This is a genomic window from Aurantiacibacter sp. D1-12, from assembly GCF_028858515.1.
Classification (GTDB): Bacteria; Pseudomonadota; Alphaproteobacteria; order Sphingomonadales; family Sphingomonadaceae; genus Alteraurantiacibacter.
In genome coordinates this window covers 55451-282922 of the sequence record NZ_JAPJZJ010000002.1, presented here as the reverse complement: position 1 = coordinate 282922, position 227472 = coordinate 55451, and the positions used below count along the sequence as shown (strand labels likewise).

The 227472-nt window shown below is 60.5% G+C and carries 216 protein-coding genes, 5 tRNA genes and 1 other RNA gene (2 of these 222 only partly in view); 116 read left to right on the top strand and 106 right to left on the bottom strand.

From position 1 onward, the window contains the following. Both OOZ52_RS05495 and OOZ52_RS05490 read right to left on the bottom strand, forming a co-directional pair. Window positions 1-261, bottom strand: the 5' portion of a protein-coding gene (locus OOZ52_RS05495; protein WP_274697499.1) for an RlmE family RNA methyltransferase. 408 nt of this gene lie to the left of the window's left edge; only the first 261 of its 669 coding nucleotides appear in the window; its start codon is at window positions 259-261; the stop codon falls past the left edge of the window. Further along, complete coding sequence (locus OOZ52_RS05490) at window positions 261-1445, bottom strand: Ppx/GppA phosphatase family protein (RefSeq protein WP_274697498.1); 1185 nt, start codon at window positions 1443-1445, stop codon at window positions 261-263. Before OOZ52_RS05490 ends, OOZ52_RS05495 begins: the two co-directional genes overlap by 1 nt. Before the next feature lie 139 nt (window positions 1446-1584). Between OOZ52_RS05490 and OOZ52_RS05485 the strand changes: the two genes are divergently transcribed. Then, complete coding sequence (locus OOZ52_RS05485; RefSeq protein WP_274697497.1) at window positions 1585-2169, top strand: TIGR04282 family arsenosugar biosynthesis glycosyltransferase; 585 nt, start codon at window positions 1585-1587, stop codon at window positions 2167-2169. Further along, window positions 2166-2891: a glycosyltransferase gene (locus OOZ52_RS05480; protein WP_274697496.1), complete on the top strand. Its 726-nt coding sequence runs from the start codon at window positions 2166-2168 to the stop codon at window positions 2889-2891. The genes OOZ52_RS05485 and OOZ52_RS05480 overlap by 4 nt, the downstream gene beginning before the upstream one ends. Here OOZ52_RS05480 and OOZ52_RS05475 read toward each other — a convergent pair. Together OOZ52_RS05475 and OOZ52_RS05470 are read right to left on the bottom strand one after the other, a co-directional pair. Then, window positions 2888-3889, bottom strand: a complete 1002-nt coding sequence (locus OOZ52_RS05475) for an SDR family oxidoreductase (RefSeq protein WP_274697495.1) — start codon at window positions 3887-3889, stop codon at window positions 2888-2890. The genes OOZ52_RS05480 and OOZ52_RS05475 overlap by 4 nt on opposite strands. Next, a complete protein-coding gene (locus OOZ52_RS05470) occupies window positions 3883-4932 on the bottom strand; it encodes a methyltransferase domain-containing protein (RefSeq protein ID WP_274697494.1) in 1050 nt (349 codons plus the stop codon). The genes OOZ52_RS05475 and OOZ52_RS05470 overlap by 7 nt, the downstream gene beginning before the upstream one ends. A gap of 90 nt (window positions 4933-5022) precedes the next feature. On the opposite strand from OOZ52_RS05470, the gene OOZ52_RS05465 reads away from it, so the two are divergent. From OOZ52_RS05465 to OOZ52_RS05445, 5 genes are all read left to right on the top strand, one after another. Beyond that, window positions 5023-6441: a dihydrolipoyl dehydrogenase family protein gene (locus OOZ52_RS05465; protein ID WP_274697493.1), complete on the top strand. Its 1419-nt coding sequence runs from the start codon at window positions 5023-5025 to the stop codon at window positions 6439-6441. Continuing rightward, window positions 6441-7427 carry a radical SAM protein gene (locus OOZ52_RS05460; protein ID WP_274697492.1) on the top strand — a complete coding sequence of 329 codons (987 nt, stop codon included), beginning with the start codon at window positions 6441-6443 and terminating at the stop codon, window positions 7425-7427. The genes OOZ52_RS05465 and OOZ52_RS05460 overlap by 1 nt, the downstream gene beginning before the upstream one ends. Window positions 7428-7456: 29 nt before the next feature. Beyond that, a complete protein-coding gene (locus OOZ52_RS05455; RefSeq protein ID WP_274697491.1) occupies window positions 7457-7888 on the top strand; it encodes a DUF2147 domain-containing protein in 432 nt (143 codons plus the stop codon). Between the two features lie 52 nt (window positions 7889-7940). After that, window positions 7941-8014, top strand: a tRNA-Gln gene (locus tag OOZ52_RS05450). 62 nt (window positions 8015-8076) lie between these two features. After that, window positions 8077-8967: an LOG family protein gene (locus tag OOZ52_RS05445; protein ID WP_274697490.1), complete on the top strand. Its 891-nt coding sequence runs from the start codon at window positions 8077-8079 to the stop codon at window positions 8965-8967. On the opposite strand, the gene OOZ52_RS05440 is transcribed toward OOZ52_RS05445, so the two are convergent. The 5 genes from OOZ52_RS05440 to glmM form a co-directional block, all read right to left on the bottom strand. Next, window positions 8949-9341 carry a MerC domain-containing protein gene (locus tag OOZ52_RS05440; protein WP_274697489.1) on the bottom strand — a complete coding sequence of 131 codons (393 nt, stop codon included), beginning with the start codon at window positions 9339-9341 and terminating at the stop codon, window positions 8949-8951. The genes OOZ52_RS05445 and OOZ52_RS05440 overlap by 19 nt on opposite strands. Before the next feature lies 1 nt (window position 9342). After that, complete coding sequence (locus OOZ52_RS05435) at window positions 9343-9945, bottom strand: DUF1826 domain-containing protein (RefSeq protein WP_274697488.1); 603 nt, start codon at window positions 9943-9945, stop codon at window positions 9343-9345. 120 nt (window positions 9946-10065) lie between these two features. Continuing rightward, window positions 10066-10818, bottom strand: a complete 753-nt coding sequence (gene thiD / locus OOZ52_RS05430; RefSeq protein WP_274697487.1) for a bifunctional hydroxymethylpyrimidine kinase/phosphomethylpyrimidine kinase — start codon at window positions 10816-10818, stop codon at window positions 10066-10068. 6 nt (window positions 10819-10824) lie between these two features. Next, window positions 10825-11049 (bottom strand): DUF1272 domain-containing protein, encoded by a 225-nt coding sequence (locus tag OOZ52_RS05425; RefSeq protein WP_274697486.1) that lies wholly within the window; start codon window positions 11047-11049, stop codon window positions 10825-10827. Further along, the gene (gene glmM, locus OOZ52_RS05420; protein WP_274697485.1) at window positions 11049-12386 is read right to left on the bottom strand and encodes a phosphoglucosamine mutase; all 1338 of its coding nucleotides are present in this window, start codon (window positions 12384-12386) and stop codon (window positions 11049-11051) included. Before glmM ends, OOZ52_RS05425 begins: the two co-directional genes overlap by 1 nt. A 183-nt stretch (window positions 12387-12569) precedes the next feature. Here glmM and OOZ52_RS05415 point away from each other — a divergent pair, with 183 nt between their 5' ends. Beyond that, complete coding sequence (locus OOZ52_RS05415) at window positions 12570-13181, top strand: superoxide dismutase (RefSeq protein WP_274697484.1); 612 nt, start codon at window positions 12570-12572, stop codon at window positions 13179-13181. 58 nt (window positions 13182-13239) lie between these two features. Here OOZ52_RS05415 and OOZ52_RS05410 read toward each other — a convergent pair whose 3' ends face one another. The 3 genes from OOZ52_RS05410 to OOZ52_RS05400 are packed head-to-tail and all read right to left on the bottom strand — an operon-like array spanning window position 13240 to window position 15254. Beyond that, window positions 13240-14397: an AI-2E family transporter gene (locus OOZ52_RS05410; protein WP_274697483.1), complete on the bottom strand. Its 1158-nt coding sequence runs from the start codon at window positions 14395-14397 to the stop codon at window positions 13240-13242. Between the two features lie 45 nt (window positions 14398-14442). Beyond that, window positions 14443-15075 (bottom strand): sigma-70 family RNA polymerase sigma factor, encoded by a 633-nt coding sequence (locus OOZ52_RS05405; RefSeq protein ID WP_274697482.1) that lies wholly within the window; start codon window positions 15073-15075, stop codon window positions 14443-14445. After that, entirely contained in the window at window positions 15072-15254 is a 183-nt protein-coding gene (locus OOZ52_RS05400) for a NepR family anti-sigma factor (RefSeq protein WP_274697481.1), read from the bottom strand. Before OOZ52_RS05400 ends, OOZ52_RS05405 begins: the two co-directional genes overlap by 4 nt. Window positions 15255-15513: 259 nt before the next feature. Here OOZ52_RS05400 and OOZ52_RS05395 point away from each other — a divergent pair, with 259 nt between their 5' ends. Then, complete coding sequence (locus OOZ52_RS05395; protein ID WP_274697480.1) at window positions 15514-17133, top strand: CHASE domain-containing protein; 1620 nt, start codon at window positions 15514-15516, stop codon at window positions 17131-17133. A 298-nt stretch (window positions 17134-17431) separates the two neighbouring features. On the opposite strand, the gene OOZ52_RS05390 is transcribed toward OOZ52_RS05395, so the two are convergent. The 4 genes from OOZ52_RS05390 to OOZ52_RS05375 form a co-directional block, all read right to left on the bottom strand. After that, window positions 17432-21052 carry an ATP-dependent DNA helicase gene (locus OOZ52_RS05390; RefSeq protein ID WP_274697479.1) on the bottom strand — a complete coding sequence of 1207 codons (3621 nt, stop codon included), beginning with the start codon at window positions 21050-21052 and terminating at the stop codon, window positions 17432-17434. Further along, window positions 21049-21207 carry a hypothetical protein gene (locus tag OOZ52_RS05385; protein ID WP_274697478.1) on the bottom strand — a complete coding sequence of 53 codons (159 nt, stop codon included), beginning with the start codon at window positions 21205-21207 and terminating at the stop codon, window positions 21049-21051. The genes OOZ52_RS05390 and OOZ52_RS05385 overlap by 4 nt, the downstream gene beginning before the upstream one ends. Before the next feature lie 192 nt (window positions 21208-21399). Further along, window positions 21400-21475, bottom strand: a tRNA-Thr gene (locus tag OOZ52_RS05380). 56 nt (window positions 21476-21531) lie between these two features. Beyond that, window positions 21532-21605 (bottom strand) — tRNA-Cys (locus tag OOZ52_RS05375). Window positions 21606-21810: 205 nt separating this feature from the next. Here OOZ52_RS05375 and OOZ52_RS05370 point away from each other — a divergent pair. Then, window positions 21811-22095, top strand: a complete 285-nt coding sequence (locus tag OOZ52_RS05370; RefSeq protein WP_274697477.1) for a PilZ domain-containing protein — start codon at window positions 21811-21813, stop codon at window positions 22093-22095. Here the strand turns inward: OOZ52_RS05370 and OOZ52_RS05365 are convergent. Together OOZ52_RS05365 and OOZ52_RS05360 are read right to left on the bottom strand one after the other, a co-directional pair. Then, window positions 22050-22820, bottom strand: a complete 771-nt coding sequence (locus tag OOZ52_RS05365; protein WP_274697476.1) for a winged helix-turn-helix domain-containing protein — start codon at window positions 22818-22820, stop codon at window positions 22050-22052. The two genes, OOZ52_RS05370 and OOZ52_RS05365, sit on opposite strands and share 46 nt — an antisense overlap. A gap of 111 nt (window positions 22821-22931) precedes the next feature. After that, window positions 22932-24131, bottom strand: coding sequence for an LL-diaminopimelate aminotransferase (locus OOZ52_RS05360; protein ID WP_274697475.1), 1200 nt, complete (start codon window positions 24129-24131; stop codon window positions 22932-22934). A gap of 127 nt (window positions 24132-24258) precedes the next feature. Between OOZ52_RS05360 and OOZ52_RS05355 the strand changes: the two genes are divergently transcribed. From OOZ52_RS05355 to OOZ52_RS05330, 6 genes are all read left to right on the top strand, one after another. Next, window positions 24259-26136: a PHA/PHB synthase family protein gene (locus OOZ52_RS05355; RefSeq protein ID WP_274697474.1), complete on the top strand. Its 1878-nt coding sequence runs from the start codon at window positions 24259-24261 to the stop codon at window positions 26134-26136. Between the two features lie 137 nt (window positions 26137-26273). Next, window positions 26274-27116 (top strand): phasin family protein, encoded by an 843-nt coding sequence (locus OOZ52_RS05350; protein ID WP_274697473.1) that lies wholly within the window; start codon window positions 26274-26276, stop codon window positions 27114-27116. A gap of 160 nt (window positions 27117-27276) precedes the next feature. Then, window positions 27277-27657 (top strand): ATP-dependent Clp protease adapter ClpS, encoded by a 381-nt coding sequence (clpS, locus tag OOZ52_RS05345; RefSeq protein WP_274697472.1) that lies wholly within the window; start codon window positions 27277-27279, stop codon window positions 27655-27657. A gap of 130 nt (window positions 27658-27787) precedes the next feature. After that, on the top strand, window positions 27788-29026 hold the full coding sequence (locus OOZ52_RS05340) for an LptF/LptG family permease (protein WP_446698114.1): 1239 nt from the start codon (window positions 27788-27790) through the stop codon (window positions 29024-29026). Continuing rightward, on the top strand, window positions 29016-30113 hold the full coding sequence (gene lptG, locus OOZ52_RS05335; RefSeq protein ID WP_274697470.1) for an LPS export ABC transporter permease LptG: 1098 nt from the start codon (window positions 29016-29018) through the stop codon (window positions 30111-30113). The genes OOZ52_RS05340 and lptG overlap by 11 nt, the downstream gene beginning before the upstream one ends. An 87-nt stretch (window positions 30114-30200) precedes the next feature. Further along, window positions 30201-30566, top strand: coding sequence for a hypothetical protein (locus OOZ52_RS05330; protein ID WP_274697469.1), 366 nt, complete (start codon window positions 30201-30203; stop codon window positions 30564-30566). 62 nt (window positions 30567-30628) lie between these two features. On the opposite strand, the gene OOZ52_RS05325 is transcribed toward OOZ52_RS05330, so the two are convergent. Beyond that, the gene (locus OOZ52_RS05325) at window positions 30629-31717 is read right to left on the bottom strand and encodes a fatty acid desaturase family protein (RefSeq protein ID WP_274697468.1); all 1089 of its coding nucleotides are present in this window, start codon (window positions 31715-31717) and stop codon (window positions 30629-30631) included. A 139-nt stretch (window positions 31718-31856) separates the two neighbouring features. Between OOZ52_RS05325 and OOZ52_RS05320 the strand changes: the two genes are divergently transcribed. The 3 genes from OOZ52_RS05320 (at window position 31857) to OOZ52_RS05310 (ending at window position 34636) form a co-directional block, all read left to right on the top strand. Then, complete coding sequence (locus tag OOZ52_RS05320; RefSeq protein ID WP_274697467.1) at window positions 31857-33014, top strand: N-acetyltransferase; 1158 nt, start codon at window positions 31857-31859, stop codon at window positions 33012-33014. 116 nt (window positions 33015-33130) lie between these two features. After that, entirely contained in the window at window positions 33131-33526 is a 396-nt protein-coding gene (locus tag OOZ52_RS05315; protein ID WP_274697466.1) for a response regulator, read from the top strand. A 315-nt stretch (window positions 33527-33841) separates the two neighbouring features. Next, on the top strand, window positions 33842-34636 hold the full coding sequence (locus tag OOZ52_RS05310) for a response regulator (RefSeq protein WP_274697465.1): 795 nt from the start codon (window positions 33842-33844) through the stop codon (window positions 34634-34636). Here the strand turns inward: OOZ52_RS05310 and OOZ52_RS05305 are convergent. Continuing rightward, window positions 34633-36000, bottom strand: coding sequence for an MATE family efflux transporter (locus OOZ52_RS05305; RefSeq protein ID WP_274697464.1), 1368 nt, complete (start codon window positions 35998-36000; stop codon window positions 34633-34635). The two genes, OOZ52_RS05310 and OOZ52_RS05305, sit on opposite strands and share 4 nt — an antisense overlap. Window positions 36001-36181: 181 nt before the next feature. Here OOZ52_RS05305 and OOZ52_RS05300 point away from each other — a divergent pair, with 181 nt between their 5' ends. Next, window positions 36182-36754 (top strand): (2Fe-2S)-binding protein, encoded by a 573-nt coding sequence (locus OOZ52_RS05300; RefSeq protein WP_274697463.1) that lies wholly within the window; start codon window positions 36182-36184, stop codon window positions 36752-36754. Between the two features lie 19 nt (window positions 36755-36773). Here OOZ52_RS05300 and OOZ52_RS05295 read toward each other — a convergent pair whose 3' ends face one another. Continuing rightward, on the bottom strand, window positions 36774-38900 hold the full coding sequence (locus OOZ52_RS05295; protein ID WP_274697462.1) for a TonB-dependent receptor: 2127 nt from the start codon (window positions 38898-38900) through the stop codon (window positions 36774-36776). 250 nt (window positions 38901-39150) lie between these two features. On the opposite strand from OOZ52_RS05295, the gene arsC reads away from it, so the two are divergent. Both arsC and OOZ52_RS05285 read left to right on the top strand, forming a co-directional pair. Next, the gene (gene arsC / locus OOZ52_RS05290) at window positions 39151-39492 is read left to right on the top strand and encodes an arsenate reductase (glutaredoxin) (RefSeq protein ID WP_274697461.1); all 342 of its coding nucleotides are present in this window, start codon (window positions 39151-39153) and stop codon (window positions 39490-39492) included. A 102-nt stretch (window positions 39493-39594) separates the two neighbouring features. After that, window positions 39595-40245 (top strand): class I SAM-dependent methyltransferase, encoded by a 651-nt coding sequence (locus OOZ52_RS05285; protein WP_274697460.1) that lies wholly within the window; start codon window positions 39595-39597, stop codon window positions 40243-40245. Between the two features lies 1 nt (window position 40246). Here OOZ52_RS05285 and OOZ52_RS05280 read toward each other — a convergent pair whose 3' ends face one another. Next, window positions 40247-41080 carry a hypothetical protein gene (locus tag OOZ52_RS05280; RefSeq protein WP_274697459.1) on the bottom strand — a complete coding sequence of 278 codons (834 nt, stop codon included), beginning with the start codon at window positions 41078-41080 and terminating at the stop codon, window positions 40247-40249. 72 nt (window positions 41081-41152) lie between these two features. Here OOZ52_RS05280 and lipB point away from each other — a divergent pair, with 72 nt between their 5' ends. After that, window positions 41153-41836, top strand: a complete 684-nt coding sequence (lipB, locus tag OOZ52_RS05275; protein WP_274697458.1) for a lipoyl(octanoyl) transferase LipB — start codon at window positions 41153-41155, stop codon at window positions 41834-41836. Next, window positions 41833-42150: a hypothetical protein gene (locus OOZ52_RS05270; protein WP_274697457.1), complete on the top strand. Its 318-nt coding sequence runs from the start codon at window positions 41833-41835 to the stop codon at window positions 42148-42150. The genes lipB and OOZ52_RS05270 overlap by 4 nt, the downstream gene beginning before the upstream one ends. Here the strand turns inward: OOZ52_RS05270 and OOZ52_RS05265 are convergent, their stop codons facing one another. After that, window positions 42151-43047, bottom strand: a complete 897-nt coding sequence (locus tag OOZ52_RS05265; protein WP_274697456.1) for an HpcH/HpaI aldolase/citrate lyase family protein — start codon at window positions 43045-43047, stop codon at window positions 42151-42153. It lies immediately after the preceding gene. Between the two features lie 110 nt (window positions 43048-43157). Here OOZ52_RS05265 and OOZ52_RS05260 point away from each other — a divergent pair, with 110 nt between their 5' ends. Continuing rightward, complete coding sequence (locus OOZ52_RS05260) at window positions 43158-44003, top strand: DMT family transporter (RefSeq protein ID WP_274697780.1); 846 nt, start codon at window positions 43158-43160, stop codon at window positions 44001-44003. A 42-nt stretch (window positions 44004-44045) separates the two neighbouring features. Here the strand turns inward: OOZ52_RS05260 and nadA are convergent, their stop codons facing one another. The 3 genes from nadA to OOZ52_RS05245 all read right to left on the bottom strand — a co-directional run bounded on the left by nadA (window position 44046) and on the right by OOZ52_RS05245 (window position 46678). Next, on the bottom strand, window positions 44046-45032 hold the full coding sequence (nadA, locus tag OOZ52_RS05255) for a quinolinate synthase NadA (RefSeq protein ID WP_274697455.1): 987 nt from the start codon (window positions 45030-45032) through the stop codon (window positions 44046-44048). A gap of 81 nt (window positions 45033-45113) precedes the next feature. After that, window positions 45114-45818, bottom strand: a complete 705-nt coding sequence (locus tag OOZ52_RS05250) for a DUF4230 domain-containing protein (protein WP_274697454.1) — start codon at window positions 45816-45818, stop codon at window positions 45114-45116. Next, window positions 45803-46678: an MBL fold metallo-hydrolase gene (locus OOZ52_RS05245; protein ID WP_446698113.1), complete on the bottom strand. Its 876-nt coding sequence runs from the start codon at window positions 46676-46678 to the stop codon at window positions 45803-45805. Before OOZ52_RS05245 ends, OOZ52_RS05250 begins: the two co-directional genes overlap by 16 nt. 25 nt (window positions 46679-46703) lie before the next feature. Between OOZ52_RS05245 and glpK the strand changes: the two genes are divergently transcribed. Next, entirely contained in the window at window positions 46704-48179 is a 1476-nt protein-coding gene (gene glpK, locus OOZ52_RS05240; protein ID WP_274697452.1) for a glycerol kinase GlpK, read from the top strand. Window positions 48180-48188: 9 nt separating this feature from the next. Here glpK and OOZ52_RS05235 read toward each other — a convergent pair whose 3' ends face one another. Together OOZ52_RS05235 and OOZ52_RS05230 are read right to left on the bottom strand one after the other, a co-directional pair. Further along, the gene (locus OOZ52_RS05235) at window positions 48189-48656 is read right to left on the bottom strand and encodes a DUF1465 family protein (protein ID WP_274697451.1); all 468 of its coding nucleotides are present in this window, start codon (window positions 48654-48656) and stop codon (window positions 48189-48191) included. A 115-nt stretch (window positions 48657-48771) separates the two neighbouring features. Continuing rightward, on the bottom strand, window positions 48772-48969 hold the full coding sequence (locus OOZ52_RS05230; RefSeq protein WP_274697450.1) for a YdcH family protein: 198 nt from the start codon (window positions 48967-48969) through the stop codon (window positions 48772-48774). Window positions 48970-49178: 209 nt separating this feature from the next. Between OOZ52_RS05230 and OOZ52_RS05225 the strand changes: the two genes are divergently transcribed. The 5 genes from OOZ52_RS05225 (at window position 49179) to tilS (ending at window position 54641) form a co-directional block, all read left to right on the top strand. Further along, entirely contained in the window at window positions 49179-49334 is a 156-nt protein-coding gene (locus OOZ52_RS05225) for a YdcH family protein (protein ID WP_274697449.1), read from the top strand. 78 nt (window positions 49335-49412) lie between these two features. Further along, window positions 49413-51683 (top strand): phosphoenolpyruvate--protein phosphotransferase, encoded by a 2271-nt coding sequence (gene ptsP / locus OOZ52_RS05220; protein ID WP_274697448.1) that lies wholly within the window; start codon window positions 49413-49415, stop codon window positions 51681-51683. A gap of 107 nt (window positions 51684-51790) precedes the next feature. Beyond that, entirely contained in the window at window positions 51791-52633 is an 843-nt protein-coding gene (locus tag OOZ52_RS05215; protein WP_274697447.1) for a helix-turn-helix domain-containing protein, read from the top strand. A 135-nt stretch (window positions 52634-52768) separates the two neighbouring features. Continuing rightward, on the top strand, window positions 52769-53695 hold the full coding sequence (locus OOZ52_RS05210) for a tetratricopeptide repeat protein (protein WP_274697446.1): 927 nt from the start codon (window positions 52769-52771) through the stop codon (window positions 53693-53695). Continuing rightward, on the top strand, window positions 53673-54641 hold the full coding sequence (gene tilS, locus OOZ52_RS05205) for a tRNA lysidine(34) synthetase TilS (protein ID WP_274697445.1): 969 nt from the start codon (window positions 53673-53675) through the stop codon (window positions 54639-54641). The genes OOZ52_RS05210 and tilS overlap by 23 nt, the downstream gene beginning before the upstream one ends. Window positions 54642-54644: 3 nt before the next feature. Here the strand turns inward: tilS and OOZ52_RS05200 are convergent, their stop codons facing one another. The 8 genes from OOZ52_RS05200 to OOZ52_RS05165 all read right to left on the bottom strand — a co-directional run bounded on the left by OOZ52_RS05200 (window position 54645) and on the right by OOZ52_RS05165 (window position 64401). After that, window positions 54645-55403, bottom strand: coding sequence for a L,D-transpeptidase family protein (locus tag OOZ52_RS05200; RefSeq protein ID WP_274697444.1), 759 nt, complete (start codon window positions 55401-55403; stop codon window positions 54645-54647). 93 nt (window positions 55404-55496) lie between these two features. Then, complete coding sequence (locus OOZ52_RS05195) at window positions 55497-58271, bottom strand: phosphoenolpyruvate carboxylase (protein ID WP_274697443.1); 2775 nt, start codon at window positions 58269-58271, stop codon at window positions 55497-55499. Further along, window positions 58268-58909: a bifunctional 4-hydroxy-2-oxoglutarate aldolase/2-dehydro-3-deoxy-phosphogluconate aldolase gene (eda, locus tag OOZ52_RS05190; protein WP_274697442.1), complete on the bottom strand. Its 642-nt coding sequence runs from the start codon at window positions 58907-58909 to the stop codon at window positions 58268-58270. Before eda ends, OOZ52_RS05195 begins: the two co-directional genes overlap by 4 nt. After that, complete coding sequence (locus OOZ52_RS05185; protein ID WP_274697441.1) at window positions 58909-59889, bottom strand: glucokinase; 981 nt, start codon at window positions 59887-59889, stop codon at window positions 58909-58911. Before OOZ52_RS05185 ends, eda begins: the two co-directional genes overlap by 1 nt. Continuing rightward, window positions 59886-61700, bottom strand: coding sequence for a phosphogluconate dehydratase (gene edd / locus OOZ52_RS05180; protein WP_274697440.1), 1815 nt, complete (start codon window positions 61698-61700; stop codon window positions 59886-59888). The genes OOZ52_RS05185 and edd overlap by 4 nt, the downstream gene beginning before the upstream one ends. Then, entirely contained in the window at window positions 61693-63135 is a 1443-nt protein-coding gene (zwf, locus tag OOZ52_RS05175; protein WP_274697439.1) for a glucose-6-phosphate dehydrogenase, read from the bottom strand. Before zwf ends, edd begins: the two co-directional genes overlap by 8 nt. A gap of 42 nt (window positions 63136-63177) precedes the next feature. After that, entirely contained in the window at window positions 63178-63972 is a 795-nt protein-coding gene (locus OOZ52_RS05170) for a transglutaminase-like domain-containing protein (RefSeq protein ID WP_274697438.1), read from the bottom strand. A 12-nt stretch (window positions 63973-63984) separates the two neighbouring features. After that, entirely contained in the window at window positions 63985-64401 is a 417-nt protein-coding gene (locus OOZ52_RS05165) for a secondary thiamine-phosphate synthase enzyme YjbQ (protein ID WP_274697437.1), read from the bottom strand. 89 nt (window positions 64402-64490) lie between these two features. Between OOZ52_RS05165 and OOZ52_RS05160 the strand changes: the two genes are divergently transcribed. Continuing rightward, window positions 64491-65807, top strand: coding sequence for an amidohydrolase family protein (locus OOZ52_RS05160; RefSeq protein WP_274697436.1), 1317 nt, complete (start codon window positions 64491-64493; stop codon window positions 65805-65807). Then, entirely contained in the window at window positions 65804-67009 is a 1206-nt protein-coding gene (locus OOZ52_RS05155) for an amidohydrolase family protein (RefSeq protein WP_274697435.1), read from the top strand. Before OOZ52_RS05160 ends, OOZ52_RS05155 begins: the two co-directional genes overlap by 4 nt. An 11-nt stretch (window positions 67010-67020) precedes the next feature. On the opposite strand, the gene OOZ52_RS05150 is transcribed toward OOZ52_RS05155, so the two are convergent. Beyond that, on the bottom strand, window positions 67021-67761 hold the full coding sequence (locus tag OOZ52_RS05150) for an anti-sigma factor family protein (RefSeq protein WP_274697434.1): 741 nt from the start codon (window positions 67759-67761) through the stop codon (window positions 67021-67023). After that, window positions 67758-68252, bottom strand: a complete 495-nt coding sequence (locus OOZ52_RS05145) for an RNA polymerase sigma factor (RefSeq protein WP_274697433.1) — start codon at window positions 68250-68252, stop codon at window positions 67758-67760. The genes OOZ52_RS05150 and OOZ52_RS05145 overlap by 4 nt, the downstream gene beginning before the upstream one ends. Before the next feature lie 75 nt (window positions 68253-68327). Between OOZ52_RS05145 and OOZ52_RS05140 the strand changes: the two genes are divergently transcribed. The 3 genes from OOZ52_RS05140 to OOZ52_RS05130 all read left to right on the top strand — a co-directional run bounded on the left by OOZ52_RS05140 (window position 68328) and on the right by OOZ52_RS05130 (window position 72158). Continuing rightward, on the top strand, window positions 68328-69599 hold the full coding sequence (locus tag OOZ52_RS05140; RefSeq protein WP_274697432.1) for a S8 family serine peptidase: 1272 nt from the start codon (window positions 68328-68330) through the stop codon (window positions 69597-69599). Between the two features lie 118 nt (window positions 69600-69717). Next, a complete protein-coding gene (locus tag OOZ52_RS05135) occupies window positions 69718-70599 on the top strand; it encodes a hypothetical protein (protein WP_274697431.1) in 882 nt (293 codons plus the stop codon). A 167-nt stretch (window positions 70600-70766) separates the two neighbouring features. Next, window positions 70767-72158, top strand: coding sequence for a hypothetical protein (locus tag OOZ52_RS05130; protein WP_274697430.1), 1392 nt, complete (start codon window positions 70767-70769; stop codon window positions 72156-72158). 221 nt (window positions 72159-72379) lie between these two features. On the opposite strand, the gene rimO is transcribed toward OOZ52_RS05130, so the two are convergent. Continuing rightward, window positions 72380-73759: a 30S ribosomal protein S12 methylthiotransferase RimO gene (rimO, locus tag OOZ52_RS05125; RefSeq protein WP_274697429.1), complete on the bottom strand. Its 1380-nt coding sequence runs from the start codon at window positions 73757-73759 to the stop codon at window positions 72380-72382. A 77-nt stretch (window positions 73760-73836) separates the two neighbouring features. Between rimO and OOZ52_RS05120 the strand changes: the two genes are divergently transcribed. Then, window positions 73837-74247 carry a DUF1761 domain-containing protein gene (locus OOZ52_RS05120; protein ID WP_274697428.1) on the top strand — a complete coding sequence of 137 codons (411 nt, stop codon included), beginning with the start codon at window positions 73837-73839 and terminating at the stop codon, window positions 74245-74247. Window positions 74248-74278: 31 nt separating this feature from the next. Here OOZ52_RS05120 and OOZ52_RS05115 read toward each other — a convergent pair whose 3' ends face one another. From OOZ52_RS05115 to serS, 3 genes are read right to left on the bottom strand one after another with little or no spacing between them, the layout of a single operon-like run. Then, entirely contained in the window at window positions 74279-75370 is a 1092-nt protein-coding gene (locus OOZ52_RS05115; protein ID WP_274697427.1) for a potassium channel family protein, read from the bottom strand. 16 nt (window positions 75371-75386) lie between these two features. Further along, complete coding sequence (gene surE / locus OOZ52_RS05110; protein WP_274697426.1) at window positions 75387-76142, bottom strand: 5'/3'-nucleotidase SurE; 756 nt, start codon at window positions 76140-76142, stop codon at window positions 75387-75389. Then, window positions 76142-77599 (bottom strand): serine--tRNA ligase, encoded by a 1458-nt coding sequence (serS, locus tag OOZ52_RS05105; protein ID WP_274697425.1) that lies wholly within the window; start codon window positions 77597-77599, stop codon window positions 76142-76144. Before serS ends, surE begins: the two co-directional genes overlap by 1 nt. 347 nt (window positions 77600-77946) lie before the next feature. On the opposite strand from serS, the gene OOZ52_RS05100 reads away from it, so the two are divergent. The 5 genes from OOZ52_RS05100 (at window position 77947) to OOZ52_RS05080 (ending at window position 89444) form a co-directional block, all read left to right on the top strand. Then, entirely contained in the window at window positions 77947-79578 is a 1632-nt protein-coding gene (locus OOZ52_RS05100; RefSeq protein ID WP_274697424.1) for a hypothetical protein, read from the top strand. A gap of 1 nt (window position 79579) precedes the next feature. Further along, window positions 79580-81763: a DUF11 domain-containing protein gene (locus OOZ52_RS05095; RefSeq protein ID WP_274697423.1), complete on the top strand. Its 2184-nt coding sequence runs from the start codon at window positions 79580-79582 to the stop codon at window positions 81761-81763. A 36-nt stretch (window positions 81764-81799) separates the two neighbouring features. After that, on the top strand, window positions 81800-84022 hold the full coding sequence (locus tag OOZ52_RS05090; RefSeq protein WP_274697422.1) for an SdrD B-like domain-containing protein: 2223 nt from the start codon (window positions 81800-81802) through the stop codon (window positions 84020-84022). Window positions 84023-84027: 5 nt separating this feature from the next. Beyond that, window positions 84028-88305 (top strand): hypothetical protein, encoded by a 4278-nt coding sequence (locus OOZ52_RS05085; RefSeq protein WP_274697421.1) that lies wholly within the window; start codon window positions 84028-84030, stop codon window positions 88303-88305. A 71-nt stretch (window positions 88306-88376) separates the two neighbouring features. Continuing rightward, on the top strand, window positions 88377-89444 hold the full coding sequence (locus tag OOZ52_RS05080; protein ID WP_274697420.1) for a YeiH family protein: 1068 nt from the start codon (window positions 88377-88379) through the stop codon (window positions 89442-89444). Window positions 89445-89452: 8 nt separating this feature from the next. Here the strand turns inward: OOZ52_RS05080 and OOZ52_RS05075 are convergent, their stop codons facing one another. Then, window positions 89453-89929: an Lrp/AsnC family transcriptional regulator gene (locus tag OOZ52_RS05075; RefSeq protein ID WP_274697419.1), complete on the bottom strand. Its 477-nt coding sequence runs from the start codon at window positions 89927-89929 to the stop codon at window positions 89453-89455. Between the two features lie 108 nt (window positions 89930-90037). Here OOZ52_RS05075 and OOZ52_RS05070 point away from each other — a divergent pair, with 108 nt between their 5' ends. Continuing rightward, window positions 90038-90274 carry a DUF6356 family protein gene (locus tag OOZ52_RS05070; RefSeq protein WP_274697418.1) on the top strand — a complete coding sequence of 79 codons (237 nt, stop codon included), beginning with the start codon at window positions 90038-90040 and terminating at the stop codon, window positions 90272-90274. 19 nt (window positions 90275-90293) lie between these two features. Here OOZ52_RS05070 and OOZ52_RS05065 read toward each other — a convergent pair. Together OOZ52_RS05065 and sppA are read right to left on the bottom strand one after the other, a co-directional pair. Continuing rightward, window positions 90294-90368, bottom strand: a tRNA-Val gene (locus OOZ52_RS05065). A 77-nt stretch (window positions 90369-90445) separates the two neighbouring features. Then, entirely contained in the window at window positions 90446-92347 is a 1902-nt protein-coding gene (gene sppA, locus OOZ52_RS05060) for a signal peptide peptidase SppA (protein ID WP_274697417.1), read from the bottom strand. A 185-nt stretch (window positions 92348-92532) separates the two neighbouring features. Between sppA and OOZ52_RS05055 the strand changes: the two genes are divergently transcribed. The 3 genes from OOZ52_RS05055 to OOZ52_RS05045 are packed head-to-tail and all read left to right on the top strand — an operon-like array spanning window position 92533 to window position 95541. Then, on the top strand, window positions 92533-93564 hold the full coding sequence (locus tag OOZ52_RS05055; RefSeq protein ID WP_274697416.1) for an aspartate carbamoyltransferase catalytic subunit: 1032 nt from the start codon (window positions 92533-92535) through the stop codon (window positions 93562-93564). Then, window positions 93561-94790, top strand: coding sequence for a dihydroorotase (locus tag OOZ52_RS05050; RefSeq protein ID WP_446698112.1), 1230 nt, complete (start codon window positions 93561-93563; stop codon window positions 94788-94790). Before OOZ52_RS05055 ends, OOZ52_RS05050 begins: the two co-directional genes overlap by 4 nt. Beyond that, window positions 94780-95541: an SDR family NAD(P)-dependent oxidoreductase gene (locus tag OOZ52_RS05045; RefSeq protein ID WP_274697414.1), complete on the top strand. Its 762-nt coding sequence runs from the start codon at window positions 94780-94782 to the stop codon at window positions 95539-95541. Before OOZ52_RS05050 ends, OOZ52_RS05045 begins: the two co-directional genes overlap by 11 nt. A 72-nt stretch (window positions 95542-95613) precedes the next feature. Here the strand turns inward: OOZ52_RS05045 and OOZ52_RS05040 are convergent, their stop codons facing one another. From OOZ52_RS05040 to OOZ52_RS05030, 3 genes are read right to left on the bottom strand one after another with little or no spacing between them, the layout of a single operon-like run. Beyond that, a complete protein-coding gene (locus OOZ52_RS05040) occupies window positions 95614-97068 on the bottom strand; it encodes an SPOR domain-containing protein (RefSeq protein ID WP_274697413.1) in 1455 nt (484 codons plus the stop codon). Between the two features lie 14 nt (window positions 97069-97082). After that, window positions 97083-97550, bottom strand: coding sequence for a hypothetical protein (locus OOZ52_RS05035; protein ID WP_274697412.1), 468 nt, complete (start codon window positions 97548-97550; stop codon window positions 97083-97085). Beyond that, a complete protein-coding gene (locus OOZ52_RS05030) occupies window positions 97550-98260 on the bottom strand; it encodes a ParA family protein (protein WP_274697411.1) in 711 nt (236 codons plus the stop codon). Before OOZ52_RS05030 ends, OOZ52_RS05035 begins: the two co-directional genes overlap by 1 nt. A 287-nt stretch (window positions 98261-98547) precedes the next feature. On the opposite strand from OOZ52_RS05030, the gene OOZ52_RS05025 reads away from it, so the two are divergent. The 5 genes from OOZ52_RS05025 to OOZ52_RS05005 all read left to right on the top strand — a co-directional run bounded on the left by OOZ52_RS05025 (window position 98548) and on the right by OOZ52_RS05005 (window position 102861). Beyond that, window positions 98548-99711 carry an SPOR domain-containing protein gene (locus OOZ52_RS05025; protein ID WP_274697410.1) on the top strand — a complete coding sequence of 388 codons (1164 nt, stop codon included), beginning with the start codon at window positions 98548-98550 and terminating at the stop codon, window positions 99709-99711. Between the two features lie 75 nt (window positions 99712-99786). Then, the gene (locus OOZ52_RS05020; RefSeq protein WP_274697409.1) at window positions 99787-101067 is read left to right on the top strand and encodes a DUF418 domain-containing protein; all 1281 of its coding nucleotides are present in this window, start codon (window positions 99787-99789) and stop codon (window positions 101065-101067) included. A gap of 87 nt (window positions 101068-101154) precedes the next feature. Continuing rightward, window positions 101155-101346 (top strand): (2Fe-2S)-binding protein, encoded by a 192-nt coding sequence (locus OOZ52_RS05015; RefSeq protein ID WP_274697408.1) that lies wholly within the window; start codon window positions 101155-101157, stop codon window positions 101344-101346. 136 nt (window positions 101347-101482) lie between these two features. Then, a complete protein-coding gene (bfr, locus tag OOZ52_RS05010) occupies window positions 101483-101971 on the top strand; it encodes a bacterioferritin (RefSeq protein ID WP_274697407.1) in 489 nt (162 codons plus the stop codon). A gap of 23 nt (window positions 101972-101994) precedes the next feature. Then, complete coding sequence (locus OOZ52_RS05005) at window positions 101995-102861, top strand: alpha/beta hydrolase family protein (protein WP_274697406.1); 867 nt, start codon at window positions 101995-101997, stop codon at window positions 102859-102861. On the opposite strand, the gene der is transcribed toward OOZ52_RS05005, so the two are convergent. The 3 genes from der to OOZ52_RS04990 form a co-directional block, all read right to left on the bottom strand. Beyond that, entirely contained in the window at window positions 102858-104360 is a 1503-nt protein-coding gene (gene der / locus OOZ52_RS05000) for a ribosome biogenesis GTPase Der (RefSeq protein ID WP_274697405.1), read from the bottom strand. The genes OOZ52_RS05005 and der overlap by 4 nt on opposite strands. A gap of 61 nt (window positions 104361-104421) precedes the next feature. Then, window positions 104422-104859, bottom strand: coding sequence for a VOC family protein (locus OOZ52_RS04995; RefSeq protein WP_274697404.1), 438 nt, complete (start codon window positions 104857-104859; stop codon window positions 104422-104424). A 119-nt stretch (window positions 104860-104978) separates the two neighbouring features. Then, a complete protein-coding gene (locus OOZ52_RS04990; protein ID WP_274697403.1) occupies window positions 104979-105728 on the bottom strand; it encodes a TorF family putative porin in 750 nt (249 codons plus the stop codon). A 282-nt stretch (window positions 105729-106010) separates the two neighbouring features. On the opposite strand from OOZ52_RS04990, the gene OOZ52_RS04985 reads away from it, so the two are divergent. Then, a complete protein-coding gene (locus OOZ52_RS04985) occupies window positions 106011-106826 on the top strand; it encodes a metallophosphoesterase family protein (RefSeq protein WP_274697402.1) in 816 nt (271 codons plus the stop codon). 15 nt (window positions 106827-106841) lie between these two features. Here OOZ52_RS04985 and rnpB read toward each other — a convergent pair. Together rnpB and OOZ52_RS04975 are read right to left on the bottom strand one after the other, a co-directional pair. Next, window positions 106842-107280: RNase P RNA component class A (gene rnpB, locus OOZ52_RS04980), an RNA gene on the bottom strand. Between the two features lie 47 nt (window positions 107281-107327). Further along, window positions 107328-107939 (bottom strand): TetR/AcrR family transcriptional regulator, encoded by a 612-nt coding sequence (locus tag OOZ52_RS04975; RefSeq protein ID WP_274697401.1) that lies wholly within the window; start codon window positions 107937-107939, stop codon window positions 107328-107330. Window positions 107940-108055: 116 nt separating this feature from the next. Here OOZ52_RS04975 and OOZ52_RS04970 point away from each other — a divergent pair, with 116 nt between their 5' ends. Beyond that, the gene (locus tag OOZ52_RS04970) at window positions 108056-108373 is read left to right on the top strand and encodes a hypothetical protein (protein WP_274697400.1); all 318 of its coding nucleotides are present in this window, start codon (window positions 108056-108058) and stop codon (window positions 108371-108373) included. A gap of 2 nt (window positions 108374-108375) precedes the next feature. After that, window positions 108376-108753 (top strand): MAPEG family protein, encoded by a 378-nt coding sequence (locus OOZ52_RS04965; protein ID WP_274697399.1) that lies wholly within the window; start codon window positions 108376-108378, stop codon window positions 108751-108753. Window positions 108754-108839: 86 nt separating this feature from the next. Here OOZ52_RS04965 and aqpZ read toward each other — a convergent pair whose 3' ends face one another. The 4 genes from aqpZ to OOZ52_RS04945 form a co-directional block, all read right to left on the bottom strand. Then, window positions 108840-109559, bottom strand: a complete 720-nt coding sequence (gene aqpZ, locus OOZ52_RS04960) for an aquaporin Z (protein ID WP_274697398.1) — start codon at window positions 109557-109559, stop codon at window positions 108840-108842. Between the two features lie 96 nt (window positions 109560-109655). Further along, window positions 109656-110537 (bottom strand): DUF4350 domain-containing protein, encoded by an 882-nt coding sequence (locus OOZ52_RS04955; protein WP_274697397.1) that lies wholly within the window; start codon window positions 110535-110537, stop codon window positions 109656-109658. Further along, window positions 110537-111244: an N-acetylmuramoyl-L-alanine amidase gene (locus tag OOZ52_RS04950; RefSeq protein ID WP_274697396.1), complete on the bottom strand. Its 708-nt coding sequence runs from the start codon at window positions 111242-111244 to the stop codon at window positions 110537-110539. Before OOZ52_RS04950 ends, OOZ52_RS04955 begins: the two co-directional genes overlap by 1 nt. After that, window positions 111244-111897 carry a histidine phosphotransferase family protein gene (locus OOZ52_RS04945; protein WP_274697395.1) on the bottom strand — a complete coding sequence of 218 codons (654 nt, stop codon included), beginning with the start codon at window positions 111895-111897 and terminating at the stop codon, window positions 111244-111246. Before OOZ52_RS04945 ends, OOZ52_RS04950 begins: the two co-directional genes overlap by 1 nt. A 256-nt stretch (window positions 111898-112153) precedes the next feature. Between OOZ52_RS04945 and OOZ52_RS04940 the strand changes: the two genes are divergently transcribed. Together OOZ52_RS04940 and rpoH are read left to right on the top strand one after the other, a co-directional pair. Continuing rightward, window positions 112154-113107 carry an RluA family pseudouridine synthase gene (locus OOZ52_RS04940; RefSeq protein WP_274697394.1) on the top strand — a complete coding sequence of 318 codons (954 nt, stop codon included), beginning with the start codon at window positions 112154-112156 and terminating at the stop codon, window positions 113105-113107. A 128-nt stretch (window positions 113108-113235) separates the two neighbouring features. Next, window positions 113236-114138, top strand: coding sequence for an RNA polymerase sigma factor RpoH (rpoH, locus tag OOZ52_RS04935; RefSeq protein WP_274697393.1), 903 nt, complete (start codon window positions 113236-113238; stop codon window positions 114136-114138). Here rpoH and OOZ52_RS04930 read toward each other — a convergent pair whose 3' ends face one another. Further along, on the bottom strand, window positions 114139-114765 hold the full coding sequence (locus tag OOZ52_RS04930) for a hypothetical protein (RefSeq protein ID WP_274697392.1): 627 nt from the start codon (window positions 114763-114765) through the stop codon (window positions 114139-114141). An 82-nt stretch (window positions 114766-114847) separates the two neighbouring features. Here OOZ52_RS04930 and mtgA point away from each other — a divergent pair, with 82 nt between their 5' ends. From mtgA to OOZ52_RS04905, 5 genes are all read left to right on the top strand, one after another. After that, the gene (gene mtgA / locus OOZ52_RS04925) at window positions 114848-115519 is read left to right on the top strand and encodes a monofunctional biosynthetic peptidoglycan transglycosylase (RefSeq protein WP_274697391.1); all 672 of its coding nucleotides are present in this window, start codon (window positions 114848-114850) and stop codon (window positions 115517-115519) included. 4 nt (window positions 115520-115523) lie between these two features. Continuing rightward, complete coding sequence (locus tag OOZ52_RS04920; protein WP_274697390.1) at window positions 115524-116495, top strand: cation diffusion facilitator family transporter; 972 nt, start codon at window positions 115524-115526, stop codon at window positions 116493-116495. Then, window positions 116492-116827 carry a hypothetical protein gene (locus OOZ52_RS04915; RefSeq protein WP_274697389.1) on the top strand — a complete coding sequence of 112 codons (336 nt, stop codon included), beginning with the start codon at window positions 116492-116494 and terminating at the stop codon, window positions 116825-116827. The genes OOZ52_RS04920 and OOZ52_RS04915 overlap by 4 nt, the downstream gene beginning before the upstream one ends. Window positions 116828-116830: 3 nt before the next feature. Then, complete coding sequence (locus tag OOZ52_RS04910; RefSeq protein WP_274697388.1) at window positions 116831-117496, top strand: hypothetical protein; 666 nt, start codon at window positions 116831-116833, stop codon at window positions 117494-117496. Window positions 117497-117584: 88 nt separating this feature from the next. After that, window positions 117585-118337, top strand: coding sequence for an SDR family oxidoreductase (locus OOZ52_RS04905; RefSeq protein ID WP_274697387.1), 753 nt, complete (start codon window positions 117585-117587; stop codon window positions 118335-118337). A gap of 53 nt (window positions 118338-118390) precedes the next feature. Here the strand turns inward: OOZ52_RS04905 and clpX are convergent, their stop codons facing one another. Beyond that, complete coding sequence (gene clpX, locus OOZ52_RS04900) at window positions 118391-119659, bottom strand: ATP-dependent Clp protease ATP-binding subunit ClpX (protein ID WP_274697386.1); 1269 nt, start codon at window positions 119657-119659, stop codon at window positions 118391-118393. A gap of 189 nt (window positions 119660-119848) precedes the next feature. Further along, window positions 119849-120535 carry an ATP-dependent Clp protease proteolytic subunit gene (locus tag OOZ52_RS04895; RefSeq protein ID WP_274697385.1) on the bottom strand — a complete coding sequence of 229 codons (687 nt, stop codon included), beginning with the start codon at window positions 120533-120535 and terminating at the stop codon, window positions 119849-119851. Window positions 120536-120755: 220 nt separating this feature from the next. Between OOZ52_RS04895 and OOZ52_RS04890 the strand changes: the two genes are divergently transcribed. The 3 genes from OOZ52_RS04890 to OOZ52_RS04880 all read left to right on the top strand — a co-directional run bounded on the left by OOZ52_RS04890 (window position 120756) and on the right by OOZ52_RS04880 (window position 126650). After that, window positions 120756-122873, top strand: coding sequence for a TonB-dependent receptor plug domain-containing protein (locus tag OOZ52_RS04890; protein WP_274697384.1), 2118 nt, complete (start codon window positions 120756-120758; stop codon window positions 122871-122873). Between the two features lie 42 nt (window positions 122874-122915). Continuing rightward, a complete protein-coding gene (locus tag OOZ52_RS04885) occupies window positions 122916-124463 on the top strand; it encodes an amidase (protein WP_274697383.1) in 1548 nt (515 codons plus the stop codon). Between the two features lie 99 nt (window positions 124464-124562). After that, window positions 124563-126650 (top strand): TonB-dependent receptor plug domain-containing protein, encoded by a 2088-nt coding sequence (locus OOZ52_RS04880; RefSeq protein WP_274697382.1) that lies wholly within the window; start codon window positions 124563-124565, stop codon window positions 126648-126650. A gap of 78 nt (window positions 126651-126728) precedes the next feature. Here the strand turns inward: OOZ52_RS04880 and tig are convergent, their stop codons facing one another. Both tig and OOZ52_RS04870 read right to left on the bottom strand, forming a co-directional pair. Next, window positions 126729-128258 (bottom strand): trigger factor, encoded by a 1530-nt coding sequence (gene tig, locus OOZ52_RS04875; RefSeq protein WP_274697381.1) that lies wholly within the window; start codon window positions 128256-128258, stop codon window positions 126729-126731. A gap of 61 nt (window positions 128259-128319) precedes the next feature. Beyond that, a tRNA-Leu gene (locus tag OOZ52_RS04870) sits at window positions 128320-128404 on the bottom strand. A 138-nt stretch (window positions 128405-128542) separates the two neighbouring features. On the opposite strand from OOZ52_RS04870, the gene OOZ52_RS04865 reads away from it, so the two are divergent. After that, window positions 128543-128827, top strand: a complete 285-nt coding sequence (locus OOZ52_RS04865) for a DUF3297 family protein (RefSeq protein WP_274697380.1) — start codon at window positions 128543-128545, stop codon at window positions 128825-128827. A gap of 61 nt (window positions 128828-128888) precedes the next feature. On the opposite strand, the gene nhaA is transcribed toward OOZ52_RS04865, so the two are convergent. Next, window positions 128889-130115, bottom strand: coding sequence for a Na+/H+ antiporter NhaA (gene nhaA, locus OOZ52_RS04860; RefSeq protein ID WP_274697379.1), 1227 nt, complete (start codon window positions 130113-130115; stop codon window positions 128889-128891). A gap of 148 nt (window positions 130116-130263) precedes the next feature. Between nhaA and OOZ52_RS04855 the strand changes: the two genes are divergently transcribed. The 5 genes from OOZ52_RS04855 (at window position 130264) to OOZ52_RS04835 (ending at window position 136408) form a co-directional block, all read left to right on the top strand. Beyond that, window positions 130264-131682, top strand: coding sequence for a glycosyl transferase family protein (locus OOZ52_RS04855; RefSeq protein WP_274697378.1), 1419 nt, complete (start codon window positions 130264-130266; stop codon window positions 131680-131682). Continuing rightward, a complete protein-coding gene (locus tag OOZ52_RS04850; RefSeq protein ID WP_274697377.1) occupies window positions 131679-132863 on the top strand; it encodes a hypothetical protein in 1185 nt (394 codons plus the stop codon). The genes OOZ52_RS04855 and OOZ52_RS04850 overlap by 4 nt, the downstream gene beginning before the upstream one ends. Before the next feature lie 54 nt (window positions 132864-132917). Further along, window positions 132918-133835, top strand: coding sequence for a sulfite exporter TauE/SafE family protein (locus tag OOZ52_RS04845; RefSeq protein ID WP_274697376.1), 918 nt, complete (start codon window positions 132918-132920; stop codon window positions 133833-133835). Next, complete coding sequence (locus OOZ52_RS04840) at window positions 133835-134605, top strand: TIGR02186 family protein (RefSeq protein WP_274697779.1); 771 nt, start codon at window positions 133835-133837, stop codon at window positions 134603-134605. Before OOZ52_RS04845 ends, OOZ52_RS04840 begins: the two co-directional genes overlap by 1 nt. A gap of 84 nt (window positions 134606-134689) precedes the next feature. After that, window positions 134690-136408, top strand: a complete 1719-nt coding sequence (locus OOZ52_RS04835) for an ATP-binding protein (RefSeq protein ID WP_274697375.1) — start codon at window positions 134690-134692, stop codon at window positions 136406-136408. Window positions 136409-136624: 216 nt separating this feature from the next. Here OOZ52_RS04835 and OOZ52_RS04830 read toward each other — a convergent pair whose 3' ends face one another. The 4 genes from OOZ52_RS04830 to OOZ52_RS04815 all read right to left on the bottom strand — a co-directional run bounded on the left by OOZ52_RS04830 (window position 136625) and on the right by OOZ52_RS04815 (window position 141177). Further along, complete coding sequence (locus OOZ52_RS04830; RefSeq protein ID WP_274697374.1) at window positions 136625-137356, bottom strand: 7-carboxy-7-deazaguanine synthase QueE; 732 nt, start codon at window positions 137354-137356, stop codon at window positions 136625-136627. A 184-nt stretch (window positions 137357-137540) separates the two neighbouring features. After that, window positions 137541-137900: a VOC family protein gene (locus OOZ52_RS04825; RefSeq protein WP_274697373.1), complete on the bottom strand. Its 360-nt coding sequence runs from the start codon at window positions 137898-137900 to the stop codon at window positions 137541-137543. A 53-nt stretch (window positions 137901-137953) separates the two neighbouring features. After that, entirely contained in the window at window positions 137954-138466 is a 513-nt protein-coding gene (locus tag OOZ52_RS04820) for a DUF2262 domain-containing protein (RefSeq protein WP_274697372.1), read from the bottom strand. Next, window positions 138463-141177, bottom strand: coding sequence for a valine--tRNA ligase (locus OOZ52_RS04815; protein WP_274697371.1), 2715 nt, complete (start codon window positions 141175-141177; stop codon window positions 138463-138465). Before OOZ52_RS04815 ends, OOZ52_RS04820 begins: the two co-directional genes overlap by 4 nt. Window positions 141178-141263: 86 nt before the next feature. Here OOZ52_RS04815 and OOZ52_RS04810 point away from each other — a divergent pair, with 86 nt between their 5' ends. Genes OOZ52_RS04810 through OOZ52_RS04795 form a run of 4 tightly spaced genes read left to right on the top strand, consistent with a single transcriptional unit; the run spans window position 141264 to window position 144811 of the window. Beyond that, window positions 141264-142373, top strand: coding sequence for an ABC transporter permease (locus OOZ52_RS04810; RefSeq protein WP_274697370.1), 1110 nt, complete (start codon window positions 141264-141266; stop codon window positions 142371-142373). Continuing rightward, entirely contained in the window at window positions 142370-143242 is an 873-nt protein-coding gene (locus tag OOZ52_RS04805) for an ABC transporter ATP-binding protein (RefSeq protein ID WP_274697369.1), read from the top strand. The genes OOZ52_RS04810 and OOZ52_RS04805 overlap by 4 nt, the downstream gene beginning before the upstream one ends. A gap of 10 nt (window positions 143243-143252) precedes the next feature. Next, the gene (locus OOZ52_RS04800; protein ID WP_274697368.1) at window positions 143253-144203 is read left to right on the top strand and encodes an MlaD family protein; all 951 of its coding nucleotides are present in this window, start codon (window positions 143253-143255) and stop codon (window positions 144201-144203) included. Between the two features lie 20 nt (window positions 144204-144223). Then, the gene (locus OOZ52_RS04795) at window positions 144224-144811 is read left to right on the top strand and encodes an ABC-type transport auxiliary lipoprotein family protein (RefSeq protein WP_274697367.1); all 588 of its coding nucleotides are present in this window, start codon (window positions 144224-144226) and stop codon (window positions 144809-144811) included. On the opposite strand, the gene OOZ52_RS04790 is transcribed toward OOZ52_RS04795, so the two are convergent. Genes OOZ52_RS04790 through crcB form a run of 5 tightly spaced genes read right to left on the bottom strand, consistent with a single transcriptional unit; the run spans window position 144808 to window position 147937 of the window. Continuing rightward, the gene (locus OOZ52_RS04790; protein ID WP_274697366.1) at window positions 144808-145503 is read right to left on the bottom strand and encodes an ATP12 family chaperone protein; all 696 of its coding nucleotides are present in this window, start codon (window positions 145501-145503) and stop codon (window positions 144808-144810) included. The genes OOZ52_RS04795 and OOZ52_RS04790 overlap by 4 nt on opposite strands. Continuing rightward, window positions 145500-145727: a hypothetical protein gene (locus tag OOZ52_RS04785; RefSeq protein WP_274697365.1), complete on the bottom strand. Its 228-nt coding sequence runs from the start codon at window positions 145725-145727 to the stop codon at window positions 145500-145502. Before OOZ52_RS04785 ends, OOZ52_RS04790 begins: the two co-directional genes overlap by 4 nt. Then, on the bottom strand, window positions 145720-146370 hold the full coding sequence (locus OOZ52_RS04780; protein ID WP_274697778.1) for an HAD-IA family hydrolase: 651 nt from the start codon (window positions 146368-146370) through the stop codon (window positions 145720-145722). The genes OOZ52_RS04785 and OOZ52_RS04780 overlap by 8 nt, the downstream gene beginning before the upstream one ends. 5 nt (window positions 146371-146375) lie before the next feature. Beyond that, window positions 146376-147518, bottom strand: coding sequence for an RluA family pseudouridine synthase (locus OOZ52_RS04775; RefSeq protein ID WP_274697364.1), 1143 nt, complete (start codon window positions 147516-147518; stop codon window positions 146376-146378). Beyond that, window positions 147515-147937, bottom strand: coding sequence for a fluoride efflux transporter CrcB (crcB, locus tag OOZ52_RS04770; RefSeq protein ID WP_274697363.1), 423 nt, complete (start codon window positions 147935-147937; stop codon window positions 147515-147517). The genes OOZ52_RS04775 and crcB overlap by 4 nt, the downstream gene beginning before the upstream one ends. A 231-nt stretch (window positions 147938-148168) precedes the next feature. On the opposite strand from crcB, the gene rpsU reads away from it, so the two are divergent. The 10 genes from rpsU (at window position 148169) to OOZ52_RS04720 (ending at window position 156749) form a co-directional block, all read left to right on the top strand. Then, complete coding sequence (gene rpsU, locus OOZ52_RS04765) at window positions 148169-148375, top strand: 30S ribosomal protein S21 (RefSeq protein WP_176273015.1); 207 nt, start codon at window positions 148169-148171, stop codon at window positions 148373-148375. A gap of 102 nt (window positions 148376-148477) precedes the next feature. Next, window positions 148478-149050, top strand: a complete 573-nt coding sequence (locus tag OOZ52_RS04760) for an FKBP-type peptidyl-prolyl cis-trans isomerase (RefSeq protein ID WP_274697362.1) — start codon at window positions 148478-148480, stop codon at window positions 149048-149050. 23 nt (window positions 149051-149073) lie between these two features. Then, the gene (locus OOZ52_RS04755) at window positions 149074-150801 is read left to right on the top strand and encodes a DUF4153 domain-containing protein (protein ID WP_274697361.1); all 1728 of its coding nucleotides are present in this window, start codon (window positions 149074-149076) and stop codon (window positions 150799-150801) included. Window positions 150802-150847: 46 nt separating this feature from the next. Further along, entirely contained in the window at window positions 150848-151150 is a 303-nt protein-coding gene (gatC, locus tag OOZ52_RS04750; RefSeq protein WP_274697360.1) for an Asp-tRNA(Asn)/Glu-tRNA(Gln) amidotransferase subunit GatC, read from the top strand. Further along, window positions 151150-152631, top strand: a complete 1482-nt coding sequence (gatA, locus tag OOZ52_RS04745) for an Asp-tRNA(Asn)/Glu-tRNA(Gln) amidotransferase subunit GatA (protein WP_274697359.1) — start codon at window positions 151150-151152, stop codon at window positions 152629-152631. Before gatC ends, gatA begins: the two co-directional genes overlap by 1 nt. Beyond that, window positions 152628-152999 carry a hypothetical protein gene (locus OOZ52_RS04740; RefSeq protein WP_274697358.1) on the top strand — a complete coding sequence of 124 codons (372 nt, stop codon included), beginning with the start codon at window positions 152628-152630 and terminating at the stop codon, window positions 152997-152999. Before gatA ends, OOZ52_RS04740 begins: the two co-directional genes overlap by 4 nt. After that, complete coding sequence (gene gatB, locus OOZ52_RS04735) at window positions 152992-154491, top strand: Asp-tRNA(Asn)/Glu-tRNA(Gln) amidotransferase subunit GatB (protein ID WP_274697357.1); 1500 nt, start codon at window positions 152992-152994, stop codon at window positions 154489-154491. Before OOZ52_RS04740 ends, gatB begins: the two co-directional genes overlap by 8 nt. Window positions 154492-154609: 118 nt before the next feature. Beyond that, window positions 154610-155344, top strand: a complete 735-nt coding sequence (locus tag OOZ52_RS04730) for an OmpA family protein (RefSeq protein WP_274697356.1) — start codon at window positions 154610-154612, stop codon at window positions 155342-155344. A gap of 104 nt (window positions 155345-155448) precedes the next feature. After that, on the top strand, window positions 155449-156243 hold the full coding sequence (locus tag OOZ52_RS04725) for a hypothetical protein (RefSeq protein WP_274697355.1): 795 nt from the start codon (window positions 155449-155451) through the stop codon (window positions 156241-156243). Between the two features lie 38 nt (window positions 156244-156281). Beyond that, complete coding sequence (locus tag OOZ52_RS04720) at window positions 156282-156749, top strand: tRNA (cytidine(34)-2'-O)-methyltransferase (RefSeq protein WP_274697354.1); 468 nt, start codon at window positions 156282-156284, stop codon at window positions 156747-156749. On the opposite strand, the gene OOZ52_RS04715 is transcribed toward OOZ52_RS04720, so the two are convergent. From OOZ52_RS04715 to OOZ52_RS04700, 4 genes are all read right to left on the bottom strand, one after another. Then, entirely contained in the window at window positions 156746-157054 is a 309-nt protein-coding gene (locus OOZ52_RS04715) for a hypothetical protein (RefSeq protein ID WP_274697353.1), read from the bottom strand. The genes OOZ52_RS04720 and OOZ52_RS04715 overlap by 4 nt on opposite strands. Window positions 157055-157091: 37 nt before the next feature. Continuing rightward, window positions 157092-159977 (bottom strand): M16 family metallopeptidase, encoded by a 2886-nt coding sequence (locus OOZ52_RS04710; protein ID WP_274697352.1) that lies wholly within the window; start codon window positions 159975-159977, stop codon window positions 157092-157094. Window positions 159978-160061: 84 nt separating this feature from the next. Then, window positions 160062-160784: an ABC transporter permease gene (locus tag OOZ52_RS04705; protein WP_274697351.1), complete on the bottom strand. Its 723-nt coding sequence runs from the start codon at window positions 160782-160784 to the stop codon at window positions 160062-160064. Beyond that, window positions 160781-161713 (bottom strand): ATP-binding cassette domain-containing protein, encoded by a 933-nt coding sequence (locus OOZ52_RS04700; protein WP_274697350.1) that lies wholly within the window; start codon window positions 161711-161713, stop codon window positions 160781-160783. Before OOZ52_RS04700 ends, OOZ52_RS04705 begins: the two co-directional genes overlap by 4 nt. Window positions 161714-161801: 88 nt before the next feature. Between OOZ52_RS04700 and OOZ52_RS04695 the strand changes: the two genes are divergently transcribed. Then, on the top strand, window positions 161802-162254 hold the full coding sequence (locus tag OOZ52_RS04695) for a hypothetical protein (RefSeq protein ID WP_274697349.1): 453 nt from the start codon (window positions 161802-161804) through the stop codon (window positions 162252-162254). Continuing rightward, the gene (locus OOZ52_RS04690) at window positions 162254-162478 is read left to right on the top strand and encodes a helix-turn-helix domain-containing protein (RefSeq protein ID WP_274697348.1); all 225 of its coding nucleotides are present in this window, start codon (window positions 162254-162256) and stop codon (window positions 162476-162478) included. The genes OOZ52_RS04695 and OOZ52_RS04690 overlap by 1 nt, the downstream gene beginning before the upstream one ends. A 3-nt stretch (window positions 162479-162481) precedes the next feature. Here the strand turns inward: OOZ52_RS04690 and OOZ52_RS04685 are convergent, their stop codons facing one another. After that, entirely contained in the window at window positions 162482-164626 is a 2145-nt protein-coding gene (locus OOZ52_RS04685; RefSeq protein WP_274697347.1) for an acylase, read from the bottom strand. Between the two features lie 136 nt (window positions 164627-164762). Between OOZ52_RS04685 and clpB the strand changes: the two genes are divergently transcribed. Next, the gene (clpB, locus tag OOZ52_RS04680) at window positions 164763-167342 is read left to right on the top strand and encodes an ATP-dependent chaperone ClpB (protein WP_274697346.1); all 2580 of its coding nucleotides are present in this window, start codon (window positions 164763-164765) and stop codon (window positions 167340-167342) included. 78 nt (window positions 167343-167420) lie between these two features. Here the strand turns inward: clpB and OOZ52_RS04675 are convergent, their stop codons facing one another. Beyond that, window positions 167421-170723, bottom strand: a complete 3303-nt coding sequence (locus OOZ52_RS04675; protein WP_274697345.1) for a TonB-dependent receptor domain-containing protein — start codon at window positions 170721-170723, stop codon at window positions 167421-167423. A gap of 563 nt (window positions 170724-171286) precedes the next feature. Here OOZ52_RS04675 and OOZ52_RS04670 point away from each other — a divergent pair. The 4 genes from OOZ52_RS04670 to OOZ52_RS04655 all read left to right on the top strand — a co-directional run bounded on the left by OOZ52_RS04670 (window position 171287) and on the right by OOZ52_RS04655 (window position 177114). Then, window positions 171287-174715 carry a TonB-dependent receptor domain-containing protein gene (locus OOZ52_RS04670; protein WP_274697344.1) on the top strand — a complete coding sequence of 1143 codons (3429 nt, stop codon included), beginning with the start codon at window positions 171287-171289 and terminating at the stop codon, window positions 174713-174715. Between the two features lie 172 nt (window positions 174716-174887). Continuing rightward, window positions 174888-175673 (top strand): SDR family NAD(P)-dependent oxidoreductase, encoded by a 786-nt coding sequence (locus tag OOZ52_RS04665; RefSeq protein ID WP_274697343.1) that lies wholly within the window; start codon window positions 174888-174890, stop codon window positions 175671-175673. 26 nt (window positions 175674-175699) lie between these two features. Then, complete coding sequence (gene mtnP / locus OOZ52_RS04660) at window positions 175700-176587, top strand: S-methyl-5'-thioadenosine phosphorylase (RefSeq protein ID WP_274697342.1); 888 nt, start codon at window positions 175700-175702, stop codon at window positions 176585-176587. 68 nt (window positions 176588-176655) lie between these two features. Then, on the top strand, window positions 176656-177114 hold the full coding sequence (locus OOZ52_RS04655; protein ID WP_274697341.1) for a MarR family winged helix-turn-helix transcriptional regulator: 459 nt from the start codon (window positions 176656-176658) through the stop codon (window positions 177112-177114). 112 nt (window positions 177115-177226) lie between these two features. Here OOZ52_RS04655 and OOZ52_RS04650 read toward each other — a convergent pair whose 3' ends face one another. The 7 genes from OOZ52_RS04650 to OOZ52_RS04620 all read right to left on the bottom strand — a co-directional run bounded on the left by OOZ52_RS04650 (window position 177227) and on the right by OOZ52_RS04620 (window position 184644). Then, entirely contained in the window at window positions 177227-178258 is a 1032-nt protein-coding gene (locus OOZ52_RS04650; protein WP_274697340.1) for a type II secretion system F family protein, read from the bottom strand. 12 nt (window positions 178259-178270) lie between these two features. Next, on the bottom strand, window positions 178271-179242 hold the full coding sequence (locus OOZ52_RS04645) for a type II secretion system F family protein (RefSeq protein WP_274697339.1): 972 nt from the start codon (window positions 179240-179242) through the stop codon (window positions 178271-178273). A gap of 84 nt (window positions 179243-179326) precedes the next feature. After that, a complete protein-coding gene (locus tag OOZ52_RS04640) occupies window positions 179327-180622 on the bottom strand; it encodes a pilus assembly protein CpaE (RefSeq protein WP_274697338.1) in 1296 nt (431 codons plus the stop codon). Window positions 180623-180626: 4 nt separating this feature from the next. Further along, a complete protein-coding gene (locus OOZ52_RS04635) occupies window positions 180627-181286 on the bottom strand; it encodes a CpaD family pilus assembly protein (protein ID WP_274697337.1) in 660 nt (219 codons plus the stop codon). Between the two features lie 5 nt (window positions 181287-181291). Further along, the gene (locus tag OOZ52_RS04630) at window positions 181292-182881 is read right to left on the bottom strand and encodes a type II and III secretion system protein family protein (protein WP_274697336.1); all 1590 of its coding nucleotides are present in this window, start codon (window positions 182879-182881) and stop codon (window positions 181292-181294) included. 68 nt (window positions 182882-182949) lie between these two features. Next, complete coding sequence (gene cpaB, locus OOZ52_RS04625) at window positions 182950-184050, bottom strand: Flp pilus assembly protein CpaB (protein ID WP_274697335.1); 1101 nt, start codon at window positions 184048-184050, stop codon at window positions 182950-182952. Between the two features lie 75 nt (window positions 184051-184125). After that, entirely contained in the window at window positions 184126-184644 is a 519-nt protein-coding gene (locus OOZ52_RS04620; RefSeq protein ID WP_274697334.1) for an A24 family peptidase, read from the bottom strand. A gap of 94 nt (window positions 184645-184738) precedes the next feature. On the opposite strand from OOZ52_RS04620, the gene OOZ52_RS04615 reads away from it, so the two are divergent. The 3 genes from OOZ52_RS04615 to OOZ52_RS04605 are packed head-to-tail and all read left to right on the top strand — an operon-like array spanning window position 184739 to window position 187046. Next, on the top strand, window positions 184739-185704 hold the full coding sequence (locus OOZ52_RS04615) for an alpha/beta fold hydrolase (protein ID WP_274697333.1): 966 nt from the start codon (window positions 184739-184741) through the stop codon (window positions 185702-185704). Next, on the top strand, window positions 185701-186813 hold the full coding sequence (locus OOZ52_RS04610; RefSeq protein ID WP_274697332.1) for an NAD(P)/FAD-dependent oxidoreductase: 1113 nt from the start codon (window positions 185701-185703) through the stop codon (window positions 186811-186813). The genes OOZ52_RS04615 and OOZ52_RS04610 overlap by 4 nt, the downstream gene beginning before the upstream one ends. Before the next feature lie 56 nt (window positions 186814-186869). Continuing rightward, the gene (locus OOZ52_RS04605; RefSeq protein WP_274697331.1) at window positions 186870-187046 is read left to right on the top strand and encodes a YegP family protein; all 177 of its coding nucleotides are present in this window, start codon (window positions 186870-186872) and stop codon (window positions 187044-187046) included. 63 nt (window positions 187047-187109) lie between these two features. On the opposite strand, the gene rnhA is transcribed toward OOZ52_RS04605, so the two are convergent. Genes rnhA through ispH form a run of 3 tightly spaced genes read right to left on the bottom strand, consistent with a single transcriptional unit; the run spans window position 187110 to window position 189492 of the window. Further along, on the bottom strand, window positions 187110-187556 hold the full coding sequence (rnhA, locus tag OOZ52_RS04600; protein WP_274697330.1) for a ribonuclease HI: 447 nt from the start codon (window positions 187554-187556) through the stop codon (window positions 187110-187112). Then, entirely contained in the window at window positions 187553-188509 is a 957-nt protein-coding gene (thrB, locus tag OOZ52_RS04595; RefSeq protein ID WP_274697329.1) for a homoserine kinase, read from the bottom strand. The genes rnhA and thrB overlap by 4 nt, the downstream gene beginning before the upstream one ends. Before the next feature lie 8 nt (window positions 188510-188517). Then, the gene (gene ispH, locus OOZ52_RS04590; RefSeq protein WP_274697328.1) at window positions 188518-189492 is read right to left on the bottom strand and encodes a 4-hydroxy-3-methylbut-2-enyl diphosphate reductase; all 975 of its coding nucleotides are present in this window, start codon (window positions 189490-189492) and stop codon (window positions 188518-188520) included. Window positions 189493-189623: 131 nt separating this feature from the next. On the opposite strand from ispH, the gene OOZ52_RS04585 reads away from it, so the two are divergent. The 9 genes from OOZ52_RS04585 to tatC all read left to right on the top strand — a co-directional run bounded on the left by OOZ52_RS04585 (window position 189624) and on the right by tatC (window position 197153). Next, window positions 189624-190280, top strand: a complete 657-nt coding sequence (locus tag OOZ52_RS04585; protein WP_274697327.1) for a hypothetical protein — start codon at window positions 189624-189626, stop codon at window positions 190278-190280. A gap of 89 nt (window positions 190281-190369) precedes the next feature. Beyond that, a complete protein-coding gene (gene argS, locus OOZ52_RS04580) occupies window positions 190370-192118 on the top strand; it encodes an arginine--tRNA ligase (RefSeq protein ID WP_274697326.1) in 1749 nt (582 codons plus the stop codon). Between the two features lie 3 nt (window positions 192119-192121). Further along, window positions 192122-192844, top strand: a complete 723-nt coding sequence (locus tag OOZ52_RS04575) for an SPOR domain-containing protein (protein WP_274697325.1) — start codon at window positions 192122-192124, stop codon at window positions 192842-192844. A gap of 113 nt (window positions 192845-192957) precedes the next feature. After that, window positions 192958-193977 (top strand): beta-N-acetylhexosaminidase, encoded by a 1020-nt coding sequence (gene nagZ, locus OOZ52_RS04570; protein ID WP_274697324.1) that lies wholly within the window; start codon window positions 192958-192960, stop codon window positions 193975-193977. Continuing rightward, window positions 193974-194798 carry a segregation and condensation protein A gene (locus tag OOZ52_RS04565; protein ID WP_446698110.1) on the top strand — a complete coding sequence of 275 codons (825 nt, stop codon included), beginning with the start codon at window positions 193974-193976 and terminating at the stop codon, window positions 194796-194798. The genes nagZ and OOZ52_RS04565 overlap by 4 nt, the downstream gene beginning before the upstream one ends. Continuing rightward, window positions 194795-195484, top strand: a complete 690-nt coding sequence (scpB, locus tag OOZ52_RS04560; protein ID WP_274697323.1) for an SMC-Scp complex subunit ScpB — start codon at window positions 194795-194797, stop codon at window positions 195482-195484. The genes OOZ52_RS04565 and scpB overlap by 4 nt, the downstream gene beginning before the upstream one ends. Before the next feature lie 32 nt (window positions 195485-195516). Beyond that, on the top strand, window positions 195517-195765 hold the full coding sequence (locus OOZ52_RS04555) for a Sec-independent protein translocase subunit TatA (RefSeq protein WP_274697322.1): 249 nt from the start codon (window positions 195517-195519) through the stop codon (window positions 195763-195765). 32 nt (window positions 195766-195797) lie between these two features. Then, window positions 195798-196307 carry a Sec-independent protein translocase protein TatB gene (gene tatB, locus OOZ52_RS04550; RefSeq protein WP_274697321.1) on the top strand — a complete coding sequence of 170 codons (510 nt, stop codon included), beginning with the start codon at window positions 195798-195800 and terminating at the stop codon, window positions 196305-196307. A gap of 9 nt (window positions 196308-196316) precedes the next feature. Continuing rightward, entirely contained in the window at window positions 196317-197153 is an 837-nt protein-coding gene (tatC, locus tag OOZ52_RS04545) for a twin-arginine translocase subunit TatC (protein WP_274697320.1), read from the top strand. Window positions 197154-197264: 111 nt separating this feature from the next. Here the strand turns inward: tatC and OOZ52_RS04540 are convergent, their stop codons facing one another. The 3 genes from OOZ52_RS04540 to OOZ52_RS04530 all read right to left on the bottom strand — a co-directional run bounded on the left by OOZ52_RS04540 (window position 197265) and on the right by OOZ52_RS04530 (window position 200158). Continuing rightward, window positions 197265-197498, bottom strand: coding sequence for a hypothetical protein (locus OOZ52_RS04540; protein WP_274697319.1), 234 nt, complete (start codon window positions 197496-197498; stop codon window positions 197265-197267). Window positions 197499-197581: 83 nt separating this feature from the next. Further along, on the bottom strand, window positions 197582-199270 hold the full coding sequence (locus tag OOZ52_RS04535; protein ID WP_274697318.1) for an amidohydrolase: 1689 nt from the start codon (window positions 199268-199270) through the stop codon (window positions 197582-197584). Then, on the bottom strand, window positions 199271-200158 hold the full coding sequence (locus OOZ52_RS04530) for an NAD(P)-dependent oxidoreductase (protein WP_274697317.1): 888 nt from the start codon (window positions 200156-200158) through the stop codon (window positions 199271-199273). 115 nt (window positions 200159-200273) lie between these two features. On the opposite strand from OOZ52_RS04530, the gene OOZ52_RS04525 reads away from it, so the two are divergent. The 4 genes from OOZ52_RS04525 (at window position 200274) to OOZ52_RS04510 (ending at window position 208935) form a co-directional block, all read left to right on the top strand. Next, the gene (locus tag OOZ52_RS04525) at window positions 200274-201542 is read left to right on the top strand and encodes a threonine ammonia-lyase (RefSeq protein WP_274697316.1); all 1269 of its coding nucleotides are present in this window, start codon (window positions 200274-200276) and stop codon (window positions 201540-201542) included. 199 nt (window positions 201543-201741) lie between these two features. After that, entirely contained in the window at window positions 201742-202593 is an 852-nt protein-coding gene (locus OOZ52_RS04520) for an arginyltransferase (RefSeq protein WP_274697315.1), read from the top strand. 10 nt (window positions 202594-202603) lie between these two features. Beyond that, window positions 202604-204739, top strand: coding sequence for an autotransporter assembly complex protein TamA (locus OOZ52_RS04515; protein WP_274697314.1), 2136 nt, complete (start codon window positions 202604-202606; stop codon window positions 204737-204739). After that, a complete protein-coding gene (locus tag OOZ52_RS04510; RefSeq protein ID WP_274697313.1) occupies window positions 204739-208935 on the top strand; it encodes a translocation/assembly module TamB domain-containing protein in 4197 nt (1398 codons plus the stop codon). Before OOZ52_RS04515 ends, OOZ52_RS04510 begins: the two co-directional genes overlap by 1 nt. A gap of 15 nt (window positions 208936-208950) precedes the next feature. On the opposite strand, the gene OOZ52_RS04505 is transcribed toward OOZ52_RS04510, so the two are convergent. From OOZ52_RS04505 to OOZ52_RS04490, 4 genes are all read right to left on the bottom strand, one after another. Beyond that, window positions 208951-209514: a fasciclin domain-containing protein gene (locus OOZ52_RS04505; protein WP_274697312.1), complete on the bottom strand. Its 564-nt coding sequence runs from the start codon at window positions 209512-209514 to the stop codon at window positions 208951-208953. 11 nt (window positions 209515-209525) lie between these two features. Continuing rightward, window positions 209526-210518, bottom strand: a complete 993-nt coding sequence (locus tag OOZ52_RS04500; RefSeq protein ID WP_274697311.1) for a hypothetical protein — start codon at window positions 210516-210518, stop codon at window positions 209526-209528. An 84-nt stretch (window positions 210519-210602) separates the two neighbouring features. Further along, window positions 210603-211250: a lysozyme gene (locus OOZ52_RS04495; protein ID WP_274697310.1), complete on the bottom strand. Its 648-nt coding sequence runs from the start codon at window positions 211248-211250 to the stop codon at window positions 210603-210605. Between the two features lie 70 nt (window positions 211251-211320). After that, on the bottom strand, window positions 211321-211875 hold the full coding sequence (locus OOZ52_RS04490) for a TetR/AcrR family transcriptional regulator (RefSeq protein WP_274697309.1): 555 nt from the start codon (window positions 211873-211875) through the stop codon (window positions 211321-211323). 172 nt (window positions 211876-212047) lie between these two features. Here OOZ52_RS04490 and OOZ52_RS04485 point away from each other — a divergent pair, with 172 nt between their 5' ends. The 4 genes from OOZ52_RS04485 to OOZ52_RS04470 all read left to right on the top strand — a co-directional run bounded on the left by OOZ52_RS04485 (window position 212048) and on the right by OOZ52_RS04470 (window position 214297). Further along, window positions 212048-212548 carry a YkgB family protein gene (locus OOZ52_RS04485; protein WP_274697308.1) on the top strand — a complete coding sequence of 167 codons (501 nt, stop codon included), beginning with the start codon at window positions 212048-212050 and terminating at the stop codon, window positions 212546-212548. Between the two features lie 152 nt (window positions 212549-212700). Then, window positions 212701-212916 (top strand): helix-turn-helix transcriptional regulator, encoded by a 216-nt coding sequence (locus OOZ52_RS04480; RefSeq protein ID WP_274697307.1) that lies wholly within the window; start codon window positions 212701-212703, stop codon window positions 212914-212916. Further along, window positions 212903-213562 carry a hypothetical protein gene (locus OOZ52_RS04475; RefSeq protein WP_274697306.1) on the top strand — a complete coding sequence of 220 codons (660 nt, stop codon included), beginning with the start codon at window positions 212903-212905 and terminating at the stop codon, window positions 213560-213562. The genes OOZ52_RS04480 and OOZ52_RS04475 overlap by 14 nt, the downstream gene beginning before the upstream one ends. A gap of 78 nt (window positions 213563-213640) precedes the next feature. Continuing rightward, window positions 213641-214297 (top strand): hypothetical protein, encoded by a 657-nt coding sequence (locus tag OOZ52_RS04470; protein WP_274697305.1) that lies wholly within the window; start codon window positions 213641-213643, stop codon window positions 214295-214297. 106 nt (window positions 214298-214403) lie between these two features. Here the strand turns inward: OOZ52_RS04470 and glnA are convergent, their stop codons facing one another. The 5 genes from glnA to OOZ52_RS04445 form a co-directional block, all read right to left on the bottom strand. Further along, window positions 214404-215813 (bottom strand): type I glutamate--ammonia ligase, encoded by a 1410-nt coding sequence (gene glnA / locus OOZ52_RS04465; protein ID WP_274697304.1) that lies wholly within the window; start codon window positions 215811-215813, stop codon window positions 214404-214406. Between the two features lie 57 nt (window positions 215814-215870). Beyond that, window positions 215871-216209 carry a P-II family nitrogen regulator gene (locus OOZ52_RS04460; protein WP_274697303.1) on the bottom strand — a complete coding sequence of 113 codons (339 nt, stop codon included), beginning with the start codon at window positions 216207-216209 and terminating at the stop codon, window positions 215871-215873. A gap of 241 nt (window positions 216210-216450) precedes the next feature. Then, window positions 216451-217377: an N-acetyl-gamma-glutamyl-phosphate reductase gene (gene argC, locus OOZ52_RS04455; protein ID WP_274697302.1), complete on the bottom strand. Its 927-nt coding sequence runs from the start codon at window positions 217375-217377 to the stop codon at window positions 216451-216453. Then, window positions 217377-217715 carry a hypothetical protein gene (locus OOZ52_RS04450; protein ID WP_274697301.1) on the bottom strand — a complete coding sequence of 113 codons (339 nt, stop codon included), beginning with the start codon at window positions 217713-217715 and terminating at the stop codon, window positions 217377-217379. The genes argC and OOZ52_RS04450 overlap by 1 nt, the downstream gene beginning before the upstream one ends. 92 nt (window positions 217716-217807) lie before the next feature. Next, window positions 217808-219190 (bottom strand): leucyl aminopeptidase family protein, encoded by a 1383-nt coding sequence (locus OOZ52_RS04445; RefSeq protein ID WP_274697300.1) that lies wholly within the window; start codon window positions 219188-219190, stop codon window positions 217808-217810. 106 nt (window positions 219191-219296) lie between these two features. Between OOZ52_RS04445 and OOZ52_RS04440 the strand changes: the two genes are divergently transcribed. The 3 genes from OOZ52_RS04440 to OOZ52_RS04430 all read left to right on the top strand — a co-directional run bounded on the left by OOZ52_RS04440 (window position 219297) and on the right by OOZ52_RS04430 (window position 221365). Continuing rightward, window positions 219297-220058 (top strand): DUF4163 domain-containing protein, encoded by a 762-nt coding sequence (locus OOZ52_RS04440; RefSeq protein WP_274697299.1) that lies wholly within the window; start codon window positions 219297-219299, stop codon window positions 220056-220058. A gap of 42 nt (window positions 220059-220100) precedes the next feature. Next, the gene (gene map / locus OOZ52_RS04435; protein WP_274697298.1) at window positions 220101-220925 is read left to right on the top strand and encodes a type I methionyl aminopeptidase; all 825 of its coding nucleotides are present in this window, start codon (window positions 220101-220103) and stop codon (window positions 220923-220925) included. Between the two features lie 68 nt (window positions 220926-220993). Continuing rightward, window positions 220994-221365 carry a c-type cytochrome gene (locus tag OOZ52_RS04430; RefSeq protein ID WP_274697297.1) on the top strand — a complete coding sequence of 124 codons (372 nt, stop codon included), beginning with the start codon at window positions 220994-220996 and terminating at the stop codon, window positions 221363-221365. 4 nt (window positions 221366-221369) lie between these two features. Here the strand turns inward: OOZ52_RS04430 and OOZ52_RS04425 are convergent, their stop codons facing one another. The 3 genes from OOZ52_RS04425 to ccmA form a co-directional block, all read right to left on the bottom strand. Then, window positions 221370-221762, bottom strand: coding sequence for a DoxX family protein (locus tag OOZ52_RS04425; RefSeq protein ID WP_274697296.1), 393 nt, complete (start codon window positions 221760-221762; stop codon window positions 221370-221372). Between the two features lie 77 nt (window positions 221763-221839). After that, window positions 221840-222499, bottom strand: a complete 660-nt coding sequence (locus tag OOZ52_RS04420; protein WP_274697295.1) for a heme exporter protein CcmB — start codon at window positions 222497-222499, stop codon at window positions 221840-221842. Beyond that, entirely contained in the window at window positions 222496-223080 is a 585-nt protein-coding gene (ccmA, locus tag OOZ52_RS04415; RefSeq protein ID WP_274697294.1) for a heme ABC exporter ATP-binding protein CcmA, read from the bottom strand. Before ccmA ends, OOZ52_RS04420 begins: the two co-directional genes overlap by 4 nt. Window positions 223081-223131: 51 nt before the next feature. Here ccmA and OOZ52_RS04410 point away from each other — a divergent pair, with 51 nt between their 5' ends. After that, the gene (locus OOZ52_RS04410; RefSeq protein WP_274697293.1) at window positions 223132-223425 is read left to right on the top strand and encodes a 4a-hydroxytetrahydrobiopterin dehydratase; all 294 of its coding nucleotides are present in this window, start codon (window positions 223132-223134) and stop codon (window positions 223423-223425) included. Continuing rightward, complete coding sequence (locus OOZ52_RS04405) at window positions 223422-223928, top strand: DUF1697 domain-containing protein (protein WP_274697292.1); 507 nt, start codon at window positions 223422-223424, stop codon at window positions 223926-223928. Before OOZ52_RS04410 ends, OOZ52_RS04405 begins: the two co-directional genes overlap by 4 nt. Here the strand turns inward: OOZ52_RS04405 and OOZ52_RS04400 are convergent. The 3 genes in view from OOZ52_RS04400 to OOZ52_RS04390 are tightly spaced (at most 50 nt apart) and all read right to left on the bottom strand, a layout consistent with a single transcriptional unit that may run on beyond the window. Then, window positions 223925-224755, bottom strand: coding sequence for an SDR family oxidoreductase (locus OOZ52_RS04400; protein ID WP_274697291.1), 831 nt, complete (start codon window positions 224753-224755; stop codon window positions 223925-223927). The genes OOZ52_RS04405 and OOZ52_RS04400 overlap by 4 nt on opposite strands. A gap of 50 nt (window positions 224756-224805) precedes the next feature. Further along, window positions 224806-225621, bottom strand: a complete 816-nt coding sequence (locus OOZ52_RS04395) for an SDR family oxidoreductase (RefSeq protein WP_274697290.1) — start codon at window positions 225619-225621, stop codon at window positions 224806-224808. 35 nt (window positions 225622-225656) lie between these two features. Then, window positions 225657-227472: the 3' portion of a S9 family peptidase gene (locus OOZ52_RS04390; protein ID WP_274697289.1), read on the bottom strand. It continues 140 nt past the right edge of the window; the window shows 1816 of its 1956 coding nt (coding positions 141-1956); its start codon lies beyond the right edge, outside the window; it ends in the stop codon at window positions 225657-225659.

Sequence of the window (227472 nt, the reverse complement as noted above, 5' to 3'; positions counted from 1 at the left end):
GCCGGGAGCACGCTTGCGCACCACCTGGCTCCAACCGCCAGGTGCAATGCCAAGGTCAATCACGCGCGTTGCGCCTTTCACCAGGCCAAAGCGATCATCCAGCTCGATCAGTTTGAACGCCGCGCGGCTACGCCAGCCTTCATCTTTCGCCTTCTTGACGTAAGGATCGTTGAGTTGGCGTTCGAGCCACCGCTGCGAGCTGGCCTTGCGCTTCTTGGCGCTCTTCAGCCGCCGCTGCGAGTCCTGTCCGGAGCGTGCCATCAGCCCGATACTCCTTCGGATTTAGCCTGGCGTAATGCCGCCTGCGCCTCGGAGCCTTCGGCATCGGCGGTCATCAGGCTGCGCAAGATACCCTCGCGGATACCTCTGTCGGCCACACCGAGGCGCGGGGCAGACCAGATTTCGAGGATTGCTTCGAGGATCGCGCATCCCGCCACCACCAGCTCGGCACGCTCGTGCCCGATGCAATCGAGCTCGGCACGTTCGGCGGGTGACATGGCGGAAAGGCGTTGCGAGATATCGACCATGCTGTCTGTCGGAACGATCAATCCGTCGACCTGGCTGCGGTCATAATGCGGCAGGCCGAGATGAACGCTTGCAAGCGTTGTCACAGTGCCGCTGGTGCCAAGCAGGCGCTGGTCTGGCGAGCGATGCGGCTCAATCCGATCCGAGAATTCGGCGAAGCTTTCAAGCACCAGCTGCTTCATCTTTTCGTAACGCGCGAGGCGGTCCTCTTGCGGGCCCACCTCTTTGCCAACGGTTTCGGTCAGTGACACGACGCCCCAGGGCACGCTCTGCCAGTCGAGTATACGCGGAACCGGCGCTCCGGGCTCGATCAGCACCAGCTCGGTCGAACCGCCGCCGATGTCGAAGATGATCGCAGGGCCGATCCCGTCTTCGAGCAGGATGTGGCAGCCCAGCACGGCAAGGCGCGCTTCCTCCTGCGCGCTGATAATGTTGAGCGCGATGCCGGTTTCCTTTCGCACCCGCTCGATAAAGGCCTCACCATTGCTTGCGCGGCGGCAGGCTTCGGTGGCGACCGAGCGGGCGAGGTGGACATTGCGCTTGCGCAGCTTGTCCGAACAGATCTTGAGAGCGCCAAGCGCCCGGTCCATCGCTGCATCAGACAGGCGCCCGGTTTGCGCCAGCCCTTCGCCCAGCCGGACCACGCGGCTGAAAGCGTCGATCACGACGAAATTGTCTTCAGACGGGCGCGCGATCAGTAGGCGGCAGTTGTTGGTGCCGAGATCAATCGCGGCATAGGCCTGCTTGTATGAATTGTGCGGTGGGCGTCGCCAGCTACTTTCGCTTTGCCGGGCTTTTGCCTTGCCATCGCCGGGAGCGCGGTTCGGGGCCTTTTTCGTCTTGCGGCGGCGGTTTCCCTTGCGGTTTTTCGCCTTACCTTTGGCCTTTTCGCGTCCATCCGGCGGAGAATAATCCGCCATGACTTCGTACTTTCTAACTTCAATATACCCGCCACCAATGAGCGGAACCTGACATCAGGTTAGCCCAAGAGGGGATCGTTCACAAGCTGCTGCGCGTGGGACCGCTCGCCAGCAGGCAATGTTGCGGTTAGAGGGGGGCATGACCTCCACGCTTCCCACCATTGCCCTGTTCGCCAAATTCCCGGTTGCTGGGCAGGCGAAAACGCGGCTTGCTCCGCTGTTGGGAGGTGCGGGTGCGGCAGAGGTTCATCGGCGGCTGGTCGGGCGTACAGTCGCCACGATCCGTGAAAGCGGCTTGCCGTTTCAGGTCTGGACCACTGGGGCTTCGCACACTGAATTTGCCGCATGGCTGGGTGAGGATGTGGCGCTGGTGGAGCAGGGTGAGGGCGACCTAGGCGCACGGCTGTCGCGTGCACCCGCGCCTGCGATCTTGCTCGGCGCGGATGTTCCCGGCCTGACTGCGCAGCACCTGCGCGAGGCTGCCGACGCGCTTGAGACCCATGAAGCTGTGATCGGCCCGGCGAGCGATGGCGGATACTATCTACTCGGCTTTGCCCGCGCGCTCGACTTCCTGTGGCAAGATATGCGCTGGGGCACTGACGAGGTGCTGCGCGAGACCGAAGTGCGGCTGAAAGCCGCCAATGTACGCTATCGCCTGTTGGGTGAACTGGATGATTGCGATCGCCCTGAAGATCTCGAGAAATGGCCGGAACTCGTTCCGTGAGCCGCACCTCCATTGTCATTCCCATGCTCAATGAGGAGCGCGTGCTGCCGCAGGTCGCGGCGGTTCTTGCACAGCTCAATCCGAAACCGTTGGAAGTAATCGCGGTGGACGGCAGCAGCAGCGATGGCTCGCTCGATTTTGTCCGGGCGCAGGGGTGGCGCACTGTGCAGACCGCTGCGGGTAGGGGGCGGCAGATTAACGCCGGAGTTGATGCTGCAGACGGCGACTATGTCGTGGTGCTGCATGCCGACACGGTCCCCCCGCTTGATTTTATCCATGCTATCGAGCGGACGCTGTCTGATCCCGCAATCAGCCTTGCGGGCTTCACCCCGATCCTGCGCGGGCCGGAAAAAACGCGCTGGGGCACCACGCTGCATAATTGGGCGAAAACCTGGTACGCGCCGCTGCTGTTCCGTCCCCACCTGTTCTTCAAAGGTTGCCGTTTGCTGTTCGGCGACCACGCGATGTTCTTCCGCCGCACGCAGTTCCTGGAAAGCGGGGGCTGCGATCCGGCAGCGAAGGTGATGGAAGAGGCCGACCTGTGCATCCGTATGACGCGCTTTGGTCGGGTGAAGATGATTTCCGACCGGGTGGAGACTTCTGACCGCCGGATCGCTAAATGGGGCCCGCTCAAAGCGAACTGGATTTATCTGAAGGTCGGCTTCCTGTGGGGGCTCGGCGCGAAGAAACGTCTGGAGCGGTACTACCCGGACGTGCGTTAACGCGGCTTGGGCAGGTAGTCCGCTTCGATCCCGTGCGCGATAAGCCGGTCCAGCCAAGCGCTATCGGTCGGATTGCATTCGAAGCCCGTCACCGCGCGGAAGCGGCCGTCATCGAACTGCGGATCGCGGGTGAAATAGGCTCCAAACGTCCCGAGCATCCGCCCGGCAAGCATCTGCTCGGCGGGACGCAGTGATGTCGGATCATAGTCCTGCGGTGACACAACTTGCGGGTCGGGGAAGTGCTCGACGCGCTGTACACCGTAAGCCAGTTCGGCAGCCGGAAGCGGATCGCTGGCGACAAGATGGAAGTATGCTCCATTCGCCTCGTTCATGCGCTCTGCAAGGCGGGCAATGCCCTCGGCCACATGGTCGATGGGCACGAGATCGAGTGTTGATCCGGGTACACAGGGAAACTGCGTCACCTTGCCGCGCGCCATCAGGCGGAAGACGTTGCAGAGCGAGGGGAAGTCGCGGATCACGCCGGTCTTGCTGTGGCCGAGCACAATGGAGGGGCGAGCAACCGCGAAGGGAAGACCACTCGCGGCAACCGCCGCTTCTGCCCGTGCCTTGCTGGCTTCGTATCGGTTGGTGAACTGCGTATCGGCAGGCACTGGGCCTTCCGGCACCGCGCCGCTCACCTGCCCGCAGACATAGGCCGTGCTGACATGCAGGAACGCTGCACCCGCTTCCTTGGCATAGGCGAGCGCGTTTTTTGTGCCCTCGACATTGATAGCCTGCAATTCTTCCTCGGGGGCGTCGAATTCCAGGCTGGCGGCGCAGTGGATGACGACATCATGCGGCTCAGGCTCCAGCCCCATCAGCGGCAGCGTCACATCGCCTGAAACGGTCGTGACACCTTCTACCAGCGCGCCATCATTGCCGCGCACCTCCGGATTACGACGGACCATGCCGGTCACCGCATGGCCCTTCGCCACAAGGCGCGCGCAGACATCGCCGCCGATCAGTCCAGCGGCGCCGGTGACGAGAATCTTCAGCAACAGGCCGTGCCCGCCGACGTGTTTTCACTCGCCGACTGGCCGAACGGTGCATCGGTCCCGCAGCCGGGAAATACCCCGTAGTGCTTCGAGAAGTCGCCGATAAATTCAAAATGCTCGGCAAAGCGAGTTTCGGCGAGCATTAGCCAGCTGTTGCCGCAGATCGGGAACGTGCGCCCCGCCTCGATCGCGTGATGCGCGTCGAGTTCCAACACGCGTGGGTGGCCCTCCAGCGTTCCTTTGTAGCGCACGGCCTGCCCATAATCCTCGCACTGCGGTTCAAGTCCATCGAGCTTGAACAGGCGATAGGTGGCGGAGACGAAATTGATCCCGTCCAGTTTGGCCTTCACTTCGCGGTCGTTGATGCCGAGAGGGCGATCAGTGACAAGGCGCGGATCGGCGAAACCGGCGGCCTTGGCGAGGCGATCAAAATCGCCCCAATAAAGCGCGCCGGAAAGGCACTCGCCGTGCAGCACCGGATCGCTCAGCAGATGCTCGGGCACGCGGCGGTCGGCATAGACATCGGAAAAGTACAGCTCGCCTCCCGGCTTCAGCAGCCGATGCGCGGCGCGGAATACGGCTTCCTTGTCAGCGACAAGATTGATGACGCAGTTGGATACGATGACATCGAAGCTACCTTCTTCAAGGCCAAGCTCGCCCAGTTTCTCGATATCGCCTTCGACAAATTCGACATTGGCAAAGCCGAACTGCTCGGCATGCCAGCCCTGATATTCGCGCGCGACGGCGAGCTGCTCAGGAGTGGCGTCGACGCCGGTCACATGGCCGTTCGGTCCGACCAGCTGCGCCAGCAAATAGGCGTCCTGCCCGCTGCCCGAACCAAGGTCGAGCACGCGGCAACTCTCGAGCGCTTGCGGCACTACAAGTCCGCAGCCGTAGTAGCGCGCTTTCACCTCTTCGTGCACATTCTTCAGCGCTCTGGCGACGGCATCGCTCGGCATTTCAAAAGTGCAGCAGGCATCGGTGCGCAGATCGGCCGATCCGCCCAGTACCTTGCCGTAATAGTCCTGTGAGTTTTCGAGATTCATGAAACCGAATGTCCCTTTTCGGCGAAGTGCATGGCCATAACAGGAAGCGTTTCGTTTCCTAGCCCAGATGAGTTACGCACGCGGGGACCTATGGAATACTCACATGACGTTATCGTAATCGGCGGCGGTGCTGCCGGACTGACCGCAGCGGGTGGCTGCGCGCTGTTCGGGCTGAAGACCGCGCTGATCGAAGGCCACAAGATGGGCGGCGAATGCCTCAACAATGGCTGTGTCCCCTCTAAGGCGCTGATCGCCTCCGCCAAGCGCGCTGCCGAAGCGCGCGAAGAAAAGCGCGCGGGCGTGCAACTGGCCGCACCTGTGGTCGACTGGTCCGGCGTGCACAAACACGTCCACGATGCCATCGCGCATATCGAGCCGCATGACAGTGTTGAGCGGTTCGAGGAGATGGGCTGCGAGGTCATTCAGGACTGGGCGAAAATCACCGGACCCAGGGAAGTGACCGTGGGCGGCCGCAAGCTGACCGCACCGCGCATCGTCATTGCGACGGGCTCTGGGCCGTTCGTTCCACCCATTCCAGGGCTGGACGATGTGGACTACCTCACCAATGAAAACCTGTTCGACCTGACCGATCAGCCCGAGCACCTCGTCATCATTGGCGGCGGTGTGATCGGCATGGAGATGGCGCAGAGTTTTCGCCGCCTGGGTAGCGAAGTGACCGTGATCGAACCGGGCGAACCGATGGGCCGCGATGATCGCGACTCCGTCGCCGTCGTAGTTGATGTCATGAAGCGCGAGGGTGTGCGTTTCGTGAAGGGTAAAGCTGACAAAGTCGCAAAGGGCGCGGATGGCAGCGTGACTGTCACCACCGATAGAGGTGAAGACGTGACTGGCAGCCACCTGCTCCTCGCCGTGGGTCGCAAGGCGCGCACCGAAGGCTACGGTCTCGAAGAACTCGGCATTGAACTCGGCCGCAATGGTATCAAGGTCGATGATCGTCGTCGGACTTCAATCAAGCACATTTACGCCATCGGCGATTGCCGTGAAGGGCCGCGGCTGACGCATGTCTCGGGCTACGAAGGCTCGAACGTGGTACTCGAAATTGCGCTTGGACTGCCGACGAAAGTCGATTTCAAGGCGCTGCCCTGGTGCACCTACACTGAGCCCGAAGTCGCCCAGATCGGCATGACCGAGACCGAAGCGCGCGAGAAATTCGGCGACAAGCTCAACGTGGTGAAGGAAGGTTTCGACCATAACGAACGCGCGATTGCAGAAGGCCTGACCGAAGGACATCTGAAAGTCATGTTGAAGGGCAAAAAGGTCGTCGGTGCGAGCATCTGCGGGGTCAATGCGGGCGAGCTGTTGCTGCCGCTCACCCAGTCGATTACCGGTAAATCGGGCACCTTCGATATGGGCGGCGCGATCATTTCTTACCCCACCCGTTCGGAGATCACCAAGGCTGCTGCCTTTGCCGCGTGGGAGCCAACAGTGTTCGGCGCGTGGCCCAAGCGCTGGGTTGCCTTCCTCGCCAAGATCCGCCGGATGTTCTGATGGCAACGCGCAGTCTGTCACGCAACGTGCCCACCGGCGCGTCTCCTTTCGCTGTCGAAGCCGAAGAACTCGCGCGCGAGAAATTCGTCGATCCGCTGGTCACCGCCAAGGGCGAAGCGCGCGCCACCGTGGGGCTGCGCAAGCTCGACACGCTGTGGTTTGCCACGGGCACGCTGTGCAATCTCGCCTGCGCCAATTGCTATATCGAAAGCAGCCCGACCAACGATGCTTTGATCTATATGAGCGCGCAGCATGTCGCACGCTTCCTCGATGAAATCGGCCCACTGAATGTGCGCGAGATTGGTTTCACCGGCGGCGAGCCGTTTATGAATCCGGACATCATTGCGATGATCGAAGGTGCGCTGCGGTGCCAGCACGAAGTGCTGGTGCTGTCCAATGCGATGAAGCCGATGCGGCGGCATGAGGCCGAGCTGTTGCGCCTCCGTCACGATCACGGCGACAGGCTGACGATCCGCGTCTCTATCGACCACCACACGCAAGAAGTGCACGAGGCTGAGCGTGGCCCCAACAGCTGGGAACCGATGCTCGATGGTTTGCGCTGGCTCTCCGCCAACCACTTCTCCATCGCCGCTGCCGGGCGCAGCCTAGCGGGTGAGACGCAGGAGCAGGCACGCTCTGCCTACGGCGCGCTGTTTGAAGCGCAGGGCATCGCCATCGACGCCGCCGATCCTTCGTGCCTCGTGCTCTTTCCGGAGATGGACGCGGCCGCCGATGTGCCCGAAATCACCACCGAATGCTGGGGCATCCTTGGCAAATCGCCCGATGACCAGATGTGTGCGAGCAGCCGTATGGTCGTCCACCGCAAGGGAGAACCTGCGCCGCGAGTAGTCGCCTGCACGCTACTTCCCTATGATCCTGGTTTCGATCTCGGCGATACCATTGCCGAAGCGAACGGCGCGGTGTCGCTCAACCATCCGCATTGCGCGCGCTTTTGCGTGCTCGGCGGAGCGAGTTGTTCAGCCTGAGTTGGAAACCGGCAAGCTAGGTCAATTGTATGGGACATATGATCAAGCCGCTTCTCGCTTCCGCTACGCTGTTTGCCGCCACGCTGGCCACGCCATCTGCCAGTGCGCAGAGCCGCATCGACGGGACCTATATCGACCAGGGCGGCTACGTCGAAATCACCGTGCGTCCCTGCGGCAATGCCCGCTGCGGTACAATCACGCGGATCATCCGCAACAAGCCGGGCGAGCCCGACAACGACGTTCACAATGACAATCCTGCGCTGCGCGATCGCCCGATCCTCGGCATTCGCGTGCTTGAAGGGCTGCGTTGGCGCGATGGTGCCTGGCGTGGTGAAGTCTACAACCCCGAAGACGGTGGAACCTACCGCGCGGTTGTCCGACCGGGCCGGAACGGATCGCTCGATGTGCAGGGCTGCGTGACCCTGTTCTGTCGCACGGTGACCTGGCGCTCTGCGGGCTAACGGGCACTTGACCGAATCCACAGCGCGTTATAGAGGCGCGCGCTCTGATTGGTGCCCCGTCCTCTAACGGTAAGAGAGCGGACTCTGACTCCGTCAATCAAGGTTCGAATCCTTGCGGGGCATCCAGTTCTTCCCTTGACCCTTCGCACACACTGCGTCAGGCCAGATGGCTTGAACAGGAGATTTGCGTGAGCGCCGAAGACGACAAGAATTGCAGCGATTTGCACGATTACAAATTCTACCACGCGGATAGCGAAGCGACCTTCGCCGATTCCGCTCCCAATGACACACCGCAAACGCGCCATCCGGCATACAAGCTGGCTTTCCGCGATACAGACTTCCTGCTGCGCGAAGAACTGCGCCCGGTACGCTTCCAGCTGGAGCTACTGAAGCCCGAAATGCTGCTTGATGAAGCGCGGGTTGGATCGACGCTGGTCATGTACGGCTCTGCGCGCATTCCCTCTCCCGAAGAGGCGGATGCCAAGATTGAGGCGGCGAAGGGGGGTAGTGAATTCGAACAGAAGGTGGCGAAGAACCTTGCCGCCAAAGCCAAGTATTACCAGGTCGCGCATGACCTTGCGAAAATGGCCGGCGAAAAGGCGATTGTCGAAGACGGCAAGCGCCAGTTCGTGGTGTGCTCGGGCGGCGGGCCGTCGATCATGGAGGCTGCCAACCGTGGTGCGAGCGATGCGGGGGCGGAAAGCATCGGCCTCAACATCATCCTGCCGCACGAACAGGCGCCCAACCCCTATGTGACGCCGTACCTGTCATTGAACTTCCACTATTTCGCGCTCAGGAAAATGCACTTCCTGATCCGTGCCCGTGCTGTGGCCGTGTTCCCGGGCGGATTTGGCACCTTTGACGAGTTCTTCGAACTGCTGACGCTGGTGCAGACCGGCAAGATGAAGCCGGTGCCGATCCTGCTCTACGGCAAGGACTTCTGGACCCGCGTCGTCGATTTCGAAGCGATTGCCGAAGAAGGCACGATTTCGAAGAAGGACCTCGACCTGATCACGTGGTGCGAAACTGCGGAAGAGGGCTGGCAGGCGATTGCGGAATTTTATGATCTGGAGGGGTAGGAACCGCCTGAAGTCCGGCGGGAATGCCTGACGAGCCGTAGCCCGTGAGCGCCCGCCAGCAGAAGGCCGCCGATCACAGTCAGCACATCCTCGTTCGCGCCGGTTGACTCGGGAAAGAGCGCGACAATCAGGAATGTTAGTCCAGCGAGGACCGGCGCAGCGAACCATGGTGATCTGGCGGAGTGTGCTCTCGCGAAAACTGCGGCCGAGGCCAGTACAGCCGACGCTGCAAAGACCCAGTGTACCCATTCGCGTTCGGCCAACCCGGACAGTATCGGCATACTGACAGCGAAGATCGGCAGGGCCACGCAGTGGATGATGCACGACAGACTCATTGCCACAGCCGCACGGTCGAGATTGACGGTTGATGACATGTCAGTCCTCTTCCACCGGGTTGAGTACCAGCAGGAGTCGCGCCTCACCGGTACCCGTTATGGGTGGAGAGCGGTGAATTGCAGGGCGTTTCGTCGCGAGCCGGCCTTTGAAGATACCTACATCACCCGCTACAAGTGACTGGATATTGGCGGGCTTGTCGCCTGCTGCAACGCGCTCTGCGTCCAAGCGATCCAGCCATTGCGTGCCGCGTCCGACATATGTCGAAATCAGGCGGGCGGTGACATAGTCTGCATGAAACTTGCGGCAGGCGTCTGTTGTGATGACTTCAAGCCGCACTTCGAGTGCGGACTGGTTGAGGATAGCCCCGAAGTGCTGAGCAAGGCTGCAAATATCGTCAATGAGTGCGACTTTCTGCGGCTCTCCAGCCGTCAGGCCGTCAGGCAGAGTGCACTCCAGCCGTAGTCGCAATACTGAGAGCTCTGTTGTCAGCCGCAATTCAAGTCCTTCAGCCAGCACAAAGTCAAACGGCTGCAGAATCGGATGGCGCTGCCAGATCGCAAGGTTGCATTCCTGTTTGCGGATCTCCGCAAGTCCATCTGGCGCTGATGCAATGTGATGCGCCGGATCAATCAATAGGGTCATGTTGGATCACGAGTCATGAGATGTTGTTACATATCATCTAAACTTAGTGGCTAGGAGTGCAAGGATTTGTTGGGCAGAACGATTTTCCTACAGCTTTCGCGCCCACCTAGCCCCGCCGGATCAGCGCACCGACTGATGCCCAAGCGGTCCGCTGCCCTGACCAAAGCCCGGTGCGGCCAGCAGCGCCTCACGCACGAACTGCCGCGCTTCGGCAACCGCCTCTTCGAGCGGCAGGCCCTGCGCCAGCTTGGTCGCAACCGCGCTCGAGAGCGTGCAGCCGGTGCCGTGTGTGTGCTTGGTGACGATGCGTGCTTCGCTCCACACCACGTCGTCCATGCCGGGTCGCACGAGGCGATCCTCGACCATCGGCCCGTCGGCATCACCGCCCTTGGCGAGGTAGGTGACACCGCGCGCCTCCATGCCACTTACGCCGCCAAGCGCTTCGAGTTCGGGAACGTTAGGGGTGGTGAGCGTGGCGAGCTCCATCAGCCATTCGAACACGTCGATGGTTGCCTCGTCCGCCAGTACGCTGCCGCTGGTGGCAACCATGACGGGATCGAACATAATGGGGCAGGGCAGGTCTTCCAGCCGATCCGCAACTACCTCGGCAATATCGGCGCTACCGAGCATCCCGATCTTGACCGCATCCACGCCGATATCCTCCATGCAGGCATCCATTTGCGCGGCGACAAAGTCCGGATCGCACGCCTCGACCGCGCGCACCCCGCGGGTGTTCTGCGCGGTTAGCGCGGTCACCGCTGTCATAGCGTAGCCGCCGAGCATGGTGATCGTCTTGATGTCCGCCTGAATGCCCGCGCCGCCCGAGCTATCGGACCCGGCAATCGCAAGGATGCGGGGAGGGCGGGCAGCCACTATAGCTCAGCCCTTGAACTTGCGCTCGGTGCTCGCCGGGTGCTTGGCGAGCGCTTTGCCGCGGCGGGTGGGACGGTCGACCAGTTCGCCGCCGCAATTGGGGCAGGTGTCGTCCAGCGCCTCAGCGCACTCGGCGCAGAAGGTGCATTCGAAGCTGCAGATGAAGGCACCCGGCAGGTCGGCCGGTGTGTCTGCGCCGCAGCGCTCGCAATCGGGGCGCATCGCGAGCATCAGAGCGCCTTCTCGACAGCCTTACAGATGTCGTCCACCACGCGGGTAACCTGTGCGGCGTCGTCGCCCTCTGCCATCACGCGGATCAGCGGCTCGGTGCCCGACTTTCGGATCACCAGCCGACCGCTGTTGCCAAGATCGGCTTCGCCATCGGCTATCGCCTGTTTGACGCTCGTGTCCTCCAGCGGATCGCCACCGTCATACTGCACGTTCTTGAGCAGTTGCGGGACGGGGTCGAACAGATGGAGCAGCTCGCTGGCGGGTTTGCCTGTGCGCACCATCGCGGCGAGCACCTGCATCGCGGCGATCGTGCCATCACCCGTGGTCGCATGATCGAGCAGGATCATATGGCCCGACTGCTCCCCGCCGACGTTGCACCCGTGCCGCTTCATCTCTTCGAGAACGTAGCGGTCACCGACCTTGGCCCGGATCAGCTCCAATCCTTCGCCAGCAAGGAACCGCTCGAGGCCTAGGTTGGACATGACCGTGGCGACAACACCGGGCCCTTTGAGCAGACCCTTCAGCTTCCATCGGCTGCCGATCAGGCCCATAATCTGGTCGCCGTCGACTTTCTGCCCCTTCTCGTCGATCACGATCAGGCGGTCCGCATCGCCATCAAGAGCAATGCCAATGTCCGCGCCTTCCTCGACCACGCGGGCTCTGATCGCATCGAGCGAAGTCGAGCCGACACCATCGTTGATGTTGGTGCCGTTGGGGGAGACGCCCATCGCGATGACCTCTGCGCCGAGCTCCCAGATGGCGGTGGGGGTGACGTTGTAGGCCGCGCCGTGCGCGCAATCGATGACGATCTTGAGGCCGTCGAGCCGAAGATCGCTTGGCAGGGCGCGCTTGACCGCGTGGATGTAGCGGCCCTTGGCATCGTCGATCCGCCGCGCACGGCCAATGGCATCGCCTTCGGCCAGCACCGGATCCTGCGACATGGCTGCTTCGATCGCTTCTTCATCGGCATCGGACAGTTTGAAACCGTCCGGGCCAAACAGCTTGATGCCGTTGTCAGGATAGGCGTTGTGGCTGGCAGAGATCATCACCCCGATATCGGCGCGCATTTCGCGCGTCAGCAACGCGACAGCTGGGGTGGGGAGCGGACCGGTCATGATCACATCCATCCCTACACTGGTGAAGCCCGCAACCAGTGCGTTCTCCATCATATAACCCGACAGGCGGGTATCCTTGCCGATCACAACGCGGTGCTTGTGATCGCCGCGCAGGAAATGGCGTCCGGCGGCCTGCCCTACCTTCATCGCCACGGCGGCGTTGAGTGTCTTGCCATTGGCCCGGCCGCGAATGCCGTCCGTGCCGAAATAGGTGCGTCCCATGCTTACCCTTCGATTGCGTGCAACTTGTCTTGGCAAACTGCATGCCGACTTGCGCTCGGCTTGTCACCTATGAAGCTGGTGCGCGGGCTTGTTTGGCGGAAAATCGGCACCAACATGCAACTTGCGCCCGGCTCACGCATTGGTAGGGCATACCGGAATTCAAGACAGGAAGGACAACCACTCATGGCTTTCACACTTATGCCGCTCCCTTACGATAGCGAAGCGATTGCCCCGGCGATCAGCGCGGAGACATTCAGCTTCCATCACGGCAAGCACCACAATGCCTATGTTACGAAAACCAACGATGCGATTGCGGACACAGATCAGGCCGACGCCTCGCTGGCAGAGATCATTGCCGCATCGCGCGGTTCGAACGCCGGCCTGTTCAACAACTCGGCACAGGTGTGGAACCACGGTTTCTTCTGGCATTCGCTCACACCGAGCACCTCGGGCCCGAGCGGCGACCTTGCCGACATGATCGATGCGAGCTTTGGATCGCTTGATGAGCTGAAGGGCCAGTTGAAAGCCAAGGGCACTGGTCACTTTGCCAGCGGCTGGGTCTGGCTCGCGGAAAAGGGCGGCAAGCTGGAAGTCGTCGATACGCACGACGCAGACACGCTGGCTGACAGCGACTACAACCCACTGCTGGTGATCGACCTGTGGGAACACGCCTACTACCTCGATCACCAGAACGCCCGCCCGAGCTACCTCGATGCGGTGGTGGACAATCACCTCAACTGGGACTTCGCGGCTGACAATCTGGCGCGCGGATCGGCCTGGACCTATCCCGCCTGATCACCTGATCAGAGGCATGTGTGCAAAGGGCTCGCTCCTCACCGGGAGCGGGCCCTTTTCAGTCTTCGGCCTGCATATCCAGGATGTTGGTCGAAAACAGCGGTTCACCAAAGATGAAGCCGATAAAGTTGGGTCTGCCCAGATGATCGATCAGCGCTGCGAGCGTCAGCAGGATGGGCACTGAAAGCAGCGCGCCAGCTACGCCCCAGATCCATCCGAAGTACGCGAGAGCCAGCAGGATAGCGACGGGGTTCATGGTGAAGCGCGCGCCCAGCACACTAGGTGTCACGACATTTGACTCCACGGTATGCAGGCCAAGATAGGCGGCGGCAGGAATCAGGCCTACGAACACCGAGTCTGCGGAGCCGAGACCGAACAGGCCAAGCAATACGATCATCATCAGCGGACCGACATAGGGGATGAAGTTTAGAAGCGCAGCAAGCCCACCCCACATGATCGGCGCATCCATACCCATCGCCCATGCGCCAAGCGCGACCACCACTCCGACGCCCAGATTGATCACGCCAACCGTCATGATGTAGGCCGCCACACGGTCCTGCACCTCGCGCATGGCCCGCGCTGCCTTGAGGCTGGCGCCAACTTGTTGGCGATCCAGCAGGAGACGACGGCGCATGCGCACCCGTGCTTCGATCATGAAGAAGGCGAGCATGAAGGTCAGCAGCAGCTCAAGCAGCACGGTTGGCGTTGCGAGTGCAAGCTGCTCCAGCATGGTTGGCCCGGCGAGGACGACTTCGGTCCCCTTGTCGCCGGTCAGGGCGGCGAGTTGCTCGTTGAGCTGCGCGACCCACGCGAAGGTCATCTGCAGCTCGCTGAAGTGCTCTCCCACTTGTGTGATCATCGCCGGAACCTCGTCATAAAGCGAGATTGCAGGCGTGAAGACCGCGGTCAGCGCAAGAGCGAGGATCGCGAAGAAGGCGAGCAGGGCGAGCAGCGATGCAAGGATGTTGGGCACTCCCCAGCTCGCCATCTTGTCTGCCAGTGGTGAGAGAATGATCGTCAGAATCAAACCCGCGACGAGCGGCAGGAAAACGACCGAACCGATCGAGAGAACGAAGGGCAGGGCAAAAAACAGGCCAATCGCCAACAGCACGACAAGCGCGGAGATCAGCCGCAATTCTTGTGCGGCAAAGGTCATCGTGCGGCGACGAGCCGCTCCGATGCTTTCATCTTCCGGAAAATCCCCCTCCGAACTCATGCTCGCCTGAAATTCCTTCTTCGTGCGAGCATGCAGCCCGCGAAATTACTTGATTGACGCGGTTTCACCGCGACCGGCAGCGACCTCGTCCAGTTCCTCCAGAATGGCGCGGTGCGCTGCAGGGTCTTCTATTGAACGATCGGGGATGTCGCCATCCTGAATCATGCTGGACAGCGTCGCACGGGCGCGCCCGACGCGGCTCTTGATCGTACCGACTGCACAGCCACAGATGTTGGCCGCCTCTTCGTAAGAGAAACCGCCTGCGCCCACGAGCAGCAATGCCTCGCGCCGCTCCGGTGGCAGGGTCAGCAATGCGCGATGGAGGTCGGACAGGTGGATGGGCTCTTCCTGACTTGCGGGTGCGGTAAGAATTCGCTCCGCCACACCCTCATCATATTCCCCGCGAAACCGATTACGGCGCATATCCGTGAGATAGGCATTGCGCAGGATCACGAAGGTCCAGGCTCTCATCGATGTACCGGGTTCAAACCGTTCCTGCGCAGCCCATGCCTTGAGCAGGGCTTCCTGCACGAGATCGTCCGCCATGTCGGGGCGCCCGCAAAGCCCGCGAGCGAATGCACGCAGATGCGGCACGACTTCGGTCAGCTCGCGTTTGAACGCACGCTTGTCTTCGGCGCTGCGCTTGGGCAGCTCCTTCTTCGCCTTGGTCTCGCTCATCCGTTTTCGTTCTCATCCAGTTTGGAGAGAAGGTCCTTGAAGCTATCGGGCAGCGGCTCATCCAGCACGCTGTCGTAAAGTCGCTTGAGGCCGGAAGTCCATTCCGGGCCATCTTGCTTGGGAGCATCCGCATTTTCCGTCTGCGGTGCAAGCTTCTTGTTGTCTTGAGACGGTACCATTGGCTGAAAAATTCTATCCCATCGAAAACGCGGAGTTCTTGCAGCCCGGTTCGAGATGGGCATTGCTTGTGCCGCGCTTTGCAAAAAATTGTGCGATACTGTGTGCGATTGGAACGAAATCCGTCGCGTCCGGTTCCCCGCATAGTGCGTTTCTTCTCGGCATGAGCCGAATTGCGCGAGATTTAGAGGTAAGAGGGTGCAACAGGCGGCCGAACGGCGGAGCAGGACAAAACGGTGGCTCCTGAGCTATCCGCGGGCTTTGCCCGTCGGCATTTTTGCGCTGGTCGCAGCCATCACGATCCTCAGCGTCTTCGCAATTGAACGCGGCGAGACCCAGCGTGACGCGGCGCAGCTGAGCGCCCGGACAACAGCCATTGCCGCCGCACTCGAACGCCGCGCCAATGCCAGCAGCGCCTATCTACGTGCAGGCGCGGCCTTGCTTTCGACAATGGATGAAGTTCCGGCGGACGATTTCCGGCGTTTCGTATCGGAGCTGCGGCTTGATGCCGACTATCGCGGTGCTGAAGGGATCGGCTGGGCAAGGGTCGTCTTCCCGACGCAGGTTGAGGAATTCAATGCGCTGGTGGCGGAGCAAGGGCCGGGCTCGTACGAGCTCTATCCTGGCTTGTCCGGCGAGCAGGCTTTTGCAGTCCCCGTCACATTCTTGCAGCCCGATACAGAACGCAACCGCCGGGCACTGGGCTTTGACATGTATTCGGAGCCCGTCCGCCGCGCCGCGATGCAGGAGGCAGAGGAATACGCGCGGCCTGTCGCCAGCGGTAAGGTCGTGTTGCAACAGGAAGGAAACGGCGAAGCGCCGGGCTTCCTGATCTACATGCCCGTGTTCGAGGCTGGGCCAGGCGGCCGACAATTGAAGGGTTTTATCTACAGCCCGTTCAACGCGCAGGATTTTCTGCAAAGCGCGCTCGAACTCGAGGATGCTGGGTCCTATGGCGTTCGGCTCTATGCCGAGGACCCCGATCAAGGAGAGGAGTCGCTGGTCGCCAGCACTTTTGACGGCGAAATGAGCCGCCTTCGCAATGTCCGCCAGACGGTGGTGATTGCCGAACACGCGTTCGTCCTCTTGGTTAGCGAGCGACGAAGCCCCGGTCTTTCCGGCCTCTCGATGGTGACGCTGATCTTTGGCCTGCTGGTTGCCACGCTGCTTTTGTTGCTGGTGCGGATGCTCACCCAGCAAGCGAAAGAGGATGAGTCTTCGCTAACCTGGTTTGAAGAGCAGGCATCGATCCGCAATTCATTGACCAGAGAGCTCAATCACAGGGTCAAGAACACGCTTGCCAATGTGCTTTCGATTATCGCCCTGACGCGCCGCCGTGCCGAGGATGTGGACGAATTTGCGACCTCACTGGATGGGCGAGTGCGGGCATTGTCTGCAACGCACGATCTGCTGACCCAGTCGGACTGGGGCTCCACCCCGATCCGTTCGGTCGTGGACGCTGAATTGTTGCCCTACGCGCATGGCGGCGATCATCAGTTGCAGCTCAGCGGTCCCGATATCGAGCTTGCCCCCAACGATGCGCTATCGCTCGGTCTTGCGGTGCACGAACTGGCGACAAATGCTGGCAAGTATGGCGCGCTAAGCCAGCCCGGCGGCACCGTGAGTGTGGATTGGGTGCTCGCTTCTGAAGACCTTGTCCGCGTTGAATGGCTGGAACGTGGTGGGCCGCCTGTTGCATCGAACCGAACCCGGGGTTTCGGCACCGATCTCATCGAGCGGATTGTCGCGCATGAACTTCGCCACCCTGTACAGCTGGATTTTGACAAGGAAGGGGTACGGTGCGTGCTGATGATTCCCGTGCGCCGCCCCAGTGAATTCGCCATTCGCGCCGGCAAGGCTTCGTTCGACGCGGGGAGGTAGCCGGGTTCTGCATGTCTCTGACTTGCATGTGATTTGCGAATCCAATTCGCAAATCACGTTCGAATTGGTTGATGCACACCCCGAAATGACGTCCAAAGCTATAATATTTAACAAGAAAACCCGGCATCACCGCTGCGTACGGTGTGCCTATCAGTTCCAATGTGCGCGGGCGCCGCCGGTATCACTGGGTGAATAGTCGGCGGATTCACTGATAGCTCTCATTTTCGGATCGGGAGCAGGAATTCAACCCGACCGAGCAATAACCCGGCGGCCATTCAGAGCGTGGTATGCAGAAGTTTTAGAGACTACGCTTGAGATCGCCAATGAGGCGGTTTGCCTCTGAGCTTAGCTGACTGCCCTCAAAAGTTTCGACAAGTCGGCCAGCAAAGTGCTTTTCATACCATGAAGTCTTCTGATCACGATGAGCTTTGTAGGCCTCATCTGAGAGCATTCCCCAGTGCTCCCAAAAGAGTCTTTCTCCCCCGATCCGCAATGTGAAGTCGGGCAGATAAAAGCTCCCATCCGGCGCGTAAGCTGGCTCCTCATAGGTAAAGGGAATCCTAGCTTGATGGAGGAGGTTGGCAATGATCACTTCCGATTTGGATCTGACCATGTCCCCACTGAGCGCCTCGTGTATCTTACCGCTTTCGTACCAGTCGTCTCTATTCAGCAGATGGTCTTCGACTGGTCTGAAACGGTCAAAGAGCGATGAGGACACTAGCAAGCTCTGGGCGTTCTCTTTGCGTCGAGCCTCAAGCAACGGCGACAGGCTGCCTTGCACGTACAGACGACAATGCCCCTGAGCTCGTGTGAGAGCCGTATACAGTAGTTCAGCGGAGAGTGGTCGACGAGAGTTCGGTAAAACAACAAAAGTCTTCTCGAACTCGCTGCCCTGTGACTTATGTATGGAGATTGCATAGGCCAGCTCAAGGTTGCCCTCGATGCTTTCAGAAACGTACCTGCCCTTCCTGTCGGTCGGCAATCCCCGACCATAATTCACGCAGAGCTTCTCTTTTCGAGCAAATTTGACCTGAAATCTTTTCAAACGCTTTTTGCTGTAGCCTGCAAAAACCTTCTTCAAATCACTTCGATCAAAATTATGGGCCTCCACATACCCGATCTCACCATTGAAGAGTTCTACTTTCCGCAGCTTGTTTTTATCAAAATCATACGCCCATAATCCGCGACGGGAAGTTCTATTTTGGACCTGGATTACCTTATCGTTCAAGGTTACGCCGTCGACAGCGCCAACCCGGTCCATCAAGTCGTTAGTAAGTACGGACTGGAGGGCAACGTTAAGTGCATCAACACCATGCAGTTCGCCACGATGTGGAGTGAGAACCTGAAGCCTCTCCGGTCGGTTCTGCATCACTTCCTTACGCCATAACTTATAGATCGGCTCCTCACCGTCGCTGGCAGGCAGTGCGGCTACCAAATCTTCGATCAAGCTATCGACGAGGTCGTCGGGTGAATCCCAAAAGATCACCTCAAGATCCTCGTCAACGTGGCCTCCCTGATGAACCTTCTTAAGCAGATCTTCCGCCTCTGGCGTTGTTTGCTCAGCTTGGGCGGCTGGATCGACAAGGAAGAGCTCAGCTAGCCCAAGGATGCCTTCGCCGCGTCCATCGATGCGGTTTTCCATCTGACGCATGTTTGTTTCGAGCACCGCCAGGTTGGGAGCATTTGAGCCTCGCATCCAATCTATAACGTCCGAGAACACTCTTCCGCGACCAATCGGAGGCAACTGGTTGTGGTCGCCGACAAGGATCAAGCGCTTCACGCCTTGCCATTCAATCGCGCGGAAGAATGTAGCGGCCAATTGAAGGTCTAGCATCGACGTTTCATCGATGACGATTGTACCCTCAAGGTCGGAGCGCTTTCCACCGCTCCGCTTGAAAGTTAGGTTGTCATTCAACCATCCATTCGACGCGAGAAAGGAGTGAATTGTCGATACGTCGACGCCCGAGATTTTGTGCCGCTCGAACACCGCTCTAACTCGGTCTGTAGCCTTTCCGGTGGGCGTCATTACGTGGACACGGGCACCGGCACCCTCGACCTGACGCAAGCCCTTTACGATTGCGCGAATAATCGTTGTTTTGCCAGTTCCGGCCCGACCGGAAATCACTGACAGAGGGAGACGGAAAATCTGAGCGCATTGGTCTGCCTGGGCACGAACGGCCTTGCGATATTCTTCACCGCCCTTTTGCGCGAGGATCGATTCTTCGTCAGAAACAGAACGCAACCAGAAACCATCTGGGATTGGGCGTGATAGCGAGATTTCTGGTCGGTCAAAAAGCTCGTTGAGCGTCCTTTCAACCGTTCGTTCATCTTCGAAAACGCGTTGCAAATAGAGATAGAGCCGATCAGCTTCCGAGCGAAGGACCAGCGATTTCTCCAGCGCTTCACGATCAACCTCAAAGTATCGCATGCTGAAGGTGTGTCGCTTCCACTCGGGCAATCGATCAAGGCGTGCATTGACCTCTTTCAAAACGATGTCAGCAGGACGGAAGGTCTGATTGGGTTCTCGCCTTAGTTGTTCGACACAAAGCGATCGGAACCTGCGGGGATCGTCATGGAGCATCTCGCACAGAGCCTCTGCTCCTAGCTCAGGGGATGGGAAAACACCTCGGTCAATCGTACTCCATGGAATGATGTCATCGAGACCGTCGCCAACAAAAAACTCACTCAGCAAGTATGGATCATCGACAATTTCTTGTAGCTCTGAAAGACCATGTGAAAGCCGGTTTTCACTGACGATCACTTCAAGCTGATCGAAGTATATATCGATCCGCACGGCGACGGTCTTTAGGAATGCCCTGACATCGTCTTCAAGGAGTTGCCACGCTCTTGCGACTTGCTTCGCGTTCACCCCGGTTAGATCAAGCTCCTGACATTCTTTCCCGCTCTCCAGGGCAGTGAAGAATCGTTCGAATGCCTCCTTTTCATTTCCCGCGTCGCAAAGCTCTTTCGCCTTGGGAATGCACGTTTCAGCGTTTAGCAGGTCCATCACGGTGAGGAGGCCAGGATAGAGTCCGCGACGCTGCCAGAGCCTGGCAATCTGTGCTTGAACCCACTTCTCTCTGACGCCCCAGTCCTCGTGCGTATCGCCGATGTCTTTCAGTCGTTGGATGACCCCCAACATCTGCTCAAGCATGCCGATTGTAGTGTCATCGGTTAGATGCCGAGCTCCGTACTTGCAGGTTGCTGGATGTTCTGGGGTGAGAAGGATCGATTCCAAGATTTCCGGTTGATCACGATATGCGTGATAGGGAATGCGGAATCCCTCGTTGGGATAGTGCGAGCTTACATTGCGCGCCCAGATCATTCCGCCGGCATAGTTCTCACGGACATAGTCCGAGGGGTTGGAATAAAAGAGAGGTTTGCCGATCTGTTTGACCCTTGAAACGCCCACGATCACATACTTCGGGTCATTTTCGTCGGTAAATGGGTTCGAGTGGTTGGCGTAGTAGAAGATCAGACTTTCGTCAGCTTCCAGCTCTTCGAAGAAACCTTCCGCACCTTCGCGCCGCTTGTCGTTGTCGAGCCGTCCATTGGTATAGACTTCGTCGCCATACATCGACTCATACGGCCAGACGCAAACCGTTGATGGCGGAATATCCCACTCCTCCCGCTCAGCACCGTCATAAAAAAAGTCAGGTGGGTTGGAGAAGCCTCGTATGGGCTCCGGGCCGAACGCGTTGATACTGTAGATGCAAGGCGGCAGGTCATCACTACCGAGCTTGCAAACCGCTTTTCCGGCGCATTTGGTTTCCTGCTCCAGGTCTCGTTCCCGGTGAATGACGTCGCCGGGGTAGGATCTTAGTCCTACGCAGTATGTATTTTGTTCTGGCTTGGCGCATACTCGCCCGTTCCAGCCATCATCGTGCCATGCAACGCGTGCGGTAAGGTGCGTAGTCATGCGTCTTCGAGGTCATTGATCTGAGTTTCGGTGATCTTGGTGTTGGGTTCTAGAACGATATTGGCAGGACCATTTGCGTCGTCAAAGAAACGCCAACCAGCTTCATCAAGAAGCCGATTGATCTTTATTCTTGCCGCTGCTTCTTTTTTCCCCAACGCCTTCACCCTGTGCCGTAGTTGAGCACAACTATCCAAGAACAAGCGTTTGGTTGCAAGCGCTTCTAAGTACAGATGCTACGGGCTACGTCACCGGCGTTTCAATCGACCAGCGACAATTTTGCGCCACAGGCACGATCAATTCGATCAGCGTCTGCTTGCTAGGCCGCCAGTTTGAGCAAACGGAAGCCATGGTGCCGCTTACGTGACTCGAACACGTGACCCCATCATTACGAATGATGTGCTCTACCAACTGAGCTAAAGCGGCATTCCATCGGCCCTTCACTGCGCGTATGCGGCTGTGCAACACGCTCTCAAAGGGAATGGAGGCCCGAGCCGGAATCGAACCGGCGTGCAAGGATTTGCAGTCCTCTGCGTAACCACTCCGCCATCGGGCCGGAAGGCGCGCCAACTAGCCTAGCCTGCAGCAAGGTGCAATGCCCAAGGTGTCAATTTTCGATATTGGCGGCCAATTCCCGATTATCACGGTAAATTCCGCCTTAACGCTGAATTCGAGCATCTGTTTAGCGGTTGGGATTTACGCCGGATTAGACGGATCGCTGATACACCGTCAGCACGCCAGGTTTTGAAAGGCCACACTTCATGGTTTCTGTCGCTGCAGAGAAGACGGAATTGCGCATCAAGTGTCGATCACGGCGCGGGATGAGTGCCGATCTGGAGGTGCTCGATATCTCTATCGGAGGCGCAATGGTCGAAGCCCGCGGCTGGACAGGCACTCCGGGTGACCGGGTGCTCGTCACGTTACCCGGGCTCAGCGCTCAGCCTGCTGAATTGGTCTGGAACGAGGATGGCCGGGCCGGAATCGCGTTCGAGCAGCCGCTTCACGAAACCGTGTTCGACAAGTTCGCTGCACAGCTGGTCGGTTGATCGGGGGCATCGCACGTCCAGCCTATGGCGCGCAGATAGCCGTCCAGCGCGTCACCCTCCGGAGGATCCTTTGCAAACATGAACGGGGCATCGTCTGACAGGCGGTATCCGCCATCGGTCGATGTTTCGACAATTTCCGAGGCGCCCGCACTCGCCAGTTTGGATCGTAGGCGCGAGATATGTACTTCCACGCTGTTGGTTTCGGGTTCGTGGTTGAGCCGCCAGACGTCTTTCAGCAGTTGTTGGCGCGACACCAGCTCCCCCGGTTTGTCCGTCAGGCGCCAGAGCACACCGAACTCGCGCGGGTGAAGGCCCAGCCACTTTGCCCCGCGTCTTGCGTCGCGGTGGAACAGATCAAGCGTGAGATTGCCGACATGGCGCCAGCGCGGCAGCATGCCGAACATATCGTTGACGCGGCGCACGCGCGCCAGCAATTCGGGCCCGCCGGTAAGTGCGGGTAGTGCTTCCGCGCAGCCCATGTTGAGCAGCTTCGCTCTCAAGGAAGGCTTCTCGACACCGATCATGATCAGCCGCCAGGCAGGACGGTCGGCTTCCGCAAGCGCCAATTGATCGTTGGATGAAAGCCCGCGTGTGTCACAAACAAGAACATGGTGGCAGTCCGCACGGCAGCCGTCGTTGCCGTGGCACAGGTGCCAGCCGTGCTGGCGCAAGTCCCACTGCGGTGGAGGTTCGGCCCCCGGTGCGATCCAGCCAAAAAATGGCAACTCTTACGCTCCCTGTCCCCTTGGCGACCATGTCAGACATTTCCGGGCATGAGCGCAAGTGCCCAATGCCACTTTGTTTTTCTGCAGGACAGATGGGGCAAAGCTTGAGGCCTAGGCCTCCGGCGCGCTCACGCCCATGCTCTGGAGATAGCGCTTGATGTTGCGCGCCGCCTGCCGGAGCCGCTGCTCGTTCTCGACCATCGCGATCCGCACAAAGCCTTCGCCATCCTCCCCATAGCCAACGCCGGGAGCCACCGCGACTTCAGCTTGGGTGAGCAATTGCTTGGAGAATTCGAGGCTGCCCATGTCCTTGAGCGCAGGCGGCAAGGGAGCCCATGCGAACATGCTCGCGGGCGGGGCGGGAATTTCCCACCCGGCGCGGCCGAATGCATCCACCATCACGTCACGTCGCTTGTGATACATCGCACGGTTTTGCTCGACATAGTCTTGCGGTCCGTTGAGCGCGGCACAGGCTGCGGCCTGAATAGGCGTGAAGGCACCGTAATCGATATAGCTTTTTACTCGCGTTAGGGCGGAGATCAGCGTGCGGTTGCCAACTGCAAAGCCCATCCGCCAGCCGGCCATGCCAAATGTTTTGGAAAGGCTGGTGAACTCGATCGCCACGTCCTTTGCGCCCTTGGCCTGCAGGATCGAGGGGGTTGGCTTGCCGTCGTAGTAGAGCTCTGAATAGGCGAGATCTGACAGGATCCAGACCTTGTGGAACTTGGCCCAGTCCACCAGCCGCTCGTAGAAATCGAGATCGACGACTTCAGCAGTGGGGTTGGACGGAAAATTCACCACCAACACGGTGGGGCGAGGGACGGTGAAATTTACTGCCTGCTCCAACGCCTTCCAATAGTTTTCGTCAGGCGTTGTCGGCACCGAGCGGATCGACGCGCCGGCGATGATGAAGCCAAAGGTATGGATCGGATAGCTGGGATTGGGGGCCAGGATCGTGTCGCCCGGTGCGGTGATCGCGGTGGCGAGGCTGGCGAGCCCTTCCTTGGAGCCAAGCGTGACTATGATCTCGCTTTCGGGGTCGAGTTCAACGCCCCAGCGACGCTCGTAATAATTGGCCTGGGCCTTGCGCAGGCCGGGAATGCCCTTGGATTGCGAATACCCGTGCGCATCGGGTTTCTGTGCCACTTCGCACAGTTTGTCGATCACGTGCTGTGGAGGCGGTTGATCGGGGTTGCCCATGCCCAGATCGATGATGTCGCGACCTTCCGCACGCGCGGCCGCACGCATCGCATTCACTTCTGCGATAACATAGGGCGGCAGGCGCTTGATGCGGTAAAAATCGTTGTCCATCGTCTCTTTCTTTGCTGGGCGTGGAATTATTGAGCGGTCAATGCAGCATCGTGCGCAATATCGCAACGCGTTCAATTCGTATGCGGATGCCTCCACTTTGTCGCAAAATGCGTTTAGAAGCGCCCCGATGGCAAAGAACGACGAAACCGGAACGGGTGGCGCGCAAGACGCGGCCGATATCTTCACCGAAATGCTTCGCATCCAGGGCGAGGCGGCGCGGCAAATGATGCAGGGCGTAGCGCCGGGCTCGGACACGCCCGTGCCCGATCGGCCCGCAATCGATGCGATGGGCGATGCCATGATGGAATTCCAGAAAACCTGGCTGCAGTTCTGCCTGCCCGAAGACCAGCGTACCGCGCCTATGCTGACGACGCCGTCCAACTGGCTGGACGCTATGCGCAAATGGTCCGAGACGATGCCGCTGCTCGATCCGGCCGGTCAGCAGCAGCTCTGGAACGAAGGGTTCGAGCTGTGGCAGAACGTGCTCGCCCAATTCTCTGGCGAAGGCGGGGAGGGTGACGACAAGCAATTGCCGCGCCGTGATCGCCGCTTTGCCGACAAGGCCTGGCGCAAGCAGCCGGTCTTCGCGCTGATCCACCAGACCTATCTGCTGATTGCCGAGCGTTTAAACGAGAAGGTCGACACCGCGGAGGGGCTGTCGGACGAAGACCGCAAGAACCTGCGCTTTGCCACGCAGAACGTGCTCGACGCGATGAGCCCCGCAAACTTCCCGCTGATGAATCCGGTCGTGCTCGAACGCACAGTGGAAAGCGGCGGCGACAACATCATGAAGGGACTGGAGCGGCTCTCCACCGATCTGGAAAACGGCCAGCTAACCCACACGGATACGAGCCAGTTCACCATTGGCGAGAATGTCGCGGCGACGCCGGGCAAGGTGATCCACGAAACCGAACTGTTCCAGCTGATCCAGTATTCGCCGACCACCGCTGAAGTATTCGAGACGCCGTTGCTGATCTTCCCGCCGTGGATCAACCGCTTCTACATCCTCGATCTCAACGCGAAGAAGAGCTTTGTGAAATGGGCAGTCGACCAGGGCATCACCGTTACGCTGGTGAGCTGGAAATCCGCTGATGAGACGCTGACGCATATCGACTGGGACGATTATTTCCTCGCGCAGATGGAAGCCATCGATGTCGTACGAGAACGGCTGAAGGTGAAAAGCGTCCACACCATCGGATACTGCGTGGCAGGTACCACGCTTGCCGGCACGCTGGCTGTGCAGGCCATGCGTGGCGAGGCCGACAAGGTAAAAAGCGCGACCTTCTTCACCGCGCAGGTCGACTTTACCCATGCCGGTGATCTCAAGCTGTTTGTCGATGACGGGAAGCTCGAGTTCATCCGGCAAGCGAGCAAGGGCGGCTATCTGGATGGGCGATACCTTGCGGCTACTTTCAACATGCTGCGCGGGTCTGATCTGATCTGGAACTATGTGGTGAACCACTATCTGCTGGGTGAGGACTATCCCGCGTTCGACCTGCTGTTCTGGAACGGCGATGTCACCAATCTACCGGCCAAGTGGCACGCCGCCTATCTGCGCGATCTCTATCGCGACAACCTGCTGGTCGAACCCGGCGCATTGGACGTAGGCGGAACTCCGATCGATCTGACACAGGTCAAGGTGCCGAGCTATGTGCAGGCTGGCCGCGAAGACCATATCGCGCCGCCCGAAAGCGTATGGAAGATCACCGAGCATTTCTCCGGCCCGATCCGCTTTGTGCTGGCGGGCAGCGGGCACATCGCAGGCGTGGTCAATCCGCCCGCGGCGGGCAAGTACCAGTACTGGACCAATGAAGGCGAATTCGACTCACTCGAGAGCTTCATCGAAGGCGCCACAGAAACTCCGGGGAGCTGGTGGCCGGACTGGCTGGCATGGCTCGAATCGCAGGACTCTAAGAAGGTGAAGGCCACAGGAGCGCGCAAGCCCGGCTCCAAGGCTAATCCGGCAATTGAAGATGCTCCGGGCAGATACGTAAAGACACGTTGAAACTCTAACGCGCTATATTATATCGAAAATCTCGCTTTTGTGCACTGCACAAAAATCCTTGACTTCGCACTTGCACAAACTTATATTGTGCAATGCAACAAAGGGTCAAAAGGGTTTGACCACGAAAGCGAGGAAACATGGCTCAGTCCAAGACCACCAGTTCTGACAGTGCCGAGAAGGCCTATGCCGCAGCGTCGGCAGAAGTGAAGCCTGCCAAGGCGAAGCTTGTGGACGCGCTGAAGGCTGACGCCGCAGAGAACACCGCCAAGAAGACGGTTCCTGCTGCCAAGGCACCCGCGAAGAAAGTTGCTGCCAAGAAGCCGGCCGCCAAGAAGGCTCCGGCGAAAAAGGCCCCGGCCAAGAAGGTGGCGGTGAAGAAAGCCGCTGCAAAGAAGGCGCCGGCCAAAACGGCAGCAAGTGTGAAGAAGGCTGCCACGAAGAAGGCAGCAGTGAAAAAGGTCGCTGTGAAGACCGCCAAGAAGGCCGCAGCGAAGACCAAGACAACAGTTACTCAACTCAAGGAAACCATCATGGCTACCAAGAACACCGATTACACCGCTGTAATGACCGAAACCATGACCGACGCGGTCAAGGAAATGCAGGATCGCGCTCAGTCTGCTTATGACAAGAGCACCGCAGCAATGACCGAAGCTACCGACTTCGCCAAGGGCAACGTCGAAGCTGTCGTCGAAAGCGGCAAGATCTTTGCAGAAGGCGTCCAGGCTTTCGGCAAGACCTATGCAGACGAAGCCAAGTCGGCTTACGAAACTGCAACGGCTGACCTGAAGGACATGGCTGCGATCAAGAGCCCGACCGAGCTGTTCCAGCTGCAGGGCAAGATCCTTCGCCGTAACTTCGATGCAATGGTTGCTGCCACTTCGAAGAACACCGACGCAGCTGTGAAGCTGGCTAACGACGCTGCTGCCCCGATTTCGGGCCGCGTGAACGTCGCCGCAGAAAAGCTCTCGAAGGTCGCCTAAGACTTCCGAGCAAATTCAGGCCGCCTCTCTCCTCTCCCTGGCGGCCAGAACGGGCCGGGCAGCGCAAGCTGTCCGGCCTGCTGCGTTTGGAGAACCTTAAACTTCTTCGCCGAGACCCCTTGCAGCTGTCCCTTCTGATACGATATTCGCTCCTCTTCCTATGACGCACCATCCCGATCCTGCTGGCCGCAACTGGGCCGTGACCGCTGCCGATGAAGGCAGCGATAATGGTGTGGATGAAGCCGAAGGGGAGACGGGCGTTGCGACCAAGACTCGCTCCAAGCCCAAGAAGCCCAGCCAGTACAAGGTGCTGATGCTGAACGATGACTACACGCCGATGGAATTCGTCGTGCTCGTTCTGAAGCGCTTTTTCCGCATGGATCTGGAGGAGGCCACCAGAGTGATGCTGCACGTCCACCAGCGCGGCGTCGGCATATGCGGCATCTTCCCCTATGAAGTCGCCGAAACCAAGGTGAACCAGGTGATGGATTTCGCCCGGGAGAACCAGCACCCGCTGCAATGCACGCTGGAAAAGGCGTAGGGCAGTGTCCGGGGGCTGACCCGGCGACTTTTTCCCGCTAAGGCCCTGTCAGTTCAACAACGAATTGCCGACCTTGTCCCGCTTCTTCACAGCCACAGACCGATATATCTTCCGGCTCACGATTGTGCCGATGATCGGTATTTTCATTCTGGCGGCCAGCCTGCTGCTGCTGGAGAAGATGCTGCGCCTGTTTGAATTTGTCAGCACCGAAGGCGGACCTATCGGCATCGTTTTTGAAATGCTGCTCAATGTCATTCCTGAATATGCGGGGCTGGCGATTCCGTTGGGATTGATGCTCGGGGTGCTGTTTGCCTTCCGCAAGCTGGCGATCAGCAGCGAACTGGACGTGATGCGCGCCGTTGGCCTGTCCTACACCCGGTTGCTGCGCGTGCCTTACCTCATCACTGTGTTCCTGATGGCAGTGAACTTTGCCATTGTCGGCTTTATCCAGCCGCAAGCACGCTTCGCTTACGAGGAAATGGAATTCGATCTGCGTTCGGGCGCGCTGGGCGCCTCGATCAAGGTGGGCGAGTTCAATGTCCTTGATGACCGCATGGCGCTGCGGATCGAGGGCAGCCGTGACGATGGCCGCCAGCTGGAAGGCATATTCGCCCGCTTTGCCGATGCAGAGGGGCAAGTGCTTTCGATCACCGCGCGCGAGGGACGCTTTCTGGCCAACGGCGAAGACCGCAACACCATCATCTTGCGGCTGGTTGACGGGACAATCGTGCACGAAGTAGCCGATGGTTCGCCGCGCGTGTTGAGCTTCAGCCGCCATGATTTGCCAATTGATCTGCCCGCGCTCGAACAGTTCCGCGAACGCGGCGAGGACGAACGCGAATATGTGATACCCGAATTGCTCGAAATCGGCTGGAGCCCGCAAAGCACCACTGCCGAGCGGGCCGCAAGCCAGGCGGCCTTCAACTACCGCATGGTGGAGGTCATCATGATGATCATGTTGCCGCTGCTGGCGGTGGCGCTGGCAATCCCGCCCAAGCGCTCGACCTCGGCGCTAGGCATCTTCCTCGCGATCGTGATCGTGGTCGCCTACCACAAGATAAACCAATACGGATCTGAGGTTGCAGCCATCGGTCAGCTCGATCCGTTCCTGGCGCTTTGGGGGCCGTTCGCAGTACTCTTCTCGATGATTGCCTGGATGTATTATCAGGTCGCCTTTGTACCGGGCGGGCAGGCGATCGGCTTCCTTGAGACATTCTACGCCAAGATCGGCCGTTTCGTGAGCCGGATTCTGGGCAAGAAGCGGTTAAAGGGCGTGGTGCCCGAAGGCGAGTTCAGGCAGGGCGACCAGGAAATGCAGCAAGCGGAAATGGAGGAAACGGATTGGGAAGGGGCACAAGGTGCTGCTTGATTTCTTCCCTTCCCGTCGGCTGACAATCTACCTCGCCAAGACGTTTGTGGTGCGCATTGTCGCGGTGCTGGCCATGCTGGTGCTCGTGCTGCTGATGCTCGATATGCTCGGCAAGACGGGCGATATCCTTGCGATTGATGGCAACGGCGAAGCCGAAATCTGGAAGTACGCTTCCCTACGCGGGCCGCAGCTTGTGGCGCGTTTCCTCCCCTATTCCGTGCTTCTCGCGACGATCATCACGCTTGCCGGACTGAACCAGAACTCTGAAGTGATCGCGATGAAGGCGGCAGGCCTCTCTGCGCACCAGATCCTCGCGCCATTATTGCTGATGGGTATGATTGTCGCTGTCATATCATTCGCATTTAATGAGAGAGTCGTTACACGCGCTTCGGCCACACTGAAGGCGTGGGAAGCGGTCGAATACGCCGCTGTGCCGGAAGATCCTGCGGTGCGCAGCAATGTCTATTTCAACGATGGGAACGACGTGCTTATGGCCGCTAACGCCTCAGGGCGCGCGGAGAACACCGTACTGACCGATGTCACGTTTTATGAGCGCGACGATGCCGGAATGATCACCCGGCAAGTAAGCGCCGGGCGCGCGACCTTTGCTGCGCCGGGCTGGCAGATGGACAATGCCGATGTCTTCGTGGTCAGCACTGCGCAGACGAGCGAACTGCCTCAGATCGTGGTCGCGCCCGGTGTCGAGATCGGTCAAGTCGAACTTCGCCGCGTCGATCCGGACGCAGAAACGCTGAGTGAGCTTTCACAAAGTATCGATGCGTTGCAATCGGCAGGCCGCCGCACCAGCGAGCTTGAGGCCAAGTGGTGGCACAAGATTTCCGGGCCATTGTCGGCTGTTCTCATGCCATTGCTCGGCGCTGTGGCGGGATTTGGTCTTGCGCGTTCAGGCAACCTCTTTATCCGCGCGGTTATCGGGATGGCGCTGGGCTTTGCCTATTTCGTGGTCGATAATGCCGCGCTGGCCATGGGCAGCTTCGGTGGATACCCGCCGCTGCTCGCTGCATGGGGACCGTTCTTCCTGTTTTTCCTGGTCGGAGAAACGGTGCTGATCCGCACCGAAGAGTGATTTTACGATTGTTGAATAGGCAATCCCGGGCTGGTCATCTAGAACGCGCGCGACCAGATTTCTGGCACAGACTTATTGGAGGACCCTATGAAAAAGACTTTCCTGGCCGGCATTTCTGCCGCTGCACTTCTCGCTCTTGGCGCCTGCGGATCGGAGACCGCAGAAGACGAAACTATGGCAGCCGAAGAAAGTGAAATGGCCGAAGCCGAAGATGGTGACGCGATGGCAGGTGACGCCGCGACCGATGGCGGCGATGCTATGGCTGCAGAAGGCGATGCTGCTGCAACCACCGATGCTGGCGACGAAAGCGGCGACGTGACTGTGAACGAAGAGGGCGTGACCGCCGATGTTGGTGGCGGCAACAGCGTCAGCATCAGTCGTGACGGCGTAAGCGCGGATGTTGAAGGTCACAGTGCCTCGATCAATCGTGACGGTGATGTGTCCGTCGACTGATCTGCTTAGCTTACAACACACTTACGAGAAGGGAGCGGCGCGTGATGCGTCGTTCCCTTTTTCTATACCTTCCGCTTGCGCATCGTGCTCTTGGCAATGCGCGCCACCAGCGGCCACATGCCGCTATGGCTGGCCTGATCGAATGTCGATCCTGCACCAAGGTGCGTGCTGATCCGTTTGTGTGCTTCATGCAGCGAATGATATGGTAGCGACGGCATGAGGTGATGCAGTGCGTGGTAGCGCAGGCCGACAGGCGCCCAGATGCCGGCGATCCAGTGCGGCACATTCACGCTATCGAGGTACTGCGCGGTCACGGTCATCGCTTCGCCGTCATTCTCCCACAAATGCGCGACAAGCGTGCGTAGCTGGTTGAATACAGCCACCGCAGCAGTGATTGCCGCTGCAATCAGCAGTGGTCGCCAGCCTAGCCAAAATGGCGTGGTCATCAGGAAAATCGCCCAGATACTCGCGCCGACCTGCTGGAACAGGAACCAGCTCCGCTCTTTCTCCTCGGCTGGGCGACGGCGAAAATCGGGGTTGATCGCCAGCGTTGATGCCCGTTCCCAAGCGAACTTGCGCACTGGCGGGATGATCAGCCCGAGCGGTGCGAGCACACCCCAGCGAATGACGAGAGCGACGGGGGCCAGCGCTGCCACCACCACGAACAGCGGCAAGCTCCACGGCTTCATCAGCGCTAGCGGCATATATTCGGGATCTTCTGCCGTGCCATATTGCGTGCGCTTGTGATGGATGCGATGCGGGCTGTCATACATCAGGCTTGGCGTCAGCATCGGTATGCCCACGAGCAGGTTCCACACAGTACGAAAGCCGGGCAGGGCATCGCGGTGAAGGTGGGAGATCTCGTGGATGAACAAGAGCGCGCGATACAGTGCGAAGACGGCTATGAACGCGCTTGCCCAGGCCATCCATGCGGTGTCCAGCAGGATTGCACCGGCCAGGGCTGCATAGCCTGTGAAGGCACTGATCAACATGTCGGGCCAATAAATCTCCGGCCGCGCGACATTGATATCACGGGTAAGTTCGGCGGCAGCGCGCAGCATATCCTTGTCATCAGGGATTTGCGCATGCACGCGGCGCTCTCCGGCACCGGGGCCAGGTTTTGCGTTTTCGGGAACGGTAGTCGCACTCATCGCGATAGAACTCTCGAACTGCCTTGTTTTGCCGGCCTTGCGCCGTGGTTTTCCGCCTTAGCCTATTTGCCGGGCGCTTGACATACCGCCTCAAGCACAAGCAGGGCTGCTGCATCATGAATGGCAAAGGGCGGGATTTGTGACCGGTCAAATAGAGATTACCCCCGTAACCGACAAGAGCGGCCTCAACGCATTTATCGATTGTGCTTATCGACTGAATGCAAGTGATCCCAACTGGGTGCCGCCGCTGCGTGCCGATATGGTTGAACTGCTCACGCCGGGGAAGAACCCTTTCCACGAGCACGCCAAGATGCAGCTGTTCCTCGCCAAGAGAGGTGGTGCAGTCGTTGGCCGCATTTCTGCACACTATGATGAGCTGGCGCTCGCCCAGCCACCCGAGCAGGGCATGGGGCCGGGCACTGGCAACTGGGGCCTGATGGAAGCCGAAGACGAAGCGGTGATGGCTGCGCTTATTGCCCGGGCGGAGGATTGGCTGCGCGAACAGGGGATGACCCGCGTTCTCGCACCGATCAGCCTCTCTGTGTGGGAAGAGCCCGGTCTGCTGGTAAAAGGCCACGATCATCCGCCGATGCTGCTGATGGGGCATCACAACGCTGCCTATCAGGGCTGGGTCGAGACGCAGGGTTACGAAACCGCCAAGCGGCTGTTCACCTATGATTTGCACAATGTGAAGGACGGTTTCCCCGAACTGGTCAACCGCATCGTCGCCTCCGGCGAGCGCAGCAAGAAGATCAATGTCCGTCCGGTCAACACGTCCGATTTTTCCGGGGAGACGAATATCATCCTCGGCATCCTCAACAGTGCATGGTCGAGCAACTGGGGGTTCGTGCCTTTCACCGAGACGGAAAAGGCCTATGGCGCAAAGAAGCTGAAACCGCTGATCCAGTCGGGTGCCAATATGATCGCAGAGGTGGACGGTGAGCCGGCCGCATTCATGCTCGCCTGGCCGGACATCAATCTCAAGCTGAAAGACTATGGCGGCAAACTCTTCCCGTTCAACTGGGCAAAGCTGTTGTGGTGGCTGCGCAACCCCACCGCGGAGAACTGGCGGGTGCCGCTGATGGGGGTGATTCCGAAGTATCAGAACACACGTCTTGCCAGCCAGCTCGCTTTCATGATGATCGAATATATCCGCCGCTACGCAACCCAGAACCACGGGGCAACGCGCGCCGAAGTCGGCTGGATTCTGGAGGACAACCAAGGGATGGTGGCGATTGCCGATGCTATCGAATCCCGGGTCAACCGGGAATACCGGATCTACACGAAGCAATTGTGATTCCCGGCTGATTTACCGGGAACCGTGCCGGGCCAAGCGGCGTTCGGGTAACGGATGCGATCATGCATCCGGAAGGACTTCGTTTGCTTGGTCGCGTTCATCAGAAGAAACACAAGATGAAACCACCCGCGCGTGTGCTGCTGGTGGAGGATGACGCCATCCTCGCGCTGGCTCTGGAAGATGCTCTCACCCGAGCCGGGACTAGAGACGTCGTCGTTTGCCAGACAATGAAGGCCACCATGCGCGAACTGCACGATGGCCCGCGGCCCGATGCTATTGTGCTTGATGTGCATCTGGCAGACCGGGATGATGGCTGGGCGATTGCAGAGCTGGTCACAGCGCTTGGTCCCAGGCCGCCCCGCATTGCCTTTTCTACCGGCTCGCCAGAGGACATTCCGACCGATATCGCCGAGATGGGCGTCACATTCGAAAAACCCTACGATCCGGATGAGCTGGTGAAGGCGCTCTGCATGCGCGACAAGGCCAGTCCCTTCGCGCTCCTCAAGCGCTAAAATTCCTCCCTGCACAGATCCCGCAAGTTTTGTCCGCTAAAAGTAAAAGGCCCCCACTCGGGGTGAGTGGGGGCCTTTCGGGATCGTATCACCGCCGCTTGGACGGGAGGGGGGTCTTGGCGGTGATACAAGCAGAATGCCCCGCCAAAAAAACTGTTCCCGTCAGATGCAAAAAAATTTGCAATGTTTTGTATGGGCAGGAAAAATATGGCTGTTGCCAGCGGTGGAAAGGTTTGCTTGGTGCGTGGAACCGCATGAAGAACCGGGCGTTCAAAGTCCGTTATCAAGCCGGACCAGTTACCGGAAAGGGATCATATGTCGATTGGGGCTGAAGTCGCCGCACACCTTCCATTCCTGCGTCGCTACGCGCGCGCACTCACCGGATCTCAGAAGACCGGAGATACGTTTGTTCAGGCGACGCTCGAAGCGGCGATCGCTGATGAAGCCCTGGCCGCAACGCTTCGGGAAGGCCGTGTCCCGCTGTACCGTGCTTTCAGCAAGCTCTGGGCCAGCGCCTATCTTGAGGTAGGGCAGCGCAAGAGCGTCGGCAGCGCGCATGAAGAGGCCGCACAGAGCCAGCTGAAGCGGATCACCCCGCTCAACCGTCAGGCGCTTCTGCTCACGACGGTCGAAGATTTCAGCAATGCCCAGGCGGCCACCATCATGGACATCGATGAAGCCGATGTAGAGGCGCTGGTGCGCGAAGCCATTGGCGAGATCGAGCGCGAAACCGCAACAAGCGTGCTGATCATCGAGGATGAGCCGCTGATTTCGATGCAGCTTGAAGACCTCGTCAAATCGCTGGGTCACGACATTTGCGGCACTGCAGCCACCCGTACGCAAGCGCAGGAAGTGGTTGCTGGCAACAAGCCGGGACTGGTGCTCGCCGATATTCAGCTGGCCGATGGTTCTTCAGGCCTCGATGCAGTGGATGACGTTCTTGAGATCACCAGCGTGCCGGTGATTTTCATCACGGCTTATCCAGAGCGTTTGCTGACAGGGGACCGGCCGGAGCCGACCTATCTCATCACCAAGCCGTTTCAGGAAAACACTGTCCGCGCAGCGATTAGTCAGGCGCTGTTCTTCGGCTCGAGCCGCCCTCTGGACTAGGCGCTTTGCTTGGGCGGGTTCTTCCACAAGACCCACCATGCCAGCGCTGCAGCGATCAGGCCGCCCAGCATGTTGGCGGCGAGTTCGGCATAATAGATCGCCTCTGTGCCCAGGGCAGCGCGCGCCAGCCACGCTATCGGGATCATCACCAGCAGCACGCGCGTGAGTGAAAGGGCGAGTGCGTTGGAGGCCTTGTCAATGGCATTCAGGGCACCGTTGACCACGATCAGCACACCGAATCCGGCATAGCCCCATACCGATATCGCAAGATAGTTGACCGTCGCGTCGAGGACTTGCGGCTCTTCGCTGAAGAGTTCTGCAAACCATCCCCGCGCAGCAAACAGGATCAGCGCCGCACCAAGACCGTATGCCAGGCAGAATGCGCCCGCCTGCACCAGCGCCAGGCGCGCCCGGTCAAACTGCTTCGCGCCCCAGTTCTGGCCTACTATTGAGCCTATCGATCCGGACAGCGCGAGCAATGGCACCACGGCGAGGCCCTGCAGGCGCCCGCCCGCGCCAAAGCCTGCAACGGCCGCCTGGCCCTCGATAGCCAAAAGTGAAGTCAGCACAGCAAGACCTGCCGGATTGATCGAATTGGTAAAGGCCGCAGGGCCGGCAACACGTGAAATCGCGCCAAGCTGTGTTTTCCAGTCGCAATTGCGCGTTGCTGCAAGGTCGAACGGCAGATGGTGTTTCCCGAGCAGGTAGAAGGCGGTCATGATGGCGATCACCCAACCGCCCAGCGTCGCATATGCTGCTCCCGCAACGCCGTATCCGGCAAAGCCGAACGCGCCGGTAATCAAAATGGGATCGAGCACCCAGTTGCCGATGGAATAAACGATCAGGACAAGCGTGTTGCTCTTGGCGGCGCCTTGACCGCGCAAGACCCCATTCATTGCCATCATCGCGATCATCAGCGGAAAGCCGAGTGCGAACGGTGCCATGTACTCGTCGATCAGTGGCAGGATCGCCTCGTCCGCCTGCATCAATGCAAAGAGCGGCTGGCGAAGCGCAAACAGGGTTAGGCCGATGAGAATGCCCGCAACCACGCCAAGCACGATACCGACATTGGCGCGGGCATGGGCACGTTCATCATCGCCTTCACCCAGCGCGCGGGCCACGACCGAGTTGATGCCGACCATCACGCCCACACCGAGACTGGAGAGCGCCGTGGTGACAGGAAAGATAAAGCTGATCGCGGCAAGTTCCGGCCCGCCCAGCTGGCCGACGAAATAGGCATCGATCACGCCTACAGACATGATCGCTGCCACGCCAATGATCGCTGGTGTGGTCTGACTCACCAGGTGCCCGGCTATGGAGCCTCTTGCCAGCTTTGCCTTGGCGTTGTCGGGAGCGTCGGCCATGGAATTCCTTGGGGACGTGGCGGGAATAGCCACCCTGCGGCACTAGCAGCTGTGTGTCACCGATCAACCATGCGGCAAATCGGGTGAAGAGCATTGTCACCTACTCGACATTGGACCGCGCCTTCGCAAGATAGGTGAAAGCAGGGAGTATTTGGCTCCAACAACGAAAGGCGATGCCAAGATGCCCGCGATGACTGTCAATGACAGGCCGGTCAGCTTCGATATGGACCCTGAGACGCCGCTTCTCTGGGCACTGCGCGATGCCGCCAATCTGGCCGGCACGAAATACGGCTGCGGTGTCGGTGATTGCGGTGCCTGCATGGTGCTGGTGGACGGCGAAGCGCTGCGTAGCTGTCTGGTGACTATTGCAGAGGCAGAAGGCCGCTACATCACCACCATAGAAGGCCTGAGCCGCGATCGTTCGCATCCGGTGCAGCAGGCGCTGGTGGCAGAGCAGGCGATCCAGTGCGGTTTCTGCACGCCGGGAATTGCAATCGCCGCCGCCTCGCTCATCCGGCGCAACCCCGATCCCAGCGAAGAAGATATTCGCGAAGCCATCCCCAACCTGTGCCGGTGCGGCGTCTATCCGCGGCTGATCGCTGCTGTGCAAAGGGCAGGCCGTGTTACCCGTCGCCGCGAAACGATTAGCGCCGCGCCTGCACCGGGGATCGACCCTGCAGACGCGGCGCGTGCCGTCCCTGCCATGTCCGCCGGTGGGGAAGCGGAGGCCGAGAGCGGCGGGGCCGAAGAGTAGATCGCCGGCCCCTGGGGGATCAGAACCTTCCTGTAATCGCGAAGCGTGCGTTGATTGGCGCGCCAACGCTCGCCTGATGCGTGCTGTGCGATGTCGGGAAGTAGAGCGTGTCGGTCAGGTTTTCGACATTCACCTGCAAGCGCCAGCCATCGCTGACGTTGAAATAGGCTGATGCATCGACGCGGGTATAGGCAGGAAGCGTCGGGCGCACGGTCACGGTGTCACCATTCGTGCCGGTGTAGGTGACGTTGCCGTTGGTGATGAAGCTGTCGCCCTGATGCGTTAGGCCGATGCCAAAGCCGAAGCGATCGGTGACAGATACCTGGTTCCAGATCGAGAAAGTGCTTTCGGGCAGCTCGCGCGGACGCAGGCCTTCGTTGCCAAAGGCATCGACCTGAGCTCCGTCCAGGTAGCTGTAGCCTGCCGAAATGAACCAGCCTTCTGTCACTTCACCGCGCAATTGCAGCTCGAAACCCCGGATGTTGGAATCGATCACGTCGAGCGTGGTCGGGTCGTTGTCGTTGGGCTGCGGCGAGCTCTGCTCGATATCGAACACCGCGGCTGTCAGGCTGAGACCGCTCATGAAGTCCCACTTCACGCCTGCTTCAAGGTTGGTGAAAGTGTCAGGCGCCAGAGCATTGGCATTACCATTGATATTGGCGAACTGCTCGCCCGAACGCGGCAGGAAGGTCTGCGAATAACTGGCGTAGATGGAAATATTCTCCATCGGCTTGATGATCACGCCGCCACGCGGGGAAAGCTCCTCGTCCCTACGCGTGCGCACCTCGTTCGCCACCACATTGTTCACTTCGATATCGAAACTGTCATAGCGCGCGCCCACGATCAGGTGCAGCCAGTCAGTCACTTCGATCTCGTCCTGGATGTAGAGCGAGAAGACATCGAGCGTGGCGCGCGTATCGTCGTTGAGGTCTGCGGTGAAATCGTTGGTCGTGGTCACGCCAGCGGGATCGGTCGAAAAGCCTATGCCAGTACCGTTTACCAACATCAGCGGCCGCGCGATGGCAAAAATTTCGTTGTCGTCGGACGTCGTGTCCCAGAACGCATTGAAGCGATCCTGGTCGGATGATGTGTGGATGTACTCACCACCGAAAATTACCGTGTGGTGCAATGATCCGGTGTCGATTTCTCCGATAAGGTTGCCTGACAGGATCAGGTTCTGCCGCTGTGTAGTGTCAACATAGCCGTCCAGCGTGACACGGTCGGGTGCCGTCAGCGGATTGTAACCCGAGGCGTAGAAGTTCGAATAGAGCTTGTCGTAATCGCCATAGAATGCGCTGAAAACGCCCTTCAGATTGTCGCCAAACTGGTGCTGCAGGTTGGCGCGCAGGATATGGGCTTCAAGCGTGGTGAAGTTCAGATCAGGGTCGCCGAAAACCACATCCTCGAAAGCTTCAACAGGGCGTCCGTCGGCGCCGGTCACGATGCCGCGGTCAATGAAACGTTCGTGGTCGGCAAATTCGTAAGACAGGTCGAGCACGGTGTTATCACCAAGCTGGACACGCGCGGTCGGATTGATGCCGATGCGTGTGCCGTCGTAGAAGTCGCGGTGGTTGTTGAGCTCTTCGAAAGAGGCGTTCACGCGGAATGCGGCGTTATCCGCAACGGCGAAATTCAGATCCGCTTGCGCGCTGAATGCACCAAATGTGTCGAGTGCAACCTGGCCGCCGGCGAATGTCTCTCCAAGCTCGCCCTTCTTGGTGACGCGGTTGAGAATACCGCCCGCGCCGCCGCGACCGAACAGCAGCGCGTTGGGGCCGCGCAGGATCTCCACCTGCTCCAGATTGTAGAGGCTGCGATAGTACTGCACATCATCGCGCACACCATCGATGAAGAAGTCTGCAGTCGAGCGTACGCCGCGGAAGACGATCGCATCGCGGTGGCCTTCGCCTTGCGAATTGCTGACGCCTGGCGTGTAATCGACCAGCTGCCCGATGGTGGTGAAGCCGCGCGCCTCGATTTCCTCATTGGTGATGATCGAAAGACTTTGCGGCACGTCGATAATGGGGGTGGGAGTGCGCAGGGCGTTGACCTGGTCGCTGTAAAGAACCTCACCCTCGACGATGATGGGATCGCCCATATACTCCGGAACTGTGTCGGAGCCGGCTTCTCCAGCTGCATCGGTCATAGGCAGCATAGCGCTATTATCCTGCGCTGCGGCAGGGATGGAAATAGCAGCACTTGCGAGCAGGGCGGCGGTGTAACGGATGGGAATTCTCCTACGAATCAAAACGCGCCAATCGCTATTGCGAGTGACTTGCAAGAAGCTTTATTGAGAATGATTATCAGTGGCAACAGTAAATCTGCACTTGGCCGTATTTTCTTTGCGCGCTAGTCGCCACAGCGACACTTTTTGCCGAATACAGGAGCACGCACCCATGAAAGCGACCATCTGGCACAATCCCAAATGCGGCACTTCGCGCAACACGCTGGCGATCCTGCAGGAGCGCGGTGTCGATGTGACTGTGGTGGAATATCTCAAGAACCCGCCAAGCCGGGAAAAGCTCGCGCAGCTCTATAAGGATGCCGGGCTTGACCCTGCTGCAGCTCTGCGCATTCGCGGGACCGATGCCAAAGAACGCGGACTGACAGAGGCGGACGCCGATACCGTACTTGATGCGATGGCCGCAGACCCCATTCTGATCGAGCGGCCTCTAGTGGAAACCGACAAGGGCGTGCGGCTCTGCCGGCCCAAGGAAACGGTTGAAGAGATTCTCTGAAGTCTGTCCACCAGCCGTTTCCGATAATCGACCAACGACCTTGCATTCCCGGGCTACGGATGCGAGGCCTCTGTAAAATGCTGCGGGGTTTGGGCAAAACGTATGAAAAGCAATGATCTGGCACAATCGCGACGATTGAGCCTCAAAGCGCGTCTCAAGCGAGTTCTCGGCCCGGCGGGCGTGTTCTTCCGCGGTTTTCTGGAACACCCGCGCATGGTCGGGTCGGTCATCCCGTCATCGCGAACCACGATCAATGCCATGCTCGATCCGCTCGATTGGAGCGATTGCAAGCTGTTCGTCGAATACGGACCGGGCGTTGGCACCTTCTGCCCGCATATCCTTGATCGACTGCCGCGCGGCGGGGAGTTGCTGGTGATCGATACCAACCCGCTGTTCATCGACTATTTGCGTAAGACTTTCGGCGATAGCCGCTTCCACGCAGTGCTCGGCTCTGCCGAGAATGTGGAAGAGATCGTCAAATCGATCGGCCACGAAAAGGCCGACTATGTGATTTCCGGCCTGCCGTTCTCCACTCTGCCCGATGGGGTGGGGGAGAATATAACTGCCGCCACGTATCGCGTGATCCGCGAAGGCGGCGCATTCCTAACCTACCAGTTCAAGGGCGCGGCGCGGGATCTCACCGCCAAGCACTTCCCGCGCGTTGAAACGGGTTTTGTCTGGCGCAACATTCCGCCCTGCATCCTCGCCTGGGGCTGGAAGGATGCGGCCTCAGCAGACGAAACGCAGGCTTAGGCTACTCGAACGTTTCCACCACATTGTCGCCTGCGCTACCGGTCAATTGCCGGTGTACGGCGGCCAGTACGGCCATCATGACAGATGCAGTCACCATGTTGATCAGCGACCCACCGATGCCGCCAGCGAACAGGCCAACCTGATCGCCCATGATGGCGAAGACCGAGAACACCATCCCGGAAATGGCACTGATCACGATGAGAACGAGCAGCAACAGCAGATAGAAGGCAAACAGGCGCAGCGAATTGCCCTTGGTAATCTGCCAGGATCGTTGCAGCACGGTGACGGGGTTCAACTGCTTCTCGATCGCGATGACTGGCGATGAGAGCGAGAACTTCACCATCACATAGATCACCGCCACAAAGGCAACCAGACCGAGCAGTGCGGCCACGGCCGGCGCGATCAGCGCCCCCAGCATGATCGGTAGCAGGAACACGGCAGCCAGGATTACCGCACTGAGCAGTTGCGCCCCGATGTAGGTGGGCAGACCCTTCAGTCCGAAGCCCAGCGCTTCGCCCACCGTCGGTCTCGATTTGTCGGTCAGCAAGGCGAGCAGTCCGAGTACACCCACAGCCTGAACAAGAGCCAGCGGGATAAATATCCACCAGATGCCGGCGTAAAGCTCGCCCATCATCTGCAGCATTGCTTCGGGATTGTCGGCCGGGGCGCTACCCATCATCGCCTCGATCTCGGTCGATTGCGGCATCACCAGCGTGGCGATCAGATTGGGCAGGAAGAAAAATACCCCTGCGACCACGGCAATCACGTTCTTGTTCGCCGAAAGCATCGCCACGGCCTGGTTCCACGCTTGCCCCATATCCAGCTTGGTATTCATGCTGACCCCTAAATTTCGTAAGTCGAGGCTTGATAAGCCGCGCAAGCATCGCCACGCAACACTTGCTTGATCATGACCGACACTATTCCCACCCATTTGCCGCAAGATATCGAGTGGCGCCGCTCTGCCGGGCAGACGCCTTATCGCGCGGCGATGGAGGAGCAGGAGCAGCGCAACACCGCGATTGGCAAGGGCCAGGCGAGCGAGCTGGTATGGATGCTGGAGCACCCGCCAGTCTACACCGGAGGCACCAGCGCGGATGTGGCCGAACTCGTCGATCCGCGGTTCGAGGTGGTCGAAACGGGCCGGGGTGGTCGCTACACCTACCATGGCCCGGGGCAGCGGGTGACCTATGTCCTGCTCGATCTGGCACGGCGCAATCGAGATGTGCGCAACTTCGTCCATGCGATGGAAGACTGGGTGATCGCAACGCTCGGCGATTTCGGGGTAGAGGCGTGGTCCGTGTGTGACCGCGTGGGCATCTGGACCAAAGGCAAGGACGGGGCCGAGGCCAAGATCGGTGCTATCGGCGTTCGTGTGCGGCGCTGGGTGACGATGCACGGTTTTGCCGTGAACATTTCGCCTGATCTGTCGCACTTCTCCGGCATTGTGCCCTGCGGTATTGCTGAATTCGGCGTCACCAGCCTTGCCGATCTTGGTCTTGCGGTTACGCCCGAGCAGTGGGATGAAGCCTTGCTGGAGCGCGCCGGACAATTCCTCGCCGCGCTGGAGAAGCAGGAGACCGAGGAAGCATGAGAAAATCATTCGCCATTCTGGCCGCACCTGTCGTTCTGGCGCTGGCCGCATGCGGAGACGATCCTGCACCTGTGGAAGGTGACGAGAACCGCGAGGCAAGCGGCGAAGTGCTCGAAGGCTCGATCAGCGATGGCATGATCCCGCTCGACGAGTTGCAGTCCCAGGCACCGCTCGCCGCGCCTGAGCCTGGAGAAGACGGCGAGGCTTCCTCTGAGGATGCCGATCAGGCTGCCGCAGGGGACCCGGACCCGGAACCTGTCGCGCAAGAGCCCGCTGAACCCGAGCCCGCGGCGGAACCGGAGTCGGTTGAATAACTAACCTGCGTTGGCGTTGGCGAGCAGTTTGCGCGCTTGTTCCAGATGCGGTTGGTCGACCATTTTGCCGTCCAGCTGCAGCGCCCCGACGCCGGGGTTGTCTGCGAACAGGTCGACAATCGCCTGCGCCTCCGCGAGCTCTTCCTCGCTCGGGCTAAAGGCTTCGTTGATAATGGGGACCTGCGCAGGATGGATTGCCATCATTCCCGAAAACCCGTCCTGATAGCTTTCGCGGGCAACGCGCTTCAGCCCTTCTTCATCGCGGAAATCGGCGTGTAGCGTATCGATGGCAGCAACGCCTGCTGCGTGGGCAGCGAGCAGTGTTTGCGAACGGACCATGCGGAACAGGTCAGTCCAGCGGCCGCTTTCGTCACGCTTGCGACTGGCGCCAATGGCAGCGGAGAGGTCCTCTGCCCCCCATGTCAGCCCCGAAAGGCGAGGGAGCTCATGATCGGCGCGGCCATAGTCGGCAATCGCATTGGCGGCGACCGGTGTCTCGCTCACGATAGGCAATAGCTGCGTCGTACCAGGCGTAGTGCCGTTGCGCGGTTCCAGCTCGTAGAGGACGCTTACAAGGCGGCGTAGCTTCTCGGGCCCTTCTGCCTTGGGCACCATGATGCCATCCGGTTTGCCGGGTAATGCAGCTTCGACGTCGTATTGCCACAGCGGCGTATCGAGTGGGTTGATCCGCACCCAGATCTGCGGGCCGCCATCCTTGTTTGCTACGCTTCGTTGGCTTTCCAGCCATTCACGGGTTGTCGCGCGGGCGCCTTCTTTCGCCTGCGGAGCGACGGCATCTTCAAGATCGACGATCACCACATCGGCGCCCAGCGATGTCGCCTTGGCCAGTTTGCGCTCGCTATCGCCCGGAACAAACATCCAGCTGCGTATCGGCAATTGTGTTCTCCACTCAACTTTTGTGACTTGTCCTATAGCCAAGATTGCAGGCGCGCTAGGGGAGAACCGTGGACAAGGAAGAGACCTCGATTCGCAGCCAGGTGCTGCCGATGGCCGCGCTGATTGGCGGCAATGTCGCGCTTGCGCTTGGACCATGGCTGGTTCGGCTAGCGGACAGCGGTGCCGTGTCCGCAGGGTTCTGGCGCGTTGCGCTGGCCTTGCCTTTCCTTGCGCTAATGGCGCGCGTGAACGGTCAGCGCATGACCGGCATGAGCCGCAAGATGGTGCTCGCCGTTCTGGCAGGCGGCGTCTTCTTCGGTTTCGACATTGCCAGCTGGCATATAGGTATCGGCGATACGCGGCTGGCCAATGCAGTCTTGTTTGGCAATTCAGGTAGCATCATCCTCATGTTGTGGGCCTTTATCGCGCTGCGCCGCTTGCCCCACGGTCGCGAATGGCCAGCGATTCTCGCGGCAACCACGGGCGCGGCAATCCTGCTGGGCCGATCGCTAGAGATATCGCAGACCAATCTGGTAGGGGACCTGTTCTGCCTGCTGGCGGGGCTGCTTTATGCAGGATACCTGCTGATCCTGCAGGATGCGCGCAAAGAGCTGGGGAGCTGGAGTCTGCTTACTCTGGCAGGCCTTGCCAGCGCCCCCGTTCTGCTTGGCACTGCGCTGGTGCTGGACGAGCCCGTCTGGCCAACCGACTGGACTCCGCTGATCGTGCTGGCATTCTCCAGCCAGCTGGTTGGGCAGGGGTTGCTCGTCTACGCGCTGCGGCATTTCCCGCCATTGGTGATCGGCATAGCCCTGCTGACCCAGCCTGCCGTCGCGGCGGTAGTGGGGTGGTTCGTGTTCGATGAAGTGCTGGTGCCGCTCGACTTCGTCGGCATCGCTCTGGTCGGAAGCGCGCTGGCGCTCGCGAAAGCTACGACACCGCGCGTACGGGCTTAGCGAACAGATCGCTAATGACTGCCGCCGACACAATGGGGAGCATTACGCCCGCCCCAAGTCACCTTTGCCAATAGTCCCCGCGGCCATTTCCAGCATCTTGTCGAGGCTCTTCTTCGCGTCGAGGCGGAGTTGTTCTTCGATCTCGATGCGCGGTTCGAGATCGCGCAGGCAGAGGTAGAGCTTTTCCATGTTGTTGAGCGCCATGTACGGGCAGATGTTGCAGTTGCAGTTGCCGTCCGCACCCGGTGCCCCGAGGAAAGTCTTCTCGGGCAGCGCCTTTTCCATCTGGTGGATGATGTGCGGCTCGGTCGCGACGATCAGCGTGTCACCTTCAAAGGTCTTGGCGAACTGCAGGATCGAGCTGGTTGAGCCCACGTGATCGGCATGGTCGATGATGTGCGGCGGGCATTCAGGGTGCGCGGCAATCGGCGCATCAGGGTGCTGCGCCTTGAGCTTCAGAAGCTCTTTCTCGCTGAACGCCTCGTGCACGATGCACACGCCCGGCCACAGCAGCATGTCGCGGTTGAACTTGCGGTTGAGATAGCCGCCAAGGTGGCGGTCCGGCCCGAAGATGATCGGCTGGCTTTCGGGGATCTGCGAGAGGATCGTTTCGGCGCTTGAGCTGGTCACAATCACGTCCGACAAGGCTTTCACCTCGGTCGAGCAGTTGATGTACGTCAGAGCGATGTGATCGGGGTGCTTCTCGCGGAAAGCCTTGAATTTTTCCGGCGGGCAGCTGTCTTCCAGCGAGCAGCCGGCATCCATATCGGGCAGTACAACGATCTTTTCGGGACTGAGGATCTTCGCCGTATCTGCCATGAACTTCACGCCACAAAAGGCGATGACATCGGCATCCGTCTCGGCTGCCTTTTTGGACAGTTCCAGCGAGTCCCCGACGAAATCGGCAATGTCCTGCAATTCCGGCTTCTGGTAATAGTGCGCCAGGATCACGGCATTGCGCTCTTTGCGCAGGCGATCGATCTCTTCGCGCAGGTCAACTCCGGCAGGAATAGCGGTCTGGTCAGTCATTTGGGGCCCCGAATAGTTGGCGTTTGGTCGCTTATAGGCGGTCTGGGTCGGTATGCGAGTGTCTTGTGTGAAGTTGCATCGCTATTCGTCGGTAAAGCGAACGGTTACACGGACGTCGCCGAACCCGGCTACTTGCAGGGGAATGGCGAGGTTCTGCTGCACCGCTTCACGTGCGGCGCTGCGGGCAAGGCCCATGACCTCTGCATTGGTAGCAAAGGCGACGGCGCGGCGCTCGGCGATTTCCGAGTTGCTGCGGTTAAGCGCTTCCGAGGCATCGCGGCTGACCCACACGCCATCGGTGAAATAACGCGCCTGCGATTCGTCGAGATTTGGCGTCGACACGAGGATAGGCGGCAGTGACACGTCAAGCGTCTGCGTTGTTGCATCCCATGTGAAATCATCGTGATCCATTGCCGAAAGGTCGAGACGGTACTCGACCGTCGCGGGTACGATCATCGCTTGCCGCGATTGCAGCGCGCCGATTTCGACCGGGCCGACGTTGGGTGTGGAAATGCTCTCTGCCACGACATCGAAGCGGCTCGAAAAAACGGTTAGTGAGTTCTGTCTCTCGAAGGCGAGCATGGAGGTGGCGACGATATCGCCCTCTTCCTGTGGCCCCCACTTGTCCCAGGCGAGCCACAGCAGGGCGGCCGCCATCACCGCAATGATGACGAGCGCCAGGTTGCGCGGTACGCGCGGCGGGGCGGCGCGTTCGGCAGGAGGGGTGTGAGCGCGGATCTCTTCCGCTTCGACCACGCCCGTTTCGTTATCTATCCGTGTGTCCATACATCCCCCGAACGAGCGACCATGCCGCGGTGTTCCAGATCGATGAGATGGGCCCAGACGCTCATCTGCGCTGCGGGCCAGAGACGCTTGTCCACGCCCGAGTACATCCGTGCCACCAGATCCTCTATCGGCTGCGATGCCTCGCCCAGCAATTTGATGATCTGTGCCTCGCGTGCCTTGCGGTGGCCGATGGTGCCGCGCACCAGTTGCCTGGGCTTCTCCACCGCCGGACCGTGGGCGGGATAATAGATGCGGTCTTCGCGTTCGTAGAGCTTGTGCAGGCTGGCAACGTAATCGGCCATGTCGCCATCGGGCGGAACGATAACGCTGGTGGACCAGCCCATGACGTGATCGCCGGTAAAAACCGCGCCCGTTTCCTCCAGCGCAAAGCACAGGTGGTTGGAGATATGGCCGGGTGTGAACAGCGCGGTGAGCGTCCAGCCGGTGCCGGTCATTGTCTCGCCATCCTGCAGCACGCGGTCGGGCTCGTAGTCCTGATCGAACGCGGCCTCTACATCACCTCCATCGCCTGCGAAGCGGAGCGGCGCGCAGCCGACGATCGGTGCACCCGTTTGCTTGGCCAAGGGTGCGGCGGCGGGTGAGTGATCGCGGTGCGTGTGCGTGCACATGATCGCGCGAATGGGCCTACCGTCCACGGCGCGCAAAATTGCATGGATATGTGCGGGGTCATCGGGACCTGGATCGATCACCGCCAGATCCTCTGTCCCCACAAGATAGGTCTGCGTACCGGTGTAGGTGTATGGCGACGCATTGGGCGCCAGCACACGCGCGACCAGCGGCTCCAGCTGTTCCAGATCGCCTGTCGGCCAGGGTTGCGGGGGAATTGCCATCGTGTGCATATGGCGGGGAGGAAGAGGAATGCCAATGACCGACAAGCCGATACTCGTTCTGGATGAAGGCACCACCAGCACCCGCGCGATGCTTTTTGCGCCTGACGGCAAGCTTCTGGGCGTGGCGCAAGAAGAGCTTGAACAGTTCTATCCGCACAGCGGCTGGGTCGAGCATGACGCTGAGGAAATCTGGGACAAGACGTTGCGCTGTGCGCAGGCGATGGTCGGGCAGGCGGGTGGCGCTGATGGGGTCGCCGCGATTGGCATTACCAACCAGCGCGAAACCGTGGTGGCGTGGGACAAGGCAAGGAGTGAACCGCTGGCCAAGGCGATTGTCTGGCAGGATCGCCGCACGGCGGACTTCTGTGCTGGCCTGAAAGAGGCTGGGCACGAGGCGATGGTGCGCGGCAAGACCGGACTGCTGCTCGATCCCTATTTCTCCGGCACCAAGATGCGCTGGCTGCTCGACAATAATGATGCCGTGGCAGATGCAGCAAAAGATGGCAGGCTCGCCTTAGGAACGGTGGAGAGCTGGCTCACGTGGAAACTTACGGGCGGCAACACGCACGTGACCGATGCCAGCAATGCCAGCCGTACACTGTTGCTGGCGCTCGACGGCGAGAGCTGGGATGGCGAGCTGTGCGATCTCTTCGGCGTGCCGCAATCGGCGCTTCCCGCAGTGGTCGACTGTGCGGGTGAGTTGGGCACCACGCATACCGACCTGTTCGGCGCGCCCATCCCGATTTGCGGCATGGCGGGGGACCAGCAGGCCGCAACCATCGGGCAAGGTTGCCTTTCGCCGGGTGATACCAAGGCGACCTATGGCACCGGTGCGTTTGTTCTCGCCAACACCGGCCCCACGCTGCCGCATTCGGACAACCGTATGCTCGGCACCGTGCTCTACCAGCTTGGCGGCAAGCGGCATTACGCCATCGAAGGTGCGGTCTTTGTCGCCGGGAGCCTGGTCAAATACCTGCGCGATACGCTCGGCCTGATCGACGACGCGGCTGAAACCGAGGCGCTCGCGCGATCCATTGATGACAATGGCGGTGTGGTGATCGTGCCTGCACTATCCGGCCTTGGCGCGCCGCACTGGCGGCCAGACGCGCGCGGCATCATTTCGGGCCTCGGCTTCGATACCGGGCGCGCGCAGATTGCCCGCGCGGCGCTCGAAGCGATGGCGCACCAGACCTACGACCTGGCGAGCGCGTTCGCAGCCGATGGCGCGAAATGGAAAAGCCTGAAGATCGATGGCGGCATGGCGGCCAACAGCTGGATGGCGCAGGACATTGCCGACCTGCTCGACATCGAAGTGGTGCGGCCGGACTTTGTCGAGACCACGGCACTGGGCGCCGCGATGCTTGCGGGCGTCGGCTGCGGCATGTTCGCCTCGCTTGAAGAGGCCGCCAGCGCAATGATCGGCAAGGCAAAGACCTTTACGCCGCAGATGGATGAACCTGTGCGCAAGGCGCGACTGGAAAGCTGGGATGCGGCCTTGGCGAAGGTCTAGCGCGCGGCCTTAGTGCAGTGCGAAAGCGTCACCAATTCGCTGACGCAGGCGATGCACGGCGGCGGGCTGCATGGCGAAGTGGTTACGCCATGCGGTATCCAGTCGCTGGATGCGTGAATAGAGCGCCTTGGTCCGGTCGATCAGATCGAGTGTGTACAGATCCATCAGCGCAAGCTGGGCCGGATCGCTTTCCGGCTGTGGCGGGGGCAAGCGACCGTGACGGCGCAGCTGGAACTCGGTCAGGTCACCGGCGAAATAGGCACGATGGTTCAGCAACCAGGCGATGGCATGCATCATACGCGTCGTCGTGCGCAGCGCCTCACAAGACATGGCTATACGCAGCGTGCTTTCGTGTTCTGTGACCGGAGGGCGCACATCTTCTTGCTCAAACGCCGCGCGAGCTTCCTCGGCAAGCAGTAGCGCATCTTCGTAGAGCATCTCTACAATCGCGGGCGTTATGGTCGCAGGGTTCGGCATGGTGTGAGATTCGCTAGCCTGTCACATTCGCCGGGACCAGAGGCGCAATGGTAAACGTTCACAGGGATTTTGCGCTGTCCCGTTCAGACACGGATTAACAGCCCTGTAAACGCGGTCAGGCGATGATATCAGGTGTCAGATAATCTTCGATTATCGCCATCTGGTCGCGCAGGGCGAGCTTGCGCTTCTTGAGGCGGGCGACCTGCAATTGATCGGGCCCGCCGTTGGCCAGAAGCGCGCCGATGGCAATGTCGAGATCGCGGTGTTCCACCTGGAGCGCGGTCAGGCGTTTTCGCATTTCGTCTTCGGTCATGCTTTCCGCTCGCCCACTTGCATAAGGTCCTTTCACCGCGCCGATGCCGCATTATCGGGCGTTAAGGGCGATTCATCGCCACGATAATTGAAGAGTTAAGACTATTATGGTTTGATGACAATTGCGGCTCTCGTCGCGCCTGGCGAGTCGCCGCTTTTGTGGCAGCGCCGGACATTGTGTTCGGCCCCAAACAGCTAGGAGAAGCACCTATGGATTCTTCGCACGTCACCGCCCTCAATGCCAAGCACGAAGGGTTGGACCGCCGTCTCAAGGAAGAGATGAACCGACCGTCCCCCGATGCTGCGAAAATTCAGGCGCTCAAGAAGCAAAAGCTCAAGATCAAGGAAGAAATCGCCTTCCATTGAAGCGATAGATCCGGCTCCTCGCGCTTCCGCGCCAACAGGAACGTTTGCAATCCGATGACTGTGCTATAGGCGGTAGCCATGTCTGCCGCCGCTTCTGCACGAACGATCCTCACCAGCCTGCACGAGATCATGGCTTCGCGCACCCATGCGCAGGCCAAACTCAACCAGGTGGTGGAGACGATTGGTGAGTCGCTCGATAGCGAGGTCTGCTCGATCTACCTGCTGCGCGAAGGCATGCTGGAACTTTTCGCGACGCGCGGCCTCAACCAGGCCGCCGTGCACGTCACGCGGCTGGCGGTGGGCGAGGGCTTGACCGGCACCATCGCGCAGAACATCGAAACGCTGAATCTGGACGAGGCGGCGACCCACCCTGAATTCCAGTACCGCCCCGAAACGGGCGAAGAAAAGTTCCATTCGTTTGCCGGTGTTCCCATCGTCCGGCGCGAGCGTGCCATCGGTGTCGTGAACGTCCAGCATATCGAGCCGCGCAAATACGAAGAGCTGGAGATCGAAGCGCTGCAGACCGTCGCGATGGTGCTGGCGGAGCTGATCAACAATGCCGGGCTGGTCGATGAAGAGCAGCTGGAAAGTTCATCCACGGCGTCAACCGGGCAGGAAACGGCCACGGGACTCGAACTGGTGAAGGGTCTCGCATTGGGTGAGGCGGTCTTCCACCAGCCGCGCGTCCAGATCGAGCACACTGTGGCGGAGGACACCGAAGCGGAGCGCCAGCGTGTTTATCTCGCATTCGACAAGATGCGCGAACAGATTGACGCGATGACCGGGCAGGCTGAATTCGGCATTGGCGGAGAGCACGAGCAGGTGCTCGAGACCTACAAAATGTTCGCCTACGATGAAGGCTGGAGCCGCCGCATCAACGAAGCGATTGACTCCGGCCTGACAGCCGAAGCCGCGATCGAGCGCGTGCAGCAACGCACCCGTATGCGCATGCGCGAAATCCAGGACCCGCTGCTGCAGGACAGGATGCACGATCTGGAGGATCTGGCGAACCGGCTGATCCGCATCGTCTCCGGCCAGCTGGGCACGGCTGCGCAAAAGGGGCTGGCGCGCGATTCCATCCTGATCGCCAAGAATCTCGGTCCGGCAGAGCTGCTCGAGTACGATAAGCGTCGCCTTAAAGGCGTTGTGCTCGAAGAAGGATCGCAAACTGCACACGTGGTTATTGTGGCGCGGGCGATGGGAGTTCCCGTCGTCGGCAGGATTCGCAACCTGCGTGGTCTGGTGCGCGAAGGCGACACTGTGCTGGTCGATGGTGACAAGGCCACTGTCACCCTGCGTCCTGGCAACGGTGTCCTGTCTGCTTTCGAGGCACGCTTTGCGCGTAAGAAGGAAAAGCAGGCAGCCTATGCCAAGCTGCGCGACGTGGAACCCTTCACCCGCGATGGTGAGCGGATTGAAGTGATGATGAACGCCGGCCTGCGCGATGATATGGGCATGTTGGCGATGACAGGGGCGGACGGGATCGGTCTCTATCGAACAGAGTTCCAGTTCCTTGTTTCCGCCCAGCTTCCCCAGCGTGAACGGCAGGCGCGGCTGTACCGCGATGTTCTCGATGCGGCGAAGGGCAAGAAGGTCGTGTTCCGCACGGTGGATATCGGCGGCGATAAGTCACTGCCCTATATCCAGAGCGAGAACGCCAAGGAGGACGAGAATCCGGCAATGGGCTGGCGTGCGCTCAGACTGGCACTCGAACGCGAAGGCCTGATGAAAGTACAGGCACGCGCGCTGCTGGAAGGCTGCGCGGGGCGCGAGCTCAACGTGATGTTCCCGATGGTGTCGGAACCGTGGGAATTTGACGCTGCGAAAGAGGTTTTCGATGCCCAGCTCGCCTACCTGAAAAAGCGCAAGCACCAGCTGCCCACCGCGATCAATTACGGCGTGATGCTGGAGGTTCCTTCGCTTGCCGAAACGCTCGACCAGCTGCTGCCACGGCTCAAGTTTGTGTCCATCGGCACCAATGACCTGACACAGTTCCTGTTTGCCGCAGACCGGGCGAATCCGATGCTGGCCGAACGCTATGACTGGCTCAGCCCGTCGATCCTGCGCTTCCTTGCGCGGGTGGTGCAGACCTGTGTCGGGCAGCCGGTTGATCTTGGCGTTTGCGGTGAAATGGGCGGACGCCGGCTGGAGGCGTTGGCACTGATCGGTCTTGGTATTCGCCGGTTGTCGATCACGCCCGCATCGGTAGGCCAGATCAAGGAACTGGTGCGCAAGGTCGATACCAAGGAAATCGGCGACGCCATGCGCGGCTGGCTGGCATCACCACCCGCCAATTTACGCGAGGAACTGATAGCATGGGCACGATCGCGAGAAATCGACGTTGATTAGTCAAATTGTGCAAAGCAGCGCTTGACTCAAAGGGCTGGCTCATTGTTTCTGCGCCCACAAGGTTCGCAAAGGGTCAGGTCAGCGTTTGGCCCTCAGTTGGAGCGGCAATGTCCGACGATCAAAATCCGCAAGTCGAAGGTGACGAACAGGCTGTGCCCGAAGGCGTCGGTCCACAGCTGCGCGCTGCGCGAGAGGCCAGAGGCCTGTCGATCGAGCAGGTTGCGGCCGAAACGCGCATCTCTGCGAGGCATATTGAAAACATTGAGGAAGGTGCCTTCCACACCCTTCCCGGCCGCACCTATGCCGTGGGTTTTGCCAAGACGATCGCCAAGGTGGTTGGGCTCGATCAGGAAGATGTTGCGGCCATGGTCCGTGCGGAAATGGATATCGAATCGCCAACCGAACGTGTTGCCGCCCCGTCGACGTTTGAACCCGGCGATCCTTCACGCGCCCCCGGCGGAAAGCTTGTGTGGTTCTCGCTCTTCGCGGTTGTTCTGCTGCTGGCAGGCATTTTCTTCGCGTCTCGTGTGCTGTTCTCGCCCGGTGCGGAACTTCCGGCTCTGACTGCGGAAGAAGGCCAGGCAGAAGGCGAAGCGGAATTGGCAGACGGTTCCGGCAGCGCAGACGATGCAACTCCGGTTGATGCGTCCGGCCAGGTCGTGTTTCGCGCAGAGGGCGAAGTCTGGGTGCGTTTCTACGATGCGCAAAACCGCGTGTTGAGCGAGCAGACCATGCAGGAAGGCGATACCTACGCCATTCCCGCCGATGCCGAGGGGCCGCGCATCATCACCGGACGCCCCGATTTGCTGGCAATTACCATTGGCGGTCGCGCTGTGCCGAAGCTCTCCGAAGAGATCGAAACGCTTGATGGTGCCGAGATTTCGGCGAGCGCCCTCATGGCGCGGCAAGCCCCGCCACCGGTCACCGAGTCCGACACCAGCGTGAACTGATCGGCAGTCCGGTCTCTATTTGCGGGGAATAAGGGGCATTCCCGCCTTCCGCACGCGCGTTAATCTTCTATCTTGGCGCCGTGTGGCAGCGTGGCATTCGCGCATGACAATGGATGTTGGAGGAGTATCGCGGCGATGAAATGGATTTCTGCACCCAAGGCGGCACCCAAAGCGATTTTGGGTTCGCTTTCGGCGGCGTTGATCTTCGTATCGGTGCCCGCAGCAGCGCAGGATGCGCGACTTGACCGTATCGAGCGGCAGCTCAACGCTTTGCAGCGTGCGGTTTTTCCGGGCGGGGACGGGCGCTTTTTTGAACCCGAGATCACGCCGGAGACGGCGGCCAACCCGCAGGTCAACACCCCGCAAGTCACCACCACTGCGCTGACAGATGTGCTCGCGCGGCTCGACGCCATAGAGCAACAGCTCGCGCGCCTGACAGCCGCGACCGAAGTGAACGAGAATGCTCTCACTTCACTTGAAGAACGCGTGGCAGCGATGGAGACCGGCGGTTCGCCGCCGGCAGTCGCCACCAATAGCCCGACCGGCGTTATTCCAGTGCCTGAAGAGACTGCTGAAGTGGACTTGCCCGAGCCGCCACCGCAGCCCGAACAGAACGCGCCATCACCTGAGCGACTCGCTGCCGTACAGGCCATCGCCAAGCCCGCAACGGGCGATCAGGGCGATGACGAATATGTCTACGGTTTCCGCCTGTGGGATGCCGGTTTCTATCCCGAAGCGCAGCAGCAGCTCGCGATGTTCGTGGAGCAGTACCCCAACCACTGGCGTACTACCTATGGCCGCAACCTGCTTGGTCGCGCTTTCCTCGATGCGGGCGAACCGCGGGCAGCGGCCACGCACTTCTTCGAGAACTACCAGAACGACAATTCCGCCGCGCGCGCGCCGGACAGCCTGCTGTATCTCGCCGAAAGCATGATTGCGCTGGGCGATACACGTCGTGCCTGCATCGCGCTTGCTGAATTCGGTGACGGCTATCCTGCACTCGCCGTAGGTCGTCTGTCCGGCATGTACGAAGGCCTGAGTGGGCGCGTCGACTGCAATTGATCCTGAGCTGGTCGCACGCTTCAAGAAAGCGCTCGACCGGCTCAACCCCGATGGTGGCAAGCTGGGCCTCGCGGTAAGTGGTGGGCCGGACAGCATGGCAATGCTGCTGCTGGCGCAGGAGACGATCCCCGGCCAGTTCGAAGTTGCGACCGTGGACCACGGCCTGCGCCCTGAAGCGAAAGACGAATGCGCGCTGGTGGTCGCCGCCTGCGAGGAGCGGGGTGTGCCCTGCGAGGTGCTGAGCGTGACGGTGGGCGAGGGGAACGTGCAGGCGAAAGCGCGCGAGGCGCGGTATGAAGCGCTTGGTGACTGGCTCGCTAGGAAAAGTCATGCCGCAGTAGCAACGGCGCATCATGCGGACGACCAAGCCGAGACTGTCCTGATGCGGCTGAACAGAGGCAGTGGCCTTGCGGGTCTTGCCGGCATCCGTGAGCGTACTGTTGTCAGCCTTTATGACGTTGCGCTTGACCTAATCCGACCACTCCTGAGCTTTCGACGGATTGAACTGGAAACGCTGGTTCGAGGTTCGAAGGTCTCGTTTGTTGATGATCCGAGCAACGCTGACTTGGCTTACGAGCGGGTCCGTGTCCGCCAGAGGCTAGGCGAAGCAAGTTGGCTAGACCCAACGGCGATTGCTCACAGCGCTCAGGTCCTTGGAGAGGCGGCAGGTGCGATGGAGGCTTGGGTCCGAGTGCTATGGCATGAGCGAATGAAAATGGACAAAGCAAGTCTCCGTTTTAGGCCCACGCGGTTGGCATACATTGATCGTGAATTGGCGGTCAGGGCTATTCGTGTGCGAACAGGAAAATCTGTAGACGGTGGCGACGTAGCGAGACTAGTTGACCGGTTGCAAGGAGGTGAAAACGCAAACCTCTCCGGCGTTCTCGTCACTGTTGAAGGTGATGACTGGGTCTTTCGTCCCGAACCGCCCCGCAGAACGGGCTAGCGCCTACTGCTCGCGATAATCCAGCGAACCGCCGACACCGGTCATCACGCCATCGGTGATAATCACCACGTCACCCAGCTGCGCAATATCGAACAGGCGTGACGCGAACTCGTCCGGCACACCGATGCAGCCGTGGCTGGCGTAACCCAGTTCCACGGTCGATCCGCCGTGCACGGCGATACCGTCCCATGTCAGCCGCAGTGTCCACGGCATGGGGGCGTTGTTGTATTTTTCGGAAACGTTGTGGCGTTCCTTGGTCAGGATCGGGAATACGCCGGTGGGTGTCGGGTGGTCGGGCGTGCCGAGCAGGGCCGCCGCCGCGCCGATTTCGTAACCGTCGCGGAACACGCTGATCACGCGCGCCTGCAGGTCCACGGTCATCACCAGCGGGCCATCGGGCACGCCTTCATCGTCCCAGTACCATTCGCCGTAACGGATCGGGCCTTCGATGGGCAGCACGCGCTTGATAACGAAAGGATTGTCCGGATCGTAATCGGGCGTTTCCTGCACCACTTCCTGGCTGAGATAGGCGATTTCTTCCGCGCTGAGCGGATCGTTGCCGTAGTACTGGTCGTCTGCATGCGCGAGCACGGCGGCATCTTCCACCGAAGCTGCTTCGCCTTCGACAAGCACGTCTTCGGGTGTCAGCCACCCGTCAGCCGGGTCCTGCGCTTCCAGCGAACTGCCCACCGCCATCGCGCTGGCAATCAGTGCCACGACGCCCAGCGTCAGTCCGCCAATCCATTTCACGCCAGTGTTCATGCAACGCAATATAGCGCCGAACAGGTGAAAATCCCAATACCGCGCGCACGCCGTCCCTTTGCGAGACAGCGCACGGGGCAGATGTAACCGCCGCTAACCGTGTGCGCCGAATATGTTGGCGATGGCGGTGGAAAGGCGCAGCGAGAGCGAGTGGGCGCGTTCTATCGGGTCGATAAAGTCGCGGTGGATCGCTTCGTAACCCTCGTCCGCACCATCGGGCCAATCGGCGCGTTCGGTGAGATCAAAGCGGTCGATACGCGGGAAGCTGGTTGGGTATGCGCGGCGGAGCTGTGCCAGCGCATCGTCTATCCGCAGGGTGAAGACCATTTCCAGCACATCATCGCGCGATACGTCGTTGGCGCGGCTGAACACAGGCACGCTGACCGCGCGGATAAACATCGCCTGCATCAGCGCGAGCCGCAGCGATTGCGCGACGCCGATCATGCGGCGCTTGTCTTCGCGGTTCTCGGTCGGGGCCTCGTCCGGGATGTGCGCGAGCAAGCGGTGCAGCTTCATGGCATCGACGCGCAGGCGGCTGGCGAGGCGGCGGAACACGCCGACACGGTCATCCTTTACGAGGTATTCGGAGAGGCTCTCACACGCTTCGGAAAGGTGCTGCTCGGTCCCGCGATAGGGGCGGCTGGCCCAGTAAGCGGAGTTGAACAGTTCGCCATAGGCGGCAACCGTCTTCACGCTGGCGAGTGCGTTGGCGGCGCGCACAAGGCGTACCAGTTCGCGCCCGCGCGGGCTTTCAACCAGCAGCTCGCCCAGTTCCTCGTAGATACCCTCTGCCGCTTCGCCGATGCCGGAAATTATGTTCACCGGATAGCCGAGCTGTTGCAGGATCGCGTTGTGCGGGATCGCGCGGATCTGCCGCAGGCTCATATCACGGTCGGCCGAAAGATCGCTCTGGCGGCGCGAAACGCGGCTGCCGGTCGCATTGAGCAGGCCGAGGCCGAAAGATGTGATCGCGCGGCTGTAAATCCGGCTTTCCAGGTTTTCACGCTGGTGATCCTTGATCGCGCGGTAGAAATCGAGGCTCAGATCGGTGCGGCGATAGAACACATCGACGGGAGCGTCGGTATCGGTCGTGCACGGGCGCAGACAGGCAATGCGGGTCAGCGTGGCGCGCGCCAGCTCTGGCGTGGCGAACCACAGGTACCCGTCGCCGCCCTGGAAGCTGACTTCGGGTTCCAGCGTGATCCCGGCGCGGGCAAAGCGGCGCTTGGCCCAGGGTGATAGCGCCCAGTCGAGCCGGTCGGCCATATTGTTCGGGTGTGCACCGCGACCCATGCTTTCGCCGTGGGTGTTGAAAATCAGCGCGGCGACTTCGGTCAGACCATTCTCTTCCATCGCTTCGGACAGACGTCCCTGCAGACGTTCGATGGCGAGGCTGGCGGGGATTTGGCCTACAAAGCGCCCGGCATCGGAAAAGCCTGTCTGGATGGCGACCCGGCCGCGCTTTCTGGCGTAGTCCTGATAAACCTCTTCAGCGAGCAGCTCGTCGAGAAAACGGCCACCGTGTTCCAGCGCGGTTTCGGTTTCGAAGAGCGGCGAGACATCGACCTTGTCCTCGATCCCGAACAGCTTGGCGAAATAGAGCGCGGAAAGCACCGTTGCAGGCTCTTCGCACTCGGCAATCAGCATGCGGATCGGCGCGTCGGCATCGATATGCTGAAGGATCTGCGCCATGGCGAGGAACTGGCGGATGGCTGAACTCGCTTCAATGGCGAGCGAGCCGAAGTTGCTGCGGTGCGGTTTGACTTCGGCAATGGCCTTGCGCAGGTGGCTGACCGCGCCCTTGCTCGCGAGATCGAGATTGCCATCGGGGTCGATGCGGCGACGGATCGCATTGTGCATCTGCTTGGCGTTCACGCGGAAGTGGATCCAGCCCATGCCCAGCCCGTCCGCGCGCATGGCTGCAGTGAGCGCCTTGAGCGCAACGGCGCGTTCGCCGTCATCACACGCAGCGGCTTCGCTTTCGAGCGTGTCGATATAGCGCGACAGGCTCAGCAGCTTGCGCGGATCGCTCGCCGTCAGACGGTTGGCGGCAACCGAAAGCGCTGCCGGATCGGTCAGGTCAGATGTGAAATCCTGCGCACGCTCCATTGCGTAGGTGGCGGCAGGGCGCAGTTCATCCAGCAGGGTATGATCGCTATCGATGGCCTCCAGGCTTTCGACGTAGCGCGCCAGCCTGTCAGCCTTCTCGGACAGACGGAAGCCGATCGAATTGGACCAGGTGATGTCTGTGCGGCCGTCCATGTCATAGCCGACCCAAGTCGCAAACCGGAACGGGACTGGCGAAACCTCAGACCACTTGTCAGGCCACTTTTCGCGCGCGTGGGACAGCGCCTGTGCCACGATGGTGCTGCGGGCTTCCTGCGCATTGGCGATGGCGCGCATGGCCCGCTGGTGTTCATAGGTCAGGGTGACTTGTGGGCGCTCGCTGCCTGCACAGCTCGCGTCGATCTCCCCCGTGCCTGATGCCGCTGCAGCCACCGCAGTGGACTGGTCGGGCGTTAGCAGGAAGGTGGGGTGCGCGGTGAAGACTGCATGCAGGTTGGGCCGCTCCCAACGCTTGCGAAAGGCATCGAAGTCCGCATCGCACATGCTCCCGGCTAATGCGGCCTCATTGGCGGTATCATCCAGCGGAGCGACCATGTTTGAAAGCCGTATTGCACGCTCGTTGAGAGAGGCCAGTTCCAGCTCGGCAATGATCTCCTCGAAGTGGTCGAGCGACATCTCGCCCGCTTCAAGCTGACGCGAAAGATCGTGTGCCAACTGGAAAACCGGATTGAAGAGCGGCGTTTCCTCCGTCCGCTTGTGCAGCTCTTGCAGGCGAGCGGAAAGGTCTTCGACGCTCCTCACGCTGCGGCCGTCAGTTCGCAGGCTTCCTTGGCGAGGCGGGTGATTTCCTCGGGCGATGCTCCGGCAGGAGCAACCCAGCTGCCGCCCACGCAAAGCACGCTTGGCATTGCGAGCCATTCCGCCGCATTGTCTGCCGAGATTCCGCCAGTGGGACAGAACTTGCACTTGTAGAACGGCGCAGCGAGGCTCTTGAGCGCGGGCACGCCGCCATTGGCCATGGCCGGGAAGAATTTGAAATGGGTCAGCCCCATATCCATACCGCGCATGATGTCGCCCGAATTTGCCACGCCCGGCAGAAAAGGAATGCCCGATTTGATCGCTGCGTCGCCCAGTCGCCGGGTGAGGCCGGGGGACACGATGAATTCGCTCCCCGCATCAAGCGCCGCGTGCAGCTGATCCGGGTTGGTCACCGTGCCAGCGCCAACAATAGCGCCTTTGACGAGATTCATGCGCTTGATCGCTTCGATCGCGCGATCGGTGCGCAGCGTGACTTCGAGTACCTTGAGCCCGCCTTCGACCAGTGCCTCCGCCGTTTCACGGGCATGGCCGAGATCGTTGACAACCAGCACGGGAATGACCGGTGCCATGCGCATGATCCGGTCGATTTCGTTGGGGTCATAGTGGTGCACGTCGCTCATCAGGCGTCTCCATGTGTTTGGAAATAGGCGGCCGCTGCGCCGAACAGGCCGGGCTGCGGATGGGTGATAAGTTTGACAGGGATTTTCGCCATCAGGCCTTCAAAACGGCCTTTGGCGCGGAAGCGTTCGGCAAAGCCCGATTGCGGCAAGTGCTCGCGCAGGCGGTAACCGAGACCGCCAGCGACCACCACACCGCCAAAGCCGCCCTGGGCAAGCGCAATGTCGCCTGCGACCGATCCGAGCGACAAACAGAAGCGGTCCATAGCGGCGGCGGCGAGGCTGTCGCTCCCTTCCATAGCGGCGGTCCAGACAGCGATATCGTCCTGCTCGGCAATCGCGCGCCCTTCGAGCGCGGCGAGTGTTGCGTGGATATCGACGATGGCGGGGCCGGAGACGACGCGTTCGACCGAGACCCGTGTGTGCCGTTTACGCAGGCGGGCAAGGATCGCGTCTTCCACGGAGTCCAGCGGGGCGAAATCAATGTGCCCGCCTTCGGTGGCGGAGACGCGGTAGGAGCCGTTGTCCTCGCGATAGAGATGCGCAACGCCTAGCCCTGTGCCGGGGCCGAGTACCGACAGACGTCCGGTGGGCGCGAGCGGCTCGTCAGGTCCGGCGAGATGCAGGAATTGCTTGTTGGGGGCCATCGCCACGGCGTGGGCTACGGCTTCGAAATCGTTGACCAGCACAAAGTCATCGCAGCCCAGCTTTTCGGGGATCAGCGCGGGGCGGATGATCCATGGATTGTTGGTAAAGCGGATGACTTCATCCTTCACCGGCCCGGCAATTGCCATGGCAACGCGGGGTGGCAAGTCGCCACCCTTTTGCGCGGCGTAGTCTTCCCATGCGGTCTGGAAGCTGGCGTGGTCTTCTGTATGGATGGTGATCGGATCATCAAGCGTGATCGTGCCATCACCGCCACGTGTGGCGATGGAAAAGCGCGCATGGGTGCCGCCGATATCGACCGAAACAATCTGCGTCATAGGCCTGCACTTGCCAGCATTGCGCTGCCGCCTTTCTCTGCCTCGTCCGCAAGATGACGGAACATAGCGAACAGCTCTCTCCCGGTACCGTTGTCCGGCGCGGGATCGGGGGCTGGGGTGCGGCCTGAAAGGTCAGCATTTGTCGAAAGCTCGCCCGTTTCGGCGCACAGCTTCACCATATCGCCATCCTGCAGCAGGCTGAGCGGTCCACCGCCAAGCGCTTCGGGCGAGCAATGGATTGCGGCGGGCACCTTGCCCGATGCACCCGACATGCGGCCATCGGTGACGAGGGCGACGCGGTATCCGCGATCTTGCAGCACCGCGAGCGGCGGGGTCAGGCTGTGCAGTTCGGGCATGCCATTGGCGCGCGGCCCCTGGAAGCGCACGACGACCACAACATCGCGGTCGAGCTCGCCAGCTTTGAAGGCGGCGACAACGTCATGCTGGGTCTGGAACACGCGGCACGGCGCTTCGACCGTCCAGCGCTCCTTGGCCACGGCGGACGACTTGAAACATGCGCGGCCAAGGTTGCCGGTGACGAGCTTCATGCCGCCATCGGGTTGGAACGGATTGGACGCGCTTTTCAGCATCGTCTCGTCACCTGAAGGCCCGACTTCGCGCCAGACGAGCTTGTCGCCATCAAGGCCCGGCTCCATGCCGTATTCTTCCATCCCGCGTTTCTGGCCGACGCTGATCACGTCGCCGTGGGCGAGGCCAGCATCGACCAGTTCGCGCGTCACAAAACCCATGCCGCCGGCATCGTGGAAATGGTTCACGTCACCCGTTCCGTTGGGATAGACGCGAGCGAGCAACGGAACAACGCTCGAAAGTTCGGAAAGGTCGGTCCAGTCCACCTGCACGCCGGCCGCGCGGGCGAAGGCAGGGATGTGGATCGCATGATTGGTCGAGCCGCCGGTCGCGAGCAGGCCAACCATCGCGTTGATGATCGCCTTTTCATCGACACAATGCCCAAGCGGGCGGAAGTCGTTGCCATCCTGCGTCATCGCCGCGACACGGTGCACTGCCTCGCGATCGAGCGCCTGCCGCAGCTTCGTGCCCGGCTGGATGAAGGCCGCGCCCGGAATGTGCAGCCCCATCATTTCCATCATCATCTGGTTGGAATTGGCAGTGCCGTAAAAGGTGCAAGTACCCGGCGAGTGGTAGGAGCCAAGCTCGCTTTCGAGCAGCTCGGCGCGCGTTGCCTTGCCCTCTGCATAGAGCTGGCGGGTCTTTTGCTTCTGGCTGTTGGAAATGCCGCTGGGCATCGGGCCGCTGGGCACGAACACCGCGGGCATATGGCCGAAACGCAGCGCTCCGATCAGCAGGCCGGGCACGATCTTGTCACAGATGCCGAGCAGCAGCATGCCGTCGTACATTGCGTGGGAAAGCGCAACGCCCGTCGCCATGGCAATCGCATCGCGGCTGAAGAGCGAAAGCTCCATGCCTGTCTCGCCCTGCGTTACCCCGTCGCACATGGCGGGCGTGCCTCCGGCAACCTGCGCGGTCGCGCCAACTTCGCGGGCGTAGATCTTCAGCCGTTCGGGATAGCGGCCATAGGGCTGATGGGCGGACAGCATGTCATTATAGGCCGTCACCACGCCGATGTTGGGACCGCGATGGTTCTTGAGCGCTTCCTGATCCTCCAGCGCGCCGGCAAAGGCGTGGGCGAGGTTGGAACAGCTGACTTGATTGCGGTCGGGACGGTTGTTGATCTCGCGCTCGATCAGATCGAGGTATGCCTTTCGGCTGTCCCTCGATTTCTCGATGACACGTGCGGTCACGCGTTCGATTGTCGGGTGCAGATTACTCATGCCAGCTCACTCCGTCGCGTTCGGCAAGAGCAATGGCAGCGCTGGGGCCCCAGCTTCCTGCGGGATAGGTTTTCACCTTCTTGTCGTCCTTCGCCCAGGTGGCGCGGATATCGTCGATCCAGTTCCACTGGGCTTCGACTTCGTCACGGCGCACGAACAGCGTCTGGTCCCCGCCGATCAGGTCGAGCAACAGGCGCTCGTAGGCGATACGCTTGTGCTTGCCGGTAAAGGCATCGTCCATGGCGATGTTGAGCGGCAATTCGCGTAGCGTCATGCCTTCGTGCTCGATACCCGGCACCTTTGCCATCATCGAGAGCGTAACGTTTTCTTCGGGCTGGATCCCAATGACGAGGCGGTTGGGGCACAGCTTCGCGCCGGGGAAGATCGAGTGCGGCACGTCGCGGAACTGCACAATGATCTCGGTCACCCGTTCGGGCATGCGTTTGCCCGTGCGCAGGTAAAAGGGAACGCCGTTCCAGCGCCAGTTGTCGATGTGCGATTTGATTGCGACGAATGTCTCGACGTTGCTCTCGCGGCCCAGCTCCTCGTCATAGCCGGGCACGATTTCGCCGTCCGAGGCGCCGCCGCGATACTGCCCGGTCACAGTTTCATCGCTGGTGACGGGGCGCAGCGCCCGCAGCACCTTCACCTTTTCGTCACGCACGCAGGTCGGATTGAAATCGGTGGGCGGTTCCATCGCCACCAGCGCGAGCAGTTGCAGCATGTGGTTCTGAACCATGTCACGCAGCGCGCCGGCATTCTCGTAGAAGTCCGCGCGGCCTTCCAGCCCGACAGTCTCTCCCACGGTGATCTGCACGTGATCGATGTGCTGTGCGTTCCACAGCGGTTCGAACAGCACGTTGGCAAAGCGTAGCGCGATCAGGTTCTGTACCGTTTCCTTGCCGAGATAGTGGTCGATGCGGAAAATCCGGTCTTCGCTGAATTCGCTCGCCACCGCATCGTTGATCGCCTGCGAGCTGGCGAGATCGGTGCCGAGCGGCTTTTCAAGGCAGATGCGCGAATTGTCTGCGGTCAGACCGTGGTCCGCTAGCCCTTTGATCGTCGGTTCGAACAGGCTGGGCGCAGTGGAGAGAAAGATAGCGACCTGATGGTCGTTGCCGTCCTTCAGGCCCGCTTTCTCAGCCAGCGCGGCATAGCCTTCGGGCGTGGTCACATCGAGCTGGCTGTAAGAGAGCTTGCCGAGGAACTCTGCCATGCTGCCGCGGCGGTGTTCGGGAAGGTAGGTCTCGATCGCCTCGCGCGCCATGTCGCGGAATTCACTGTCCGAAAGCTCGGACCGCGCGGTGCCGATAATCTTCAGATCATCGCGCAGAAGATCTTCGGCATCGAGCGCGCACAGCGATGGCAGCAGCATGCGCTTGGACAGGTCGCCCGTCGCGCCAAAAAGGATTAGTGTGTCGGCCTTGGTTTTCATCGGTTCTTGTCCGATCCTCTCACAAATTCATTGCATCGCCGATCAGGCGGTTTCGCGCACTTCGACCTTGCTGTTCTTGAACTGGGCAAGCCCGAATGTGGTCATAAAGCTGACGTCGGCAGCGTCGCGCCCGATACCGATCTTCACAGTGTTGGCAGGGTCCGCCATTCCGGTCGGATCGACGATTTGCCAGCCGCCGCCGTCTCCTTCGCTTTCCACGAACACTTCTGCCACCGCATGGAAATCCTGTGGTGTCACGCCGGGAGCGTAGCAGCTGGTGTAGCGTGCCGGAATGGCAGAGGCGCGGGCAAAAGTGATCATCACATGGGCAAAGTCGCGGCAGATTCCACGCCGCTCGCCAAATGTGTCGAATGCCGAAGTCGAGGCATTGGAGGCACCCGCCTCATAGGTGATGTTCTGCGCAATCCAGTCGCGCATTGCTACGATCTTGTCGCCGCCCGCATATTTGCCGAAACGATCTGCCACGAAGTTCTGCATACGGTCGGCCTGACAATACCGCGAATCGAATACGTATTCCACGACATGTCCGGGTAGTTCGTGCGGCTTGAGAAGGCGAAATCCGCGCAAATCCGGGGTTTTGCGGGTGACTTCGACCCGCGCCTGATAGTCGACGCGGACACTGCCTTCCGCGCGCACCCAGATGCGTTCGCCAACCTCGTCCTGCGCGGGTACGCGGTTGAACTGTAACGGGTCGCTAACCCTGGTGTTGGCGGAGATGACCTTCTGGTCGCTCAAGGCGGCGGCCTCGAATTGCAGCAGATTGTCGGTCGGCTGGTCGAGCGTGAAAGTGAAGCTGGATGTGATGTCGAGGATCATTTGCCTTGCAGCCTACTCGCCGATCACATGCGCAACAACACGGCGTGTGTGCGGTATCCGACGATGCTCTGCCAGGTACACACCCTGCCACGTGCCGAGCGCAAGCTGGCCATCGACCACGGGTATGGAGAGCGAAGCGCCCGTCAGCATCGTGCGGATGTGCGCGGGCATATCGTCCGGCCCTTCGTCATCGTGCTCGTAAATGTCGCTTTCGGGCGCGGCTTTTGAGAGCCAGCGCAGCAAGTCGCGCTGCACCGCCGGGGCGGCGTTCTCGTTGATCAGAAGGCTGGCGCTGGTGTGGCGGCAAAAGAGCGTGACCAGGCCGGTCGTGATGCCAGTGCTGGCCAGCCAGCTCTCCACATCCTGCGTGAACTCGTAAAGCGCCTGGCCGTTGGTGGAGAGAGTGAAACTGGTCTGGTGCTGGTGCATGGGGAGCGGACTAGCACGCTTGAGCAACTGAATCAGCCTTGCGCCTAGGCATGTGATCGCTAGTCTCCGGCGCACAGGAGAGGACGTTCATGACATTACGCAAAACCGCACTCGCTGCGTCGGCTTGCCTTGCTGCCCTGGCAGTGAGCCCCGCCGCCGCGCAGGATACGCCTGTAGCCTTTACCGGTGCCACCATCCACACGATGGGCGGAGACAGCGGAACGGGCACGATTGAGGATGGCACGCTGGTAATTCACCGCGGCATGATCGTGGCTGTGGGCGGCGCGGATACGGAGGTGCCCGCAGGGGCGGAAATGCGCGATGCGAGCGGCCTCGTGATCATGCCGGGCATTGTCGATACGCACTCGCATATTGGCCAGGTGTCGGGCGCGGACAGCTCTGCGGCGATCCAGCCAGACGTGCGCGCTCTGGATGCGATCAACGTGCGTGACAGCTCGATCATGCGAGCTCGCTCGGGCGGGGTTACCACGGCGAACATTATGCCCGGTTCAGGCCACCTGATGGGCGGACAGACCTTCTACATGCATCTGGTCGAGGGCAACTCGATCGAGAGCATGGCGTGGCGTGACGGTGATGGCGACATCATGGGCGGCATGAAAATGGCGAACGGCACCAACCCTATTCGCGAAAATCCCGCCTTTCCCTCCACCCGCGCGCGTTCTGCCGCAATGGTGCGCAGCCATTTCATCGCCGCGCAGGAATATTGTGGGGGCGAGCGCTCACCTGTCGATATCGGCATGGAAGCCATGTGCGAAATCCTTGATGGTGACCGCCTTGTTCACTTCCACACCCACCGCAGTGACGACATCATGACTGCACTGCGCCTGCGTGAGGAATTCGGGTTTGAGATGCTGATCCAGCACGGGATCGAAAGCTATATCGTGGCAGAGGAAATCGCGGCGGCGGACGTGCCCGTTTCGGCGATCCTGGTCGATAGCCCCGGCGGCAAGCTGGAGGCGCGCAATGCCAATCTGGAAACCGCCGCAACGCTGGAGAGGGCTGGCGTTTTCGTTTCGCTGCATTCGGACGACAATATCATCGATAGCCGCTTGATGTTCCGCCACGCAGGGATTGCGGTGCGCGGGGGCATGAGCCGCGATGGCGCCTTGCGGGCGCTGACGATCAACGGCGCGGTGCAGCTGGGGCTGGAAGACCGTGTCGGCAGCCTTGAAGAAGGCAAGATGGCCGATTTCCTCATTCTCGATGGCGACCCACTGTCGGTCTACACCGACCTGCATGAAACCTGGGTGATGGGCGAGCTGCTGTTCGACCGCGACAATCCTGAAGACCTGCTCCACGCCACGGGCGGCCACGGTGCAGGCAATCCGCAGATGAACACCCACGTCCTCGAGCGAGAGGCAGACATGCTGGAGAACGGCCAATGAACGCTCTGGTAAAGACATTCGCCGCCGGTCTTGCAGCCGCGCTTCTCTCCTCGACAGCGATGGCACAGGACATAGCCGTGCGTGGGGGGCAGGTCTGGACGATGGGCCCGCAAGGGGTGATCGAAGATGGCGTGGTGGTGATCGAGGATGGCACCATTACCGCGGTCGGACCCGCCGCCTCCACTGCGATTCCTGCCGGCATGGAAGTGCTCACTGCACCCGTTGTGACACCCGGTTTCGTAGACGCCCATACCACCCTCGGCCTCACCGGATACCTCAACCAGTTTGACGATCAGGACCAGCTTGATGACAGTGCTCCGGTGCAGCCGCACCTGCGCGCTATCGATGCTTACAATCCGCATGACCGGCTGGTGCAGTGGCTGCGCGAACTCGGCGTCACAACCGTCCATACCGGCCATGGCCCTGGCGCGCTCGTTTCCGGCCAGACCATGATCGTGAAAACCACCGGCAACACGGTGGAAGAGGCGCTGGTGGAAGACGGGACGATGATCGCCGCCAATCTCGGCTCGTGGGCGCTTGACAGCGAAGGCGGTGCGCCGGGCACCCGTGCGCGCCAGATGGCGATGCTGCGCCAGGCGCTGATTGCTGCAAGCGGAGACAGTGATGGTGATGACGAGGTGAGCGATCTCACCCGCCGCGCCTTCATGCAGGTGATCAATGGAGACACGCCGCTGCTCGTCACCGCCAACCGCCAGCAGGATATCCAGTCCGCGCTACGCCTGGCGGACGAATTCGATATCGAAGTGATCATTGATGGCGGAGCCGATGCGCACCTGATGCTCGATGAACTGCGCGAAGCAGGCGTTTCGGTGATCCTCCATCCGACAATGGCACGCAACGAAGGCGAACTGGAAAACGCCGCCTTCACCACCGCAGCAGTGCTGGAGGAGGCGGGGATTCCCTTCGCGCTGCAATCGGGATACGAGGCCTATGTGCCCAAGGTCCGCGTAGTGCTGTGGGAAGCCGGCTTCGCCGCCGCCAACGGCCTCGCGCCCGAAGACGCGCTAGCCAGCATTACCATCGATGCCGCCCGCATTATCGGGGTGGCTGATCGCGTCGGTAGCCTCGAGGTCGGCAAGGATGGCGATGTGGCCATGTTTGATGGCGACCCGTTCGAATATACCAGCCACGCGATTGGCGTGGTGATCGATGGTGAACAGGTGAGCGACGCGGTGCGGTAAGCGTTTGGCGCCTACCGCCAGCCCGCCTCTCGCGCGGCTTCTTCGGCCTCAGCATCCAGCGCATCACCTGCGGCCATCTCCTGCGCGGCGGCCATGATTTCGGCAGCTCCGGCCATGCGGAATTCGGTATTGCCGCCATCCACGCCGTCTCCGGTCGCTTCCATGCGCCAGCCGTTGTCATCGCGGCAGGCAATGCCGCCGGTCTCGCCAGCCGAATAGGCGCGGCAGAACTCGCCACCTTCGTTCTGGAAAGAGAGCAGGATCCGCGTGTCCATACCCGCACCTTGATCGGCGACCAACTGGCTGTCGAGCACGCTTGCAAGCTGCGTATCGGCGTAAGGATTGGGGCCAACCGGATCGCTCGTTCCGCCGCCGGGCAGGAATACCGCCAAAGCCAGCGTTGCCGCCAGTGCCGGGCCAGCAATCCAGCCCCAGCGCGGCATGGTGCGTTTTTCCTTGGCTTCGGCAAAATTGACGATTGTCGCAGAACCTTCGGGCGTTTCGATCTGGTCATTCGCCGCAGCAGGAGCGGGCGTCTGCAGCAAAGCCGCCAAGTGATCGGGCACCGGCTCTTCGGCAATCGGTGCGAAATGCGCTGATAGCTTGCTCTTCAATGCACGGTGGGCATCGATCTTCGCTTGTAGCGCAGGATCAGCCTCTACCGCCGCGGCAATCGCGTCACCGCGTTCGCCAGTCAGCTCGCCATCGGCCCATGCAGCCAGTTCTTCGGGAGTGATGTCTGGCGTGCTCATGCCGCGTCCTCCAGCATTTCCATCAGCGCATCGCGTCCACGTACCAGCCGCGAATTGAGCGTGCCCACGGGGCAGCCGACAATCTCCGCCGCCTCCTTGTAGGCATAGCCTTCCACCATTACGAGCAGGACCGCTTCGCGCTGGTCTTCGGGAAGCTTCTGCATGGCGCGGTCGACATTCGACAGCTCGACAGTGGCTTCCTGCGCGCCTTCGCCGCCCACGCTCATCCCGGCATCCTCCGCCACAAAGGTTTCGCTGCGGCGGCTCCGGCTCCTCGTCTCATCTATCCAGCAATTGCGCATGATCCTGTACATCCAGCTATCGAGCCGCGTGCCGTCTTGCCATTTGTCCTGGTTTAACAGCGCACGCTCTATCGTTATCTGACATAGGTCGTCTCCGTCGGCAGGATTGCCCGCAAGCCCCACTGCGAAACGCCGCAGCCGGGGCAGGAGGGTAAGCACCTGCTGTTGAAACGATTGGTCCAGTGTCATTTCCTTTTCACATGGATTAAACGGATGGGTCCGTGCGTTTCATCCATGCTTAATCGAAAAAAGTGCAAGAGGCATATGATGACGACCCGTTTTTCCCTGATTGCCGCGATTTTCGCGCTGTTTGTATCTGTCCCCGCCAGCGCGCAGCTTGGTGTGGGCGGGGTGCAATTAGGCACGCAAGACTTGCCGGGCGGCCTCGGCGGAAACCTGCCGGACCGTGTGCTCGATCCGGTGCTGAACGATGTCGATGATCTGACCGGTGAATTCTCGCGCGAGGCGCTGGAACTTGCCGAAGACCGCGTGCGACGCCTCAACCGCCTTGTGCGTCGCAACCGTGATATGATCGAGCGTGACGCGAATGGTGCACCCGCGCGGCGCGGCGAGTTACTGGTGATGGATGCCGATGCCGCGGCCATTTCACGCGCCGAGGAACAGGGCTTTCGTGTTCTCTCGACCGAAGAAGTGGATGGACTTGGCATAATGGTAACGAGGCTCGCCATACCGAGCGGCGAAGACCTGGACGATGCGCAGGAAGACCTCGCCGAGCTTCTCCCCAATGCGACGATCAGCGCAGACAACCTCTATTTCCAATCGGGCGGCAACGCCGAGCCTGCGTCGCAGGATAGCGCCGGGCCGTTCGGGCGCAATTCCACGCAAACGCGCGTCGGTATGATCGACGGCGCACCTTCCAGCTCCATTCCCGTGCGTGCGCGACGCGGCTTTGCCACCGGCGCTGGTGCGGCGAGCGATCATGGCAGCGCGGTTGCGAGCCTGCTCAACCGCGCAGGTGTGCGGCAGATACTTTCCGCCGATGTCTACGGCAGCGATCCGGCGGGTGGAAACGCACTCGCCATCGCCCGCGCGCTCGGCTGGCTGGTGGAGGAGAGCGCAGAGGTCGTCACCATCAGCCTTGTCGGGCCGGACAATTCGGTTCTTTCTCGTGCCATTGCCGCAGCACGCGGGCGCGGTGTGGTGGTTGTGGCTGCGGTCGGCAACGACGGCCCAGCAGCGCCTGCTGCCTACCCTGCATCTTATGACGGGGTGGTCGCAGTCACCGCTGTCGACCGGCGCGAGCGCGCACTAATCGAAGCAGGGCGTGCGCTCCACCTCGACTACGCGGCTCCGGGAGCTGACATATACGGCCTTGACCGGCGCGGGCGGAACCAGCGCCTGCGCGGTACATCCTACGCCACCCCGCTGGTCGCCGCACGCATCGCAAGCGCGCTCGGCCGCGGTTCCAACTGGCGCAGCGCGCTCGATAGCGAGGCGCACGATCTCGGCCCGCGCGGCGTCGATGACACCTGCGGCCGCGGGCTTGTCTGCCGAGGCTGTGGCGCGCGTCGCTGAACTTTTTTCGAGAAAATTTGCATGGGCATGGATTAAGCCCGCCAGCCCATCCGTTTTCCTTTTGTAGCCGGGAGCAAACTCTCCTGTGCCCCGGCGAAAGACACGAAAGGAACACGACATGAAAAAGGCTCTTACTCTTACCTCTGCAATCGCAATCGCGATGATCGCAACCCCTGCCAGTGCCCAGATCCTGGGTGGCGGAGGCTCCATCCTTGGCGGTGGTGGCGGCGCGCTCGACACCACGATCGGTGGCATTGACCGCACCGTGTCTACCGCAACCCGCGGCACGCTCGACAGCCGTTCCTCGACCCGCGGTGAAACCCGCGTTGACCGTCGCAATGGTCGCGTCGAAACAAACCGTGAAGCCGACGCTTCGATCACCGGAAACGCCTCGCAGCTGCTCTCCAGCCCGCTGGGCACGCAGAGCGCCAATGCCAGCGGCGAAGGCCAGGCATCGGGCAGCGCATCGGGCTCGGCCCAGCTGATCGGTACGGATCAGGTGCGCGGCATTGTTGGCCAGACGCGTGACACAGCGATGGGTGCTGTGGGCACCGCTCGCAACACCGCGACTGGCGCAGTTGGCACCGCTCGCAACCGCGCTTCGGGCCTCACCAATGGCGCAGGTTCGATTGCCGGTAGCGGCAGCGGCAGCGCATCGGGTGAAGGCTCGGCCAATGGCGGCTTGATGGGCAATACCCTCGCCGTCGCCGGTAGCGGAGCCTCGCAGGGCGCAGGAGCCTTCTCCATCGCTCCGGGCATGGATGTACTCGCCCCCAACGGCGCGCAGATCGGTGAAGTCCGCGAGATCGTCGCCAATGGCCGCGGTGAAGTGAGCCAGGTGCTGGTCAGCAACGGCCGCGTAGAACGCCTCGTCCCCGCCGGTGAATTCGGTGCGATGGGTGATGCGCTGGTGATGGGCATGGGCCAGGCCAACGGCTCGACGAACCAGCCCGCCCCGCAGGAAGACCCCGAAGCGGCACCGGGCAGCGAAGCACAGTAAGTTCTCCAACGGGCGAGCCCCCTCTCGCCCGACCCTCGCAAGGTTTACCCCAACCTGCGACACCGTAGCGCCCGAACCTCCCGGTTCTCGACTGCGCCCCGGTAACCCGAACAGCCCCCGTCACCTGCAACAGCAGGGGCGGGGGTTGTTTTTTGTGGGGTGGCAGATTGACTAAGCACTTCTCGACACTTGCTAATTTCGAAAAGCTGGGAGAAACTGCACCTCTGGAGGGGCAGGAAATGAATTCACTTCAAGAAATTGGCGCGACTGGTGAAGTTGCTCGGCTTTTCCCTGTTTTGGCAGAGACCTCAAAGGAAGGGCGGACACTTTCGGTCTTGTTGGCAAGTCTCGTGGGTGTCCCCGAATTTGCAAACGCAATGCTTAAGCCAATTGGCAGACCCGTTGGCAAACGCACTACAATAGAGGCGTTCACCGAAGTATGTTTTCCATCTAGCAAAGAAGGCAAATGCCGCCCCGATGGATTGATCGTCGTCAGGACAGGGCAGACTGTTTGGCGGGCACTGATAGAAGCAAAAGTTGGCAACTCTCGCCTGACTGAAGCGCAGGTTTCGACCTACCTCAGGTTGGCGCGTGATGCAGGTGTTGATGCGGTAATTACTGTCACGAACGATTACACGTCAGGGCCTGAGCATCATCCCATTGCAGTGGACAAGCGGCTAACCAAACGTGTCGATCTATTCCATGTTTCTTGGTTTTCGTTTCTCACAGCGCTCAATCTTCTAAGTGAAGGCGATGACGTGGAGGACCGGGAAAAACGGTTCTTGCTAGATGAACTGGAGCGCTTTTTGGTTCACCCAAGCGCGGGTCTCCAACGTTTCACAAGTATGAGCGACGCATGGGGCAAGTTGCTCGATCGATTGCGCAGCGGTTTGTCACTCTCCAAGTCGAGTGATGAAGTTGCTAGCGTAGTGTCCAGTTGGCACTCAGAACTGAACGATCTGTGCCTGCTTTTGACTCGCAAGACGGGTTCAATGGTAGATGTGAAAATCTCGAACAAGCTGCGTGGCAATGCAGCGTTACGCCTGCACGCCGATTGCAAATCTCTAGCCGACGATTGCATCCTAAATGCGAAACTTGTGGTGCCTGACGCTGCGTCCACTTTGGATATCGAAGCGGATTTGTCATCACGAACCATTCGAGTGGAGTCGGTCCTCAACGCACCGAAAGATCGGGTAAGGCAATCATCGCGGCTTAACTGGCTGTTGCGGCAGTTTGGGGAGGATGTTGCGGATGATGTGCGCATACACTCGCACTGGCCCGGGAAAGCCCCGGTGATTGAATCGACTCTGATGGAAGCGAAAGAAGACGCGCAAGTTCATTCGCATTCTGATTATTCGATGCTGCCACACAAGTTTGCTGTGGTGATGCGTATGGAAGACGGCCGAAAGTTCGCCGGACGAAACACTTTCATTTCGGAGCTCGAAAGCTTGGTTCTTAGATTTTACGAGCACGGGCTAAGCCATTTACAAGCTTGGCAAGCACCGGCACCTGCGCTCCGCAAGTCGGTGGAAGAAGAAGCTGATGAAATGGAGGATTGACACTTTACCCTCTCCCCTTGCGGGGTGGGTATTTCTGGCAGGAGCGCCAAACCCCTTTCCTACCCGCCCAGAACATGCCCAGCATCGCTTCGCCCTTCCTCACCCGTCGGGCAGGCTCTTTGCTATCGTCGATCCCCTAAACCAGCCGTGCGGAGATTTCGCAGGCCGCGCCCGGCATCAACTAGATCAACTAAACCCCGTCCTGTTCATTTGGGCGACATTTAAGCTGAACGAATCACCCCATACAGGTCGTGCGCGTCGGCATCCTCGACGAGCGTCTGCACCACGTCGCCGGCCTGCAGCGTCTCGGGTACGTTGCGCAGGAACACCTGGCCGTCGATCTCGGGGGCGTCGGCCTGGCTGCGGCCGGTGGCGCCTATGTCGCCATCCTCGTCGGGCTCACCCACCTCGTCGATGATGACCGGAAGCGTGCGGCCGACCTTGGCGGCGAGTTTGGCGGCGGAGATGCGCTCGGTGACTTCCATCAGCCTTGCGTATCGTTCCTCCTTCACCTCCTCGGGCACCGGATCGGGCAGCATGTTGGCGGCTGCGCCTTCGACGGGTTCGAAGCGGAAAGCGCCGACGCGGTCGAGCTGGGCTTCCTCCAACCAGCGTAGCAGGTACTGGAAGTCCTCCTCGGTCTCGCCCGGGAAGCCGACCACGAAGCTGGAGCGGATGGTGAGATCGGGGCAGATCTCGCGCCACTTGCGCACACGCTCGAGCACCTTTGCCTCGTTCGCCGGGCGGCGCATGGCCTTGAGGACGCTGGGCGCGGCGTGCTGGAACGGGATGTCGAGATACGGCGTCAGCAGCCCCTCTGCCATCAGCGGGATGACCGCGTCGACATGGGGGTAGGGGTAGACATAGTGGAGGCGCACCCAGGGCGGGGTGCCGTCTGCTGTGGTGAGCTGGCCGAGCTCGCGGGCGAGGTCGGTCATGTGCGCGCGGGGTTCGCGGCCCTTCCAGGCCCGCGTCTCGTGCCGGGTGTCGACGCCGTAGGCGCTGGTGTCCTGGCTGATGACGAGCAGTTCCTTGGTGCCCGAGGCGACGAGCTTCTCGGCCTCTCGCAGAACCGCGTCGATCCGGCGGCTGGCGAGCTTCCCGCGCAGGTCGGGGATGATGCAGAAGGCGCAGGAGTGGTTACACCCTTCGCTGATCTTGAGGTAGGAGTAGTGCCTTGGTGTCAGCTTCACCATCTGGTCGGACGGTTGCGGGACGAGGTCGATGAAGGGGCCCTGACTGGGCGGCGCGGCCTCGTGAACGGCTTCGACCACGTCCTCGTACTGGTGCGCGCCGGTGATGGCGAGGACGCCGGGGTGGCGCTTGCGGATCAGCTCCGCCTCGTCACCCATGCAGCCGGTCACGATAACGCGGCCGTTCTCGGCGATGGCCTCGCCAATGGCGTCCAAGCTCTCCTCCTTGGCGGAGTCGAGGAAGCCGCAGGTGTTGACGAGCACGACGTCGGCCCCGGCATAGTCGGGCGACATGGCATAGCCGTCTGCGCGCAGGCGGGTGAGGATGCGTTCGGAATCGACCAGCGCCTTGGGGCAGCCGAGCGAGACCATGCCGACGCGCTTCTGGTCTGGGATTTGCGATGCCATAGTGGCCGCGCCTCTACACCTGATGCGGCAATTGGGCTAGAGGGCATGGCGGGTCGATTGGAGAGAGGGGAAAGTAGATGAACCTGTTTGACGTGAACTGGCTGGCGGTGGTGCTGGGTGCGCTCGCCGGCTTCGTAGTGGGCGGTATCTGGTACGGGCCGATAATGGGCAAGAAGTGGATGGGGGCGGTCGGGTTGACCGAAGAGCAGATCAAGGAAGGCAACATGGGCGCGATCTACGGCGGCGCCTTCGCCTTCTCGCTGCTCGCAAGCTGGACACTGGCGCACACCTTCGCGACCTATGGCCAGGACTTCAGCGTGCTGGTGAAGGTGATGACGGCATTCGGCGTGGCACTCGGGTTCATCGTGCCAGCGATCGGGACGAACTACCTGTTCAGCCAGAAGAGCAAGACGCTGTTCTTCATCGATGCCGGATACTGGCTGCTGTTCTACATCGCGATGGGACTGGTGCACGCCTATCTGGCGTGATCCTTTGCCCTGATGCCGAGAGGGCGATGGCTTACTTGCCGTCGCCCCCTTCGCCACCATTGCCGTTGACAGCGAAGTCCGATGGCAGGATTTCGACCACCATGTCGCCTGCCTGCAACGCGTCAGCCTCGTGCTCCCAGAAGCCACAAGCACTGCCGTTGCGGTAGATGCGCAGGCCACGACCGCCCGATGCAAGATCGGTCAGCGGGCGGCCGATCTCTTCGGGCAGCACTTCGCGTTCGACAAGCTGCACGCGTCCGGTGACCGATGCGAGGTCGGACATGTATTCCGAGATATGCGCCCCGCGCGCAGACCCGGCGAGCAGCAGCCCGGTAAAGCGCACTGGGTTGATAACGTTGTCCGCACCCGCCTGTCGCGCGAGCAGTTCGTTATCGTCGGCGCGCACGACCACGCTGATCGGCACCTTGGGTGCGAGATGGCGGACGGTCAGCACGATCAGGATAGAGGCATCGTCCCGCCCGGCGGATACCAGCACTGTCTGCGCCTTGGAAATGCGCACGGACTCCAGGTTCTCGTCGCGAGAGGCATCGGCCTCGATCACGGTGCAACCCATGCTTTCAGCAAGCTCGAGCCGGTGTTCATCGGTGTCCATCACCACGATGCTGGCGGGATCGGTGCCGCGCTCGATCAGCTCCTCGACTGCTTCCGCGCCGGAAACACCGAAACCGAGAACAACGACATGGTCTTCAAGTTGATCCTGGATCTTGGCCATGCGCCACTTCTCCCAACTGCGTTTGATGATGAAGTTATACGCCGTGCCGACAAAGATGAAGAGCACGGCAAACCGAACCGGGGTCACGATGATCGCCTCGACCAGTCGTGCCTTGTCGGAAACTGGGGCGATATCGCCAAAGCCGGTGGTGGTGATCGAAATCATGGTGAAATAGACGACGTCGAGGAAGCTGACATGGCCATCGACATTGTCGACCAGACCTTCGCGATCCCACCAGTGGATCATGATGACGAGGAAGATCAGCCCGAGCGCTGTGCCAACGCGGATGCCCAGGTCACCCCAGACAGGTATCTTCACCGCGCGGCGCAAGGGCGTGAAGCGGCGCTTTCCCAGTCGCTTCTTGTCGTAAGTCGCGCGGCTACTCGCCATTCTCAACGCCCCTCCATCAATCTGCAAACCGTTCTGCCAGCGCGCCAATCGCGGCGTGATGGGTCAGATCGAGCTGCAAGGGTGTTACCGCGATATAGCCATCTTCGACAGCTTCCAAGTCGGTGCCGTGATCGAGCGTGTGTTCGGCATCCTGCAGGCCGAACCAGTAATAGGGCCGCCCGCGCGGATCGGTCGCCTCGACCAATGACCCGCGGGAATAGTCGTGGAAGCCCTGCCGCACTACGCGGATGCCGCGTACCTTGTCGGCGGGGAGCGACGGGAAGTTGACGTTGACGAGCGTGCGCTTGGCCATTGTCATATTGGCAAGTGGCCGCAGCACGCGCAGACCCCACTCTTCGGTAGCGGAGAAGCTCGCACCGTTGTCGCGGAAGGCTTGGCTCAGCGCGATAGCCGGTATCCCTGCGAGCGAGGCTTCCATCGCGGCCGAGGCCGTGCCCGAATAGGTGATGTCATCGCCCAGGTTCTCGCCCGCGTTCACACCGGAAAGGACAAGATCCGGCTTGCGATCGGCAAACAGCTTGCGCAGCGCCAGATTGACGCTGTCGGTCGGCGTGCCGGTAACGGAGAAGCGCTTGTCGCCATGTTCACGCAGCCGCACAGGCTGATGGAGAGTCAGCGAGTGTCCGGCACCCGATTGTTCTTCCGTCGGCGCGCATACCCACACGTCGTCCGACAATTGCCGCGCCAAGGCCTCCAGCACGGCGAGGCCGGGGGCGTGGATGCCATCGTCGTTGGTGAGAAGTATGCGCATCAGGCGGGAGTCAGCTGTGTCACACCACCCATATAGGGACGCAAGGCCTCCGGCACCATGACCGATCCGTCTTCCTGCTGGTAGTTCTCCAGCACGGCGACCAGCGTGCGTCCTACGGCGAGGCCCGATCCGTTGAGCGTGTGCACGAATTCGGTCTTCTTCTCGCCTTCGGGGCGATAGCGCGTGTTCATGCGGCGCGCCTGAAAATCGCCGGTGTTGGAGCAGGAGGAAATCTCGCGATAGGCACCCTGTCCGGGCAGCCACACCTCCAAGTCATATGTCTTGCGCGCGCCAAAACCCATGTCGCCGGTGCAGAGCAGGACCTTGCGATAGGGCAGGTCGAGCGCCTTGAGGATACCCTCGGCGCAGCCGGTCATCCGTTCATGCTCGGCCTCGCTGTCCTCCAGGCGACAGATGCTAACCAGCTCGACCTTTTCGAACTGGTGCTGGCGGATAAAGCCGCGCGTATCCTTGCCCGCCGCGCCCGCTTCGCTGCGGAAGCAGAGCGTATGCGCGGTGAGGCGGATGGGCTCCGAGAGATCAGGGATGATCTCGCCTGCGACCGAGGCAGTGAGGCTGACTTCGGATGTCGGTATGAGCCAGCGTCGGTTGAGACCCATGTTGGACAATTTGGTGATCCACTCTTCGGTCGATTTGGATCGCTGCTCCGCAATCATTTTCTCAGCTGCTTGAGCACTGATCTCATTGAACGTGCCATCCTCCGCAAATTTCAGACGCGCTTCTCCGATGGCTTCGTCGACAAGTTTTTCGACGAATTCTCGGTTGTTCAAATGGGTCTCGAAACTATCCTCCGCAAACTTCGGCAGCTTGTCGGTCCCGTACATCGCATCGTCGTTCACCAGTACGGGTGGGTTGCATTCGGTATAGCCGTTATCGCCCGTCTGCGTGTCGAGCATGAACAGCGCGATGGCGCGGTGGAGGCGGGCCATTCCCCCTCGCAGGAATGTAAAGCGCGCGCCCGAGAGCTTGGCACCCGTCTCGAAATCCATGCCCAGCGGCGGCGCGAGGTCGGCGTGCTCCAGCGGAGTGAAAGCGAATTCGCGCTTCTCGCCCCACACGCTCACCTCGACATTGTCATTCTCGTCCGCACCCTGCGGCACGTCATCGGCTGGCAGGTTGGGGATCACGGCGAGCGCCATGCGCAGCTCTTCACCCAGTGCCTTTTCCTGCTCTTCCAGTTCGGGCATGGTCGCCTTGATCTCGGCCACTTCGGCCTTGAGCGCTTCGGCCTTGCCCTTGTCACCTTGACCCATCGCCTGGCCAATCGCCTTGGACGCCTCGTTACGGCGGCTTTGGGCCTCTTGTAGCTGTGTGGTCAGTGCGCGGTGCTTTTCATCAAGAGCCTGCAGTTCGGCGGCCATTGGTCCAAGCCCGCGGCGGGTGAGCGCGGCATCGAAGCTTTCCGGATTTTCGCGGATGAAACGGAGATCATGCATGGCCGCGGCCTATGCCCAATAGCGTTGTCGCTTGTCCAGCACAGTGTGCACTCCCTCACAACGTAGGGAAATGCGCAAGGTCAAACGCAGTTTGTACTTAATAGCGAATTACCCTGACCGGCAGCGGGCTTTTAGCGCAAAGTGTAAACGCCCGTGCACCTACTTGTTAACGCCCTGAAATCGAGCGCTTTAGGCGTAACTAAGTGTAAAATCGTATTACGAGGCCGAATTTCAAAACGGCTTGTTAACCATTTTTCTCCAGACAGACCCTCAGTGCTCCCGCGTATCCGATCGCAATGGTCGTTCTGCGGGGGCTTGGGTCAAACTAGCTAAGGCGAGTTTCTACAATGCGAGCAGATGCTCAAAATAGAAAACAGAAGAATGGCGGCGCGCGCAGCGATAGCCCCATGTCTTTTGTGCGTCTTTGGATGACCATGATCGCTTTCGTGGTTGGTATGGTCGCGCTCAGCGGAACTGCATCGGCGCAATCGTCCTCGGAAATGTTTTCGGGAAGCGGAAGTACGGCAGTAGCTGCTCCCACACAGGGTCCGGTTTCGGTCAACCTGATGGCAAACCCGGACAACCCTACTGGAAACACCTCGACGGCGATCTCGGCTCCTGCCCCGGCGGTGACCATGCGCGTCCTGAACCAGCAATATGCCAATTCGACGAATTTCACCACGAATGGATTGATGATTGGCGGTACCTTTGTTGGCGACCCCCACTTTACAACGATGAACTTTTTCGGAGGTGCGCAGAACAGCCACTTCACTTCGTTGCCGTCGCTCATTCCGGGAACCGGCATATCCGTTGGCATCAACCATGCATTCCTGTTGGAATCCCGGACAGCCGGCCTGGCTGCGGCCGGTACACCAGCGACCGGCCGGTTCTACTTTGCTGATATCGAACTGACCTTTAGCCGACCGATTTCGAACACCGTTGTTCATATCGCCGGACTCGGTGGCAGTGCGGGCGGCAAGGAGTTTTCGGTCGAGCTCGATTACGTCCAGGCGAATTCCGTTGGCGCGACAGGTGTTTCTCTCCTGTCCAGCAATGCCATGATGTCGCTCTCCGGCAGCCAGGTCTTCAACAACTACAACGTTGCGTCTGGCGGAACCGCAGGTGACTGCGGTTTGAACACGGCAGCCTGCGGCAGTCTCTATATCCAAGGCGACGCGGTCTCCAGCGTCTACTTCCGGGTTTACATGCGTAGCAACGACGGTGTCGCGTGGCCGAGCGGCAGTGGCGGCGGGTCAGAAGGTTGGTTTGTCGGTGTGTCCGGCCAGGTTTCGGACATGGTGCCGCAACTCTCGGGCCTGCCTGCGACCATTGAAAAGACCACGACCTATACCGGGCTGACGCTAACCTGCACCAACAATGGGCCAAACACGGCCACAGTCGCGCAGTGTGTTCCCTCGGCATCTGAAGGAACGGTTTCGAACGTCGCCTGCGACACAGCCTTGCCTGCAAGCGTGTCAGAATTGGCTGGTTCTAACCAGATTACTTGCACCTTTGACTACACGATGCCGCTCGCTCCGTCCTCGAGCACTATCAACTTCATCGGACAAACCGGCGCGGCCAACGACCGGATTGGTGCAGCTATCCTGACAGCTCCGAACAATCAGACGACGACGTCTGCAAGTGTGGTAGCCGCGGCTGATCTGTCGCTGACGAAAACCAACACGCCCGGGGTCAACGGCAATGTCGATCAGGCCGATGACACGGTTTTTGCGGGCTCCACTACAACTTACACCCTCACGGTTACCCATAATGGCGGTGACGACAGCACCGGCGCCGTGATCACTGACACTCCCGGCGCGGGGCTTACCTGCGATGCTGCCGATCCTGTGACCATCACGGGCGACGGTGTCCCTGCCGGGTCTTTCACAATCGCAGATCTCACCGGGGGCGGCATTGCGCTGGGTACCCTCTCTTCCGGTCAATCGACCACCCTCACTTACTCTTGCCAGGTGAACTAAAATGATGACTCAAACTTTGGACATTCGCGTCAATCCGCATGCACCCGTTATCCGCAGCTTGCCTGTGCGCAAGATGCTGACGAGTGCGATCCCTTTCATTGCTGTTGCAGTACCGGGCGCTGCCTATGCGCAGGACGTTACCAACACCGCCACGGTGACAGCACCCTCAGGTACGACTGATCCGGACAGCTCTAACAACAGCGCGACCGATACGGACACGCTGCTGGCGACGCTGCTTGCCGTTGATGATGACTTCACTGGTTCGCCGATCCTTTCGACCGGCGGTAGCACCTCTACAGTCTTCGTGAACGACACCATCAATGGCGCCACGGTGACGACCGGCGATGTGACTGTTTCGATCCTTGACGATGACGGTCTGACCGGTGTGAGCATCGCGTCCGACGGCACCATCACGGTTCCCGCAGGCACGACGCCGGGCACCTACAATGTCGAATACCAGATCTGTGAAGACGGCCAGCCGACCAATTGCGATAGTGCGATTGCCACCATCCTGGTGGGCGGTGTGTCTGACCTGCAGACCGTCAAGGTACTGACTTCGGGCACGGCCGAACCGGCTGTGGGCGACACTGTTACCTTCACCATCACCGTCACCAACAATGGCGGCGACGATGCGACCAACGTCTCGCTGACCGACCTGCTGCCTGCTGGCCTTACCGCCACGGTCAACAATGGCACGGTCTCGCAGGGCTCCTATGACAGCGGCACCGGCGTCTGGACGGTCGGTTCGCTCGCCAACGGTGCGTTCGCGACCCTTACCATCGAAGGTACGGTGGATGCCGGTCAGGAAGGCAACACGATCACCAACACGACGTCTGCTGCAACCAGCGACCAGAACGATCCGACGACGACGGGCGACGATCTCGACGAGTCCGTCGATGTCATCAACACCATCGTTGCCAACGATGATGACTTCTCGGGCTCTCCGATCCTTTCGACCGGTGGCAGCACGGGCAGCGTCTTTGGTGATGACACGATCAACGGTGCAGCCTTCGCCAATGGCGATGTGACGGCCACGATCACCGATGATGATGGCCTGACGGGTGTCAGTATCAATGCCGACGGCACGCTGAGCGTGCCGGCTGGCGCAACGCCGGGTACGTACAACGTCACCTATCAGATCTGTGAAACTGCCGATCCGGACAACTGCGATACTGCGATTGCTACCGTGGTTGTTGGCGGCGTGGCTGACCTGCAGACCGTCAAGGTCCGTACGTCCTCCACCGCAGAGCCGGCGGTGGGCGACACGGTCACTTACACTATCACCGTCACCAACAACGGCGGCGATGATGCGACCAACGTCTCGCTCACCGACCTGTTGCCTGCTGGCCTTACCGCCACGGTCAACAACGGCACCGTTTCGCAGGGTTCCTACGACAGCGGTACCGGTGTGTGGACGGTTGGCAGCCTTGCCAACGGTGCGTTCGCTACGCTTACCATCGAAGGTACGGTGGATGCCGGTCAGGAAGGCAACACAATCACCAACACCACGACGGCTGCGACCAGCGACCAGAACGACCCGACCACTACGGGCGACGATCTGGACGAGTCGGTCACGGTCATCAACACGATCGTCGCCAACGACAACGACTTCTCCGGAACGTCAGTACCGTCGACCGGTGGCGATACGGCCAGTGTCTTCCCGAACGATACGCTTAACGGCGCAGGCTTTGCCGATGCCGCAGTAATCCCGACAATCGTCGACGATGACGGGCTGACCGGTGTCACTATCAATGCCGATGGTACGCTCACCATTCCTTCGGGCGCGACACCGGGCACCTACAATGTCCAGTACCAGATCTGCGAAGCAGCAGACACGGATAACTGCGACACTGCCATCGCAACGGTCGTTGTGGGCGCTGTGGTCGATCTCTCGATCGCCAAGACCAACAACGTCACCGAAGTCCGCTCGGGCGACACGGTTACCTACGTCCTCACGGTGTCGAACGCCGGTCCGGACGCGGCAACAGGTGCGCTTGTTACGGATACTCCGGGAACCGGCCTCTCCTGCCCGGCAACTGGCACGATCACCTTCGGCGGTACCGCCGCAGCGGGTGCTCCGGCTGGATCGCCGACCGTAGGCGACCTGCAGGGTGCAGGTATCACGCTCGGCACCATCGGTGCCGGTGAGAATGTGACCATCACCTACAGCTGCTCGGTCAACTAAGGCTGAGTGCAAGGAAAGGCACAGGTAATCAAGCCGATGTATAACCTTCAGAACAATCTGGGTTTGCCAAGCTTGCCGCTTGGGCGGATGCTCACCAGCATCCTGCCTTTCCTAGCGGTGGCAACGCCGGCCGCACTGCTGGCAGGGGACGTGTCCAACACGGCCACTGTCACAGTCGGCGGCGGTGCTATCGACGCCGATACCGCAGACAACACTGCAACCGATGCGGACGTGTTCCTCGTCGATATCGTGGCCACACCTGACATCGTATCCGGTGTCAACGGCAACACCGGCCAGGATGATGTCATCAACGTGTTCGATAACGACACCGTCGATGGCGACACGGCAACTCCGACCAATTCGACGGTCGAGATTGCTCCGGGATCGTCTTTGCCGCCCGGGATCACCTTTGATCCGACAACAGGTGTGGTGGGCGTAGAGCCTGGCACGGGAACGGGCGACTATTCTTTCGACTACCAGATCTGCCAGATAGACGCGCCCGACAACTGTGAGATCACGACCGTCACCATTGAGGTAGAGGCTCCGAACAGTGAGCTTTCAGGCACGGTTTACACCGACGAAGATGGTGATCGCGAGCTTGATGACAACGACACCCGCCTGGGTGACTGGACTGTCGAGCTTTACGAAGGTGACACGCTGGTCGGCACAGTCATTACAGAGCCTGATGGTTCTTATCAGTTTACCGGCCTTTCGGGTGGCACCGAGTACACGATCCAGTTCCGCGATCCGGAAACGGGTGTGGTTTACGAAAGGATCGAGGACATCCAGCTCGACATTGCGAGCTCGCTGCCCGACCAGAACCTGCCGATCGATCCTTCCGGGATTGTCTACGATTCTATCACGCGTGAAGCGGTGTCCGGCGCCGTACTCACGCTCGTCGACCGTAACGGTAACCCGTTGCCGGAAGACTGCTATATCGACGCATCGCAAAACAACCAGACAACCGGTTCCAGTGGTTCCTATCGCTTCGACATCGTGCCCGGCGCAGCGGCTGCTTGTCCCGTGGGCGAAACTGACTATGCGATCCGCGTCACGCCGCCGGCTGGTTATAGCTTCGTTTCGACGATCCTGCCGCCTGCAGCCGGTCCGCTCGATCCGACCGGATCCGGTTCGCCGTACCTTGTCGGTAGCGACGGCAACATCCCGATCGAGAGCGATCCGACCTATTACATCAATTTCCGCCTGCAGAGCGGCGATCCCGATATCATCTTCAACCATCTGCCGCTGGATCCATTCCTGTCGCGCGATGGCCTGATCGTCACCAAGACCTCCACCCGCCGTTCGGCGAGCACGGGCGATCTGGTGCCGTACGAAATCACCGTTCGCAACGAAGAGGCATTCCGCCGCGCCGACGTCGATGTGATCGACGTGCTGCCTGCTGGCATGACCTATGTCACCGGCACTGCGCGGGTGAATGGCGTGGCAGTCGAGCCCGAACTGACCAACGGCAACCGCGAGCTGGTGTGGACCGATCAGGTCATTCCGCCGAATAGCTCGGTCACGTATGAACTGGTGCTGCTGGTCGGTGCCGGCATTACCGAAGGCCAGCGGGTCAATACCGGCCTTGCTGAAAACGGTCTCGACGGGACCGAAATCTCCAACCGCGGTACCGCGACGATCCAGATTGTCCCGAGCACGGTGTTCGATTGCGCCGAGCTGATCGGCCAGGTCTTCGAAGACTACGATGGCGACGGCTATCAGGACGATGGCGAGCCCGGTGTGCCCGCTATGCGCCTTGCTACCGTCAACGGTGAGCTGATCACCACTGACGAACATGGCCGCTATCACATCACCTGTGCCGCCGTGCCCGATGCACGCATCGGTTCGAACTACGTGCTGCGTCTTGACGAGCGCACGCTGCCGCAGGGCTATGCGCTGACGACCGACAATCCGCGCTCGATCCGCCTCACACGCGGTAAGATGAGCGAACTCAACTTCGGTATCGCCGAGGCAGACCTTGTCTCGCTGCGGGTCGAACCGCACGCTTTTGCCGCTGACGGTTCTCTCAACGCTGATGTGGTCGCGCGTATGCGGGCAATCGCCAGCGGTGATCCGCAAGCGCTCGTTGTTCGTGCGACCTATCAAATCGCTGCTGGCGACTCTCCGGAAGTCATCCAGTCGCGCCTCGCCACCATCAGCCAGACTCTCGAAGTGATCTTCGCCGAGGGCTGGGATGGCCCGGATCCAACTATCCAGGTGGACGCTGCAAGCGCTCTGCCCGGTGAGAGAGGGGAGTGATCGCCATGAGCAAGATCAAGACGACCTCCACCAAGATGTTTAATGGCAAAGCAGGCCTGCTGCTGGCCGGTGTCTCGGGCATTGCCTGTCTCGCTACGACAGCGCCCGTCCAGGCATCCGATATCGGTGCACAGAGCGAATTCTCTGCGCTATCTTCGATTGCCCTAGGCGAAAGCAACGGTGCCGTAGATGAGCGTGCTGCACGCGAAGATCACCGTACGGCTGCCCCGGAATTGCGCGATATCGGTGTGTCTCGTGACACATCGTCAGTGGGACCGGTCCTGTCGCTCGGACTCGTAGACTTTGCCGATACTGTGCAGCGCGGCACACCTGCCAGCTTCCTCGGTTACAGCAATTATCCGGCCTTCGTCGAACGCGCCGAACTGCGGCTTTTCGCTGCGGGTTCGGATCTGAGCGGGCCGCCACATGCGGTCATTCCCGCCGACAAGGACGGCGTAATGACATGGACGCCCAGCACCTATGCGGCTGACCGCATGGTGGCCGTCTACCGTGTCTATGATGCCGATGGGAATTTTGACGAGACACAAGCGCAGGATCTGAAAGTTCTGTCCGCTGGTACAAAGCTTACCCGTGAGCGCATGACGCGACCCGAATTTGGTGTCGTCGACAGTGCTGCGCAGCGTGGTATTGCTCTGGATCAGGCGCAGCCCGTGGCCATTTCCGGAACAGTGGATGGCGACGTTTCGCGCCTGCATGTTTCCGGCCAGCTTACGGCGCACGATGCAGGGACGGGTCAGTTCTTCTCCAGCCAGTTGCTGCCTTCGGACTGCACCGACCTTTCGATCATCGCTACCGATGATTGCGGCACAGCGCATGCGCTTTCCTCCGCACTGATGCCGGACGTGCAGGATGTACTGAATGCGGGGGCTTCGCAGGATGATCCGCAAGACGGACTGACGATCGTAACGGGTGAGCTGGGCGACGACGCTTTCGACCACGCTATTGATGTGCGCGTCGATTCCGGTCGCATCGACCCTGTGCTGGCCACTGGACTCGCAGACAGCGTGCGTGTGGTCGTGCGCGGTGAGACCGCGACATTCGTCAGCTACAACAACTATCCAGCACTTATCGAGCGCGGAGAGATCCGAGTTTTTGAGCGTGGCGTGAGCGCAGCCTCGACCCCGTTCGCAATCATTCCGGTCGATGCCAATGGTGTTGCTCAGTGGCAGCCCGATGCTGCAGCCCGGCAAGACATGTTCTTTGTCTACCGCGTCTATGACGCCGAAGGACAATTCGACGAGACCATTGCCCATGAGCTGACGGTTCTTCACGAGCGTCCGGGCGATGACGAACCGCCAAGCCGCCCGCTGTTTGGTACACAGGATGAAGCTGCCACCCGCACGATCCGCCAGCGCCGTACGTCGACCGTTACTGTGTCAGGTGCTGCGCAGCCGGGGGCCGACATGGTCCGTGTCGGCGACCAGATTGTTCCCGTGGACGAGAACGGCCGCTGGGTCGGCGAGCAGATCATTCCGCAGGGCATGGACCAGATCACCGTGGCTATCGGGCAGGGCGATGACGTGCAGTTCGCTGCCATCCGCAACCTGCAAAGCGATAGCGATGACTGGTTTATCGTCGGTCAGGGTGAAGTCACCTTTGGCACCACGTGGTCGAGCGGTCCCGCAGAGGACGTGAGCGGATCGACGCTTGCAGACGGCGACTATGCGATTGGCCGCGCGGCCTTCTACGCCAACGGCCCGCTGGGCGGCGATTGGGAAGTCACTGCGTCGCTCGATACGGGCGAGGCAGAGGTGCAGGACCTGCTGTCCAACCTCGATCGCAAGGACCCGCGCCAGCTGCTGCGCCGGATCACCTCCGAGCAATACTATCCCACCTACGGCGATGATTCGACGCTTGTTGAAGATGCGCCAACACAGGGCCGTTTCTATCTCCGTGTGGAGAACGGCCTCAGCCAGGCGATCATCGGCAACTTCGTGGCGCAGGCCACGGGCACCGATCTGGTCCAGCTGGATCGCGGCCTGTTTGGTGCGCTGATTGACATCAACACCGCCGGCACCACCAGCTTTGGTGAGCGCGATGCGCAGCTGCTGGCATTCGCTTCCGATCCGGGCACGGTGCCGGCACGTGAAGAATTCCGCGGTACGGGCGGCTCGCTCTACTTCCTGCAGCGTCAGGATGTAACCGTCGGTTCTGAACGCGTTCGCGTGGAAATCCGCGACCGCGAAACGGGTATCGTGATCGAGAGCACCGATCTGCACCCGCGTCAGGACTATGATTTCGATCCGTTCAACGGCCGTCTCACTCTGCTGCGTCCGCTCGGTTCGACTGCCAATACCGGCGGTACCGTGCGCGAAGGCAGTGCTGCGGGCAATGTGCCTGTGCTGGTCGTCCGCTACGAATATACGCCTCCGGTAGGCAGCCTTGACGGCTACACCGTCGGCGCGCGCGGCACGGTTTGGGTGGGTGATACCCTCCGCTTTGGTGCGACCGCACAGCGCGATACCGTAGAAGAAGCAAACCAGACTTTGCTCGGTGCCGATGCGCTGCTGCGTATCACCGCCGGAACATTCGTGCGCGCCGAAGTGGCGCAGAGCGAAGGTCCGGGTTTCGCGCAGTCGAATTCCATCGATGGCGGCCTGTCATTCACCGATATCGCCAATCCTGGCGCGAATATTACGGCGCAGGCATATCGTGCAGAAGTAGGTGTGAATTTTGCCGAACTGGCTGGACGTCAGGGCAACATGGGCACGATCACCGGCTTCTTCGAGCACATGGATGCCGGCTACTCCGCTGCTGGGCGCCTCTCGCCGACTGAAACGCAGCGTTGGGGCCTTGCCGCCGACATTCCGCTGGGTGAAACCGGCAATGTTCGCGCCAGCTACGACAGTTTCGACGCAGAAGGGCGCGGTAGCAACAAAACCGCCGAACTCGACCTGTCGAACAACTTTACTCTGTCCGGCGGCATCCTGACTGCAAGCCTTGGCGTGCGTCACGATGATCTGACACCGGGCGCGCTGTTCAACGCTACGCAGAATGGCAGTCGCACTGACGCCGCGCTTGAGCTGAAGTACGCGCCGTCGAACACGTTCTGGACTGTCCATGCATTCGGGCAGGCCACGCTGGATAACGACGCCAGCCGTCAGCGTAACAACCGCGTTGGTGCGGGCGTAACGGCTGACCTGAGCGATCGCTTCTCTCTGACGGGCGAGCTTTCGGGCGGTGACGGTGGCCTTGGTGCCGACGTGCAGCTGAACCATCGTCTGGGCGAAGGCTCTGAAGCCTATGTCGGCTACACCCTGCTGGCCGACCGTACCGATACCGGGCTGGAGCCGCAGAATCTCTTCACCGGGCAGCCGGGTGGGGCGCTGGTAGTTGGTGCACGTCACCGCTTCACAGACAGCCTTTCCGTCTTTGGCGAAAACCGTGTGAGTGTGGGTGGCGACGTGCCGACGCTGGCGCGCAGCTTCGGCCTGCAGTTCGATCCGACGGACGAATTCAGCGTGACCGGTACATTCGAGAATGGCCGGATTGAAGACCCGAATGCAGGCGTATTCCGTCGTACCGCGGGCTCTATCGCGCTTGGCTATCAGACCGACGATGTGCGTGCAGGCACTGCTCTGGAAGTCCGCCATGAAGATGGCGTGGCCGTTGGCGGTGGCGACCAGACCGTCTGGCTGTTGCGCTCGAACTTCAGCTATGCGGTGAATCCGGATTGGCGCTTTGTCAGCCAGTTCAACATCGCGCGCGCGGATACCGAAGGTACCTCTATCCGTGCAGCCGAGTTTACCGAGGCGATTGCCGGCTTCGCTTACCGCCCGATCGACAACGATCGCGTCAATGGCATTGTACGCTTCCAGTACTTCGAGGATCTTGGTCCGGTTGGCCAGATCACCGGGTCCGGCGCAGTGGAAAGCCCGAAGCAGGAAAGCCTGATCTTCAGTGCGGACTTCAATTTCGATCTGTCTGATCGTTTGACGCTGGGCACCCGCTACGGCTATCGCAACGGCCGCGTTTCGCTCGGACGCGATTCCGATGAATTTGTGAGTTCGGACGCTCACCTCGCGGTTGTCCGCCTCGACTACAACGTCATCCGCGAGTGGGATGTGATGGCTGAAGGTCGCGCGCTGTGGGTGACCCAGGCGGACGATCTGCGTCTTGGTGCGCTGGGTGGCGTCTATCGCCACATCGGCGACACGGTGAAGGTCGGTGTCGGCTATTCCTGGTCGGACTTCTCGGATGATCTGACAGATCAGAGCTACACCAGCCACGGACCGTTCCTGAACATTCTCGGCCGCTTTTAGGCCGCTGCGGTTGATCTCTCGCCCGATCTGTGGCCAGAAGGCGCGGATCAGGAGGAGGGGACAGCCGCCGCATGAACACGGCCAATCGCGACTATTACAGCGGCGACCTGTTCGGTGAGTACTACCTCGCCGAAGGGCCCGCGGAAAAGCGGCGCTGGCGCGATTTTGTGCCGGGTTTGCTGCTGGCAGGAACAGTCGGGCTAGCTGCCGCATTTCTTGCCGGACAATATGCCTTCCCTGTCATGCTGCTGGGGCTCTTACTCGGCCTGGCTCTGAGCTTTGCCGGCGATGTGGACGCGGTAGCTCCGGGCCTCGATCTTGCTTCCAAGCGCCTTTTGCAAGTGGGCATCGCACTGCTTGGTCTGCAAGTCGGAGTAAGCGATCTTCTCCAGCTGGGCTGGACTGGCATGGTCAGCCTCTTTGCCGTTATGGCAGGTACTCTGCTGAGCGGAATTTTGACGGCGCGATGGATCGGGGAGGGGCGCGAGGCAGGTCTCTTGGCGGGCGGTGCGACAGCCATTTGCGGGGCATCGGCAGCGCTCGCTCTCTACGGCGTAATCGGCAAGGAAAGGCTTGATCAGGCGCGCTTTTCGGTGACGCTGGTCGGCGTGGCGCTCGCGAGCGCGATTGCCATGTCATTCTATCCCGCATTCGCCAAGCTGGTGGAACTGACCGATACGCAAGCAGGCTTCCTGATCGGCGCTTCCGTGCACGATGCAGCGCAGGCTATCGGTGGAGGCTATTCCTACTCTGACAGTGCAGGCGCTGCGGCGACCGTAACCAAGCTGGCGCGCGTTGCCATGCTGGGGCCAATCGTAGCGCTTGCGGCGATCTGGTTGGCACAGGGTGAAGAACAACAAGGAACCGGCAAGCGTAAGAGAATTTCCATGCCCTGGTTCGTCGCGGCGTTTATCGTGCTGGCCGTGATCGCCAATGCGGTGACGCTGCCAGAGCAGGCTCAATCCCACGCGCTCGACTTTTCCAAGGCTGTGCTGCTGCTCGCGGTGATCGCCACAGCTATGCGTTCGCGCCTCTCGCTCCTGCTTGAAGCTGGATGGCGCCCCTTGGTTCCGGTTGCGGTCGCAAGTCTTGTCGCGTTCCTCTTGGCAAGCACGCTGGCCTTGACCGTGATTGCCTGACCGGAACGCTAGTCAGGATGAGGCAGGGCTGTTGTCAGCTTCATTTCTTCCATGGAGAAGCTGGCAGTCACATCAGATAGGCCAGGCACGCGGGCTATCAGTCGCTGGTAGATCCGGTCATAATCGGCAATGTCTCGCACGCGAAGCTTGAGCATGTAGTCGATATCGCCCGCCATCCTGTGGCATTCGACGATTTCATCGATGCCGTCGATTGCAGATGCGAAGGTTTCCAGCCAGCTGGCATCGTGGCGCGTGGTACGAATCGCAACGAAGACACTCGTGCTCAGGCCAACTTTTACTGGATCGAGCAGAGCGACCCGCTTTGCGATGATCCCTTCATCTTCCATCCGCCTGATGCGTCGCCAGCATGGGTTGTGTGAAAGGCCAACCTTTTCGCCAATTGCGCCGACAGAAAGTGTCGCGTCGCCCTGCAAGACGCCAAGGATTGCCCAATCAATGGGATCAATTTTACGAATTTTGCTCATTTAAGGGATGTATTATCCAAGATGTGGAGAAAAAGCGAGAAGTTTGGGAGCCATTTGCTGGTGTGACAGTCTAGAAGAGCAGGAAATCACGTGAGGGAATGACATTTCATGCTGCGCAAGGCTTTTACCGAACATCCGGCATCAGTGGGTGAGACCTATTCCGAACATCTGGTCCATGCTTCGGGTTTTGGTCTGCGAATGATCGCGGGCGGGATTGCCTGCCTGCTGCACGGCATTTTCCCGTTCCTTTGCATCAAGACCGGCAGCCGCCAGATCACCACTTTGCACGACAAGATGGTCACCAACCGCGTGAAGTCACACGACGGCTGGACCTACATCATCTGACCCGATTATTCCGGAGGAATGGTGGGCGCGGCAAGGATTGAACTTGCGACCCCACCCGTGTGAAGGGTGTGCTCTACCACTGAGCTACGCGCCCGCCGGATACCTCGCTTGCAATAGCGATTCACGGCAGGGGCGGGCCTTTGCCACGCCCTGCTAGGATTGACAAGCGGTTCAGTCGCGCCAGAGCTGTGCAAGTGCGAAGAGCCAGTTGTCTGCGGCGCGCGGCGGGCCCGCAGCTGGTGTGGCTGACGGTAAAATTGTGCACTCAAGGCAGCGGGCCTGAATGCCCTGGGCTCCCATCAGTTGATCGAGGTCTTCGGTGATGCGACCAAGGCGTGCCATTTCCCTGCGCGTAAACATGGAAGTGACATCGCGTCCGGTCTGCTCTTTCGCATTCCCGCCCGCCCGCAGCTGGGCAAAGATGGAATCATAAGAGGGAGCGTTGGCCCCCAGATAGGTCACATCGTAGTCACCCTCGGCAAGTTCTGCGCGCTCTGCCGCCCATGCAATCGCTGCCTGCAAGTCGCCGAACTGGTCGACCAGACCAAGCTGACGTGCGGCACCGCCGTCCCATACGCGGCCCTGACCAAGCTCGTCTGCACGCTCGAGCGAGATGCCCCGTGCTTCCGCCACGAGGCCAAGGAAGCGCGAGTAGCTGGATTCAACGCCGGCCTGCAGCACGCTGTCGACTTCGGGGCTGAAACCGTCGAACAGGTCCGGCTGGCCCGAAAGGCCCGTGGTGCGCACGCCATCGGTGCTCACGCCATAGTCGCTCAGCACGCCTTCAAAGCTTGGCACCACGACAAACACGCCGATTGATCCGGTGAGCGTTTGCGGTTCGGCAAAGATGCGGTCCGCTGGCGTTGCCACCCAGTATCCGCCGCTTGCCGCATAATTGCCCATGGATACTGCAATCGGGATGCCTGCATCTTTATGACGCAGGATCGCACGGCGGATTGTTTCGGAGCCCGTAACCGTGCCGCCCGGGGAGTTCACCCGAACGACAAGAGCATCAAACCCTTCATCCAGAGCGTTATCGAGGAGGTTGGCGATGCGTTCCGCTCCGGCCGAGCCGGGCCCCGCTTCACCATCGCTGATCACACCCGCGATAGTAACAACGCCGATCTTGTTATCGTTGCCGAGGTCGATGCCACCATTCACGTCGGCCAGCCATGGATCGTACTCGGTCGCTGCGAAAGAGCCGGGATCGTCATTCCAGCGGTCTTCGCCAACAACCTGGGCAATCCGCTCACCCCATTCGACACGGGTGCCGATACGATCGGCGAGGCCAGCTGCCAAAGAGGCTTCGGCAATGTCGTTGTTCGACGCTGCGAGCCAACCGGCAACATCGCTGGTCACAAGATCAATGTCAGCATCGGGACGGGCCTGTTGCACATTGGCGCGCCATTCTTCCCAGATTGTGGCGAGCAATTGCGCCATGTTCTCGCGCGCTTCAGGAGACATGCCAGTTTCCGTCCACGGTTCGACCGCGCTCTTGTATGTGCCGACGCGATAGACGTTGGCGGTTACGTTGAACCGCTCCAACGCATTGGCATAGTAGAGGTTTTCTCCACCCGGGCCGGTGATAGCAACGCCGCCCAGCGGGTCCACCCAGATCTCGTCCGAATGCGCGGCAAGCAGCACGGAAGAGTCGGAATAGGCAACTGCGTAGGAATAAATCGGTTTGTCGCTCGCACGGAAACGATCGAGCGCTTCGCTTACCTCCTGCAGATTGACCGCGCCGCCACCCAGAAACCCTGTGAGGTCGAGCGCGAGAGCCTCAATCCGCTCGTCAGATGCGGCGGCGTCAATTGCAGCCACAAGTTCGCGCGCAGCATACTCGCGTGTCGGCACGGTGTTGGAAAGTAATGCTGCGAAAGGATCGATTGGCGCCACCTCTTCCACCACCACGCCATCAAGGTCGAGCAGCAGAGCTCCATCACGCACCACGCCGGGATTGGGCCGCGCGCTCAACAGTGCGAACAGCATCATGAAGAAGAGCAGCAGGAAGAGGAGCGCGAGGCCATCTTTGACCGCGACCAGAAACTTCCAGACTTTGCGTGCGAATGCCATGCGGAACCCCGTTGGAACAATTGCTTTGGTGATGACCTAGTGGCGCGCGGCAGCTTACGCTAGCCCTCAAGCGATTTGCGCCTGATTTGGCTCGACAAACGCGCCAGAAACGTAAACGCGATCTTGCGACTTTGGCATCAAAGCCATTGCCAGCCCTGCCACTGCGCCCTAAGGGGCATGCTTTAATGACATCGCCGCAGAACACCCCAGCCAGCGCCCGCTTTCCGGCGGGTGGCCGCGCTTTTCCGCATCGTGACCTGATCGCCATCGGTGATCTGGAGCGCCACGAAATTCTCTACCTGCTTGCTGAGGCAGAGCAGTATGTTGAATTCAACCGCCAGGCTGCCAAACATACGGACAAGCTGGCGGGCCTCACCATCATCAACGCCTTCTTCGAAAACAGCACGCGAACGCTGTTGAGCTTCGAGATCGCAGGCAAGCGGCTGGGCGCGGATGTGGTGAACATGCATGCCGCGCAAAGCTCTGTAAAAAAGGGCGAAACGCTGATCGATACGGCCGTGACGCTCAATGCGATGCGTGCTGATGCGATTGTCATCCGGCATGGTTCGTCAGGCGCGGTTGGCCTGATAGCGGGCAAAGTCGATTGTCCGGTTTTGAATGCGGGTGACGGGCAGCACGAGCATCCTACACAAGCCCTGCTCGATGCGCTCGCGCTGCGCTTGAAGCTACGCGAGATGGGCCACGATGCGGAAGATTTCACCGGTCTGACGGTGACGATTTGCGGCGATATTCTGCACAGCCGGGTCGCACGGTCGAACATTCTGTGCCTGCAAGCGCTGGGCGCGACGGTGCGCCTCTGTGCTCCTCCAGCGCTTATGCCAAGTGGCATCGCAAACATGGGTGTCGAGCCGTACAATCGCTTCGACGATGCCCTCAAAGGTTCCGACGTGGTTATGATGCTGCGTTTGCAGAACGAGCGGATGGACGGACAGTTCATTCCATCACCGCGCGAGTACCGGCACCTCTATGGCCTGACCAGAGATCGGCTCGCGCTGGCAAATGACCAAGCGATTGTGATGCATCCCGGGCCGATGAACCGCGGGGTTGAGATTGATAGTGATGTGGCGGACATGGAAGGCCGGTCAATCATCACCGCCCAGGTCGAAATGGGCGTTGCGATCCGCATGGCGTGCCTCGATGTTCTGACGCGAAAGGCGCGGGCGATCGAAGGCTGGGGCGAGGGGGAATGGGTATGACACAGGCCTCCACCACCATCACCAACGCTCAGGTCGTGACAAGCGCGGGGCTTGTCGACGGCTCGCTGCGCTTTGTTGATGGCTCCGTCGAGACGCTGGACGCTGTTGCGCCGAAGGATGGAGACCTCGTTGTCGATGCTGGCGGCAAGATCGTTGCACCGGGCCTCGTCGATCTTGGCGTCTTCGCCATCGACAAACCCGCGTTGCACTTCGGCGGGATCACCCGCGCGGCGCTCATGCCCGACCAGTCTCCGCCGCTCGACCATCCGGCGCGGGTTCGCTTTGCGACGCAGAGCGGCAAGCCCGATTTCTGGGTCCACCCGCTGGCTGCGGCGACCACTGGGCTGGAAGGACAACAACTAGCCGAAATCGCCCTGATGCAAGACGCTGGTGCAAAGGCCATTGCCACTGGCCGACAGTGGATTGGCGACAGCGGCGTGATGATGCGACTGCTGCAATATGCCGCCATGCTCGATCTGGTGGTGATCACCCATGCAGAGGATGCAGGGCTGGGTGGAAACGCGGCCGCAACGGCGGGTGAAATGGCAACACGGCTCGGATTGCCCAGCGCTCCTAAAGAGGCCGAAACACTGGCTCTGGCGCGCGACATTGCACTGGCCGAGGCGAGCGGCGCGCGCCTCCATGCCCGGCAAGTCACCACGCGTGCAGGACTTGAGCTGGTGCGACAGGCGAAGGCTCGCGGGGTTGCCGTAACTGCGGGCATAACTCCAGCGCATTTCATGCTGTCCGATCTAGCGATTGCGGACTTCCGTACCTTTGCGCGTCTCTCTCCGCCGCTGCGTGAAGAAGATGACCGACAGGCTGTGATCGAGGCGATTGGTGACGGCACTATCGATGTCATTTCCAGCGGCCACGATCCACGTGGGCCTGAGGATAAGCGACTGCCCTTTGCTGATGCCGCGTCCGGTATGTCGGGCGCAGAAACGCTTCTGCCACTGACATTGACGTTGGTCCGCGATGGCGTGATCGACATGTCGCGTGCTTTCGAATTGCTGGCAGGCAATCCCGCTCGGCTGTTGGGAGTGAACGCCGGAGAGCTTGCGGAAGGCAAGGAAGCTGACATCGCAATTATCGATCCAGAGGCGCCGTGGATCGTCAATTCGGGCGACATGGAAGCCCAGGCCGGCAACACCCCGTTTGACCGGCAGCCCGTGCAGGGCCGGGTGACCGCGCTGTTCATGGGAGGAATTCGCATTGACCTATGATTTTTCGGGCAAGACAGCTCTCGTTACCGGTGCGGCTTCAGGAATAGGCGCTGCATGCGCAAAGTTGCTGGCTGAAGGCGGTGTGGCGAAACTGATCCTCGTCGACATAAACAAGGAACCGCTCGAAGCTTTCAACTTTGATTGCGAGACGGTGATCCACGCAGGCGATGTCGCCGATGAAGCTTTGTGGGACGGGATCGAGGCCGCAGGCGGCACAATCGATCTAGCGGTACTCAATGCAGGCATCCCCGGCGATGGAGAGCCTATTGCGAAGATGAGCCTCGACAACTGGCGCCGGGTCATGAGCGTCAATCTCGATGGCGCCTTCCTCTCGCTGCGCACTTCCATCCGCATGGCCAAAAAGGGTACGTCCATCGTGCTCACATCGTCGGTGACTGCGGTGAAGCCGGAAATGGGCATTGCACACTATGCTTCATCCAAGGCGGCAGTGAAGCATCTGACAAAGGTTGCGGCGAAAGAATGTGCATCGCGCGGCATCCGCGTGAACGCGATTGCGCCGGGAGGAACCGACACCGGCATCTGGGACGGAGCACCGTTCTTTGAAGATCTAGTGGAAAAGCACCAAGGGGACCGGGCGGGTGCCATTGCGACAATGGCGGCGCAGGTGACTCCGATGGGCCGCTTTGCCACGTCGGAAGAGATGGCAGGGCAGATCATGTTCCTGCTGTCCGATGCTGCGGCTTTCACTACCGGCAGTACACTTGTGGCTGACGGCGGCTTCCGTCTGTAAGCAGCGCAAAAGAAAACCCCTCCCGGTTAGGGGAGGGGTTTTCCTGTTGTCTCTCGGAGAGAGAAAGAGGTCTTAGCGGCGCGCGAGACGGACGCCGGTATCAACTGCACCTGGCAGCGGGCTGTTGGCAGCCCAGCTGATGCAACCTTCACCGTTGGAAGAGTTTACGCGGCCACACATGGCGGTGCTCGACGCGCGGTCATAGCCACCGGCAGAAACGCGCCAGTAGTTGCGGCCATTGACTACAGCCTGCGTGATCACGCGTTCGCGATCAGCCAGCTCGGGGTAGCGTGCGACGTAGATGTTCCATGCGCGCATTGCACCCGCTTCGCTCGAGAAACTGCCCAGCTGCACAAGGTGCGTGGGGTTGGCGACCGGGGTTGCTGCCGAAGCAGGAGCTGCAGACGGAGCCACTTCGGCAGCAGGGCTGGCGGTGCGGGCCGGAGCTGCTGCCGGACGCGAGGTTGCGAGGGCAGGGCGGGCGATTTCAGGAAGGCGCGGAGCCGAAGCAGCTGGCGCTGCCGGCGGCGGCGGGGCAAATGCACTCGGTGCACTTCCCGGTGTTGATTGAACGACCGGACGGCTGGCGTAGCTCGTGTTTGGTGCCTGTACGGGAGCGAGCGCCGGGCCACTGCCAAAGGCACTAGCGAAAGTGCTCGGGCTATCGGCAGGAGCGCCAACTTGCGGCAAGGCACCGCCAGTAGCCGGAACGTTCATGCGGTCAGTATCGATAGCAGCAAGCTCGCCATTGGCATCAACCGCAGGAGCAGACGCTTCGTAGGCAAGCTGTGAGGCGCCGGGTGCGTTGACCAGTGCGAGATGGACTGGCTGGCCGCTATCGCGGACATTGGCAGGCACACCCAGCAGACCGGCAACGCGAGCCTGATAGGCTTCTGCATGGGTAAGCTGCGCCCACTCTGCCATGCGATTGCCCACTTCATGCGCCGGCACGTCCTGCGCGACCATCATGCGGGCTTCGCGCCAGCGACCGGCCACAGCATAGGCATAGGCGAGGTTCTGGCGGGTCTTGACCGAGTTATCGCCGCCGCGAATGGCATTGGTGAGAATGTGGATTCCGCGTTCCGGCTGACCGGCGAGCGCGAAGGCGAGGCCGATATCGGCAGAAGCAATGCGGCCTTCCCAATCGCTCAGGACAGCAGAAGCTTCCGAGTAACGGGCCTGGCCGGTAAGGGCGAGCGCAAGGCTAAGTGCGGCACGCGGGCTATTCTCACCCAACGCCATCGCATCTTCAAAGCTGGTCGAAGCCGCGCCGAAGCGACCGGCTTCAAGATAGGCATTGCCCAGCGTCATGCGGTAAGCTGCGTTGCGCGGCTCTGCAGCCACGGCAGCTTCGGCAGACTGGATGGCAGCGCCGTGTTCGCCGTTGGCCATGGCCATGCGGGCGTCGGCTGCGGAAACATCTGCACGCGGGGCAGCATTACCGGCACAGCCGGAGAGCAGCACAGCGGCCATCGCGGTGGTTACACCCAGGCCGAGCATCGGATTGCGCTTTTCCATGGAGTACATAGTCAGGTTTCCCTTCAGGCCGTGTTCTTCTTGCCATTCACCTGTGCGGCGATGGCATCGAGTTCAGGAATTGCGTCAAGGAAGCGGTCTAGCGCTTCGGTGACGAGTGCCTGCGCGCTCATGTCTTGCATGGTGCTGGCAAGGCGCATCTTAAGGTGACGCTCCGCATCAAGGCGCAGCGTGAAGGCTGCGCGCTTTCCCTGCGACACGGCGCTGCGGCGCGCCTTCACAGGTGCATCGGGCATGATGTGCGGACGATTGTTAGCAACGGGCAGGGGAACGACCTGATCGTTCTCACCCATGTCATTCCAACCCAGATCCGACTGGCTATCGGCCAGATCGTCAAAGTCATCGCCCAGTTGTGCGGTGCGATCTGAAGTAGTCAGCTGCGCGCGCATGGCGGGCTTGGCGGTTCCCTTGCGGGCCAGAAGCATCGGCCCGAGAGAGGCGAACTGGGTTTCGCTGGCGGCCGAGCTGCTCATTACTGTGCCACCCGGCGGCCGAAGCCTGCCTGCTGCGAGTTGCCGGTCTGCGGGCGCTGGCCCGGAGCGGCAAATACGGTGCGGCGGAAGTTCTTTTCAAGGCGGTCTGCCACATAGTGCCACAGTGCGGTGACTTCCTGCGCGGAGCGGCCTTCCGGATCCACTTCCATCACCGTGCGGCCATCGATCATCGAGGCGGCAAAATCGGTGCGGTGGTGGACGGTGATCGGGGCAACGGTGCCGTGCTGCGAAAGGGCAACGGCCGCTTCCGAAGTGATCTTGGCCTTGGGGGTGGCGGCGTTCACAACGAAGATCAGCGGCTTGCCGGCGCGTTCGCACAGGTCAACCGTAGCACCGACAGCGCGCAGATCGTGCGGGCTGGGGCGGGTCGGTACGACCATCAGCTCTGCAACCGAGATCACTGACTGGATCGCCATGGTAATGGCAGGAGGCGTGTCGATGACAGCGAGCTTGAAACCCTGCTGGCGCAGGATTGCAAGGTCGTTGGCCAGCCGTGCGACAGTCGTCTGGGCGAAAGCCGGGAATTCGGCCTCACGCTCATTCCACCAGTCGGCAAGCGAACCCTGCGGATCGATGTCGATCAGAACGACGGGACCGGCGCCGGCACGCTGTGCCTGTACGGCCAGATGCCCGGAAAGAGTGGTCTTACCCGAGCCACCCTTCTGTGATGCCAAAGCTAGAACGCGCAAGGCTGTTCCCCCTAAAATCTCTTACCCGGACCGGGATGGTTTGCGGGCTTTCCGGGGCATGGCTTCGCAGGATACCGTTTATTTTGAGTTAATTCGGGATCATTGAATGTGTGACGTCACGCAGCGGGGATTGCGCAATTGCTGCACCTGCAACCTGTAATTTGTCGTATCCCGCAGGAGATGGCGTTTTGCACGGGAAGAAATAATCGGGTGCCATAAACGCTTTGCTAATGTGGCGTTTACTATGGCAGTCTCGTTTCAACGTATCGCCACACGGGATCGCATGGATGTCGCTTAAGAAGACTGTTCTTGTCTGGGCCACCGGCTTCGTCGCCGCTGCCGCTATTGCCACGCCGCTTGCGGCACAGGTTCGCGAAGGTGTGGAGGCGTGGAGCCGCGGAGACTACGCTGCTGCGGTGGTTGAGTGGCAAGCGCCTGCTGCGGCGGGTGACCCCGATGCGATGTTCAATCTGGCGCAGGCCTATCGTCTGGGGCGCGGTGTGCCGCAGGACATGGCGCGTGCAGAAGAGCTCTATGCTCGCGCCGCGCAGGCCGGACATGTGCAAGCTGCCGATACCTATGGCCTCATGCTTTTTCAGGATGGTCGCCGCGAACAGGCGCTTCCCTATGTTCAGGGCGCAGCACGCCGGGGTGATCCGCGCGCGCAGTATCTGCTCGGTATCGCGCACTTTAACGGAGACCTTGTCGGTCGTGACTGGGTACGCGCCTATGCGCTGTTGTCTCTCGCCAATGCAGAGGGTCTTCCGCAAGCGGGCGCAGCGATCACGCAGATGGACCAGCACATTCCGATCGAGCAACGTCAGGCTGCTGCGGCGCTTGCCCGCCAGCTTCAGACTGAAGCGGAGCAAGCCCGCGCCGTAGAACTGGCAGCCGCCGACCTTGGAACGATGGGACCGCAAGTCGCGCAGTCTGCGCCTCCACCACAGGCGCGTCCGACGACCAGCCCGCGTGTACCGCGCCCGATCCCGACAGTCGAAGTATCGCCATCTGTTGCCGCTGCACAGGAAGCCGTGCGTCAGGCGCGGATTGCGACGGGTACCGAGGATCCGGGGGCTGCAGGCGCAAGCTTTGCTTCGTCCAGCCGGACGCCAACGCCACCTCCGTCACAGCCCGTTACAGTGGCCCGCACGCCAGAGCCAACGCCTCCGCCTGCAGCCCGCCGTCCGGAGCCTGCTCCCGCTCCTGCACCGGCGCGCACGAGCGGTCCGTGGCGTGTGCAGCTCGGCGCCTTTGGCGTTGCTGGCAATGCGGAGCGTTTGTGGAACCGCCTCTCGTCCCGTCCAGAACTTGCGGGCCGGGAGCGTTTGCTCATTCCGACAGGCCGCGTAACCCGTTTGCAGGCCGGTGGCTTCGCGACCCGTAACGAAGCACAGACAGCGTGCAACGCACTGCGCCGCGCGGGGCAGGATTGCCTCGTCACCCGTAACTGATCTTCTACAACTGCCCGCTTCCCAATTCCGCGGACCACGTTACAGTGGCGCGGGACGTGTGAAGGGGATCACAAGATGAGTGAAGTCGCGGCAACGCCGGATAGCGAACAGGAGAGCGTAACTCCGGTTGTACAGGGCAATCGTCTAGCCAGTCTGGATCTGATCCGCGGCATCGCGGTGCTGGGCATTCTGGCCGCGAATATCGTGTTCTTCGGGCAGCCACAGATGGCCTACATGTGGCCGGGCGGTTTTGTCTCCGATGCGGGCGATCCCGACTACTGGATGTGGATCACCCAGTTCACCCTCATCGACGGGAAGATGCGCGGACTGTTCACTATCCTGTTCGGCGTCGGTCTCATCCTCTTCATGGAGAAAGCCTGGGAGCGAGGGGCAAGCAAATGGTTGCTCGCGCGCAGGCTGTTCTGGCTGTTGCTCTTCGGGCTTTTCCATTTCCTGATGATCTGGCGCGGTGACATCCTCACCCTCTACGCTCTGGGCGGGTTTGTGGCTCTGGCGTTCCTCAAGATGTCAGGCCGCAACCTGCTGGTGATGGGCCTACTGACCTACATCATCGGCGGCACTCTGTTTGTCCTGTTCAACGCCTTGCCTTCGCTCGTGATGGACACTGGCGCCTCAGCCAACCCCAAGTTCGCCGAGATGGTCGTCGGGGTTGAGGAGGCTCAGGCCGAATTGCTTGGGGACGATGCGGCGGAAACCGTGATCCTGACGGAAGGAAGCTACCCGGAGTTTGTGCAGCACAATGTTTCCGAACATATCTCCGATCCCTTCGTCAATGCGCCGCTCATGCTGTTCTTCGAGACCGTTCCGCTGATCCTGATCGGGATGGGGCTCTACAAAGTGGGCATGTTCAGTGGCGCGCTGAACCGGCGGAAACAACTGATGTGGGGCTGGATCGGCATTGTGAGCGGGTCACTGTTGACCTTGCTCATCGGTATTGGCGTAGCTGCCAATGGGGTCACCTTCTGGGAAGGCGTCGCCGCACTCACCGGTTATCTCCATTATCCGAAGCTGCCGGTTGTGCTCGGTTTCGTCGCTATCATGGCGATCTATGGCGAAACGGCGAGCGGGTGGCTGGCAGAGCGTTTGTCCGCTGCAGGTCGCGCCGCCTTTACCAACTACCTTGGCACATCAGTCCTGATGATGCTCATCTTCCATCCTTGGGCCGGAGGCTTGTGGGGCGAGCTCTCGCGGCCCGAACTTTATCTCGTTGTGGCGATGGCATGGGCGGTCATGCTGTTGTGGTCCAAGCCCTGGCTGGAGCGATATCGCTACGGTCCGCTCGAATGGCTGTGGCGTTGCCTGACCTACGGCAAGCGCTTCCCCCTCAAGCGCTAGAGAAAAGTTGAGAATAATTCTCATTAGCCTTGTAATTGCAAGCGACTCGCATTAACAATGTGGGCGTCAACGGAGTTTTGCGCCCACATGTACACCTGCATCTGCAATGCGATTCGCGAATGTGATCTGCGCAAGGCAGCGCGCCAGTACGATGGCAACGCCGAAACTGTGTACGCGAAGCTGGGCAAACGTCCGCAATGCGGCAACTGCCTTGATGAAGCCGATGACGTGATCCGTGAAGAGCGTGAAGCGCTGATCGATCCGGCCTTCGCCGCCTAATTTCCCTAGTTCTGCTACGCATTCGCAATAGCGCAGATTTCTGCGCTTTTTCGCGTGTTTTTGGATGGCCTGCCCTTGCAATTCGCCCCGCTTCCGGCGTTTATCGCCGCCAACAGGAAGCAATGGAGTGTGACCCATGAAGGGCGACGCAAAAGTCATCGAATTTCTCAATCAGGCGCTCACAAACGAGCTGACGGCGATCAACCAGTACTGGCTGCATTATCGCGTGCTCGACGATTGGGGCGTGGCCAAACTTGCTGCTTACGAGCGCAAGGAATCGATCGAGGAGATGGAGCACGCAGACAAGCTGGCAGAGCGCGTCTTGTTCCTGAACGGGCTTCCCAATTTTCAGGCGATCCACAAGCTTCAGGTCGGTGAAACGGTCGAGGAAATCCTCAAGGCCGACATGGTGCTCGAAGAGAAAGCCATACCGCTGCTGCGTGATGCCATCGAATACTGCGAAAGCGTGCGCGACTATGTCAGCCGCGATCTCTTCGCCCATATTCTCGACAACGAGGAAGAGCACGTCGACTTCCTCGAAACCCAGTTCGATATGATTGAGCGCATGGGGCTGGAAAACTACGTGCAGTTGCAGAGCAAGGCTGCCGGAGACGGTGAGGGCTGACCACGCCGCGAGCACCCAAGACCATGGACGGGCCCCAGCCCGAAGAATTGATATTTCAGGCATCCGATGGATGGCGGCTGGCTGCTGACATCTACCGGGGGCCAGATCCTAACGCAGCAATCCTGATTTCTGCGGGCACTGGTTTTCCACGCCAGTTCTATCGCGATGTTGCGAGGTACTTCGCTGCCAAGGGCGCGGTAGTCATGACATATGACTACCGCGGGATTGCGGGATCAGCTGCTGAGGACCTCGCCACCTCCGATATTGATTTGCCGGACTGGGGATGCCTGGATCTTGCGGCAGCAATTTCTGCCTTAGCCGACGCCGCCCCTGACTTGCCGATCGGCCATGTCGCGCACAGCGTAGGCGGCCATATCGTTGGGCTCGCTGCCAACCACTCGCGGGTCAGGCGCCACGCGTTCGTGTCTGTCGGTACGGGCTTTTGGGGAGCGCACCACCGCCGTGACGTTCCGAAGGAGCTCTATTTCTGGTGGATTCTGGGCAACTACTCGCTGGCAAGGCACGGCTATATTGCGCAGATCGGTGGCTGGAATGGCGAGCCACTGCCGCCAAAGCTGTTCAAGACATGGCGGCGATGGAGCCACAGACGTTCCTATTTTCGCAGCGAGCTGAACAGCTATCTGGTGCCCAATCACTATTCTGAAATCGAAGCGCCTATCCGGTCATGGATTTTCCCCGATGATCCGATTGCAACACCTCGCGCAGCCCGCGAACTGCTGAAAAGCTATCCCAACGCGCCAACCGAAATCGTTATGCGAAAGCCGGCTGATGTGGGCGTCAAGCGGATCGGCCACGAAGGTGCATTGCGCAAAGGACGCGAACGACTGTGGGATGAGTTTTGGGATTGGCTGAACGAGGCGTGCGCCTAATCTCGCCCTTCGCCACCGCTGAACTTGCCGCCACCGCCGCGGTTTGAATCGTAGGGGTTCTTGGGGCTCTTCAAAGTCAGCCGCACCGGCACAGCACCAAAGCCCAGCGATTTGCGGATGCCATTGAGCAGGTATCGCTCATAACTGGTCGGCAGACTTTCCAGTCGAGAGCCGAAGATCACGAAGCGGGGCGGACGAGTGCCGACCTGCGTGATGTAGCGCAGCTTGATGCGTCGACCGCCAGGGGCAGGGGGCGGATTGTTTGCCATCGCATCGTCAAACCAGCGATTAAGCGCCGATGTCGGGACGCGGCGGCTCCAGTCGTCGCGCAGCTTGAAGGCGGCGCGCAGCATGGTGTCGATGCCCGATCCGGTCATGGCGGAAACGGCAAACAGCGGCACGCCGCGGAGCTGGGACAACCCTTCTTCAAGCGCGCTACGGATGCCGTTGAACAGAGATGATGCGTCTTCGGCCACGTCCCACTTGTTGATCGCGACCATCAGCGCGCGACCCTCTTCGAGAACCTTGCTGGCGATTTTGAGATCTTGCACTTCAAGGCCGCGTGTCGCATCGAGCAACAGCACAACCACTTCGGCATAGTCTACCGCGCGCAGACCATCGGAGACCGAGAGCTTCTCCAGTTTGTCGACCACCTTGGCGCGCTTCCGCATGCCGGCGGTGTCGATCAGTTTGATGATCCGTGTTTCGCCTGACTTGGGATCGTTCCATTCCCAATCGACCGCGATGGAATCGCGGGTAATGCCGGCTTCCGGGCCGGTCAGCAGGCGATCCTCGCCCAGCATGCGGTTGACCAGCGTGGACTTGCCCGCGTTTGGTCGGCCCACGATGGCGAGGCTTAGCGGCGCTTCGGGATCGTGCTCTTCCAGCTCGAATTCTTCGCCCGCCTCAGCTGCGGCAGCGGCGCGTGCGGCCAGTTCGTTCGCCGCGATCGCTGCGGCTTGCTCGGCTTCCAGCTCGAGCTGCTCGGCCCTCTCGCCAATCAGCGGGATCAGCGCAGCGTAGAGATCGGCCACGCCTTCACCATGCTCCGCGCTGACCGGAACAGGCTCGCCCAGTCCCAGCGAGTAGCCTTCCAGAATGCCGCTTTCGCCCGCATTGCCTTCCGCCTTGTTGGCGACGATGACTACGGGCACTTCCTGCTCGCGCAGCCATTGGCCGATTTCTTCATCGAGCGGAGTAAGCCCCGCGCGGCTGTCGTAAACGAACAGCGCGGCATCAGCGCCTTTCAGCGACACCTGCGTTTGTGCGCGCATGCGGGCGGGCAGACTGTCATCCTGCTCGCCTTCCCAACCTGCCGTATCGACCGCTTCGAATTCGAGGCCGAGCAGCCCCGCTTCACCCATGCGCCGGTCGCGTGTGACGCCTGGTTGGTCGTCGACCAGCGCCAACCGTTTGCCAACCAGACGGTTGAACAAAGTCGACTTGCCGACATTGGGGCGGCCGATGATGACCACCTGGGGGAGTTTGCGCGCTGGCATAATGCGGCGTCAGGTGGCGATATTGGCGGCGAAAGGCAAGCAATTGCTCACATGAGCGTGCTTACCAGCTGCCGGTATTCTCCATGCTCGCCCACGGTTCCTGCGGGTCAAGATAGCCATCCTGCAGCAATTCGATGCTGATCCCATCGGGCGTGCGGACGAAGGCCATATGCCCATCGCGCGGGGGACGATTGATCGTGACCCCAGCATCCATCAGCTTTTGGCACGTCTCGTATATGTCTTCGACGCGATAGGCGAGATGGCCGAAATTGCGGCCGCCATCATAGGTCTCCGGCGCACTGCCATCCTCTGGCGGCCAGTTGTATGTCAGCTCAACCTCGGCAACGCCTTCCTGCCCCGGCGTCGCCATAAAGATCAATGTGAAGCGGCCTTTCTCGTTCTCCATCCGGCGGACTTCCTCGAGCCCGATCAGGTTGAAGAATTTGACGGTGGCTTCCGGGTCGGTGACGCGGATCATGGTGTGCAGGTACTTGGGCATTATGGCTCCTGTCTCGCGCTTTGAGGCTGCGATATAGATATCCGCGCCGAATACGAAAGGGCCTGCACCGTTCCCGGCACAGGCCCTCCCGTTCCTCGCTTCGTGCGCTTATCTCGAGATCAGAAGCTCGCCGACAAGGTCAGCACCACCGAATCGTCGGTAAAAGTGCCGTCCGGGTCGATCAGCACGTCGCCTTCCACGCCAACAAAGGCAGCGCCGATGGAAAGATTGCTGCCCAGCGCTACATCGGCACCCAGCGCATAATCGAGCGCTTCACCGTCATTGGTGAAAGTCAGAAAGCCATCGGTGTAGCCAAGGTGGGCGTAGAGCGAGACCGGCGTGCCCGGGATGCCCGTGCCAAGATCGCCATAGACGTAGAAGTTGTCGGTCCCGGCAAGCGAATCCTGCTCGGGCGCATAGGCCACGCCAAGCGTAGCCTCGACCGGGCCAAGCGTGGTGCCGACCGAGCCATAGACCTCGACATAGTCGAAATCACCGGCACCGGCGTTGGGGTAGATATACATAATCACCCCGACATCGGTGGAGATCGCGCCGAATTCGCCGGACCAGCCGCCATAAATGTCGAGCTCTGTGTGGCCGTAGCCGACAGTGTCTTCATCAATGGAAGAGGCCCAGGTGCCGACATAGAAACCGGCAGGAAGGCTCAAATCGACACCGCCCTGAACAGCGATATCCCCGTCCGACAGTGAAACACCGCGGAACTTGTATTCGCTGACAATGGCAACGTTGGCCGAAACATCGACGCCGATCCCGTCGTCTTCCTCTTCCTGCGCGAAGGCAGGCGTGGCGAGGGCAGTAGTGAGTGCAAAAAATGATGCAGCCGCGAGGCTGCGTACGGACGTAAGCATGGGCAATTTCCTCAATTGCTTGTGGTGAACAATGCTTCGTCCCACCTGCGCCTTCGCGTTTTCAGCATCTTTGTTGTGCCAATTCGCGCGAAAACGACACAATCATGCACAAATTTGCTGCATCGCACAAGAGGCTGCGCGATTTTTGTTGCAGTGCATGATGATTGTGGTGTTTGAGCACCATATTCACCTATCCGACACACAAAGTGTGGAAGAAACGCGTTAGTTGGGGCTATCTTGTCCTGCGGTGCGTAGTTTCTATGTCACCATAACCAGAACGCGATGATCGAATACTTCAAATCCAAGCTCACCTCGTCGAAAGCGAAGGAAGACCAGCCCAAGGTGCCCAAGGGCCAGCGCGTCTATGCCATCGGCGATGTGCATGGACGGCTGGATCTGCTCGAGGCCCTTGCTCGCGATATCGAAGCCGAGATTGCCGAGGGCGAAGCCGAAAGCGTTGAATCTCTGATTATCATGCTGGGCGATCTGGTCGATCGCGGCCCGGATAGTGCGGGCGTTGTCGATTTCGTCAAGAAATGGCGTAAGCGCCGCGATGTCCGCATCTTGTGGGGCAATCACGAAGAGATGTTCGTCAAGGCTTTTGAAGATGAGGATGTGTTGCGGCACTTCCTCCGCCATGGCGGGCGCGAAACGCTGATGAGCTATGGTATGGAGCGCAAGGCCTTCAGCAAGAGCTCGCTGGAGGAGATCCAGGCGCTGATGGAAGCAATGGTACCTGCCAAGCACCGCAAGTTCATTTCGAACTTTGAAGACATGGTGCTGGTGGGTGATTACCTGTTCGTCCACGCTGGCATCAAGCCTGGTGTCCCGCTGGAAGAGCAGAAGAAGCGCACACTGCGCTGGATCAGGGAGCCATTCCTCAGTCACAAGGATCCGCACGGCCCGGTTGTGGTGCACGGCCACACGATCACCGACGAGCCTGTGAACGCGGGTAACCGCATTGGTATCGACACCGGCGCCTACGCCACCGGTCGCCTCACTGCTCTCGTGCTCGAAGGCAAGAAGCGCCGCTACATCGCCGCGCGTGAAACCAAGAAGGGTAATATCAAGGTTGAGGGCGCCCGCGTTTCTGCCTGATCAAGCACGCGGAGGTGTGCCGGGGAGCCTGTAAGCCGGGTTCTGTCCTGCAGCCGATATGCTCGCACATCAGCGCCGCAGGGGCAGCCATTCATCTAGGCGGTGGATTGCTCCACGCGCTCCAGCAACCAACCCGGGCCTCTCGGAGCGAAACGCTCCTGCCAGCAAGTGACGCGAGACCCCTATGCGGTCTTGCTCCGGGTGGGGTTTGCCATGACGGAGACCGTTACCGGCCCCCCGGTGCGCTTTTACCGCACCCTTTCACCCTTGCCTGTGACCTTTAGGGTCCATCGGCGGTATACTCTCTGTGGCACTTTCCCTGAGCTTCGGCCCTGAGGCTTTCACCCGGCGGGCGTTACCCGCCACCCTTGTTTCGCGGAGCCCGGACTTTCCTCGATCCCTTAACCCGCTCATCCTGAGCTTGTCGAAGGGTCGCGGCTGCCCGGCTCCCCGGCAGAAAGGCAGATAGAGGCTGGCTGCTCCGTAACCAAGTGAAATCGGTTAGGCTATGGCGTGCGCCGGTTCGCAGTCGAGCCATAGCGCATTGGCGTCGGCCAGCGCGGCCTCGCGAATCTCATTGGCAATCGGTTCGCCCGGCAGTGCGCGTGCGACCACCATGCCGCCGATTGTCAGCGCGGCCAGCGAGAGTGCGCGGCGCCGTGCTGCTTTATCGGTTTCGCCCAGATTGGCTTCATAAAGGCCAACCATCGCTTGCAGCAGATCACGATAGCTTTCGCGCACCTGCGGTCCGGAGCGCGCGACATCGGTCGCATAGGCAATGAGCGGACATTGCGCGTCAACCGCCTCGAGATGTTCGCGCGAGAGATAGGATGCAACCATCCGCTTCGCCATTTCTCGCTGGCCTGCGCTCGGGTCGACGCCCGCTTCGGATCGCCACTGCGCCCCGCGGCCTGAAAGGAAACTCGCCGTAGCAGCTGCGAACACCTCCTCCTTGCTTCGGAAATGCGCATAGAACCCGCCACGCGTCAGCCCTGCTTCTGCCATGAGCTGATCGATGGAGACATTGTCAAAACCGTAGCGGTTGAAGAGTTGCCGTGCAGCTTCGACAATTTTGCTGCGAACGCTGGCTTTGTGATCTTTCGAATAGGGCATGGCTTCTCCTTGAGGCGGTATCGAAGGCAGGCGTATCACACCGTCAAAATATGTTCTTGAACATATTTAGGTGGGCGTCAGGAAAGGGGCCGCATTGACAGATAAAGGAGAAATCAGTGCCCAAATTTGTTTTCATATACCGCAACGCCAACCCACCCGCGTCGCCCGAAGCCGCACAGCAACATATGGCCGACTGGCGCGAATGGTCGCAAAGCCTTGGCAAAGCTTTGATTAACCCTGGCATGCCCTTCGCCCAGACAGTCGCGGTGACTAAAGAGGACGCGACGGAAGACATCGGCGCGAATAGGCTCAATGGCTTCAGCGTTGTCGAGGTTTCTGATTGTCACGAAGCGCGCGCATTTGCCGAACGCTGCCCGCATCTCAACATTGGCGGTGACATCGTGATTGCCGAAGGCGTCGAGATGGAGATGTAGCGATGGAGGTTGCGATTCCCGTAACGACTGCATTTGTCTCGCTGTCAGCGATCGTCGTGTTCGCGCTGACCGGATGGATCGGTGTGCGGCGTGGTGCAACAGATATCCTGCGCGGACACGGTGGTGATGAAGTGTTGCAGAAACGCGTGCGCATCCATGGCAACTTCGTTGAAAACGCCCCTATCACAGCGCTGGTAGTCGGCGCGGCGGAAGTGATGGGCATGTCAAAGGATTGGCTATGGATAGCTGTGTTCAGCTTTCTTGCCGGAAGGATCCTGCATTACCTGTTGTATGACAGGAAGATCCGCGCTGCCGGTATGCTGCTGACGCAGGCGCCCGCCCTGCTGATAGGGTTATGGCTGCTTCTGCGTTTGGTTTGAAAAGGACACCACACCGGATGAGGGAACCGGGGCAATGTGCGCAAGCGCAACTTACCCCGGTTCCTGAAAATGCCGGCCGAGCCTTACTACTCGCCTTCGCCGCCAATCCCTTCGAGTGACTCGTCCGGTGAAAGCACCAGCTTCCAGATCAGCGCGCCGAGGGCGGCACCGATCAGCGGAGCAACCCAGAACAGCCAGACCTGCGATACCGCGGCGGTCTCTGCGTAGAAGGCAACGCCCGTCGAACGCGCCGGGTTGACCGAGGTGTTGCTGACAGGGATCGAGATCAGGTGGATCAGCGTCAGGCCCAGTCCGATGGCAATCGGTGCAAAGCCAGCAGGTGCCTTGTTCGAGGTCGAACCGAGAATGATCAGCAGGAAGAAGGCGGTAAGCACAACCTCTGCGATCAGCACGGCCTGCATCGAATATCCGCCTGGTGAAAGATCACCGAAGCCGTTCGAGGCAAATCCGCCCGCGCTGAACCCGTCTTGCCCAGATGCGATCAGGAACAACGTTCCCGCTGCGCAGAATGACCCGAGAACCTGTGCGATCCAGTAACCGGGCAATTCACTCCACGAGAAGCGTCCGCCAACCGCGAGCCCCAGCGAAACTGCCGGGTTGAAATGACCACCCGAAATTCCGCCAACGGCATAGGCCATTGTCAGAACGGTCAGGCCGAATGCCAGCGAAACGCCGACAAAGCCTATGCCCAGCTCCGGAAATGCGGCGGCCAGAACGGCAGAACCACAGCCACCAAAGACCAGCCAGAATGTGCCGAAGAACTCGGCTCCCAATTTACGTATCATGTTTGTCCCTCTCCCCTGAAAGAAGGAGGTGAACCTACTCCGACGTTGTAGGAAAGACGAATCCGCTTGTGTAAAAGTGCGTAACCGGCAGCGTTGCTAGATGCGCCCGGCGAGCCAATCGAGCACGTTGAGCACATAGGCTTCGTTGTCCGCTGACGTAACGCCGATACTTCGGCCTCCTGCTAGCTGCGACGTCAACATGGCGGCCTCTCCAGACACGACTATGCGGCCTTCGCCCCACGGCATAGCCAGCGCCTGTACTCGGTCGCCGACATGCGAGCCATCCATTTCACCGCTGGCATAGGCAGCTATCGACGGGCGATCAGGCACTTCAACAGCATCATCGGGAAGGAGCAGGAGTGGCGATGCACCTTCGGGCACGGTCAGCGACTGGCCAAGGAAGCTGCGAACCTCGCGCACTGCACGCTCCGCATCACGGTGCAGGATAGGATGCGATCCCAGATCTAAACCGGCGAAGTCGATGATACCCGATGTGTTGTTACGCCCGCCGATCACCACATAGCCATCCCCCATGGCAATGCCGAGTCGCTCGGCGACAGGCGCGGCAAAGCCACCGAACGGCGCATGATCGGCAATCAGCAGCAGAGAACCACCTTGCTCGACCCAGGCGAGAAGTGCGTCAATCTCGTCGTTCGTGGGTGACTGGAGGGCATTGCTCATCACCAGAATGTCGACGTCATCGAGCGCGTCAGCCGAGAACGCCATGTCGCTCGCGCGGACACTGAAGCCCCCGTGCTCGGCCAACACAGCAAAAGCGCCGAAGCGACCGTCAATCTGGTGAAAGTTGGCATGGGCCGCGTCCACCGCGACAACGGGGCCTTCCTCGTCGGTTTCCACCCTTTCGATCGACGGCTGATAGTCTGGATCGCCTACTTGCTGGGCCGTTGCCGCTGGCACGGCAATGAGCGTCACTACCGCGAACAGCACGCCGACAATGCGGTTCATCAGCTTCGGCATCAGCGTGCCAACCCCCGGTCACGATCCAGCAGGAGCTGGAACAGAATTGCGCGGATCTCTCCGTCGATCTGACCATCGATTCGAGCGGGACGCCAGCGGCGCTGGAAGGCTTCGACTGCCTTGTGGCCATCGGTGATGTCATATCCAAAGCGTTCGAGCGCAAGGTAGAAGCTTGCATCGTTGTCGAACACGTCGCCTTGTTCCAACTTCTCGGGACGGGGCAGGCAGAGCTTGTATTCGGCGAGGCGATCCCACGGGAACAGCTCGCCCGGATCGATCTTGCGGGCAGGGGCGACATCGGAATGTGCCACCACGTTTGTGCGCGGGATGTCGTATGCCTGCACGATCCGGTGCAGCAGTGGCACCAGCGCATCGATCTGTGCTTCGGCAAACTCGCGGTAGCCAAGCGCGTGGCCAGGGTGATCCAGTTCGATCCCGATGCTGGCGGAGTTCACATCCTTGTGGCCGCGCCAGTAGCTTGCTCCGGCATGCCATGCGCGCTTCTCCTCCGGCACTAGCCGGATCACTTCACCTTCTTCGGTGATGCAGTAATGCGCGCTGACCTCGGCCTCGGGATCGCACATCCGCGCAATCGCGGTCTCGACCGGCTTCATCTCGGTGTAGTGCAGCACCACCATCGAAATGGGGAGCTTGCGCTCGTTGCAGTTGGGCGAGAGCTGCTCGCGGTGGACCAGCTCGTCTGCCATCAGCCGATCATGCCTTCGCCATCGGGCATCACTGCACCGAGCACCAGAGCTTCGGGCGTATGAGCGTACTGCACTCCGCCGCCTTGTTCGTCGCAAAGCAACTTGATCATGTGGGCAGGGGCAGTGCGTCCGGAAAGGTCACTGTCCTCTAGTTCGCCGGACAGCGCCTTACCAACCACATCATCGAATGCGACCTTTGGGCCCGTGGCGCGGATCGCGATCTCGGTCGCGCCGTCCTGGCGTTCTGCGCCAACTTCCAGCGTGCCGCCGCGTACCAGGGTGTCGAGCCCCATGGCAGCAAGGTTGAGCAGCACTTTGACCGCAGGCTTGGAGAGGTTGGCTTCCGACACGCTCCATTCCAGAGTCAGCCGCTCATTGTCCGCTGTCAGCGCTTCCAGCAGGTCACGCGGTTCGTCCGACGGGACGGACTCGCCGAAACCACCTGCGGCACCATAGGCAAGCCGGAAGAACTTGAGTTTGGAGGCCGAAGTACGCGCACTCTGCTCGAGCAGCTCGAGACAGCGCTGGCGCATCGCCGGATCGTTCTCATCCGCCAACAACTCCAGTCCGTTGTTTAGCGCGCCCACCGGGCTCAGCATGTCATGGCAAAGGCGCGAGCAGAGCAGGGCGGCAAGGTCGGTAGAGGAGGTCATAGGTGGCGCTCAAATCCCGCTTCGGGGGCTAATGTGTTACACGTGTTACAGTGTTCTAGTAGAAATTATCCGCCCTTGCACGTCCAGCGAATTTACCAATGCAGCGGGACGGATGTGCGGCATATTTCATGCCTGCGCTCCTAGCCCCAAGCACACCTGTAGGAAAGGATGTAAACGGCATTCTGTGCCGATTTTGAGTCTGACTGTCGCAACGTGGCCTTGTGCGCCAATCGCCCATATTGCAGGGAGGGCGGCGATGAACGGCGCGAAAACCCTCTCCGGCCTTATCCACACGCCCGGTCGCCTCGATAAGGCGCTGGCCGAAGTCTCCGACTTGTCGCGCGAGCGTATCAAGGGCCTGATTGCCGAGGGAAAGGTTGAGGTGGACGGAAAAGTCGCCACCTCGCCTTCTGCCAAAGTTCAAGTTGACTCTAGCTTTTTGATCCACATTCCACCCCCAAGCGACCCACAGGCTTATCCACAGGACATTTCGATCGAGGTCGTATTCGAGGACGATCACCTGATCGTGGTCGACAAGCCTGCCGGAATGGTGGTGCACCCGGCTGCAGGCAATCCGGACGGCACTCTGGTCAACGCATTGCTGCACCATTGCGGCGGTTCGCTTTCGGGCATCGGCGGTGTGGCGCGTCCCGGCATCGTCCACCGGATCGACAAGGACACCTCTGGCCTGCTGGTGGTTGCCAAGAGCGATGCCGCGCATGAGGGGCTGGCCAAACAGTTCGCCGACCACTCGATGGAGCGTGCCTATCTCGCGGTCTGCGGCGGCCATCCGAACCCGTCAGCCGGCACGGTTGATGAACGCATCGGGCGCAGCGAGGCCAATCGAAAGAAAATGGCGGTGCTGCCCAAGAAAAGCTCGCGCGGCAAAACGGCCGTTACGCACTACAAGACACTCAAGAGGCTCGATCACGCATCGCTGATCGAATGTCGCCTTGAAACCGGGCGGACCCACCAGGTTCGGGTTCACCTTGCATCAATCGGTCATGCGCTATTGGGAGACCCAGTTTACGGGCGCACGCCATCACCGCTTCGGGCCACGCTTAAGTCACTGGAATTTCAGCGACAGGCGCTGCACGCGGCGACTCTTGGTTTCGATCACCCCGTCACCGGTAACTTCTGCCAATTTTCGAGCGAATTACCTGATGATTTAGGGGAACTGATCGACCAACTAGGTGGTTCTAATCGATGAAATGCACCCTATATAGGGCCTGTGCGTGATATAAGAATCATACCAACGCACACCAATGTGGCCGCGAAGGTCGGGTGCCCAGCAGGGGCTCGAAAGCTGCGGTCGACGCAAGAAAGGTTTGGGACGAAGTGAGTAATAATCGACCGAGCGTGCCAGCGCTCAGCGGAGAGGGAAGCCTCAACCGCTATCTGGCTGAAATCAAGAAATTCCCGGTTCTGACGCCCGAGCAGGAATATATGCTCGCCGTGCGGTACAAGGAACATGAAGACCCTGATGCGGCAGCGCAGCTGGTAACAAGCCATCTGCGCCTCGTGGCGAAAATCGCTATGGGCTATCGCGGCTATGGTCTGCCCGTTTCGGATCTGATTTCCGAAGGCAATGTCGGCCTGATGCAGGGCGTGAAGAAGTTCGAGCCTGAAAGGGGCTTCCGCCTCGCAACCTATGCCATGTGGTGGATCAAGGCGAGCATCCAGGAATTCATCCTGCGCAGCTGGTCGCTCGTGAAAATGGGTACCACCGCTGCGCAGAAGAAGCTGTTCTTCAACCTTCGCCGGATGAAGAAGCAGCTGGAGGCTTACGAAGATTCCGATCTGCATCCCGATGATGTGGCGAAGATCGCAACCGACCTCGGCGTGCCCGAGCAGGAAGTGATCAACATGAACCGCCGCATGATGATGGGCGGTGACGGATCGCTCAACACTCCGATGCGCAACGGTGAAGAGGGTGCCGGCGAATGGCAGGACTGGCTCACCGATGATCGTCCGCTGCAGGACGTGGTCGTGGCCGACGCCGAAGAGGCAGAGGTGCGCCGCGAAATGCTGATCGAGGCGATGGATGCGCTAAACGACCGTGAAAAGCACATCCTGACCGAACGCCGCCTGACCGAAAACCCGCAGACGCTCGAAGAGCTTTCGCAGGTTTATGACGTATCGCGCGAGCGCATCCGTCAGATCGAGGTGCGTGCCTTCGAAAAGCTGCAAAAAGCGATGCAGCGGATCGCCGGTGAAAGGCTGATGCCAGCGGCGGCGTGATCAGGCAGGTAGCTCTGCTACCAAAGCATCAAACATCGATACATCGAAACGCCGGGGGCTATCCTCCGGCGTTTTGTTTTGTACACGCGCGATCAGCACTTCCGGTTCGGGGAGCGTGAATTCAACCTGGCCGGGAAGCACTTCCGCCATCGCTTCAAACCAGGCAAGCAGGTGCGGCTGCAAGGCAAGGTGTTGTTCAAAGTTTCCGCGCCTACGCGTCACATCGGCTTCCTTCTGCGCGCGCGCGACGTCCGGCTCTATCTTCTTGACCAGATAGAGGTCTGCAAAGCCCAGGTTCTCCGCTGCGATCTCCCGTCGCGCAGCATCCTGCGCCAGGGCAAACCTGTCCGGCCAGTCAAATCCGGCGCGCTCCATGCACCACGAATAGTGGAGCTTGAGCGGGTCGGTGTCGCAGACGACGTAGCCGTGTTCGCGCTCGATAGCCTGCGCGGCCCGAAAACGTGCTGCGTTGTGCGCGGCCCAAAACGCGGCGTGCGCTTCTGGAGGAGCATCGGGCGGAGGACGTTCTGCCTTCACCGGCATTTCGGGCAGCCACACATGTTCGCCGAACTGGCGACAATAGGTGGTCTTTCCGGACGCGCTGATACCTTCGACGACGATAATCATCCCGCGGTCATGTCCGTGCCTTTCGCATGGGTCAATGCAAAGCCCATTGCCGCCTTACTTCGATGGACCTAAATGCGGCGGTATGGCCCTGCGCATTCTGACCATCATCGCGAAGGCGATCCTGATCTTCGTGCTGTTCAGCGTCGTGTTGGTGCTGATCTTGCGCTTCGTGCCGGTCACTTACACCGCGACGATGCTGATGGATGAGCGCAGCGTCACCCGCGACTGGGAGCCGCTCAGCCGTATCGACCGCAATATGGTGAGCGCGGTCATTGCGGCGGAAGACGGTAAATTCTGCGAACACGACGGGTTCGACATGGAAGCCATCGAGGAAGCGCTGGAAGAGCGTGCTGCGGGCGGCCGCCAGCGTGGTGCCTCCACCATCAGCCAGCAGACGGCCAAGAACGTCTTCCTGTGGCAGGGCGGCGGCTGGTTCCGCAAAGGGTTCGAGGCCTATTTCACTTTCCTGATCGAGAAGCTGTGGACCAAACGGCGGATCATGGAAGTCTATCTCAACGTCGCCGAGACGGGGTTGGGCACCTATGGCGTGGAGAGCGGAGCGCAACGCTATTTTGGCCACTCCGCCGCGCGGCTATCGGCAGATGAAGCGAGCAGGATCGCGGCTGTCCTGCCAAGCCCCAAGACGCGTGAAGCGGTGAACCCCACTGGCTTTACCCGCCGCTATGGCAACACCATCGAAGCACGCATCGGCGTGGTAAGGCGTGACGCGCTCGACGCTTGCGTCTACGAGTAGGGCAATGGGCGCGGGGCATAATCATCATCACGGGCACGATCACGATCATGATCATCATCACGGCCATTCGCACGGGCTGGGTCACGGCCACAGCCATGCGCCCAAGGATTTCGGGCGTGCGTTTGCGATCGGGATCGTCCTCAACACCGCTTTCGTCATCGTCGAAGCGACCTACGGTTTCCTCTCCGGCTCAATGGCGCTGGTCGCCGATGCGGGGCACAATCTCTCCGATGTCCTCGGCCTGCTGATCGCCTGGGGTGCGAGTGTCGCTGCGAAAAGGCCGCCGTCGACGCGTTTCACCTACGGGCTAAAGAGCTCCACCATCCTCGCCGCCTTCGCAAACGGGATCCTGCTGCTGATTGCCATCGGGGCTATCCTGTTCGAGACCGTCCACCGCCTGATCGATCCGGTCGAGCCGCAGGGCTGGACGATGATCTGGGTCGCCGGGATTGGCATCGTCATCAACACCGCCACCGCGCTGATGTTCATGCGCGGGCGCAAGCATGACCTGAACATTCGTGGCGCCTTCCTGCACATGGCGGCTGATGCACTGGTGAGCGTTGGCGTCGTTATCGCAGGCGTTGCGATCTTGCTGACAGGCTATGTCGTGATCGATCCGCTCGTGAGCCTGCTGATCGTCGCAGTGATCGCCTGGGGCACCTGGGGGCTGCTGAAAGACAGTATCAGGATGGGCTTGCTCGGCGTACCCGATACGGTCGATTCCGACAGTGTGCGCGATCATCTTGAAGGGCTGGAGGGCGTTGCCGCCGTCCATGACCTGCACATCTGGCCGATGAGCACGACCGAGACGGCATTGACCGCGCATCTGGTCATGCCAGGCGGCCACCCGGGGGACGGTTTCCTGCGCAATCTGGCCGAGAAACTGCGCCATGATCATGGAATTGTTCATGTTACTGTTCAGGTTGAACAGGATAGGGAGTGTGCATCTCTCGGCAGCGAAGGGGATTGCACATGAGATTTTTCGCACTTGGCTCAGCATGTCTGGCTCTCACCGCCTGCGCCACACCAGAGCACTCGGTAAGTGACGAGGTCAATTTGCTGGCTGAGCCTCGCGGCGCGGAAACCCTCACTGAGCAGATATTGCGTGAAGGGCAGGGTGACGGTTGCCTTGTCGCCGGCAATGCGGGTCGGAACCGTGATGGGCTGCTCAGAGGATTCAACAATCACTGCCGCGACCTGCGTGATGTGATCGCCCCGCCAGAGCCACCGCCGGGTATCGAAATCGCACCACCGCCACCCCCACCGCCCCCTCCTGCCCGACCTTCCGGTACTGGCTCGGGTGATTAAGCGATGCGACTGATCCTCATTGGAACCGCAGCTCTAGCTCTGAGCGCAGGAAGCGTTGCCGCCCAGGAAGCGGAAACGGTCTATATGGGTATCGATCTGACGGCTGAGCCTCAGCCTCTGCCCCGCTCACCTGCCGATATCGGGCCGGAACAGCGGGCAGTGGGCATCCATCTGCGTGCGCTGCTGGATGAAGGTGTGGAGCTCGGCTGCCTCGCTTTCGACCCTCCCGCGAGTTTCTCGCAGACCGGCAGTGAAAGCGAAGAGTGCCGCGAGTATCTGCCGCGGCTCGTCGCGGCTACTTCGGACGAGGTCGAGATCGTGCCTGAACCCGAAAGGCGCGAGAACCGCTGGGCAAATGTGCCAGTCGTAACGCTCGCCCAGGCGGCCCAGAGCGGCAACAAACGCGCACAACTGGAGCTGGGCATCCGATTCGAAGAGGGCAGTCGCGGTGTAGAGCAGAACTGGGACAACGCGCTGGCGCTCTACACCCTGGCCGCAAGGCACACGCCTGCGCGGCAAGGCCTGATTGTCAGCGGCTCCGCTGAAACCGCGGGGCAAGGCGGAGGCCTATCACGGGGAGAGATTTCCCGCCGCGTGCCGGGATTGCGAGATGCACGCCGGAGGCTGGAAGCGCTCAGTGAGCGGATGCAGGGGCAGGCGCGCGAATAGCGTTCTCGGACAACTTTAAGAGCAGGAAACGGGACGCGTACACGTTGCATTGTCTGCAGATGGAAATTGTTCCCCTCAGGAGATTTCCATGAACTTGCTTGAAAACAAATCTGCTATCATTACCGGCGCCAGTTCAGGCATCGGCCTCGCTGCCGCCCGGCTGTTCGCTTCCCACGGAGCGCGGCTGGTGCTCGTCGCCCGTTCGGCCGAGCCGCTGGGCGAATTATGTTCCGAGCTGGGTGACAGCGCGCTGTCGGTAGTCGGAGATGTTACCCAGCCGGAAACGCATGACCGTGCGGTGGCCCTCGCCAAAGAAAATTTCGGAAGCCTGGACATTGCTTTCAACAATGCAGGCACGTTGGGTACGTTAGCTCCATTGGCTGAGCTGACGCTTGAGGATTGGGAGCACACGCTGCGGACGAATTTGACAGCCTGCTTTCTTGCTGCATCGGCGCAACTCCCTGCCATGCTGGAGCATGGCGGCGGAAGCCTTGTTTTTACCGGCAGTTTTGTAGGTGTCAGTGCCGCCATGCCGAATATGGGCGCCTACGGCACCACCAAAGCTGGGCTTACTGGCCTAGTAAAATCGATCACTGCCGATTACGCCCACCTCGGTATCCGTGCCAATACACTCTTGCCCGGCGCGGTTGATACGCCGATGGCTGGCAGCGAAGAGAATAAGGACTGGGCGGCCACTCTGCACCCCGTCAGGCGTATAGCATTTCCCGAGGAGATTGCGCAGGCGGCACTCTTCCTCGCAAGCGACATGGCGAGCTTCGTCAACGGTAGCAATCTGTGGGCCGATGGCGGCAATTCGGCAACAAAAGTCCAAGCAAGCTAAATGCCGCTCCGCTTGTCAGGTAATGTGCCGGGCAAGCGGAGCGGTAAAGCGGATCAGGCCGCCTCTTCCTTCTTGCCCTTCTTGCCTTCGACAACGCGGACAGGCTCTTTCTTGCCAAGTACCACGTCGCCATCGACTACGACTTCGCTCACACCTTCCATTGAAGGCAGATCGAACATCGTATCGAGCAGGATCGCTTCGACGATTGAGCGCAGGCCGCGAGCACCCGTCTTGCGGGCGATGGCCTTCTTGGCGATTTCGCGCAGCGCATCGTCGGTGAAGGTCAGTTCCACGTCTTCGAGGTCGAAGAGCTTCGCATACTGCTTCACCAGCGCGTTCTTCGGCTCCTGCAGGATGGTGACGAGTGCGTCCTCATCGAGATCGTGCAGCGTCGCGATCACCGGCAGACGGCCGACAAACTCAGGGATCAGACCGAATTTCAGCAGGTCTTCCGGCTCTGCCTTTTCCAGCAGTTCGCCAATCTTGCGCTTGTCCGGTTCTGCCACGTTCGCGCCGAAACCGATTGAGCGCTTCTGCAGGCGATCACCGATAATCTTTTCGAGGCCAGCGAAAGCACCGCCGCACACGAACAGGATATTGGTGGTGTCAACCTGCAGGAATTCCTGCTGCGGATGCTTGCGACCGCCTTGTGGCGGAACCGAGGCGGTGGTGCCTTCCATCAGCTTGAGCAGCGCCTGCTGCACGCCTTCGCCCGACACGTCACGGGTGATGGAGGGGTTTTCCGCCTTGCGCGTGATCTTGTCGATCTCGTCAATGTAGACGATGCCCTGCTGAGCCTTTTCGACATTGTAGTCGCTGGCCTGCAGAAGCTTGAGGATGATGTTTTCTACGTCCTCACCCACGTAACCCGCTTCGGTCAGCGTGGTGGCGTCAGCCATAGTGAAGGGAACGTCAAACGTACGTGCCAGCGTTTGTGCAAGCAGCGTTTTACCCGAGCCGGTGGGGCCGACGAGCAGGATGTTTGACTTCGCCAGCTCCACATCGTTGCCTTTGCCCGAGTGGGCGAGGCGCTTGTAATGGTTGTGCACGGCGACGGAGAGCACGCGCTTGGCACGGTCCTGCCCGATCACGTAGTCATTCAGCGTGCCGCAGATTTCATGCGGGGTGGCGATTTCGCCATCCTTCTTGCCGCCAAGGCCGCTCTTGGCCTCTTCCCGGATGATGTCGTTGCACAGCTCCACGCACTCATCGCAGATGAACACGGTAGGGCCGGCAATCAGCTTGCGCACTTCGTGCTGCGACTTCCCGCAGAAGCTGCAGTACAGGGTGCTCTTGCTATCGGATCCGCTCAACTTCGTCATAATCCTTCAATCCTGCCCGCCCCATACCGCAGAATCGCGACGGTTCGGGACTCGACTGCCCATCCTAGGGCAGCGAGATTCAATATCAATCACATGTATCCTTAACATCCCCGCCTTGCGCCAATGTGAAACGGCAGGGTTGCCAAAATGCTACAATTTGCCTGAGGCGTCTTAACGCCTGTCGGGGGTTTACTCCGCCGGAGCGCCGCCCGAACCGCTTTTCTCGCTTGCTTCATCGTCCTTCGGGCGATGGGCGAAGACCTTGTCCACCAGGCCGAACTTCTTGGCTTCTTCGGCTTCGAGGAAAGTGTCGCGGTCCATCGCCTTCTCGATATCTTCGAGGCTTTGGCCGGTATATTCGACGTAGAGATCGTTCATACGCTTCTTGATGCGCAGGATTTCCTTCGCCTGAATTTCAATGTCCGATGCCATGCCGCGCGCACCGCCCGAAGGCTGGTGCACCATGATCCGGGCGTTGGGCAGCGCCACGCGCATGCCCGGTTCACCCGCAGCCAGCAGGAACGAACCCATAGAAGCGGCCTGGCCGACGCATACGGTGCGGACCTTGGGCTTGATGTATTGCATGGTGTCATGGATCGCCATGCCGGCAGTTACGACGCCGCCGGGCGAGTTGATATACATCGAGATGTCGTTCGAATTTTCGCTTTCGAGGAACAGCAACTGCGCCACGATCAGTGCGGCCATGTTGTCTTCCACCTGGCCGGTGACAAAGACGATGCGTTCACGCAGCAGGCGGCTGAAAATATCGAAACTGCGCTCGCCACGGCTGGTCGATTCCACAACCACGGGCACGAGTGCGCCGGTCAGGGGATCGGTGGTGAACTGGTCTTTGTTGTCGCCGAACAGGTCGAGCATGCGATGAATTCCTCTCGTCTCGCTGTGAAGCGCCTATGTCGCCCCGCATCGCGCCAAGTTCAAGAGGGTAAGGGTTAACCCGTCAAGAATCCCTTCATCAGGCGCAGAATGTCGCTCGTCGATTGATCGGGTCTCCGCTGCATCTTGTCGAAACCATCGCGCTTTATCCAGCCGCATGCTGTCTTTCGATTACAGATGTAAATGAGGGATGGGATCAACCATGCGCAGAATTCTTTCGACCGTTGCCGCGACTGCCTTGATTGCCGGGTGGACTTCAACTGCCGCTGCTCAGGAAGCCGAAAGTGGTGATCCGGAAACGCAGGAGGCTACCCAGCAAGACGAGAATGCGCCGATTACGGGGCAGAATATCGATGGCCGTCGGGTTTTTGCACCTGCAGATTTTTCCCGCTTCGCACCGCGTAATGCGCTTGAAATGGTCAACCGCATTCCCGGATTTACGCTTCGCGGTGAAGACGGCGGCCGCGGGCTAGGCCAGGCATCGGCTAACGTACTGATCAATGGTGAGCGCATCACCAACAAGTCCGAAGGCGTGTTCAGCCAGCTTGAGCGCATCGGTACTGACCGGGTTGAGAGCATCGAAATCGTTGACGGCGCCACCCTGGGTATAGCCGGACTCTCGGGCCAGGTCGCCAACGTCATCACCCGCCCGAGCGATATCTCGGGCCGCTTCCGCTATCGTGCCAGTTTCCGTCCGCGTTATGCCGAGCCAAGCTTCATTGGCGGCGAGGTGTCGCTGAGTGGATCGGGCGATACGCTCGACTGGACCGTTGCGCTCTCGAACGGCGTGGGCCGGGGTGCTGCAGGCGGTGGTGAGGCATTCATCGAAGACGCCAGCGGTAATATCATCGAAACCCGAGACATCAGGATGCAGTTCATCGCGGATCAGCCGCGCATCTCGGGCAATATCACCTGGCGCAGCCCGGGCGGTGCAGTGGTCAATGCCAATGCCAACTACGGCCGTGTTTACGAAAACTTCCGCGACAATCAGTATCGCGATCTGGTGAACGGTGTTGACCGCTTCCGCATGTTTGAATTCCGCAATCGCGGATACAACTATCAGTTTGGCGGTGACGTGCAGTTCAATCTGGGGCCGGGTCAGCTCAAGCTGATTGGCCTCGAACGGTACACTCAGCGTAATGGCCGTGCCGATTCCATTCTGGATTTTGACGATGGCAGCCCGGATTCGGGCACTCGTTTTGCCTCGCAATCAGGAAGTGGTGAACGCATTGGCCGCGCGGAATACAGCTGGAGCATGCTCGGCGGTGACTGGCAGCTGGATGCCGAAGCGGCTTTCAACCGTCTCGATCGCACGGCGCAGCTCTTCACACTCGATAACGCAGGTGCCTTTGTGGAGCAGCCGTTCCCCAATGGCACTGGCGGGGTGACAGAAGATCGCTATGAAAGCATCCTGACGCATAGTCGCTCGCTGGCCGACAACCTCTCGCTGCAGATCGGCGTGGGCGGTGAATACTCCACCATTTCGCAGACCGGAGCCAATGGCCTGACGCGCAGTTTCTGGCGACCCAAGGGATCGCTCAACCTCGCATGGCAGGTGGAGCAGGGCTTCGATATTTCGCTAAACCTTGCGCGGCGGGTGGGGCAATTGTCCTTCGGGGACTTCCTTGCCAGCGTATCGCTCAACCAGAACCAGCAGAATGCCGGGAACGTGGAGCTTGTACCGCAGCAGAGCTGGGAAGTAGAGCTGCAGGGCACCAAGAGCCTTGGCGACTGGGGCAGCACCGAGATCCTGCTCTACGCCCGCGAGATCGAGGATTTCATCGAGTTCATTCCGGTTGCCGGCGGTCTGGAAACGCGCGGTAATATCGATAGCGCCAGCGTGTTCGGTGTACGCTGGAACAGCACTTTCCAGCTTGAACCCCTTGGTTTCAACGGCGCACGGCTGGACCTGACCGTTGATCTTGACAAGACCAGCCTGATTGACCCGCTTACCGGCGAGGAACGCAGCTGGAGCGGCAACCGCAATCACGAGATCGAGTCCACCCTTCGCCACGATGTGCCCAATTCCAACTGGGCCTGGGGTGCCGGTTTCAATTACAACCACGCACTGCCCGAGTACCGCTTGAGCGAAGAGGGCCTGAACTACGAAGGCCCGCTCTACACCTTTGCCTTTATCGAGCACAAAGACGTGTTCGGGATGACGGCGAACCTGACCGTCTTCAATCTGACCGATGGCCGCGCGCGGCAGGATCGTTACGTCTATGCCGGATATCGCGACCGCTCGCCGCTGCTGTTCCGCGAGGTGCAGAACCTGTCTGTCCAACCAATCTTCAACTTCCGTTTGAGCGGGGATTTCTAGACGGGATTGATTGCGCGCGGCATCAAGCGCACAAAGGAGGGCATGAAAAATGCCTTTCTGCTCGCCGCCGCCTCTGTCTCTGCCATTGCTCTTTCGCCGCAATCAGGATGGGGGCAGGCCCATTCTACGTCGGAAGTGAGCGGGACAGCTGAAGGAAGCAGGATAGACCGTTCGCTTGGAGTGGTTACCCAGCTCGAACGCATAGAGACGATCGATGATGCAGGCCCCCAACTCAATGCGGTCATCGCCATCAATCCAAACGCAGTTCGGGATGCGCGCGTTGCTGAGCGAGCTGGAGCATGGCTGGATGGCCGAACAGTGCTCGTCAAAGACAATATCGAAACGCGGGAATTGCCCACCACGGCAGGCTCGCTCGCGCTGGCTGGTAACGACACAGGCCGTGATGCGCCGCTGATCGCAAGGATGCGCCAGAATGGCGGTGTTGTGCTCGGCAAGACGAACCTCTCCGAATGGGCAAACTTCCGCTCGACCGAAAGCACCAGCGGCTGGAGTGCGGTTGGCGGTCTTACGCGCAACCCCTACGCCACGGATCGCAACAGCTGCGGTTCGTCCTCGGGCAGTGGCGCGGCTGTTGCTGCAGGTTTGAGCTGGGGGGCTATCGGCACCGAGACCAACGGATCGATCACCTGCCCGGCCAGCATAAACGGTGTGGTCGGTTTCAAACCCACGGTGGGCCTGGTCAGCCAGGACTTGATCGTACCGATCAGCCACTCGCAGGACACCGCCGGGCCGATGACCCGCAATGTGCCTGATGCCGCGCTGCTGCTCTCTGCCATTGCCGGACCTAATTACGGTGAAATGGGAGAAGGCGACCTGGGTTACGACTTCACCGCCGATCTTGATCATAATGCGCTCGATGGCGTGCGCATTGGCGTAATGCGCGAACGGTGCGGCGATTTCGCGCCGCTGTGCGAAGTCTACGAGGTGGCGCTGGCCGATCTTGAGAGCGCAGGCGCGGTGCTGGTTGATATCACCCACGAAACCGACCCTGCCATCTGGGGCGACAGCTATACCGTACTGCTGTATGAATTCCGCGAGGGGATAGACGCTTACCTCGAAGGTTCTCCTGCCGACATCCCGGTACGGTCATTGGAAGACCTGATCGCGTTCAATGAAGCCCATGCGGACGCGGAAATGCGCTGGTTCGGGCAGGACATTTTCGAGCAATCGCTGCAAACCACCGATACCGCAGCCTATGAAGCTGCCCGTGCGAACAGCTTCCGCATTGCCGGCCCCGAAGGCATCGATGCGCTGCTTGCCGAGCACAATGTCGCTTTCCTTGTCGCGCCCACGCGCGGTCCGGCTTGGGTGAACGACCTTGTGAATGGCGACAACTTCCGTGGCGGCATAGGGGCAGGGTCGCTTGCCGCTATCGCCGGATACCCGCATCTCACCGTGCCGATGGGGCATATCGAGGGTCTACCGGTGGGTCTTTCCTTCATCGGTGCTGCATGGGACGACCACGCCGTGTTGCAGGCCGGCGCTTCATACGAGCGCGCCCGCACCGCTGAATTGCCGGAACCCTCGCTAAGACCCTGGCGGCCGGCAGATCTCGGAGTGGAGGACTAACAGTCCGTATTGCCGCGCGTTACAAATTGGCTTAGCGGCGCAACATCAATCCGTTCGGAGCCCATCTCTATTGTGACCCACCGTCATGCAAAATGCGGGATGTTCTCGCTTGCCATTGCTCTCACGTGGCACGCCGCTCCGGTGTGGGCGCAGGAGGCGGAGGGTGTTGCCGAAGCGCAGGACGTGTCGGTTGACGAAGGTGCGACGGGGGATGTTCGCGAAGTCTACACGCCCGCCGATTTCGCCCGCTTTGCACCGCGCAATGCGCTCGACCTGATCGAGCAGCTTCCGGGCTTCGATGTCGATCGTGGCGGCGGCGGCGGAGGCGGAGGACGCGGTTTCGGCCAGGCTTCGGAAAACCTGCTGATCAACGGCGAACGTATCTCCAGCAAGTCGACCAGCACGGCAGACCAGCTCGCGCGCATTTCGGTAGAGCAGGTTGTTCGCATCGAAGTTGTTGACGGGGCTACGCTGGACATCCCCGGGCTATCGGGCCGCGTCGCCAACATCATAGTCCAGCAGGGCGGGGCTGCGGGGCAGTTTCGTTGGCGGCCTGAATGGAATTTCGGCACCGCACCCGCGCAATGGTTCGAAGGCGAGATTTCGCTGACCGGGCAAGTGGGAGGGGTGGACTACACACTGGCGCTGGAGAACCGCGATTTTGCGCGCGGGCGCTCCGGCCCCTCCATCATCACACTGGCTGATGGCACGGTGGATGAACGGCTTAATTCCCAATCGAACCTGTTCAACCGGCCCAATCTCAACGCCTTCCTTTCGTTCGACATCGCGCCTGAGGTGGCGGTCAATCTGAACCTTTCCGGCGGGATCGAGATTTTTGACTCCGAAGAAGTGGAAGCACGTATCGCGAGCAATCCGCTCACGCCCTTTGTCGAAACCTTCGATACGCGCAGTGACGAATGGTATTACGAGATCGGCGGTGACATCACTTTCCCGCTGGCTGGGGGCGAGCTTAAGCTTATTGCGCTCGAAAGCTTCGACCATGGCGACCGGACGTCGACATCGCTGCTTGATCAGCAAGGATCGGAACTGAGCGGCTCGCAGTTTATCCGCGTGTTCGATCGCGGCGAGCGGATCGGGCGCGCCGAATACAGTTGGGGCATGCTGGGGGCGGATTTCCAGCTTTCGGGTGAGGCGGCCTTCAACCGGCTGGATCAGGAAGGACGCCTGTTCGATTTTGATCCGGTGCAAGGCGACTATGTTGAAACGACGTTCGACGGCGGCGTCGGCGGAGTGCGCGAGGACCGCTATGAAGCGCTCCTTAGTGTAGGCTTTTCCCTTACCGAAAATCTGTCAGTGCAGTTGATTGGCGGCGGCGAATATTCGCAGCTTTCACAAACCGGAGACAACGCGCGGTCGCGTAGCTTCCAGCGGCCCAAAGGCTCGCTCAGCCTTGCCTGGGCACCGATAGACGGGCTGGATATCAATGTCGAAGTGGCGCGCCGTGTCGGGCAGCTCGATTTTGGCGATTTCCTCTCCAGCGTGAACCTGTCCGAAGAGCAACAGAACGCCGGCAATAGCGATCTTCGTCCGCAGCAAAGCTGGGAATTGGAGCTCGAGATCGCCAAGAACTTTGGCGAATGGGGTTCGGCGACGCTGACGTTGTTCGATCAGGAGATCGAAGATTTGTTGGTAATCGTTCCGCTGGCCAATGGAGGCGCGGCGCGGGGTAATCTCGATTCCGCCAGCCGCTACGGTCTCGATTTCAATGGAACATTGCAATTGGCTCCGCTTGGGCTGGAAGGCGGCCAACTCGATCTCATTGTCCGGTGGGAAGATTCCGAATTGATCGATCCGGTCACGGACGTCGCGCGCCGCTTCGACCGCAATGATCCCTTCGCATTCCGTTTCGACTTCCGGCATGACGTGCCGCGCACCGACTGGGCGTGGGGCTGGTCATTCGAAGATGTCGAACGTGCACCCGGATACCGCGTGACGCAAGAAATTCTCGAACACGGCGCAAACACGCAGGCTGCGGTGTTCATTGAACACAAGGACGTGTTCGGCGCGACTGCGAACCTGCGCCTCGTAGATCTGCTCGATCGTGAGGATTTCCTGTTCCGCACGGTCTATGATGGGCCGCGCAATACAGCGCCAGTCCTGTTTACTGAAGAGCGCCGCCGCGACCTTGGCCAGCGTATTACGCTGACACTGACGGGCAGCTTCTAAGCATCAAGCACGGACAAAGAAAAACCCCTCTCCAGCGCCTGCCGGAGAGGGGTTTTCTGTAGCGATCCGGGGACCCGCTTACTTCTTCTTAGCAGGAGCCTTCTTTGCAGCAGGCTTCTTGGCCGGAGCCTTCTTCGCTGCGGGCTTTGCAGCGGCCTTCTTTGCCGGAGCTTTCTTAGCCGGAGCCTTCTTGGCAACTTCCTTCTTCGGAGCGGCCTTTTTGGCGGGAGCCTTCTTCTTCGCAGGTGCCTTTTTCTTCTTGGCCGGAGCAGGTGCTGCTTCCTCGGCTTCGATGGCGGCTTCCAGTTCTTCACGCGTCACGTCGCGCTCGGTGACTTCGGCCTTGTCGAACAGGAAGTCGACAACCTTGTCTTCATACAGCGGTGCGCGCAGCTGGGCCTGGGCCATCGGTTCATTGCGCACGTATTCGATGAAACGCTCGCGGTCTTCGGCGCGATACTGCTGGGCAGCCTGCTGGATCAGCATCTGCATCTCCTGCTGGCTGACTTCAACGCCATTGGCCTGGCCAATTTCGGACAGCAGTAGGCCGAGGCGAACGCGGCGCTCTGCAATGCGCTTGTAGTCGTCCTTCTCGGCTTCCAGTTCCTTCATCGCCGCGTCGGTATCGTCTTCCTTCGCAGCTTCCTGGGTCAGCTGGTTCCAGATCTGGTCGAATTCGGCTTCCACCATGGTCGGCGGAACGTCGAAATCGTGATCGGCAGCCAGCGTGTCGAGCAGCTGGCGCTTCATCTGCGTGCGCGTGAGACCGGCACTTTCTTGCTCGATCTGGCCCTTCACAAGCTCCTTCAGCTTGTCGAGGCTGTCGAGGCCCAGCGCCTTGGCGAAGTCTTCGTCCACCTTGGTTTCGCCTTCGACCTTCACCTGCTTCACGGACACGTCGAACTCGGCATCCTTACCGGCGAGGTGCTCGGCAGGGTAATCTTCGGGGAAAGTGACCTTGATGGTCTTCTCGTCGCCCTTCTTGGCGCCTGTCAGCTGCTCTTCGAAGCCCGGGATGAACTGGCCGGAACCGATCACCAGCGGAGCATCTTCAGCCTTGCCGCCTTCGAATTCCTCGCCGTCCACGCGGCCGGTGAAATCGATGATCAGCTGGTCGCCTTCGGCAGCCTTCTTGGTCTTGGCTGCATCCTTGTAGCTCTTCTGACCTTCAGCGATCTTGCCGAGCGCTTCATCAAGCTGTTCGTCGCTGACGGGGACGTTGAGCTTTTCAAGCGTCAGGCCTTCGATCGAAGGCGTTTCGATTTCGGGAAGCACTTCGACTTCGACGGTGAGCTCGGCATCCTTGCCTTGCTCGTAACCTTCTTTCATCTCGACCTTCGGCTGCAGCGCAGGGCGCAGCTTTTTGTCCTTGATCAGGCCGTCCACCGATTCGCGCACCGTGTTGTTCAGCACGTCTGCGTGCAGCGCTTCACCGTGCATCTTGCGCACGAGGTTGGCGGGCACTTTACCCGGGCGGAAGCCGGGCATGCGCACCTGCGGTGCAACCTTCTTTACCTCGGCATCGATCTTGGAATCGATGTCCTTGGCAGTGATGGTGACGGTGTAGGCACGCTTGAGGCCTTCATTGGTGGTTTCGACGATCTGCATTGTCAGCCTTTACTTCAATCTCTCTTCCGGTCCGCGCCAACCGTAATCCGGCCAGCGAAACTGGTGCGGGCGAAGGGACTCGAACCCCCACATCGTAAGATACTGGTACCTAAAACCAGCGCGTCTACCAGTTCCGCCACGCCCGCAGCAAAGCGAACCGTGCGGGTGTATACCCGCGCACGAAGCGCCGCCCTTAGAAGGGACTGCGTAAAAGGGCAAGACGGACTTGCACAGACTCGGCAATTCGATTGCTTTTTGCGCCGGTTTGGCTAGTTGGCAGCCGCATGAGTGACGAAAACGCAAAAGACACACCGCCTGATCGCCTCGCGATCGATCCACGCAGCGAATTTTTCGACGGCGAAAAGCTGCAACGCGGCGTGGCCATCCGCTTCAAGGGGCGCGAGCGCACCGATATCGAGGAATACTCGATTCCCGAAGGCTGGGTGCGCGTACAGGCGGGCAAAACGGTGGACCGCAAGGGGCGCCCGCTCACGATCAAGCTGAATGGCTCGGTAGAGGCCTGGTATGAAGACTTGGGCGACAATCCGCCGATCAACAAGAAAGACTGATTACGCAGGACTGACGGGCACGCTGGATCCCGGTGCCCTTTTGTTTTGCATGACAACCGGATCAGACGACCGGGCTGGCCGGATCATCCTTCTGCTCGGGATGGCTTGTTGTCATTCGCAGGATCACATAGCCGAGCACTGCAGAAATCAGCGAACCGGTAAGGACACCGATCTTCGCCTCGTCACGCAACATACGTGCTGCTTCGCCCGAACCCGGGAAGGCCAGTTCACCGATAAACAAGCTCATGGTGAAGCCGATACCGCACAGGATCGAAACGCCCCAGACTTCTACCCAGGTGCATCCCGCGGGCTTTTCGACAAGGCCAACCTTTACGGCAGCCCATACGGTGGAGAAGATGCCCACTTGCTTGCCAATCACGAGACCTGCCGCAATTGCCAGCGGCAATGGATCTAACAGCGCGTCCATACCCAGCCCGGAAATGTTTACACCGGCATTGGCAAAGCCGAATATCGGAACCACCAGATAGGCATTCCACGGCACCAGCGAGTGCTCCATGTCTTCCAGCATGGTCGATCCGTCCTTGCACTTGAACGGGATCATCAGCGCTGCAAGTACGCCGGCGATAGTTGCGTGTACGCCCGAGTAAAGCACCAGATACCAGAGCAGAACGGTGAGCGCGATGAACGGGATCTTGGACGAAACGCCCTTGCGGTTCAGGTAGTACATGAACCCCAGAACCACGAGCGATGCGACAAGATACATCACCTTGAGATTGGCGGTGTAGAAGATCGCGATGATGGTCACCGCGCCGATGTCATCCACAATGGCCACCGTCAGCAGGAACAGCCGCAGCGCGGAAGGCACACGGGTGCCCAGCAGGCCGACAACGCCCATGGCAAAGGCAATATCTGTCGCCGCGGGAATGGCCCAGCCGTTGGCGAGACCGGGCTCGCTTCCGGCGATCCAGAAATAGACTGCAGCCGGGGCTGCCATCCCTGCAATTGCCGCCAGTATGGGCAGGTTGCGTGCCTTGGGGTCGGAGAGGTTGCCGGCGATAATCTCTCGCTTCACTTCCAGCCCTACAACGAAGAAGAAGATCACCATCAGACCATCGTTCACCCACAGGTGGATTGTATTCAGGTAGAAGGTGTCTTTGGACCAGAGATAGCCGTTGAACAGTTCGAAATAGGCCGGAGCAACGCCCGAATTGGCCACCACCATCGCAACCAACGCGACGAGGATCAGCAGTATCCCCGCAAACGCATCGGCTTTGAACAGCGCGGTAAAGTTGCGGACGGCTTTGGTAATTGTGCTGGGTTCTGACATGTCTGTGCCCCATTTCGGAAATGCCGGAGAATTGCAAGTAACCAGAGCGAATCCGTGCGTAATTCGTTCTGATAACCGATCCAAGTGGTTGCAATCGGGGGCGTAAAATGTACTCCTGAATTCTATGATAGTCCAAGGGGGGCAATGAATGAGCCTGGGGGCATGGTCGGCGTTCGAATGGTTGGCGCTGGCCGAATACGAGTTACTCCTGTTTGCTGGCGTGTTCTTTCTGATCGGCGCGCTGGACGAGTTTGCAATGGACGCGACGTGGCTGTGGCTGCGGGCGCGCGGCAAGATCAAAACGCATAAGGTTTCTCGCGAGGATCTTCGCTACCGGGCGTTGCAGGGCCGCACGGCGGTATTCATTCCGGCCTGGCAGGAAAGCCCGGTCATCGGACACACTTTGCGCCATGCACTCGGTGCATGGCGGCAAACTAATCTGGTTTTCTACATTGGCTGTTATCGCAACGATCCTGCCACCTTGCAGGCTGCGCTGGATGGGGCGGCCGGCGATCCGCGTGTTCGACTAGTCGTGCATGACAAAGACGGCCCATCGACAAAGGCCGACTGCCTCAACCGTCTGTATCGTGCAATGGAACTGGACGAGGCGCGACAGCGCAGGCCGGTTGCCAGCGTGTTGCTGCACGATGCGGAAGATATGGTCGATCCGGCGGCGCTAGCGCTTATTGATCGCACCTTGGAGCAGCACGATTTCGTGCAGTTGCCGGTGCTGCCGATGCCTCACCCTTCGTCCCGCTGGGTTGCCAGCCATTATTGTGAGGAATTTGCCGAAGCCCATGGCAAGGCGATGGTCGTACGTGATGCTCTGCGCACCGGATTGCCGGCGGCGGGCGTCGGGTGCGCGTTCTCGCGCGATATGCTCGATCGCATGGGTCGCCTTGAAGAAGACTCCCAAGGCCCCTTCTCCGAAGGATCGCTGACCGAAGATTACGAGCTTGGCCTCCGCGTGGCAGAGGCAGGCGGAAGATCGCGCTTCATGCGCGTGCGCGGCAATGACGGGCAGCTGATCGCAACCCGCGGGTACTTCCCCGCCTCCTTGTCGCGGGCGGTCAAGCAGAAGGCGCGCTGGATGCACGGCATAGCCTATCAGGGGTGGGATCGCCTCGGCTGGAATGGCGGCATTGCCGAGATGTGGATGCGGATGCGTGATCGGCGCGGGCCGCTTTCGGCTTTGGTGCTATTCGCAGGTTATCTACTGCTGATCCTGGCGGCATGTCTCAGCATTCTTGGTTGGGCGGGATACTCTCGCCCGTGGGAGCCGACGCCGCTGCTTTACGGTTTGCTGCTGGCCAACTTCGTGGCGCTTTCCTGGCGGGTCGTGATGCGTTTTGCCTTTACCGCGAGGGAATATGGCTGGGCAGAAGGTTTGCGCGCGGTCCTGCGCATTCCGCTGGCCAACATTATCGCCATTATGGCCGGACGCCGTGCCCTGTTTGCCTATGCCCGCACTCTGCGCGGTGAGGCGCCCGAATGGGACAAGACTTCGCATTCGCGCCATCCGTCGCAAGAACAGGCTGACGAAGCCTTGCAGGAGCGCGCAGCATGAGTTCGCGCAGAAACCGATCTGCCAGCCATCGCGGTGGTGCGCTGTTAATGCTGCTTGGCGTTGTCGTCGCGTGGTCCGCCATGCGGCTGATGACCTGGGCACCGCCGTTCGAGCCTGCCTCGCTTTCGGTCCTGCCACTGGGCGGCGCACCACTGGTGGAAGACATCGCTCCCGAACGATCCGCGGCACCAAGTGAGGCGGAAGATGCACTGCCGATTGAGCAGCCGATGATCGTGCCGCCTTACCCGAGCCAACCCATTGTGGAGCCAGCACCGCCGCCAGAGCGCGTAATTTCCCCGCAACCCGTTGTGCCGCAGCCCCAGGCCGAAATTCCAATGATGTCCAGTGCTGCTTCGCGTAGTTTTGGCGGGGTAGGCCAGCTGATCAATCACGCCATGCTTTTGCAAGCGGGCTATCGCTCGAGCGCGTCCGCGCCTGCCGGCCTCTATGCCGAGACTGCACTGGTGCGCCCTGATGCGCAGCTGCAAAATGTTCCTGCAGCGGCAGCAGAGATGCGCCGCGATCCAGCTCCCTCACGTTGGTCGATGGATGCCTGGGCACTGTGGCGAGAGGATACGACAACACCGATCCTGTCCGGTCGGCCAAGCTATGGTCGCAGCCAGGCTGGTGCAGTCCTGCGATATCGCCTCGCGCCTTCAAGCGGACATGGCCCACATCTCCATCTGCGCGGAAATGCCGCACTTGAAGGTGCACGAGAGCGCGAGGTAGCATTTGGCGTGTCGGCGCGCACTATACCGTCTGTGCCCGTCCGCTTCGCAGCGGAGGCGCGGGTGACCGAGATCGCGGGCGGGACCGAGCTTCGCGGCGCGGCCTATGCTGTGACCGAAATCCCGCCGATCCCGCTACCTGCGGGCTTCTCCGCCGAAGTTTATGGCCAGGCCGGATATGTCACCGGCGACAATGCGACGCTTTTCGTCGATGGTCAGACGCGCCTTACGAGGCGCCTGGCGGGCAACGATGACTTCCGGCTTGAAGCGGGCGGCGGTGCATGGGGCGGTGCGCAGGAAGATGCCGGGCGGCTCGACGTGGGGCCCAGCGCATCGGTCAATTTCCGCATCGGCCCTGCACGTGGGCGTGTCTCAGCCGACTATCGCTTCCGCGTGGCGGGGGAAGCCGAGCCTTCGAGTGGCCCTGCGCTCACACTTTCCGCCGGATTTTAGGCGAAAGCGCGCATTGATCTTCAATCCAGCGTCTCGTTCGTTTAGGCGCTAGGGATGGACGTATACCTTCCCATTGCGAATCTATCGGTCAATGGCCTGTGGATCGTCCTGCTTGGTGCTCTGACCGGCGTGCTTTCGGGCCTGTTCGGCGTTGGCGGAGGATTTCTCACCACGCCGCTGCTGATCTTCTTTGGTATTCAGCCTACTGTGGCCGCCGCTTCTGCCGCGACCCAGGTGACGGGGGCGAGCGTTTCGGGCGTTATCGGTCACGGCCGTAACAAGGGTGTCGACTATGATATCGGACTGGTGATCGTCGCTGGCGGGATGCTCGGCGCGTTGCTTGGCGCGGGCCTGTTCAATTTGCTTCGTGCGGTTGGTCAGATCGATACGGTCATCAACATTCTCTACGTCTTGCTCCTTGGCACGATCGGCGGGCTGATGTTGAAGGAAGCATTGCAATCTCTGGGCTACGTCTCGGCAGGTGAAGGCAAGCCGCGTGCAGCCAAGCGCCGTCACCATCCGTGGATTGCGGCATTGCCCTACCGCATGCGCTTCTATCGCTCAGGGCTCTACATCTCTCCGATTGCGCCGCTGATCCTTGGTGTTGTTGTCGGTATCCTGACGATGCTCATGGGCGTGGGTGGTGGATTCATCATGGTACCCGCAATGCTCTACATTCTCGGGATGAGTGCGAAGGTCGTGGTGGGCACTAGCCTGTTCAATATCCTCTTTATCACCATGCTGGTCACCATGGTGCACGCCTTCACTACCCGAGCGGTGGACATTGTGCTCGCAGGCTTGTTGCTCCTCGGATCAGTGATCGGAGCGCAATTCGGCACCAAGATTGCTCAGCTGGTCAAGCCGGAATTCCTGCGTCTGATCCTTGCCTCTATCGTTGTGGCGATTGCGCTGCGGATGCTGTGGGGTCTGGGTGTGCGACCGGATGAGGTCTACACGGTGGTGCCGCTGTGATCCGCGCGCTCATCCTCTTTCTTTGCGCTCTCGGTCTCGCTTCGCCTGCGCTAGCCCAAAGCCGCGATCCCATCCTGGTACCCGATATCTCGGAGCACGAGATTGTCTTGCGACAAGGATTTACCGGCGCGGACCTGCTGCTCTTCGGTGCCATTCTGGATAGCGCCGGCGGACGTGCGCAGGGCGAATATGATGTGGTCGTTGTGCTGAAAGGGCCGAGCGAACAGGTTCGTCTCCGCGAAAAGGAGCGCTGGCTGGGCATGATGTGGGTCAATGCCGAGAGCACCGATTTCCGTTCGGTTCCGTCTTACTACGCGCTTGCCAGCTCGCGGCCGATCCAGGAGATTGTGGATGAAAGGACTGCGCTGATTTTCGAGCTTGGGCTCGACTACTTGCAGCTGTCACCCTCCGGCTCGATCGATCCGGAGGAGCAGGCCCGCTTCTCCGCCGGGCTTGTCGATCTGCGCGAACGACAAGGTCTCTATGCCGAGTATGAGGAAGGTGTGCGGGTATCGGAAGGTGTCCTGTATCGTGCTCGATTGCCTATTCCGTCCAATGTGATCGCGGGCCGATACGTAGCAGAGACATTCGCCATTACCGATGGCGAAGTGGTAACCTCTGCGACCTCCGAAGTGCAGGTGTACAAGGAAGGTTTCGAGCGCCGCGTAGAGGATGCCGCGAATGACAATTCACTGCTGTACGGCCTCTTTGCAGTGGGTCTTTCGGTGTTGATGGGATGGGCGGCGGGCCGCCTGTTCGCGCTCATCTGAACTACACAAAGGCGCGTGATTGACGCGATTTTAACCTCATTCGGGCTAGGCCGCTTGCCAGTTTAACAGCTTTGCGAGCCGTATATGACCGATATGAACGGTAGTCAGTTTGCCAATGCCACTCCGGTGGACCAGTCCAACGCAGCGCCTGCTGCATCGCCGCAGGAAGACGATCTTCGCGCTGCGCAGAGCGCCGAGTGCGCGCGACAGCCGATCGGCGTGGTGCTGGAAATCGCCGGCTCCGGCTCTGCCATTGCCCTGGACCTGCAGCGGCTGAACGAATGTATGGCTGATGCCGATCCGTCTATCGCACTGGCCGGACAGGTCGGTTCACAGATCAAGATCAAGACCAATGATGGCTGGCTTCTCGCTTCGGTGCGCAACCAGCGGCAGGATCGTCGCGGACAGGCCAACTCGGTCATCGCCAATATCGACTTTATGGGCGAGGGCATGGAAGAAAAGCTGACGGGCAAGATCCACAGCTTCCGCCGCGGTGTAACGCGCTACCCGATTCCGGGCGCGATGGTTTATCCTGCCACCACCGAAGACCTTCGCCAGATTTACGCTTCGGACGGTCGCAGCGCGATCCAGATCGGCACCGTCTACCCCACCAGCGATATTCGCGCGGGTATGTATATCGACGCCATGCTGGGCAAGCACTTCGCGCTGCTCGGCTCGACCGGTACGGGTAAGTCGACGAGTGCCGCGCTTATCCTCCACCGCATCTGTCAGGCGGCCCCGCAGGGTCACATCCTGATGATCGATCCGCACGGTGAATATTCGGCCGCATTCCGCAACACCGGCATGATTTTCGACGTGTCGAACCTGCAGATGCCGTACTGGCTGATGAACTTTGAAGAGCACTGCGAAGTGCTACTCAAGTCCAGCGGGAACGACCTTCAGAACGATCGCGATATTCTTGCCAAGTGTCTGCTGGCCGCACGGTCGAAGAACCGCCTGGCGGAAACGATGGGCAAGATCACGGTAGACTCGCCGATCCCCTATCTGCTGTCCGACCTGACCGGCATGATCCAGGATGAAATGGGTAAGCTGGACAAGGCGACCAACACCGCGCCCTACATGCGCATCAAGACCAAGATTGACGAGTTGAAGGCCGATCCGCGTTACCAGTTCATGTTCTCCGGCATGCTCGTGGGTGACACGATGGCGGATTTCATCGGCAAGATCTTCCGCATGCCGTCAGACGGCAAACCGATCTCCATCATCGACGTGTCGGGCGTCCCGTCCGACATCACCAGCACGGTTGTTGCCGTGCTCAGCCGTCTGACCTTCGACTTCGCCATCTGGAGCCGTAACGAGAGCACTTCGCCGATCCTGCTGGTCTGCGAAGAGGCTCACCGTTACGTGCCGAACGAGCGCAATGCCGATGGCAACTCGGTTGGCACGATCCTCAGCCGTATCGCCAAGGAGGGCCGTAAATACGGTATCTCGCTCGGTTTGATTACCCAGCGACCGTCCGACCTTGCCGAAGGCGTGCTGTCGCAGTGCGGTACGATCATCTCGATGCGCCTCAACAACGACCGCGACCAGGACTTTGTTCGTGCCGCGATGCCCGAAGGCGCGCGTGGCTTCCTCGATTCCATCCCGGCGCTGCGCAACCGCGAATGCATCGTCTGCGGCGAGGGTGTTTCGATCCCGATCCGCGTTTCCTTCGACAACCTTGAAGAGAGCAAGCGTCCGGCATCGGAAGACCCGAGCTTTGTCGACCTGTGGAACCAGGGTGGCGGCGAAGAAGAAAAGGTCATGCGCACCGTCCAACGCTGGCGTTCGCAGGGGGCGTAATTTGTTTAGCCTCAAGCGCCGGCGTTCGCGTCCGCTCACTTGGCTTCCGCCCTACCGGACGGCCCGCAGTCGCGGGCTGTCGTGCCGCTGCGCGGCTCGAGACCATCGCCGATCGCGAGCGAAGCGAGGGCAAGGGCGACCGCCCGCCCGCAGCGGACGCAGCTTGGCTGCGCGTCTAGCGAGGACGCGCCCGCGGAGGCGGGTGCGCAAGACAAGTTAGGTACCTCGGGTGTCGCCGTAGAGGTGGATGTGTAGCCGATCAGTCATCCTGAACCCGTGCTTCAGCGCCAGCGGAGCTAGCCACTTCTCGCGGGACCGTAGCGTCTCGCTGTCGGTGCCTTCGGGCATCAGGAACACGTGCCCTTTGTCAAAGCCATAGTCCGCGACCAGCTCCAGGACCTCGTCCATGTCGCCCGGCTCGGCGATCACGAACTTGAGGAAAGCCCGCGGCTCGGCTGCCCAATGCGCCAGCATTTCGGGCTTGAGCGCGAGCTCCGCCGCGTTGCCGCTGTGTGCCAATTTGGGGCTGACATTGTACTGTGTCACCCGCCCATCGAGCGCTGCGGGTGGCATCACGGTGCCGTTGGTTTCGATCTCCACAGAGATATCGGGCAAATGCTCGAGCATTGCAGCCAACTTGCCCGCCTGCATCAGCGGTTCGCCGCCAGTAATGACCACGCGATCCCGCCCGAATGCCGCTATCCGTTTCGCCGCCTCCTCTGGCGAAAGCTTCACCTGATTTTCCGCGCGATCAAAGGTCTCACCAGAGCGATGCGGGCGCTCATCACCCTCGAAATGCCAAGTATAAGCGGTATCGCACCACACGCATGCGAGGTTGCAGCGCGATAGACGGATAAAGGCTACAGGCATGCCCGCGCTCGGCCCTTCGCCTTGCTCCGATGCAAAAATCTCTGCCTCGCCGGGAGCCTGTGTCGCAAGCGTCAGCATCGGTGCGGCCCCTGCGAACTTGACGAAGTTGACATCGTGACGATGCACCTGTGGGGGATATTTTCACTTGATATCATGGATGTATCCGCCACTGGCGAAGTTGACACTTCTGCGAATGAATTCAGTGGAGCGGGCGACTCAAGCATGACGGCAGCCTTTGCACGCCTTGGCCGTGTAGGAAAGGTCAGGCGTAAACCGTGACTTCCACGCGCATCCCGTCGGGGTCGCGGAAGAAGGTCGCGGTCTCATCCTCGAAATGCTGCTTTTCAGGCACCTCGAACCCGGCATCCGCCATGCCCTGGCGCACCGCGTCGAGCGCCGCCTCGTCGGGTGCGGTAAAACCGAGATGATTGAGGCCAGGCGCATAACGCCCGTAGTCCGAGGTATCCGCCTTCGCCTGATTGAGATCGATCGCGACACCGTCCTCATTCGCCCAGACATGGTCGCGCGTCTTGGTGAAGCCGATGAGGCCAAGCAGCGTCTCATACCAAGGCAAGCTCGCCTCCAGCGAGCGCACAAGGATAACCATGTGATCGAGTGTCATTTGCGCCTCCAGTCATCATGAGAGGTGGGAGGATGTCGTGAGCGCTTCAAGGCCTATGGGAAGAACAGGCTCACCTCGCTGATTTCTCCCCGAGTAGTCCCGATCAACTCGATTACATTACCGCCCATTAGATCCCGGGTATCGAAAGTTAGGAAAACGCTGCCTGATACATTTAGTTCGATTACCTCAAGCGGGATTCTTCTCTCCCATTCTCCAACTTCAAGCGGAGGTTGATCGCGGTGCCATCTGTTCTCGATGTATTCGGGATAGAACATCTCTGCAGACCGAGCGCTCGCTTTGGTTTGAAAGTCTTCGGCATGAGCCAAAAATCTACGCAGTTGGTCCAAACATCTGGAAAGCGCACGTACGGATAAATCGTCACGTAGATTGATAGAGACATAGACGTCTTGACCGAGCCAATCGACTTTGCCGCCGTAGCTACGGCCAGAGTCCCCCAAACGGAACTCGCCGAGGTCATCGTCTCGGAACAATTGAGGCAGCCTGGACGAAGGGGTTGCTGAGCCCTTCACGAACTTTGCTATGGCCTCTGCAAGACGCTTAATCACCCCAACCGCGCCAGCGCGCCTTCAAGCCGCGCTATCTCGGCCGTGTGGTGTGCCAGATCATCGCGTGCTTTTTCGACGGCTTCGGGAGCCGCGCGTTCGACGAAGTTTGCATTGCCGAGGCGGCCCTGGAGCGATCCTGCTTCCTTCTGCGAGGCAGCCAGCGCCTTCTCCAGCCGCGCGCGTTCGGCGTCGATATCGATCACGCCTTCGAGCGGCACAATGAACACGTCATCACCCGCGGTCACCTGCATTGCGGCACCGGCGGGCGCTTCGCCCACGGTGACAGGAGACAGGCGGGCGAGGCGTTCGATGGCAGCGCTGCTTCGCTCGAGCACGCGGCTGGCTACGTCGGACGGGTTTGCCACGAAGGCCGCCAGCTTCTCACCCGGCGAAATGCCTAGCTCGTTGCGCGCACCGCGCGTCGCGGTGGTGAGCGCTATGGTCCAGTCGATGGCGTCGGTCGCGTCCTTGGAAACTTCCGCGCGCGGATCGGGCCATTTGGCGAGGATCAGGTCGTAGCTGCGTTCTCCCCCCTCAAAACTGGCTTGGGCATGCCACAGCTCTTCGGTGACGAAGGGCATGAAGGGGTGCAGCATCACGAAAATCTGGTCGAGCGCCCATCCGGCGACTTCGCGGGTTTCCACCGCAGCCGGGCTGTCCGCATCGCCTTGCAGGACCGGCTTGATCAACTCGAGATACCAATCGCAGAAGCGGCTCCAAGTGAACTGGTAGATCGTGTTGGCAGCGGCATCGAAGCGCAGGTCCGCCATTGCGGCTTCCAGCGCCTCGCAGGTCTGCTGCACTTCGCCGATGATCCACTGGTTGGCCGCGAGCTTGGCTGCCGGAGCCTTGATCGTGTCGCTCTTGCCGATCCCGTTAGACTGGCAGAAACGCGTGGCATTCCAGAGCTTTGTTGCGAAGTTGCGATAGCCCTCGACACGCTTTTCATCCATCTTGATGTCGCGGCCCTGGCTTTCCATCGCCGCCATGAAGAAGCGCAGCGCATCGGCGCCGTACTGGTCGATCAGGCCGAGCGGATCGACGACATTGCCCTTGGACTTGCTCATCTTCGAGCCGTCCGCCGCGCGCACGAGGCCGTGCAGATACAGCTTGTCCCACGGGCGCTCGCCCATGTTGAAGTATCCCGACATCAGCATGCGCGCATCCCAGAAGAACAGGATGTCGAAGCCGGAGATGAGCAGGCTGTTGGGATAATGCTTTTTCAGCATCGCGGTCTCGTCCGGCCAGCCGAGCGTGGCGAAGGGCCAGAGCGCGGAGGAGAACCATGTGTCGAGCACGTCTTCATCGCGGGTCAGCGCAACGCCTTCGCCTGCCTTGGCCTGCGCTTCTTCCTCGCTCATCGCGACATAGGCGTTCCCGTCTGCGTCATACCAAGCCGGGATCCGGTGCCCCCACCACAGCTGGCGCGAAACACACCACGGCTGGATGTTCTCCATCCAGTTGAAGAAGGTCTTCTCCCACGTCTTGGGGACGATCTCGACTTCGCCCGAACGCACCGCCTCGATGGGCTTCTGCGCCAGCGTTTCGGCATCGACGTACCACTGGTCGGTTAGCCACGGTTCGATCACCACGCCGCCGCGATCGCCGAAGGGCGTTGCTATGGTGCGCGGTTCAGCGTCGAGCACTTGCTCTTCGCCCTTTTTGGTCTTCGTGACATAGGGGACGAGGTGGCCGCTCTCTTTGAGCATTTCGACCACACGCTTGCGGGCATCGAAACGGTCCATGCCGATGAGTTCATCGGGCACCAGCCCGTCCGCCGTCTGGCAAACCGCTGCCTCGGCATCGAGCATGTTGAGCATATCGCCCGCTGCGATCCCGGCGCGCTTGCCGACGTCGAAGTCGTTGAAATCATGCCCCGGCGTGATTTTCACCGCGCCCGAGCCGAGCTCCGGATCGGCATGCTCGTCGGCCACGATAGGAATTTCGCGGCCCGTAATCGGCAGTTTCACCTTGGCACCGCGCGCGACCAGATCCTTGTAGCGATCATCGTCCGGATGAACCGCGACCGCCATATCGGCGAGCATGGTTTCCGGGCGTGTGGTGGACACGCGGATCGAGCCGCTTTCATCGGCAAGCGGGTATTCGAAGGTCCAAAAGTGGCCCGCCACGTTCTCGGTCTCGACTTCGAGATCGGAGATCGCGGTCTTCAGCTTCGGGTCCCAGTTCACCAACCGCTTGTCGCGGTAGATCAGGCCCTTTTCGTGCAGGTCCACGAACACCTTGAGCACCGCCTTGGTGAAGTGCTCGTCCATCGTGAACTGTTCGCGCGACCAGTCCATCGAGCAGCCGAGGCGGCGCAGCTGCTTGGTAATGGTTCCGCCAGATTCGGCTTTCCATTCCCACACCTTGTCGACGAATTCTTCGCGACTGTAATTGGTGCGCTTGTCCTGCCGCTCTTCCATCTGGCGCTCGACCACCATCTGCGTGGCGATGCCGGCATGGTCCATGCCCACCACCCACAGCGCATCTTTGCCGCGCAGCCGCTCGTATCGGATCACGATATCCTGCAGCGTATTATCGAGGGCGTGGCCGATGTGCAGCGAACCCGTCACGTTGGGCGGCGGGTTCACAATGGTGAAGGGCTCGGCATCCGGGCGCTCCGGACGGAATGCGCCTGTGCCTTCCCAGTGGGAATACCATTTCGCCTCAATCGCGGCGGGATCGAAAGTCTTTGACAGCTCGGTGCTCATATATGGCGCACTGCCACCACTATCTCACCACTTCAACAACCGAAGTTGTTGCGGGGCGCGATGTTTACACGCATAGCACTGCAAACATGCGTGAATGGGCCGAATATAGCGTGGAAGAACGCGGCGGACGGGTGACGGTATCGATCACCGGGCCGCTGGTCGTATCGAGCATCGGCGCGCTTGACCCAGAGCTGCGCGATTTTGGCGATTCCGTACAATTTGTCGATCTGGCCGGTGTCGGGCGGATCGATACCGTTGGCGCCTGGGTCGTCCACCGCTTTGCGCAGGAAAAGGGTGCCGAGATCATCGGTGGCAGCGAATCGGCGATGGTGCTGATCGATGCAGTCGAAGAATGCGCGCACGAAGCCGATATCACACCGCCGCGCCCCTTTGCCATTGGTCGGATTTCCGAAGGCGTTGGTAAACAGGTGGTCGAATTCGGCCAGGGCGCGCGGCGCAATATCGGCTTTCTCGGCGCAATCCTGACCTCGATGGCGGGCACATTTGCCCATCCGGGGCGGCTGCGGCTGCGCGCGCTCGTCCGGCAGATGGAGCTGGTTGGTGTCACCGCTTTGCCCATCGTCGGGCTGATGAGCTTCCTGATCGGTATTGTGATCGCGCAGCAGGGCGCTGTGCAGTTGCGGCAGTTTGGTGCAGAGGCGTTCACCGTCAACCTTGTCGGCCGGATTACCCTGCGCGAACTGGGCGTGCTGATGACTGCGATCATGGTTGCGGGCCGTTCCGGCTCTGCTTTTGCCGCGCAGCTCGGCACGATGAAGCTAACCGAGGAAATCGACGCCATGCGCACGATCGGGGTCAGCCCGATGGAAGCATTGGTGCTGCCGCGAATTCTGGCCAGCGTGCTGATGATGCCGCTGCTCGGCTTCTATGCTTCGATAATGGCGATTATCGGTGGCGCGGTGATCGGCGACCTGATGCTCGGCATCCCGTTCTGGACCTTCATCGCCCGCGTTCAGGAAGTGGTGCCGACGCACGATTTCTGGGTCGGCATGATCAAAGCGCCGGTATTTGGACTGATCGTGGCTTTGGCGGGGTGTTATCAGGGCATGCAGGTCAAAGGGAATGCAGAGGAAGTCGGCCTGCGCACCACAATGGCAGTGGTCTATGCCATCTTCATGGTTATCGTGCTGGATGCCTTCTTTGCCGTGTTCTTCACGGAGATTGGCTGGGGATGAGCGAGCAAAACATCCCTGAAGAGGCGCTGCAAGAAGCACAGGACATACCGCCCGAGTTTGACGGTGAGCATCCCATTCGCATTCGCGGGCTGACCAATGCCTTTGGTGAGTTCAAGGTACACGACGACCTCAACCTCGACGTGAAGCGCGGCGAGATCATTGGTGTCGTTGGCGGCTCGGGCACGGGCAAGTCTGTGCTGATGCGATCGATTATCGGGCTGCAGATCCCCGAAAGCGGGGAAATCGAGGTGTTCGGTCGCAATATCACTGAAGCCGAACCAGACGAGGAAATCGGTGTGCGCTGCCGCTGGGGCGTGCTGTTCCAGGGAGGAGCGCTGTTCTCCACGCTGACTGTGGCGGAAAATGTCCAGGTCCCGCTGAAGCAATTCTACCCCGAGCTGAGCCAGGAACTGCTCGACGAGATCGCTCGCTACAAAGTGGTCCTGACTGGTCTACCCGAAGATGCTGCGGCAAAATATCCCAGCGAGCTTTCAGGCGGAATGAAGAAACGTGCAGGGCTTGCTCGCGCGCTCGCACTCGACCCCGAGCTGCTGTTTCTCGATGAGCCGACCGCGGGCCTCGATCCAATCGGTGCGGCCAAGTTTGACGAGCTGACCCGCGAACTGACTGATACGCTGGGGCTGACGGTGTTCCTCATCACACATGATCTCGACACGCTCTATGCGATCTGTGATCGGGTGGCGGTACTGGCGGACAAACAGGTGATCGCGGTCGGCACAATCCCCGAATTGCTGGAAACCGATCATCCGTGGATCCAGGAATACTTCAATGGACCGCGCAGCCGCGCGGCCGCACAAACCCACGAAAGCGGGAAAGCAATAGACAACCCAGACGGCGGGAAGGCATAGAGAGAGAGCTATGGAAACCAGAGCAAACCATGTCTGGGTAGGTGCAGTCACGCTGCTGTTGCTGGCGGCCGCCGCGATATTCTTTGTCTGGCTCGCTGGCCTCAGTGACCGGGACAACAAAGAATACGATATCTTCTTCGAACAGTCGGTGGGCGGCGTGGCAGAAGGCTCTGTCGTCACCTATTCGGGCGTTCCGGTGGGACAGGTGATGGATATTTCCATTTGGGAGCGTGATCCCGAGTTCGTGAAGGTCCGTGTGCGGATCGAGGACGAAACGCCGATCCATGTCGGCACACAGGCCAGCGTTGCGGCGAGCTTTACCGGTGTTTCCAACATCTCGCTGAGCGGTGGCCAGAGCGACCAGCCGTTGATCAGCTGCGATACGACCACCTGCGTTGAAGACAATGTGCCGATCATTCCGCCCGCACCAGGTGCCATCGGAGAAATTCTCGCCAGTACGCCGCTGTTGCTGGAGCGCCTGGCGACACTGACCGACCGCCTGACGCGTGTCCTTGATGACGAGAACCAGAATTCGATCTCTGGCATCCTGCGCAACACCGATACGATCAGCCGCGAGCTGGCAGCAACCTCGCCAGAGGTGCAGGCCACCCTGCGCGAACTGCAATTGACCCTGGCACAATCGACAGAAACGCTGGCTGCCTTTGAAGGCACGCTCGAAACGACCGATGAGCTGCTCGAACGCGATGGCGCTCAGCTTTCCGCCGACCTGCGCGCTACGCTTGCTTCCGCACGCGAAGCGGCGAGTGCGCTGGAAGCGACTCTCGCCAATGTCGAGCCGCTGACCGAGCAGCTTTCCGAGGACACATTGCCCGCCGCCACTGCAACGCTGCGTGACCTGCGTGCAACGAGCGAAAACCTGCGCAACATGACAGAGCGGCTGGAAAACGAAGGGGCGGGATCGCTGCTGAGCGGTCCAGCGCTACCGGATTACGAGCCATGAGCGGGAAAAGGATGATGAGCATGACCCCGAAACCCCTCTGTGCAGCACTGGCCGCGTTGGCCATGCTGGGCGGCTGCGTGAGCCTTGGCGGTGCCGAACCACCTGACCAGCTGCTGACCCTGACCCCCGCCACCTTCGCGCCTGCCGGTAGCGGAGCAGAAGGCGAAGCGCGCAGCGCGCTGGCGGTGCAGGTTCCGGCAGTGAACCAGCGGCTCAACGTCAATCGCATTCCGGTGACGACCAGCGACAGCACGCTCGCCTACCTTGCCGATGCCTTCTGGGTGGAAAAGCCCGCACGGCTGTTCCGCAACGTGCTTGCCGAAACCATCCGTGCGCGTGGCAATCGCCTGGTCGCGAGCGGGCAGGAGATGGAATACGTCGCCGAGACGCAGCTTTCGGGCCAGCTGACCGCAATGGATTACGATGCTTTGAGCGGAAGCGTGTTCATCCGTTACGATGCGGTGCTGGAAAACCCTGGAGCGGGCGTCCGCACACGCCGCTTTGAAGCGCGCATTTCGGGCATCCCGGCAGAAGCCAATGCCGTGGGCGCCGCGATGAACGATGCTGCCAACCAGATCGCTGGAGAAGTCGCCGACTGGGTGGATTAATCCCGCACGGCTTTCGCAAATTGCGCTGCTTTCTCGAAAGCTTCCAGCTGCAGCTTGCGCGTGCGCTCGGCCTCTGCATCCCATCCCCATAGCTCGGCCTGCCAATCCTCCTCGACATTGGCAGCGGCAAACATCGTGCTTGTGTCGCCATCCTCATCGAGGATCGCGAGCGCGACGACAATAGAGGCTGCAAGTGAGGCAAGCGTGATCAATGCCGAAAGCGTGAAGTCATCCTCGCCCACCAGTCTGTCACGAAGTGCGGCCATCGTCGCTTCAGGGTGGCCGCGATGGACTACCCCGCTGACGCGTTCCATCCGCGCACCGTGGCGCTTTTCAAACGCGGTGACGAGCGGTTCCCAGACCTCTTCCTGCCGCTGGTAGAGCGGTTCATCGGGGCTGGCGCGGTAGCACAGCGTGTCGGTGTCGGCGTAGCTCAGCAGCTTGTCGACCGTGCCACCGATGTCGGGTCGCACCATGTCGATGGCGAAGTCGGCCAGATCGCGGAAGACGAATACCTTGGTATCGATTTCGTCTCCCTGCGCGCGCCATTCTTCTGCGAGCAGCTCTGCGGCTTCCTGCGTCGGGACGACCTGCGCCGCACCGCGCTGGGTCTTGATCCCGCGCCCGTCGAGCGTGACCTGCCAGCCGCCTTCGACCTCGGCGATGGAAACCTCTTTCCAGAACTTCTTCATGGGCGCTCGTTCGTGCTCCACATCCGCGCCATGAAGGTCGGCATGATCAGAGCTTCGATCATGCCGAACACGATCAGGATAATGCCAACCCACATCGGTAGATCGAATGCGCCATTGGCGATCACAAGTCCGGCAAGGACCATCGCAACGCCTGTCAGCCGCATCAGGTTGATAAGGATGAAGCGTTGCTTCGCCTGCGCTTCTGCGGTTTCGCGATCAGCCATTCAGCAGTGCCTCCAGCTCTTCCATCGTCTGCGCAACGCCTACTGCACCGGCATCGAGCAATTCCTGCGGCTCGTGATAGCCCCAGGCGACCCCGACGCTGCGTGTTCCGGCATTGGCGGCCATCTGGATATCATAGACCGTATCGCCGATCATCACCGTGTCCATGCGGCCCGCTCCGGCATCAGCCATTGCCGCTTCCAGCATGGCGGGGTGTGGCTTGGACGGGTGGCGGTCTGCGGTGTGGAGCGTTGTGAACAGGTCGGTCAATCCGTTGACCGACAGCGTGCTGTTCAGGCCGCGGTCCGATTTTCCGGTGGCAACGCCCAGCGTCCAGCCACTCCCGTGTAGGCGACGCAGCAGATCGGGGATACCATCGAAAAGCGGTTCGCGCAGGCTGCCATCCTCGCGTGACTGGCGGAAGGCGGCTTTATAGGCTTCCACGGCTGCGAGCAGCTGGTCCTCGTCCGCATCCGGAGCAAGGCTGCGGATTGCCTGCGGCAGGCTGAGCCCAACGATGCGGCGCACCTGGTGCATGTCCGGCTCGCCAAGCTCTGCCGTTTCGAACGCCACGGCCATCGCATTGCACACGCCCGCCTGCCCGTCCGACAGGGTGCCATCGCAATCGAATACCGCCAGCCGCACTGCGCTCACCTGCGCTTGCCCTGAGATTTGGGCTTGGCACCGCGCTTTTTGCCACCCGGTGCTCCGCGGCCCTTGCGTTCCCCGCGGCGATTCTTGCGGTACTGCTTGGCATGCTGGCGTGCGGCCTGCTTCTTTTCCTCGCGACTGCGCTCGGGCGGCGGCGTGGCGACCGGACCTGCATCGCTCATGTTCTCGTCGAAACCGAGCTGTTCCATGCTCTGCGCGAAGTGTTCGGGCAGGGGAGCGGTCACGTCCAGATCCTCGCCCTTCGGACCGTCAATGATCAGGCGGCGCGCGTGGAGGTGCATCTTGCGGCTGACACTGCCGGTAAGGAAAGCATCCTGCCCGCCGTATTTCCCGTCACCCACGATGGGATGACCTATGGCTGCCATGTGGACGCGCAACTGGTGGGTGCGTCCGGTGAAGGGCTGCAGCTCGACCCATGCGGCGGTGTTTCCGGCGCGTTCGACCACGCGGTATACGGTTTTGGCGGGCTGGCCGCTCTCCATATCGACATGCATCTTCTCGCCGCCCGTACCCGGCTGCTTGGCGAGCGGTGCTTCGATGGTGCCTTCGTGAATATCGGGCACGCCTACAACGAGTGCCCAGTAGATCTTCTTGGCGCTGCGGCCGGAGAACCGCTTGGAGAAGAATGCCGCGCTTCCAGCGGTGCGCGCGACCAGCAGGACACCGGAGGTGTCCTTGTCCAGCCGGTGGACAAGGCGGGGGCGCTGTTCGTCTTCGCCGGCAAAGGCGTCGAGCAGGCCGTCGACATGCTTGTTGGTCTTGGTGCCACCCTGTGTCGCGAGACCCGGCGGCTTGTTGAGTACCAGCGCAGCCTTGCTGCGCGTGATGAGCATGTCCTCAGCCTCGTCGATCTCGGCTTCGGTCAGCGGGCGGACCTTGCGCTTGGTACGTGCGCCGTCTTCACCACCTGGTGGAACGCGCAGGACCTGGCCTTCGCTCAGCCGGTCTTCGGGCTTGGCTCGCTTGCCATCGACCCGCAGCTGTCCGGTACGCGCCCAGCGGCTGACCGTGCCAAAGCCGACTTGTGGCAAGTGGCGCTTGAACCAGCGATCGAGGCGGACGCCCTCGTCATCAGCATCCACCGTGAACTGGCGGACTTCTTTGGGATCGGATTTAGTCATGAGAAGAGCCGCGTGATCATCATGCCGATCATTAAGCCCGAAATGCACAAGCCGAGTGAAAGCGCGACATAGATTGCAGCGAGCCCATATTGCCCGCGTTCAATCAGTAGCACCATTTCCAGGCTGAACGCGCTGAAGGTGGTGAAGCCTCCCAAAAGACCCACTCCCAGCAGCAAGCGCGCTTGATCTGTTTGCAGGCCAAGGGGACCGCCGCGATGTGCGAGCCATCCTGCCAGCAAGCCCATGAGGAGGCTGCCGATCGCGTTCACGGCCAAAGTGGCGAACGGAAAGGTCGTGACGATATTCGGACCAAGCGATGCGGTCATAAATCGGCCAAACTGGTAGCGCGCCAATGCGCCGATGCCGCCGCCAAGCGCGACAGATAGCGATGCCATAAGGGGGGAAGTCGTCTGGGACATGCGCGCCTCTTAGCCGCTGCTCCGGCTCTGCGGAACCCAAAAGGCACGCTGTGCGGCCAAAAAGACACGCGCGATCCCTTGCCTTTTGCCCATGATTCGCATATCTGCCGCGCCGTAAAGCCGGTTCCGGAACGGATTCGGCGCGTTTTTCGTTGATTAATCATACGGTGCACCCCGCGCCTGATCCGCGGGCTCTCACCGGTTTTGAAGTAGATAAGGTGGCTAGTTTTTATGCAGATCATCGTCCGCGATAACAATGTCGAGCAGGCCCTGCGCGCGCTCAAGAAGAAGCTGCAGCGTGAAGGTGTCTATCGCGAGATGAAGCTGCGTCGTCACTACGAAAAGCCGAGCGAAAAGCGCGCGCGTGAGAAGGCTGCCGCCGTTCGCCGTGCCCGCAAGCTGGAGCGTAAGCGCATGGAGCGTGACGGCATCAAGTAAGCGGCTTCCCGCGCATAAGCGGGTAAGATTGCTTGAAAGCTCACCGTAGCTAAGCCAAAGGGGCGTGGAAGAGATTCCGCGCCCTTTTGTTTTGCGCGGCATATGGCAGGATTTGACCCGATGACCGAAGTGACCCGTGTTCCTCTGCAACCCATCGCCAAGGGCTCGCTGCTCAAGCTGTGGCTGGGCGTTCTTGTCGCCGTACTCGTGGCTGCCGGAGTTGCCTGGGCGGCCATGCCCAAGGGCGTGACCGTTGACACAATTACCGCAGGTGAAGGCCCGAACCCGACAGTCGAGGACGTGATCTTTGTGCGTTACACCGGCCGCCTTGAAGACGGCACCGTGTTCGATCAGTCGACCGATGGTGCATGGCCGGTTCCGGGGATACTGCCCGATGGCGCTGCCCTGCCGCTCGGCCAGATGATCCCGGGTTTCCAGGAAGCCGTAGTGCAAATGCAGAAGGGCGGAACTTACGAAGTCTTCATCCCGGCAGAGCTGGGTTATGGCGACGATGTGCAGGAAGGTTCGCCTATCCCTCCCGGATCCGACCTCTATTTCAACATGACGCTCGTTGATTTCATGGCCGAGGAAGAGGCGCAGCAGCGCTATATGACCATGATGCAAATGATGCAGCAGATGGAAGAGGGTGGAGAAGGTGCCGCCGCCGCTGAATAAGACTCACGATTAAGGGGAAGCACATGGTCGCCGGTTCTGAAGAGGAGCAGGCGCTCCCCGTTGAAGCCAACTACCTTGAAGATTGGCCACTGCGCCCGTGGCTGCTGGCGGGCCTCGGTGCTGTCTCCGGCCTGATCATACACCTCATCCTCGAAAGCGAGGGCGAGAGTGGATTGGGCGCAGCAATTGCCACATTCTTCTTCTTTGCCTTTGTCGCGGCGACGTTTGTCCTCCGGCCCACGCGGCTGATCGAATCCGCAATCTTCGCCCTCGGCGTAGGCGCGGTGATGGGCGGAATTGCCTATATCGTGGCAGACCTTGGCAGTTCGCGCGCGGGTACAGAGTTCGCCTTTGCCGCCGGGGTGTTCTTCTCGCTTCTTGCGATCCCGCTGTTCCAGGCGGCGTTTCACCGCAGGAAGTGGGCAACGCCCTATGCCGAAACCCATTTCCACGTCTGGACCGATGCGGTCAGTGCGGGTGGCGCACTGGCCTTTGTCGGGCTGAGCTGGCTGGTCCTGTGGCTGCTCCACGCGCTTTTCAGCATTGTCGGCATTGAAGTGATCGAAAAGCTGATCGAGACCGATGGTTTTGTAGGCGCATTCATGGGAGCGACCTTCGGTGGGGCGATGGGCGTGTTGCGCAACCAGCTGGGCGTGCTCGGTACCTTGCAACGCGTGGTCATGCTGGTCTTTGCGCTGCTGGCGGTGCCCTTCGCCGTGGCGCTGCTCATCTTCCTCACAATCCTGCTGTTTTCGGGAGGCAGCGCGCTCTGGGAAGCCACTGACAGCGCAACGCCAGTGCTGCTCAGCTGCGCGGTATTTGCTTTCATCTTCTGCAACGCGATTGTTCGCGACGATGATGAAGCGCGCAGTGGCAACGTTGTGATGCAGGCTGCTGCGCTGGTTCTGGCCGCGTGCATCCTGCCGCTCGCCATTTTCGCTGCGATCAGCATGGGCATCCGCATCGACCAGCACGGCTTGACGCCCGAGCGCATCTGGGCGCTGATCGCGATTGTTATCGCCACCGCCTATGGCCTTGCCTATTGGGCCGCGCTGGTGCGGGGCCGTATGGCAGCCTGGTGCGACTATCTGCGCCGTGCGAATATGCACCTGGCTGCTGTCACCTGCGTGATCGCGCTAATCCTCGCCCTGCCGCTGTTCGACTTCGGTGCAATCTCGACGCGCGATCAGCTCGCGCGGCTGGAAAGCGGGGAGACCCCGGTCGAGGAATTCGATTTCAACGCGCTGCGCTGGGATTTCGGCGATGCCGGAGGCGATGCCTTGGCAGAACTTGCCCAGAGTGACGATCCGGACATCGCGCAACTGGCGCAGGAAACACAGAATGCGGAAGGACGCTACTACGGGTCGCGTACCGCCGCCGAACGCCGCGAAGTCGTAGAGAACACCGATTTCGGTGATATGGACGAAGCCACACGTGCTGCCGTTGGCGCCTATATCCGGGATGAGATATATCTCTGCGAAGTGGCGTGTCGGGCGGATGTTGTGGGTGAAACCGATCGTGGCCAGCTTGTTGCATTGATCCCCAACCAGAACTGGAACGGCGTCAAGCTGCTGCTCGTCACCCCCGGCAACGAGAGAGCGATCGAACAGTTCATTCGCAACGGCCGGTTGCAGGGTGAACGATACGGCCCCGATGCCGCGCGTGACCCGGATGCACAGCTCGAATTGCGACCCTTCGAGGGACGTCAACTCTATGTGGGCGATGAGCCTGTTGGCGATCCATTCGAATAGCGTATATCCGCTTGAAGCGCGCCCTTCGCCTCGCTAGTGCGCATGCATGTCTGTTACCCGAGAAGAAGTGGCGAAAATCGCCCAACTGGCGCGCATCAGGATGGGCGAGGAAGACCTCGATCACCTTGTGCCCGAATTCAACAATATCCTCACCTGGGTGGAGCAGCTTGGCGAGGTCGATACCTCCGGTGTCGAACCGATGACCGCTGTCATTCCGCAAGAGCTGCGTCTGCGCGACGATGTGATCGATGCCGATCCCAAAACCGGCGGCGGGCGTCAGGACGATGTGCTGGCAAATGCTCCGGTGGCAGAGCACGGCTTTTACGGCGTGCCGAAGGTGATTGAATAGTGACTGACTTTACTCAACTCGGCGTCCGCGAAATTCGCGATGGCGTGGCAGCGGGCGACTTCTCCGCACGCGAAGTGGCGGAGGGTTTTAACGCTGCCGTCGAAGCCGCGAGCGCGCTCAACGCCTTCATCGTCGCCACGCCGGAAAAGGCGCTGGAAGCCGCCGATGCGGTTGATGCCGCGCGCGCAGCGGGCGAGACGCTCGGCTCCATGGCGGGCGTGCCCATCGGTATGAAGGACCTATTCGCCACCGACGGCGTGCAGACAACCGCTGCGAGCCACATCCTTGAAGGCTTCACGCCGCGCTATGAAAGCACGGTCTCGGCGAAGCTGTGGGAAGCGGGCTGCGGGATGCTAGGCAAGCTCAACCTGGACCAGTTCGCGATGGGCTCCTCCAACGAGACCTCCTATTTCGGCAATGTCGCTTCGCCGTGGCGCAAGGAAGGCAGCAATGCCGCGATGAGCCCGGGTGGTTCGTCGGGTGGCTCCTCTTCCGCCGTGGCCGCACGCATCGCGCCTGCCGCGACGGGCACAGACACCGGCGGATCAATTCGTCAGCCCGCTGCTTTCACCGGTATTTGCGGGATCAAGCCGACCTACGGCCGCTGCTCGCGTTGGGGCGTTGTCGCGTTTGCCAGCTCGCTCGACCAGGCTGGCCCGATGGCGCGTTCGGTCGAAGACTGCGCGATCATGCTCGGCGCGATGGCAGGGTTTGATCCGAAGGACGCAACCAGCCTCGATGCGCCTGTGCCCGACTGGTTCGGCAATCTCGATGCCGATATGCGCGGCAAGAAGGTCGGCATTCCCAAGGAATACCGGATGGATGGCACGAGCCAGGAAATCCTCGACAGCTGGGAGCGCGGCAAGGAATGGTTGCGCGATGCAGGCGCCGAGATCGTTGACGTATCGCTGCCGCACACCAAGTACGCGCTGCCTGCCTACTACATCGTGGCTCCGGCAGAAGCCTCGTCCAACCTCGCGCGCTATGACGGCGTGCGGTATGGCCTGCGCGATCTTCCCGAAGGCTCTGGCCTGCAGGACATGTACGCCGCCACCCGTGCGGAGGGCTTTGGTGACGAGGTGAAGCGCCGCGTGATGCTCGGTACCTATGTGCTCAGCGCCGGTTTCTACGATGCCTATTACACGCAGGCGATGAAGGTGCGCACGCTGGTGCAGCGCGATTTCGACGCGGCTTTCGCGCAGTGCGACGTGATCCTCGCGCCGACCACGCCCACCGCCAGCTTCCCGCTCAACTCGCTCAACGATGATCCGCTGACGATGTACCTGAACGATGTGTTCGCCGTGCCGGCCTCGCTGGCTGGCCTTCCCGCTATGAGCGTTCCGGCGACGGTGACCGGAGACGGCCTGCCGCTGGGCTTGCAACTCGTGGGCAAGGCAATGGACGAGCAGGGCGTGCTCAATGCAGGCCTCGCGATCGAGCAACGCGCCGGGTTCACCGTGAAGCCGGAGAAGTGGTGGTGAGTGGGTTCGAGTGGACTGCCTTAGCGCTGATCTTGTTCGGCATGGTTTTGCCTTTTTGGATCATGGTCCTGCTGGTTCTTTACCTTGCAATGCAGAACAAGAAAAAGCCGAGCGAAAGTAGAGCACCCAAGTATGCTGATTTGATGGGGATGTTCGCGAGAATGCTCGACAAGAGCAATGATGGTAAGTTTGATGGCCCGACGATGGTGGCTTGTATTCGAGACCTGAAAAAGTTTCCCGAGTATCGTGATGCGTCGATTATGTTTCTCGAGGAACTGAGGATCACTGGTTCTGGCAAGTTTGATGATATGGCCAAGACTGAACAGAAAAACGTAGAACGCCACTTGTTAGGATTGAAGGATGACTAATTACCGCATCCAGGGCGCAACGGGCGAGTGGGAGGTCGTGATCGGCCTTGAGGTCCATGCGCAGGTCACGTCCAACGCCAAGCTGTTTTCCGGCGCCTCCACCGCGTTCGGGGCGGAGCCGAACACGCAGGTCTCCCTTGTCGATGCCGCGATGCCGGGCATGTTGCCCGTGCCCAATCGCGAGTGCATCCGGCAGGCGGTGCGCACCGGCATGGCGATCGAGGCGCAGATCAACAAGTGGTCGCGGTTCGACCGCAAGAACTACTTCTACGCCGATTTGCCGCAGGGCTACCAGATCAGCCAGCTTTACCACCCCATCGTGGGCGAAGGCTCGCTCACCATCGATGCGGACGAGAAGGCGGGTATCCCCGAGGACAAGGTGATCGGCATCGAGCGCATTCACGTGGAGCAGGATGCGGGCAAGCTGATGCACGATCAGCACCCGACCATGTCCTATGTCGATCTCAACCGCACCGGCGTTGCGCTGATGGAAATCGTCTCCAAGCCGGACATGACATCACCCGCCGAGGCCGGGGCCTATGTACGCAAGCTGCGTTCGATCCTGCGCTATGTCGGCTCTTGCGACGGCAATATGGAAGAAGGCTCCATGCGCGCGGACGTGAACGTCTCGGTGCGCAAGGTCGGCGATACCGAACTGGGCACCCGGACTGAAACGAAGAACGTCAATTCGGTGCGCTTCGTGATGCAGGTCATCGAGTTCGAGGCGAACCGCCAGGTCGATGTGCTCGAAGAAGGTGGTTCTATCGATCAGGAAACCCGCCTGTTCGATCCGGGCACCGGAACCACGCGCACAATGCGCAGCAAGGAAGACGCGCACGATTATCGCTACTTCCCCGATCCTGACCTGCTGCCGCTCGAACTGGAGGATGACTTCATTGAAGAGTGCAAGGCGAGCCTTCCCGAGCTGCCCGATGCCAAGCGTGCGCGCTACGAGAACGAGCTGGGCCTGACGCCCTACAATGCCCGTGAATTGACGGCTGAGGTCGAGACCTTCGCGCGCTTCGAAACGCTGCTGGCCGAGACCGCCAATGCGCTGGGCAAGGACGAGAAGAAGGTCGCCACGCCGGTCGCCAACTGGGCGCTCTCGGTTGCTCCGGGCGTGATCAAATCGCTGGGTGATGAAGCCGATGCTTCGCACGCCACCGCCGCGCGTCAGGCCGCGATCCTCAAGATGCAGGACGCGGGCGAAATATCCGGCGGGCAGGCGAAGGAAATCTTCGAGATCGTCCTGAAAGAAGGCCGTGAGCCTGACGAAATCGCTGATACCGAGGGCCTGAAGCAGGTCAGCGACACCGGCGCTATCGAAGCTGCCATCGACGCGATCATCGCTGCCAATGGCGACAAGGTCGAGGAATACCGCGGCGGCAAGGACAAGCTGTTCGGCTTCTTCGTCGGCCAGACGATGAAAGCGATGCAGGGCAAGGCCAATCCGGCGGTCGTGAACCAGATCCTGAAGGGCAAGCTGGGCTAATCACGCCTTTTCCAACCTGTCCCGTGCTGCGCCACTTTCCACAGGAGGGGAGCGTAGGCGCGCGCATCCCTTTACCATAATGCGATTCCACGCCAGTCTCGCTGGGGAGGGGAAAGCCATGAACGGATTCGCCAAGGTTGCAATTGGCGCTATAGCCACCTCGCTGCTGGCCTGGGGTTCGCACGCGGTGACGGGCGAGGCCTATATCGACGGTATCGAAGGCGAGGCGCAGGAAGCCTTTGCCGGACTGGAACCGGGCGAGGGCGCATCGGTGGCGATGCAACGCGACCCGCTCTCGCGCATGGCGGTGGTTTCCGGCGTTGACGATCCCGCAGAACGTGATCGCATTCGTGCTGCCCTGCTGACCGTTCCCGGTGTGAAATCGGTGAGCTTTGGTGACGAAGGCGAGGAGTTTACCGGGCCAAGCATCGATGCCGAACAAACCACTTCCGCGGAGGTCTCGGATTGCCAGGACAATGTCGATGCGGTGATGGCGGACAAGGTCATCACCTTCCGCAGTGGCAGCGCCTATATGCCCGATAGCTCGCTCGCCGTGGTCGATGAAGTCGCCGCCGTTCTGACCGAGTGCCCCGGACTGGCCGTGCGCGTTGAAGGGCACACCGATGCGCGCGGCTCCAACGCGATCAATGCCACGATGAGCCAGGAACGCGCTGATCGCGTGGCTGCGGCTTTGGCCGAGCGCGGGATCGATGCATCACGCATCACTGCAGAGGGGCTGGGATCATCGCAACCGGTAATGGAAGGCACTAGCGCGGAGGCCAACGCCGCCAACCGCCGCATCGCCTTTACGGTTTCGGCAGGCTCGATCCTGCGCGAAGGGGGGGAGGAATAGGATGCCGCTGCTTGCAGAAAGCTGGATCTACCTCGCCATCATGTTCCTGACCGGACTGGGTGTTGCCTGGTTCATCTGGGGCCGTGGCGAGGCGGAGGACTGATATGTTCGACATGTTCGTCGCCAATCCGCTGGTCTTCCTGCTTGCCTTGCTGATCGGCTTTGCCACCGGGTGGTGGGTGTGGGCTGACGCTCTGTCTTCCGAACACGAACATGATGCCGAAAGCGATATCGATACCGATGCAGAGGCCGAAGCCCAGACCTTCGCGCCTCCGGAAGAGGATGGCATCGCGCCTGAACCTGCCGATGCTACACCGCTGGCAGGCGCTGCAGTTGCCGGCGCTGCGGCGGCGAGTTCCAAGAGCGGCCCAGCTATCGCCGCGGCCGTAGGCGAAAGCGACGATCTGACCCGCATCAGCGGCATCGGCCCCAAGCTCAACGATCTGTGCCAGTCGCTAGGCGTACGAAGGTTCGACCAGATTGCCGCGTGGAGCACTGAGGACGTGGCCGAGGTTGACCGGTGCCTGACGGTCAAAGGTCGCATACAACGTGACGAATGGGTGCCGCAGGCGCAATTGCTGGCCGCGGGCAATGATGCGGAATGGGAACGTCGCTATGGAGCCGATCGCCCTCGCATTCCCGCTGCGAAGGGTCCGTCTGAAGACCTGACCTTGATCAATGGCATTGGTCCCAAACTCGCTGCGCTCTGCAACGATCTTGGCGTGAAGCGCTTCGACCAGATCGCCGCGTGGGGGGAACGCGAGATTGACGAGGTCGACGGCTATCTCGGTACCTTCCGGGGTCGTATCACCCGCGATCAATGGGTCGAACAGGCCAAACTGATTGCCAAGGGCGATATGCAAGGCTGGAAAGGGCGCTTCGGCTACAGCAACAAATAGGGTGACGCGCCAAGATGCGGCGCATTAGAGGGGGCGGCATGACCGACCCTAAGCCGAGCATCGTCCTCGTCCATCCCGAAATTCCCGGCAATACCGGCGCGGTGGGCCGCACCTGTGTGGCGCTCGATATCGAGCTGGTGCTGATCCATCCGCTTGGCTTTGTGCTCTCGGATGCGCGCGTGAAACGTTCCGGGCTGGATTACTGGCAGCACGTGCGGTTAGCCGAGTTTCGCAGTTGGGATGAATTCATGCAGGAGCGCGCACCGCGTGAAGACCAGCTTTTCCTGTTCGAGGATGACGGAGAGCAGTCTTTCTACGAGCCGGGCTATCCGGACGATGCCTACCTGGTGTTCGGATGCGAGACCAAGGGGCTGCCCGACGCCATTCGTGAGGCCCACAAGGCGCGCGAATTCTATCTGCCAATGCGATCACAGCACATCCGTTCGCTCAACCTCGCGAACACGGCAACTGCGGTTGCCTATCAGGCTTTACGCGGCAGGTTCTAGGACTGCCGGGTAGCTTTCAGCGCCATCTTGCCCATCATGCCGGCATCGATGCTGCCCGCAACATTGTCGCCATCGACAATTGCCTCGCAATTGAGCGTCATCGGCAGCGGCATGTTCATCTTCATCTGCCAGGTCAGCGTATTGCCACTGATGGTCCCATCACTGATCGGCATGGTGCCGAGCGTGCCCGTCAGCGTGCCGTCAAACTTTGTGCCATCATCGTTGGGATTGACTGTCATCGTGCCCGATTGTTCGCCCATCGGGGTGGACACGGTGAAGTCGTATGTTCCGGCGAGATTACTCATGGTTTTTCCTTGAATTTCTGAAAGTGCAGGGCGGTGATCAGAGATCGTCTACGCTCAGATACTCGATGTCCATATCCAGCCCTTCGAGCTGTGAGTCGATCACAGAGCGATCACCCACCACAACGATAATGAGGTCATCCGGCTGGAGGTAGGTAGCTGCTGCAGCATTGATCGCATCACGCGACACCGCGCGATAGAGATCGGGCAAGCTTGCCTGATAGCGCAGATCGCGACCCAGCTGCTGGTTGGACAGCAGCGCGCCAAGCACCTGCCCGTTCGTTTCAAAGCGATTGGGCAGATTGCGGATGTTGCCGTCCGTCACCCGCTGGTATTCGACATCGTTCACGGGATTGGCGGCGGGGAAGGCTGACATCTGGTCAAGGATGACCGTGATCGAATCTGCGGTCCGGTCTGCCTGCACCTGCGTGCCGATCTGCAGACGGCGCGGTCCCTCGGCGCTCGGGATCGATGATCCGATGCCATAGGTCCAGCCACGTGTTTCGCGCAGATCGCTATTGAGGCGGGAAAGGAAGCCGCTGCCGATCACCTCATTGGCGAGTGCAACCGCTTCGAACCCGTCAACATGTCCTTCGAATGGAGTGATCCGGCCAATCGACAAGAAGCTCGATGGCGAGTTCGGCCGGTCCACCACGACAAGGCGCACTGAAGGTGCCGGAATTTCCGCATCAATGCTCTTTACCGGAGCCGGAGTGGCCGGAACTGCCCAGTCGCCAAAGCTGGCTTCGAGCGCGGCAACCAGTTCTTCCATCGACACATCGCCCACTGCGGTGATCGTGGCGAGGTCGGGGCGGAACCATTCGGCGTGTTCGACTGCAAGATCGGCTGCGGTGAGTTCAGCAACCACGTCCGCATCACCGGCAGATGATGCATAGGAGTAGGGGTGATCTTCGCCATAGATGAGCGGCATCAGCGCACGGCTCGCCATGCCCGAGGGCGATGAAAGCTGCTGTTCGATCGCGGCCACACGCTGGGCGCGGACACGCGCAACGTCGGCTTCGGCGAAAGCCGGGTTGCGAACAACGTCCGCCATCAGCTCGAGCGATGGCTCGAGATTTGCAGACAAGGCGGTCAGCGACACTGTGCTGCGTTCAACACCGGCGCTAGCGCCAAGCGAGGCGCCCAGTGCTTCCTGCGCAATCGCGATATCGAGCGCGCTACGGCTGGTGGTGCCTTGGGTCATCACATCGATCATGGTTTCATGCACGCCTGCCTGTCCGATAGGATCGACGGCAGAACCCGCATCAAACACCATGGCGAGATTGAGCTGCGGAACCGCATCACGGCGCGCTAGGACAACTTCGATACCGTTGGATAGAGTGGCCCGCTCCACATCGGGGAAGGTGAGCGCCCCAACCGGTGCAGGCGTCGGGAGCTCGCGTTCCGGGCCCGTACGGGCCACTTCGATGTCGCTTCCGGTGTCTGGCTCCGGTGGAGGATTGAGGTGTTCATCACCCCAGCCGCCCATTTCGCCGCCATCGAGAGTGCGCTCGCCCGGCACAACGACCAGTGTCACTTCAGGACGCGAAAGCCAGCGTTCCATCGCTGCACGGACGCTTTCCGGCGTTACAGCTGCCATCTGCTCCAGCTGCGTGCGGTAGAAACCGGCATCACCGGTATACATCAGTCCTTCGGCCAGGATCATACCCTTGCCACCAAAGCCGCCAACACGCTGCTGGCCGCCGATAAAGCCGGAGGCGAACTGCGTGACCGCACGGTTGATCTCGTCCTGGGTCGGACCTTCGGCGATCATGCGCGCAGTTTCGGCTTCAAGCTGAGCCTGAGCCGTCTCCCGATCTACGCCGTCTTTCACTGTGACGATGGTTTGCAGGAAGCTCAACTGCTCATGCTGTTGCGCATTGGCAAAAACGCCAACAGCTGATTCCTCGCCGCGAACCATTGCGTTGTCGAGGCGCGAGGAATTGAGACCACCAAGAATGGTCATGCCGACCTGCAGCGGAACCGCGTCGGGGTGGGTCATACCCGGGCCGGTCCATGACTGGTAGATACGTGTTGCGGGCACCTGATCGGTGATTTCGCGGTAAGCCGGCTCTGCCAGTGTAACCGGGCCTGCTTCCAGCTGCTCCACCTCCGCGCCGCGCGGAATATTGCCGAACCAGCGTTCTACAATCGGACGCGCGGTTTCGGCGTCGATATCGCCGGTCAACGCAAGGACCACGTTGTTGGGAGCGTAGTTATCGCGGAACCAGGTCTGCACGTCTTCCAGGCTGGCGGCCGAAAGGTCAGCCATCGAACCGATGGTTGAGTGACGATAGGGGTGGCCAACCGGCAGCAGCTCTTCATTCATCACATAGCCGGTGAGGCCATAGGGATTGTTGTCGCCCTGCCGCTTTTCGTTCTGCACAACCATACGCTGGTTATCGAGCTTCTCCTGGCTCACCGCGCCGAGCAGATAGCCCATGCGGTCGCTTTCCATCATCAGCGCGAGGTCGAGCGCGCCCGTGGGTACCGTTTCCACATAGTTGGTACGATCGTACCAGGTCGAACCGTTGGTGCTGGTGGAGCCTGCGGCTTCCAGCGGTATGTCGAAGTTTTCAACGTTCTCCGATCCACCGAACATCAGGTGTTCGAACAGGTGGGCAAAGCCGGTGCGACCGCGTGGTTCGTGCTTGGAGCCGACGCGGTAGTAGGTTGTCACACCCACCAGCGGGCTTTTGCGATCGGTGTGGATGATGACCTGCAATCCGTTATCCAGCGTGAACGTCTCGTGCGGGATGTCGATCGATGCGAGCAGCGCGTCGAGCGAAGCAGCTTCCGGCGCGGAGGCTTCCACCTCGGCAATGGGCGCTTCAGCCATCGGCGGCGCATCAACGGTGGAACAGCCCAGCAGTGCCAGTGTGGCGGTTGCAGGCAAGAGCGAACGGAGTGCTTTGGCGAGTTTCATGGCGCACCTGTTAGCACAAACACAGCCGAGTGGAAGCGTCCTCAAACCGGATGTCGATCAGGGTTGGCGCTTTGTCGAAAGTTGCTAGCGCGGAGCGCGGCGTGACAGGTCGAGCAGCATCAGGCCAATGGCGATGATGCCGCCGGTCAAACCGATCAGTACCGGCTGCATCCAGTCCTCTCCGGAAGCGCGTAGAGTCAGCACCCAGGGGAACCAGTCGGCATCTTCCGTACCCACCATCGTGACCGCAAGCCCGACCAGCGTTCCGGCGATCCCGACAGCAAGCGGGATCACGAAGTTGGCAAAGCGCAGCGCTACCCACAGCTGGATCACTGTGAGCAGTAATCCGGCGGCCAGAAAACGGACAGAGCTATCGGCAATTCTGGCGACCTGGGGATTTCCCGATGGCATCTCGCCGATAATCCAGCCTGCCAACGAGATCAGGCCGTAGGTGTAGACGAACAGGAGCACAGTCATCAGCATCAGCGCCCCTTGCACGACAATCGCTTTCGCGGCGAACAGCTGCCAGCGCGGGTAGGGCAGGGCGAGCAGGTGGTCCCATGCCTTTGCGCGATATTCGATCTGCGCGCACAGTGTTGCAAAGGTTGCGGTGGCCATCGGGAAGATGAACAGCACCCAGAGGGGTAGGGTGAACCCGCCGAGGATCATTTCCCAGCTCGATTGTCGCTCGTTGACGACAATTGTCAGCAGCGCGAGGCACGATGTGAGCGCCGGTACGACCAGTGCAAAAAGAAGCGCGAGCGAGCCGCCGAGCTTGGCAATCTCTGTGCGAATAAGCTGGATCATGCGGCTTCTCCTTTAAGACCTGTACCGGCAGCGGTTTTGTAGAGATCTTCAAGCGAGCGGGACTCTTCACGCAGTTCGCTCACGCCGATCCCGCTTTCGACAAGGCTCGTGTTGATACGCTGCGCAAAATCAGCAAATTCGCTGCCTCGGGAACAGGTGATGGCGAGCTGATGTGAACCGCCGAAGCGCACGGTGTGGCCTGCAGCCGTGAGCAAGGTTATGGCCTCCTTGGGCTTGTCGGTGCCGACCACGAGTGTGCGCTCGCTGGCAAGAAGGCTCTGCATGCGGCCCTGCATCACCAGCTGCCCTTCGCGCAACAGGCCTGCATGGCTTGCGACCTGTTCAACTTCGCTAAGCAGGTGGCTGGAGACGAATACCGTCGCGCCTATCCGGTCGGGCAAGTCGCGGATCAGCTCGCGCATCTCGCTGATGCCTTCCGGGTCGAGCCCGTTAGTCGGTTCGTCCAGCAGCAACAGTTCGGGCTTGCCTAGAAGAGCACGGGCAAGGCCGACCCGCTGGCGCATCCCCAGCGAATAGTCGCGCACCTTACGGGCCGCGTGGCGTGCCATACCGGTTACATCAAGCACACGGTCGATTTCGCTTTCGGGGAGTCCGAGTAAGCGCCGTGTGAGGTCAAGATTGCCACGGGCTGTCAGGTGTTCGTAAAGCGCAGGGCTTTCTACAAAGGCGCCCGTCTTCGCCAAGGCCCGGCGCGGGTCGCTGTTCATATCATGGCCGAGCATCCGGATCGAACCGCTATCCGCCTTCAACACTCGCAGCAGCAGCCGCATCACTGTTGTCTTGCCCGCGCCATTGGGGCCGATGAAGCCGTAAACACTGCCTTCAGGGACCTGCAGGCTGCATCCGCGAATGACCGGGCGCCCGCCAAGCTCTTTTCGCAAATCGTCGGTTTCGATGGCGAATCCCATCAGCATGCCCTTCCATATGAATTTAAGTTTGACTTAAATGTTGTGCATGATAATTTAAGTCAAGGTTAAATTTTTGAAGGATCAGATCATGATTGAGCGGCAGGCCATGGGCGTCGCAATAGTGGGCGCACTATCAGCGCTTTTGCTTGGGATCATCGTTGCAGCAGACCTGATCGGAGGCATTCTTTATCAATCGGAACTGACCTATTGGGCGGTCCGCAGAGTCGCGACGCTTGCCTATGTTCTTGCGATCTCGCTGCTTGCCTATGCCGGGTGGCAGGTTGCGAAGGGGAGGGGGTTTGGCGATGTCATGCCGCGATTGCTTTCCGCGGCTGGACTGCTGCTGGCGGCTGGCGCGACGTTCGAGACATTTGGCGTCGCATTCGTGATGCGTGCATTTGGCGTTGGCGATTTCCGCGGCATCGCCCATTTCGATCCGACCTATGTCACGCTCGGCGCTGTTGGGCTCCTTCTCTGGCTGCTTGGACGGCTGATGCGACAGGCAATTGCCATGGCGCGGGAACTGGAGGAGTTCCTCTGATGCCCGTTGCCATCACGCTCGATCGCGTCCTCGAGCAGCGCGGCATGACGGGCAAGGAACTCGCCGCGCGCATAGGTATAAGCGAAACGCAGCTCTCGCTCTTCCGTTCGGGCAAGGTGAGGGGCATGCGCTTTGCGACGCTTTCGAAAATGTGCTTCGTGCTCGACTGCTCGCCTGGTGACCTGCTTGATTACGAAGCCGATCCGGCAGACCTGTCCGGATAACGCCTAGCGTGAAGAGACGATCCTGCTGCTGCGGGCATTGGCGCGCACGTCATCTTCCCAGAAGCGGACCGGCTTCAATTCATGGTCGACGTAAAGCTGCATCTGGTCGGTGTAGTGCGGACTGTCTGGCCGTGTGGCTGCTGCGCCAAACGGCTGGATCGATTCAGAACGCACGCGCTCGCCCGGCTCCCACTCGACGAACTGGATGAAGCTATCGCCGTGCCGCAGCGATAGACGACCGTCTGCGTCAATGTCCCATAGCGTAGAGGCGCGCAGCGTGTCCGATCCGCCATCGAGCGGTAGGTCGACATCACCCTGGCGCAGCCGCAGCAGATCGCCCATTGGCACTTCAAGCTCGCCGAAATGCTCCATCAGGTGATTGGCTGAGCGTTCGAGTTCGGCGCGGTGATCGGGGATGTTTCCGCGCTGGTAATCCGCGCCCATGTAAGGCCGGATCATCAGCAGCGCCAAGGCATCGCCGGGGCTGTCTCCCTCGGCATCAAGGTCCCATGCGCCGAGCAGCGCCTGCGCCTCTTCCAGCAAGGGATCTTCTGACAGATCAAGCGCCGCCACTGCGTCGAGCATGTCTGCAACGTAGCCTTCGCGGTTGTATCCGGTATCATATTTGATCGCTTCGAGCCGCTCTCTGCCAATAGGCCCGGGCATGCCCATCAGCTGTGCAGCACGCCGTGCCCGGTTGGTAGAGCGCACTTCGATCCCCAGTACGGGGCTGAAATTGGCCGGGTCGAGATCGCTGCCTTCGCCCGCCGCGCTGAAAGGGCTGTTATTGGCATTGAACAGCCAGCCACTTTCGGGGTTCACGATCTGCGGGATCGAAGAGAAGTCTACAGGACCGTTCCAGATCAACTCGCCGCGATCACCGGGAAGCACTCCGCGCCAATCCGGTCCTTCTATGCGGTCGGGGATCGCGGCGTTGTAGAAATAGCCGATATTGCCCGCTTCATCGGCATAGATGAAATTGGTGGAGGGGATATCCATGCGTGCTAGGATGAATTGAAACTCGTCCAGATTGGTTGCCTTGTTGAGGCGGTAGTAGGCATCGAGATTGCCGAGATTGTCGATCCCGCCGTAGCGAACGGCGAAAAACCCGTTATCATTGCGGATCACCGGACCGTGAACGCTGCGGTAGATTGTTTGCGGTACCGGCAAGGTGAACGGGCCGAATTTGACGCCCAACCACACGCGGCGGCTTTCCAAAGGCAGCCATTCGCCATCGAGCAGGTAGTTCTCTCCGGCCTCATCTACAGTCAGCGCATAGACATCGGTCATGTCCGGCCGGTTGACCGTATTGGTCCAGCCGAGATGCTCGTTGTGGCCCAGGAAGGGGAAGGGGCTGCCGGGGAAGTTGGACCCGGCAAAGTGCCAGCCCTCTTCGCTTTCCACGACCAGCTCGTACCATGCAACGCCGCCACGCAGCGGCTGGTGGCTGTTAGAAACGAGACGCGTCACGCCGTCGCCCGATTTCTCCGGAGAAATGGCAAAAGCGTTCGAACCTGCGAAGTCACCCTGTTCGCCCATGTGAACAGGCAGCGCAGCCAGCGGCGGGCCCTGCTCCGGGTTGCGCTCTTCTCCTGCAACCAGCGGGCCAATGGTATTGTCGAGCCCGAAGAAGAACGGCTGGCGAAGGGCAAACCCTGCGGCCACATCCTCTCCGTTGATCGGGAACAGGTTACGCAGCCTGAGCTCGCTCGGATTGTCCTCGGCATACTGGTTGAGACCCGTGGCGTAGGCGTTGAACAAGGCCTGCGTGTCGGGCGGCAGTCCGCCGAACTGCCGTTCTGCCGTGCCACGCGCATCAAGCAGGTGATAGGCGTAATCAACCGCCGCACCTTGCTCTCCCGCGATCGCTCCATAACGGCCGCGCGCCATGGCAATCACATCCTGCAAGGTGGAAAAGTCATCCTCCGCATGAGCAATCGCCACGCCAAAGGCTACGTCCGCATCGGTTTCGCCGAAGATGTGCGGCACGCCGAACTCGCTGCGCACAATCTCGGCGCGATAGGTGCGGCTGCTTTCGGGAGCGACACCGTAACGTGCCGCCATGGGCTCCCACACCATCAGACCAATCGCGGCTATCACCAGAAGGCTAAGGAAAGCGATGCCGATACGTTTGATCTTTTCTGCCATTCCGGCTTTCTTGCAGGGGCAGGGCGGTGGCACAAGCACACTCGACAGGCGCACGAATTTTGCCGACCAGCGCACTTGTGTGACGCAAGTGCAACACTATGTGCGAGTGGTAGACAGATAAGGGACGAGACAGGGAATGAATCTCGACAAATTCACCGACCGCGCGCGCGGATTTCTGCAAAGCGCGCTGACGATTGCCATTCGCAACGAGCACCAGCGGATTTCGCCCGAGCATATCCTCAAGGCACTGCTCGAAGATGAAGAGGGCATGGCGGCCGGCCTGCTCCAGCGTGCGGGCGCCAATCCGGGCCGTGCAGTGCAGGAAGTCGATACCCTGCTCGCCAAGATCCCTGCCGTAAGCGGGGGAGGGGCGCAGCAACAGCCGGGGCTTGATAACGATTCCGTGCGTCTGCTCGATCAGGCCGAACAGGTCGCCGAAAAGGCGGGTGACAGCTATGTCACCGTCGAGCGGCTGCTGCTGGCGCTTGCGCTCGCCAAGGATAGCCGCGCGGGCAAGGCGCTGGCCGCAGCGGGTCTTGACCCGCAGGCGCTCAACACCGCGATCAATGAACTGCGCAAGGGCAAGACGGCGGACAGCGCCAATGCCGAAGCCGCTTACGATGCGATGAAGAAGTACGCGCAAGATTTGACGCAGAAGGCGAAGGACGGAAAGCTTGATCCGGTGATCGGCCGTGACGAGGAAATCCGCCGGGTCGTCCAGATCCTCGCGCGCCGCACCAAGAACAACCCTGTTGTTATCGGCGAACCCGGCACCGGCAAGACCGCGATTGCCGAAGGTCTCGCGTTGCGCATCGCCAATGGTGATGTGCCCGACAGCCTGAAAGGTCGCACGCTGATGGCGCTCGACATGGGCAGCCTGATCGCGGGCGCGAAATATCGCGGCGAGTTTGAAGAGCGGCTGAAGACCGTGCTCGACGAGGTCAAGGACGCAGGCGGCCAGATCATCCTGTTCATTGACGAGATGCACACGCTGATCGGCGCGGGCGCGAGCGAGGGCTCGATGGATGCGAGCAACCTGCTCAAACCAGCACTGGCGCGCGGCGAACTGCACTGCATCGGCGCGACGACGCTCGACGAGTATCAGAAGTACGTCGAAAAGGATGCGGCGCTTCAGCGGCGTTTCCAGCCCGTATTCGTAGACGAGCCGAGCGTGGAGGACACGATCTCCATCCTGCGCGGGATCAAGGAAAAGTACGAACTGCACCACGGCGTGCGTATCACTGACGGTGCGATTGTCGCCTCAGCGCAGCTTTCCGAACGCTACATCTCGGACCGCTTCCTGCCCGATAAGGCTATCGACCTGATGGATGAGGCGGCGAGCCGCATCCGTATGGAAGTGGAGAGCAAGCCTGAAGAAATCGAGAGTCTCGACCGACGGATCATCCAGCTCAAGATCGAAGAGCAGGCGCTCAGTAAGGAAAGCGATTCCGCCTCGAAAGATCGCCTCGATGCCCTGCGTGAAGAGCTTGCGAACCTGGAACAGCAAAGCTCCGAACTGACCACGCGCTGGCAGAACGAGAAGGACAAGATCCACGCCGAGGCGAAGATCAAGGAAGAGCTCGACGCCGCGCGTATCGAGCTTGAGCAAGCACAGCGGGCCGGTGACCTCGCGGCGGCGGGTGAGCTGCAGTACGGCACGATCCCCAAGCTCGAAAAGCAGCTTGCCGAAGCCGAGGGTGATACCGACAATGCGCTTCTCAAAGAGGAAGTGACCGAAGACGATATCGCTTCGGTTGTTAGCCGCTGGACGGGCATTCCCATCGACAAGATGATGGAAGGCGAGCGCGAAAAGCTGCTCAAGATGGAAGAGGCACTGGGCAAGCGCGTCATCGGTCAGGAGCAGCCGATTGTGGCCGTTTCCAAGGCAGTACGCCGTTCACGCGCCGGCTTGCAGGATCCGGGCCGCCCGATGGGCAGCTTCCTGTTTCTTGGCCCCACCGGCGTGGGCAAGACCGAGCTGACCAAGGCGCTCGCTGCCTTCCTGTTCGATGATGATCAGGCGATGGTCCGCATCGACATGAGCGAGTTCATGGAGAAGCACGCGGTTGCAAGGCTGATCGGCGCGCCTCCGGGCTATGTCGGCTATGAAGAAGGCGGCGTGCTGACCGAAGCCGTGCGGCGACGGCCCTATCAGGTCGTGCTGTTTGACGAGGTCGAGAAAGCGCACAGCGATGTCTTCAACGTGCTGCTGCAAGTGCTCGATGACGGGCACTTGACTGACGGGCAGGGCCGCAAGGTCGACTTTAGCAATACGCTGATCATCCTGACCTCCAACCTCGGTAGCCAGTTCCTTTCCAACCTGGGCGATGATCAGAAAGTCGCCGATGTGGAGGATCAGGTGATGGACGTCGTTCGCGGGCATTTCCGCCCCGAATTCCTCAACCGTCTGGACGAGATCGTGCTGTTCCACCGCCTCGCGATGGAGCACATGGCACCCATCGTCGATATCCAGGTGAACCGCGTTCAGAAGCTGCTCAAGGATCGCAAGATCGTGCTCGACCTGACCGACGGTGCGCGCAAGTGGCTCGGCCGCGTGGGCTATGATCCGGTTTACGGTGCGCGTCCTCTGAAGCGGGCTGTACAGCGTTACCTGCAGGACCCGTTGGCGGAGAAATTGCTCGCCGGAGAGATCGCCGATGGCCAGACGGTCAAGATCGACGAAGGTGATGGCGAGCTGGAGATGACGGTGGAATAGACGCCTCTTTCTAACCAACCGGACAAACAAAAAGGGCGGGGAAATCCCCGCCCTTTTCTTTGTGTCCTGTCCGCAGGCTTAGAGGCCCGGGATCTGGTCCCCTCTCAGCGTGATGCCGAGGAAGAACGAGGTGCCGTATGGCGATACCGGATAGGAGAAGTTGGTCGGATACGGCTGCTCATCGGTGATGTTGTTGACGCCCGCGAAGATCGTGAAATCGTCATTTGCATCGTAGCTGAGGCTGATATCGTGGATCCAGTACTCGTCAGCCAGACCGGCAGGGCCAACCTGTGCATCGAGTGTTTCGATCTCGATACCAGAGAAGGCCGTGCTGCCAACATACTGCAGGCCGTAACGCAGGTTGAAGTTATTGTAGCCTACAGACAGCGAGCCCACGCCTGCCCATTCCGGACGCTGCTCTTCGCGCAGTTCCGGATCGACATTGGTCGGATCAGTCGGATCGAAGAACCGGTCGATGTAGTCGACCCAGTTCACCGAAGCGCGCGCACCGATGTCGAAATCACCGATGTTGAAGCGATAGGCGACCGTGGCATCGATACCGGCGGTTTCGATACGGCCGAAGTTCAACTGCGTCTGCGACAGGAATTCGAAGCCCAGGAAAGTCGGACTGCCGGCCGTTCCATTGCGCCTGAACTGGCCACAGAACTGGTTCGGGAAGGTCGTGGAATCGTAACATGTGTCCACGATGTCCTGCGCCGTAACTGCGGCGATCGCATCCTCGATTTCGATATTGTAATAGTCGACCGAGAGCACAAGACCCGGAATGAAGCGTGGCGTGACGATCGCACCGAAGGTGTATGTCGTTGCTGTTTCTTCAAGCAGGTCGGGATTACCGCCAGTCGTGCCGGAGAAACGCGCCGTCAGCGGATCGGAGTAGTTATAGACGCCGCTGCCATCCTGATAGTCGGCCGGGTTTGCGCCCAGCGCCTGGAAGTCGGCAACACAGTTCGCCTGCCGGTTGGCTGCCGCAGCAGAATCGAGCACTGCGATCTGCGACACGTCACACGGATCGGAGGGACGGAACACCGTACCCTGCTGCGGATTGAACAGTTCCGAGATGTTCGGCGCACGTACTGCGCGTGAGTAGGTTCCGCGGAAGCGGATATCTTCTACCGGAGCCCAGATGCCGCTGACACTCCAGGTGAAGGTGCCTCCCACTGTCGAATAGTCGGAATAGCGCGCAGCACCCGTCAGCTCGAGCGTGTCGAAGAATGGCACCGCATCGAGGATCGGAATGTTCACCTCGGCGAAGACCTCGGCAACGTCGAATTGGCCACCCGTGTTGAAGGTGCGCGTTTGCGCGTCAAACACAAGCTGCTGGTTGCCCGAAACATCGCCGATGAACTGGCCGGCGCTGATATCCGGTGTATCGATCTGGGCGATGCCGAGTGTCAGTGGGTCGAATTCGAAGCTGCTCTGCTCATCGCGATATTCGGCACCGACAGCAAAGCGGACCGGACCGCCGGGCAGCTCGAAGAAGCTGCTGGAGTCGCCGACAAGGCTTGCGTTCAGCACGAACTGTTCGAGCACGGCTTCGTTCACTGTGGTGACGGTGATGAAGTCGACGGCTTCTTGCGAAACCGACTGCTCGCCATTGAACAGCGATGCCGGGCGGCACTGTCCGTCACCCGGGTTGAAGGTGAAGAAGCCACCCTCGATCACCGGGAAGAACTGGCTGCCCGGGTGACGTGCGTTGGGATCGAGATCCGAACGACAGACGATGTTGCCATTGGGCGTGCCAGTCGTGAACTCGCCTTCATCTACCGCGTCAATCGCTGCAAACAGGCGGTCGGGCAGTACGGTGTTCTCGTTCTCGATCTCCGATTCAAAACGGCCGTAGTTGGCGCTGATTTGCCATTCGAACTCGCTCGATCCGCCGAAGTCGCCACGAAGGCCACCGACGATGCGATAGGTTTCGCGTGTCGCGAGCTGGCGTGCCAGACCAAGGTCGGTGAAGTCACGGCTGACGCGCAGGCCGCCTGCATCGTCGGCATCGGCCTGAAGCACATCCGGGATGTAGGGGTTGTCTGCAAAGATCAGCAGTGAATCGTAGAATGTGTTGTAGGGATTCTGCGATTCTGTGTAGGAATTCACATACTTGGCATCGATGAAAACGTTCACCGAATCCGAGACATCGTAGTTGGCCAGGAAGGCCGCGTAGAACCGCTCGTTGCCCGGGATCAGGCTCGCACCGCTCAGTCGCTCGGGCGCACCATCACCGCCGAACTGGTTGCTCGAGCTCGCTACGATACCGTCCTGGAAAATCTGCACGCCACCGCCGGGAGTGGAGACGTAGCAGCCGCCGCCGCCGAAGCCGGTCAGACCGATGAAGCTTTCCTGACAGTCATTGATGCCATTGCTGTTTATGTCGGCATCGAAGAAGCCGAAATCGCGGCGGAAGATCAGGCCCGCACCGGATGAGATCGCAAACCGGGGATCGGATTGATAGGCTAGAGCAGGGGCGTTCAGGGCCCGGTCGATCAGTGCCTGCTCCGCTGCGGTCGGCGTCGCGCCGCCGCCGAAGATAGCGTCATAGTCCGACGTACCGGGAAGCGGGATGCGGAAGCCGATCGGGAACGAGAAGTTCGCGATACTGTAGAAGTTCTGGAAGTTAGGCGTCTGGTCGGTGATATCACCGCGCTGGAAACGCAAAAGCGGGCTGGGATAGGTCGTGCCTGTATTGAAGCGACCGTTGTTTGCGTAGAACTCACGGTCACCCTGCAGCAATTGCTCGGTGTAGGAGTAGCCGGCCGCAAAGGTGACATTCCCGCGGCCATCGCCTGTGTTGAACCCGACAACGCCGTCAAGTCCGGCGGTCCACCCATCGCCTTCGCCGGAAACACCGCCGATGGCATCGATCTGGAAGCCATCAAAGTCATCGCGGAGTACGTAGTTCACAACGCCGGTCACCGCGTCCGCGCCGTATACGGCCGATGCGCCGCCGGTAAGAACTTCGACTTGCCGGATGAGGCCGGTGGGGATGCTCGACACGTCGACGATCTGGCTGCCCGAGACGCCCGAGACGTGGCGCTGGCCGTTGACCAGGACAAGCGTACGGACTGAGCCCAGGCCGCGCAGGTTGAGCGTTGCCTGTCCGATGCCGCCCGCACCGTTTTGCAGCGAATCGGCTACGGTGCCCGAATTCGACAAGGCCGGAATCTCACGAAGAGCCTCGGTCGCATCGACTACGCCGGTTTCGCGAATATCGTCGATCAGGACGGTTGCAACGGGTGCCGGAGCAGCTTCGTTGGGGTCGCGCTGGATGCGTGAACCGACCACCACAATCGAATCATCATCGGGGTCGCTCGCTTCGGTATCACCAGTATCCTGTGCAAGCGCTGGAGCAGCATACAAGGCCAATGAAAGTGCGATTGGTGCGGAAGCAAGTCTGAGAGCTGTTTTGCAGTTCATGAGGGGGTTCCCTTATTTTTGTCCCGATATCGTGACGAAACGACACCATAAAGTGCACAGAACAGTTCTATTTTGCAATGTTGTTACACTCTTCCCGATTCTTTGGCTGGCTTGATGTTGCTTCGCAGCAACTCTGACGACGTGGTGGCGACGGAGTGTTCTGCGCTTGAGGACAGTTGTAAGGCTTTGCCAATGTTGAAGATTATGCAAAACCAGATGTGCTGTTGAGCAAAGGGTGCGTAGGTGACGAAGCACCTCACAGCCCAGCGGACTCGAGTGTGTGAATTTGGTCACAGACTCTATCAAAATAAGGGGTTTTCAGCCGCTCAGCCGCTTGTGCTTTTGACAAGGGGGCGTCGCTATTGCAGTCAACGCTCGCAGCGTATTGGAATTCGCAGCTTACCCTGCAAGCCGTTCCGCGTTGCCCATGTACGGGGGTATGACCAAGGGGGTCTTTCCGACATTAACGCTGAACGGCTTGTGAATTCGAAAGTGAAGTGGACGCGACAAACATGAAAAAGTTTTCAAGAAATTCCCTGACGGGTCTCGCGCTTACGGTTTCTGCCGTAGCGCTTCTCGCCGGCGGTCCTGCTTATGCGCAGGATGCTGACGACGAATGTGACGTCGATGCAGCCGGTGTTCCGGATGAAGATTGCGACGACGTCCAAAGTGCGGACGGCAGCACAAGCGATGGCGGCAACATTATTGTTACCGGTTCGCGTATCCGTACCGACACATTCACCAGCATCTCGCCTCTGCAGACCCTGTCTACAGAAGAAGAGCGTGATGCCGGTAACTTCGATGCTGCAGAAATTCTGCAGCGGTCCGAATTCTCTGCCGGTCAGCAGATTGACGCGACCTTCCAGGGTTTCGTTCTGAACAACGGCCCGGGTTCGCAGACGCTGAACCTGCGTGGTCTGGGTGCAGACCGTACGCTTCTGATGATCAACGGCCGTCGCCTTGCGCCTGCCGGTGTTGAAGGTGCTCCGACCAACCCGTCGATCAACCTTCTGCCGACCTCGCTGATCGCGCGCTACGACCTGCTGCTCGACGGTGCGTCGTCGGTTTACGGTTCGGACGCTGTGGCTGGTGTGGGTAACATCATCCTGCGTAACGACCTCGACGGTTTCGAAGTCTTCCTGAGCGGCAACTACAACGAGCAGGGCGGTGGTGATGACTACACGATCTCTGCTGCATGGGGCACGCAGTTCAACAACGGCTTCATCGGTATCGGTGCAGAATATGCCCGCCGTGATGAAGTTCTGAACGGCGACCGTGATTTCCTGCGTGGTTGTAACACCCACTACGAAATCTCTGACACCGGCGAGATTTTCCGTGATGACCTCGCGACAGATGCAAATACGCGCCAGGATACAAACGGTGCCGTGCGTGCTACCATTTCGCCTTGTAAGCTTGAGCGTATTACGGGCCGTGTGCAGTTCAGTGGTACCTTCGCCGGTTCGCTTTACTACGACACTAACGACTATGGTCTTGCTGACCCGGGTAACTACGGCATCCCGTTCTTCAGTGAGACGACTGACGCCTTCGGTGATCCGGTTGACGCCGACGGCGACGGTGTTCGTGACGTTGATCTGTTCAACCGTACGCTGAACGGTAACGACCTTGAGCAGTCGTTCATCAGCCCGCAGGACCTTTACAACGTAATGGCCTACGGCGAGTACACCTTCGAAGGCGACATGAACATCACGCCGTTCTTTGAAGCGCTGTACAGCCGCGCTGAAGTGACCGTGGAAAACAGCGGCGCGCCGCAGTTCTTCCCTTGGGTTCCTTCGAGCAACGCCTTCAACCCTTGTAACTTCGTGAGCAACCCGAACGGTGTTGATTGCGCAGATCGTGAAAACCAGTACCTGGGTGCTCCGTTCAACCCGAACGTAGGTACCCCGCTGGCTGTTCGCCCGATCCCGTCGATCCGTGGCGACCGTAACAACGTCGCGACCGTGCAGGAGCAGTATCGTGCTGTTCTGGGTGTTCGCGGTGATCTGCCCTTCATTGGCGATAGCTGGTCGTTCGAAGTTTCGGGTGTGTACTCACGCTCTGAAGGTTCGTCGGTCCGTCGCGGTATCCGTGAAGACCGCCTGGCGCATGCACTGGGTATTGACCCCACCGCTGACTTCAACGGTGACGGCATTGTCGACAACAACGGCAACGGTGTTGCAGATGACTACATCTCGCTGACCACTTCGCCGCTGCTGGCAGACGGTGCTTGCGGTACGGCGTTCGCCAACCCGAACCTGCTTGCGCCTGACGTAGGCGCGGGCTGTGTGCCGGTGAACCTGTTTGCTGCATCGCTTTACCTTCCGGGTCCGATCGGTGACTTCGCCACTCAGGCGGAGCGTGATTACCTGTTCGGTGAGCGTACCTTCGACACCACTTATGAGCAGATCGTAATCAACCAGTTCATCACTGGTGATCTCTTCGAACTGCCTGCCGGTCCGCTCTCTGTAGTGTTCGGCGGTGAGTATCGTGAAGACTCGATCAACTCGCAGCCTGATGTTGTGGCATCGGATGGTCTCTTCTGGGGCTTCTTCGCTGACCAAGGCGCACAGGGTAGCAAGTACCTGATTGAAGGCTTCGCCGAAGCCAACATTCCGGTATTCGACAGCGACACCTGGGGTGAATTTGAGATGAACATCTCCGGTCGTATCACCGAAGAGGAATTCTACGGCACAGCTGGCACCTACTCTCTTAAGGGTGGCTGGCGTCCGCTGCCGCAGATCCTTCTGCGTGCAAGCTACGGTACGTCCTTCCGTGCTCCGAACCTGCGCGAGAACTTCCTCGCCGGTCAGTCGGGCTTCGGTGGCATTACCGATCCGTGTGCGGTTCCTGATGTCGCCTATGATGCTCTGGGTGCCGGCTACATTGCAGCAAACGATCCGCGCGAACAGTTCGTGCTCGATAACTGCATCCGTGAAGGTCGTGACCCGACTTCTGTCGGTATCGACTCGACCGGGATCAACACGATCCAGGTACCAAGCGTGGAAATCACCAACGGTGGTAGCCTTGAACTGGAACCGGAAACGTCGACTTCCTTCACGGCGGGTATTGCCGTTGAAGAAAGCTACGGTGGTCTCGATTTCTCGTTTGCATTCAACTACTACAACATTGAAGTTGAGGGCGCGATCATCGAGCCGACGGGTCAGTCGGTCGTCAATGGCTGCTACTTCCGTGAAGATACCTCCACCCGTAGCCGTCTTTGTGACTTCATTGGCGTGAATGGCGATCCACTTGGCCGTCGCCTGATCAACCAGGTCTTTGCCGGCTTCATCAACGTGAACCAGGAAGTTGTCCGCGGTATCGATATGAACGCTCAGTTCCGCTACGATGTGCCGGTTGGTGGTGACATCCTCGGTCTGAACCTCGATCTGCGTGCCAACCACCTGATCGAACGTACGACCCTGTTCCTCGATGATGACGGCAATCCGGATATTGACGAAGATGCAGGCGAGTTCGGCTTCCCGCTGTGGACTGGCCGTGCCGCGCTTTCGGCTTCGTATTCGGACTTCGCATTGACCTGGACCACGCGTTGGATCGGTGAGACCCAGCAGCAAGCGGAAGGTATTGACCCCTTCAGCGATGCTTGGGGCTATAACCGTGCTGGCGAATTCACAGGCTTCTTCTCGGACACCTGTCTGGGCGCAGGCTCGCGTGATGCTGCCGGTAACCTTGACGGCATTGTCGCCGGTGATGGCAACTACTGTGCCGACGTTGGCTTCGCGGACGATTACTTCGTTCACACCGTATCGCTGCGTTACGACTTCAACGAAAACATCACGCTGCGCGCCGGTGTGACCAATGTCTTCGACGAAGCTCCGCCGCTGATCGACACGAACGAAGTGTTCGGCCGTTCGAACACCGCAATCGGTAACGGCTATGACCTGAATGGTCGTGAGTTCTTCGGATCGCTTTCGGTTCGTTTCTGATCTCACACTGATCAAACACAGAAAAAGGGCCCCGCAGCTTCGGTTGCGGGGCCCTTCTCTTTTGCAGCACCGTTTTTGGCGCGGCTTGCCTTGACCCACACTCCGCGCTGTTTAGGAGCCATGGTGACTGATATTGCTGCGTCCCCGCATGGATGGACGAAAGGGAGCCACTATGAAGATCGACAGTTCCATTGCCGCAATCGTAACCGGCGGTGCATCCGGGCTTGGTGAAGCGACGGCACGTGCGCTTGCAGCCAGGGGCGCCAAGGTCGCGCTGTTCGACATGAATGCCGAACGCGGCGAAGAGGTAGCGCGCGAGATTGGCGGCGCTTTCTTCACCGTCGATGTAACGGACGAGGGATCGGTCACTGCCGGTTTCGAGGGCGCGCGGGCCGCGCACGGCCAGGAACGTGTTCTGGTCAACTGCGCCGGCATCGCTCCGGTCGGCAAGATTGTGAAACGTGATCGTGAGACCGGGGCGCTCTCGCACTTGCCCCTCGCCAAATTTGATGCCGCCATGCGTATCAATGTGTCGGGCACATTCCTGTGCTGCGCCAAGGCCGCTGAAGGCATGATGGCCACCGAACCGCTGGACGCCAACGGTGAGCACGGATGCATCGTCAACACCGCCTCTGTGGCTGCGGAAGATGGCCAGATCGGTCAGATTGCCTATGCGGCATCCAAGGCTGCGGTGAAGGGCATGACGCTTCCGATGGCGCGCGACCTGATGGGAGACGGCATCCGCGTCAACGCCATCCTGCCGGGCATCTTCGGCACGCCGATGCTCGCTGGATTGCCCGAGAAAGCGCAGGCCGCGCTCGCTGAAGCGGTTCCTTTCCCGAAGCGGCTGGGCGATCCGGCGGAATATGCTTCGCTTGTCTGCTTTATGGTGGAGACGGGCTATTTTAACGGTGAATGCGTAAGGTTGGATGGCGCCATCAGAATGCCGCCCAAGTAAGGCGATCTGCGTCAGGAGAATTGAGCATGGCCAATTGGCACATCGGAGTGATCGGCGGTTCGGGGCTCTACGATCCGGGCGCGCTGGAAGATGCGCAGGAAATTGCCGTGAACAGTGCCTTTGGCGATCCGTCCGGACCTGTCGTCACCGGTAAGATCGGCGGTGTGCAGTTCTCCTTCATTGCCCGCCATGGTGATGGGCATCGCCTGTCTCCCAGCCATGTGAATTACCGCGCCAATATCGATGCGCTCAAGCGCTGCGGTGTCACCGATCTGCTCGCGATCTCTGCCATTGGCAGCCTGAAAGAGGAGTACGAGCCCGGGCACTTTGTCGTGGTCGACCAGCTTATTGACCGGACTGTCGGGCGCGAACGCAGTTTCTTCGGTAATGGTGTCGTTGCGCATGTCCCGCTTGCGGATCCGGTCTGCCCACGCATGGCAACTATGGCCGCCAAGGCAAGCGACAAGGCCGGGGCGACGGTGCACGAAAACGGTATCTATGTCGCGATCGAAGGGCCGCAGTTCTCTACCCGTGCGGAAAGCTTCATGTTCCGCGACTGGGGTGCCACGGTTATTGGCATGACCGCCATGCCCGAAGCACGGCTCGCCCGTGAGGCGGAGCTGCCTTATGCTCTTGTGGGGATGGTTACAGATTATGACTGCTGGCGTGAGCCAGACGGTGATGTCGACGTTGCCGACATTATGAAGCTCATGTCCACCAATGCAGAGAATGCTCGCGCAATGTTGGCTGAATTTGCGGCCGCGCTTCCCAAGGTGCGCAAGGCCAGTCCGATCGATACCGTTCTTGATACTGCTATCGTTACGCCGCGAGAGAAGTGGGATATTGCTGCGACCACACGGCTCGATGCTGTCGCCGGACGGGTGATCGATTTGTTTGCAAAGGCGAAGGATTAAGTCCCGAAACCGCGCATGGCCGCAAGGATGCTTGCATTGGACGACCGATTTGCCCAAAGTCGTTACCTATGCAACCAGCCAGCCACCTTTCGAGATTTCTACCATACCAGCTTTCGCTCGCGTCCAATGCGGTCAGCAACCGGATTGCTATGGAGTACCGTCAGCGCTGGGGGCTGAGCATTCCCGAATGGCGCGTGATGGCAATTCTCGGCGATGCCGGAGCGATGACGCAGCGTGACCTCACCAAGCGTACTCTGATGGACAAGGTCGCGGTCAACCGCGCCTGCAAGGTTCTTGAAGAGCGTGGTCTGGCGCAGCGCACTCCGAATGAGCAGGACGGGAGATCGCATCTCCTCGATCTGACGGCAGAAGGGCGCGCGATGCATGCCGAAATCATGCCGATTGCGCTGGAAATGGAAGCGAAGCTGTTTGAAGGTTTCTCCCCGGATGAACTGGAATTGCTGCGTACGCTGCTCCATCGCTCGCGCGAGCGGGCAGAAGAATTGACCGGAGACGAGCTTTCCTAAACGAACTTTGCCGGCCGAACCGGCAAAGAAAAAACCCCGCGCGGATCGCTCCTGCGGGGTTTTCTCTTGCGAGTACCTGATCGGTACGCGGTGCTGGATCAGCCGTTGCCGATCAATTGTTGCTTCCGGGACCATCGCCCGAGAATGCATCGCCAATCGAGCAGGCTGCCGGGCCGAGAATAACGATAAACAGCACGGGCAGAATGAACAGGATCAGCGGAACCGTCATGATCGCTGGCAGACGGGCGGCCTTTTCCTCGGCGCGCATCATGCGCTCGTTGCGGAATTCGGCCGACAGCACGCGCAGGGCGGATGCCAGCGGTGTACCATAACGCTCGGTCTGGATCATGGTGGTGACCACGCCGCGAACAGCTTCCAGATCCACGCGGTAGGCGAGGTTCTCGAAAGCCTGGCGACGCTCGGTCAGGAAGGACAGCTCGATTGCGGTCAGAGCAAATTCGTCACCCAATTCCGGATAGGCGCGGCCAAGCTCGCGAGCGACGCGGTTGAAGGCAGCGTCCACCGTCAAACCGGCTTCAGCACAGATCACCAGCAGGTCCAGCGCATCGGGAAGACCCTTCTGGATCATCTTTGTGCGCTTGTTGGCGATGTTCTTCAGATAGGTTTCAGGGCCTTTGTACCCGGCGATCACCAGACCGGCGAAACCGAGGAAACGCTTTGTGCTACCCCAGTCAGGGAACATGTCGGTCCAATAGAACATGACGACGCCGGCGAGGCCAAGCACAACAGGCAGGACCATGCGTGCAAAGATGATGACGACGGCCATTTCCTTGTTGCGGAAACCGGCCTGCGCCAGCTTTTGCTGCACATCCTTGACCTGATCTTCCTGCAGGACCTTCATGCCCTGCAGCGTGTCTTTCATCTTTTCGGTCGTGTCGGTCTTGCGGACCAGGCTCTGCCGCTTCTTGGCAGACTGGGTAAGCATGCCTGTCTTCAGCTCGTTCCGACGCTCGTTCAGCGCCTTGACGCGCTTGGCCATCGGATCCTTCACCGTCACGGCGGCATAGATTGCCATCATGGTGGCAATAGCCGCGATTCCGACAAGGATCGTGCCGACAAGCACCACGTCCACACCCAGAAGAGTGGGGCCGCTTTGCGGGGCAAGGCTAAGAATATTCAACATCTTCCTCTCCCCTTAGATTTCGAAGCTGACCATCTTGGCCATGATAAAGGCGCCGATGCTCATCCAGACGAGGCCAAACAGGCCGGTTACGATCAGGCGCTCATCTTCAAAGAAGCCGCCGATGTAGCTCGGGTTGATCCAGTAGATCATGCCGAACACGATGAAGGGCAGGGCGCCAACGATATAGGCGGATGCCTTGGATTCAGAGCTCATTGCCTTGATCTTCAGCTTCATCTGAGCGCGCTTGCGGAGCACGTCCGCAAGGTTGGAGAGCGTCTCCGCCAGATTACCACCGGTCTCGCGCTGAATGGCGAGGGTGATGACGAAGAACTGGAATTCCGCAGTGCCAAGCTTGTCAGCCGATTCCTGCAGCGATTCTTCCATCGTTCGGCCGATTTTGATGCGTTCCACCACCTGGCGGAATTCAACGCCGACAGGGCCGGGAACTTCCTGTCCGACAACGGAAAGTGTTTCGGCTACCGGCAGGCCCGATCGTAGACCACGCACCAGCAGTTCGATCCCGTCCGGAAACTTCGCGTTAAACTGGTTGGTGCGGCGCTTGATAAAGTGACCGACGACAAAGTGCGGGATGCCGGCACCGATTACCATGCCGATGCCCAGCGAAAGCAGGGCGGCGCCGGTCTTCAGATACATCAGTGCGGTAATGGCAACGGCCAGACCGAGCGAGGCGTAGAGATACTTTTGCAGCGTCCAGCCCATACCTGTCCGGCTGAGCCGCAGCTCAAGTGCCTCCAGGCGCGAGCTGGCACCTGCAGCCTTGAACTGCTTGGGCTTGCGCGCGGCAATGGCTTTTTTCAGCTGGCTTTCAACCTTGTCAGTCGTGCTTTCAGAGTGGCGATAGCGAACGGCCTCGAGCCGACGTTGGCCTTCCTTGCTCGGCGACTTGCCGTTCAGCAGGACATAGCCAAGGATCATCAATCCCATCAGGCCACCGGCCACAAGCAGGAGCTGGATGATGTTCATTATCCGCCTTCTCTCTTATTCAGAATTCAATTCAGGTGAGGGTGAAGGGGCGAGTGGCGAGTGCCAGGACCCGCCCCGTCATCCTCATTCGGCGTCAACTGGCTGTGCAGGCTTGTCCTTCTTCGCGCCGCCAAGAAGCGACTTGAGGTCAAACTTGCCAAGCGGAGAAGACTTCTTGCCGCTTTCTTCCAGTGAAGCACCGTCATCGTCGGACACGCCGACAATGGTCTTGCCGATTTCACGGATCGGGCTGACGGTCTTCGAAGACTTGTTGGCTTCGATGAAGGTCTGCCCCAGCTTGGCAGCATTGGCCGCCGCTTTCTGATCCATGTTGATCTGGAAGTTGATCTTGCGCTCGATCGAGGCTTCGAAGTCAGCCTTGCTGATTTCGGCAGCGCCCGACTGCATCTTGTTGCACACGATCATCGGATGCGCACCCGGAGCGTTCTGCTTCAGCCACGACAGGATACGGATCGTATCGCGTGCCGATGCCAGCGAAAGCTCGGTAACCAGCGTCACCACATTCACTTCGGTCAGCAGATGCGGGAAGTTGATCAGCATGTTGCGCGGTAGATCGATCACCGTCATGTCGAAAGCCTGACGGAACTCCTCTTCGAGCTGAACGAAGGCGGTGCCGTCGGTCATCAACGGAGAGTTGATCGGTGCCTCGGCCGACATGATGGCGAGGTTATCGTTGGCGCGGATCATCGCACGTTCGATAAACAGACCGTCAATACGGCTCGGGTTCTCGATGGCATCGGTCAGGCCACGGCCCGGCTCGAGATCGAGCGAAAGCGCGCCGGTGCCGAAGTGGACGTCCAGATCCAGCAGAGCGGTGGAACGCTCGTGCTCGATCGAGAACAACCATGCCAGCGAGGTGGCGAGAGTGGAGGCACCAACGCCGCCACGGGTGCCGACCACAGCAGTCGAAATATGCTCGTGCTCCTGCTCGCCTTCACCACCGCCACGCGGAGAAGAGAAGACGGCCTGGGCTTGGGTCAGCGCATCACGCAGCTGGCTCGCCGAAAGCGGCTTGAGCAGATAGTCGTGAATGCCGCTGGCAATCAGGTCACGATACAGACGAACATCGTTCACCTGGCCGACTGCGATCACCACCGTTCCGGGTTCGCAAACCTCGGCAAGGGCGTTGATGTCGTTGAGCGGGTCACCGCTTTCCGACAGGTCGACCATCAGAATCGCCGGGCTGGCCGAGATGGACAGGGACTGGATTGCGTTGCGTAGTCCGCCCTTGTTGCACTTCTCGGGCTTCCAGCCCATTTCGATAACCACCGGGCGAAGCGCATCCAAGGCGCTGTCGTCGCAGATGAAGGCGGAGAACGGCTCACGATTTCCGAGCGGTCCGGGTTTCCAGTTACTCATAGGATCAGCCTCCTTCCGACGATACTTCAGGCAGATTGGTGCCGCCGCCACCACTTGGTTGGGCATCGCGGTACGCACCAATTGCGCGGTTCGATGTCATGATGGTTGTTTCACCGGTACCCGAAGCGCCGTTGAGCAGGTGCTCCGGATCGGCGACCATCGCAGCAATGTTGCTGTTCACGGCGCAGCCATATCCGGGCGAGGTCTGGTTGCCCTGGTTGATGCCGTACTGGTCGCGCCAGTTCGGGCATCCCGGTACATGCGCCATCGAGCGACTGACGACCACGCGGATATTGCCGGGATCGACATAGCCATTGGTGACCGGTGCACTTTCGCTGAGCAGAAGCCCGAAGCGGCTGGCGACTGCGGCCACATCTTCACGGACGGCCGGGCTGGCAGCCGGATCATCCACGGCGATGCGGTCGCCATATCCAACGTCCAGCGTCTCGAACCAGTCAGCAAGACGAGCCTGCTCCGGAACCGACAGACCGCTGGCATTGCTGCCCAGGTCGAGCGTGTAGTTCTGGCGTTCTACAACCGGCTGGTTGACGCTGTAGAGCGTCATGTTCTGCGGCCCTTCGTTCAACGTACCGCAGGCGGAAAGGCCAAGGCCGAGCGAAAGCGCCAGAGCCGATGCGGCGTAGCGTTTGTTACGAATAGTCATGGCGTTCACTCTCCACTGTCGAAGCTGAAGCCGGGCAGTGCTGCCGCGGCAGATTGGGGTGCAGCGCCATTGGCAGTTTCGCCACTGGCAAGTGCTGCACCGTCTTGTTCACGAATGCTCAGATCCGGGCCGGCAGGCGAACCGTTTGCCGGGCTCGGCATCGGACGCTCGCTTGGGACAGAACCGTTGATTTCCCGCCCCAGTATCGTCTGCGCAGCAGCGCCCGGAACACCGAATCCATCGGTCGGCAAGCGGATGTCACGATCATTGACCGGCTCTACCAGATACGGCGTCACAACGATCACCAGTTCGGTCTCGCCGCGACGGAACTCGCGCGAGCGGAACAGGTTGCCGATGATTGGCATGTCACCCACACCAGGGATCTGGTCCACGGTGCTCTGTGCATTGTTCTGCATCAGGCCGGCGATCATGAAGCTTTCGCCTGAGCCGAGCTCGATCGAGGTTTCCGCACGGCGGATCGTCAACGCGGGGATCTGGAAGCCGTTGAGGACAACCGAGCCCTGTGTCGAAAGTTCGGAAACTTCCGGGCGAACGCGCATCGAAATGCGGCCATTGGCGAGAACTGTCGGGGTGTAAGACAGGCTCACACCGAAGTCGCGATACTGTACGGTGGTGGTACCCAGGCCCTGCGAAAGCGGGATCGGGAATTCACCACCGGCAAGGAATTCTGCGGTTTCACCCGACAGAGCAACAAGCGTCGGCTCGGAAAGGGTCGTTACCAGACCGCGGCGTTCCCCAAGGTCCAGAGCGCCAAGCAGATCGAGGCCGAGGAACTCACCGACACCGGCGATCGTACCGCCCGGTGAGAGCGGATTGATAGTGGTGCCGTTTGCATCAAGGAACTGGCCGGGATTGTTCGGGTCAGGCCGCAGTCCGGTAGGCGTATTGCCCACACCCAGCGCGCCGAGACCATCACCGCCGGTGAAGAAGCCCTCACGGCCCGTGCCGACACCAAACTGGAAACCACCAGAGCTATCAATGCTGGTAAGGTTTGCACCGATATTGCGAACCAGCGAGCGGCTGACTTCAGCAAAACGGACGCGCAGCATCACCTGCAGCGGAGTGGCAGTGCGAAGGCGCGAAATAACATTGGCGCCATCGCCAACGAATGCCTGCACCAGACGTTCTGCCTCGGCAGCATCTTCAGGAGCAGCCACGGTGCCGGTCAGCAGCACCGTGTTGGTGCCCATGGTGGCAACCGACACGTTTGCTTCAGGCATGGCGAGGGCAAGCATCTGGTCGATGCTGTCAATGTTCGAACCAACGCGGACATTGGCAGACCAGATGATATCGCCGGCAGCGTTGCTGGCGTAAATCGTGGTCTCGCCGCCCGAAAGGCCGAAGATATAGAGCTGACGCTGCGACTTTACCTGAACGTCGGCAACTGAATCGTTGGCGACGAAGATGTCGGCCATATTGCCGGGCACCGTCACCAGTTCGCCGCGTCCGATCGACAGGACGAGGTCCTGCGCCGGTGCAACAGTCTGGGCCTGGGCCGGAGCGGCCGGCAGCATTGCCAGCGGGGTGAGTGCAACTGCGGCACTCATAACTGTCTTCATAAGACGGCTGGTCATAGTCTTGCCTTTCGGAGGAGTTCCGTTGGAAGTCTGGTGGATAGGTTGGTGTGTCTGGTTCATGGCGATCACCGCAGCGTAGTCATGCCAACAGGTGCGACGCGAGCGCCTTCACCCATTGCGCCGGCCTGGCGATCCAGCAGCGCACCCGCGCCGCGGTCAACAGACTCAACAGTGGTGCTCTGACCGCGGGTCACGCGAACCGTGGGACCTTGCGGCACGGCGGGAGCGCCGTTGAAAGCCGGGGCTACCGGACCGGCGTTCTGCTGCTGCGGGGCAGCGTTACGCTGGGTCGGGACAGAGCTGCGCTGGAAACGCGACACGTCACCACCAGTCACAAAGGTACTGGCGCTTTCACCCGGGCGGGCCGTGGCAGAACGAAGCAGGGCTTCTTCCTGTTCCGGCGTCGCATTGTCAGGCAGTTCGATATCGCCAGAGGCAATAGCGCGCTCCAGTTCGGTCTGGTTGTCAGCGATCGAACGCAGTGCGAGGCTGATCGTACCGATGGTCTGCGCCACGGCGATCTTCTCGGCGATGCGCGGTGTTACTTCCAGCGTCACCGTGCGGAATGCGCGAACCACGGTGCGACCGTCTTCGGTCGTCGTGGTTTCGGTCGACTGGTCGGTTGCCAGAACGCGAAGGTTCGTCAGGATCGTTTCCGAAGTCTGCAGTGCCGGGCCATCGTTGCCGCCAGCAACAGTCTGCGTCAGAACCATGTCAACGCGGTCACCAGGAAAGACGAAGCCTGCAACACCCGTACGAGCCGATACCGGAACGGTCACAGCGCGCATGCCCGGGCCAAGCGCAGCAGCCAGGAAGCCGCGGTCGCCAGGTGACACAAGCGAACCCTGGGTCACCGGCTCACCGGCAGTCATGCCATTACGCACAACCGTGCCGAGTAGCTGTTCCATGTCGGCTTCGCCATCAATGAAGTAGGCATCCTGCACCAGTTCCTGCGGCCACAGCTGATAAGCGACGGCATCTGCAGTGATAATCGTGCCAACCGGCAGGCTGCGCTTGGCAACCAGCACTTTCGGGCCTTGGGGCTCGGGTTCGGCAGCTTCAACTTCAGGCGCTGCCGCGCCGGCGAACATGCTCCGGGCAGCAAGAGCGGTACCGATCGCGATGACCAGTGCCCCTACGAGCAAAATGAGCTTCTTCTTGTCCATGGTGCGTCAAGCCCCCTTATTTGGATCTCGGATTACGATTTGTGCCGGATAGCCCGACAATGGTTAAAATGCGGTTCACCCCGCCAAGGCCGCGGTCGCGGAAGCAGGAATGTAAAAACTGGAAATGGCCCATAGGCCGGCGAGTGCGATTGCCACTCCATAAGGAATGGCGATCTTGTCTTTCTGGCGTTTCATCACGTGCCAGGCTCCGAAGCCCAGCGTCAGAACGCCGCCAAGCAGAGCCATCATGATCAGCAGCTTTGCGTAGATGATCGGGCTGATCCACAGCGCCAGCGCTGTCAGCAGCTTCACGTCGCCGCCGCCCATTGCGCGCAATGCGAACAGGATCGAAAGTGCAAAGAAGGTAACAGTGGCAAGTGCGATCTGGATGACCACGCTTGTCGGCTCCAGCCAGCTATCTCCCGAAGGCAGCAGCGTCATGTCGCTGGCCCACCAGAACAGCGGGGCTCCCAGCGCTATGCTGGCGTTCAGCCAGTTTGCGATACGACGGCTTTTGAGATCGGTAAACGCGGCGATAAGCAACGCGATTGCCAACGCGGCAAGCAGTCCGTACTTGATTGGATCGTCTAGCATGAAGCCCCCAATTAATCCCTTGGATTGCCGTGCTAGCGCCCATGACTTACTAAATAGTAACCAAGGGCAGGAGGTTGAAATTAGCCAAGAGACAATGCTGAAAGCCAAGCCGTTTGATCGCAGGGCCATCCCGCACGATGCGACCGAAGGGATGTGGCTGGCACCAGACGGGCACGAGATCCGGCATATCGATTGGCCCGATCCGCCCGCGGGCGTCGCGCTGCGCGGTTCCATGCTTTTCATGGCTGGACGCGGCGACGCCTATGAAAAGTATCTGGAGAGCTTCGAGCACTGGCGGCTGCAGGGCTGGCGTGTAAGCGCTGCGGACTGGCGCGGACAGGGCGGTTCAGGTCGCCTCGGCAACGATGCCGCAACAGGCCATATCGATGATTTCGACCTGTGGGTCGAGGATCTGGCGACCTATTGGAGCATGTGGGCGAAAGGACGTGCGGGGCCGCGAGTGCTGGCCGGCCACTCGATGGGTGGGCACCTGACCTTGCGGGCAGTGATCGACAAGGCGCTGGACCCTGCGCCCGATGCGCTCGTGCTTTCCGCACCCATGCTCGACACCTTCCCCGAGCAGCTGCCGCTTCCCGTGAAGCGCGCGTTTTCCAACCTGATGGTCCGCATCGGCGATGATAAGCGACCGGCATGGAAGATGAGCGAGAAGCCTGGCGCATCGCCCGGCATGCGCATCAATCTCCTGACGCACGATGCCGAACGTTATGCCGATGAACTGTGGTGGCGTGAACATCGTCCTGAGCTGGAGCTTGGCCCCGGCAGCTGGGGCTGGGTCAAGGCCGCTTATGACAGCACTGCGAAGATCTTTGCCAGAGGCGCGCTAGAAGATGTTGAATTGCCTGTGTTCATCGTCGCTACCAGAGTAGACAAATTGGTGAGCCCTGCGGCGATCCGTGCTGCTCTTGCGCGATTGCCGAATGCCGAAGACCTGACCTTCGGTAAGGAAGCACGCCATGAAATACTGCGCGAAGTCGATGATGTCCGGAACAAGGCTCTGGCCGCGATTGATGATTTCCTCGCCCGGAAAGTGAAGGGATGACAGCCGAAAGGTTCGACATTGTTGTGATCGGCGCCGGAATCGCCGGTGCCAGCGTGGCTGCCGAATTGGCAGGGGCAGGGCATATCCTGCTTGCAGAGGCAGAGGATTTTCCGGGCTACCACGCGACAGGTCGTTCCGCTGCTTTCCGTGAGGAATGCTATGGTGGACCGGATGTTGTTCCGCTCACACTCGCTTCTGGCTCATATCTCGAAAAAGGCGGGTTTCTGACACCTCGTGGTGGCCTCTATGTCGCGCGGGAGGGGCAGGGTGACGAGCTTGACGCTTTTTACCGGCAGTTTTGTGCTGCTGGTGTTACGATGGAGCGTCTGGATCGGGCGGCACTTGAAGCCCGGCTTCCCGGCATAAGACCCGGATGGGACTATGCTCTCCACCAACCCAATTGCGCCGACATTGATGTCGCAGCCCTGCACGAGCATTACCTTGCGAAAGCCCGCAGCGGTGGCGTGGAGCTTCGGACCGGACATCGCCTTTCCGCTGCCGAGCGCGATGGAGCCGGCTGGCGGCTCGATTTCGGATCCAGAGGTGAAGTTCTGGCCGGTGTTGTCGTCAATGCCGCCGGGGCCTGGGCTGACCATGTGGCGTGCATGTGTGGTGCCAACCCATTAGGGATCACGCCATTGCGACGGACGGTCATGCAATTGCGGATCGATCCGTCCCCACCGGCCGACCTGCCACTGGTGCTCGACCTGTCGGGCGACTTCTATTTCCGGCCGGATGGCGGAAAACTGTGGCTCAGCCCGCACGACGAAACGCCCAGCGAACCGTGCGATGCCGCGCCCGAGGAGATGGACGTCGCGCTTGCCATCGACCGGTTCGAGAAGGTGGTCGACTGGCGGATCGAGGCGGTGGAACGCAAGTGGGCGGGGCTACGCAGCTTCTCGCCCGATCGGCTGCCCGTATATGGTTTCGATCCGCAAGTGGGCGACTTCTTCTGGTTTGCGGGTCAGGGTGGCTACGGAATTCAGACCGCCCCGGCAGGTGCGCGATTGGGCGCGCAGTTGATCACCGGTGCCACTCGCGATGAAATGACCGAGAGACTGGATGTAAAATTGTACACGCCTGCACGCTTTGCCGCAGTGATGGCCTAGCCAAAGCCGTCACAGTTGGTATGTAAATCCACAGACGTAATAAGGAGAGTATTCGAATGGCTCATCATTTCCAGATCTACAAAGACAAGGCTGGCGAATTCCGTGTCCGCTTCAAGTATAACGACGAGATCATGTTCTCGACCGAAGGCTACACCTCCAAGGCGAGCGCTCAGAACGCGATCGACTCCATCAAGAAGAACGGTCCTGGCGCTGACGTTGTTGACGACAGCTAAGGTCAGTTTGATCTGAGAATTGAAAAGGCCGGCCCCGATGGGCTGGCCTTTTTCTTTGCGCGGTCAGATGCGCGCGCGGGCAATCTCTTCCGCCGCATCGCTGGCAAGCTGGTCTACGCGCTCGTTCTCCGGATGGCCCGAATGGCCTTTCACCCATTGCCATGTGATCTTGTGCGGGGCGGCGACCTCTATCAGGTCATGCCACAGGTCGGCATTGCGCACCGGCTTCTTGCTGGCGTTGACCCAGCCTTTTTTCTTCCACCCGTGGATCCACTTCGTCATGCCGTCGATCAGGTACTTGCTGTCGGTGCACAGCGTAACTTCGCACGGCTCGATCAGCGCACCGAGAGCCTTGATCGCTGCGGTCATTTCCATGCGGTTGTTGGTGGTTTCCGCCTCGGCCCCAGATAGCTCTTTCTCGTGCCGCCCCATGCGGAGCAGAGCACCCCAGCCGCCCGGGCCGGGGTTGCCCTTGCAGGCACCATCGGTGAAAATCTCGACCTGTTTCATGCGAAGAGCTCTGCACCATTGCTTTGGTAGAATTGCAAGCGGCGGACGAAATCCATCGGGTCCTTGCGTGTCACAAGCGCGTCAGCCGGAGTTTCAATCCAGTCCTGCGTCCGGCTGGCGATGAAGCGCATACAGGCACCTTGTACCAGAACGGGCATAGCCGCTCGTTCGACCGCATCCAGCTTGCGCCGTGATTGGTATCCTTCGACAAGCGCATCACCAACTTCCGCGCGGTACTCGCTTCCGTCCTTGGAAAAGCTCCACGCGGTGTGCGTCACGGCGAGGTCATAGGCCATTGCGTCATTGCAGGCGAAATAGAAGTCGATCAGCGCGCCAACCGATGAACCGTTCATCAGGACGTTGTCTGGAAACAGGTCTGAATGGATGACCGATGTCGGGAGATTTTGCGGCCATGCAGAAGTGATTTCATTCGCCGCCATGGTCATCCGCGCCAGTTGCGGGTTGATCTCTGCCAGCGCAGCCGACCCGCAATTTGCGAGGACGCTTGCCGAAGCGTCCGGGCCCAGATCATTGGCGCGCGCTCCAGTGAAATCCTGCGCCGCCTGGTGCATGTCCGCCAGGGCTTCTCCTACAGCATGAGCCTGCGCCGGTTTGGGATGATCGACTGAAACGCCGGGGAGAAATTCGATCAGTGCAACGGCCTTGCCGTCCAGCATGCGGAATGCGGTACCGTCCCGATCATGGATGGTGCGAGGAACCGGGCAGCCCTTGGCGGATAGGTGATCCATAAGGCCGAGAAAATAGGGCAGGTCGGCCAGATCAATGCGCCGCTCGTACATCGTCAGGATAAAGCGATCGCGTGTTGTCTCGACCAACCAGTTGGAATTGGAAACCCCCTCGGCGATCCCTTTGGCGGACACCAGTTCGCCCACGTCATACTGCGCGATCAGATCGCAGAGCGTTTCTGCCGATAGATGCGTATAGACCGCCACAAAGCAGACTATTCGGTCAGCTGTCGTGGCAATTTGAAGACCATCTTCTCTTCGGCGGTCCGGATCTTCTCCTCTTCCACCGTACGCCATTCGCCCAGCTTCTCGACCACTTCACGAACCAGCAGTTCGGGAGCCGAGGCACCGGCTGTCACGCCCACTGTGCCAGCACCTTCCAGCCAGGCGGGATCGATCTCGCTCGCGCGCTGGATGAGGTGGGATGTGGTGCCCATCCGTTCCGCCACTTCGACCAGTCGTAGCGAGTTTGAAGAGTTTGGTGCGCCGATTACCAGCACCAGATCGCAGCTTGCCGCGATCGCCTTGACTGCTGCCTGTCGATTGGAGGTTGCATAGCAAATGTCCTCCGCACGCGGACCGACAACTTGCGGATAGCGTTCTTTCAGTGCGTTGATGACATCTGCGGTATCATCAACCGAAAGCGTGGTCTGGGTGAGGTATGAAAGGCTGTCTTCCTGCGTGAAGGGCAGTTTGGCGACGTCCTCGACCGTTTCTACCAGTGTCATCTGGCCTTCGGGAACCTGCCCCATCGTGCCGATGACCTCAGGGTGACCTTCGTGCCCGATGAAGATGATGTGCTGGCCTTTCTCGATCTGCCGTTCGGCCTGGCGGTGCACCTTGCTCACCAGAGGGCAGGTCGCATCAAGATAGACCATCTCGCGCCGCTCTGCCTCAGCCGGTACCGATTTGGGTACGCCGTGTGCACTGAACACGACCGGGGCGTCATCGGGAACTTCGTCAAGCTCCTCAACGAATATCGCGCCCTTTTCCCGGAGGCTGTCGACGACGAAGCGATTGTGTACGATCTCGTGCCGCACGTAGACCGGTGCACCATAGCGCTCGATCGATTTCTCGACGATCTCGATGGCGCGATCGACACCGGCACAGAATCCGCGCGGCGCGGCGATCAGGACCTTGAGGGGCAATTTTTCGCCGTCGGCGCGGTTTTCTTGAAAGGGGGCGTTCATACTCGCGGCTCTAGCGGTTGTCGGTGCCCCGCGAAAGGTCTAGGGGCACTTCTTTCGGAACGGGATTTTGTGCCCTGTCCGGTGAAATTCAAGATTGGCCGATCATCGGTCAACCAGTATCAAGGACGCATATGCAGTTTCGCACCGCCTTTTTCGCCGCCACCGCTTCTGCCACGCTGCTTGTCGGCTGTGCGGGCGCGGGCGATATTGTCGTCGACCAGAGCGTGGGCATCACCGCGTTGCGTTCGCTTTGTCCGGCTGTGGGCGTGCCTGAATACACCGGCGATGTGACGCTGTTTTCGCCCGGTGATGCGCGTACCGCCAATGCCCTGGATGTCACGGCAACAATCACCAACGTGCGCTCTACCTGTGACGAGGCGAGCGGTGGCGCGCAGGTATACAGCGGTGCAACATTCGATGTGGTTGCCATGCGCCGCGATGTTCGTGGCGCACGGACGGTCGAACTGCCCTACTTCACTACCGTAGTACGTGGCGGGAACTCTGTTGTTTCGAAGCGGGTAGGCTCTGTTACGCTGACTTTCGCTGACGGGCAGGAACGCGCGCAGACCAGAGGTACCGCAGGTGCCTTTGTGGACCGTGCTGCTGCAACCTTGCCGGAAGACATTCGCGAACGGATTACGCGACGACGACGTGCCGGCGATGCCTCGGCTGCGGTAGACCCGCTGACCGAGCCCGATGTCCGCGCAGCTATTGCCCGTGCGACATTCGAGCTGCTGATCGGCTTCCAGCTGGACGAAGATCAGCTTGCCTACAACGTCACCCGATAAGTGACCCCTTGAAATTACCGTGCCACCCCGCGAAGGCGGTGGCACACTATGATGAACCCCGACCTTCGGGGTGCAATTGAGCTATATCTATGTCTGACAAACCCACTCTCTACGCCGCATTTGCGCAAAAGATTGATGCCGTGCTGGCGGCGCTCGAAGCCGAAGGTGTGCTTCCGGCGGACACGCCGCGCGGCAACGTAAGCGTGGAGCCACCGCGCGATGCTTCTCATGGCGACCTGGCGACCAATGCTGCGATGGTTCTCGCCAAACAGGCAAAGACAAATCCGCGCGCCTTGGCGGAGAAGATTGTCGAGCACCTCCAGCGCGATCCGCTGATTGTAAGTGCAGAGATTGCAGGGCCGGGCTTTATCAATCTGAAGCTCGCCCCGCAGATCTGGACCGAGGAAGTCGCCGCAATTGCCGAGTTGGGCGACGATTACGGCAAGTCTGCGATGGACGAAGGGCGCCGCGTGAACGTGGAATACGTCTCCGCCAACCCGACCGGCCCCATGCATATGGGGCATTGCCGCGGTGCGGTCGTGGGCGATGCGCTTGCCAGCTTGCTTGAACATGCAGGCCATCAGGTGACGCGCGAATATTACGTCAACGATGCTGGCGGTCAGGTCGATACGCTCGCCCGGTCGGTGCACCTGCGTTACCGCGAAGCTCTGGGAGAGGATATCGGCGAAATCCCCGAAGGTTTCTACCCCGGCGCCTATCTCGTGCCCGTGGGTGAAGCTGCGGCCAAGGAATTCGGCGACCGTTTCCGGACCGCGCCTGAAGACGAATGGCTCGCCATTTTCCGCGCCTTTGCGGTCGAACGGATGATGGATGTTATCAAGTCCGACCTCGCGCTGCTCGGTATCAATCACGATGTCTTTTCGTCCGAAGCTGCACTGCAGGCAGCCAAGAAGCCCGAAGCGGCCGAAGCGTGGTTGCGTGAGCACGATTTTGTCTATGACGGCGTTCTCGAAGCGCCCAAGGGCAAGGCACCGCCCGAAGATTGGGAGCCGGTCGAACTGCCGCTGTTCCGCTCGACAAAGTTCGGTGACGATCAGGATCGCCCGATCAAAAAGTCGGACGGCAAATGGACCTACTTCGGGGCCGATCTCGCCTACCACATGCAGAAAGCCGAGAACGCCGACGAGCTGATCGATATCTGGGGTGCAGACCATGCCGGCACGGTCAAGCGGATCAAGGCGGCTGTAGCTGCGCTGAGCGAAGGGCAGGGTGAACCCGTGCCCTTCGATGTGAAGCTGGTGCAGATGGTGCAGCTGCTACGCGATGGCGAACCGGCGAAAATGTCCAAACGCTCGGGCAACTTCGTAACGATTGCGGATATGGTGGAGGAAGTGGGCAAGGACGTTGTCCGCTTCTCGATGCTGACCCGCAAGCCCGAAGCGCAGATGGACTTCGACTTCGCGAAGGTGGTCGAGGCGTCGAAGGATAATCCGGTCTTCTACGTGCAGTATGCCCATGCGCGGATTTGCTCGATCCTGCGCAAGGCCGATGCGGAGGGTATCACGCCGTCCGGAGAGCAGCTCGATCTGCTGACCGAAGACGATCTGGCGTTGGTCAAGCAGGCTGCACAATTCCCGCGCGAAGTGGAAGCCGCCGCCCGTGCGCGCGAACCGCACCGGATCGCGTTCTACCTTTATGACCTTGCCGCCGCCTTCCATGCCTTCTGGAACCTGGGGAACGACGATGCGGAAAAACGCATCATCGTGGCACAAAATGCGCGCCTTTCGGCTGCAAGGCTGTTCTTGGCGTCACAAATCGGGCAAGTCATTAGAAATGGCCTTGCCCTATTGGGCGTGGAGGCTGTCGAGGAGTTGTAAGTCATGATTCATCCGGGGGATGAGGACGAGAATCTGGAAGCCGGTGAAGAGCTGGAGCAGGCCTGGGAAGAGGATGGCCAGCTTGCCCTTGCCGATGAGGATGAAGACCTGCCGTGGCTGGAAGCTGACGAGTACGAGGAAGAAGGCAGTTTTGATGTTCGCCTGATTGTTCTTGCGCTTGTTGGCCTGCTGGTCGTGGCCGCACTTTTGGCAGCCGCGTGGTGGTTCACCCGCGATACGCCTGATGCAGAGATGGTTCCCGATGGCAGCACTGTTGAAGCGCCCGAAGGCGCTTACAAAGAGCGCCCCGAAGATCCGGGCGGACAAGACGTTGCCGGAACAGGCGATCAGGCATTCGAAGTGGCTGAGGGCGAAAGCACGCGTGGTCGCATCGATACCAACGATGGCGGAGACAGCGATCCTGCTCCCAGCATTGATGTCGCGCAGTCCGGCGGTGAGGGATCCGGCGGCGAGGGCGCATCCGAGCCGAGCGGTGCGGCCTATGTGCAGATTGCAGCCTACAGCAGCCGTGAAGAGGCGAACAACGGCTGGCGTGACCAGTCGAGCCGCTTCAGCGCATTGTCTGGCCTGCGTCACCGCGTGATCGAGGCAGAGGTCAACAGCAACACGGTTTACCGCTTGCAGGCCGTGGCTTCGAGTACGGCGGAAGCCGAGCGGATTTGTCGCTCGATCCGTTCGTCAGGTGGTGACTGCTACGTCCGATAATCGGTCAGAAATTACGGTATGTTGAGCGCTAAGAGGCTTTTCGGCGCGTTTTCCCCTGCACGCTATGGTGAATCGCTTGCTTGATCGACGCTTTTCAGGCGTAAATAGGGCAAATGACACCCGCGATCTTCAGCCTTTCCGGTCCCAAACTGACCGATGCCGAACGCGCCTTTTTCAAAGAGGCTGATCCGGCAGGCTACATTCTGTTTGGGCGCAATGTCGAAACGCGCGAACAACTGCGCGCCCTCACCGATGATCTGCGTGGCATCCACGGACGTGACAAGCTTCTGATCAGCATTGATCAGGAAGGTGGCCGGGTTTCTCGCATGAAGCCGCCAGAGTGGCCGGCCTATCCGCCGCAGGGCGTGTTCGGACAGCTTTACAGTGTCGCGCCAGCCAGCGCTATTCAGGCGGCGCGCGCCAATGCCCAGTTGCTGGCGATGGACCTGCACGAGGTGGGCATCACCGTCGATTACCTGCCGCTGCTCGATCTGCCGGTCGAGGGCGCGCATGACGTGATCGGAGATCGCGCTCTGGGGCGGGATCCGATGCAGGTCGCGGCTCTGGGTCGCGCTGTGCTCGATGGGCTGTCCCGCGGCGGCGTTACGGGGTGTATCAAACATATGCCGGGGCATGGCCGCGCGGTGGTGGATAGTCATAAAGACTTGCCGACTGTCACTGCGAGTGTGGAGGAGCTGGAGCACGATGTGGCTCCCTTCACGAAGCTCTCCGATGCACCCATCGCGATGAGCGCGCACATCCGCTTTACCGCTTGGGACGTGGACAACCCGGCGACACTTTCGGCAAAGGTCATCAAGCAGATTATCCGCCAGCGCATAGGTTTTGACGGGCTGCTGCTCACTGACGACATCGATATGGAAGCGCTCGAGGGGACAATCCCCGAACGTTCGGCTCGCGCCATCGCCGCTGGCTGCGATGTGGTGCTCAATTGTTGGGGCAAGCTGGACGATATGCAAGGCACGGTCGAGGCGCTGCCAGCGATGTCAGAAGTCTCTGCGGCGCGGCTGGATCGAGCGCTCGCGAATGCAGGTGTGCCGAGTGACACATCCACCCGCGAAGAGTTGTTAGCCACGCGCGATGGCCTGCTCGAAGCAGTGGGAGCCACAGCATGAGTGCGGCAATGGACGAAGGCGGTCTGATCGAGTCGATCACGACCGAAACGGGGCCGGACGACGATTGGCAGGGGATCGCCGCGCCCGGCACGGCGGACGAGAACGCGCTCTATCTGGAGCTCGACGGGTGGGAAGGACCGCTCGATCTTCTGCTCGATCTCGCGCGGCGGCAGAAGGTCGACCTCAAGTCGATCTCGATCCTCGCGCTGGTTGACCAGTATATCGAATATATCGAGCGGGCAGAGGCGCTTAAGCTGGAAATTGCCGCCGATTATCTGGTGATGGCGGCGTGGCTGGCGTACCTCAAATCAGCTTTGCTCCTGCCCAAGGAAGAGCAGGAAGATCCCTCGCCTGAGGAGCTCGCGCTAAAGCTGCAACTGCGCCTGCAACGCCTTGGCGCGATGCGCGAAGCGGGGGCTCGCCTGATGGCGCGGGACAGGCTTGGGCGCGATGTCTTTTCGCGCGGCGCTCCTGAAGGCTTGAAGGTTCTGCGCAAGAACCAGTGGCAGTGCGACTGGTACCAGCTGGTGCGCGGATACGGCCAGGTGAAGCTCCGCACCGAGCCTGTGGTGCACATGGTTGCCGAACGCCCGGTGATGACGCTCGACAGTGCGTTGGACCGTGTTTCGGCGATCCTTGGCGTCAATGTAGACTGGATGGAAATTCGTGATTTTCTGCCCTGCGATGCTGAGCCAAGGTTGAAGAAGAGCGCGCTGGCTTCCAGCTTTGTTGCTGCGCTCGAACTGGCGCGGATGGGTAAGGCGGAAATCCGGCAGGACAAGACCTTTGGCCCGCTGGAACTGCGAAGGATAACGGCATGAGCCACGCTTCCGAACTTGCCCGCGCGGTGGAGGCCTGCCTGTTTGCTTCCGAAGAAGCGATGACGCGTGAGCAGATCTCCGCGCATCTGGGTGATGCCGATGTGAAGGATGCTCTGATCGAGCTGCAAGAACTCTACAAGGATCGTGGCATCATTCTGGTAGAGCGCGGCAAGCGTTGGCAGTTCCAGACCGCACCCGATCTCGCCCACTTGCTGCGGCGGGAGAAAGAGCAGGTGCGCCGCCTGTCTCGCGCCGCGACCGAAGTGCTGGCGATCATCGCCTATCACGAGCCTGTGAGCCGCGCGGAAATCGAAGCGATCCGCGGGGTGCAAACGTCATCGGGCACGCTCGATGTGCTGATGGAAGCGGGCTGGGTGCGTGCAGCAGGGCGACGCGAAGTGCCGGGCCGTCCGGTAATCTACGCCACGACGCCGGAGTTCCTCGTCCACTTTGGTCTCGAAACGCGTAAGGACTTGCCGGGACTGGCTGAACTGAAAGCGGCGGGCCTGCTCGATCCGGTCGATGACGCCTATGATGACATGGTGGCGCAGAAGGAAGAGCAGCTTGCTGCAGAGCAGGCGGCCGAGGATGAAGCCGCTGAAGAACTGGAAAAAGAGGCGGCAGAATTCGGTGAACTTGATGCCGACGAGATAGAGGCGCTGGAAACTCCGGAAGAAAACGCCTAGATTATCGTCTCAAATCCAATCGAGGAAAAATCATGCAGCCAGGTATTTGGCAGATTCTGATTGTCGCTATCGTCGTGCTCGTCCTGTTCGGGCGCGGTCGTATCTCGGAAATGATGGGCGATTTCGGCAAGGGAATCAGCAGCTTCAAGAAGGGTATGAGTGAGGAGAGCAAGGCCTCTTCAGAGCCCAGCCCGCAGATCGAAGCGCCGACACCTACGCCCGCTCCCTCTGCTGAGGAAACCAGCGACACCGCGACTTCCAGCGACAAAACTGCCGGTTAGTCTGCGCTCCAGCCGCGCTGCAAGGGCCAGAAATGTTCGATATCGGCGCCATTGAATTGCTGCTCATTTTCGTTGTGGCGGTCATTGTGATCGGCCGCGACGACATGCCGCTTGCCCTGCGCACGTTCGGGCGCTGGGTCGGCAAACTGCGCAAAATGTCCGCCCAGTTCCGCTCCGGCCTCGACTCGGTCGTGCGGGAGGCCGAGCTGGAAGACATGGAGAAGCAGTGGAAGGCGCAGAACGAGAGGATCATGCGCGAGCATCCCGAGGGCACGCCGGCGGAAATGGAGCCCACCGGTGCCTATCCTGCAAAGGCGGCAGCGCCCCAAGCCCAGTCTCAATCCCAGTCTCAGGCCATCTCGGCAGAGAAGGCCGAAGAGCTCAAGGTGATCGCTGCCAAGCAGAAGGCTGCTGCGGAAGAGGCCGAGAGACTTGCCGCCGAAGCCGAGGCGGAATTGCAGGCTTCGCAGGCGGAACTGCCGCTTGCTACTGGCAATTCGGGCTCTGACGCTCCTGCTAGTACCAAGGCAAAGGATGACTGAGCCGTGGCGATGAAGCTGAAAGACCTCGACGAAACCCAGGCTCCGCTGCTTGATCACCTGATCGAACTGCGCGGGCGACTGGTAAAGGCGGTCATTGCGCTCGCTATCGCTTTCGGCATCAGTTTCTATTTTGCCGACGAGATTTTCGGTCTGCTGGTCAGGCCCCTGACCGCCTCATTCCCCGAGGGTGAGGGCCAGCTGATCTACACGCAGTTGTACGGGGCGTTCTTCGTCGAGATCAAAGTCGCGCTGTTTGCCGCATTCCTGTTCGCCTTCCCGATCATCGCAAACCAGCTCTGGGCCTTTGTGGCGCCGGGTCTCTATGCGCGGGAAAAGCGTGCCTTTCTGCCGTTTCTGATCGCCACGCCGGTTCTTTTTACGATGGGCGCTTGCCTCGCCTATTTCGTAGTGATGCCACTGGCTTTTCCGTGGTTCCTCGGTTTCCAAGGAGATCGTGGAGGGCTGAATGCACAAGCGCTACCAGAGATGGGACAGTATCTTGACCTCGTCATGCGGTTCATCCTCGCTTTCGGGGTGAGCTTTCTGCTGCCGGTTTTCCTGATGCTGCTTAACGCAGCCGGGTTGGTCACGCGTGACCAGCTGGTTGCGGGGCGCAAATATGTGATCGTGGCGGTCTTTGCTGTTGCGGCGATCATCACGCCGCCCGATGTGATCAGCCAGATCATGTTGGCCGCGCCGCTCATCTTGCTGTTCGAGGGATCGCTTGTCCTGATGCACCTCAGCGAGCGCAAGCGGGCGAAGCGTGAAGCGACCGAGGAAGCCGAAACTGAAAAGTTGGAAAGCGCTTCTGCTGAAAGTGCAGTAGCTGAAGATAGCAAGAGCTAAAGGCCGAGGGCCCCAACGTTGGCCTGAACTAAGGCGCTGTCTACCGGGATTGCAGATACAAAAACGGGGCCGCTGGGGCCCCGTTTTCAATTCGGTTTGTACCGCTAAGCCTTACGGGCTGGCAGGCAGCTGCTCGTCAGCATTGTCAGTACCGGTAGCAATGATGATACCGGCGATGACTGCAGCAGCAGCCAGCAGCGCGATGATGAGGCCAGCTTCGCCTTCAAGTTCTTCGCCCTGCTCAACCGGAGCGGGCAGGCGATCAAATGCTGCGTCCTGCGCCAGGGCAGGAGTGGTAACCATCGCACCAGCGACAGCAACAGTGGTCAAAAGCTTCTTCATCATCAAGAACCCTCAAAAAAATTGCGTAATCTAAAAACTCTATAGCGTGTCATTTCGGGAAAGGCGAGACAAAATCTTGTAATAAGTTATCTCGACGGTCCCTCAATCACCGGCTGTGTCAATTCGGCATCATAGACACGACGGCCAGCAATCCAAGTTTCGAGCACGCGGATATCACGTATTTCTTGCGGAGAACCTAACAAGGGGTCCCCGGAAAGCAACACAAAGTCTGCGCGTTCACCGGGGACAAGAGTGCCGAATCGCCCGTCGGCAAACCCGGCATAGGCGGCATTGGCAGTATAGGCGGCCAGTGCCTGTTCGCGCGTGATCGTCTCTTGCGGCCGCCAGCCGCCGAAGGGTTCGCCATCTGCATTGCTACGGCTAATGGCCACGGCGAGCCCTGCCAACGGATTGACGGGTTCCACAGGGGCATCGGTGCCAAAGGCAAGAGTTCCGCCTGCTTCCAGTACCGATCGCCAGGCATAGGCTCCCCCGAGTCGCGCTTCGCCAAGGCGTGCTTCTGCCATGAACATGTCACTGGTCTGGTGGACCGGCTGCATGCTGGCGATGATGCCGTGCTGACCAAAGCGGGGAAGGTCCGCCGGATCAACGATCTGGGCGTGTTCGATGCGCCAGCGGCGGTCCCCGGGATAGTCACGGGCCAGTTCCTCAATCGCGTAAAGCGCTTCCTGATTCGCAGCATCGCCAATCGCGTGCACAGCAACCTGGAAATTGTCGAGCGCCGCGCGGCTCATGAGATTGCGGAGCTGGGTGCCATTCAAAAGCGGGAGGCCGCGATTGCCGTGGTCGTCGGCGTAGTCATCCAGAAGCAAGGCGCCGCGAGAGCCAAGCGCACCATCGAGGTAAAGCTTCACGCCGTTGAGTCGCAGCCGGTCTTCGTAGAGCCAGTCGGTCGGGCGTGGCCCGCCGATCAGCAGCATGGAATCAACCGAATCGGCGTAGGCCATCACGCGAAGTTGCAGCCAGCCAGCATCGCCTGCACGGCGAATTGTCATCCAGTCCTCTATCGTCGTGCCCATGTCGGCCATTGCCGTGATGCCGTGGCTGAGCAGGAGGTTCTGTGCATTGTAGAGCGCCAGATCGCGGTCTTCGGGAAGCGGCGGTGGGACTTGCGCCGTGATCATTGCCGTGGCCGCATCAATAAAGACGCCTGAAGGTTCGCCATTGGCAAGCCGTTCAATCCGCCCGCCTTCGGGATCGCGGGTCGAGCGTGTGACGTTGGCAGAGGCCATCGCCAGCGAATTGCCCCAATGCGCATGACCGTCGACCCGCTCTAGCCAGACGGGGCGATCAGAAACCACGGCATCGAGTTCTGCTGCGGTCGGGAAACGTCCCAGCCCCCAGCGCTCCTGATTCCAGCCGCGCCCGAGGATCCACGGGCGGTCAGGATAGGCGGTGGCATAGGCGGCAATGCGGCCCAGCGCCTCATCAAGCGATTGGGTTTCGGACAGATCCAGCACCAGCGTGCCGAGGCCGAGCCCCATCAGATGCGCATGCCCGTCAATAAAGCCCGGCACCATGACCCGGCCTTCTCCATCCACGCGGTAGTCGATATCGCGCGTGGGACGGTCGCCAAAGTCGAGCAGTTCGGTAATCCGCCCGTCCTCGTCGATCACCATGCCGACAAAGCGATCAACAGTACCATCGCGGCCTATCGAGATGCCGTCGACATTATCGATCCAGGTATCCGCCACGGCAGGAGTGGAGAAGGCTAGCAGCGCCGCAATGGCGGTGATGAAACGGGTCAAGGTCACTTACTTTGTCTCCGGTAAATGGCGGATGAGGGCGCTGGTATCCTGCCGCGCGCCACCGGCTGATTGTACTTGTGCGTAAAACTGGTCGACCAAGGCGGCGACGGGAAGCGAAAGGCTCTCAGCTTTGGCTTCGCCAAGGGCAATCGCCAGATCCTTGCGCATCCAGTCGATTGCAAAGCCGAAGTCGAACTCACCCTGAACCATGGTCTTCCAGCGGTTTTCCATCTGCCAGCTCTGTGCGGCCCCGCCCGAAATCGCTTCGAGTACCTTGTCGGTATCAACACCGGTTGCCTGCGCCAGCCGCACGCCTTCGGAAAGGCCGGCCAGCACGCCTGCGATGCAAACCTGGTTTACAGCCTTGCACGCCTGACCCGCACCTGGACCGCCGATGTGCACGATGCGTGCGGCAAAGGCCTCCATCACCGGCGTCGCCGCGTTCATCGCTTCGTCAGAGCCACCGCACATGATGGCGAGCTTGCCGTTCTCGGCCCCTGCCTGCCCGCCCGATACGGGTGCATCAACAGCATGCAAGCCCAGTCGGTCGCACTCTTCGGCAATCCGGCGGGCGAGGGCTGGGGAAACCGTAGTGTGATCAATGAAGGTCGCGCCTGTGCGCATCGCGGCCAAGGCACCGCCATCGCCCAGCAGCACGCTTTCGACATCCTGATCGTTGCCAAGGCATGCGAGGACCACGTCCTTGTCGGCAACGGCTTCTTGCGGTGTTTCCGCAGTCGCCACGTCTATGCCTTCGTTGGCGAGGGAGGCCTTCCACTCGTTCGCCTTGGCAGGCGTACGGTTGTAACCTGTGACGTGATGTCCGGCGCGGGCGAGATGGCCTGCCATCGGGCCGCCCATCACGCCGAGGCCAAGAAATGCGATTGTGCTCATGGCGCGGGTGGATGCCCTGTCAGCTCGCGTTAGGCAATCACCCAAGCGAAACTTTGTTGCCTGAAAGCAGCTATCCGGTTTCCCAATGCCTCCGGTTTGGGTAGCCATTGGCGCCATGAGTGAGGGAAATCTGACATTCGCCGATATCGAAGCGGCCGCAGCGCGCATTGATGGCGCCGTGGTCCGCACGCCCACGCTTCATTCAAAAACACTTTCCTCGATTACCGGCGCCGAAGTCTGGCTGAAATTCGAGAACCAGCAGTTCACCGCGGCTTACAAGGAACGTGGGGCTCTCAATGCCTTGTTGCATCTGACAGAAGAGCAACGTCAGCGCGGTGTGATTGCGGCGAGTGCAGGCAACCATTCGCAGGGACTTTCCCACCACGGCACACGGCTTGGTGTGCCCGTTACCATCGTGATGCCCCGCACCACGCCTGTGGTGAAAGTGATGCAGACCGAAGCGGTTGGCGGTAATGTCGTGCTGGAAGGTGAGACGTTTGACGAAGCATATGCCCACGCGCGCGAGCTGGAGAAGGAGCGCGATCTTACTTTCGTCCACCCGTTTGATCACCCGCATGTGATTGCCGGACAGGGCACTGTCGGGATCGAGATGCTGCAGGACGTGCCCGATCTGGACATGATCGTGGTCCCTGTTGGCGGCGGTGGGCTGATCTCCGGCGTTGCCCTGGCGGCCAAGGCGATGAAGCCCGACATCAAGATCATCGGTGTGCAGTCGTCAGTCTATCCGGCCATGTACGGGCTCAAGATCGGCAAACCACGGGTCGGCGGAGGAGCGACTATCGCCGAAGGCATAGCGGTTAAAGAGCCGGGGCAGCTGACACGATCGATGGTCATGTCCATCGTCGATGAAATGCGCATCATTTCCGAAGCCAAGATCGAGGAAGCAATTTCGCTGCTGCTCGATATCGAGAAGACAGTGGTGGAGGGCGCCGGGGCGACAGGTCTCGCCACTCTGCTGCCGCCTGCCAACGGCAAGCCGCGCGAGGAATTTGCCGGCAAGAAAGTTGGCGTAATCCTGACGGGCGGCAATATCGACCAGCGCTTCCTCGCCAATGTCATCATGCGTACGCTGGCGCGGACAGGGCGGATCGGGCTTGTCAGCCTCATCCTGACCGACCGAGTCGGCGCGCTGTCTGATGCTGCCGAGATATTCACGCGCAACGGGGCGAACATCCTCGAAATCTCGCAGCAACGCATTTTCGGCGTCGTCTCCGCCAAGAGCATCAAGACCGATATCGAGTTCGAAATCCGCGACCAGAACAGCTTCGACGCACTGATCGAGGATCTGCGAGAACAGGACTATGCTTTCGAAACGATGACGCTTTCGGGATTGCAGCCGGGCCGTTCGGGCAAGGGCGTATGAGCCGCGTGCGTTACGCTTACTGTTTTACATGACCCAATTCGGGGCGCTTGAGCTTCGTGGAAAGGCGATTGTGGAAATTAAGCCTGCACAGCGCGGTTTTTATGGTTAACATGGTTCTCTGACGCGATTCCTGTGCGCATACCGTGAGGCATCGCAGCCCGTGTAGCTGATTTTTTTAGGCAAGAGGACCGCCAACGCCGTGACGGCCCCCGTTCGTTTCCCCCGCTTCTTCGTGACGAGCCCCGCGCCGTGCCCGTATCTGCCGGGCAAGACGGAGCGCAAGGTTTTCACCGAGCTGAAGGGACCGCATGCGGAGCAGCTGAACGATGCACTGGGTCGCATCGGTTTTCGCCGTAGCCAGACGGTGGCCTACCGCCCCAGCTGCGCTGATTGCCGGGCATGTGTCTCGGTCCGCGTGGCGGCAAAGGACTTCAAACCATCCAGCTCGCAAAAGCGGCTATTAAAACGGAACAGCGACCTGGTGTCTTCCGAATGCCGCCCCTGGGCGACCGAGGAGCAGTTTGCCCTGCTCCAGCGCTACCTCGAGCATCGACACCCCGGCGGCGGTATGGCAGCTATGGACGAGGTCGATTATGCTGACATGGTGGAACATACCAGTGTTTCCAGCTTTGTAGTCGAGTATAGAGAGCCTACAGCAGATGGAAGCACGGGGCGTTTGGTCGGCGCGTGCCTGATGGATCGTCAAGCTGATGGTCTTTCAATGATATACAGCTTTTTCGACCCGGAACACGAGGATCGCAGCGGGCTTGGTACGTACGTCATTCTTGACCACATTCGCCGCGCGGCTGCGACAGACCTGCCCTATGTCTACCTCGGATACTGGGTCGCGGGCTCTGAACGCATGCAATACAAGGTCCGCTTCCGTCCGCTTGAACAGCTCGGGCCGGACGGGTGGCGTCGCTTGTCCGACGAAGAGCAACGAGCTCTCATCGAAAATGTCACCTCCGGGGGCGGAGAGAGAAATCCGGCGCCAGATGGCGGAAGCAAGGACAATACGCCCGGCCTGCAGCGCGAATACAAGCTCGCCTGATACGTCCAACATGTCGAAATGCAGCCATGCCTCCGTTCTGGCGGCGGTGATGATGCTTGGTTTGCCTGCTGCTGTTCATGCGCAGGACCGGCCAGACGCGCGTGGTCTGGATGAACTTATCCCGGAAGCGGCGGTCGAGAACCCCGAAGAATGGGCGCAGGAAGGTATCTCCGAGCAAGCTGCAGAGGATGCCGAGCGTCCGCCACAAATCGACAGCGATGCGCCGTTGGGCGACATGCCGCTCGTAACCGTGGAATGGCCGGAGGAAATCGGCTTTGCGGAGATAGAGCCGGTTGAAGCCGGGGAACCAATCGAGTTCGCAACCTTCAAGGATGAAATTCCACCGATCCCTGCAGGCAGTGAAGAACGCATTTCGGACGAGCTCATCCTTGTCTTTCCCAACGATCGCGTGCTCTTTCCCGAACGTGACAAGTTCCTTGACCGCTTCGATGCGCTTTCGACGATTGAAGAGCTCGATGATGATGGCAATGTCGCGCGGCTGGCGGTGCAGGCGCGCAGCGATCAGGCGCTGCTGGAAGAACTGCTGCGGGTCTACGGCTATTTCAACGCCACGGTTACCCGAACGATAGGCAATGTCGATCAAGCGGTAGAGGCGGATTTGGAGCGTCCGGCGGCACGCTTCGATGTGCAACCGGGCACCCGTTATCGCTTCGGTGCGATCGATCTGGGCAATCTTGAGGCGGCGGGCAGTAATTACGAAACATTGCGGGCCGCGTTCGATATCCAGTCCGGCGATTTCATTTCGCTCGATGCAATCGAGCAGGAGCAGATCGATCTGGATGTGGCCTTGGGCGAAAACGGGTATCCCTTCGCGGCCATCGAAGAACCTGACCTGCTGGTAGACCATGACCGGCAGGAGGGCGACCTGACGATGCCGGTGGAACCGGGCGGGCTGTACAACTTCGGTGCGGTGACCAGCTCGCTCCCGGAATTCCTGTCGGGCCGACATCTGTCACGGATTGCGCGCTGGGACCCGGGCGACACTTACCAACGTAGCGACGAGGAAGACCTGCGCGCTGCAATCCTTGCTACCGGGCTTGTTGGTTCTGTTGTCCTAACGCCGGTGGTGGTGGAGGAGCCCGCCAACGGTCAGCCGGGTGTGGTCGATATCCAGGCCGAATTGACCGAGGCTCCGCTCCGCACGCTGGCAGGCAATATCGGTATCGGCACCGAAGTCGGCATCCGGCTCGAAGGTATGTGGGAGCATCGTAACCTGTTCCCGCCTGAAGGCCTGCTGCGCGTACGCGGCATTGCTGGCACGCAGGAACAGCTGCTGGGCGTTACTTTCCAGAAGAACAATTTCCTCGGCCGCGATCGCATTCTGACGCTCGATGCTTTTGCCACCACCATCGATACCGACGCTTTTGACGCGCAGACCGTCTCGCTGGTGGGCAATTACGAGCGCCAGAGCACTCTGCTGTTCCAGAAGCCAATTTCGTGGGGCGGCGGCTTCGAGCTGGTCGCGACGCGTGAATCGGAGCTTACCACCGACGGTATCGAAAGCCCGACCACGGACTTCCTCGTCGCCGCGCTGCCGGGTTATATCCAGTTCGACAGTTCGGACGATCTGCTCGATCCGACCGAGGGCATCCGCGCGAGGATTGCTGCCTCACCCGAAATCTCGCGCGTATTTGGAGAGAACACGACTTACCTCAAATTGCGGTTCGACCTCGCGAATTACCAGCAGGTGTCGGATGGTGTGGTGATCGCCGGACGTGTGCGCTTCGGTACGATCCAGGGCGGAGAGCTTGATGCTATCGCGCCTTCGCGCCGCTTCTATGCCGGCGGTGGCGGATCGGTGCGTGGGTACGGTTACAACGCTATCGGTCCTGCCGACACGCTGGGTGAACCAAGCGGTGGGCGCTCTTTGGTGGAGGCTTCGCTCGAAGCACGTGTTCGGACAGGCTTCATGGATGGTGCCATCTCCGTCGTGCCGTTCATTGATGCCGGTACCGTATCTGACGAGACGCTGCCGGACTTTGGCACGATCCGCTTTGGTGCGGGTGTGGGCGTTCGTTACAACACGACTTTCGGGCCGTTGCGCCTTGATGTGGCGACCCCGCTTAACCCTGGTCCGAACGATAGCTGGATCGCGGTCTATGTCGCGCTGGGGCAGGCCTTCTGATGGCGGAAGACGTGGCACTTGCGGACGATGCACCGCGCTCACCGATTGCGCGCAAGATTCTGCGCGGCGCTGCGCTCGTTCTTCTTGGCCTGTTGGCCGTGTTGCTGCTGTTCGTCGCATTCCTGCACACGCCGCCCGGGCGGCAGTTCATTGTCGACGAGATTGCCAAGGTCGCGCCTGCATCGGGCCTGTCGGTGGAGGTTGGCGAGATCGACGGATCGATCATCTGGAGCTCCACGCTGCACGATGTGAAACTGCGTGATGCGAACGACACGCTATTTCTCGAAATCCCGACGGTCGAGCTCAACTGGCGACCGCTCAGCTGGTTCACCAGCGGGCTCGACATCCGATACCTGATTGCCAAGAACGGCACGCTCTACGCGGTGCCGGAGCTGATACCGGGCGATCCTGACGCGCCCATCCTTCCCGATTTCGACATCCGCATTGATCGCCTTGCGATTGAAGACCTGCGCGTTGCCGAAGGTCTGCTGGGTGAAGAGCGTGTAATCCAGTTTGTCGCCGAAGCCGATGTGCGCCAAGGCCGCGTGTTCCTCGACGCCGAGGGAGAATTCGGCGGCGCGGACGAATTTGCAATGCTCGTCAACGCCGAACCAGATGGTGACGTATTCGATCTAGAAGGTGTTTGGAAAGCGCCCGCAGGTGGCTTCCTCGCCAGCATGGTCGGAGCGGAAGAGGACCTCGACCTGACCCTGACAGGTGACGGCAGCTGGAGCGCTTGGGCAGGCGACTTGCGAGCCGTGCAGGGCGGCGAGGAGATTGTGCAGGCCAACCTGTTTAACGAAGCGGGGCAATACCGCCTTGTCGGGCGTGCCGATCCGAGCGGCTATTTCGAAGGACTCCCTGGCCGCGCGCTGGGAGATTCCGTGATGCTCACTGCGTCGGGAACGCTGGAAGACAGTGTGGCGGAAGGCGAATTTACTCTGCGTGCGCGGGGCGTGAATGCCGATGGTGGCGGTGCGATCGATCTGGCGGACAATGCCTTCAACAATTTCGTGCTGAATGCACAGTTGCTCGATGCAACACTGTTCTCGCCCGATGTTGCGATGAACGGGGCCGTGCTGGAAGCCACACTTGATGGCAGTTTCCGCGATCTGAGCGCGCCGCATGTTCTGCGCGTGGACGAGATCGATGCCGGGGGTACGTTGGTGCAGAACGTCGTGCACCGAAGCACGCTGACATACGATAGTGCACGTTTCACGATTCCGGTCGATGCGCAAATTGGCCGCGTGGTCAGCGGTGTTGAGCTCGCCGATCCACGCCTCGTTAACGGCTCTGTCGGGGGCACACTTGTTTATGCAGGCAACGAATTGCTGTCGGACGATCTGGCGGTGGATTTCCAGGGGCTGCAGGCGCGGCTGGGTCTCAATTCAGACTTCGAAACGGGCATCACCCGGCTCAACGGGCCGCTCAACATCGCCGACCTGACATTCGAAGGCATTGGCGTGGTCGACGCAGCGGCGCAGCTCGATGTGGTGCTGGGCGGCGGCAATCCGTGGCGCGTGGACGCCGATGTAAGGGGACGTGTCGAGCGCGTAACCAACTCCACGCTCGAGAACCTTGCGGGTGATAATCTGCGCTTTGGTGGTGGATTGGCGCTGGGTGGCTCTGCACCGATCATGTTCAACGATTTCCGCGTTAACGGCAGCAAGCTGGACCTCATACTCGATGGCCGCGTTGTGGATGGCCGCACCACGCTGGCAGGTCGCGGTACGCAGGCCGACTACGGCAACTTCACGGTTGAGGCGGAAGTCGCCGATGATGGACCGCGCGCGGTGCTCGTCTTCGCTGATCCGCTGCCGGCAGCTGGCCTTCGCGATGTGCGCGTGGCTCTTGCGCCAACCGATGACGGTTTTTCCATCGAGACCGAAGGGCAATCGCTGCTGGGCGCATTCGATGGTCTGCTCGACCTGACCATTGCTGATGGCGGGGACACCTTCCTCGACATTGCGCGGCTCGATGTCGCACAGACGCGCGTGGCCGGTGCGCTGGCTCTCGTGGACGGCGGTGCAGCAGGTGACCTTACCCTTTCGCGCGGGGGAGTTGACGGAACCATCACGCTTTCGGTTCCGGGCGGGGTGCAGGAGTTCGACGTTGACCTGGCCTTGCGCAATGCACGATTCAGCGGTGACACGCTGCTTGCGATCAATCGAGGTACTATCGATGCGACCGGTAGGCTGGAAGAGGGCAGTACCACAGTCAGCGGCAACGCCAGCTTACAGGGGTTGACCTACGGCCAGATCTTCATTGGTCGTATGGCCGCCAATGCCAGTGTGACCAACGGCAACGGACGCTTTGACGCGGCGCTTACCGGGCAGCGCGGGAGCCGTTTCGAGCTGCTGGTGAATGGCAATACCACGCCTGATCAGATCGCGGTGGCGGTGACGGGCAGCTATGCCGGGCGGGATATCTCCATGCCGCGTAGCGCGGTGCTGAGCAGGACGGCTGATGGCGGGTGGGAGCTCGAACGTTCGCAGCTTTCCTTCGCGGACGGCTATGTGATCGCCAGCGGTCGTTTCGGCGGCGAAGAGCCGGCACGCGGTCGTGTCGCGCTGTCTGACATGCCGCTGCGGCTGGCCGATGTTATCATGGGCGAGCTGGGCGTAGGCGGCACGGTGTCCGGCACTATCGACTTTGCTGGTGGCGCGAACGGATTGCCGACGGGTGAGGCGCGGCTGATGGTGTCCAACCTAACGCGCGCGAGTGCTACTCTGATATCTTCCCCGATGGACATTGCTCTGGTGGGTGAGCTGTCGGAAAGCCTGGCGCAGGTGCGCGCGGTGATGTCGGCAGAGAACGGCGCTGATGGGCGCCTGCAAGCACGGATTGCCAATCTGCCGCAATCGGGCAGCCTTACCCAGCGCCTCTACGCCGGGTCGCTACTAGGGCAATTCCGTTACGAAGGCTCTGCTGCTTCGTTGTGGAGGCTGGCGGCGATCGACCTGCTCGATGTGACGGGTGAGATTGACGCTGCAGCCGACATTCGCGGTACGTTAGGCAATCCCCGCGTGGCAGGCTCTGTTTCGGGCGATGATCTGCGGGTGCGCAGCACTTTGACGGGCACCGATATCACCAGCGTCTCCGCGCGCGGACGGTTTGATGGTTCGCGTTTCAACCTCGCCAGCTTCTCCGGCACCGCGCCCAATGGCGGAAGCGTGAGCGGCAGCGGCTTTATCGACCTTTCGGGCATCACTGCGTCGCGTGGTCCGAGCATGGATATCCGCATCGCTGCACGCAATGCAGAGATCCTCGACCTGCCCAACATGGGCGCGCGGGTGACGGGCCCCATGCGCATCGTTTCCAACGGCATCGGCGGTACCATTGCGGGGCGTCTGCAAGCGCGCGAGGCCCGCTGGCGGATGGGTGGTGCGGCAGAGGCTATCGCCCAGCTTCCGCGCGTCAACGTGACCGAGATCAACCTGCCGCCCGACAGGGAAGCGCGCGTGGTCGACACGACCCCGTGGCGCTACCTCATCGATGTGACCGCTCCCGGCAACATCAACGTCGACGGTCTGGGACTGGATAGCGAATGGCGCACCGGCGGTCTGCGCATCCGCGGCACCACGGCAGACCCGCGCCTTGGCGGTTCGGTTAGCGTGGTGCCGAGGCAGGGCTTCTACTCCTTTGCCGGAGCGCGTTTCGAGATCACCCGGGGCGAGATCGACTTCAATCAGAACGTACCCATCGATCCGCGTATCGATCTGGTGGCGGAGTCCAACGTCAACGGGCTGTCGGTCAATGTGAACGTCAGCGGCAACGCCAGTCGCCCGGATATCACCTTCTCATCAACCCCGGCGCTGCCCGAAGAGGAGGTGCTGGCCCGGATCCTCTTCGGCGGTTCGATCACTGACCTTTCCGCAACCGATGCGCTTCAATTGGGCGCCGCAGTGGCGAGCCTGCGCGGGGGATCCGGCATGGGCCCGATCAACCAGCTGCGCGATGCCATCGGGCTTGATCGCCTGCGTATCGTGCCCGCCGATGCGGCGCTCGATCGTGGGACTTCGGTAGCTTTGGGCAAGAGCTTCGCGCGCCGCTTTTATGTCGAGATCATCACCGATGGCGTGGGCTATTCGGCCACCAATGCGGAGTTCCGCATCTCCAACTGGCTGAACCTGCTCGCGACAGTCAGCACAGTGGGCCGCCACAGTGCCGCGTTGGAGTACCGGCGGGACTACTAGCAGACCGGCTTTGGCTTATTCGGCCAGCGTAACGTCCTTGAGAACTGCATCCACCGGGAAGACCACGCCATTGGTGCCGAGCATTTCGCTCTCGATCACTGCGCCGTCCTCTCCATTGGTGCCGGCAACTCTCAAGGCATCACCATCCATCGAAAAGGTCAGCGTACCGTTACCCATGGTTGCCATTTCGACAGAGCCGCCATTCGCTTCGATAGCATTGGCAATATCCTCGCGGGTCAGATAGCCGGGCACCACGTGCTCGCGCAGGATAGCGGCGAGCGCGGCGCGGCCCTCTTCACCTTCGAAGTCGTCACCCAAAGCTTCCATCGCGTTGTCGGTCGGTGCGAAGACGGTGTAATAGGGAGCGGCGTCGAATGCGCCGACGAGCCCCGCGGTTTCGAGCACGGCCTCTACGGAAGAGAGATCATCGTTTCCGGCGATCATCGCCGCGATGGAGTCTGACCCGGGTTCTTTGTTCGCTTCCATCGTTTCGAAGTCTTCGCTGCATGCACTCATGGCGAGCAGTGAGATGGAGGCGAGTGCGGCCAACACGCTGCGATTGCGTTTTGCAATTGTCATATCGGGTGTCCCTAGATCAGCAGTTCGATGGCGGCCGCGACAAGGCGCGTTTCCGGATCGATCTGGTAGATGTAGCCATCGTTGTAACGGTAATGGGCGTTGGGCCCGTCACGATAGCGGTCACGATAGCTGTAGGGCACATTGTAGGCATCGTACCCGCGCGGCACGGGGTTGCCGACCACGAACTCGTCACCGGTCAGCAGAGCCGCGACCGAGGTGATAGCGGCTGTTTCGGGATCGACGCGGTACATCACGTTGTCGGCATAGCGATAGCTGTTACCCAGCCCGTAATAGCGCGAATGGTAATCGGGCACGCGGCGATAGCCATAGTCGCTTGGCCACGGATTGCCGATGCCCAATGCACCGCCCAGAAGCGGGATGTAGGCCGACACGCGATTGCCTTCGTACTGCAGCAGGAAGCCATCATCGTAGAAGTAGCGACCACCCGAGTAAGGCAGGCTCCACCAGTTCGGCGAGTAGCGCGAGTAACGGCTGTAACGGTCATTTAATTGGCGCGCCTGACCCGGAGGCAGACAGCCATTGTTCTTCTTTGCAAGACCCGGAGGACACCCGCGCACGAGGCCGCTATCGCGGTAGAGGACGCGGTCGATCAGGCCTCCACCGTCGAGCCGGATGTCGAGCCCGCCATCGCGATTGCCATTTCCGTTCCCGCGGTTGCCGTTCCCACGATTAGCAGCATTGCCGTTGTTGCCGTTGCCACGGGTTACGACAGCCGGTCCGCCACCATTCCCGTTTCCGTTACCACGCGCATTGCCCCCACCGCGGTTGCCATTGCCGTTGCCCTGGTTTCTGCGAGGGGTGGCGCGTTCCTGCCCGCCACCGCGATTGCCGCGTTGGGCATTGCCATTGCCCTGATTGCCGCGCTCCACCTGAGCAGGCGGGCCACCGCGATCACGGTTGCCGTTCCCATTTCCTTGGCCCTGCGCCAATGCGGGTGCTGCGGCGAGGGCAAGGGCTGATACGGTTGCCAATGCTAGCTTCATGTTTCCACTCCTTCGCAACACGAACGGGCCGATCCGCAGAGCGGTTCCTGTTACATGTAAACTCTGTGGGGCCTTGCGACGAGACTACTCAGGCGTGCGGTAAAGCGTGGCTTCGGCCGCCCGCCGCCGTGCCAGACCCTTCAGAACCCGGCCACCGGCATAGCACCAGCGGTCGAACTCGCGTGCGGCTCCGGCATGATCACCCGCCTTGTGCTTGCGGGTCAGTGTTGCCTTGGCAATCGCTCCGGTATTGTAGTGGAAGCTGACCAGCGCATCGAACTGGCTTTGCGTGGTCGGAGTATCGCCCAGCGCCTGCGCCACATCGCTGGCGTAGCGTAGCAAGTCCTCCTCGAGCCGCGCATCGCATTGCGCCTGCGTCCACACGGTGCCACGCTTGATGTTGCCTCCGTTGAAGCGATCCTTGCCCGTCGCGCCCCAGCCGATGGTCCACGGATCGTCGCCGGTGCCGGGGTCTGGGTAAGCCTCTACCATGCCGTCTACACGGCGCTTTGCGCAGCCTTCGAAGTGTTGGATCAGCGAGACGCCCTTTTGGCTGACCTTCCAGTCACTTGCCGGAGAACCTGTTACACCTGTTACAGTGTCCTGAAGACAATCCTCATCCCCGCCATCAAGCATGCAATCGAGCGTTTCGACTTCGCTCTGACGGATGGGCCGCCCGACCATCCGCCGGACGAAATCGAAGAGGGGTTTGCGCTTGGTTCTTTCGGTCATGGCCAGGCCTTTCCTGCTTTGTGTCAGGCCAAGGCGCTAGAGAGAAGGGAAAGCTGTAGGAAAGGGTCTTTCATCGGGTTGATTCAATCAGTCTGTTGGCGGCCATTCGCAGGTCGGGTGTGGGTAGCCCGGACCGGGCAAGCACCCGGATGCCAACATACCCCGCCAACAAGGCGCGCGCCTTCTGATCGCCTTTGTCCGTGTCTCCAAGCGCAGCGGTAAAGGTAGCGAGCATTCGCACCATCGCGGCATTCACCCATGTATCGATGGCGGGTTCTATGGTCGTCCGGTCGCTGGCCGCATTGCAGAGGAAGCACCCGCGCCGGTCGTCCTGCTCCTCAACCGGGCGCAGGACTGCATCGAACAATGCGGCAAACGCCTGCTTCGGATCGCTATGTGCGCGCAGGATCCGGGACGCGGCGCGCACTTCCTCTGCCTCGTAAGCGGAGAGGGCAGCCAGATACATGCCGCGCTTGTCGCCGAATTCGCGGTACAGGCTTTGCTTTGGCAGTGCGGTAACGCGTTCGAGGTCCTGTAGAGAGGTGCCTTCGTACCCCTGCTGCCAGAATATCTGCTTCATCGCCTCTTTGGCGTCTTGCGGATCGAACCGCTTCCTGCGTCCCATGTGGAGGGCCTTTCAATCTTTCTGAACTTTTTTCGGACCGATCAGTAACCTTTATCGCATTCGGTGCGAATTGCAATGCGAGCACTCGCTAGGAGCACTCGCAAATTGAATGTGACTAAACAGTAACAAATATCATGAAGCCAAGGGGCTTCATCCCATGAGGAGAAATTCAATGACTACTGCAACCAACACCTTCGCTGACCCGGCCACAGTTACCGTCGAGAGCGGCGAAAGCGCACTCGACAAGGTTGCGCGGATCGCGCCATCGCTCAGCCTTGCCGCCATTTTCGCGTGGTTCGGCGGCATGAAGTTCACCGGCTACGAAGCCGAAGCCATCAACGGCCTGATCGCCAACAGTCCGTTCATCGCCTGGACGCTGCAGATTTTCAGCGCGCAGAGTATTTCGAACCTGATCGGCACAGTGGAGATCGGCATTGCGTTGCTTCTGCTAAGCCGCATCTTCAGTCCGCGCCTTGCCGAGATTGGCGGATATCTGGCTGCCGCGACATTCGCACTTACCTTCTCGTTTTTCCTCTCCACTCCGGGAGTGTTTGAGCCGAGCGTAGGTGGGCTGGGAATTTCCGTCCTCCCCGGCCAGTTCCTGCTTAAGGATATCGGTCTCCTCGCCCTGTCGCTGGTTGCTGCACGCGAAGCGCACCGCGCCACCGCCTGAACTATCGCAGGGTAAACGGAAGGGCCGCTCGGGAAACCGGACGGCCCTTTTTCCTGCGTCTGATCTGGGTCGCAAACAGACCTGTAAAGAGTCCTTGACTGTAAAGACCTCTTGTCAGTAAAGAGCTCTTTACAGGCAGAGAAGGTGATTCGTTGAACAATCGCGTCAAGCAATTCCGGGAAGGGCAGGGGTGGAGCCAGGGTGAACTGGCGAAGCGGCTCGGCGTGTCCCGGCAGACGATCAACGCGGTCGAAACCGACAAATACGATCCCTCCCTGCCACTGGCATTGCGCATGGCGAAGCTGTTCGGCGTTGCCGTGCCGGACATATTTATCGACGATTGGGAACCGGAAAATGACAGAGACTGAATTCGAAGCCGCCGAAAAGAAGCGCAAGCTGAAGAAGACCCTGTTCGCCCTGGCGATGGGCGGGGTCGTCGGTTTTCTAGGGGCGATGGCGGTCATGCGCGTTCTGGAATCGGAAAGGTTTGCATCGGGCGGAGCCTCGGTGGAGGTCGCATCGCTGGTCGGGATGATCTATCTGGTTACTGGCCTGTTCGTCGGCCTGGGTGCGCTGGTCCCCAACGCGGGCGCCAAAGTCCTCAATGTGGAGGATGCGGATGAACTGCGAGAGCAACGTGCGATGCTGCTCTATTCGTCCATCGGCATGGTCGTGGCGGCAATTGCCCTTATCGTGGTGGCGCATGGAGGCGCGGCCGGCGCGATCAATCCCGATGTGGCCTTGGGCGTTTACATTGTGACCAGCATTATCGCAGTCGCCGTGTCGCTCAAATCGCGCCGCCACTCGGATGAGCTCATGCGCGCTGTCAGCACGGAAACCGCGTCGATGTCGTTCTACCTCCTGGCCTTGATCGGCGGGACCTGGGCGGTGCTCGCCCACCTGCAATATGTCACCGCACCCACACCGCTCGACTGGTTGACCATGTTCTGGAGCCTGATGCTCCTCGCGGCTTTCATCGTGACTGCGAAGCGCGGAATGATGGCAATGCGTTGATCCGCGAGGATTTTTTTGAAATGCAGGAGCGCTGTGTTATCATAGTATGATAGCCCCTTTCGGCCGATGGAGACACGCATGAATACCTTTCGCACAGCAGCATTCGCAGCGCTGCTTTTCGCCTCCGCAGCGCAGGCGCAGGACAGTGCTTGGTACGATGCTCTGGAGGGCCTGAGCGCTTCCGAAATGGGCGCAGTGATGCTGGAGGGACAGGAGCACGGCACCGTCGTCAGGATCGAAGACCGGACTCAGGGCATGACTCCGCCGGGCTTTCGCGACTATACGCTCCTCGAACGGCCCGAGCGGGAGGGGGATGCCTGCACAAGGACCTCTTGGAACGTCACCCTGAACACGATGGAAGGCGGCGTATCGACGCACAGCGCACGGTCTTCCCGGCAAGTGGCCTTTTCACCCCACGATCCGTGCGAATTTGCCGACTTCGCTACGCTGGCAGAAGAGGTCTCCACGGATGAAGCGATCGCCATGCTGCAATTGACGGGGGATTTCTCCGCATCAGATCGCGCGATTGCATGTCGCGACGAAACGGATTCTGACTTTTGCCAGTCCGACGATTACACGCGTATGACGGTTGGCTATCTGAAGCTTAACCGCATCGCGCAGCTGGACGATGGCGGCTACCGCCTCTGGATGGGCCAGCCCTTCACGCAGTTGGAGGTCCCGGCGGACGAGAGCGCGCCTATTTCGATCGTGCGTCGCATCCCCGCGCCTTTCTGAAGGCCAAACGGTCAGAACCCAAAAGGCCGCCCGGATTGCTCCGGACGGCCTTTTCGTTTGCGCTATAGCTTGAAAGCAAAGGGCGCGGCGGCCTCTCGCACACTAATCACGAGCTGTAATACATATCGAATTCGACTGGGCTCGGCGTCGTCTCGAAGCGCAGGACGTCTTCCCACTTCAGGTCCATGTAGGCGTCGATCTGGTCCTTGGTGAACACGTCGCCCTTCAGCAGGAACTCATGATCGTCGCGCAGGGCCAGCAGGGCTTCGCGCAAACTTCCGCAAACGGTCGGAACGTCGGCGAGCTCTGCCGGGGGCAGGTCATAAAGGTTCTTGTCCATCGCATCGCCCGGGTGGATCTTGTTCTCGATCCCGTCGAGACCCGCCATCAGCAGCGCAGCGAACGAGAGGTACGGGTTGGCGAGGGCATCGGGGAAACGGAATTCCACGCGTTTGGCCTTCTCGCCCGAACCGTATGGAATACGGCACGAAGCAGAGCGGTTGCGCGCCGAGTAGGCGAGCAGTACCGGAGCCTCGAATCCCGGGACCAGACGCTTGTAGCTGTTGGTGGTGGGGTTGGTGAAGGCGTTCAGCGCCTTGGCGTGCTTGATGACACCGCCGATGTAGTGGAGGCAGGTTTCCGACAGGCCGGCATATTCATTGCCAGCGAAAGTCGGTTTGCCATCTTTCCAGATCGACATGTGGGTGTGCATGCCCGAACCGTTATCGTCCTTGATCGGCTTGGGCATGAAGGTTGCGGTCTTGCCGTAGGCGTGGGCGACCTGCTGCACGACATACTTGTATATCTGCACACGGTCGGCGGTCTGCGTCAGCGTGCCGAAGGTAATGCCAAGCTCGTGCTGTGCGGCGGCCACTTCGTGATGGTGCTTATCCATCGGCAGGCCCATTTCCATCATGGTCGAAACCATTTCAGCGCGGATGTCCACGGCGCTATCGACCGGAGAGACGGGGAAATAGCCGCCCTTGGCGCGCGGGCGGTGACCCATGTTGCCGCCTTCGAAATCGCTGCCCGAATTGGTCGGCAGCTCGACATCGTCGATGGCGAAGCCGGAGGACGAGTAACCGTCTTCAAAGCGGACATCGTCGAACATGAAAAACTCGGGTTCCGGGCCGACGTAGACGGTGTCACCGATGCCGGTGCTCTTCAGATAGGCTTCGGCGCGCTTTGCAGTTGAGCGCGGATCACGCGAATAGAGCTCGCCATTGCTCGGCTCCACGATGTCGCAGTTGATGACCATCATCGGCGTCGCGCTGAACGGATCGATCCAGGTTTCGGTGAGGTCCGGCTTCAGGATCATGTCGCTTTCGTTGATCGTCTTCCAGCCTTCGATGGAAGAGCCGTCGAACATCATGCCTTCTTCCAGCATGTCTTCGTCGACAACAGAGGCGCACATGGAAAGGTGCTGCCATTTGCCCTTGGGATCGGTGAAGCGGACATCGACCCATTCGATTTCCTCGTCAGCGATCTGCTTCACGATATCAGCTGCACTAGCCATTGTACTTTGTCCTCCGGAACGTGGAAATTGGTGTAATCTTGGTGCGGGTTTTGCGCGTCAGAGCGCGGCGTCATCCTGTTCGCCGGTGCGAATGCGGATGGCGGTGGTGATGTCGGAAACGAAGATCTTGCCATCGCCGATGCGGCCGGTTTGCGCGGCCCCCGCAATGGCTTCGACAACCTGATCGGCCAGGCTGGAAGGTACTACGACCTCCAGCTTCACCTTGGGCAGGAAATCGACCACATATTCGGCCCCGCGATAGAGCTCTGTATGCCCCTTCTGCCGGCCGAAGCCCTTCGCTTCTGTCACGGTGATGCCGGAAACGCCGACTTCGTGCAGCGCGTCCTTCACCTCGTCCAGCTTGAAGGGTTTGATGATGGCTTCGATCTTCTTCACTTTGCGCCCCTTTGGTATTGACGGACCTTGCCTTGTTTCAGCGAGTGAATGGCCCGCCTGGTTCCCGCGCGGCACGTATCAAGAATCGTGCCAGACTTGCGGCTGCGAGCCTAACCAATCGCGCGCGTAAGCAAAAGGCGGCACTCGGGTCAGGGCGGGGGATGAAACCGGGCCTGCCGGCGCAGGAATTCTGGTCAAATTTCGGGCAGGCGTGCCTAATTGATAGGCATGATGAGAGTGCCTAGATGCGCAGTCCGGCCAGCTCGTCTGATCCGGACATGAGATTGAGCGACTGCACCGCCGCTCCGCTGGCGCCTTTACCGAGATTATCGAGCCGTGCGATGAGTCGTACCGTTTCCTCATCGGCATCGGAACAGACCCACAGGTCAAGCCGGTCAGACGGGCCCTGCTCGCGTCGAAGAACCAGCTCGTCCGGCTGGTCTTCATGCACAGTCACAAGCGGTGCCTCGGCATAATAGCGGGCGAGCTCTGCGCGCAGTTTTTCCGCTTTCGCGGCGTTACGCATGGCGGCGATGTGCACCGGCACTTCCACGATCATGCCGCGGAAGGCGGGCACGACGGCAGGGGCGAAAACCGGGTTGTGCTCCAGCCCGGCCTTGCTCTTCATTTCAGTGAGATGCTTGTGGTCGAGCGACATGCCATAGGCGCGATAGGCGATATCGCTTTCATCCTCGAACCGCTTGATCAGGCCCTTGCCACCGCCCGAATAGCCCGAAACACCGCTGACCGTGTAAGGCCAGTCACGCGGCAGAAGGCGTGCACGGATGAGCGGAGCCATCAGCGCCAGAAAGCCAGTGGGATAACACCCGGGGTTGGCCACACGCTTCGCATTGACGATCGCCTGCGGACCGACAAGTTCGGGAAAGCCATAGGTCCACCCCGGTGCGCCGCGATGCGCTGACGATGCATCGATGACACGTGTGTTGCCGTCCTCATTGAGCATGGCCACGGCTTCCACTGCTGCTTCATCAGGCAGGCACAGGATAGCAAAATCGGCAAAGTTCAGTGCAGTGCGGCGGCAATCGGGATCCTTGCGCTCGGCATCGCTGAGACGGATGATCTCGAATTCCTCGCGGCCTTCCAGCCGGTCGGCAATCTCAAGGCCGGTCGTGCCTTCGGCGCCGTCGATGAAGACGGTGTGCGTCATTAGACTGTGGCTTCCAGCCGGTCTGCGCGGATGTAGCCCACGGGGCCTTCGACAGAGAGGCAGCCCCAGGCCCATTTGCCCGCGACATCCAGCACTTCAAAGCTGTCGCCTTCCATCAGGACGCACAGTTCCTCTGCCGCATCGTCAGGCGCGGTCAACAGCGGTGCACCCCCCGGCATCACCGTGCGCGGTTGGGGCACGGCATAGTGCGGAACAAAGTGCTTTCCGGCGAGTGCAATATGCGCCAGATCCCCGCGGAGCGGCACCTTGTGCGGATCAGGTCGCGTAACAGCACTGCTCAGGACAAAAGGTCCCTGCGTTTGACTGTTGCCGGTCATGGTATCGTTCTGGCTCAATGCCCGTCCTGAATAGTGTTAAAAACCGAAAGGCCGCGCTTAGACGCAGGAGCCTTCGTGCACAAGTTTGCCGCTTAGCCGTAGCGACCGCGCAGCATGTGGAACGCCGCGCGCAGACCCAGTGCCGCGCCGCCCTTGGGGCGACCGGGTTTGGAGAAGGGGCGCCATGCGAAGGTATCGAAGTGCGCCCAGTCGATATCGTCACCAACAAACTTGTCGAGGAAGTTCGCCGCCACGCTTGCCCCGGCATAGCCGTTGGAGTGCGAGTTGTTGGTGTCGGCGATCGAGGACTTCAGGTACTCGGCATAGGGATCCCACAGTGGCAGACGCCACGGTTCGTCATCGTGCGCCTTGCCCGCGCCGATCAGCTGTTCGGCGGTCTCGTCCCGCCGGGTGAACAGGGCAGGGAGGTCCGGACCCACGGCAACGCGCGCTGCGCCGGTCAGCGTCGCAAAGTCGATGATCAATTCGGGATCATGCTCGCTGGCAAGGTGCAGCGCATCGCCAAGGATCAGGCGACCTTCGGCATCGGTATTGCTGATTTCTACCGTCAGTCCCTTGCGGCTGTCGAGCACGTCACCGGGGCGGAAGGCATTGCCCGCCACCGAGTTTTCGACCGCCGGGACAATGCAGTGGAGCCGGACCTTGAGGCCTGTCTTCATGATCAGGTCAGCGAGCGCCAGCGCGTGGGCACCTCCGCCCATGTCCTTCTTCATCAGCAGCATGCCGCGCGGTGATTTCATCGAAAGACCGCCCGAATCGAAGCACACGCCCTTGCCGACAATGGCAACACGCGGGTGGCTTTCATCGCCCCATTCGATCTGCAGCAGGCGCGGCGCATGGCTGCGCGCGGCGGCGCGGCCCACAGCGTGGACCATCGGATAGCCGGTCTCCAGCGCATCTCCGCGGATGACGGTGAAATCGGCCTTGTTGTCCTTGGCGATCCGCTCGGCTTCCTCTTCCAGCGCGGCTGGCCCCATGTCCTCTGCCGGGGTGTTGACGAGGTCAGCGACGAGCGAGCTCGCCTGCGCCTCGGCAACCACCATGTCGATCTTGGCAACATCCTTGGTCAGCAGGACGCGCGGTCCTTCGGCATCGTCATCCTGCTTGTAGCGGGTGAATTCGTATTGCGCGGTCAGCCAGCCGAATTTGGCAGCACCGGGCTGACGGTCGGCAAGGCGATAGGTGCCTTCGGGCAGGTCGTCCGCCAGTTTGGCAAGGCACCAGCTGGAAAGCTCTTCCGGATTGGCCACTCCGCCAACGGCAAACCAGCTGTCTCCATCGGGCACAATACCAACCTGGTATCCGCCGCCCTTGAACTTTTGCGCGGCAAGCGCGGCGCGTTGCGGGCCGCTCAATCCCTTGGCGAATTCATCGAACCCGTCTGTGTTGACGAGGTGGATCGCGATGGCATCCTGCCCGCGATCCGGCTGGATCAGATCAGTTGCAATAGTCATGCAATATCGCTTGCCGTTTTCCGCTGCGTTTGGGAAGAGCGCGTTTGTGAGAAGTCCAAGAATCACATGTGTTTTGGCATCTGCCCTGCTGCTGGCGGGCTGTGACATGTTTTCGGCTCCCGCTGACCCGAATGACCCGCCCCGGCCACCCGATGTGGAATTGCCTGACGGCACAGTGTCTCCTGTTCCGGTTGGTGGAGCGCGGACAGTATCGGAAGAAACCGACCTGTTTTTCTTCGAGTATTCCTATCCGCAGGCGGCAGGCGAAATCCCGCAGCTGGCGCAATGGCTCGATCAGCTGCTGGACCGTCGGCGCCAGGCGCTGGCAGCAGAAGCAGCCGAGGGGCGCGAGCGGGCGCGTAGCAACGGCTTCCCGTTCAATTCTTATTCCAGTGGCACCGCGTGGGAAGTGGTGGCGGACCTGCCCGGCTGGCTTAGCCTGTCCGCGGCGCTCGACAGCTATCAAGGCGGGGCGCATCCGAATTACGGATTTGACGCGATTGTGTGGGACAAGGCCAATGATCGCGCGCTGGAGCCGATTGCCATGTTCACCTCGGCAGAGGCTCTGGACGGTGCATTGGGAGAGCGGCTTTGTGATGCGCTCAATGCGGAGCGAGAACAGCGGCGCGGTATGCCGGTGGATCAGGAAGCTGGCGACGGGTTCAATTCCTGCATCACGCCGGACGAAACGAACCTCCTCTTGGGATCAAGCTCTGGCGAGCGTTTCGACCGGATCGGCATCCAGATCGCGCCCTACCTTGCCGGGCCTTATGCAGAGGGTTCGTACGAATTCACATTCGTGGTGGATGAACAGATCCTGGAAATCGTTAAGCCCCAGTATCGCGAGGCATTTGGCGCACCGCAATAAGACCGTCTCGCAATTGCAGCGCAGATCGCCTACATAGCCGCCATGACTCAATATCAGCACGTAACCGATGACATGTCCGTCTACCGTGATGGCACGATCAAGCTGCACGGGCCCGAAGGCTATGAAGGCATGCGTAAGGCAGGCCAGCTGGCGGCGCAGATACTCGACGAGATGACCGAGCGTGTGCAGCCCGGTGTCACCACAGGCGAGTTGGACGATATTGTGCGGCAGATGACGCTTGATGGCGGCGCGGTTCCGGCAACGCTCGGCTATCGCGGCTACACGCACAGCTGCTGCATCTCGATCAACCACGTGGTGTGCCACGGCATCCCGTCTGACAAGCGCCTGAAGGAAGGCGATATCGTCAATATCGATGTTACCCCGCTGCTTGACGGCTGGCATGGCGACACGAGCCGCATGTTCTTTGCGGGCGAGCCATCGCTCAAGGCCAAGAAACTCGTCGAAGTCACCTATGAGTGTCTGATGATCGGTATTGCACAGGTGCGCCCCGGCGCGCGGCTGGGTGATATCGGTGCGGCGATCCAGCAGCATGCCGAGCGGCAACGCTACGGCGTCGTGCGCGATTTCTGCGGGCATGGCCTTGGGCGCCTGTTCCATGATGCTCCCGAAGTGGTCCACGCGGCGCGCGCGGGCAGCGGGCCGGAACTGAAGGCGGGCATGTTCATGACCATCGAACCGATGATCAATCTGGGCCGCCCGCATGTGAAACTGCTTAACGACGGCTGGACCGCGGTAACACGCGACAAGTCACTGTCCGCGCAGTTCGAACACTCGATCGGCATTACCGAAGACGGGGCCGAGATTTTCACGAGTTCGCCCAAGGGCCTGCACAAACCGCCTTATTGATCTGCGTCAATTTCATGCGGGCATAAGCCTGCTACAACCTCCGTCAGACAGGCTGAGGGAGACTGACGATGCAATTGAAATCCGTTCTTATCGCAGCCGGAGCACTGATCCTGGCGGCTTGTCAGCATGCTGGTGCGGAAAGTCCGGTGCAGACGCAGGCTGCTGCTGACGAGGGTTCGGAAGGCCTTGCGCTGGCGCAGGCCGCATGTGCAGGCTGCCACTCGGTGGAGGCTTACGGCCTGTCACCCAACCCCGCTGCGCCCGAATGGCCGGTTATCGCGAACACGCAGGGCCTTACCCGGGAAACGCTGACCCACTGGCTCACCCAGGCGCACAATTACCCCGAGCAGATGGATTTCTACCTCGAGGAAGACGAGGTCGAGCTGCTTGTTGATTACATGCTGACCCTGCAGCGGGATGACTACCACCCGCCGTATTGACGGCTCACTCGGCGTCCGGTTTCGCCATGGCCGCGTCCACGCTCCAGATCCCTGCGCCCTTGGTGGCGATGAACAGGAAGGCGAAGCAATAGAGCGCGATCAGCTCACCGCCGTTGTTGATCGGGTAGAAACCGCCCGGTGCGTGGAACATCCAGTATCCGACCGCGGACATACCCGATGCAATGAAGGCTGCGGGTCGCGTGAACAAACCAATAGCGATCAGGACGCCGCCGATGACTTCGATGGTGGCGGCACCAAGCATCATCGGGGCAAGCTCTCCCGGCCCCTCTTTTGGGAAATCGAAGAACTTCTGCGTGCCGTGCTGCACGAACATCAGTCCGCTCATGATGCGCAGCAGTGCGTAGGCGTGGTCAGTGTACTTATCGAGAAACTTCATGGCATGCTCCCTGTATTTTTATTTTCGTTATTGTTTTGTCCCAGGATTCATTCGTGCGCAAGCCAGGGGCAGTTACGTTAGCCTTCTCGCGCAGCCCTGATCGCGGCTCCTCCAGCAAACGGCGCTATCGCGACCAGTACCAGACTGATCGCTCCGGTGAGCGCAATACCGCCTTCGCCGCCGCTCGATAGCGAGCCTGCGCCGAATATCAGCAGCGGAACGGCGAGGGGGATGGTGAGCAGGCCGGAAAGCGCTGCATTGCCTTTGAGGCCGACCGTCACCGAGGCGATGATAATGCCGATGGCGGCAAGGCCGGGCGTTCCCGCGAGCAGGCCGAGCAGCACCGTGTGCAGCGTTTCATTGTCGATGCCAACCAGCGCGCTTGCAGGGAAGGCGGCGAGGATGATGAAGGGACCGAAGCTCAGCCAGTGGGCGAGCAGGCGCACCGCGACCACCATTTCCTCGGCTATTCCGCGCAATGCCCACTGGTCGAAGAAACCGTTCTCGACATCGGGCGCGAGCAGACGGTCGAGTGGCAGGATGGCAGCAAGCAGGGCAGCAACCCAGATCACTCCGCCACCTGTTGCAGCGAGCAGCTCTGCGTCCGGCCCAATGGCGAAGGGATAGAGCATCGCTACCGCGAGGAAGAACAACAGCGGCAGCAGCGAATTGCCGCGTGTTGAACCGGGCAGGAAGGCCGCGAGATCGCGCTTGAGCAAGGCGCCGAGCGTGCTCATGCCTCGAACTCCGGCAGGTGTAGCGTCTTGACGCCGTCCATCGTAAAACTCTGGTGGCTCGCAACGAGCGCAATTCCGCCACCGCCGCAATGCAGCGCGAGCAGCGCCTCAAGCGCCTCGCACGCCTGCGTGTCGAGGCCGTTGAACGGCTCATCGAGCAGCCAGATATTCCGCCCGCCGTTCAGCAGCCGTGCAATGGCGGCACGCTTGCGCTGGCCGGTGGAGAGGTATCGCACAGGCACTTCGAGCAGGTCCTCGATCTGCATTGTGGCAAGCGACATTGCCGGATCGCTGCAGCTGTCCACCTGCTCCCAAAAGCGGAGCGCCTTGCCGAGCGGCAGGTGCTCGTCGAGCGCGAGCCTTTCGTCCAGTAGGCCCATGCTGCCCGAATGCTCGACGTGACCTGCAAAGGGCCGCAGCAATCCGGCGACTATGCGGATCAGGCTGGACTTGCCCGTACCGTTCGGCCCTGTCACATGGAGCGCCTGTCCCGCGCCGAGTTCGAGCGAGAGACCCGTAAACAGCAGCCGCTCTCCGCGGCGGCAGGCAAGGTCTTTTGCGGAAAGTCGGCACGGTTCCATCGCCGCAAGCGTTAGGGGGAAGACCCTGACGCCGCAAGAAAAGGAATACCAATGGCTGTTGCCAAACTGACCCGTGAAGAAGCCGAAGCCGGTCTCGCCAAGCTCACCGGCTGGCACTTTGACCGCGATGGTGATGCTATCAAGCGCACGTTCGAATTCGTCGATTTCGTCGAGGCATGGGGCTTTATGAGCCGCGTCGCGATCCTCGCGGAAAAGCAGGACCACCACCCTGAATGGTTCAACGTCTACAACCGGGTGGAAGTGACGTTGACGACGCACGATGCCGATGGCTTGTCAGAGCGGGACATGCGGCTGGCGGCGGATATGGATGCGCTGGTCGCGTGACCACCTGGATAGTCCTGCTGCGTGCGGTGAATGTGGGTGGCACCGGCAAGATCGCGATGGCGCCGCTGCGGGAAGCATTGGCCAAGTCCGGCTTTCCCGATGTCAGGAGCTATATCGCGAGTGGTAATCTCGTGTTCACCGGCCCGGACGATGTCGAGGCCGTCAGGGCGCAGTTGACTGCGGTCATTACCAAGGCGTTTGGCTGGTGCCCGGACCTGATCCTGCGCACTGCCGACGAAATCGCTGATGTGGAGACGCGTAATCCGTTTCCTGACGCGGCGGGCAACCAGTTGCTGGTGATCTTCACCGATGAGGCACCGTCAATCGACGGAATCCGGCATCAGGCAGACGAACAGCTCGCACCCGGCGAGCGCGAGGTTTTTGTACACTACCCGAGCGGTATGGGCACATCGAAAATGGTCGTTCCTGCTGCGAAAACCGGCACGGGCCGCAATATGAACACCGTTCGCAAGCTCGCGGCGATGGCAGCCGACCTTGCCTAGCTCCTAGCCGGGCGGCCTTCGCTGTCCTCATGTGCCTTGGCGAGAGTGCGCGCGCGTTTGCGCAGCACGCCGGGGAAGAACTTTCCGATAAAGCCCATCTTGCGCGCGGTCTTGCCGACGAGCGTGTGAACCTTGTCACCATGCACCGCGTTCCACGCTTCCTGCGCGACTTCCTCCACCGGCGTAAACTCGAGACCCGCTTTCACCACGCTATCGCGGATCGGGGTGTTGCGGCTGCGGTTGGGCGGGTTCTGCAGCAGCGGTGTGTCGATGAAGCTGGGCATGATGGATCGGACCTTGATGCCCAAATGGCTCCATTCGGCTTCCAGGCTCTCGGTCATGCTGCGCACGCCCGCCTTGGTTGCGCCATAAACGCTCTGGTTCGCCATGCCGTAGATCGCAGCCGCGCTGGCGGTGTTGAGCAGGCATGATCCGGGCGCTGCCGCCTTGAGGTAGGGGAAGGCCGCCTTCGCGCCATAGAACACTGCGCGCAGGTTTACGTCGAGCAGCAGGTCCATTTCCTCATGCGTCACTTCGGTCAGCGGGCCGCCCGAGGGGAGGCCGGCATTGTTGGCGAGCACGTGAAGCTGGCCACCTGTGACGAGGGTGAAATCCTTCAGCGCCTCGTCCCACGCTTCGCGGTCGGTGACGTCGAACTTGTAGGTCTTGCATTGGCCATCGGGAAGCAGCGCCTTGGTCTCATCCATCCCCTGCTGGTTGAGATCGGAAATGCCGACCATCCAGCCCTGGGCTGCAAAATGCTGCGCCATAGCGCGGCCGATGCCGCTGCCGCCGCCAGTAATGAAAATGCCTTTACGTGCTCGCATGCTTTGCCTCTCGTCTAAGCGTCCTGCTATCCGGTCAGAGAGGTTGCGCGTCAACCCATCAGCTTATCGCCGCGGTCCACCAGCTTGCGCGATTTGCTGCGAATGTAGCCCGGCATCCAGCGTGCAGCGCGGGCAACGAGCTGGGCGGTCTTGCCAATCGGATTGTGTAGCTTGCTGCCGTGGACGGCGCGCCAGAACGTTTCCGCCACTTCTTCCACTGGAGTGAATTCAAGGCCCGCGCTCTTCACGCTTTCGCGGATCGGCTTGTTGCTCTTGGCGTGGCTCGAATGCCGGAGCAACGGGGTGTCGATGTAGCTCGGCATAACGTCGGTCACACGAATGCCATCACCCGCCCATTCGATATCGAGGCTTTCGGTGATGGCGCGCACACCGAACTTGCTGGCGCAGTAGATCGTCATGCCGCCCTGGCCATACAGTCCTGCTGCGCTGCACGTGTTGACGAGGCACGACCCCGGACCCGCTTCTTTCAGGTACGGATAGGCTGCACGTGCACCGTAGATCACGCCATTGAGATTGATGTCGAGCGTGCGGTCGATCTCCTCGATCGAGAGATCGTGCAGCATGCCGCCCAGCGGCACTCCGGCATTGTTGGCGAGTGCATCAATCCGGCCACCGCAGGCGAGGTGGAAATCCTTGAGCGCGCGTTCCCATTGTTCGGGATCGCGCACATCCAGCTTGTGCGATGACCACGTGCCTTCGGGCAGCAAAGCGCCGGTTTCGGCCATGCCTGCCTCGTCAATATCGGCGAGGCCGACAAACCAGCTGCCACGCGAAAAGCGCTGCGCAACCGCACGGCCAATTCCGCTGCCGCCGCCTGTGATGAAAATGCTCTTGTAGTCAGTCATACCAAAAGGCTTATCACTACTGACATTCATGTCAACTAAAGCCCCACGTGCTCCTTGCCCACGCGGATGTCAGCTGTCGAAGCGCCCAGCACATCGCCCACAGGCTCCGCACGGCCGCCCAGCACTTCAGCAAGGAAATTCTCGGCAATCGCGTTGAAGGCGATGTTGTTTTCCGGGCGATGGAAGCCGTGGCCTTCGTCGGGGAACAGAACGTAGGTGACGGGCACGCCATCGCGCTCCATCGCTTCCACGATCTGGTCGCTTTCAGCCTGCTTCACGCGCGGATCGTTGGCGCCTTGGCCGATCAGCAGCGGTTTGGTTATCTCGCTCGCCTTGTAGAGTGGCGAGATCGACTTGAGGTACTCGCGACCCTCGGCCGTGGTCGGATCGCCCATGCGCTCATGGAACTGCTTTACCATCGGCTCCCAATAGGGCGGGATGGTCTTGAGTAGTGTTTCGAGATTGGATGGGCCGACAATATCGACACCGCAGGCGAACACGTCCGGCGTAAAGGTCAGGCCGACCAGCGTGGCATAACCGCCGTAGGAGCCGCCCATGATCGCAACTTTGTCGCGCTCGGCAATGCCTTCACTTACGGCCCATTCAACCGCATCGATCAGGTCGTCGTGCATCTTGCCCGCCCATTCGCGGTTGGCGGCATTGACAAAATCTTTGCCGAAGCCGGTGGAGCCACGGTAGTTCACGCTCAGCACGGCATAGCCGCGGTTGGCGAGCCATTGGTGAGCACGATTGTAACCATAGGTGTCTCGCGCCCATGGGCCGCCGTGCACCAACAGGACCATTGGTGCAGGCTCGACGGGTTTCCCTGTCGCAAACGGATCGGAGCCACCCGGCAGGGTGAGATAGCTTGGCAGGGTCAGCCCGTCGCGCGCGGGGATTTCGACCGGATGCATCGGCTCCAGCGGCGCGCCTTCCAGTTCGGGCTTGGTAACGTAGAACTGCGTCAGCGTTTCGGTTTCGCGGTCATAAAGATAGCAGGCGAGCGGACCCGTCATCGGATCGTTCCACACCAGCCAGCGCAAGTCATCATCGGTGCGCGACATAACGCCAAAGTCGCCCTCAAGCTGCTCGCGCAGCCAGTCCAGTGAAGCGCCAATCCCTTCGTGAATCGCGTGGTGTTCAGTGCGCAGATAGGTTGCGCTCCATGCCTGGACGACACCCGTCTTGGTATCGCGCATGGTGCCGCTGATATCGGCCTTGTCGTGCTCGGCGATCAGCGTCCGCTCGCCCGTTGCGGTATCTTCTGCATAGAGCGCGGCTGTGTTCCGCCCGCGGCCGTCGTACCAATAGAGCGTGCTGCCATCGGTGGTGTATCCGGCCATGCCCGTGGTCATCGCATCGTCCAGTCCGGTGCTTTCGCGCGGTTCTTCGGCCACCTTGCCATCGATGATTTCGTGCATGTCGGTGCCACCCTTGGCGTTCTGGCGCATGGCCCAGCGCAGCGTCAGGCTGTCGTCCGCGCCAAATCCGGCCCATTCATTGTTCTCGAACACCAGCGAGAGCTCGCCGGTCGTCAGGTTGAGCAGATGGGGATCGTGGAAACGCGCGTCGCGATTGTTCACGCCGATAAGGATCTTGTCACGGATCGTCTCCGAACCGCCGATCAGCTGAATACGGGTGTTCTCGAACGGGGTGAGGCACTTCTCCTCGGTCCCTTCAAGGTTGACCTGGTAGAGGAGGTAATTCTCGTCGCCTTCGTGATCGCGGATGTAGAGCAGGCTCTTGCTGTCGGGTGACCACAGATGCTGCGGGATCGGGCGATCCTTGACGCTGGTCATCCGGCGCGCACTGCCAGGGTCATCGGCAGGAGCGACAAACACGTTCATCACG

Excerpts from the sequence above, each read along its gene's own strand:
- OOZ52_RS05245 (WP_446698113.1), bottom strand. The coding sequence starts at position 46,678 with ATGCACACGATGGCAATTCCCCCGCAACCCTGGCCGACAGGCGATCTG.
- OOZ52_RS04985 (WP_274697402.1), top strand. The coding sequence starts at position 106,011 with ATGATCGAATACTTCAAATCCAAGCTCACCTCGTCGAAAGCGAAGGAA.
- OOZ52_RS05090 (WP_274697422.1), top strand. The coding sequence starts at position 81,800 with ATGTATAACCTTCAGAACAATCTGGGTTTGCCAAGCTTGCCGCTTGGG.
- mtnP (WP_274697342.1), top strand. The coding sequence starts at position 175,700 with ATGGCCAATTGGCACATCGGAGTGATCGGCGGTTCGGGGCTCTACGAT.
- OOZ52_RS04905 (WP_274697387.1), top strand. The coding sequence starts at position 117,585 with ATGAACTTGCTTGAAAACAAATCTGCTATCATTACCGGCGCCAGTTCA.
- surE (WP_274697426.1), bottom strand. The coding sequence starts at position 76,142 with ATGCGCATACTTCTCACCAACGACGATGGCATCCACGCCCCCGGCCTC.
- OOZ52_RS05140 (WP_274697432.1), top strand. The coding sequence starts at position 68,328 with ATGATGACGACCCGTTTTTCCCTGATTGCCGCGATTTTCGCGCTGTTT.
- OOZ52_RS04830 (WP_274697374.1), bottom strand. The coding sequence starts at position 137,356 with ATGCTGACGCTTGCGACACAGGCTCCCGGCGAGGCAGAGATTTTTGCA.
- OOZ52_RS05285 (WP_274697460.1), top strand. The coding sequence starts at position 39,595 with ATGAAAAGCAATGATCTGGCACAATCGCGACGATTGAGCCTCAAAGCG.
- OOZ52_RS04965 (WP_274697399.1), top strand. The coding sequence starts at position 108,376 with ATGGAGGTTGCGATTCCCGTAACGACTGCATTTGTCTCGCTGTCAGCG.
- OOZ52_RS04410 (WP_274697293.1), top strand. The coding sequence starts at position 223,132 with ATGGCTGTTGCCAAACTGACCCGTGAAGAAGCCGAAGCCGGTCTCGCC.
- clpX (WP_274697386.1), bottom strand. The coding sequence starts at position 119,659 with ATGACGAAGTTGAGCGGATCCGATAGCAAGAGCACCCTGTACTGCAGC.
- OOZ52_RS04955 (WP_274697397.1), bottom strand. The coding sequence starts at position 110,537 with ATGCCGAAGCTGATGAACCGCATTGTCGGCGTGCTGTTCGCGGTAGTG.
- OOZ52_RS04940 (WP_274697394.1), top strand. The coding sequence starts at position 112,154 with ATGAACGGCGCGAAAACCCTCTCCGGCCTTATCCACACGCCCGGTCGC.
- OOZ52_RS04805 (WP_274697369.1), top strand. The coding sequence starts at position 142,370 with ATGAGCGAGCAAAACATCCCTGAAGAGGCGCTGCAAGAAGCACAGGAC.
- OOZ52_RS05145 (WP_274697433.1), bottom strand. The coding sequence starts at position 68,252 with ATGACACTGGACCAATCGTTTCAACAGCAGGTGCTTACCCTCCTGCCC.
- OOZ52_RS05465 (WP_274697493.1), top strand. The coding sequence starts at position 5,023 with ATGGAATACTCACATGACGTTATCGTAATCGGCGGCGGTGCTGCCGGA.
- OOZ52_RS05435 (WP_274697488.1), bottom strand. The coding sequence starts at position 9,945 with ATGACCCTATTGATTGATCCGGCGCATCACATTGCATCAGCGCCAGAT.
- OOZ52_RS04945 (WP_274697395.1), bottom strand. The coding sequence starts at position 111,897 with ATGACCTCCTCTACCGACCTTGCCGCCCTGCTCTGCTCGCGCCTTTGC.
- OOZ52_RS04670 (WP_274697344.1), top strand. The coding sequence starts at position 171,287 with ATGAAAAAGTTTTCAAGAAATTCCCTGACGGGTCTCGCGCTTACGGTT.
- OOZ52_RS04500 (WP_274697311.1), bottom strand. The coding sequence starts at position 210,518 with ATGAAGCTAGCATTGGCAACCGTATCAGCCCTTGCCCTCGCCGCAGCA.
- map (WP_274697298.1), top strand. The coding sequence starts at position 220,101 with ATGACTCAATATCAGCACGTAACCGATGACATGTCCGTCTACCGTGAT.
- cpaB (WP_274697335.1), bottom strand. The coding sequence starts at position 184,050 with ATGGACAAGAAGAAGCTCATTTTGCTCGTAGGGGCACTGGTCATCGCG.
- OOZ52_RS04790 (WP_274697366.1), bottom strand. The coding sequence starts at position 145,503 with ATGAAGAAGTTCTGGAAAGAGGTTTCCATCGCCGAGGTCGAAGGCGGC.
- OOZ52_RS05085 (WP_274697421.1), top strand. The coding sequence starts at position 84,028 with ATGAGCAAGATCAAGACGACCTCCACCAAGATGTTTAATGGCAAAGCA.
- tatC (WP_274697320.1), top strand. The coding sequence starts at position 196,317 with ATGAAGCTGAAAGACCTCGACGAAACCCAGGCTCCGCTGCTTGATCAC.
- zwf (WP_274697439.1), bottom strand. The coding sequence starts at position 63,135 with ATGAAAACCAAGGCCGACACACTAATCCTTTTTGGCGCGACGGGCGAC.
- OOZ52_RS04530 (WP_274697317.1), bottom strand. The coding sequence starts at position 200,158 with ATGAGCACAATCGCATTTCTTGGCCTCGGCGTGATGGGCGGCCCGATG.
- OOZ52_RS05055 (WP_274697416.1), top strand. The coding sequence starts at position 92,533 with ATGACATCGCCGCAGAACACCCCAGCCAGCGCCCGCTTTCCGGCGGGT.
- OOZ52_RS05225 (WP_274697449.1), top strand. The coding sequence starts at position 49,179 with ATGGATTCTTCGCACGTCACCGCCCTCAATGCCAAGCACGAAGGGTTG.
- ccmA (WP_274697294.1), bottom strand. The coding sequence starts at position 223,080 with ATGGAACCGTGCCGACTTTCCGCAAAAGACCTTGCCTGCCGCCGCGGA.
- argC (WP_274697302.1), bottom strand. The coding sequence starts at position 217,377 with ATGACGCACACCGTCTTCATCGACGGCGCCGAAGGCACGACCGGCCTT.
- rpsU (WP_176273015.1), top strand. The coding sequence starts at position 148,169 with ATGCAGATCATCGTCCGCGATAACAATGTCGAGCAGGCCCTGCGCGCG.
- OOZ52_RS05410 (WP_274697483.1), bottom strand. The coding sequence starts at position 14,397 with ATGAGTTCGGAGGGGGATTTTCCGGAAGATGAAAGCATCGGAGCGGCT.
- OOZ52_RS04495 (WP_274697310.1), bottom strand. The coding sequence starts at position 211,250 with ATGACCGAAAGAACCAAGCGCAAACCCCTCTTCGATTTCGTCCGGCGG.
- OOZ52_RS05400 (WP_274697481.1), bottom strand. The coding sequence starts at position 15,254 with ATGGTACCGTCTCAAGACAACAAGAAGCTTGCACCGCAGACGGAAAAT.
- OOZ52_RS04825 (WP_274697373.1), bottom strand. The coding sequence starts at position 137,900 with ATGACACTCGATCACATGGTTATCCTTGTGCGCTCGCTGGAGGCGAGC.
- OOZ52_RS05005 (WP_274697406.1), top strand. The coding sequence starts at position 101,995 with ATGGACGGGCCCCAGCCCGAAGAATTGATATTTCAGGCATCCGATGGA.
- OOZ52_RS04475 (WP_274697306.1), top strand. The coding sequence starts at position 212,903 with ATGACAGAGACTGAATTCGAAGCCGCCGAAAAGAAGCGCAAGCTGAAG.
- ispH (WP_274697328.1), bottom strand. The coding sequence starts at position 189,492 with ATGAACGCCCCCTTTCAAGAAAACCGCGCCGACGGCGAAAAATTGCCC.
- OOZ52_RS05230 (WP_274697450.1), bottom strand. The coding sequence starts at position 48,969 with ATGACCGAAGACGAAATGCGAAAACGCCTGACCGCGCTCCAGGTGGAA.
- OOZ52_RS04930 (WP_274697392.1), bottom strand. The coding sequence starts at position 114,765 with ATGATTATCGTCGTCGAAGGTATCAGCGCGTCCGGAAAGACCACCTAT.
- OOZ52_RS04585 (WP_274697327.1), top strand. The coding sequence starts at position 189,624 with ATGCAGTTTCGCACCGCCTTTTTCGCCGCCACCGCTTCTGCCACGCTG.
- OOZ52_RS04485 (WP_274697308.1), top strand. The coding sequence starts at position 212,048 with ATGACTACTGCAACCAACACCTTCGCTGACCCGGCCACAGTTACCGTC.
- OOZ52_RS04615 (WP_274697333.1), top strand. The coding sequence starts at position 184,739 with ATGCTGAAAGCCAAGCCGTTTGATCGCAGGGCCATCCCGCACGATGCG.
- OOZ52_RS05390 (WP_274697479.1), bottom strand. The coding sequence starts at position 21,052 with ATGACTACGCACCTTACCGCACGCGTTGCATGGCACGATGATGGCTGG.
- crcB (WP_274697363.1), bottom strand. The coding sequence starts at position 147,937 with ATGTCCCAGACGACTTCCCCCCTTATGGCATCGCTATCTGTCGCGCTT.
- lipB (WP_274697458.1), top strand. The coding sequence starts at position 41,153 with ATGACCGACACTATTCCCACCCATTTGCCGCAAGATATCGAGTGGCGC.
- OOZ52_RS04785 (WP_274697365.1), bottom strand. The coding sequence starts at position 145,727 with ATGGCTGATCGCGAAACCGCAGAAGCGCAGGCGAAGCAACGCTTCATC.
- OOZ52_RS04425 (WP_274697296.1), bottom strand. The coding sequence starts at position 221,762 with ATGAAGTTTCTCGATAAGTACACTGACCACGCCTACGCACTGCTGCGC.
- OOZ52_RS04800 (WP_274697368.1), top strand. The coding sequence starts at position 143,253 with ATGGAAACCAGAGCAAACCATGTCTGGGTAGGTGCAGTCACGCTGCTG.
- glmM (WP_274697485.1), bottom strand. The coding sequence starts at position 12,386 with ATGGGACGCACCTATTTCGGCACGGACGGCATTCGCGGCCGGGCCAAT.
- OOZ52_RS04715 (WP_274697353.1), bottom strand. The coding sequence starts at position 157,054 with ATGAGTAATCTCGCCGGAACATACGACTTCACCGTGTCCACCCCGATG.
- OOZ52_RS04705 (WP_274697351.1), bottom strand. The coding sequence starts at position 160,784 with ATGATCCAGCTTATTCGCACAGAGATTGCCAAGCTCGGCGGCTCGCTC.
- arsC (WP_274697461.1), top strand. The coding sequence starts at position 39,151 with ATGAAAGCGACCATCTGGCACAATCCCAAATGCGGCACTTCGCGCAAC.
- OOZ52_RS04890 (WP_274697384.1), top strand. The coding sequence starts at position 120,756 with ATGCGCAGAATTCTTTCGACCGTTGCCGCGACTGCCTTGATTGCCGGG.
- OOZ52_RS05315 (WP_274697466.1), top strand. The coding sequence starts at position 33,131 with ATGAAACCACCCGCGCGTGTGCTGCTGGTGGAGGATGACGCCATCCTC.
- OOZ52_RS05075 (WP_274697419.1), bottom strand. The coding sequence starts at position 89,929 with ATGAGCAAAATTCGTAAAATTGATCCCATTGATTGGGCAATCCTTGGC.
- nhaA (WP_274697379.1), bottom strand. The coding sequence starts at position 130,115 with ATGTCAGAACCCAGCACAATTACCAAAGCCGTCCGCAACTTTACCGCG.
- OOZ52_RS05135 (WP_274697431.1), top strand. The coding sequence starts at position 69,718 with ATGAAAAAGGCTCTTACTCTTACCTCTGCAATCGCAATCGCGATGATC.
- OOZ52_RS05280 (WP_274697459.1), bottom strand. The coding sequence starts at position 41,080 with ATGAATACCAAGCTGGATATGGGGCAAGCGTGGAACCAGGCCGTGGCG.
- OOZ52_RS05415 (WP_274697484.1), top strand. The coding sequence starts at position 12,570 with ATGGCTTTCACACTTATGCCGCTCCCTTACGATAGCGAAGCGATTGCC.
- OOZ52_RS04620 (WP_274697334.1), bottom strand. The coding sequence starts at position 184,644 with ATGCTAGACGATCCAATCAAGTACGGACTGCTTGCCGCGTTGGCAATC.
- OOZ52_RS05185 (WP_274697441.1), bottom strand. The coding sequence starts at position 59,889 with ATGACGCAGATTGTTTCGGTCGATATCGGCGGCACCCATGCGCGCTTT.
- nagZ (WP_274697324.1), top strand. The coding sequence starts at position 192,958 with ATGACACCCGCGATCTTCAGCCTTTCCGGTCCCAAACTGACCGATGCC.
- OOZ52_RS04555 (WP_274697322.1), top strand. The coding sequence starts at position 195,517 with ATGCAGCCAGGTATTTGGCAGATTCTGATTGTCGCTATCGTCGTGCTC.
- OOZ52_RS05405 (WP_274697482.1), bottom strand. The coding sequence starts at position 15,075 with ATGAGCGAGACCAAGGCGAAGAAGGAGCTGCCCAAGCGCAGCGCCGAA.
- OOZ52_RS04400 (WP_274697291.1), bottom strand. The coding sequence starts at position 224,755 with ATGCGAGCACGTAAAGGCATTTTCATTACTGGCGGCGGCAGCGGCATC.
- OOZ52_RS05050 (WP_446698112.1), top strand. The coding sequence starts at position 93,561 with ATGACACAGGCCTCCACCACCATCACCAACGCTCAGGTCGTGACAAGC.
- OOZ52_RS05340 (WP_446698114.1), top strand. The coding sequence starts at position 27,788 with ATGATCGGTATTTTCATTCTGGCGGCCAGCCTGCTGCTGCTGGAGAAG.
- OOZ52_RS04610 (WP_274697332.1), top strand. The coding sequence starts at position 185,701 with ATGACAGCCGAAAGGTTCGACATTGTTGTGATCGGCGCCGGAATCGCC.
- OOZ52_RS04690 (WP_274697348.1), top strand. The coding sequence starts at position 162,254 with ATGCCCGTTGCCATCACGCTCGATCGCGTCCTCGAGCAGCGCGGCATG.
- scpB (WP_274697323.1), top strand. The coding sequence starts at position 194,795 with ATGAGCCACGCTTCCGAACTTGCCCGCGCGGTGGAGGCCTGCCTGTTT.
- OOZ52_RS05115 (WP_274697427.1), bottom strand. The coding sequence starts at position 75,370 with ATGGCGAGTAGCCGCGCGACTTACGACAAGAAGCGACTGGGAAAGCGC.
- nadA (WP_274697455.1), bottom strand. The coding sequence starts at position 45,032 with ATGACTGACCAGACCGCTATTCCTGCCGGAGTTGACCTGCGCGAAGAG.
- gatB (WP_274697357.1), top strand. The coding sequence starts at position 152,992 with ATGACTAATTACCGCATCCAGGGCGCAACGGGCGAGTGGGAGGTCGTG.
- OOZ52_RS04470 (WP_274697305.1), top strand. The coding sequence starts at position 213,641 with ATGAATACCTTTCGCACAGCAGCATTCGCAGCGCTGCTTTTCGCCTCC.
- OOZ52_RS05355 (WP_274697474.1), top strand. The coding sequence starts at position 24,259 with ATGGCAAAGAACGACGAAACCGGAACGGGTGGCGCGCAAGACGCGGCC.
- OOZ52_RS04605 (WP_274697331.1), top strand. The coding sequence starts at position 186,870 with ATGGCTCATCATTTCCAGATCTACAAAGACAAGGCTGGCGAATTCCGT.
- OOZ52_RS05370 (WP_274697477.1), top strand. The coding sequence starts at position 21,811 with ATGGTTTCTGTCGCTGCAGAGAAGACGGAATTGCGCATCAAGTGTCGA.
- OOZ52_RS05325 (WP_274697468.1), bottom strand. The coding sequence starts at position 31,717 with ATGAGTGCGACTACCGTTCCCGAAAACGCAAAACCTGGCCCCGGTGCC.
- OOZ52_RS04895 (WP_274697385.1), bottom strand. The coding sequence starts at position 120,535 with ATGCTCGACCTGTTCGGCGACAACAAAGACCAGTTCACCACCGATCCC.
- OOZ52_RS05100 (WP_274697424.1), top strand. The coding sequence starts at position 77,947 with ATGCGAGCAGATGCTCAAAATAGAAAACAGAAGAATGGCGGCGCGCGC.
- OOZ52_RS05215 (WP_274697447.1), top strand. The coding sequence starts at position 51,791 with ATGTCCGACGATCAAAATCCGCAAGTCGAAGGTGACGAACAGGCTGTG.
- OOZ52_RS04815 (WP_274697371.1), bottom strand. The coding sequence starts at position 141,177 with ATGAGCACCGAGCTGTCAAAGACTTTCGATCCCGCCGCGATTGAGGCG.
- ptsP (WP_274697448.1), top strand. The coding sequence starts at position 49,413 with ATGTCTGCCGCCGCTTCTGCACGAACGATCCTCACCAGCCTGCACGAG.
- OOZ52_RS04725 (WP_274697355.1), top strand. The coding sequence starts at position 155,449 with ATGTTCGACATGTTCGTCGCCAATCCGCTGGTCTTCCTGCTTGCCTTG.
- OOZ52_RS04645 (WP_274697339.1), bottom strand. The coding sequence starts at position 179,242 with ATGAACATCATCCAGCTCCTGCTTGTGGCCGGTGGCCTGATGGGATTG.
- OOZ52_RS04920 (WP_274697390.1), top strand. The coding sequence starts at position 115,524 with ATGGGCGCGGGGCATAATCATCATCACGGGCACGATCACGATCATGAT.
- OOZ52_RS05020 (WP_274697409.1), top strand. The coding sequence starts at position 99,787 with ATGAGTGAAGTCGCGGCAACGCCGGATAGCGAACAGGAGAGCGTAACT.
- OOZ52_RS04975 (WP_274697401.1), bottom strand. The coding sequence starts at position 107,939 with ATGCCCTATTCGAAAGATCACAAAGCCAGCGTTCGCAGCAAAATTGTC.
- OOZ52_RS04845 (WP_274697376.1), top strand. The coding sequence starts at position 132,918 with ATGGACGTATACCTTCCCATTGCGAATCTATCGGTCAATGGCCTGTGG.
- glpK (WP_274697452.1), top strand. The coding sequence starts at position 46,704 with ATGACCGACAAGCCGATACTCGTTCTGGATGAAGGCACCACCAGCACC.
- OOZ52_RS04880 (WP_274697382.1), top strand. The coding sequence starts at position 124,563 with ATGTTCTCGCTTGCCATTGCTCTCACGTGGCACGCCGCTCCGGTGTGG.
- OOZ52_RS05160 (WP_274697436.1), top strand. The coding sequence starts at position 64,491 with ATGACATTACGCAAAACCGCACTCGCTGCGTCGGCTTGCCTTGCTGCC.
- OOZ52_RS05455 (WP_274697491.1), top strand. The coding sequence starts at position 7,457 with ATGGGACATATGATCAAGCCGCTTCTCGCTTCCGCTACGCTGTTTGCC.
- OOZ52_RS04635 (WP_274697337.1), bottom strand. The coding sequence starts at position 181,286 with ATGACTATTCGTAACAAACGCTACGCCGCATCGGCTCTGGCGCTTTCG.
- glnA (WP_274697304.1), bottom strand. The coding sequence starts at position 215,813 with ATGGCTAGTGCAGCTGATATCGTGAAGCAGATCGCTGACGAGGAAATC.
- OOZ52_RS05170 (WP_274697438.1), bottom strand. The coding sequence starts at position 63,972 with ATGATCCTCGACATCACATCCAGCTTCACTTTCACGCTCGACCAGCCG.
- serS (WP_274697425.1), bottom strand. The coding sequence starts at position 77,599 with ATGCATGATCTCCGTTTCATCCGCGAAAATCCGGAAAGCTTCGATGCC.
- aqpZ (WP_274697398.1), bottom strand. The coding sequence starts at position 109,559 with ATGATACGTAAATTGGGAGCCGAGTTCTTCGGCACATTCTGGCTGGTC.
- OOZ52_RS04760 (WP_274697362.1), top strand. The coding sequence starts at position 148,478 with ATGGCAGGATTTGACCCGATGACCGAAGTGACCCGTGTTCCTCTGCAA.
- OOZ52_RS05015 (WP_274697408.1), top strand. The coding sequence starts at position 101,155 with ATGTACACCTGCATCTGCAATGCGATTCGCGAATGTGATCTGCGCAAG.
- OOZ52_RS04695 (WP_274697349.1), top strand. The coding sequence starts at position 161,802 with ATGATTGAGCGGCAGGCCATGGGCGTCGCAATAGTGGGCGCACTATCA.
- OOZ52_RS05270 (WP_274697457.1), top strand. The coding sequence starts at position 41,833 with ATGAGAAAATCATTCGCCATTCTGGCCGCACCTGTCGTTCTGGCGCTG.
- OOZ52_RS04995 (WP_274697404.1), bottom strand. The coding sequence starts at position 104,859 with ATGCCCAAGTACCTGCACACCATGATCCGCGTCACCGACCCGGAAGCC.
- OOZ52_RS05310 (WP_274697465.1), top strand. The coding sequence starts at position 33,842 with ATGTCGATTGGGGCTGAAGTCGCCGCACACCTTCCATTCCTGCGTCGC.
- OOZ52_RS05470 (WP_274697494.1), bottom strand. The coding sequence starts at position 4,932 with ATGAATCTCGAAAACTCACAGGACTATTACGGCAAGGTACTGGGCGGA.
- OOZ52_RS04730 (WP_274697356.1), top strand. The coding sequence starts at position 154,610 with ATGAACGGATTCGCCAAGGTTGCAATTGGCGCTATAGCCACCTCGCTG.
- OOZ52_RS04445 (WP_274697300.1), bottom strand. The coding sequence starts at position 219,190 with ATGACTATTGCAACTGATCTGATCCAGCCGGATCGCGGGCAGGATGCC.
- OOZ52_RS05120 (WP_274697428.1), top strand. The coding sequence starts at position 73,837 with ATGAACCTGTTTGACGTGAACTGGCTGGCGGTGGTGCTGGGTGCGCTC.
- OOZ52_RS04420 (WP_274697295.1), bottom strand. The coding sequence starts at position 222,499 with ATGAGCACGCTCGGCGCCTTGCTCAAGCGCGATCTCGCGGCCTTCCTG.
- OOZ52_RS04710 (WP_274697352.1), bottom strand. The coding sequence starts at position 159,977 with ATGAAACTCGCCAAAGCACTCCGTTCGCTCTTGCCTGCAACCGCCACA.
- der (WP_274697405.1), bottom strand. The coding sequence starts at position 104,360 with ATGCCAGCGCGCAAACTCCCCCAGGTGGTCATCATCGGCCGCCCCAAT.
- OOZ52_RS05150 (WP_274697434.1), bottom strand. The coding sequence starts at position 67,761 with ATGAGCACGCCAGACATCACTCCCGAAGAACTGGCTGCATGGGCCGAT.
- OOZ52_RS04665 (WP_274697343.1), top strand. The coding sequence starts at position 174,888 with ATGAAGATCGACAGTTCCATTGCCGCAATCGTAACCGGCGGTGCATCC.
- OOZ52_RS05490 (WP_274697498.1), bottom strand. The coding sequence starts at position 1,445 with ATGGCGGATTATTCTCCGCCGGATGGACGCGAAAAGGCCAAAGGTAAG.
- sppA (WP_274697417.1), bottom strand. The coding sequence starts at position 92,347 with ATGGCATTCGCACGCAAAGTCTGGAAGTTTCTGGTCGCGGTCAAAGAT.
- OOZ52_RS04885 (WP_274697383.1), top strand. The coding sequence starts at position 122,916 with ATGAAAAATGCCTTTCTGCTCGCCGCCGCCTCTGTCTCTGCCATTGCT.
- OOZ52_RS04795 (WP_274697367.1), top strand. The coding sequence starts at position 144,224 with ATGACCCCGAAACCCCTCTGTGCAGCACTGGCCGCGTTGGCCATGCTG.
- OOZ52_RS05300 (WP_274697463.1), top strand. The coding sequence starts at position 36,182 with ATGCCCGCGATGACTGTCAATGACAGGCCGGTCAGCTTCGATATGGAC.
- OOZ52_RS04810 (WP_274697370.1), top strand. The coding sequence starts at position 141,264 with ATGCGTGAATGGGCCGAATATAGCGTGGAAGAACGCGGCGGACGGGTG.
- OOZ52_RS04950 (WP_274697396.1), bottom strand. The coding sequence starts at position 111,244 with ATGGCAGACGAGCTGGTCCACCGCGAGCAGCTCTCGCCCAACTGCAAC.
- OOZ52_RS04855 (WP_274697378.1), top strand. The coding sequence starts at position 130,264 with ATGAGCCTGGGGGCATGGTCGGCGTTCGAATGGTTGGCGCTGGCCGAA.
- OOZ52_RS05165 (WP_274697437.1), bottom strand. The coding sequence starts at position 64,401 with ATGCACCAGCACCAGACCAGTTTCACTCTCTCCACCAACGGCCAGGCG.
- OOZ52_RS04505 (WP_274697312.1), bottom strand. The coding sequence starts at position 209,514 with ATGACAATTGCAAAACGCAATCGCAGCGTGTTGGCCGCACTCGCCTCC.
- OOZ52_RS05210 (WP_274697446.1), top strand. The coding sequence starts at position 52,769 with ATGAAATGGATTTCTGCACCCAAGGCGGCACCCAAAGCGATTTTGGGT.
- OOZ52_RS05025 (WP_274697410.1), top strand. The coding sequence starts at position 98,548 with ATGTCGCTTAAGAAGACTGTTCTTGTCTGGGCCACCGGCTTCGTCGCC.
- tatB (WP_274697321.1), top strand. The coding sequence starts at position 195,798 with ATGTTCGATATCGGCGCCATTGAATTGCTGCTCATTTTCGTTGTGGCG.
- OOZ52_RS05260 (WP_274697780.1), top strand. The coding sequence starts at position 43,158 with ATGGCCGCGCTGATTGGCGGCAATGTCGCGCTTGCGCTTGGACCATGG.
- OOZ52_RS04525 (WP_274697316.1), top strand. The coding sequence starts at position 200,274 with ATGAGTGAGGGAAATCTGACATTCGCCGATATCGAAGCGGCCGCAGCG.
- OOZ52_RS04540 (WP_274697319.1), bottom strand. The coding sequence starts at position 197,498 with ATGATGAAGAAGCTTTTGACCACTGTTGCTGTCGCTGGTGCGATGGTT.
- OOZ52_RS05250 (WP_274697454.1), bottom strand. The coding sequence starts at position 45,818 with ATGGACACACGGATAGATAACGAAACGGGCGTGGTCGAAGCGGAAGAG.
- OOZ52_RS05360 (WP_274697475.1), bottom strand. The coding sequence starts at position 24,131 with ATGGACAACGATTTTTACCGCATCAAGCGCCTGCCGCCCTATGTTATC.
- OOZ52_RS05485 (WP_274697497.1), top strand. The coding sequence starts at position 1,585 with ATGACCTCCACGCTTCCCACCATTGCCCTGTTCGCCAAATTCCCGGTT.
- OOZ52_RS05200 (WP_274697444.1), bottom strand. The coding sequence starts at position 55,403 with ATGAACACTGGCGTGAAATGGATTGGCGGACTGACGCTGGGCGTCGTG.
- clpB (WP_274697346.1), top strand. The coding sequence starts at position 164,763 with ATGAATCTCGACAAATTCACCGACCGCGCGCGCGGATTTCTGCAAAGC.
- OOZ52_RS05080 (WP_274697420.1), top strand. The coding sequence starts at position 88,377 with ATGAACACGGCCAATCGCGACTATTACAGCGGCGACCTGTTCGGTGAG.
- bfr (WP_274697407.1), top strand. The coding sequence starts at position 101,483 with ATGAAGGGCGACGCAAAAGTCATCGAATTTCTCAATCAGGCGCTCACA.
- OOZ52_RS05295 (WP_274697462.1), bottom strand. The coding sequence starts at position 38,900 with ATGACCGATGCAGCTGGAGAAGCCGGCTCCGACACAGTTCCGGAGTAT.
- tig (WP_274697381.1), bottom strand. The coding sequence starts at position 128,258 with ATGCAGATCGTCGAAACCACCAATGAAGGCCTCAAGCGTGCCTACACC.
- OOZ52_RS04515 (WP_274697314.1), top strand. The coding sequence starts at position 202,604 with ATGTCGAAATGCAGCCATGCCTCCGTTCTGGCGGCGGTGATGATGCTT.
- rnhA (WP_274697330.1), bottom strand. The coding sequence starts at position 187,556 with ATGAAACAGGTCGAGATTTTCACCGATGGTGCCTGCAAGGGCAACCCC.
- OOZ52_RS04990 (WP_274697403.1), bottom strand. The coding sequence starts at position 105,728 with ATGCTTACGTCCGTACGCAGCCTCGCGGCTGCATCATTTTTTGCACTC.
- OOZ52_RS04450 (WP_274697301.1), bottom strand. The coding sequence starts at position 217,715 with ATGACCGGCAACAGTCAAACGCAGGGACCTTTTGTCCTGAGCAGTGCT.
- OOZ52_RS05350 (WP_274697473.1), top strand. The coding sequence starts at position 26,274 with ATGGCTCAGTCCAAGACCACCAGTTCTGACAGTGCCGAGAAGGCCTAT.
- OOZ52_RS04440 (WP_274697299.1), top strand. The coding sequence starts at position 219,297 with ATGTTTTCGGCTCCCGCTGACCCGAATGACCCGCCCCGGCCACCCGAT.
- OOZ52_RS04565 (WP_446698110.1), top strand. The coding sequence starts at position 193,974 with ATGAGTGCGGCAATGGACGAAGGCGGTCTGATCGAGTCGATCACGACC.
- mtgA (WP_274697391.1), top strand. The coding sequence starts at position 114,848 with ATGGCCCTGCGCATTCTGACCATCATCGCGAAGGCGATCCTGATCTTC.
- OOZ52_RS04850 (WP_274697377.1), top strand. The coding sequence starts at position 131,679 with ATGAGTTCGCGCAGAAACCGATCTGCCAGCCATCGCGGTGGTGCGCTG.
- OOZ52_RS04720 (WP_274697354.1), top strand. The coding sequence starts at position 156,282 with ATGACCGACCCTAAGCCGAGCATCGTCCTCGTCCATCCCGAAATTCCC.
- OOZ52_RS04835 (WP_274697375.1), top strand. The coding sequence starts at position 134,690 with ATGACCGATATGAACGGTAGTCAGTTTGCCAATGCCACTCCGGTGGAC.
- OOZ52_RS05425 (WP_274697486.1), bottom strand. The coding sequence starts at position 11,049 with ATGCTCGCGATGCGCCCCGATTGCGAGCGCTGCGGCGCAGACACACCG.
- OOZ52_RS04685 (WP_274697347.1), bottom strand. The coding sequence starts at position 164,626 with ATGGCAGAAAAGATCAAACGTATCGGCATCGCTTTCCTTAGCCTTCTG.
- OOZ52_RS04510 (WP_274697313.1), top strand. The coding sequence starts at position 204,739 with ATGGCGGAAGACGTGGCACTTGCGGACGATGCACCGCGCTCACCGATT.
- OOZ52_RS04915 (WP_274697389.1), top strand. The coding sequence starts at position 116,492 with ATGAGATTTTTCGCACTTGGCTCAGCATGTCTGGCTCTCACCGCCTGC.
- edd (WP_274697440.1), bottom strand. The coding sequence starts at position 61,700 with ATGAGTAATCTGCACCCGACAATCGAACGCGTGACCGCACGTGTCATC.
- gatC (WP_274697360.1), top strand. The coding sequence starts at position 150,848 with ATGTCTGTTACCCGAGAAGAAGTGGCGAAAATCGCCCAACTGGCGCGC.
- OOZ52_RS04775 (WP_274697364.1), bottom strand. The coding sequence starts at position 147,518 with ATGACTAAATCCGATCCCAAAGAAGTCCGCCAGTTCACGGTGGATGCT.
- OOZ52_RS04490 (WP_274697309.1), bottom strand. The coding sequence starts at position 211,875 with ATGGGACGCAGGAAGCGGTTCGATCCGCAAGACGCCAAAGAGGCGATG.
- OOZ52_RS05095 (WP_274697423.1), top strand. The coding sequence starts at position 79,580 with ATGATGACTCAAACTTTGGACATTCGCGTCAATCCGCATGCACCCGTT.
- OOZ52_RS05235 (WP_274697451.1), bottom strand. The coding sequence starts at position 48,656 with ATGCCGAACCCTGCGACCATAACGCCCGCGATTGTAGAGATGCTCTAC.
- eda (WP_274697442.1), bottom strand. The coding sequence starts at position 58,909 with ATGAGCGACGTGCACCACTATGACCCCAACGAAATCGACCGGATCATG.
- OOZ52_RS04575 (WP_274697325.1), top strand. The coding sequence starts at position 192,122 with ATGATTCATCCGGGGGATGAGGACGAGAATCTGGAAGCCGGTGAAGAG.
- argS (WP_274697326.1), top strand. The coding sequence starts at position 190,370 with ATGTCTGACAAACCCACTCTCTACGCCGCATTTGCGCAAAAGATTGAT.
- OOZ52_RS04655 (WP_274697341.1), top strand. The coding sequence starts at position 176,656 with ATGCAACCAGCCAGCCACCTTTCGAGATTTCTACCATACCAGCTTTCG.
- OOZ52_RS04640 (WP_274697338.1), bottom strand. The coding sequence starts at position 180,622 with ATGAGTAACTGGAAACCCGGACCGCTCGGAAATCGTGAGCCGTTCTCC.
- OOZ52_RS04865 (WP_274697380.1), top strand. The coding sequence starts at position 128,543 with ATGAGTGACGAAAACGCAAAAGACACACCGCCTGATCGCCTCGCGATC.
- OOZ52_RS04650 (WP_274697340.1), bottom strand. The coding sequence starts at position 178,258 with ATGTTGAATATTCTTAGCCTTGCCCCGCAAAGCGGCCCCACTCTTCTG.
- OOZ52_RS05155 (WP_274697435.1), top strand. The coding sequence starts at position 65,804 with ATGAACGCTCTGGTAAAGACATTCGCCGCCGGTCTTGCAGCCGCGCTT.
- OOZ52_RS05460 (WP_274697492.1), top strand. The coding sequence starts at position 6,441 with ATGGCAACGCGCAGTCTGTCACGCAACGTGCCCACCGGCGCGTCTCCT.
- OOZ52_RS04430 (WP_274697297.1), top strand. The coding sequence starts at position 220,994 with ATGCAATTGAAATCCGTTCTTATCGCAGCCGGAGCACTGATCCTGGCG.
- OOZ52_RS04910 (WP_274697388.1), top strand. The coding sequence starts at position 116,831 with ATGCGACTGATCCTCATTGGAACCGCAGCTCTAGCTCTGAGCGCAGGA.
- OOZ52_RS05440 (WP_274697489.1), bottom strand. The coding sequence starts at position 9,341 with ATGTCATCAACCGTCAATCTCGACCGTGCGGCTGTGGCAATGAGTCTG.
- OOZ52_RS04395 (WP_274697290.1), bottom strand. The coding sequence starts at position 225,621 with ATGACTGACTACAAGAGCATTTTCATCACAGGCGGCGGCAGCGGAATT.
- OOZ52_RS04630 (WP_274697336.1), bottom strand. The coding sequence starts at position 182,881 with ATGACCAGCCGTCTTATGAAGACAGTTATGAGTGCCGCAGTTGCACTC.
- OOZ52_RS05305 (WP_274697464.1), bottom strand. The coding sequence starts at position 36,000 with ATGGCCGACGCTCCCGACAACGCCAAGGCAAAGCTGGCAAGAGGCTCC.
- clpS (WP_274697472.1), top strand. The coding sequence starts at position 27,277 with ATGACGCACCATCCCGATCCTGCTGGCCGCAACTGGGCCGTGACCGCT.
- rimO (WP_274697429.1), bottom strand. The coding sequence starts at position 73,759 with ATGGCATCGCAAATCCCAGACCAGAAGCGCGTCGGCATGGTCTCGCTC.
- OOZ52_RS05070 (WP_274697418.1), top strand. The coding sequence starts at position 90,038 with ATGCTGCGCAAGGCTTTTACCGAACATCCGGCATCAGTGGGTGAGACC.
- OOZ52_RS05330 (WP_274697469.1), top strand. The coding sequence starts at position 30,201 with ATGAAAAAGACTTTCCTGGCCGGCATTTCTGCCGCTGCACTTCTCGCT.
- OOZ52_RS05035 (WP_274697412.1), bottom strand. The coding sequence starts at position 97,550 with ATGAGCAGCTCGGCCGCCAGCGAAACCCAGTTCGCCTCTCTCGGGCCG.
- OOZ52_RS04755 (WP_274697361.1), top strand. The coding sequence starts at position 149,074 with ATGGTCGCCGGTTCTGAAGAGGAGCAGGCGCTCCCCGTTGAAGCCAAC.
- OOZ52_RS05040 (WP_274697413.1), bottom strand. The coding sequence starts at position 97,068 with ATGTACTCCATGGAAAAGCGCAATCCGATGCTCGGCCTGGGTGTAACC.
- OOZ52_RS04700 (WP_274697350.1), bottom strand. The coding sequence starts at position 161,713 with ATGGGATTCGCCATCGAAACCGACGATTTGCGAAAAGAGCTTGGCGGG.